Origin of the sequence: Coprococcus sp. LG101-27 (genome assembly GCF_027695515.1) — a bacterium.
In the GTDB taxonomy this organism is placed as follows: Bacteria; Bacillota; Clostridia; order Lachnospirales; family Lachnospiraceae; genus Allocoprococcus; species Allocoprococcus comes.
In genome coordinates this window covers 1-163,174 of record NZ_JAQEUJ010000004.1, presented here as the reverse complement: position 1 = coordinate 163,174, position 163,174 = coordinate 1, and the positions used below count along the sequence as shown (strand labels likewise).

Below are 163,174 nucleotides of genomic sequence, written 5' to 3'. Positions count from 1 at the left end.
GGGGGATGTAAAAAAACTCAATCGAGTTTTTTCACATCCCCCTTTTTTTAATCATGATATACGATTTTCCCACTACAGATCGTATACTTCACTTTGCCATACATAGGCGTTCCGGTAAATGGTGAGTTGGATGAAAGGGATGCATACTCGGTTGGAGTCCAACATTCGTTTTCATCGAAGATCACAAGGTCAGCTGCCTTTCCTTCGGCGAGCTGTCCGTATGGAAGGTGGTAAAGCTTTGCCGGATTGATGGTCATCTTTTCCAGAAGCTGAATAAGAGATAAATGTCCCGGTCTTACAAGGCTTGTGATGCCAAGGGCAAGGGAAGTCTCCAGACCGATGATTCCGCTTGGAGCTTCGGTGATTGGTTTTGCTTTTTCTTCTTTGCTGTGCGGTGCATGGTCGGTGGCAATCAAGTCGATGGTTCCATCTGCAAGTCCCTGAATAATCGCCTGACGGTCCTTTTCGGTACGGAGCGGCGGATTCATTTTCGCAAGTGTTCCATGCTCAAGGACTGCGTCTTCCGTCAGTGTAAAATGATGCGGTGTGGCTTCGGCGTGAAGTTTTGCACCCATTTTCTTATAAGTACGAACCAGATCGACAGAGATACCGGAGCTGATATGCTGGATCACAACATCGGCGCCGGATTTCAGTGCCAGCATGCAGTCTCTTGCAACCAGAGATTCTTCTGCAATGGAAGGAGAACCGTAGATGCCAAGCGCATCGGATACCTTTCCGTGGCTGATTCCGTTGTTGCGGATGAAAGAAGGATCTTCTTCGTGAAGGCTGACCGGTACGTTAAGCTTTGCCGCCTTTTCCATTGCGTGGAAGCAGAATTCTGCGTTTAGAAGCGGGATCCCGTCATCGGTAAATCCACATGCGCCTGCTTCTTTTAAGGTGTCCATATCGGTTTCTTCCTGCCCTTTCAGGTTGCAGGAAATCGAAGCAGCCTGGAAGATACGGATCTTTTCTTCGGAAGCACGCTCCAGGTTGTCTTTGAGAACCGGAACAGAGTCCACAGTCGGGGAAGTATTTGCCATGCAGATCACGGAAGTAAAACCGCCTTTTGCAGAGGCAAGTGCGCCGGTGTGGATGGTTTCTTTATAAGTAAATCCCGGATCACGGAAATGAACGTGGGTGTCAATCAGTCCCGGTGCAACCACAAGCCCGGCTGCGTCAAGGACTTCCTCTCCTTCTTTTGTAATCAGGGATGCCATTTCTTTGATGATGCCATCTTCAATCAGAAGATCCATTTTTTCGGAAAGTCCGGAAGCAGGATCGATGACAAGTCCGTTTTTGATAATCATAGTAGTTAAGCCTCCTTGCAGGATATTAGTCTGCTTCTAGTATACGGGATGGGAAAAAGGTTTGTCAATGCGACAGGAGAAGTTGAGAAAATAAGACTGGCTACAGAATCCAAAAGAGATTTCAGTTTTGATGTATCCGATCTGGTATGTATCAAAATTGAAATCTTTTTTCTTTTATGCATGTCTCATATTCTTTTCAAGAGCAACTCTCTTCTTCCCAGTTGCACGGTAGAATTCCACGTGTTTTCCAAGAAAACTCTGGATGGCGGAAACGGTTTTTTCAGTCAGAAATGCACAGAAGACAGTGCCGATTCCGATGCCGTAGAATCCGTGGAGGATTGCAAGGGAAAGAACCACAGTAGTCGTCAGACAGGTGAGATCGAAGGTTGTCTTAACGATTTTATAGTTCTTTTTTACAATACCGGACAGATCGCGAGGGAAGATATCCGTCGGGATGATTGGAAGCATACAGTTGTTGGCAAGGCAGATACCGAAGCACATCAGTAAGAATCCTGCCAGGAAATAAATCGTGTGAAGAGGCAGGGAGTTCGGCAGAGCCTGGATCCATGCGTTGTGTACGTCGATCATTTTTCCAAATCCGATCCCGACTACGAAAGAGAAAAGGTAGCCGGGGCAGAATGAACGCTTGAGGATCATCAGTGTAATGACAAGCAGTGTCTGGAAAATATAATTCCATGTTCCGAAACTGAACACCGGGAAGGCGATGTTAAATACAAGCGGCACTGAGGAGATCGTTGAGATCCCGAATTCGCTTTTTGACATCAGATCCACGCCGAGTGAATTGATCAGCAGGACGATGAGCAGAGCGACTTCTCCGGCCAGATGAAATTTTTTCTTATTCATAGGTACAAATCCTTCTTTCCTGATAGATAATAATTTACAATAATTTTATATTTAAGCTGTTTCTCATTATAATGAAGAAAACCGATAAAAACAAATGATTATTTTGAATGTACTAATTCTAAAATAGAATGGAATATGTTAAAATAATGGAAAGTAAAGAGTTGATTTTGAAAAATAAGATGACTGCGAAAGATAACAGAGGGAATATATGAATATCGAATATTTAAAATATTTTTCAGAGCTGGCAAAAATCCAGCATTATGGAAAGGCGGCAAAGGCACTGAATATTTCACAGCCGGGGCTCAGCCACGCAATCAAATCGTTAGAAGAAGAGTATGGAGTCCCGCTTTTTCAGAAGGAAGGGCGGAATGTAAGTCTCAGCCGTTACGGTAAAGAACTGATGAAGGATGTGGATGAAATTCTGGGAGCGTATCTTCGTCTGGAAGAGCGGGCGGCAGGACTTCGGACGGAGGAGAAGACAGTACGGATTGGCAGTGTGTATCCTCTGGCGCCGGGGACGATCCCACATATGTTGAAAGAGTTTGGGGCGACATTTCCATTTATCATCTACAACCGGATGACACCGGAGATCGCAGAAGGACTTTTGGATGGAAAATATGATATCGGCTTCTGCTCGGATCTTCTGAAATCGGATGAAATCGAGTATTATCCGATTCGGGATTCGTATATCGCGGTAGTTGTTCCGAAGGGGCATCCGCTTGAAAATAGAGAACGGATCAGTCTGAAGGAGACAGACGGATACCCTCAGATCATGTTTTCCAAGACCAGCGGTTTCCGTACTCTGCAGGAGCAGATTTTTGCAGAGGAAGGGATGAAGGTAAAGCCGGTGTGTGCTGCGGAAGAGATTGAAGTTATCACAGGACTTGTGGAGAATGGATTCGGGATTGCCGTATTGCCGTATATGGATATCGTGCGGCTGCACAATGTGGTGACGATTCCGGTGAAGACTTCAGGGTGGAATTCCAAATTCTACATTGCGCGAAGAAAGTATGGAATCCGTTCAGAGCAGGAGGATGCATTTTTCCGGTACTGGAAGAAGACAATAACCTGATGGATTATGATGCGGTAAAGACAGTGGGAAATTTGCTGTGGATGATAACAAATGACAGAAGATTCTTCATTAAAATTCGTTAAGAAACCTTGCACTTTCTGAGAGAAGAAGTCTATAATCTGTTTTATGAAATATCGTTGTGAAAATCAAATGGGAGGTTACACAGGATGATAGAACAGATTGTAGAGTATAATAAGAAATTCGTGGAAAATAAAGGTTATGAGCCGTACCTGACCAGCAAGTACCCGAACAAGAAGCTTGCCGTGCTGACCTGTATGGATACCCGTCTGACAGAGCTTCTTCCGGCAGCGCTGGGACTGAAAAACGGAGATGCGAAGATTATCAAGAATGCAGGTGGAGTCATTACACATCCATACGGAAGTGTGGTCAGAAGCCTTCTGGTTGCCATTCTGGAGCTTGGTGTGGAGCAGGTTATGGTCATTGGACATACGGATTGCGGTGTGCAGGGAATGGATGGAAATGAACTGTTAGGAGAACTGGTAGAGCGCGGAATCGACAAAGAACATATTGATATCGTAAGACACAGCGGAATTGATCTGGAAAAATGGCTGGGTGGATTTGAATCTGTGGAGAAGTCGGTAGAAGAGACTGTGCATACACTGAAGACACATCCATTGATGCCGAAGGATATTGAGATCAAGGGATTCATTATGGATTCTGAGACCGGAGAACTTACGGAAGTGTAAGGAAAAGAAATAAAGAAAAAGAGAGATCCTCACAGCAAGGTGGTACTGTGAGGAGTTTTATGGAGGAAAAGTAAGTCTTGCGCTTTTGAAATAAAAAAGTCTATAATCTGTTTAGTGAGATCACAGGAGGATGAGGATAAAAATGGATGATTTAAAATCGTTTACCTATGTTTTAGCGGTTGCAGAATGCAAAAGTATTTCAAAAGCCGCTGAACTTTTATATATTTCACAACCATCACTCAGCAGATTTATATCCAGTCTGGAACAGGAACTTGGAATTTTACTTTTCGAGCGGAAATCGAATGGAATCAGTCTGACAGAGGCTGGTGAAATTTATGTTGAGTATGGAAAAGAAATCAAACGTTTAAACAGCACAATGGAGCATGAATTAAAGGAACTTCAATTATCTGAAGAACAGGAAATACATGTATGCATGTCTCTAAGCGCCAGTCTTTTGTTGGTAATGGAAGTTCAGGAGAAGATCAGTAAAAAATACATCGGGTGTAAAGCATCATTTTCAAATGTCATGGCTAAGGAAATCCTGCCAGGCTTAAAAAACAGGACCTATGACTTGGCAATAGGGCCGGATCTGAGTGAAAAGGATTCTTCTATCGTATTTGATTTTATTGTAGAAGATTATATGTTACTTGCAGTTCCAAAGAAGTATATGATGCTTCAGAAAGCAGAAAAAAGAGAAGGTGAAAAATATCCATGGATGGATATTTCGATGATGCCGAATGAGTTTATTATCCAGGACAATTCCTGTTATGTCAGACAAGAGATCGATCAGATATTTGAAGAATATGGAAAAGAATTGAAGCCAAAGATGATCGTAAACAGTTCGATGCTTGCAATGCAGACCTTGGAGCGAGGAATGGGATTCTGTTTTATATCAGAAGTATTTCTTCCATACATAACAAATACAAAAGATATTGATTTTTTTTGCATTGGAAAAAACAAGGTAAAAAAGACAAAAACAGGTATTATATATTTGAAAAATAAAATCCTTTCCAGACAGGAAAAGTACTGTATATCTGTTTTGAAAGAGAAAATAATAAATGGAGAAATAGGGGCATAGCATGAAGCTATACCCCTATTTTCTTTTGGCATTGGTGAAAACAGTAACAGACAATTATAATAAGATTAACGTGATGAGCCGGTAAACATCATATAAGAGAAGAATGAGAGTTTTTGGAAAAGCGCACTCCGAAAAAGCTTATTGTATATGGATACGGAGGAAAAGAAAGATGAGTATGGCTACAATAGGAGCGATTCTGACATTAATAGTTTTCGTTGCAGTTCTTGCAACGCCAAAATTACCAAACTGGTTTTGTTTTTTGATCATGGCACCGATCGTTGTATTTACAGGAACAATGGATGCAGACGGAGTATATGCCGTGTTAAGCAGTTCAAGTTTTCATCTGATGGCAATTATATGTATGTTTTCAGGAATGATTGCTGCAACAGGGCTTGATATCGTAATGGGAAATGCTTTAGATAAATTAACCGGTAATGTAAGTGGAAAGAAAAAAGAAATGTTAATTTTTGCAATTCTTTATCTTGCATCAGGACTGGTATCATTTGTTCTGCAGAACAGTTATGTTGCAATGGCATTTTTGCCGGTGATTTTCAGTATAGCTAAGAAAAATAAGATCAGTCATTCAAAAATGATTTTGTTTGTAATTTATGCAAGTACTTTAGGTGGTGCTTGTACCCTGATTGGAACACCGACAAATATTTATGCAAATACAGCGCTTGAAGAAGCTGGACTTAAGCTTTTTGGCATGTTTGATTTTGCCTGGGTAGGTATTCCGATTTTTATCCTGGGTGGAATCTATATGATCGTGATGAACCGCTGGTGCCCGTCTTATGAGGAAACAGTGCCAAGCAATTCAGAGATAGAGGCAGCTACAGAAATTACACCTGAGATGAAAAAGAAACAGATGGTTGTAGGAATCAGTTTCCTGTTATTTGTACTTGCTCTGATTCTGGATTCGCTTACAGATATTACAGTGAACCCGAATTTTATCGGATATGCACTGATCGCGGTTTCGGTTCTTACAACTGTTGTAAAACCAAAAGAAGTAATCACTTCATTCGATGTTGATATGGTACTTTTCTGTGCAGGTATCAATTTGATCATTGCAGTTATGAAGAACAGTGGACTTGGGGAAGTGTTTGGAGCTGTTGTGCTGAGTATTCTTGGAGATACGAAAAATCTGTATCTGATCACAGCAGTATTGTTCCTTGGATCGGCAATTGCAACACAGTTTATGAACAATATGGCAACCGCAGGAGTACTTGCCCCGATTGGGATCTCTATTGCAGAATCAATGGGAGCAAACCCACAGGCAATTGTTCTTGCAATTGCAATCGGAGCAGGATGCTCTTTCCTGACACCGATCGCATCAGGAACAAATCAGACATTAATGATCTTTACAAACTTAAAATTTACTGACTTTGCAAAATTTGGATGGCCATTGGTTATTATCAGTTTTATATGCTGTGTAGGAATTCTTCCATTGGTATTCCCGTTCTTTTAAAAGACAGAAAAGAGTTATGTATAACAAAGGGGGCAAAATTTTGTCCCCCGTTTCCAGTTTAAAATAAAGTTAGATGAGGTGGCAGCATGAACAAAGAATTAACCTATTCAACTCCGGAAGAGGAAGGCGTATCATCAGAATATATTATTAATTTTCTGAACGAGATGGAAAAAAGAGAAGCAGAGATCCATGGAATCATGATCTTGAGAAACAATAAAGTTATATTTGAAGCATATAATGAACCGTATCGGAAGGAAATCCCACATATTGTCCATTCTTTTACAAAATGTTTTACAAATACAGCGGCGGGAATTGCATATACAAAAGGACTCATAAAGCTGGAGGATAAGGTACTTGATTATTTTCCGGAATATCGTGAGGCAGCAAATGAGTATCTTCAGAAGCTTACGATACGGAATTTACTTACGATGCGCAGTGGACAGGAAAGAAGTATAGGTGGAAATGAATGGAGACCATTAAAAACCAGCTGGCTGGATGCATATTTTAAAGTACCGTTTGTAAAAGAGCCGGGAAGTGAATTTATGTATTCAAGTGGGAATTCTTATATTACGTCAGCGATCGTACAGCGTATTACAGGAAAAACATGCCATCAATTGATCGAAGAAGAACTGGCACCGTACATTGGTCTGGAGAAGTTTAGCTGGGGAGAAAGTCCGGAAGGAATCTGTTCAGGTGGAAATGGTGTGAGCATTACGGTAGAAGGAATGGCCAGACTTGGGTTACTTTATCTGAATCAAGGAAAATGGGGAGAAAAACAATTATTAAGTGCTGATTGGGTGAATCTTGCACTCGGTAAAAAAGATCCACAACCAAGGAAAGTAGGAGAAAAAGATTATAATTTTCACTGGACACATACGGGTGATATCTGGTGTGCAGATGGAATGTTTGGGCAGACCTGTGCGATTGTTCCGGAACAAAATATGGTAATTGCTATTACTGCGGCAGACAGTAATTACCTGGAGACGGAACTGATTCAAAAAGAGATTTTGGATCCGATGAAAGAAGAAAGAAATTTCGCTGAAAAGATGTGGAATGTATTAAAAAATAAAGGTCTCAGAATGTCTCTGGAAAATAAAAACAGATCTGTCAGTAACAAAATGGTTTCAGGAAATCGGAAAATAGAAATGGAACCTTTTGAGAATGAAGATAGAATAGAAAAAACAGGTCTGGAATTTTTAGAAGATAAAGTAATATTCTGGATGAAAGATAACAGAGGAACACATTTTGTAGAAGCAGGACTGGACTGTTGGATTCATGGGGAAACCTCTATGACAGGTGGATATCTGCACCATCAGTATGAGATGGATGAAATGAAAATTGCTGCATGTGCTTACTGGAAATCAGAAAATGTGTTGATGATGGAATGGCGCTATCCGGAGATGGCTTTTTTTGATCATGTGTCTTTTGAATGGAAAGAAGACAGGGTATATATGAAACGCTGGGTGAATATGAATTCACAGGCACTGGAAAGACCAGTTGTAACAGCAAAAATATGCGAATCTTAACAATTATTAAGAAAACCATAGGTGTTTCTGTAAGGTAAGAGCCCTATGATAAACACAACGAAGCAAATACTAATGCAAATGGATGTTAAGGAGGAAGCACGAATGGAAATCAAGAAACCTGCAATTGCAGGAACATTAGAATCCAGTGACTGCCAGGTAACAGTAGAAGCCGGAGAAGGAAAAGTTGATTTTTCACTGGAAAGCGCAGTGATCAATCAGTATGGAAACCAGATTAAGAAAGTAGCTTATGAAACACTGGAAAATCTGGGAATCGATAATGTAAAGCTTACAATCGTAGATAAAGGAGCCCTTGACTGTACGATCAAAGCAAGAATCGAAGCAGCTGTTTACCGTTCGGTAGGACAGATTGAAGATTTACCGTGGGGAGGTGCGATCAGATAATGAATCCGAATAAAAAAAGACTTAGAAGAACTATGATGTTTTTAAATGCACAGAAACCGGGACTGATCAAGGATCCTTATATTTACAAACCGGATTCCATCATGCTTGACCTGGAAGATGCGGTTGCAGAAAACCAGAAAGATGCAGCCAGATTTTCTCTTTATCATGCACTTAAGACGATTAATTATAGAGGATGTGAACGTGTTGTCAGAATTAACGGACTGGACACTCCTTACTGGAAAGAAGATATCCGCTGCGCAGTAGCAGGTGGCTGTGATGCGATTCGTATTCCAAAGACAGAATCCGCACAGGATGTAAAAGTGGTAGAAGCAGAAGTTGTTCAGGCTGAAAAAGATTTTGGACGCGAAGAAGGAAGCGTTCTGATCATGGCAGCTATTGAATCAGCACGAGGCGTGATGCGTGCACTTGATATCTGCGAATCTTCTGAAAGACTTTTTGGTATTGCCCTTTCCGGCGGAGATTACACCAAAGACCTTCAGACACACATCACCGGAACCGGAATCGAGCTTATGGGAGCAAGACAGAACATGGTGATCGCAGCACGAGCAGCTGGTGTACAGTGCTTTGATACTGTATACACAGACCTTGATGATATGGATGGTTTCCGTCAGGATGTTGAAAATATCCACCTGATGGGGTTTGATGGAAAATCCATCATCAACCCAAGACAGATCAACATTGTACATGAAATCTTTACACCAAAACAGAAAGATATCATTTTCGCAGAAAAAGTTGTCCGTGAAATTGATACAAAGAAAGCACAGGGAATCGGTGTATTTACAGTAGACGGTAAGATGATCGATATCGCTTTCTATGACGGAGCAAAGAGAACAATCGAGCTTGCAAAAGCTTCAGGTGTGTATAAGGGGGATTTATAAGATGATTAACGCAGTAGGTAGAGATATCCCGGAAGAGATTTTAAAAGCAACTGGCAAAGAAGTATTTCAGGGTGTGCATCATTTTGACGGACATGTCTATAAAAAACACGGACCGGAAGTAGAATGTGTGATCAATTCCAACGGAAGCAAGATGGTAGATAGTATCCATGATGTTCTTGTAAAATGTGGCATTAAAGATGGTATGACAGTCAGCTTCCATCACCATTTCCGTGAAGGGGATTACGTTGTAAATATGGTAATGAAAGAGATCCATGATATGGGGATCAAGGACATTACTATCTGTGCAAGCTCTCTTGGAAAAGCACATGATCCTCTGGTAGAGTATATTGAAGATGGAACCATTACAAATATCCAGTCATCCGGTGTGCGTGGAAAGATCGGAGAAGCTATTTCCAATGGTAAATTAAAAGGTCTTGCGATCATGCGTTCCCACGGCGGACGTGTACGTGCCCTGGTAACAGGTGAGACACAGATCGATATCGCATTTATCGGAACTCCTACCTGTGATGAGTACGGTAACTGCCGTGGTATCGGTGGAAAATCTGACTGTGGTGTACTTTCCTACGCAATGTCAGATGCTTTCCATGCAAACAAAGTCGTAGCAATCACAGACTGCATGGTTCCGTTTCCGAACTTTCCGGCACATATTTCAATGACAAAGGTAGACTATGTTGTAGAAGTAGACCAGATCGGTGATCCGAAGAAGATCGCAACAGGTGCAGCAAAACCGACCACAGATATGAGAAAGCTGATGATGGCCGATTACTGTACACAGTTCGTTGTAAATACACCGTATTTCAAAGATGGATTCTCTTATCAGACAGGTGTCGGCGGAGCTTCTATCGCATCTACTATTTCACTTGCAAAGGTAATGAAAGAAAGAAATATCCGCATGCGTTTTGGTGTGGGTGGTCTTACAAAGCCGATGTGTGACCTTCTGATCAACGGTCAGGTAGATGCACTTCTGGATACACAGGACTTTGACCTTGCAGCCGTAGAATCTGTAAAAGATCTGCATCATTTCCGGATCAGTGCAGGTGAGTATGCGAACCCGTTCAACAAGGGGGCAGTTGTCAATAAATTGGACTTCGTAATTCTTGCAGCTCTGGAAGTTGACGTACACTTCAACTGTAACGTTGTTGTAGATTCTAATGGTATGATTACAGGAGCGCAGGGTGGACATCCGGATACAGCAGCCGGAGCAAAATGTGCCATCGTTATCGCACCGCTTCTTCAGGGAAGAACACCGGCAATCTGTACAGACGTAACAACCGTCACAACACCGGGAGAAAGTGTAGACGTTGTCATCACAGATTATGGTATTGCAATCAATCCGAAGAGACAGGATCTGATCGAAGCAATGAAAGATGTAGACCTTCCGTTTAAGACCATCGAAGAATTACGTGATATCGCTTACTCTATCGCGGGGGAACCACAGAAGGTACAGTTTGGAGATCGTGTTGTCGGTGTCATTGAAAGCCGTGACGGTACCATCATGGATGTTGTCCGTCAGATTAAGCCGTTTGAATTTGATGATTAAATTCTGATCGGAAAACTTACAGGTTATTGGCAATTGGATATAAAAGGAGAACCGTATGGGAAAGAATCAGGCGGTAGAGAAAGCAGAATACTTTGCAGAATCGATTGGTCGGATGGCGTATCAGGCGCTGCTTGAGGAAGTCTATACGGTTCCCAAACCGGGGCTTGTAGATCCGTATTCCTGTGGTGCCCACACTGATATGGATGTGCAGACCTTTGAAAGAAGTGCAGAGGCGTTGTATCCGTGGTTTGTCAGAATGGCATACCAGGGATATCAGCTGACCTGTACGCCGGAAGATCTTTTCCGTGAAATCCGTAAGACCGGAATGCTTGCGGAGGAAGCCATGTATCGGGCAACCGGACATGTGAATACACATAAAGGGATGATCTTTACCCTTGGAATATTCAGTGCGGCAGCGGGAAGATGTATCCAGGAAGACGGAACGGTTACTTTGCAATCCATCCTTCGGATGGAGCAGAAGATGACTGCCAGGATCTTAAGAGCCGAAATTGAGATGTTGGGAAAGGAACCTGCGAAAAGTAACGGTGAGAAAAATCTCGTACAATACGGGACTACAGGGATTCGCGGGGAAGCGCTTGCCGGATACCCATCTGTTTTTCATATTGCGCTTCCGGTACTGGAGGATGGACTTTTGCGGGGAATGGAGTGGAACCGGATCAAATTACAGATCCTTTTTGCACTGATGAGCCGGGTGCAGGATTCCAACATTTTATCGAGAAAGAATCCGTCAGTACTCTATCAGGTACAGATGGAAGCGATGCAGTTTCTGGAGGAAGGCGGAGCCTACTCAGAAGATGCGTTAGACAAACTGATCCGCATGGATGCGGATTATATAAAGCGTGGTATCAGCGCGGGTGGGTGTGCCGATCTACTTGCCACCTCACTGTTTCTTGCGATGCTGTGCAATAAAATTCCAAACGAGAACGGGGCAATCCTGAACCTCTTTCCAGTTGTAAAATAGAGCGTATAATAACTGAGAACGGGAATCAAATTTTCTGCCATGAATATGGACTGCACCAGACTGGTGAGGAATAAAAAAGATGACTTTTCACAAATGAGTGGGTGAAAAGTCATCTTTTTATTTCATAGGAAATTCCAAAGGAACTTCCTATGAAATAAAAGGCACTGCGTGCCGGAGATGCGCACTCGCACGAAGATGAAGAATGTCGCAAGCGACCGCGCTCGGCGCGAGAATGTGCCGAGGCACATTCTTTTTTATTAGGAGAAGATTCTGGATGGAGCCTCTTCTTGATGAAAAGGTCGTTTACGGAACAAACCGGTATCCCAGTCCGCGGATTGTCAGGATATACGCCGGATTCTGTCTGTCGTCCTCGATCTTACCACGAAGCCGGTTGATGTAGACCATGATCGCATTGTCATCAACGGCAACCGTATTGCCCCAGACATGCTCATAGATCATATCCTTGGTGAAAACCTGCTGCGGATGCTTCATAAAAAGCAGAAGAAGTGCAGACTCCTTGGAAGAAAGGATAAGTTCTTCGCCATTTTTGTAAAAACGCATGGTTGTGGTATCATAGCTGAATGGACCGCATTCCAGAGTATCGGAATTGTCGAGTACCAGATTCTTGTTGCGGCGGATCAGTGCTTTTACTTTGGCACCAAGTACAAGCGGTCGGAACGGCTTAGTGATATAATCATCCGCTCCAAGTGAAAGCCCGTACAGAGAATCATAGTCTTCATTACGTCCGCTGACGATCATAACCGGAGTACTGATCCCCTGATTGCGAAGCCTTTTGATAACTTCAAACCCTTCCATATCTCCCAGCATGATATCCATAAGGATCAGGTCAAATGTATGATTTTTCAGGATGGACAGAGCATCCATGCCACAGTTTACTGTTGTTGTTTCCAGCTCATTGCTGTGCATTACTTTTTCCAGCAGCTTACAGATTGCCGGATCATCATCTACGATCAGTATTTTGTCAGCCATTGAGGCAACCTCCCAAAAGTAAAAATTTCAATAAATTCTATACAACTTATAAAAAACATTATAATATTAGAAAGAGAACAAGTCAATTGATAACAAACCGGGGACGAGAATGTATGAAGAAAAACAAAAAGACACTGATTGCTGCGATTCCACTTTTTTTAATCGTAATTCTTGTATTTGCAGGATTTGGTGTCTGGAAAAAGTACAGAGATACTTTGATGCAGAACCAGGAGGAACAGATGCTCCTGACAACCAGAATCCTGAGTGAAAATATGGCGATGTCCACAGAGGAATATGAGGAAAGTTTAAGCTTTCTTGCAAAAACAGCAGAGAACAGACCGCAGGATGAGGCAAAACAACTATATCGGGAATTTATAGACACACAGACCAGTTTTATCACGAATCTGTACCTGGAAGACGAACAGGGAAAGCTTTCAGAGAGTGTCAAGGATGTACAGATTGTAAGTTCACAGCTGCTCACTCAAAGCTCGGCAAAGAATAGCATTTATATGGAAAAAGATACAGGTGGGAAAATCTATAATGTATATAAGCGTGTTTTGAAGGATGGGAGAAAGATCTGTCTGATGATCGATGCGGAAAAATATTATCAGAAACTGATTTCGGGAATTCACATCGGAACGAATGGATACATTGTTGTCAAAGATGCAGAAGGAACGATCATCATGCATCCGAAGAAAGAACAATGGGGAATTCCGGTTATTGCAGGAAGGAAGAAAATGTATCCGGATCTGGATTACTCCAGTCTGGAGAAGATGATTGAGGATCAGAAGAAGAGAAAAGAAGGTATTTCTCATTATTATTCGTATTGGTGGACAAATGAAAAACGTCCGAGAGTACAGAAAATCAGTGCATATTCTCCGGTTCAGATCGGAGACAGCTTCTGGGTAGTCAGTGCGGTGATCGACTACGATGATCTGTACGAACCGATAGCTGAAGGTTTCTTGAAAATGGTATGTATTTTTGTTGGTATTTTGTTGGCTGCCGGTATTGCGGTTGTCTTATTTGGCAGAGTGATGCGTGATATGAGAAGAGCTGTGCGGGAGATCAATGATCTGAAAGAACTGAATGAGCAGTTGGAAAAAATGCATCGGAGCGAGCAGAGTATCGCACATCAGCAAAGACTTCAGATCATGGGAACTATGACAGGTGGTATCGCACATGAATTCAATAATTTTCTGACTCCGATCATGGGATATGCAGAGCTTCTGATGATGGAACTTCCGGAAGGATCAGAAGAACAGGACAGTGCAAAAGAAATTTATGAGGCTTCGGAAAAAGCAAAGGATGTAGTGCGCCAGATTTCGTCCCTGAGTCGAAAGAATGTAGAGACCGTTTATAAAAATATTTCGATAAAGAAATTCATGACGCGTGCAGAAAGGATGATGGAATCTGTCTGTACGCCTCTGATCCATATGGAAAGTGAGTTTTGTGTAGATGATGAAATGATCCTTGGAAATGCGACACAGCTGAACCAAGTGCTTTTAAATGTCTGCGTTAATGCGGTGCATGCGATTGGAAAAAATCAAGGAAATATCAGAATATCCTGCCATTCAGAAGAAAAAGAAAAACTGGCTCAGGGAGTGATTGAAAAGCTTTCGGATGTATGGAAAAAATATATCCATATCCAGGTGAAAGATAATGGGTGTGGAATGGATAAAGAGACGCTGCGTCAGATTTTTGATCCATTTTTTACAACGAAAAAAGGGGGAGAGGGTACCGGACTTGGACTGGCACTTGCGGAGCAGATTATTACTTCACATAAGGGATATATTTATGCAGAGAGCAAAAAAGGAGAAGGAAGTACCTTTCATATCTACCTTCCGGTACTGGATACAGAGCATATGCCACAGATTGTGCAGAATATTCCCAGAAAGGATTATCGGATCGTGGTGGCAGATGACAATGCAAAGGTATTGCAACTGCTGAAAAAGAATTTTGAGAAGATTGGGATCCAGATTCAGACCTGTATGAAAAGAGAAGAACTACAAAAATGTCTGGAACAGCAGGAGGCAGATGTACTGGTAGTAGACGAGACGATGGAGGATTGCAGTGGAGTGGATTTCTGTATGTCGCTTGCAGGCAGATATCCGGACATGCTGAAGCTTATTATTATTGATGGAGTCAGCCGTGAGGTGGCAGAGGCCCGGCAGAAAGGAATCATTGACGGATATGTAGAAAAACCGGTATCGGATACCGCAATTCTCGAGGCAATTCGGAATCGTGCCAACCAGCCGGTATAAGAAAAAAGACGCAGATATCTGTAAGGTGTAAGATAAGACAAACCCAACCTTAATACTTTTAAAGATTTACCTTAACAAAATGTAAGGAGGAATCTGTAAGAGTGTAAGGTTGGGTTTTTATAATGGAATCATCAAATAAATGGTACGAAAAAGTACCCGTACAAAAGGAAGGAGAAAATGCCATGAGTGAAGCGATGCTTGCCTTATTGGGATTTGCAACGATCATTGTAGTGATTGCGTTGCTTTTAAGAAATGTAACGGTACCGGCACTTGCGTTTGTCAGTGTATCCACTGTAACAGGTGCGATTCTTGTAGCGACCGGAACATTTACGATCAAAGAAATGGGGGAATTTATTTCAGCCGGTGTATCCGGAGTACACGGTACTGCGGCGTTGTTTATCTTCTCTGTACTCTTCTTTGGAATTATGACAGATGTAGGAATGTTCGATAAGATCATCAATGCATTGATGAAGAAGGTTGGAAGTAATGTAGTCGGTGTGGCAATGATGACCTGTATCATTGCGATGATCGGACATCTGGACGGAGGTGGAGCTTCCACATTCCTGATCACGATTCCGGCAATGCTCCCGGTGTACAAACGTCTGAATATGAGACCGACAACTCTGATGCTGATCTGTGTATCTGCAATGGGTGTTATGAACCTTTTGCCATGGGGCGGACCGACAATGCGTGCGGCTACTGTTCTTGGAATTGAACCGAATGCCCTGTGGAAACAGATCATTCCAATGCAGGTTGTAGGTATTTTCATTGCACTCGGAACTGCATTTATCTGGGGAAATATCGAAAAGAAGAGAGGTGCAGGCACTTCTTCAGCAGAAAAGATCGAGTATGGCGGAATTGAAGATGAAGCCGTAACAGATGATGAAAAGAATGAGCTTGCAAGACCGAAACTCTTTGTGTTCAATGTAATCGTAACACTGGTAGTGATCGTAAACCTGGTTCTTGCAAAGGTACCGTCTTACTATATCTTTATGGTAGGATGTGCAGTAGCACTTTTTGTAAACTACCCGGGTGCAAAAATGCAGGGTAAGATCATTAAATCCCATGCAGGTCCGGCACTTACCATGGCATCTACGATTCTTTGTGCAGGTGTATTTCTTGGAGTGATGCAGCAAACAGAGATCATGACTCATATGGCTAATGTACTTGCAAATGTAGTTCCACAGTCTATGGGAAGATTTTTACCGCTTATCGTAGGTCTGGTATCTGTACCGCTTACACTGATGTTTGATACCGATTCCTTCTTCTTCGGAATGCTTCCGGTACTGATCGGAATCGGAAACGAATTCGGTGTAAATCCGGCACATATTGCCATTGCAATGGTTGTTTGCCGTAACTGTGCAACTTTCATCAGCCCGGTTGTTCCTGCTACTTTCCTTGGAACCGGACTTGCCGGTGTGGAGATCAAAGATCACATCAAGAACAGTTTCTTCTGGATCTGGGGTGTAAGTATTATCTGTCTGATCTCAGGTATAATTCTTGGAGTTATCAAATTCTAGTTAGATAAATAAAAAGATCCTGTATTTCATGTGATTTGTACATGGAGTACGGGATTTTTTTGGATATGCATATAAAATGGTCTGATGATTGAAATGCAACGAAAGTGCTCGAAAATGTTATGCAGGGTATAAGATTTCAGGAAAATGTGATAGAGTTATTTTACTTCGATTTAGTTCTAAAATCGAAAAAGTATCTAATTAACCATAATCAGAAGGTATCTCATTTTCGGTGCTCAATTTTCGAGTAAACTCCCGACAATGAACAAAGCAAAAGAAAATATAGAAGTATGGGAGTTTGCCTTTACAAAGGATGACAGTATGTTAAAATATTTATAGTAGAAAAGTCAGATTTTCCTTTCTATATTTTTACAATGCAGAAAGGGGAATCATATGACAGAAGAAAAGAAACAATTAACAGAAAATCAGGATAGCTTTATAATGCATCCAACGGTAGATTTCTGCTTCAAGGAATTAATGGAGAATGCAAAAGTAAGACAGGGATTGATTGCGGCAATTCTAAAGAAAGATCCAGAAGAAATTCAGAAAACAAAGTTGATGCCAACAATTTTAAGGAAAGAATATCCGGAAGATAAATACGGGATTCTGGATGTAAGAGTTCTCTTGAAAAATGGAGAGCAGATGGATTTGGAAATGCAGGTGGTGCCATTTGAATTCTGGTTTCAGAGGAGCTTTTATTATCTGTCAAAGATGGTAACGGATCAAATGAAAACAGGGGATACTTATGATAGAATTAAACCGTGCATTCATGTTGGAATTTTGGACTTTAATTTCTTTGAAAATGATACCAGATGTTATCATGCGGGAATGTTCTGTGATAAAGAGACTGGAGAAGTGCTGACGGACTTGCTGCAGATTCATATTCTGGAATTGAAAAAGTTGCCACCGGAAAGTCAGAATGAAACTGGGATCATCCAGTGGATGCGATTTATGAGCGGAAAGAACAGAAAGGATTTTGCAAAGATGGCAGAGCAAAATGAATATATTAAAGAAGCTTATGAATGTCTGGAGAAGATGAGTGCAGATGAAAGAAAAAGAAGAGAATACGAAGAAAGACAAAAAATTTTGTGGGATCATAATTCGTTTATGAAAAGTGCAAAAATAATTGGGATGCGAGAAGGACGTGAAGAAGGACGTAAAGAAGGACGTAAAGAAGGGCGTAAAGAAGGGCGTAAAGAAGGGTACAGGGAAGCATTAGTTTCAATTGTTATAAAAAAATTGCAAAAAGGGATGTCAGCAGAGGAAATTGCAGATTTTCTGGAAGAGGATGTCTTGACGATACAGAGAATCTATGATATTGCCAATACCTATGCACCGGAATATGATATAGAAAAAATAGTACAAAAGTTGGGAAACACATCGGGAATGAAACAAAAGTAAGAAAAGAGTAAGTCAAATCAGATAGATGAGTGATTTGACTTACTCTTTTTTCGCATGTAATTAGTTGTTGTTCACTTATAAAGTAAAAACACCATATGAGGATGCCCTAAGGCATATGCCTTAGTATGAGGAATGTTTTACTTCAAAATTTTCCGCAAAATACAAGTAATAATTCCCACCACGCAGAATGGAAAATATGCCGGGTAAAGGGAACCAAATACCAGGATACCGCCTCTGATACCGGTAAACAGTTCGACATCCGCAGGAATTGCATTTGCCGCAAGGCTGAACAGGTAGGAAAGAACATATACCAGGACAAAATAAGTAAGTCCGCGTCCGGTTCCGTGTCGGATGCCACTTAATGTGAAAAAGAACGTAGACAGCATCCAGATCAGCATAACCGCTCCGACAGTCAGATAAGCAATCAGAGTAAGATCTGGATTGGATGTCAGTGTATTGATATCTCCATAATCAGACAGCTGATTCCAGAATGAAAAAAAGGTAATCGCCAGGATGATGGCGGACATCAGAACCGGTGCCGGGCGAAGGATGAAAGTGGTCAGTTTCTCAGCGGCAGTACTTCCGGTGCGGGCAATATTCCGGATTGGAGCAGCCAGTTCTTCGGAAGAGGAATCGGGACGTCTGCGGGAATTTCTCCGTTCTGTCCGTCTGGCTGGTCTTTGGCGGTCATAATAAGAATCCTCTTCTTCATAATCATCGTCATAATCAGGAGCAAGCCTGTCTGTTTCATCGTAGTAGTCGTCAGTTTCATAATCGTTAAGGTAGTCTGTGTCGTCATAACGGTCGTCATAATCATCCTGCCCCACAGGGATCGACGGGAGATCGCCTGTATAAGTTACTTCAAAGTTGTCATCAAAATAGTCGTCTATATTTTTTTTATTATTCATAAAACAAATACACCCTCCTTGTGCATAAGTGTATGGTAACTGTTTTGACAGTCTGTGTCAAATAAATAATGAGATGATTGTGAAATCTGAAAAATTGAAAATGGGTTAATGTAGCAAAGATGGAAAGAGAAAGAGTGGTAGGGGACATCATTCTATGGTAGAATAAATCTGTATGAAAAAATAAATGAGGACAGAAAAATATGGCAATCAATATAGCAACAAAAGCAATCCTGAAAATCCTGTCTTTTGGAGGGATTGATGTAGAAGTATCAAGGCAGCTTGCGGATCTGAAAAGACTGGATCCGATGAAAATTTTTTATAAAAAAATGGATCTGCAGGTATATAACGGAGATTATGAAGTTCCGATCCGGGTATTTTTCCCGGATGAAGCATCGTGTCTGGAAAAAGATCAGATCAAGGGACGAAAGATCATGCTTTTCCTTCACGGAGGAGGATGGGCGACTGAGCATGTGGAAAATTATGAGAGAGTATGTTCCCGGATGGCACAGGCGACGGGGCAGACTGTAGCAGCAGTAGAATACCGCCTGGCGCCGGAGCACAAGTTCCCGACCGGGCTTATGGACTGTTATGCCGTGGCAAGAGCATTGTATACGCATCCGGATACAAAGCCGGAGGATATTACTCTGATTGGAGACAGTGCAGGTGGCAATCTGGCAGCTGCATTGTCCATTATGGCACGGGACCGTGGCGAATTTATGCCAAAGAGACAAATTCTGATCTATCCGGCAGTCAATAATGATTATTCAGAGAAGAGTCTGTTCTCTTCTGTAAGGGAGAACGGGCAGGATTATCTTCTGACGGCAGGCAAATTAAAAGATTATATCAATCTTTATGCAGGTTCGGAAGAGGACAAGTTAAATCCATATTTTGCACCGATTCTGGAGAAAGATCTGTCAGGACAGCCGGATACACTGATCCTGACGTCAGAATTTGATCCGCTCCGGGATGAGGGAGAAGCGTATGGAAGACGTCTTGCAGAGGCAGGTAACCGGGTGGAAGTACACCGGATCAAGGATGCACTTCACGGATATTTTGCACTGGGAATCCGGAGTCTGCATGTACAGGAAAGTTTTGAATATATCAATCATTTTCTGGAGGGGGAATAGAAAATGCCACAGGCAAATGTAAAGCACTGGAGAAGGCTGGACAATGCAGCGAAGCTTTTTCCGGCGGCGAGCAGTAAAAGGGATACCCGTGTATTCCGGTTCTACTGTGAATTGAAAGAGGATATACAGCAGGAGATCCTGCAGAAGGCGGTAGACAGGACACTGGAAAAATATCCGATCTTTCTGTCCGTGCTGCGAAAGGGACTGTTCTGGCATTATCTGGAACAGAGTAATAAAAGACCGGTTGTAAGAGAAGAGTATAAGGAGCCGTGCAGCAGCCTTTATATCCGTGATAAGAGAGATTTGCTTTTTGAAGTGACTTATTACAAAAAGAGAATTAATTTTGAGGTCTTTCATGTGCTGACGGACGGAACCGGTGCCAGTGAATTTGTACGGGAGCTGGTGAAAAATTATCTGTATCTGGCACATCATGAGGATGGACTGGAGGATGTGGTTCTGTCAGAGTATTCGGAGAGCCTTTTCGATCAGGAAGCAGATGGATTTGAAAGATATTATTCCCGCCAGGCAGACCGCAAAAAAGAGAAAAAACCGGCAGCGCATCAGCTTCGCGGAAACCGGCGTGAGCTTGGAAGCCTGCAGACGACAGAGGCAGAAATTCCGGTCGAAGAACTGAGGCATCAGGCAAAGACTTATGGTGTATCGATGACGGTATTTCTGACTGCGGTATATCTGTGTGCGATTCACCGGACAATGACAAGACGGCAGGAAAGCAAGCCGGTTGTACTGATGGTTCCGGTAAATCTGCGTAATTTCTTTCCGACCAATACAATGCTCAATTTCTTCAACTGGATCGAACCGGGATATCATTTTCAGGGTGGAAAAGAAGAGTTCACAGATGTTGTGCAAAAAGTAAATGCATGCTTTAAAGAAGAACTGACAGCGGAAAAGATGGAGAAGCGGATGAACGATTACTTCGCCTTGCAGGTGCATCCAATCCTGAAATTTGCGCCGCTGGAACTGAAAAATGTCTGTATCAATATCGGGGCGAGGACGGCAGAAAGTGATGTGACCGCTATTTTTTCCAACATGGGAATCATCCGGATGCCGGAAAGCTATGAGACGTATATCAGGTATTTTGGTGTTTATACAAGTACGCCGAAGGTAGAGCTTTGCATGTGTTCTTTCCGGGATAAGATTTATCTGGGATTTACGTCCAGATATGACTGTGATGCGATCAAGGACAACTTTTTCCAGATTCTGAAAGAGCAGGAAGTAAAGCCTGAGATCCTTGAAGTGGAGTATCCGGAAAGTGTGATGACAGAAGCGAAAGGAATGCAGATTTTCAAAATATTTACATTTCTTTGCATGATCGCGATTGTGGCGGCACTGGGAGTGGATTATAGCATTGATACGAATTTCCATCTGTCATTGTTTGTGTGCGGCGGTGCGTTCAGTATGTGGTTGGCGCTCGCAGTCGGTTTCTTCAAGCGGTACAATCTGCTGAAGAATGCCATGTGGCAGCTGATCATTGTGACAGTCGGCTGTATTATCTGGGACTGGCTGACCGGCTGGCATGGCTGGTCGATTGACTTTGTGCTTCCGGGAGTCAGTGGCTTGATTATGATTTCGATGCTGATCATATCGAGGGTGTATTACCGTCAGGCGAAGGACTATCTGGTGTACTTTGTGATGGCGGCGCTTTACGGAATGATCTTACCATTTATCTTTTTGCTGACTGGTAAGGTACGAATTGTATTTCCGTCTGTGATTTCAATTGGGATGGGCGTGCTGATGCTGATCGGACTGGTGCTTTTCAAGGGAAAAGAAATGCGTCAGGAAATGGAAAAGAATTTACATGTATAAATCGGTGGTGCCGCAAAATTATCTGGATTGATGATTTTGCGGCACCATATTTTTTGCATTTAAATATCTGACGAGTGCGGTGATCTGGATCAGAAGTTCTTCCTGATGCTTTGCATCGAGTTCTTTAAATAAAGAAAGAACTTGGAATTCAAAACGAAGCAAAGAAACAGAAGGATCCGGTTCACCAATTTCCAAAGCTTCATCTGCAGAGATGCCATACAGATTGGCAAGGGTTGCGAAAGTGGAGAGATCCGGCTCGGCAACGTTATTCTCATAACCGGACAGAGATTTTCTGTGGATACCGGTCAATTCCATCACTTGTTTCTGGGTATATTCTTTATTCTCACGGGCGTTTTTCAGAATTTTACCAATATCTTTCATGAAAATGTTCCCCCTTCAAACATAGTATAAGTTCATTATAAATGGTCAGAGCAGGAAAAAGCAATAACAATTTATTTTGATTTTTTATCGAGATAGTCTGCGAGAGATTGAAACTGAATCAAAAGTTCTTCCTGGTGGCTGGTGTCAAATTTTTGGAAAAGAGTAAGCATTTTTCGTTCGCAGCGCGAAAGGGAAAAATGCGAGGGGGGATAGAAGTCTTAATTCCTAATACTTCATCCGCAGAAAGTTGATATAAGCGGAGGAATCTGGCAAATGTGTCAAGATCTGGTTCAGCTACACTGTTCTCATAGCCGGACAGAGTCTTGCGGTTGATACCGGTCAGTTCCATTACTTTCTTCTGAGTATAAAAATTATCTTCACGTGCTGTCCGGAGAATTTCTCCAATATGTTCCATGAGCAGGTCTTCCTTTCTAAGAGTTCTTATATAGTATAAGCGAAATCTGTATATGTTATTACCTATTATAATGGAAATTGATATTAGGAAGTGGAAAGTCTTAAAAAAGGTACTTTTAATAATAAAAATCTTAAAAAATAAGACTAAAGGGTATTGGTGCGGAGTTTTTCGATAGATTTCGATAAATAATAAAATACATGACAAAAATATTAAAAAAGTTGGAAAAGAGTGGGACTGATAATGAAATAATTAACGGTTCGTCAAAGTGAACAAAAGAGAAGGATGTTTATGAGAAAAAACACAGAAAGTCTTAGAATTCGAACACAATCAATTGACATCTTAAAAATTAAGACATATAATAACAGTGTATGAATATGCCGCAATGTGAAAACTAGATAATAGACACAAGAGGAGATATTGGCGGTATAACCTCTCGGAAATGAAGTCAAAGTCAGAAGCCATTTAACGAAAATATTTGTCTCTACGCGTTGGATGGCTTTTGAAATAGTAGAAACTGTTTTTACAGGCAGGAAAATAGTTTCTGCGAAAATTTGAATAAAAAGGGGGGACATACGAGAGAGACTTATACTCAAAATTAAGAAAGGATGGAAAAAAGGTTATGAAAAAGAGTATGAGAAAAATCCTTGTTGCATGCCTTACATTAGCGATGTTAATGGTTAACTCGTTGAATGTTTTTGCTGCTGTCAGCGAGGATTTTAATATCAAGTTTATTTTCCATGACACTGATAATAATGATCAGGTCATCAAGGAAGAATACCTGACTGTAAATGGTACAGAAGGGGTGGCACAGGATGTAGACTTTAGTTCTATTATGCCAGAAGGATATGAGGTAGATAGTAGATTTACAGAATCTACAACAGTATCTGTTACACCTTATCTGGATGGAACTTCAAGAGAGGTTTATGTGAAAAAGGTTCAGCAGACTGTAACTACATTATATGTAACATATCAGCTGGCAGATGGAAATGTAGTTGATACTCAGACTGTAACAACAGGAGCAACAGGAGCAGAAGGCGAAGCATGGACATTTATGCTTGGTTGTGATGGATATGAACTTCCGGAAGGTTACAAACTCGCAGAAGGAGAAGAAAAATACACTACTGTTTCTGTACCGTTTGGAGCAGCATCAGGAGTTACACTTACTGTTGAACCAATCAACGGTACAGTAGATCCAGTTAAACCAGCAAAAGAAACTGTATTAAATATCACATTTGAAACAGTTGACGGAACAAAAGTTGGAGAAACAACAGCAAAGACAACAGCAACAGGTGGAGAAGGTGAAGCATGGACATTCATGCTTGGACAGGATTATCAGCTTCCAGAAGGTTACAAACTTGCAGAAGGTAAGGATCAGACAACAAATATCCAGATTCCGTTCGGTGCTGTAGGAGGAGCTACAATTATTGTAGAACCAATCAAGAGTGATGTTACAGCAAAAGAAACTGTATTAAATATCACATTTGAAACAGTTGATGGAGAAGTTGTTGGAGAAACAACAGCAAAGACAACAGCAACAGGAGCAGAAGGCGAAGCATGGACATTTATGCTTGGAACAGATTATCAGCTTCCAGAAGGTTATCAGCTTGCAACAGGTGTTGATCAGGTAACAAATGTTCAGGTTCCGTTTGGAGCAATGGGTGGACATGTTCTTATTGTAGAACCAATCAACGGTACAGTAGATCCGGTTGAACCAGCAAAAGAAACAGTATTAAATGTAACATTCGAAACAGTTGATGGAGAAGTAGTTGGTACAACAACAGCATCTACAACAGCAGTAGGTGGAGAAGACGAAGCATGGACATTCATGCTTGGAGAAGACTTCCAGCTTCCAGAAGGCTATCAGCTTGCAGAAGGCGTAGATCAGGTAACAAATATCCAGGTTCCATTTGGAGCAACAGCTGGACATACTATGATCGTAGAAGCAGTTCCTTCAGAAACAGTAGAGACAGTATTAAATGTAACATTCGAAACAGTTGATGGAGAAGTAGTTGATACAACAACAGCAAAAACAACAGCAACAGGTGGAGAAGGCGAAGCATGGACATTCATGCTTGGAACAGATTTCCAGCTTCCGGAAGGCTATCAGCTTGCAGAAGGTGTAGATCAGGTAACAAATATCCAGGTTCCATTCGGAGCAACAGCTGGACATACTATGATCGTAGAAGCAGTTCCTTCAGAAACAGTAGAGACAGTATTAAATGTAACATTTGAAACAATCTATGGAGAAAAAGTTGGAGAAACAACAGCATCCACAACAGCAGTAGGTGGAGAAGGCGAAGCATGGACATTCATGCTTGGAACAGACTTCCAGCTTCCGGAAGGTTACCAGCTTGCAACAGGTGTTGACCAGGTAACAAACATCCAGATTCCGTTTGGAGCAATTGGTGGACACACAATGATCGTAGAACCGATCCCAGCAGAAACAGTAGAAACAGTTTTAACTATCACATTTGAAACAGTTGATGGAGAAGTTGTTGATACTAAGACTGTATCCACAACAGCAGTAGGTGGAGAAGGCGAAGCATGGACATTCATGCTTGGAACAGACTTCCAGCTTCCAGAAGGCTATCAGCTTGCAGAAGGTGTAGATCAGGTAACAAACATTCAGGTTCCATTTGGAGCAACTGGTGGACATACAATGATCGTAGAAAAGATTCAGTCTGTAGACCCAGTTGATCCAGTAGATCCAGTAGATCCAGTAGAGCCAACAGATCCGACTGATCCGACAACACCAGATGATACTAAAAAAGATGACAACAAAGCTGATGACAAAAATAACAGCAAAGTTGACAACACAAAAGCAGATAAAACAGCAAACAAAGCTAAAAAAGCTGAGAAGAAAGCAGAAAATGCAGAAACACCTCAGACAGGAGATTCAGCTCATGTAGTAATGAACATTCTTGTAATGGCTATTTGTGCAGCTGCAATTGTTACTGTAATTTGCAGAAAAAGACACGTTCGTTAATAAGAACAGTCTTAAGTAAAATAAGGTAATACTTAATTGCCAGAGGTGTCGGAAAAGATGCTTCTGGCAATTATATTAAGGAAAAGAAAATGAAAAAAAGATTAATAATAGGTGCAGTAATTTGTTTAAGTATCATGACCATTTTTGGCTGCGGAAGTAAAAAAAGTGAAAAAAAAGACAAAAAATTCGAAATAACAATCAATAATGATACGAAAAGTTTTTATGATAAAATTGAAAAAACAGATAAAGAAATTCCAGATGATTCAAAACAAAAAATAGAAGAAGGAATTCAAAACTGGGCTAAAGCAACTATAGGAATTGATGATAGCTTTTCCGATGATACAAAAAAAATAACAGATGAAAAGTTATATGAAATTATTACATCAGATAAAGAAAGAGAAAAAATAAAGCAGCAGAGGGAAGAATTTTATAAAGATAGTAAAATTCAGACAGATAATATTACAGTAGAAATTAAAAAAGCAAGTGAAGCTTTATATAATGAAAGAACTATTGGGTATGTGGAAGCTAAAGTAACAGTAGAAGGAAAAAGAAATGATGATTCATTTACTAATAAATACGATTTGGTATTATTAATGGATTATCAGGAAGATGTAGCGTCTGTCTATGAAGTTGTTGATATTAAAACAGAGTAAAAAGAAAGAAACGCAGTGTGGATATTCAAACTGCGTTTCTTTTTGTCATATACTTAATTACCCAACAATCCGATATTTCTTTTCTACCTTATTCAGAACTTCATGTCCATCTTCTGTTACCAGAACGAGGTCTTCTACACGGACGCCGTACTTGCCTTCAATATAGATACCAGGCTCGATGGAGAAGATCATACCAGGTTCAGCCACATTTTTATTGATCGGGCTGACATCGCCATATTCATGGTCTTCCTGTCCGATGAAGTGTCCAAGGCGGATCTTCCAGTATTCGCTGTAGCCTTTTTCATCGATGTAGTCTCTTGCCTGTGCATCAATATCACAGAAACGTGCTCCCGGCTTGATCGCAGCTTCTGCCTTTTCGACAGCAGTGCGGACAATATCATGAATGTTAGCCTGCTCATCATCTACGCTCTTGCAGTAGAAAGTTCTTGTCATATCTGAACAATATCCATGCCACACGCAGCCCATATCGATCAGGATACATTCACCGGCTTTTAAGGTTCTAGTCTCACTTGGTGTATGATGCTGGTCAGCTGCATTCGCACCGAAACATACGATGGTATCAAAGCTTACACCACTCGCACCTTCTTTGAGGTATTCTGCATCGATAAAATCAGCAATCTGCTTTTCGGTCATACCTTCTTTGATATAAGCAGCAGCTCGTTCCATTACCAGATCATTGATTTCTGTAGAATGTTTCATGATTTCAATTTCTTCGGCATTCTTTACTGCGCGGACACCATCTACACAGTCAGATCCCCATACGGTCTTCAGCTCAGGGCAGCGCTCCTGAAGCGGAATAAGAAAACGTGCCGGAAATACTTTATCGATACCGAGTACGCCTTTGGTGTCGATATGCCTGGTCAGAACACCAATCTGATCGTCCATATCGCTGAACCATACTTCTTCAAAACCTGTATTGGAAACATAATACAGATAGTTCAGGAAAATCGTGTGCTTTCCGCTTGTACGAAGCAGCAGGGCATATAATCTTTCCCCAGGATTTACCGTGATGCCTGTTAAGAAGCGGATGCTGAGTGGATCAGATACAAGTAACTGATCGATTCCTTTTTTTCTCATTTTTTCCAATACGCGTTCCATTCTTTCGTTCATTGCTATAATGCTCCTCTCTTAAATACACTACACCAATCATAGCACATTACAGGTAAAATATGAAGAGAAAGCTGTCATCTATTTTTTTAAATGTGTCTTATGCGTTGCCGGTCACAGGTACTGTGAACAGTAACTTTTACGAACAGTGCAGGATCTTCTTTGCATTTTCTACGCGTTCTCTCGAAGGTGGATTGATCCCTTCGAGGGGATAATCAAGTCCCAGCTCTTTCCATTTGTAGGCACCAAGTGTGTGATAAGGCAGGATTTCTACTCTTTCTACATTATCAAGTGTCTGGATAAAATCATTTAACCGGTTTAAGTATTCATCATAGTCGCTGCGCTCCGGTACGAGCACATGGCGGATCCAGACAGGTTTTTTGATATCGGAGAGAAAACGGATCATATCCAGAATGTTTTTATTCGTTTTTCCGGTCAGTTCTTTGTGAGCTTTTTCATCGATATGTTTGATATCAACAAGAAGAAGATCGGTATACTGCATCAGCTCCTGAAATTTGGAGAAAAATGGTTCTTCTCTGGTAAAAGGACCACCTGCAGTATCAATCGTTGTGTGAATACCTTTTGCCTTTGCTTTTTTGAAAAGATCCAGCAGAAAATCAATCTGTAGGAGGGGTTCTCCGCCGCTTACGGTGATTCCACCGCCATTTTTCCAGTAAGTGCGGTAACGCAGAGCCTGCGCAAGAAGCTCATCGGCACTGCGCCAGGTGGCGCCGTTTTTATCTGTCATATTCCAGGTGTCAGGGTTATGGCAGAACTGACATCTCAGTGGACATCCCTGAACAAATATAATAAAACGTACCCCAGGCCCGTCAACAGAACCAAAGCTTTCTGTAGAGTGAATAAGTCCTTTGATTTGAGTCATATGAAAATCTCCTTTTTCATTGTGTGATTGGAAAACTGCGGATCAGGCAGAGTCTTTTAAATGCCTTAGTATGCAGGAAAAGTTGCCAGCAGCATCTCTGTATGTGCCGAAAGTCATGCACTTTAAAATGCATGACTTCCAGCATAACGATATGTTTGGCAAAAGAGTGTAAGTTCGGTAATTACATACGATCGTGGCAGGTTCTTGCGATCACATCGAGCTGCTGTTCGCGTGTAAGGTCGATGAACTTAACCGCATATCCTGATACACGGATCGTAAAGTTTGCGTATTCTTCTTTTTCCGGATGTTCCATAGCGTCAAGAAGTTTTTCTGTTCCGAATACGTTGACGTTCAGATGGTGAGCACCCTGAGAGAAGTATCCGTCCATAACATTTACCAGGTTGTTAATGCGTTCCTCCGGAGTATGTCCGATTGCATCCGGGTTGATGGTCTGGGTGTTAGAGATTCCGTCAAGTGCCCATTCGTAAGGCAGCTTGGCAACGGAGTTCAGGGAAGCAAGAAGTCCGTTCTGTTCTGCACCGTAGCTTGGGTTTGCTCCAGGTGAAAGCGGTGCGCCTGCTTTTCTTCCGTCCGGAAGAGCACCGGTAGCTTTTCCATATACAACGTTTGAGGTAATGGTAAGGATAGAAGTTGTCGGTTCGGATTCACGGTAGGTGTGATGCTTTTTCAGTTTCTTCATAAATGTCTGAAGAAGCCATACTGCGATATCATCTGCGCGGTCATCATCATTTCCGTATTTCGGGAAATCACCGGTTGTCTCGAAATCTACAACGAGTCCGTTTTCGTCACGGATTGTTTTCACTTTTGCATATTTGATCGCACTTAAGGAGTCAACTACATGAGAGAATCCTGCGATACCTGTTGCAAATGTACGACGTACATCGGTATCGATCAGTGCCATCTGAGATGCTTCATAGTAGTATTTGTCATGCATGTACTGGATCAGGTTCAGTACGTTTACATACAGTCCGGCGAGCCAGTCCATCATCTTGTCGTATTTAGCCATTACTTCATCATAATCAAGGTATTCAGAAGTGATCGGTGTGTAAGCCGGTCCTACCTGATCTTTTGACTTGCAGTCGACACCACCGTTGATCGCGTAAAGAAGGCATTTTGCAAGGTTTGCTCTTGCTCCGAAAAACTGCATTTCTTTACCAGTCTGTGTTGCAGATACGCAGCAGCAGATAGAATAGTCATCGCCCCATACCGGACGCATTGCATCATCATTTTCATACTGGATAGAACTTGTTTCAATAGAAATATGTGAAGCGTAGTCCTTGAAGTTCTTCGGAAGACGTTCTGTGTAAAGTACAGTCAGGTTCGGTTCCGGAGAAGGTCCCATGTTTTCCAGGGTGTGCAGGAAACGGTAGTCTGTCTTTGTTACCATAGAACGTCCGTCCTGTCCCATTCCGCCGACTTCCAGTGTAGCCCAAACCGGGTCACCAGAGAAGAGCTGGTTGTAAGATGGGATACGTGCGAACTTAACCATACGGAATTTCATTGTCATATGGTCAACTAATTCCTGAGCTTCTTCTTCGGTAAGGATTCCTGCTTCCATATCTCTCTTGATGTAAATATCAAGGAAGGTAGATACACGTCCGACGCTCATGGCAGCTCCGTTCTGAGTCTTGATTGCTGCAAGGTATCCGAAGTACAGCCACTGGAATGCTTCTTTTGCGTTCTTAGCCGGTTCGGAGATATCGAATCCATAGGAAGCAGCCATTTCTTTCATGCCTTTGAGGGCGCGGATCTGTTCTGCAAGCTCTTCTCTTTGCCGGATCACGTTGTCACGCATAGAGCCATATCCGCAGTTTGCAAGGTCATCCTGCTTCATGGCGATCAGGAGATCGATTCCGTAGAGGGCAACACGGCGGTAATCGCCGACGATACGTCCTCTTCCGTAAGTATCCGGAAGACCGGTAAGGATTTTTGCGTGACGTGCTTTTTTCATTTCCGGTGTGTAGGCATCAAATACTGCCTGGTTATGTGTTTTATGATAATCTGTAAAGATTTTATGGAATTTCGGGTTTGGTTCATATCCGTAAGTTTTGCATGCTTCCTCAGCCATTTTGATTCCACCGAACGGCATAAATGCACGTTTCAGAGGTTTGTCAGTCTGAAGACCCACAACCTGTTCTTTATCTTTCAGTTCTTCGCAGATATAACCTGGACCGTAAGCGGTAAGAGAAGATACCACTTCTGTTTCCATATCCAGAACGCCGCCTTTTGCACGTTCTTCTTTCTGGAGTTCCTGAAGCTTGCCCCAGAGCTGGTTTGTTGCTTCGGTCGGGTCTGCAAGGAATGAAGAATCTCCCTCGTAAGGTGTGTAGTTGTTCTGGATAAAATCACGAACGTTGATTTCTTCTTTCCAGAGTCTTCCTTCAAATCCCTGCCATTGTTCTTTCTGCATCATTTGGTTATTCCTCCTTCTTGTGGGTGAGCCATAGTAACTATGACCCGGTTATTATACACTGTGTTGCTGCAATTTATGCCCGGAAAGTTCTGGCAAATTCCAGACATATGAAAAGGTTCAGCCAGAAGAACCGATGGATGTTTACGCCTTTTATATAGCCCTGATTTATGATAATCTTATAAAAATGCGTAAAAAAAGCCGGCATCTGAGCTGAATCGCCCAGACGGTCGGCTAAATAATCAAATCCTCATATTTCCCTGTGGTTCATTCCACTTCCGTCAGTCATATGAGCAACTTTAATTTAACAAATTGCTATATAGATGTCAATGACAAAATTGTTTTTTTGAAAAAACATAATAATGATGTGAGTGTCAATAAGTATAAACACCGAGAAAAGCTTAACATTTATCAAGAAATCTCTCAATCGAATTGAGGCATGTACCTGGAATAGAACATAAAAAATGTTAAAAAAATATCAAGCATCTATTGAATTCTGTTTTTTAGAGGATTATAATAAAAACATCAGGTGATTTACAAAATAAAGGAGGATTTTTATCATGGCAAGAAAAGTTGTTTTAGCAGGAGCATGTCGTACAGCAATCGGTGTAATGGGCGGACAGTTTGCAAATACATCGGCTGTAGAACTTGGAACGATCGTAATCAAAGAAGCTCTCAAAAGAGCGGGCGTTTCTCCGGATCAGGTTGACGAAGTGTATATGGGAAATGTTATCCAGGCAGGCAACGGACAGAACCCGGCACGTCAGGCAGCTGTATATGCAGGAATCCCGAATGAAGTACCGGCAACAACTATCAACGTACTTTGTGGATCCGGTCTTCACTGTGTAAACCTTGCAGCGAAGCTGATCGCAGCTGGAGATGCAGATATCATCGTTGCAGGTGGTATGGAAAATATGACAATGGCTCCGTACATGTTGAGAAACGGACGTTATGGATATCGTATGGGAAATGCGACAATCGAAGATGCTATGATCAAGGATGGTCTGACCGACGCATTCCATAATTATCACATGGGAATCACAGCAGAAAATATCTGCGAACAGTGGGGACTTACAAGAGAAGAACTGGATGAATTTGCAGCATGGTCTCAGAACAAATGTGAAAAAGCAATGGCAGAAGGTAAATTTAAAGACGAGATTGTTCCGGTCGAAGTGAAGAAGAAAAAAGAAACGATTCTTGTAGATACAGATGAAGGTCCTCGTAAAGGAATCACAAAAGAAGGTCTTGCAAAACTTCGTCCTGCATTTAAGAAAGACGGTATGGTTACAGCAGGTAACGCATCCGGAATCAATGATGGTGCAGCTGCACTTATCGTTATGAGCGAAGAAAAAGCAAAAGAGCTTGGCGTAACACCTATGGCAACATGGATCGGCGGAGAACTCGCAGGATGTGATCCGGCGATCATGGGAATCGGACCGGTTTATTCAACACGTAAGGTTATGAAGAAGCTGGGAATGGAGATCGGAGATTTTGATCTGATCGAAGCAAACGAAGCATTTGCAGCACAGTCAGTAGCAGTTGGAAAAGATCTTGGATTTGACCTTAGTAAGCTGAATGTCAATGGTGGAGCAATTGCTCTCGGACATCCGGTTGGCTGCTCAGGTGCAAGAATCCTTGTAAGCTTGTTGTATGAGATGCAGAAAGAAGATGTACATACAGGACTTGCAACACTTTGTGTTGGTGGCGGAATGGGATGCTCTGCTGTAGTTAAAAGAGATTAGGGATAGAAAAAAAGGGTGGATACTTTTTTAGTGTCTGCTCTTTTTTTGAATAATTTAGGTTGTGTTGACAAATTGGGCAAAAGATAATGCGTCCCTCGAAGCTATTGACATTATTAAATAAAAGCGTAGTAACTAAAAAAGTCTGGCGAGGTGTGCCAGACTTTTTTCTACGATGAGATATATGCGTTTTGCATCTTTTAGGGCTTTGAAAAAAAATTAATATACCAGAGGTTTTTCTTCGCCGTTTAATACACGGAGAGCGCCTTGAGCGAGGGCGAGGAGTTCATCTTCACCCGGGTAGACGGTGATTGGGGCGATGAAGCCGACCTTTTCTTTGATCTCAGATGTAACGTAGTCGCTGTATGCGATACCGCCGGTGAGAAGGATCTGGTCTACTTTGCCGTTAAGTACGGCTGCCATGGCGCCGACTTCTTTGGCAACCTGGTAAGTGAATGCGTGGAATACACCGGCTGCTTCTTCGTCACCCTTTTCAAAGGCACGTTCTGCAACGTCGCGCATGTTGTTGGTTCCAAGGTATCCGTTGAGACCGCCTTTCCCGTTGATCTTTTTATATACTTCAGCCTGTGTGTACTGACCGGAGAAACACATTTTTACGAGTGCGCCTGCCGGTACACCGCCGGAACGTTCCGGTGAGAAAGGTCCGTCTCCGTCAAGCGTGTTGTTGACATCGACAACTTTGCCATTTTTATGAGCACCGACAGATACACCGCCGCCCATGTGTACAACTACAAGATTCAGGGAATCATAAGATACATTCTGTTCTTTGGCGTAGCGTTTGGCAACTGCTTTCTGGTTCAGTGCGTGGAAGATACTGATACGCGGAAGTTCCGGGATTCCGGAATATCTTGCAACAGGTTCCATCTCATCGACAACAACCGGGTCAACAATGTAAGAAGGAACTCCAATCTCATCACCGATTTCGCGGGCAAGGATGCCTCCAAGGTTCGATGCATGCTGTCCTTGCACACCTGCTTTTAAGTCAGCAAGAAGTGCGTCAGATACTGGATAGGTTCCACCTGGGATCGGTTTTAAAAGTCCGCCTCGTCCTACTACAACATTCAGAGATTTGATGTCGAAGCTGTTCTTTGCGAGAATATCTACAATCAGTTCTTTACGGAAATCTTTCTGGTCAACGATGGTTGCATATTTTGCAATCTCTTCGGTGGAATGACGGAGCGTTTCTTCGAATAACAAAGTTTCGTCTTCGTACACACCGATCTTGGTAGAAGTAGATCCCGGGTTGATTACTAAAATTTTATAGCTCATAAAAAGATCCTCCTTAGTCTGTGATCGATCCTGCGATTACGGTCGCAAGTGCAATAGAATTCAGTTTGGTTTCAAAATCGTCCGAACGTGAAGTAAGAACCACCGGAGCGCTTGTTCCGACAAGTACGTTACCGATCTTGACCTTTGCAGTGCGGACAAGAATCTTATATGTGATATTTCCTGCATCGATATTCGGGAAGAGGAGAATATCAGCATGTCCGGCTACTGGATTAGTCACACCTTTGTGAACAGCTGCTTCCGGATCGATCGCAAGATCCATGGAAAGTGGTCCGTAGATCTGGCATCCTTTGAAATCGCCACCCTCGTACATCTTGGTGAGATTATCGGCATCAACTGTTGGCTGCATCTTTGGATTCACTGTCTCAACTGCACACAGAGGAGCAACCTTCGGGCATTCGATGCCACATGCATGTGCGACTTCTACTGCATTGTTGATGATATTGACTTTATCTGCAAGGGTTGGATATGTATTGAAAGCTACGTCTGTGAAGAACAGAAGACGGTTAATGCCTTCAATCTCAAATACACATACATGGGAAAGCATCTTTCCGGTACGAAGTCCGACTTCTTTATTCAATACGCTCTTTAAGAATGTCTTTGTTTCAAGCAATCCTTTTAAAAGGATATCAGCTTTGCCGTTGTGTACAAGCTCAACAGCCTTTAATGCAGCTGCTTCGGTATCAGGCTCATTGATGATCTCGAAATCTGTCAGATCCATATCAATAGAAGCGGCAATCTCGCGGATCTTGGCTTCATCACCGACAAGGATGGCTGTTGCGATATTTTGCTCTTTTGCAGCTTTGACAGCCTGCAGTACCGGCTCATCCTGTGCGTTGGAAACAGAGACTTTCTTTAAGGTTTTTTGATTTGCTTTTGAGATTAATTCTTCAAAACTTTTGCTCATTTTCACACCTTCTCATTCATAATTTAATTATAGTATTCTGGTTGAATAATTTTTAACAATCTTAAGTGTAGCACCATATCTGGGAAAGGTCAATATAAAAGTGGTGTGTTGGAAATGACGAATAATGCAGATGTATTGTAAAAAATGTTGGTGAAAATGTTAAAAGAAAATTAAATGCTAAAAAATGATTGATAAATATTTGACAGAACGGGAAATGGGTAGTATATTAAAAAAAGAGGACAAAAAAGTCCCTTGCGAAAATCTTAAAAACGGAAAGTAAAACAGTATATATTTAATAAGAAGTGATACTTACCATTAAGATGTAAAAGGAGGAAAAAGTGATGGCAAAGAAAATCGTGTTAGCAGGCGCGTGTCGTACAGCAATCGGAAGCATGGGAGGAGCTCTTTCAACAACTCCGGCTCCGGAATTAGGATCTATCGTTATCAAAGAAGCTTTAAAAAGAGCAGGTGTTGCTCCGGAACAGGTTGATCATGTATATATGGGTTGTGTAATTCAGGCAGGCCTTGGACAGAACGTTGCACGTCAGGCTTCTTTAAAAGCAGGTCTTCCGGTCGAGACACCGGCAGTTACGGTTAACGTTGTTTGCGGATCCGGACTTAACTGTGTGAACATGGCTGCACAGATGATCCAGGCAGGAGATGCTGATATCGTTGTAGCAGGCGGTATGGAAAATATGTCTATGGCTCCATATGCACTGAAAAACGCACGTTATGGATACAGAATGGGTAATGCACCGATGATCGATACAATGGTAAATGACGCACTTTGGGATGCATTCAATGACTATCACATGGGAATCACTGCTGAGAATGTAGCAGAACAGTGGGGACTCACAAGAGAACAGCTTGATGAATTTGCAGCAGCAAGCCAGCAGAAAGCCTGCGCAGCAATCGAAGCAGGAAAATTCAAAGATGAGATTGTTCCTGTAGAAGTGAAGAAGAAAAAAGAAACCATCGTAGTTGATACAGATGAAGGACCGCGTCCGGGAACAACAGCAGAAGGAATCGCAAGACTTCGTCCGGCATTCAAAAAAGATGGTATTGTAACAGCAGCAAATGCTTCCAGCATCAATGACGGAGCAGCAGCAATCGTTGTTATGAGTGAAGAAAAAGCAAAAGAGCTCGGCGTTACACCGATGGCAACATGGGTAGCAGGAGCACTCGGCGGAGTAGATCCATCTATCATGGGTGTCGGACCGGTTGCAGCTACGAATAAAGTAATGGCTAAGACAGGGCTTTCCGTAGATGATATGGATCTGATCGAAGCAAACGAAGCTTTTGCAGCACAGTCACTTGCAGTAGCACATGATCTGAAATTCGACATGGATAAAGTAAATGTAAACGGTGGAGCAATTGCTCTCGGACATCCGGTAGGAGCTTCAGGATGCCGTATCCTTGTTACACTTCTTCATGAGATGCAGAAACGTGATGCAAAGAAAGGTCTTGCAACACTTTGTATCGGTGGCGGAATGGGATGCGCTACAATCGTAGAACGTGATTAATAAACCAGATCAAAAGGAGATGTTGATGATGGAATTTATTACATATGAAGTAGAAGGACAGGTTGGAATTATTACCATTAACCGTCCAAAGGCACTGAACGCACTGAACAGTGCAGTTCTTGATGAACTTGATGCAACGATCGACGGTGTTGATCTTGATGCAGTCAGATGCCTGATCCTTACAGGAGCAGGAGAAAAATCTTTTGTAGCCGGTGCAGATATCGCTGAGATGAGTACTCTTACAAAAGAAGAGGGAGAAGCTTTTGGTAAGAAAGGAAATGATATTTTCCGTAAGATCGAAACACTTCCGATCCCGGTAATCGCAGCAGTTAACGGATTCGCTCTTGGTGGTGGATGTGAAATCTCCATGAGCTGTGATATCCGTATCTGTTCAGACAATGCAGTATTCGGACAGCCGGAGGTTGGTCTTGGAATTACACCTGGATTTGGTGGAACACAGAGACTTGCAAGACTTGTCGGACCTGGTATGGCAAAACAGATGATCTACACTGCAAGAAATATTAAAGCTGACGAAGCTTACAGAATCGGTCTTGTAAATGCCGTATATCCGCAGGAAGAACTGATGCCGGCAGCAAAGAAGATGGCAGCAGGCATTGCAAAGAATGCACCGATCGCAGTAAGACACTGCAAACAGGCAATCAATGAAGGTCTTGAAAAGGGAATGGATGAGGCAATCGTAGTAGAAGAAAAGCTCTTCGGCGGATGCTTTGAATCTTACGACCAGAAAGAAGGAATGGCAGCATTCCTTGAAAAGAGAAAAGTAGAAGCTTTCCTTAATAAATAAGTTCGTTTAATAAAGGGGAGAATTAACTCTCCCCTGGAAATTTAAATTTATAAAATGGAGGTAATTTCAATGAAAGTAGGAATTATTGGTGCAGGAACAATGGGACAGGGCATTGCAAAGGCATTTGCTCAGGTAGATGGATATGAAGTAGCACTCTGTGACATCAAACAGGAATGGGCAGAAGGCGGAAAAGCTAAAATCGCTAAAGGCTATGACAGACTTGTTCAGAAAGGAAAATTAACTCAGGAAGCAGTTGATGCAATTCTTGCAAAAATTACTCCGGGACTCAAAGAAGATCTCTGCGCAGATTGTGATCTGATCGTAGAAGCAGCATTTGAGAACATGGAAGTTAAGAAAACTACATTCGGTGAACTTGATAAGATCGCAAAACCTGAATGCATTTTCGCATCAAATACCTCCAGCCTTTCTATCACAGAAATCGGCAACGGACTTACCCGTCCAATGATCGGTATGCATTTCTTCAACCCGGCAGACCGTATGAAATTAGTAGAAGTGATCGCAGGCGTAAATACACCGGCTGAAACTGTAGATGCAATCAAGAAGATCGCAGAAGAAATCGGAAAGACACCTGTACAGGTTAATGAAGCAGCAGGTTTCGTAGTAAACCGTATCCTTGTTCCGATGATCAATGAAGCAGCTTTCATCAAGATGGAAGGTGTATCTGATATCGCAGGAATCGATGCAGCAATGAAGCTTGGTGCAAACCATCCAATGGGACCTCTGGAGCTTGGTGATTTCATCGGACTTGATATCTGCCTTGCTATCATGGATGTACTTTATGCAGAAACAGGCGACAGCAAATATCGTGCATGCCCGCTGCTTCGTAAGATGGTCCGTGGTGGAAACCTTGGAGTTAAGAGCGGAAAAGGATTCTATGTATACAATGCAGACCGCACAAAAACTCCGGTTGATGCACAGTAATGGATGTTCTAAATAAAGACATGGAGGAAGAATAAATGGATTTCGGATTAGATAAGAAACACGAAATGGCGAGAACTCTGTTTAAAGAATTCGCAGAAAACGAAGTAAAACCACTTGCACAGGAAGTGGACGAGACAGAAGTTTTCCCAAGAGCAACAGTTGAAAAAATGGCGAAATATGGATTTCTTGGTATTCCGGTACCGAAGGAATACGAGGGACAGGGATGCGATCCACTGACATACGTAATGTGTGTAGAAGAACTTGCAAAGGTTTGTGCCACAACATCTGTAATCGTATCTGCGCATACCTCTCTTTGTATAGACCCGATCCTGACATACGGAACACCGGAGCAGAAAGCAAAATACGTTCCGGATCTTGCATCAGGAAGAAAGCTTGGAGCTTTCGGCCTTACAGAACCTGGGGCAGGTACAGATGCACAGGGACAGCAGACTAAGGCTGTTCTTGACGGAGATGAATGGGTATTAAACGGATCAAAATGCTTTATCACAAACGGTAAAGAAGCAGATGTTTACATCATTATCGCCGTAACAGGTATTGTTGAAAAACGTGGCAGAAAGATGAAAGAGATTTCTGCATTCATCGTAGAGAAAGACACTCCGGGATTCACATTCGGAACCAAAGAGAAGAAGATGGGTATCCGTGGATCTTCAACATACGAGCTTATTTTTGAAGACTGCCGTATTCCAAAAGAAAATCTCCTTGGAGCACAGGGCAAGGGCTTCGGCATCGCCATGCATACTCTGGATGGCGGACGTATCGGTATTGCCGCTCAGGCACTTGGAATCGCTGAAGGTGCACTTGACAGAACAATCGCATATGTAAAAGAAAGAAAACAGTTCGGACGCACGATTGGCCAGTTCCAGAATACACAGTTCCAGCTTGCAGATATGGCTACAAAGGTAGAAGCTGCAAAGATGATGGTATACAAAGCTGCCATGGCAAAAGCTACACAGAAAGTTTACTCTGTCGAAGCTGCACAGGCTAAGCTTTATGCAGCAGAAGTAGCGATGGAAGTTACCACAAAGGCTGTTCAGTTACATGGTGGATACGGATACATCAGAGAATATGATGTAGAACGTATGATGCGTGACGCAAAGATTACAGAAATCTACGAAGGAACTTCAGAAGTTCAGCGTATGGTTATTTCTGGAAACTTATTGAAATAGGAGGTACGAATCGTGAAGATAGTTGTTTGTATAAAACAGGTACCGGATACAAAAGGCGGAGTTCAGTTTAATCCGGACGGTACACTTAACAGAGCTGCAATGCTTGCAATTATGAACCCGGATGACAAAGCAGGTCTTGAGGCCGCACTTAGATTAAAAGACCAGTATGGAGCAGAAGTAACTGTACTTACAATGGGACTTCCAAAAGCAGCCGATGTGCTTCGTGAAGCACTTGCAATGGGAGCTGATAAGGCAATTCTTGTAACAGACAGAGTACTTGGAGGAGCTGATACATGGGCTACATCAAGCACCATCGCAGCAGCACTCCGTAAACTCGATTATGACCTGATCATCACAGGACGTCAGGCAATCGATGGTGATACAGCACAGGTTGGACCGCAGATTTCCGAACATCTGGACATCCCGGTAATCTCTTATGCACAGGATATCAAAGTAGAAGGCGACAGCGTGATCGTACAGCGTCAGTTCGAAGACAGATATCATGTACTGAAAGCAAAAATGCCTTGCCTTATCACTGCACTTTCAGAATTAAATGAACCACGTTATATGACACCAGGCGGAATCTTTGATGCTTGTGATGCTGAGATCACAACATGGGGAAGAGCAGATCTTACTACCCTGGATGATGCAAATATCGGTCTTGCAGGATCACCTACAAAGATTGCGAAAGCATCTGACAAAGTAAGAAAAGGGGCAGGAGAAAAAGTTACTCTTGATCCGGAAGAAGCAGTATCTTACCTGATGGGAAAATTAACAGAGAAACATATCATTTAATAAGAAGGAAAAGTGGTGAATATCATGAACTTAGAAGAATATAAGGGAGTATATGTCTTTGCTGAACAGGTAGACAACAAACTGAGCGGAATCGCATTTGAACTTCTTGGAAAAGCAAAAGACCTTGCAGCAGACTTAAATGCAGAAGTAGCAGCCGTTCTGATCGGTTCTGACGTAAAAGGACTTGCAGATGAGCTTGCAGCATACGGAGCAGATAAAGTAATCGTAGTAGATGATCCGGAACTGAAAGAATATAGAACAGAGCCATACGCACATGCACTGGCATCTGTTATCGAAAAATATAAACCGGAGATCATGTTAGTCGGCGCAACTGCAATCGGACGTGATCTTGGTCCTAGAGTATCCGCAAGAGTACAGACAGGTCTTACAGCAGACTGTACACAGCTTGAGATCGGTGATTTCCCGATCAACCCGGTAGCAGGAAAAGAGCAGAAGCACAATCAGCTTCTTATGACTCGTCCGGCATTTGGTGGAAACACGATCGCTACCATCGCCTGCCCGGATAATCGTCCGCAGATGGCAACCGTTCGTCCTGGTGTTATGCAGAAGATCGCTAAGATCGAAGGTGCAAAGGCAAATGTAGAAGAGTTTAATCCTGGATTTACACCGGATAATAAATACGTTGAGATCATGGAAGTTGTCAAATCTGTATCTGAGACGGTTGATATCATGGATGCCAAGATTCTTGTATCCGGTGGACGTGGAGTCGGAAGTGCAGAAAACTTCAAGATCCTGGAAGATCTTGCAGAAGCACTCGGCGGAGAAGTAAGCTGCTCACGTGCAGTTGTAGATAATGGCTGGAAACCAAAAGATCTTCAGGTAGGACAGACAGGAAAGACAGTTCGTCCTCAGGTATATTTTGCAATCGGTATTTCCGGAGCGATCCAGCATGTAGCAGGGATGGAAGAATCTGATCTGATCATTGCAATCAACAAAGATGAGACAGCTCCGATCTTTGATGTAGCTGACTATGGTATCGTTGGAGATCTGAATAAGATTGTACCAGAACTTACCAAACAGATCAAAGAAGCAGTTGCTGCTAAAAAATAAAGAATAGCTGGTAAAACAAAGATGGTGTCGCAAAGAAGCGGCACCATTTTTTTGTATACAAATCGAATAGAAGTTAGCCTGCTCTATTTTCGTGCAGAAAGCTTGTGCGTCTGGGGGATATTATGGTATACTTTATAAGATATAGACTTTGTAGTTATAGCTTAAGTAGGAGTGTGAATAAATGGCACAAAGAATTAAAAGCAGACGAAGGAAGGCTGTAAAAAAGCAGGCGGTTCATTATTTTGATTACAGTCTTCTGGCGATTATTATATTTCTGATGTGTTTTGGACTGGTAATGCTGTACAGTATCAGTTCCTATGAAGCACGAACGGAATACGGAGATGGGATGTACTTCCTGAAAAGACAGGGTCTCATCGGACTTGGAAGTATTGTTGTGATGATGTGGGTTTCTCGCCTGGATTATCATATGTTTTCCAAATATGCAGCAATGAGCTACTGGGGATCCATGCTTCTTCTTGCACTTGTTAAATTTACACCACTTGGTATTGAGGTAAATGGTGCACGAAGATGGTTCCGGCTTCCGGCTAACCAGTCATTCCAGCCGGCAGAGATTATGAAGATCGCTGTGATCGTATTTATCCCATACCTGATCTGCAGAATGGGGAATAAAGTACACACCTTGAAAGGATCGCTGGGAGTTGTGGAGTGGGGAGGTTTGGCAGCACTGGGAGTTTATGTGCTGACTGATAATCTAAGCTCTGCGATCATTGTAATGGGAATTTCCTGCTGTATCCTTTTTGTCGTACATAAGAAGCAGAAGATTTTTCTGTGGATTGCAGGAGGCGGGGTGGCTGTTTTTGTGGCGGGATCATATGTCCTCGGAAGACTTCTTGAGAACAGCACCAGCTTCCGACTCAGACGTATCATTGCCTGGCTGAACCCGGAAAAATATGCGTCAACGATTTCTTTTCAGACAGTACAGGGACTATATGCGATCGGATCAGGTGGCTTTTTCGGGAAAGGACTGGGAAATGGTGTGCAAAAGACGGTAATACCGGAAGTGCAGAACGACATGATCCTGTCAGCAATCTGTGAAGAGCTTGGGGTATTTGGAGCGATCATTATCCTGGTTTTGTTCGGTCTTCTGATCTACAGACTGCTTTTTATTGCACAGAACGCACCTGATCTGTATGGAGCACTGATCATGACAGGGATTATGTCACATATCGCGATCCAGGTAATTCTCAATGTTATGGTAGTTACGAACATGATGCCGAATACCGGAATTACATTGCCTTTTATCAGTTATGGTGGTACATCCATCCTGTTCCTGATGATAGAGATGGGAATGGCACTTGGAATTTCCAGAAGAATTAAACTGGAAGGGTAAAAAAAGCTTTTTTTTCAAAGAAAAGTGTGATATGATGTTATAAGTGGTAATGAAAACCACGTATAATGGATGCAAATGACACGTTTCGGAGGTTTGGATTATGAGTTATAAAGTGATTGTGGACAGCTGTGGAGAATTGACAGCAGAGATGAAAGCTTCAGGTCGGTTTGAGACAGCATCACTGGGACTGGAGGTTGGAGATTGTCATATAATTGATGATGAATCTTTCAATCAGGCTGAATTTTTGAAGAACGTAGCTGAATGCCCGACATGTCCAAAGTCAAGTTGTCCGTCTCCGGAGACGTTTATGGAAGGATATCACTGTGATGCGGAGCATGTATATGCTGTTACGTTGTCTTCTGAACTGAGCGGTTCTTATAACAGTGCCGTACTGGGCAAGAATTTATATGAAGAAGAATATGGTGAGAAAGATATTTATGTGTTCAACTCAAAATCTGCATCAGTAGGACAGACGCTCATCGGGATGAAGATTGCGCAGTGTGAAGAGCGGGGCATGACATTCAAGGAAGTGGTAGCTGCTGTAGAAGCATATATTGAAGAGCAGCACACATATTTTGTTCTTGAGACGCTTGAGACTCTTCGTAAGAATGGAAGACTTACAGGATTAAAAGCAATTGCGGCAACAGTACTGAATATTAAGCCGGTGATGGGGGCTACTCCGAAGGGAGAGATTTGTCAGTTGGGTCAGGCGCGCGGAATTAAAAAAGCACTTAAGAATATGGTGGATTGTGTGATCGCAGATCTGAAAGATCCGGAGAGCAAGGTACTTGCAATTTCGCATTGTAACTGCCCGCAGAGAGCACAGGATGTGAAGAAGATGCTGGAAGAACGTGTGAAATTAAAAGATATTATCATTCTGGATACCAGAGGTGTCAGCAGCATGTATGCGAATGATGGCGGGGTAATTATTGCAGTATAGCTTGTATCAATCGTAAAAGTGTGATAAAATATACTGGTTAGATTGATTGCAAAGGAGACTTGCAGATATGAGTCAGAAAAAAGTAGATTATTATAAACAGGCAAAAGCGAACAGAAAGCGTGAAGAAAAAAAGAAAAACTTGCGAAAAGCTTTTGATTATACGATCCTTGGGCTGATTGCACTTGCAATCGTTGTCTGGATTGGATGGTCCGCTTATGATATGTATGAATCAAAGCAGCCAAGAGCAGTAGCAGAAGTTGATTATTCTGCTGTAAGTGATTATGTCCAGTCACTTAACACTGCTGAGTAGATGAAAAGAAGAAAGTGGAGAGATGGTTCCATTGTGGAACGGTTTCTCCACTTTTTTTATGCACTGTGTGGGGAATGGAGTATAAAACGCTCCACTTTTCACCACAAAATGAATGAAAAATGGGAAAAAATATGATTTATCGGACTTTTTTCAGAATGGATAAATTCGAAAAAGTGCTTGAAAAGGGCGGAAAAGTGGGGTACAATGGATACAAGTGGTAGAAAGTGGAGTGAAGTGGAGCAAAGTGGCATGGAAAGTGGCAGACCACTTTGAAAGAAGGTGATCCTATGTTGACTGGAGAATTTAATCATAGTATTGATTCAAAAGGCAGGCTGATTATTCCTTCCAAATTACGAGAGAGTCTGGGAGAACATTTCGTAATTACGAAAGGGATGGACGGCTGCTTATTTCTGTATCCGGACAACGAATGGAAAGCCTTTGAAGAGAAGCTTAGAACCTTACCGCTTACAAACAAAAAAGCCAGAGACTTTAAGCGTTTCTTTCTTGGAAGTGCTACGGAAGGAGAACTTGACAAACAAGGGAGAGTTTTGATATCTTCTTCTCTTCGCGCTTATGCAGATCTTGAAAAAGAGGTTGTTCTAGCAGGTGTGCTGGACAAGGTCGAGATCTGGAGTAAAGAGGCGTGGGAAGCGCGTACAGCTGATGTTGAGGAAAATATCGAGGACATTGCAAATGACATGGAAGATTTGGGACTTAGCATCTAAATAGATCTTTTAATTAGGAGGACACCATGGCATTTAAGCATAAATCAGTATTACTGGATGAGACAATCGAAGGACTGAACATCAAGCCGGACGGTATTTATGTTGATGGCACACTTGGAGGAGGCGGACATGCATACGAAGTATGTCGGCGTTTAAACAACAAGGGGAGTTTTATAGGAATAGACCAGGATGCAGCGGCGATTGAAGCGGCAGGCACCCGATTAAGCGACTTCGGGGAGAGAGTTACAATAATCAGGAGCAATTATTGTGATATGAAGTCGAGGCTCCATGAAAAAGGGATTGACAAGGTCGATGGAATCGTACTCGATCTGGGCGTATCATCTTATCAGTTAGATACGGCAGATCGTGGTTTTTCCTATCGTGTAGATGCGCCTTTGGATATGAGGATGGACACACGCCAGACTTTATCTGCAAAGGAGATTGTCAATGGCTACAGTGAGATGGACCTTTTTCGGATTATTCGCGACTATGGTGAGGACAAATTTGCGAAGAATATAGCAAAACATATTGTTATGGCAAGAGAGAAAGGTCCTATTGAAACAACCGGGCAGCTGGCAGAGATTATCAGACAGTCTATACCGATGAAGTTTCAGAAGATGTCGGGGCATCCGGCAAAAAGAACCTTTCAGGCAATCCGGATTGAATGTAACCGGGAACTGGAGGTGCTCAGGGATTCACTTGACGATATGATTGATATTTTAAATCCGGGAGGAAGGATATGCATCATCACGTTCCATTCCCTGGAGGACAGAATTGTCAAAGGAATTTTTAAAAAGAATGAGAATCCATGCACGTGTCCGAGTACTTTCCCGGTATGTGTGTGTGGAAAAGTTTCCAAAGGAAAAGTCATTACGAAAAAACCGATTCTTCCAAGTGAAGAAGAGATGGAAGTGAACAGTCGTTCTAAGAGTGCGAAGCTGCGTATCTTTGAGCGCGTATAGAATTTGAAAGGGTGGTGCTGTATGGCAAAATACAGTCATAGAATACAGGCAGACAGACGTACAGTAACAAGCCGAGGAATGTACATATACGGAAATACAGTTCGCCAGGCAGAAGTCATGCCACAGCGACAAGAGGAACCAAGAAAAGAACATAAAAAGAAAAAACTGGACAGACAGATTTTGAAAAATCGAAGAAAAGCAATGCGGATGAATCCTGCATATGTGATGTTTCTTTCAATTGCGGCAGTGGCAGCACTTGTAGTCTGTGTATGGTATCTGCAGGTACGTGCAGAGCTTACAAGCCGGACAGAGCATATTACCGAGCTGCAGCAGGAACTGGCAGATGCAAAAGAAGAGAATACAACTAGATATAACGTAGTAATGGATTCTGTGAATCTGGAAGAAGTAAGAGACCGTGCAATCAATGATCTGGGTATGGGATATGCGACTTCGGATCAGATTATTGAATATCAGAACCCGGTTAATGATTATGTAAAACAGTACGAAAGTATTCCGAAAAGCGGAGTGCTTGGACAGACAACAGATAAATAGGTTTATGAACAAAGGTGAATAACATGTCAAAAAGAAGAAAAAGAAAGCCTTCCGTTCTGAGGCATAAATTCACGGTTGGAATGCAGAAAAAGCTGGTAATGCTCTTTATAGCGATATTACTGGCTTTTGTTATTCTTGTCGGAAGAATTACCTATATCAATGCCTCGTCAGGAGAAGATTATACCAAGACAGTACTGGATCAGCAGCAGTATATGAGTCGGTCGATTCCGTTCAAGCGTGGAGATATTGTAGATACAAACGGCACAAAGCTTGCGACAAGTGAGCGTGTATACAATGTGATTCTGGATGCAAAGGTCTTACTTTCAGACGAGACAAAAAAAGCTGAGAACATAGCAGCTACGAAAAAAGCGCTGAAAAGTTATTTTCAGATCAAGGCATCGGCAGTGGATGCAATTATCGCGGACAGTCCGGACAGTCGGTACAATATTCTGAAAAAAGGAATTTCCTACGATGATGCGAAGGCATTTGAAGCGGCAGAGAAGAAAAATTCCAAGATCAAAGGAGTCTGGCTGGAAGAGGATTATGTCAGAAAATATCCATATAATACACTTGCCTGCGATGTCCTGGGATTCAGCGTATCGGGGAATGTGGGAGCAAGCGGACTGGAAGCATCCTATAATTCAACGTTGAATGGAACAGATGGACGCAGATATGGTTATCAGAATGAAGACTCGGCAATTGAAAACACGGTGAAAGAGCCGATAAATGGAAATACGATCGTAACAACGATTGATGCGAACCTGCAGTCTATCGTGGAAAAGCATCTGGAAGAGTTTAACCAGGCGCACACAGATGAAGCGCAGGAGGGGATGGGATTTAAAAACGGAGCTGTGATCATGATGAACCCGAATACCGGAGAAGTTCTGGCAATGGCTTCCTCACCTACCTATGATCTGAATAATCCGAGAGATCTATCCAAGTATTATACAGAGGAAGAAATAACCGGAATGAGCAGTGACGATAAGATCGATGCTCTGAATGAACTCTGGAGAAACTTCTGCGTGAGCGATACTTTTGAGCCGGGATCTACGATCAAACCATTTACGGTTGCAACAGGTCTGGAGATTGGTGCACTGAAAGGCGATGAGACCTATTACTGCGGTGGTTCCCTTCAGATCGATGAATGGGAGATTAAATGTATCTCTTATGATAATGGTGGACACGGGCAGCAGAATCTGACACAGGTTATGGAAAATTCATGTAACGTTGCCCTGATGCAGATTGGTCTGGCAATCGGACCGGAAGAATTCTGTAAGTACCAGAGTATTTTTGGATTCGGTCAGTATACGGGAATTGATCTTCCGGGTGAGGCGGTTGGTATTTTGCAGTCACCGGATGGAATGATCAAAACGGATCTTGCAACCAACTCTTTCGGACAGAATTTTAACGTAACTATGCTTCAACTTGCGACAGGATTCTGTTCTCTGATCAATGGTGGCGATTATTATGAACCGCATCTTGTAAAAGCCATTCAGGATGAGAACGGAAATGTGATCCAGACTATTGATCCGGTGTTGGAGAAGAAGACAATTTCTAAAGAAACTTCTGATAAACTGAAAAGTTATATGTACAGTGTTGTTCAGAACGGTAGTGGTAGATATGCACAGGTAGAAGGTTATGATATCGGTGGTAAGACCGGTACAGCGGAAAAATTGCCCCGTGGAGAGAATAAGAACGTGGTATCCTTTATCGGATATGCACCGCAGGAGAATCCGGAAATTATGATTTATGTAGTCATCGATGAACCGAATGCTCCGGATCAGTCAGCGACCAGCAGCCTGATTTCACAGCTCGCTTCTGATATTATGGCAGAAGCATTTCCATATTTGAATATTACAAAGGCTCCGGCTGAGTAATTTGGGTATAACCCCGGAAGACAGATAATACAGTAATAGTAAGAATCTGTTTTTCGGGGTTTTTATGCGGAATAAGACTTATAATAAAAAGAAAATGCTGGTAGTATTTTTAAGCGCGCTTCTGATGATTTTTTTTCTGATCGCAAGACTGGTGTATCTGATGATATTTGATGCTGCGTATTATCAGCAGAAAGCAAAAACGTTGCACGAAAGGGAGAGGGAGATCAAGGCGGCAAGGGGAGAGATCATTGACAGAAATGGAAAAGTCCTTGCGACCAATAAAGCGGTGTGCACCATATCTGTTATCCATAGTCAGATAACAGATCCGGAGAGAGTGATCCGGGTTCTTGCCGATGAGTTGGGAATAGAGAAAGAAATGATTCGTAAAAGAGTCGAAAAAGTTTCTTCCAGGGAAAAAATAAAGACAAATGTGGAGAAAGAGACCGGGGACCGGATCCGTGCATATGAACTGGACGGGGTGAAGGTAGATGAGGATTTTAAACGGTACTATCCGTATGGCAATCTGGCTTCAAAGGTTCTTGGATTTACCGGGGGAGACAATCAGGGAATCATTGGACTGGAAGTAAAGTATGAAAATTATCTGAAAGGTGTGAACGGAATGATTCTGACAACAACTGATGCCAGAGGGATTGAGCTTGCGGATACGCTGGAAGACAGAGTAGAACCGGTTTCCGGAGACACTCTGCAGGTAAGCCTGGACTATAATATCCAGGAATATGCACAGCAGGCTGCGGAAAAAGTAATGGAAGAAAAACAGGCAGATGCAGTTGTGATTTTGATCCTGAATCCAAAAACAGGGGAAATCTATGCCTGCATCAATGCTCCAGAGTTTGATCTGAATGCCCCGTTTACATTACCGGAGGGAACAGATGCCGCTTTGAATGATGAAGAAAAACAGGCAATGCTGAATCAGATGTGGCGGAACAGGAGTATCAATGATACTTATGAACCAGGATCGATCTTTAAGGTATTTACTGCTTCGGCGGCGTTGGAAGAGGGAGTGGTCAAAGAAGAAGATACTTTTTACTGTCCTGGATACAAGCTTGTGGAAGACCGCCGGATCCGGTGTGCGAGGACGACTGGACATGGATCCGAGACGTTTGTACAGGGGGTGCAGAATTCCTGTAATCCGGTTTTTATTGAAGTAGGGATGCGGCTTGGAACAGAGAATTTTTATAAATATTTTGAAAAATTCGGATTGATGGGGAAGACAGGTGTAGATCTTCCGGGAGAGGCTGCAACGATCATGCACAAGAAGGAAAATGTAGGGCAGGTAGAGCTGGCAACGATGTCGTTTGGACAGTCTTTTCAGGTGACACCGATGCAGATGGCAACAACAGTATGTTCTCTGGTGAATGGGGGAAAAAGTATCACTCCTCATTTTGGCATCGCCGTTTATGATGCGGAAAGTGGAGAGAAAGAAGAAACGATTTCTTATGGAAAAAGAAAACGGATTCTTTCTAAAGAAACGTCAGAAAAGATGAGAAAGATACTGGAAACGGTTGTGTCCGAGGGAGGAGGAAAAAAAGCACAGATCGAAGGATACCGGATCGGAGGAAAGACAGCGACCAGCCAGACGCTGCCAAGAAGTGCGAACCGTTATATAGGATCTTTTATCGGATTTGCACCTGCAGATGATCCACAGGTAGCAGCAATGGCAATTATTTACAACCCACAGGGTATCTATTATGGCGGGACGATAGCAGCTCCGGTTGTGCGCGATATTTTCGACAATATTCTTCCCTATCTTGGAATCGAACGGGAAGAAAACCCGTGAAGCAGTTGAAAAAACAGGGCAGATACATTATACTAAAGCGTAGAATCTGTGCCTTTAAGGTAAGGGCTGATTTTGAAAACAAAAGAAAGACAGAGGTGTATTATGGATTTTACAATGGTCATACCGGTGCTGATCGCGTTTGTTCTCAGTGTGGCAGCAGGACCGGTGGTAATTCCTGTTTTAAGAAGACTCAAGATGGATCAGACAGAGAGAGAAGACGGGGTGAAGTCGCATCTTAAAAAAGCCGGAACGCCGACGATGGGAGGCGTGATGATCTTGTTTGCGATTGCGGTCACTTCGCTGATCTATGTAAGAGAGTATCCGAAGGTGATTCCGGTACTTTTTGTAACGATTGGATTCGGACTGGTCGGGTTCCTGGATGATTATCTGAAAGTTGTTCTTCACAGATCAGATGGACTGATGCCGATGCAGAAGATGGCACTCCAGATCGTGATTACAGCGATTTTTGCATTTTACATCGTGAAAGTGGCAAAGATACCGCTTACCATGCTGATACCGTTTTCAGGTGGGAAATATCTGAACATCGGCTGGTTTGCCATTCCGGTACTTTTTATTGCAGTGATCGGTACCGTCAATGGTGTGAATTTTACAGATGGACTGGACGGGCTTGCATCCAGTGTAACAGTTCTTGTGGCAACCTTCTTTACAGTTGTTGCGATCGGAACAAAGAGTGGGATCGAACCGATTACCTGTGCAGTGGTAGGTGCGCTGCTGGGATTCTTATTATTCAACGTTTATCCGGCAAGCGTATTTATGGGCGACACCGGATCACTGGCTCTTGGGGGATTTGTTGCTTCGACAGCATACATGCTCCAGATGCCATTATTCATTATCATCGTAGGATTGATCTATCTGGTAGAAGTTTTATCAGTTATGATCCAGGTAACATATTTTAAGAAAACAGGCGGAAAGCGTTTCTTTAAAATGGCGCCGATCCACCATCATTTTGAGCTGTGTGGATGGAGCGAGACACGGGTGGTTGCAGTTTTTTCAATTGTAACTGCAATTCTGTGCCTGGTTGCACTGCTGGCATTATAGGAGGCTTACAAAAATGGATTTACAAGGAAAGAAAGTGTTGGTATTCGGTGCGGGGATCAGTGGGATTGGATCCTGCGGATTACTGGAAAAAGAAGGGGCAGAGGTAATTCTGTATGATGGAAATGATAAAAAAGATGCCGAGGCAATGAAAGCACAGCTTGGTGAGGGAAGCAAAGTCCGCGTTATTCTCGGAGCTTTTCCGGAAGAGGAGATGGAAAGTCTTGATCTGGTTGTAATGAGTCCGGGGGTGCCGACTGATCTGTCGGTTGTTCTGGCTATGAAAGAAAAAGGAATTCCTGTCTGGGGCGAGATTGAGCTTGCCTATGTATGTGGAAAAGGAGATGTGCTTGGAATTACCGGAACCAATGGGAAAACGACAACAACCTCTCTTTTAGGCGAGATTATGAAAAATGCCCGTGACAGCGTTTTTGTTGTGGGAAATATCGGTACACCATATACGAATGCCGCAGCAGATACCAGAGAAGATTCTGTGATCGTGGCAGAGCTTTCAAGCTTCCAGCTGGAGAGTATTCATACCTTCCATCCAAAGGTAAGTGCAGTTCTTAATATCACACCGGATCATCTGAACCGCCATCATACGATGGAAGCATATATTCGTGCAAAGATGAATATTGCGAAGAATCAGACACCAGAAGATATCTGTGTTCTCAATTATGAAGATGAAGAGACAAGAAAGATGGCAGATGAATTTCAGGCAAGTGTTCTATTTTTCAGCAGTAAGCATAAACTGGAACAGGGCATTTATCTTGACGGAGAAGACATTGTATACAAACCGGAAAAGGAGAAAGAAGGAACGGTCATCTGCAAGACCGGCGAATTACAGATCCTTGGCGTCCACAATTATGAGAATGTTATGGCAGCGGTTGCAATGGCAGCAGCTTACGGTGTAGATCTGGATGTGATCCGTAAGTCTGTACTTGCATTTAAGGGGGTTGAGCATCGTATTGAATATGTGGCAGAGAAGAACGGGGTTGTCTATTACAATGACTCTAAAGGAACGAATCCGGATGCGGCGATCAAGGGAATCCAGGCAATGAACCGCCCGACGATCCTGATCGGTGGTGGATATGATAAACAGTCCGATTTCCATGAATGGATCCAGAGCTTTGATGGAAAAGTCCGCTATCTGGTACTGATCGGTGCTACAAAAGAGCAGATTCAGAAAGAAGCAGCAGAGTGCGGATTTCATGACTGTATTTTAAAAGATACTTTCGAAGAAGCACTCGATACCTGTGTGGAGCTTGCAAGACCCGGAGATGCAGTTCTGCTGTCACCGGCATGTGCAAGCTGGGGAATGTTCCCGAACTATGAAGTGCGTGGGGAAGAATTCAAAAAATACGTGAATGCATTATAAAAGAAATAAAATAATTTCATATAATCTGTATCAAAGGGCGTGAAACAAAGTGGAGGAAAAAGGGAAAAAGGGGCGTATGGATTACACGCTTCTGTTGATTGTTGTTCTCCTGGTTGTGATCGGACTGGTGATCTTATACAGTACCAGTGCATATAACGGGCAGGTGAAATTTCATGATTCCTTTTACTATCTGAAAAAGCAGGCGTTTGCGACGGTGCTTGGAATTGTACTGATGCTGTTCGTGGCAGGGATGGATTACCACATCTGGCAGAGACTGGCAGTATTTGGTTATCTGGCAGCAGTTGCACTTTCGGTTGCGGTCATGTTGTTTGGCAGAGAAATTAACGGGTCCAAAAGATGGTTAGCTTTGGGCCCGTTTTCTTTTCAGCCATCAGAATTTGCGAAAGTTGCACTGATTCTTTTTCTGGCGGATCTTGTGACGAAGAACGTAAAAACAATCGGAAAAATGTGGACACTTTGCAGGATCATGTTCTGGATCCTTCCAATCGTGGGACTTGTGGGAGCGAGTAATTTAAGCACGGCGATCATTATTCTGGGAATCGGTGTGATCCTGATCTTTGTGGCAAGCCCGAAGTATGCGCAATTTGCCTTGATGGGAATCGCAGGCGCCTGCTTTATGGGGATTTTTCTTGCCCTTGAAAGCTATCGGCTGGAACGGCTTGCTATCTGGAGAAATCCGGAAAAATATGAAAAGGGTTATCAGACCCTGCAGGGGCTTTACGCGATTGGATCCGGAGGAGTATTCGGAGTCGGGATCGGAAACAGTGTACAGAAGCTGGGATTTGTACCTGAGGCACAGAATGATATGATCTTTTCAATTATTTGTGAAGAGCTTGGACTCGCGGGTGCTGGGATTATCGTTTTTCTGTTTCTGCTTCTGATCTGGCGCTTTTTCCTGATCGCATCCGGAAGCAGGGATCTTTTTGGTGCGCTGATCGCGACCGGAGCGATGGCACATATGATGATTCAGGTTATTTTAAATATTGCAGTTGTGACGAACACAATTCCGAATACGGGGATTACACTTCCTTTTATCAGTTATGGAGGAACATCGGTGATGTTTCTTTTAATTGAAATGGGACTTGTGCTAAGTGTGTCACAAGTGGTAGACTAAACAGGAGATATACAAATGACGGAAGGAGGAAGATGCCTGATGGGATGATACAGAAAGAAAGGAAAAAGAGAATCATAAAGCAGACTGCCATGAAAGCCATTCTGGTCATTATTTTGGTTTGCATAGCTATGATTACGTTTCTTTTACTCTTTCAAGTGCGGAAAATCGAAGTATCAGGAAATCAGTATCTTAGCAGACAGGAGATTGCAGACTGGGTGCAGGATGATAATTGGTCTTCCAATTCTCTGTATGTGATGATCAGGAACCACCTGATGAATCACGAGCTGCTTCCGGCAATGGAAGAGGCAAATGTGACGATGAAGAATCCGTGGACTGTGAAGGTGACGATCAAAGAGAAGCGTGTGGCCGGTTATATCGTGTCAGGTGATGAATGTATTTATTTTGACAAGGATGGTATCGTACTTGCAAAGACAAAGGAGCTGTGGGATGGAATCCCGTGCATTGAAGGGCTGGAAGTAAAGAAAGTACAGCTTTACAAAGCACTTCCGGTCAGCAAGGCGAACAAAAAAGCATTTGGGAATCTTCTGGATATGACGATGACACTGAAAAAATGTGATCTCGCGCCGGATAAGATTGTTTGTTCCGGTTCAGATCTGTATCTTTTTTTTGGAAACAAATGTGTCAATGTCGGGCACACGAATCTGGAAGAACGGATCATGCAGATATCACCGATCCTTGAGAAGCTGGGAGATCAGGGAGGAACCCTGTATCTGGAAAATTTTAACACAGATAATATTACAATTACCTTCGAAAAAGATGTGATTCCGGACCTTGGAACATAATCTGTGTCAAGTGAATAAAAAAATAGGAAAATATACAAAATTCTATTGATATTTTTCGGAAAAAAATATATTATAGTCTTATGTATAACTAAGCGCATATTGACATTTAGGGTGTATAATATAATAAGGTGACGAAGGAGGAGAAACTCTTGTTAGAAATTAAAACAAATGAATCAGAAGCAGCAGCTAAAATAATTGTAGTCGGTGTAGGTGGCGGCGGAAACAATGCAGTCAACCGCATGATCGATGAACAGATTGCAGGTGTTGAATTTATCGCAATCAATACAGATAAACAGGCTCTTCAGTTATGTAAAGCTCCGACTCTTATGCAGATCGGAGACAAGCTTACAAAGGGTCTTGGTGCAGGGGCTAAACCGGAGATCGGTGAAAAAGCAGCTGAGGAAAGTGCCGAAGAGATCCAGTCAGCACTCAAGGGAGCTGATATGGTATTTGTTACCTGTGGTATGGGTGGCGGAACAGGAACAGGAGCAACTCCTGTTGTTGCGCGTATTGCCAAAGAGCAGGGAGCACTTACTGTTGGCGTTGTAACCAAGCCTTTCAAATTCGAATCCAAGACAAGAATGAACAACGCTCTTGCCGGAATCGAAAAATTAAAAGAAAATGTAGATACACTTATCGTTATTCCGAATGATAAGCTTCTTGAAATTGTAGACAGAAGAACAACTATGCCGGAAGCACTTAAGAAAGCTGATGAAGTTCTTCAGCAGGGTATCCAGGGTATCACAGACCTGATCAATGTACCTTCACTGATCAACCTTGACTTTGCCGATGTACAGACAGTTATGACAGATAAAGGAATTGCTCATATTGGTATCGGACAGGGCAAAGGTGATGACAAGGCTCTTGAAGCAGTTAAGCAGGCAGTTGCCAGCCCTCTGCTTGAGACAACCATCGCAGGTGCATCTCACGTTATCATCAACATTTCAGGTGACATCACACTTATGGATGCGAGTGATGCAGCAGAATATGTACAGGATCTTGCAGGTGAAGATGCAAACATCATCTTCGGTGCAATGTATGATGATTCCAAGTCAGATGAAGCAACTATCACAGTTATCGCAACAGGTCTTCACAATGTAGGCGGAACACAGAGCAAGCTTCAGTCAAGACTGGAACATAAAGCAGCTATGATGAACGGTGGATCTGGAATGGGAGCAAGCAATATTTCACGTCCACAGTTTAATCCGGGAGAATACAGCAATGTAGAAAGACCGGTATACGGAGGCAGACCGGTACAGCAGCAGACTACACAGGTACCACCGCTTCAGAGTGCAAGAACTCCACAGAGCAAGGTGAAAGAGCAGTCTATCAAGATTCCGGATTTCTTCAAGAAATAAGAATGAAATAACAGGGAAGCAGTAAGAAATTACTGTTTCCCTGTTTTTCATAATTTACTGTTCATAGCGTACCATTTCGCGTCGCAGTCTCTGCATAATTTTCTTTTCAAGTCTTGATATGTAAGACTGGGAGATTCCAAGAAGATCGGCCACTTCTTTCTGCGTTTTTTCTTCCCCGTCGGGGGTTCCGAGTCCGAATCGCATCTGCACGATTACCCGTTCCCTGTTTGAAAGCCGTCCGATGGCTTTCCCAAGAAGTTTGTGTTCTGCTTCGGTTTCCATATCACGATAAATGGTATCTTCTTCAGTTCCAAGAATATCGGAGAGAAGAAGCTCATTTCCATCCCAGTCAACATTGAGCGGTTCATCGATGGAGACCTCCAGTTTGGTCTTGTTATTCCGGCGCAGATACATGAGGATCTCATTTTCAATACAACGGGAGGCATAGGTGGCAAGTTTGATATTTTTCTCTGGATTGAAGGTATTGATTGCTTTGATCAGTCCAATCGTGCCGATGGAGATCAGGTCTTCTACGCCTACACCGGTATTGTCAAATTTTTTCGCTATATATACAACCAGACGCAGGTTATGTTCAATAAGAAGCTTTTTTCCTTCTTCATCCTGCCCGCCTCCGAGAAGGGAAATGGCATGACCTTCTTCTTCACTGCTAAGTGGGAGCGGCAGGATATCTGTCCCTCCTATGTAATGGATTTCCTGCTTTTCCGGGAAGAAAACACTGCGGAAAGAGGGAATCATTTTCAATTTAAAACAATCTGAAACAGCAACTTTTATCATCATTATAATCCTCCTAATAATCTTCAGGATGCAATAGCATTTCATATTTTCCGTTTCCAAAATTCTTCTGTTCGGAAATACCGATCAGTGGAGAATGGATCAAAAATTCAGATTCTCCTGTTATTCTCATCTTCTTGACAGAAAAAACAGGAAGAATACTGGTCGTCTTCTGTATAGTCCGGTACGGGATGTACCGGAGTCTTCCAGGTGAGATTTGGGAAGAAATCTTCTGACAGGCGTCTTTGCTGATAATATGAACCGGCTTTCCGGTCAGTGGATCAGAAAGATGATTACCACTGTCCAGAAAGGCTTTCAGGTGAAAATCTTTTCCATTTACAGTTAAAATCACATCAAAACTGTGATCTTGTGATTTCCATAGTTTCTTTAGAAACAAAAGTCCATGATATAAAAGAAAAAAACCACAGATGCCAAGGGTGAAAAGAAAAGATATGATCCGGAAAAATTTTCCAAAATAAAGACGGAGCCAACTCATGATACCTCCAAGAAGAAAGCTTGCAAGATAGAGCAGAATCCATGCTTTGAAAAAAACGGGAAATGTCCGGATTTTCAATCCGATCACTGTCATACAGGAATTTACCAGGAAAAACAGCAGGATATAGCGGGTCCATACCGGGCATGGAAAAAATAAAATGGCACAGGTCAGTAGTGAACCGGTAAAGGAACCGGCAAGAAGACTTCCATAAGTGGCAGAACATGGAAATACTTTTTTTACTGCCAGAAGAATCAGAAAATCCATCATCATATTTTCCAGAAACAATACATCCAGATATACTTCATACTGCATAGTCTTATCCTTCTTTCTCTTTAGCTGCTAAATAGATTTGGTACTTAAGCATGCTTTATTATAGAAAAGATGTGTTTCAGATTTTGTCAGAAGATGGGAAAAACAGAATAATTTTATTCGACATGCTGAAATGCTGGATTTTTTTAAAGAATTGTCGAAAAAGACAGAAAAAGACCGGCGTTCCATGTCGGAAGCCGGTCTCTGGAAAGATAAGATCGGTATTTATCTGTCGTCACGATCCCATTTGTCAGCAAGATTCTGGATCTGTGACTCGAATTTTGCAAGATCTTTGTTTGCAAGACCTTCATTTTTAAGCACAACATCCATGAGGTGTTTGGCTGCCGCAACCACGCGGTTGAATGCAGTAAGAGCACGTGCTTTGGCCGGCTTTTCAACTGCTTTTTTCGGAAGCCTGATACCTTCAGAAAGGATGGTATCGGTTGCGAGATCAACACAGCCTCCGGAGTATGGTGCAAATGCCGGAATGCCGAAACGGTCTGTGATGGTAGCAGCGAAAGAATCTGTAACCGAATCCTCTCCATGTACAACAAAGATGTGGGATGGTTTCTCTTTGAATCCATCAATCCAGTTCAGAAGACCATTCATATCGGCATGTCCGCTGATCCCTGCAAGGACTTCAATACGGGCATTAACCTCTACATTTTCGCCAAAGAGCCGGACTGATTCCGGTTTGCTTTCGACAAGCTTGCGGCCAAGAGTGCCAACTGCCTGATAGCCTACGAAGAGGATCGTGCATTCTTTTCTCCAGAGGTTGTGTTTCAGATGATGGCGGATACGGCCGGCTTCACACATTCCGGAAGCAGAGATGATTACTTTTGGTTTGTCATTGAAGTTGATCATTTTAGATTCTTCACTGGTGATCGTAGTTTTCAGTCCCTGGAAAAGAAGAGGGTTGATTCCTTTACTTATCAGAGCCATTGCATCCTCATCAAAGCAGGACTGTACATTTTTCTGGAAAACGTTGGTTGCTTCGATCGCCAGAGGACTGTCTACATAAACTTCAAAATTCTGATATTCCGGCAAAAGATTATTTTCTTTGATCTCACGGATAAAGTATAAAAGCTCCTGGGTTCTTCCTACTGCGAAAGATGGAATGACTACATTTCCACCTTTGGCAAAGGTTTCGCGCAGGACTCTGGTAAGCTCCTTAATATAATCCGGTTTTACAGTAGAATGGACCCGGTTTCCGTAGGTGGATTCGATGACAAGATAATCGGCTGCATCTACATGCTGCGGATCTTTGATGATCGGCTGGTCAATATTTCCGACATCTCCGGAAAATACGATCTTTTTGCTTACACCGTCTTCTGTGATCCAGACTTCAATGCAGGAAGAACCAAGCAGATGACCGACATCTGTGAAGCGGAGTTCGATTCCTTCACAGAGCTGGATCGTCTGGTTATAATCGATCGGCGCAAGAAGTGCAACTGCATTCATGGCGTCCTGTACAGTATAAAGTGGTTCGTAAAGCGGAGCACCGGAACGAAGTGCCTTCCGGTTCCGCCATTCTGCTTCGGATTCCTGGATATGTGCACTGTCACGGAGCATAATGCTGCACAGATCAGAGGTGGCGAATGTACAGATGATTTCTCCTTTAAAACCATTTTTTACAAGCAGAGGAATCTTGCCGGAATGGTCAATGTGTGCATGCGTTAAGAGGATATAGTCGATCATGGAAGGATTGATCGGGATTTCCTGATTCTCATACAGATCAGGTCCCTGTTCCAGTCCACAGTCTATTAGAATATGTTTTCCACATGCTTCAAGATAATGGCAGCTTCCAGTTACTTCATGGGCGGCACCGATAAAAGTAAGTTTCATATACTCAACCCCTTTGCGTAAAAATTATTTTAGTATATTATACTATAATTTAAAGAAAAATGATAGAAAATCAGACAATATTACTAAAATGTATATCCTTTCAGAAGAGTGCGAAAAAAGTCAAGGAGCGATATTTTTAATATTTTAGAGGGAATCGAATAAATAAAAACAGTTTTGAGAAAAATTTATACCAGTAAAGATTTGGAGGTTTATTGAGATGGTACTTAATAAAGTAGAAATCTGTGGTGTAAATACAGCAAAGCTTCCTCTGCTTAGCGACGGGGAAAAAGAGGTGCTTTTTGAGAAGATCAAAGCGGGGGATGAGGAGGCAAAAGAACAGTATATCAAGGGAAATCTGCGTCTGGTACTCAGTGTGATCAAACGCTTTTCGGGAAGCAGTGAAAATCCGGATGATCTGTTTCAGATCGGGTGCATCGGACTGATCAAGGCAATCAATAATTTCAATCCGGAGCTGGAAGTAAAATTTTCAACTTATGCGGTACCGATGATCATTGGAGAAATCCGGCGGTTCATCCGGGACAATAATTCGATCCGTGTTAGCAGGTCACTTCGTGATACGGCATATAAAGCCATTTACGCGAAAGAAAATTATGTCAAAGTAAACCAGAAAGAACCTACTGTTCAGGAAATTGCAGAGGAAATCGGGATCGCAAAGGAAGAGATCATCTATGCGCTGGATGCGATCCAGATGCCGGTCAGCTTAAATGAGCCGGTATATAATGACAATGGAGATGCTATGTATGTGATGGACCAGATCAGTGACAAAAGGAACAAAGAAGACAGATGGGTGGAGAAGCTGTCTCTTCAGGCGGCAATGGACCGACTCGGAAAAAGGGAGAGGCATATTATCAGACTTCGTTTTTTTGAAGGAAAAACGCAGATGGAGGTAGCAGAAGAAATCGGAATCTCACAGGCACAGGTAAGCCGCCTGGAAAAGAATGCACTCAGGGCTATGCGACAATATCTGCGAAGTGAATAGAAAAATAGAGATTTCCAGTTGAAATTTGTCAAGGTTCATACTATTATAATCATAGAACAGAAGAACAGGAGAATAGCAATGTATAAAGCGTGTATTTTTGACTTGGATGGAACTTTGACAAATACGCTGGATTCGCTGACTTATTCAACGAATAAGACGTTAGAAGAAATGGGACTTGAGACGATTACCAAAGACCAGTGCCGAAGCTTCGTTGGGGATGGAGCCAGATGCCTTATGGAACGTGCACTTCGTGCGTCCGGAGACACAGAGCTTAAGAGGATTGAAGAAGGTATGGAAGTGTACAGCAGAATCTTTGGAGAAAATTGTATGTACCATGTACGTCCTTATGATGGTGTTGTTCAGATGTTAGATTCACTGAAGAAGAAGGGAATAAAGATTGCAGTATTTTCCAACAAACCACATTTGCAGGCGATCGATGTAGTGGAAAGTACATTTGGAAAAGGATATTTTGACCATATTCAGGGGCAGTCGGGTGAATTTCCGAAGAAACCGGATCCGGAAGGACTTCTGTGGATACTTGATAAATTAGGGGTATCGCCGGAAGAAGGAATATACATAGGAGACTCGGATGTAGATATGAAGACAGGGAAAGCTGCCGGTATGTTTACAGTCGGAGCAGAATGGGGATTCCGGACCAAAGAACTTCTTGTGGAGACAGGAGCAGATGCAACAATTGCACATGCTGAAGAATTGCTTAACTATTTATAGTTCAGATGAGAAAATTTTTCTGTGAGAAAGATAAGGGAGGGTTGCCTGTATGTATGAGTATGATGAAGAATGTCTGCAGACATTCCTGAATATGCAGTCACAGCTTTTTGATGAGCCGGTTGCAGAGACACTGGAAGAGGCAGAAGCGTTTTTGGAAGACTGTATGGCGGTTGTTGTAGATTCTATCAAGGATGTGAGAGATTATCTGGATGAAAGCGGAGCGGACATCAGTGGTATGAGTGATGAAGAGCTGGAAGAGGCTTCAGAAGTATTCGCACTTCCGAACGGACAGTATCTGATCGTGGAAGGTTAATAAAAGGAAAAGAGCTGCGGCATCAGTTGGTTGCCGCAGCTTTTTTGAGCGCATCACGGATGGTGTTGAGAAGAAGCTGAGAAGTATAGGGACTGTCACTTGAAAGTGTAAGATGATCAAGGGACTGGGATTTACAAATCTGGTCAGCCAGATTCTCAAGAGATGGCTGAAGAAGAGGATACATGGCAGTTACCGTCTCACTTAGATTGGAAATGCGGATGGAATTGATAGAGGTGTCAGAGACAGAAACTTCCAGTTCCAGATCTTCATTTCCGAGTGTAAAAGAAGAGGTATAAACGCCGGGAGTATATTTTTTGTCGGATACAGAGGAATGCCGGTCTCCGGAGAACATAAAGAATAAAAGGCAGAGGATGAGAATACCTAAAGTGGCAAAAATAACAGTATAGATAATTTCTTTCATGTGAAGTACGATGATTTTTGTTTTGGAATTCATAAAGAACCTCCTTAGGCAGTATGGAATTTCGGCAGGTTATGCCGCTTAATAAACTATATGAAAAGAAAAAATAGTTTATGCATGAGAAATGCGTGACAAAAGAGAAAGGATTTAGTAGAATCAGGAAAGAGAAAAAGCAGAGGTGAATAGAATGTTTATAATTGCAGGACTTGGAAACCCGGATGAAAAGTATCAGGGGACAAGACATAATGTTGGATTTGATGTGGTGGACCGCCTGGCGGAGAAATACCAGATAGCAGTCGATACTAAAAAACACCGTGCCCTCATCGGAAAAGGTGTGATCGAGGGACAGAAAGTGCTTCTTGTGAAGCCGCAGACTTATATGAACCTGAGTGGAGAGAGTATCCGTAGTATAGTGGAATATTACAAGATCGATCCGGAAGAAGAACTTCTTGTAATTTATGATGATATCAGTTTGGAAGTCGGACAACTCAGGATCCGCAGAAAAGGAAGTGCCGGTGGACATAACGGAATCAAAAATATCATTGCCAATTTAGGAAGTAGTGTATTTCCACGGATCAAGGTAGGTGTGGGAGAAAAACCGAAAGGATATGATCTTGCTGATTATGTTCTTGGAAAATTTTCCAAAGAGGACCGTGTACTTATGGAAGAAGGATATGATCTTGCCTGTGAAGCTTCTGCTCTGATCATGCAGGGAGCAATCGATCAGGCAATGAACGAATATAACCAGAAAAAGAAAGAATAAGAGGAGGCAAAAAGCGATGCATGCACTTACGGCTCCTTTATCTGAACTGGCAGAGATTGAAGAAATCTGTGAAGAGCGTGGACGGGAACCGGGCATGCTGCTTCTTTCCGGGTGTGTGACATCACAGAAAACGCATTTGATGTATGCGCTTGGAAAAGGTTATGGGCATACATTGATCGTTCTTTCCAGTGAAGATAAAGCAAAAAAAATATACGAAGAATATCGTTTTTTAAATGAAAATACCAGCTATTATCCAGCAAAGGATCTCCTTTTTTATCAGGCAGATATCCACGGAAAACAGCTGGTCAAACAGCGGATGGAAACCTTGCAGATGATGATGGAGGCAAAAAGTCAGGTTACGGTCATTACAACGATTGACGGATTCATGGATGAACTGCCATCGGAAGCAGAAATAAAAGGGGACATTCTGACCATTTCCAATGGGGAGGCGCTGGAATTTGAATCGCTGAAGGAGAAGATCATAAAACTTGGATATGACAGGGAAGCTCAGGTGGATGGTCCGGGGCAGTTTGCAGTTCGTGGTGGAATCATTGATATTTACCCACTTACCGAGGAATTGCCGATCCGTATTGAATTCTGGGGAGATGAAGTGGATTCAATACGGACGTTTGACGTGGACAGCCAGAGATCTGTAGAGAATCTGGAACAGATCGTTATTTATCCGGCAGATGACAGACTGGGAAGTGACCGGAAAGTTTCTTTTATCAACTACTTTGATCCGAAGGACACACTGGTGTTCCTGGATGAACCAGCAAGGCTTCTGGAAAAAGGGCGTCTGGCAGAAAATGAAGTGGAAAAAGCGAGAGAGAACCGTGCAGAAGAAATGGAAAGGACCGGGGAAATGGAAGAAGCTCCGGAATTTTTTACGACTGATGAAATTATAAAATTTCTGAACAAATTCTGTATGATCGGGATGTGTGCTCTGGAAATGAAATGTAAGCCATTTTTTGTGAAAAAGCGGTTTGGGATCCAGGCAAAAAGCGTTAACCCGTATAACAGCAGCTTTGAGATGCTGACACAGGATCTCAAAAGACTGAAAAGGAACGGATACCGGGCGGTTCTGATTTCTGGGTCCAGAACAAGGGCAAAACGTCTGGCAGAGGATCTACGTGATTATGATCTGAGCAGTTTTTACAGTGAGGATCAGGAACGTGAAGTGAATCCAGGGGAGATCATGGTATGCTACGGGCATATAGAAGTCGGATACGAGTACCCGATGATTAAATTTATTGTCATATCTGAGTCAGATATTTTTGGAAAGACAAAGAAGAAAAAGAAACGAAAAAGTTATGATGGACAGAAAATAAGCAGCTTTTCGGATCTGAAACCGGGAGACTATGTAGTGCATGAGAATCATGGACTTGGAATCTACCGGGGAATTGAAAAGATAGAAGTTGATAAGGTGACAAAGGATTATATGAAGATTTCGTATGCTGATGGTGGAAATCTTTATATTCTTGCCACACAGCTTGACCAGATCCAGAAGTATGCCAGTGCAGATGCTAAAAAGCCGAAACTTAACAAACTTGGAGGACAGGAATGGCATCGCACGAAGAGCAAGGTAAAGACAGCAGTCTGGCAGATCGCCAAAGATCTGGTGGAACTCTATGCAGTACGGCAGTCCAAAGAAGGATTTGTCTATGAAAAGGACACGGTCTGGCAGAAAGAATTTGAAGAAATGTTTCCGTTTGAGGAAACGGAGGATCAACAGCTTGCAATCGAGGCAACAAAACGGGATATGGAAAGTCCAAAGATCATGGACCGTCTGATCTGTGGGGATGTGGGATTTGGAAAGACAGAGATTGCAATCCGGGCAGCATTCAAGGCAGTGCAGGAGAACAAGCAGGTTGTCTATCTGGTCCCTACTACGATTCTTGCACAGCAGCATTACAACACTTTTGTGCAACGGATGAAAGAATTTCCGGTAAGGGTGGATCTGTTATGCCGTTTCCGCACACCTGCACAACAGAAAAAAACGATCGAAGATTTGAAAAAGGGACAGGTTGATATCATCATCGGAACCCACCGGGTATTGAGTAAGGATGTGGCATTTAAAGATCTGGGACTTCTGATCATTGATGAGGAACAGCGTTTTGGAGTACAGCATAAAGAAAAGATCAAAAAGCTGAAGGAAAATATTGATGTTCTGACACTTACGGCAACACCGATTCCCCGAACGCTTCATATGAGTCTGATCGGAATCCGTGACATGAGTGTGCTGGAAGAAGCACCAATTGACCGGATGCCGATCCAGACCTATGTGATGGAGGAGAATGATGAGATGGTCCGGGAGGCAATCGAAAGAGAAATTTCCCGCCAGGGACAGGTGTACTATGTCTATAACCGTGTCCAGGATATAGCTGAAATGGCAGCGAAGATCCAGAAACTTGTGCCGGATGCAAATGTGGCATATGCACACGGGCAGATGCGGGAACACAAGTTAGAAGATATTATGTACGATTTCATCAATGGAGAAATTGATGTTCTGGTATCGACGACGATCATCGAGACCGGTCTTGACATTTCCAATGCCAATACCATGATCATCCATGATGCAGATCGGATGGGGCTCTCCCAGCTTTATCAGCTACGTGGAAGAGTTGGAAGATCGAACCGTATGGCATATGCATTTCTTTTGTACAGAAGAGACAAAATGCTCCGGGAGGTTGCAGAAAAACGTCTTTCGGCAATTCGTGAGTTTACAGATCTTGGCTCTGGTGTAAAAATCGCCATGCGGGATCTGGAAATCCGTGGGGCAGGAAACCTGCTTGGTGAGGAACAGCATGGACATATGGATGCAGTGGGATACGATCTTTACTGTAAGATGTTAAGTGAGGCAGTCCGTCACCTGAAGGGAGAAATCCCGGAAGAAACCTATGCGACAACCGTGGATCTGAATATTGATGCTTATATTCCGGCATCTTATATTCCGAATGAGTATCAGAAGCTGGATATCTATAAACGGATCGCAGCAATTGAGACAGAAGAAGAACAGGAAGATATGCTAGAAGAACTGATTGACCGTTTCGGCGATCCACCACGCAAGGTGCAGCAGCTTCTGATGATCGCGCAGCTGAAGGCGAAAGCACATGCGGCTTATGTAATTTCGGTAGAGCAAAAAGGCGATGAATACAAATTTACCATGTATGAGAAGGCAAGGGTAAATGTAGCAAAGATTCCGGAACTGCTGGCAAAATATAAGGGAGAACTGACATTTAAGACAGATGCAGAAAATCCATATTTTATTTATTGTAAACTTCGGAAAAATAAAAAAGAAAAAGCAGAGCAGATTCTTGAAAATGCAGGAAAAATTGTCGAAGATATACAGGGACTTGTCGAAGAATAATGTGTATTTTTTATGAAAAAGATTGCCAGTAAGGTAAAAAAAAGATATACTATACGAGTGCATAGTGAAGAAGTGTGTACAATGGAGAGAAGATCAAGGAGGAAATTTTATAAATGAAAAAAAGAGTGGTTGCCTGTATACTGGCAGTTGCCTGCATTGCATCTTTAAACGGATGTGGAAGCAAGTTTAACGGACAGGATACAGTGGTAGAAGTCGGAGATGAGAAAGTGACTGCAGATGTGGCGAACTTTTTTGCAAGATATCAGCAGGCGCAGTTTGAAACAACATATAGCAGTTATCTGGGAGATGATTTTTGGGGAAAAGAAGTTACAGACGGAAAGACTTACGAAGAGAATTATAAGGATTCAATCATGGATTCCCTGGAAGAAATGTATATTCTGGATGAGCACAAGGATGATTATAAAGTTTCGCTAAGTGATGATGAGGAAAAAAGCATCGAGGATGTTGCGAAGAAATTTACTGACAGCAATGACAGTGCTGCAAAAGATGCAGTATCGGGCGATGAAAAGACGGTAAAGAAAGTACTGGAACTTCTGACACTTCAGAAGAAGATGGAAACTGCCATGACTGCGGATGTAGATACGAATGTATCCGATGAGGAAGCAGCACAGAAGAAAATGCAGTATGTGCTGTTCTCTACAAAGACAACGGGCAGTGATGGAAAGTCGACAGATATGTCAGATGACGAAAAAGCAGAAGTGAAAAAGAAAGCAGAAGATTTCCAGAAAAATGCGGCTTCGACAGAAGATTTTTCTGTATTTGCAACAGCAGTAGGTGCATCAGCCACCGATCTGACATTTGACTCGGATACGACATCGCCAAACGAAGATCTGATCAAAGCTGCTGATAAGTTAAAAGAAGGCGAAGTAACAGACGTGATCGAAGCAGACAATGGCTATTATGTTGCAAAAGTAGTCAGCCTTCTTGACCGTGATGCAACGGATACCAAGAAAGAGTCCATTGTATCACAGAGAAAGAGTGACCAGTATCAGTCAATTTGTAAGAAATGGAAAAAGAAAACGGATATTAAAGTACATAAAAAAGTATGGAATACGATCAGTTTTGCTGATCAGGGCGTAACGGTTAAGAGCACGACCGAAGATACAGATACATCTTCAGACTCTTCATCAAAATAAGCGTCTGACTTAACAACAGGAAAGTACGACAGGAGGAGAGATTAGGATGGAATCAATAGGTATAGTATTGAAGGATATCATGGGAAACAGTGCGGTATTTATAGCAGGAAAAGAAGCCGTGATTGTTTCGGCGGTATCAATTGTTATATCAGTTTTCATTGGAATTTTAGGTTTGAAGCTGATCCGTGTCTGGAATGCAGTGATTGGATTCGTTGCAGGGGCATTGCTTGGATTTGCCGTGACATATCTTATGGGACTGGAAGTTGTTCCGGTACTGATCGCAGCCGGAGTTGCGGGTTTGGTTTTTGCAATACTGAACAGTGTATTTAAGAAATTCGGAGCTTTCTGGGTATGCTTTCTGGGAATGGCTGGCACAGTACTTGCGATTACAAATGCGGGAAACTGGATCATGCTGGCAGTCTGTGGAGCAGTCGGATTGATTTTCGCAATCCTTGCGATGATCTGGTTTGAACCGTTTGTGATTATTGCGACGGCATTAGCAGGCGGTTTTGGAGCAGGAATGATGATCTATGATCTGGCAGGTCTGAAAAATGTGATTTTCATGTGGATCATTTCGATTGGGATTACATTTATCGGAATCGTGATCCAGTTTATCATGAAGTCAAGTGAGATCAACAAGAAGCAGGTTCGAAGAGCAAATGCGATCAAGAAAGAAACATCAAAAGAAGAAGAAATAGAGATGGCAAGAACCATGCTGATCGATCTGGATGATGATGATGACGAGGATGAAGAATAGATAAGATGGATGAGAGGATGTATCAGAATGTGATACATCCTCTTTTGTATCTGATCAGGAATGGCTGGAAGAAACCGGTATTTCTTGCAGCGTTATAAAAAAAGAGGTATAATAAAAATAGTATCAACGATATAAGATCTGGAGATGAAAATATGAAGATAGATATGCATTGTCATGTAAGAGAAGGATCAATTGACAGCAAAGTGCCGATTGAAGAATTTATTAAAAAGCTGCAGTCTAAAGGCATTGGCGGAATGCTGGTTACAGATCATGACACCTATAATGGATATCGGCACTGGAAGAATACGATCAAAGGGAGAAAATACAAAGATTTTGTCGTATTGAAAGGAATAGAGTATGATACACTGGATGCGGGGCACATTCTGATCATTATGCCACAGGGAGTAAAGATGCGCCTTCTGGAGCTGAGAGGGCTTCCGCTTTCGCTGCTGATTGATTTTGTGCATCACAATGGAGGAATCTGTGGACCGGCACATCCGTGTGGGGAAAAGTATCTGAGTTTTACGAATACGAAAAGATGGCAGAAATCTCCGGAGTTGATTGAAAAATTTGATTTTATAGAGACTTTCAATGCATGTGAGCCACCACAGTCCAATGAAGGGGCGAAGTATCTTGCTGAAAAATATGGAAAACCGGGGACCGGAGGAAGTGATGCGCATAAGCTGGACTGCGTCGGCATGGGGTATACGGAATTTCCGGTACGGATTGAGACAGAGCTGGATCTGATCCGGCAGATCAGGGAAAAAGGAGAGATCCAGTCCGGTGGGGAGTATTACACGAAGACGACAAAAGACAAAATTGGAAAATTCAATAAACTTCTGATCTTTTCTTTCTGGTTTTATAACCGGGGTGGTGCACTTCTGAAAAAGCACACACGCAAAAAGAAGATCAATAAAGAACAGCCACTTGATGCAATCGATCCAATCGAGATTCCGTATCTGGACAAGATCAAGAGGAAACATTAGTGAGTGGCAAAATTTACTTTTGACACTCACATCATAATTTTAAAGATAAAAAATCCATCTGATTTCTTTTTTTAAAAGAAAACCAGATGGATTTTTTACAGCCTGTTATTTTTTGAGAGACATTTCCTTCAGTTTGTTTCTAAGATCTTCAAAGGATTCTTTGTAGTTGCGGCTCTGCATTTTCGGGAAAGCTTTCATGATACGCTTCTGCATATGAGAAGTTGCTTTGACATTTTCCAGGTAGCTTCTGCGAAGAAGAGCAATCCGTTCTTTTACTTCGTCAGAAACATCGGCAAGGGTGTCTGAAATTGCTTCCTGTTTTTCGGAAATAGCAGATTTAAATTCTTCCTGCTTCTCAGATACAGTATCTTTGAACTCTTCCTGTTTTTCCATAGCTGTAATGGTACGCTTGTAGATTGATTCACCAAGCTTGTCGGAAATCTGATGAAGTTCGTCTGCAATGGCCTGCATTTTTTCAAGACGTTTGTTGAGCTTAAGGATACCGGATGCTGTTACATAGAGATCGGCAAGTCCGGCAATCACCAGAATACATACAAGAATGATACCGACAAGGAAAGGAATGTGTGAGAGCAGTGTGTCAATCAGTGGATGGAATACATCTACGATGAAAACACAGAACACTCCCCAGATCAGAGAAAACAAAAGGCACACATATCCATTCAGATTGAGCGGCATATTAGAATAATCCCACCATTTGTTATGGAAAACCTTTTCGAGAATGAACCCGGTCAGCCATTCGATTGCAGTAACAAGAATAGCACTTCCGAGATATAGCAGGAGCAGGTTGGAACGAAGCGGTGTCAGAAAATGAATGACTGCAACCACGCCGAAACCGTATACCGGACAGATCGGGCCATTTAAGAATCCACGGTTGACAAAACGACGTTCTTTAAAAGCGGCAAACGCAACTTCTGTACACCAGCCTAAAAAGGCATATATAAAGAAGCACTGAAATAAATAATATAGATGCTGTGCAGTCATAAAAAACCTCCTTGAGTCTGCTGCAAAAAAATATGTAATCCTTTATATTATATACAGAAAGGAAAGATGTGTAAACGGAAAAATGTGCTATACTGAAAACATGACATGGAAGGAGCTGGTAAAATGCTGGAAGAAATGATGCCAAGATGGGTTCCGACAGAAAATGTAAATGGATTTGAAATCTGTCCCGGACTGTATCGTGATGAGGGTGCGACTGCATTTCAGTCGGCAGTTAATTTTACAGTGCATTCAAAAGGGGCTGTGACATGTGAACTTCTTCTGTTTCACAGAAAGGAACCGGAACCTTATGCGGTGATCCCATTCCCGGAAAACTGCCGGATCGGGGATGTATTTTCCATGATGGTATTCGGACTGGATATTGAAGAATTTGAATATGCGTACAGGCTGGACGGACCGTGGAAACCAAAGGAAGGTCTGCTGTTTGATAAAAAGCATATTTTACTGGATCCGTATGCAAAGGCAGTTACCGGACAGAGTGTATGGGGAAAAGCACTAAATACAGGGGGATATCGTGCCAGAGTAGTCCGGAATAATTTCTTCTGGGGCAGTGAAAAGCCGGATAAGATCCCGATGGAAAAACTGATCATCTATGAGATGCATGTCAGGGGATTCACGAAGATGGACAAAAGTGTCCGTCATCCTGGAACCTTTGCCGGAATCAAAGAAAAAATTCCTTATCTGAAAACACTGGGGATTAATGCGGTGGAGCTAATGCCGATCTTTGAATTTGATGAACTGCAGGGGAGCCGTGAGGTTGATGGAAAGAAACTGATTGATTACTGGGGGTATAATACAGTCAGCTTTTTTGCGCCGAATACGAGCTATGCAGCATCAACGGAATACAACCGGGAAGGAGTAGAATTAAAAGAACTGATCCGAGAACTGCATGATAACCAGATTGAAGTAATCCTGGATGTGGTGTTTAACCATACGGCAGAAGGAAATGAATGCGGACCGTTTATTTCGTTTAAAGGATTTGACAATCAGATTTATTATATGTTGACACCTGATGGAAAATATTATAATTTCAGTGGCTGTGGAAATACTGTGAATTGTAATCATCCGGTGGTGATCAAAATGATCCAGGATTGTCTGCGATACTGGGTGGCAGAGTACCGGGTGGACGGCTTCAGGTTTGATCTTGCCTCGATCCTGGGAAGAAATGAGGATGGGTCACCGATGGAAAATCCACCACTCGTAAAGAATCTTGCCTATGATTCGCTGCTTGCAGACACAAAGCTGATCGCGGAGGCGTGGGATGCCGGCGGACTTTATCAGGTCGGAAGTTTTCCGGCATTCCGCAGATGGTCAGAATGGAACGGAAGATACCGGGATGACGTGCGGGAATATTTAAAAGGGGGACTTTGGGCAGCAGGAGCAGCGCTTCAGAGAATTGCCGGTTCTCCGGACATCTATGATACCAGAATCCGCGGAAAACATGCTTCTGTGAATTTCCTGACCTGCCATGATGGATTTACCCTGTATGATCTTTATTCGTATAACCAGAAGCATAATGAGGCTAATGGATGGGGAAATCTTGATGGAAGTGACGATAACCAGAGCTGGAACTGTGGGGCAGAGGGGGACACTGATCAGGTGATGGTTGTTGAACTGCGCCACCGGATGATGAAAAATGCTTTTGCGGTCCTGCTTTGCAGCAGAGGGACACCGATGTTCCTTGCAGGTGATGAGTTTGGCAATACTCAGTTCGGGAATAATAATGCCTACTGTCAGGATAACGAGATTTCCTGGCTGGACTGGACAAGAAAAGAAAAGTTTCAGGATGTATTTGATTTTTGTGCTTATATGACGGCATTTCGGAAACGGCATCCGTCGATCACAGGAGATGCAGGGGCGAGCAGTCTTGGATTTCCGGAGATCAGCTTTCACGGTGAAGTGCCGTGGAAACTGGATTTTTCCAGACCGGAGATCCGGACGGCGGCAGTCATGTTTGCCGGATATGATAACAAAATGGCAAAAGAAGACTGTGTGTATCTTCTGATGAATCCATACTGGGAAGGTGTCTGGGTAGAACTTCCACAACTTCCGGGCGGATATAGTTGGCATGTGGCGGCAAATACTGGAGATAAAAAGCAGGAAATTTATCAGAATCCGGTACGGATTTCGGAGGAAAGAATTCTTGTGGGACCGAGAAGTGTGATCGTTCTGGAGGCAGATCAACAATAAAATACTATTGACAAGCGGGTACTCTTCATTTATAGTAAGGGTACTCGTCTTTTATATTCTCTTTTCTGACCTGAAAAGGCAGAAGGAGAAACTTTTATGAAATATATGAAGAATCATTTTGCCGGAATACTAAGTGTGATTCTGGCGGTAGTATCATTGTCGGGCAGCAGTATGCCTGTCGTATCTGCAAACTCAGCAGAGAGAATCGCAAAGAAAGAAACGATTGTAAAACTTGATGAAAAATTAGGAGCAGAGCCGGGAAAAGTGCTTGAGGAGTTAAAAAAACACGAAAAGGACGGTTATTATCTGGGAACGCCTTACAGCGGATATCCTCTGACAGCAGAGAACTGCATGCGTCCGAACGGAGCTTACGGTGGAAATGGGGCAATGAACTGTACCGGGTTTGTCGCTTATGTTCTGGAAAAATGTGGAGCGGATCTGTCAGGAATTGACAAAGGAAGTCTCCGTGGCGGCAAGGTCAATGCGAGCAACTGGTTTCATTGGATGACAGACAATGCCGTGGAATCCTATCATTACAACACCATTGAGGAGCTGCTTGCGGGCGGAAAAGCGCAAAAAGGAGATGTGATCTATTTTGAGCCGGTTTCCTGGGATGAAGAAGATGCAGACTGCCATATCGGATTTTTCTGGGGAGATAATAGCAACGATAACCGGTTCTGGCATTCGGCATCTATCCCGTCGAGTGGTAATCAGATTTCACAGCTTGTGGCAAAATCCAGATCAACGATATATCTTTTTAAGACAACCCATAACGGAAGCCTGGAGATCATGAAGAGCTCTGCAAGGTCAGGGATTACGGCTGATAATCAGCTCTACTCACTGGAAGGGGCAGAGTATACCGTCTGTAAAAGTGGGACATCCGAGGCAGTCTGCGTAATCCGGACAGACAAGAAAGGATATGGGAAGGCAGAAAATCTGCCGGAGGGTTCCTATGACATCAAAGAGACTAAAGCACCGAAAGGCTATGTACTGGACACAAAGCTGCGGCAGATCACGGTGAATGCCGGACAGACCGTGACCTATGAGTGTCAGGATGAACCGGAAAAGACAAAGGTGGAAATCCTGATCCGGAAGCAGGATGCGGAAACAGGGAAAGGGCAGGCGCAGGCAGGACTTTCTCTTGCGGGAGCTGAATTTCATGTGGCATTTTTTGATAGCATTTTTGACAATCAAAATGAGATCGGTGTGAAGGTGCCGCTCAGGAGTTGGAAGCTGAAGTCGGATGCGGATGGTGTGGTCCGGATGGATGAGGCGCACTTGATCAGCGGAGATCCGTTTTTTGAAAATAACGAGCTTCCGCTTGGAACGATTACGGTATGGGAGATGCATGCGCCGGAAGGGTATCTGGTGGACACCGTTACACATTGTATCAGGACTGGAACGGAGCAAAATGGAAGCTATAAAGCCCTGAAAATATGGAATCCAGTGGAAATAAAGGAAAAGCTCATCCGTGGGGACTTAAAGCTGGTGAAAGCGGCAGATAAAACCTTGAAAAGACTGGCGGATATCCCATTTCGGATCACATCGCAGGCAACTGGGGAGAGCCATGTGATCCTGACGGATAAAAACGGGGAGGCTTCGACCGGTGCGTACTGGAATCCACATACCGTCAACACGAATGAGGGGAAGACAAGTGAAGATGGGATCTGGTTTGGGGAAGGAACTCCGGATAATACAAGAGGAGCGCTTCCTTACGGAACGTATCTGGTGGAAGAACTGTCTTGTAAAAATAATGAAGACCGGATGCTGATTCCTGCGTTTGAGGTGGAAGTAACAAAGGAAATGCGAGTAATTGATCTGGGGACACTGACAAATGATGAACATCCCGTACCGGAGATCGGGACAAGAGCATCTGACCGGGAAACGGGAACGCATAACGGGAAACGGACAGAACAGGTAACGGTCATAGATCAGGTAAAATGGAAAAATCTGGAGATTGGAAAAGAATATGTAGTTAAAGGCACATTAATGGATAAGGAGACCAAAAAGCCGGTTCTTCAGGATGGAAAAGAAGTGACCGCAGAGAAAAAGCTGATCCCGGATACAGATTTCGGAGAAATTCAGATGGAATTTACGTTTGATGCAACGAAGCTTAAAGGAGAACAGGTTGTTGTATTTGAGGAAGTGTATCTGGAGGAAAAGCTGGTTGCAGCGCACGCAGATCTGGAGGACGAAGGACAGAGTGTAACCTATAAAAAGGAAAAGCAGGTAGAAGAGGAAAAACCGGAAAGTCCGGAAAAGCCAAAGGAAACTGAGAAAGCAAAGACGGTTGCAACAGGAGATGGATCTTATGTAAAGATTCTGGTATTTCTGATCGGTGTTATTCTGACCGGGGCACTGCTCCTGTGTTTTCTTCTGAGCCGGATGTGGGGACGAATGTGGAAACGCAGATAAGGATGGCATTGCACTTGAAAGGTTCTTATGCTATAATCGCTAAATAGGAAAATACTTTAGCAGATTGCTGAAGTGAATCAGAAAGAATAAGAAGGGTGGAGAACCATGAATTTACTTTATAAGAGTACAAGAGATGCAGAAAAGACAGTAACAGCTTCCCAGGCAATCTTAAAAGGGCTGGCAGATGACGGCGGATTATTTGTACCGGTTTCGATTCCGAAGCTTCCGGTGTCGCTTGGTGAGCTCAAAGAGATGAGCTATCAGGAGATCGCATATACAGTTATGAAGGAATTCCTGACAGACTTTACAGAAGAAGAGCTGAAGAGCTGTATCGCAAAGGCTTACGACAGTAAGTTTGATACCGAAGAGATTGCACCGCTTGCGAAGGTGGAGGATGCTTATTATCTGGAACTGTTCCACGGAGCAACGATCGCATTCAAAGATATGGCACTTTCCATTCTTCCGCACCTTCTGACTACTTCTGCAAAGAAGAATCAGGTGAAGAATGAGATTGTCATTCTGACTGCAACATCCGGGGATACAGGAAAAGCTGCACTTGCAGGATTTGCAGATGTAGAAGGAACCAAGATCATCGTATTCTATCCGAAGAACGGAGTCAGCCGCGTACAGGAGCTGCAGATGGTAACACAGAAAGGAGACAATACTTCTGTTGTTGCGATCCACGGTAACTTTGACAACGCACAGAGCGGTGTGAAGGCAATGTTCGAGAACAAAGAGCTGGAAAAAGAGTTAAATGAAGCAGGCTACCAGTTCTCATCTGCCAACTCCATCAATATCGGACGTCTGGTTCCGCAGGTTGTATATTATGTATATGCTTATGCGAAGCTTCTTCAGAATGAAGAGATTGCGGAAGATGAAGAGATCAATGTAGTTGTACCGACCGGTAACTTTGGGAATATTCTGGCTGCATACTACGCAAAGAATATGGGAATCCCGATTGCAAAGCTGATCTGTGCATCCAATGAGAACAAAGTTCTCTATGACTTCTTCCAGACAGGAACTTATGACCGTAACCGTGAATTTGTTCTTACAACATCTCCGTCCATGGATATTCTGATCTCCAGCAACTTAGAGCGTCTGATTTACAAGATTTCAGGAGAAGATGCAAGAAAAGATACGGATCTTATGACTGAGCTGAAGACAAAGGGAAGTTACGCGATTACAGGTGAGATGAAAGCAAACCTGGCTGATTTTGCGGCAGGATATGCGACAGAAGAGCAGGTCGCAAAGACAATCCATGATATATACGAAGATACCGGTTATGTAATGGATACCCATACGGCGGTAGCTGCAACAGTGTATAAAGCTTACAAAGAAGACAGTAAAGATGACAGAAAGACAGTAATCGCATCCACAGCAAGTCCATACAAATTTGCAGGAAGCGTTATGTCAGCGATCGATCCGAAGTATAAAGGACAGGATGATTTCAAACTGATCGAGGAGCTTCAGAAAGTATCCGGTACAGAGCTTCCGAATGCCATCAAAGAGATCATGAATGCCGAGATCCGTCACAATACGGAATGTGATGTGGATCAGATGGAGCAGACCGTTAAGAATATTCTTGGCGTAAAATAGACAGGAGAAGGCAAAAGAATGAACGGAATGGAAGGAATTTTCGGGATCATTGGTATTGGGGCGGGATTGTATAGCCTGTATGCATGGTTTCAGCTTAAATTCAAAGGAATCATCAATACATCAATTCTTGTACCAAAAGATACGAATATAAAGAAGTGTAAGGATAAGGAAGCATACAGGGCAGCAGCAGGACCGAAGCTTCTTGTGCTTGCGGTAGTGCTGATCTTGTACGGCGCAGAAGATCTGTATAATACTTATGTGCAGAGTACAGGAAAATTATTCTGGGTGATGTTAGTGCTGGTACTTGCAGTACTGGTATGGTTTGCATGGACAGTCAAAAAGCTGAATGCAAAGTATTTTTAAAATCAGATCACAAAATAAAGGAAAAGGGAAGGTGCAGACAAAAAGAGCTGCACCTTCTTATTTCATTTGGCGGAAAAATTTGTTACAATAAAAGTATTGCATGGCAGAGAAAATGTGATGGGGATAAAAGAAAATGTCATGCGAGAGATGAAATGCCGGAAGATTCCGATCTGTTTCAGGATGGACCGTATTAAAAGAAGCATTTGACAGACTGAATAAATATGTAGTAGGGTAGATGAGATTTGATGGAAAATGTATTTGAGATATTAAAAGATTTACCAAAGCCGGGGGATTACGTTCTTTTGACAGTGGCAAAAGGATCCGCAGCCGGAGAAAAAGCAATTTTGGCAGAGAAAAAAATAATCTGGGAAAGTAAAGAAAACGGTTTCTTTTCAGCACATTTTTCAGAAGCAGGTGACTTGAAAAAATGTGGACTTTATGAAATCAGAGAGCAGCAGGTGTTTTGTGATATAATTGGAGGGCAGGAGCATCTGATCATTTGTGGTGGTGGTCACGTATCGGTGCCGGTGATCAAAATCGGGATTATGCTTGGATGGAAGGTCACGGTTCTTGAAGATCGTCCGCAGTTTGCCGATCATGCCAGAAATGCGGGTGCAACGGAAGTGATCTGCCAGCCGTTTGAAGATGCCCTGGATCAGATCGAAGGAGACAAGGATACGTATTTTGTTGTACTGACCAGAGGTCACAGATATGATCAGGTTTGTCTGGAGAAGATCGTTGGGAAGGAACATGCTTATATCGGAATGATCGGAAGCCGGCGAAGAAGTGCGATGGTAAAGCAGAATCTGATTGAAAAAGGATGCAGCCAGGAAGTAATCGGCGAGATAAAAAGTCCGATTGGTCTGAACATCGGTGCTGAGACACCGGAGGAGATCGGTGTGGCGATCATGGCGGAAATCATCGAAGTAAAGAATCAGAACAAGAGAGTCTGCGGTTATCCGGAAGACTTGCTGGAAGCAATCCTGGATATCGTTCATCCGGGAAAGAAGATGCTTGCAACGATCATTACAAGAAAGGGTTCTGCACCAAGAAATGTGGGATCCAAGATGCTGATCCTGGAAGACGGCAGCTGTGTTGGAACCATCGGAGGCGGCTGTATGGAGGCAGAGGTTTTAAGAAAAGCGAGAGTCATGATGCATGAAAATAATACAGGACTAAAGACAGAATATGTGGATATGACCGGAGATGATGCGGAGGAAGAAGGCATGGTCTGCGGCGGTACGATCGAGGTGTTACTGGAACCACTCTGGAATTAAGAAAGGATGGAAAAGGCTGTGAGAGATTCTTATGGACGAACAATTGAATATATGAGAATTTCAATCACAGACCGCTGTAATCTGCGATGCAGGTACTGCATGCCGGATGGCGCAAAGTGGATTCCTATGTCAGAAATCCTGACTTATGAGGAGATTGAACGAATCTGCAGGGAGGCTGTCCGGATCGGGATTACCAGGTTTAAGATTACCGGAGGGGAGCCTCTGGTCAGAAAAGGATGCGCAGATCTGATCCGGATGATCCGGCAGATTCCGGGCACAGAAGAAGTAACAATGACGACAAATGGGGTTCTTCTGGGTGAGAATCTGGAAGATCTTCTTGCAGCGGGGCTGGATGCGGTGAATATCAGTCTGGATACACTGATTCCGGAAAAATATCAGGAGATTACCGGGGCAGATGAACTGGAAAAAGTCAGAAAATCCATTTTCATGGCAGAAAAAAGCGAGATCCGGGTAAAGATCAACACGGTCCTGCAAAAAGGAGTCAATGATGAGGAATGGAAAAGTCTGGCAGAGTTGGCGAAAAAGAACAAGCTGGATGTCCGTTTTATTGAATTGATGCCGATTGGACAGGGAAGAGCAGAGAATGGCATTTCCGGTGCCTGGGTGCTTGGAAAACTGAAAGAAGCTTATGGAATAGAAGGAGAGTTTTATCCGTTAGAGGGACGGTTTGGGAACGGACCTGCTGTGTATTATCAACTGCCTGGTTTTCAGGGGAAAATCGGTCTGATCAGTGCATTGCATGGAAAATTCTGTGACAGATGTAACCGGATCCGGATGACATCAACCGGAAAGTTAAAAGCGTGTCTGTGCTATGCAGATACTATCTCCGTTTTTGAGGCAGCAAGACACGGATCGGAAGAAGAAATCCGGAAATGTCTCGAACAGGCGATCCGTGGAAAACCGAAGATGCATCATTTTGAGGAGCAGAATTTTATTACAGAACAGAAAAATATGTCACAGATCGGAGGATAAACATAAAAATGGGAAGACTGAAGGGAATCTGCATCAGTGAAAAGAGAGGAACCGAAAAACATGAGGTTCGTGAAGCCATGGTCAAAATGGACTGGGGGATTGAAGGAGATGCGCACGGTGGAAAATGGCATCGTCAGATCAGTCTGCTTTCCGATGAAAAGATTCAGGAATTTCGTGCAAAAGGGGCAGAAGTTGCGTATGGTGCATTTGGTGAAAATTTGATCGTGGAGGGATTTGATTTTCGCATGCTTCCGGTTGGAACAAGATTTCATATCGGAGATGTGGTACTTGAGATGACACAGATTGGAAAAGAATGCCACAGTCATTGTCAGATTTATAAGAGAATGGGTGACTGCATTATGCCAAGAGAGGGCGTTTTTGCAGAAGTCGTCACCGGAGGTCATATCAAGGTAGGAGATGAAGTTGTCATGGAACAGGTGAAAAGTGACCGTCCATTTTCAGCGGCAGTTATTACTTTAAGTGATAAAGGGGCTGCCGGAGAACGAGAAGACAAAAGCGGACCCATGATTGTCGAAATGTTGAAAGATGCCGGATATGATATTAAAGAAACGATTTTATTACCGGATGAGCAGAAAAAACTGGAAAAAGAGCTGATCAGACTGGCTGATCAGAGACAGCTTAATGTGATCTTCACAACCGGAGGAACAGGATTCTCCGAGCGGGACCGGACACCGGAGGCGACGGTAAATGTCTGTGACCGGATGGCAAACGGAATAGCAGAGGCAATCCGGAATTATTCGATGACGATCACAAAGCGTGCTATGTTCAGCAGAGCTGTATCAGGTATCCGAAAAAAAACGCTGATCATCAATCTCCCGGGAAGTCCCAAAGCAGTACAGGAAGCACTGGAGTTTCTGCTTCCTGAACTTGGACATGGGCTTGGAATCCTCCGGGGAACAGAAGGCGAATGTGCCAGAAAATAAAGAGGTTAAAAATCATGAGTGGATTTACACATTTTAACGAAGATGGTAATGCAGTGATGGTAGATGTGGGGGAAAAGGCTGAGACAAAAAGAGAAGCACTTGCATCCGGGGTGATCCGCATGTCGGAAGAATGCTTTCAGAAAGTAAAGGAAGGCAGCATGAAAAAAGGAGATGTTCTTGGCGTAGCAAGAATTGCCGGGATCATGGGTGCAAAAAAGACAGCAGAACTGATTCCGCTGTGCCATCTGTTAAACCTTACCAAAGTCGAGATTGATTTTGAATATCTGGAAGAAGAGCATGGGATCCGGGCAATCTGCCACACGGCATGTACTGGCAGGACCGGTGTGGAAATGGAAGCACTGACTGGGGTAAATACCGCTCTTCTTACAATCTATGATATGTGCAAGGCGGTTGACCGGGGAATGGAGATCAGAGAAATCCATCTGCTTGAAAAGTCCGGTGGAAAAAGCGGGAAATGGGTACGTTAAACGTATTTTAATTTCTGGTAAAAAAAGTAAATATCTTCAACGATTAACAGTTGAAAAAACACGGCTGATGGTCTATAATAGGCTTTAGAAAACCTGGAATGTTCGAGACTTCCGTATTTTTGAACCTACAATACTTTAAACGGGATTCTTATATCTCTGTAATATGTCAGGCCCTCATTGCGCAGGGGAAGGCAGAAAAGCAGATGCGGTCGCCCACCTAGCGGAGTGCTAGGAGTCAAAAAACGGAAAACGGCATTTCGGGGGACTACAAAAGATAAAGGACAGTTGCGAGAGCAACTGTTTTTTTGGGTTTTCAAAGAAGTGAAAATGTGATAAACTATTTTGAAAAATGAAACTGCCGATAAGATAAATGGAGTTATTATATGATGAAAACGATAAACAAGATTCGGGAAATTACAGGGCAGGTGTCACAAAAGCATGTGGGAGCATACGCGGCCCAGTCTGCTTATTTTTTTGTGCTGAGTATGATCCCGATTATTTTGCTGCTTCTTGCTATCATACAATATACTCCGGTGACAAAAGCAGATGTTATGACTGCAGTGGTAAATTTGTTTCCGGAGACAAATATGCAGGATTTTATGGTTGGCATTGTAAATGAAGTATATAACCAGTCGAAGACGGTCATTCCGATCACTGCGATTGTAGCACTGTGGTCAGCAGGTAAAGGAGTACTTGCGGTTAGTACAGGACTGAACTGTGCATATGAGCTTCGTGAGACACGAAATTATGTATTTTTAAGAATCCGGGCATCCATCTATACGATCCTGTTCATTGCAGCAATTGTGATGGCTCTGGTACTTTCTGTGTTTGGTAATAATATCAGTATTTTTATATATCACAAAATTCCGTTTCTTGCGGAGACGACGGATATGATCATGCGTTTGAGAACAGTGATTTCATTTGTTGTTATGACTGGAATTTCGCTTCTGGTATATCACTTTTTGCCGAACCGAAAGCTTCCGTTCCGGGATTTGATTCTGGGATCTATTTTCTGTTCTCTGGGATGGCTGGTGATCTCGTTTGTTTTTTCAATGTATCTGACAATCTTCAAAGGATTTTCCGGTCTGTACGGAAGTATGACGGCGATCATTCTTGTGATGCTGTGGCTGTATTTTTGTATGTATGTGATGCTGCTGGGAGGGCTTATTAACTGTATCTGGGTAGATGCAAAGCGGGATATCCTGGAAAAGGATTAGTTCTGCAAAAAGCAGCATCCAGGTTCCGGAATATGATTTTGCGTAGATAAACGGTGAATCTATCAGATAAAACCGCTTGACATAAAAAAATCATATGTTACAATAATTAAGTATATGACATATAATAAAAGCAATGACCGTGTAAGTAGTGAACTGTTTTCCGACAGAGAAGGAGAATCCCCGGCTGTAAGTTCTCCCCGGTTCAGGCAGGAAACGAATTTCCCACGTGAGCTGCGTTTTTGAAAATAAAGTAGAAAACGACGTCCCTGCACGTTACGCAGTCCGAGTGCCTGTTATTTCAAATAGCAGGAAACAGGGTGGTACCGCGATTTATCTCGTCCCTTTTCAGGGGCGATTTTTTTTATGTATCAGGAAAGTGTTCTTTCCTAATATATAAAAACGCTCCGCGAGGATGCGCACTGCGGCGTATGAGGAAGATGTCACAAGCGACCGCCGCAGGCGCCAGAATGTGCCAAGGCACATTCTTTTTTCTGCCACAGGAAATTTTATTTCCTGTTATAGTCGCAAATGAATAGCCAAAACAAGTTTTAAGGAGGATATCATGAAAGAAAGACTTGAGAGCATCAAACAGGAAGCCATTAAGCAGATCCAGGCTTCTGATGTACCGGAGAAATTAAATGATGTACGTGTCAAATTCCTTGGTAAAAAAGGAGAACTGACAGCCGTATTAAAAGGAATGAAAGATGTAGCTCCGGAAGAACGTCCGAAGGTAGGACAGCTTGTGAATGAGACAAGAGCTGCTATCGAAGAACTTCTTGATGAGACAAAGAAGAAAATGGATGCTGCAATCCGTGAAGAAAAATTAAAACAGGAAGTTATTGACGTAACACTTCCTTCCAAGAAAAATACAGTAGGCCATCGCCATCCGAATACGATCGCTCTGGAAGAAGTAGAGCGTATCTTCATCGGTATGGGATACGAAGTTGTGGAAGGACCGGAAGTAGAATATGACCTTTACAACTTTGAAAAACTGAATATTCCTGCAGATCATCCGGCAAAAGATGAACAGGATACATTCTATATCAACAAAGACATCGTGCTTCGTACCCAGACATCACCGGTTCAGGCACGTGTGATGGAACAGGGCAAGCTCCCGATCCGTATGATCGCACCGGGACGAGTATTCCGTTCTGACGAAGTGGATGCAACCCATTCACCATCCTTCCATCAGATCGAAGGACTGGTAATCGATAAAAATATTTCCTTTGCTGACTTAAAGGGAACTCTGGAAGTATTTGCAAAAGAACTTTTCGGACCGGATACCAAGACAAAATTCCGTCCGCATCATTTCCCATTCACAGAGCCAAGTGCAGAAGTAGACGTATCATGCTTCAAGTGTGGCGGAAAAGGCTGCCGTTTCTGTAAAGGATCAGGATGGATTGAAATCCTCGGCTGTGGTATGGTTCACCCACACGTACTCGAAATGTGCGGAATCGATCCGGAAGAATACACTGGATTTGCATTCGGAGTAGGACTTGAAAGGATCGCCCTTCTCAAATACGAGATCGACGACATGCGCCTCCTCTACGAGAACGATATCAGATTCCTGAAACAGTTCTAGTGAGCACGACAAAATCAAAGAGCAGCGCGGAGAGCTGCGGTAGCAACGAAAGCTGCTGGATTTTGGAGTCTGAATAAGGGAAATTTATAAACAAATCAGAAGGAGATATAAAATGGATACTTCATTATCATGGATTAAAGCGTATGTTCCGGAACTTGATGTAACAGCGCAGGAATATACAGATGCAATGACTCTTTCCGGAACAAAGGTAGAAGGTTTTACAAAGCTGGATGCTGATCTGGATAAGATCGTAGTAGGACAGATTGAGAAAATTGAGAAACATCCGGACGCAGATAAACTGATCATCTGTCAGGTAAATGTAGGAACAGAGACCGTACAGATTGTTACAGGTGCTCCGAACGTAAAAGAAGGAGACAAGGTACCGGTTGTTCTGGATGGCGGACGCGTTGCGGGCGGACATGAGCCTGGACAGAGAGTAGAAGGCGGAATCAAGATCAAAAAAGGAAAACTCCGTGGAGTCGACAGCTACGGAATGATGTGTTCCATCGAAGAACTTGGTTCAGACAGAAATATGTACCCGGAAGCACCGGAATATGGAATCTACATTTTTGATGATGACGCAGTTGTCGGAGAAAGTGCAGTAAAGGCACTCGGACTGGATGATGTCGTATTTGAATACGAGATCACATCCAACCGTGTAGACTGCTTCAGCGTGGTTGGTATCGCAAGAGAAGTTGCAGCTACATTCCACAAAGAATTCAAGCCACCGGTTGTAACATCAACCGGAAATGATGAAGATGTCAATGATTACATCAAAGTAAAAGTAGAAAATACAGACCTTTGCCCACGTTACTGTGCAAGAGTCGTAAAAAATATCAAGATCGGACCTTCACCGAAATGGATGCAGAGAAGACTTTCTTCCGTAGGAATCCGTCCGATCAACAACCTTGTTGATATCACAAACTATGTAATGGAAGAATACGGACAGCCAATGCATGCTTATGATCTGGATACCATCGCAGGTCATCAGATCATCGTCCGCAATGCCCATAAAGGAGAAAAATTCGTAACACTGGATGGTCAGGAAAGAGAAATGGATGATTCTGTTCTGATGATCTGTGATGGCGAAAAAGCGGTAGGTATTGCCGGAATCATGGGTGGCGAAAATTCCATGATCACTGACAATGTACAGACCATGTTATTTGAAGCTGCATGCTTCGATGGAACCAACATCCGTAAATCCAGCAAGAAAGTCGGACTTCGTACCGATGCATCCGGTAAATTTGAAAAGGGACTGGATCCGAATAATGCAGAGGATGCAATCAACCGTGCCTGCCAGCTGATCGAAGAAATGGGAGCCGGTGAAGTTGTCGGAGGAATGGTTGATGTATACAGCAAGAAAAAAGAACCTGTACGTGTACCATTTGATGCCGACAAGATCAATGCACTTCTCGGAACAGACATCCCGGAAGAAGATATGATCAAATATTTTGAAAAGATCGACCTGGAATATGATGCAGAAGCAAAAGAAGTGATCGCACCAACCTTCCGTCATGACTTATTCCGTATCGCCGATCTTGCGGAAGAAGTAGCAAGATTCTACGGATATGATAATATCCCGACTACACTGCCTACAGGTGAGGCTACAACTGGTAAGCTTTCTTTCAAGCTTCGTGTGGAAGAAGTAGCAAGAAATATTGCAGAATTCTGTGGATTCAGCCAGGGAATGACTTATTCATTTGAAAGCCCGAAGGTATTTGACAAGCTCCTCCTCGACAAGGATGATCCGATGCGTCAGGCAATCCAGATCATGAACCCGCTTGGAGAAGATTACAGTGTCATGCGTACAACATCTCTGAATGGTATGCTGACATCTCTTGCAACAAACTACAACAGAAGAAATAAAAATGTCCGTCTGTACGAGCTTGGAAATATTTATCTTCCAAAGGCACTTCCACTGACAGAACTGCCGGATGAAAGAATGCAGTTTACACTTGGAATGTACGGAGATGGAGACTTCTTCAGTATGAAAGGTGTTGTAGAAGAGTTCTTTGAAAAAGTCGGACTTCATAAGAAAGAAACCTATGATCCAAATGCAGGAAAGAACTTCCTTCATCCGGGACGTCAGGCAAACATCGTTTACGATGGAAAGGTTGTCGGATACATGGGTGAGGTTCATCCGGAAGTTGCTGATATCTATGGAATCGGTGAAAGAGCATACGTTGCTGTCATTGATATGCCACAGATCACAGAGCTTGCAACATTTGACAGAAAATACGAAGGAATTGCAAAATACCCGGCAGTCAGCCGTGATATCAGTATGGTAATGCCAAAATCCATCCTGGTAGGACAGGTTGAAGAAGTGATCGAGAACAAGGGTGGCGCTTATCTGGAAAGCTATAAGCTGTTCGATATCTATGAAGGCGCTCAGATCAAGGCAGGCTTCAAGTCTGTTGCTTATTCTATCACATTCCGTGCAAAAGATAAGACTCTGGAAGAAGCTGACATTTCAGCTGCTATGAACCGTATCTTAAAGGCACTGGAGGAAATGGGTATCGAGCTTCGTAAGTAGGCGAAAAGAGGTCAAAAGAATGAAACGACAGGATTTTTATTTTGATTTACCGGAAGAGTTGATCGCGCAGGATCCGCTTGAAGACAGATCCAGTTCCAGACTGCTTGTTCTTGATAAAAAAACCGGTGCAACCAGTCATCACATTTTCCGTGAGATCAAAGATTATCTCAAACCGGGAGACTGCCTTGTGATCAATGATACCAAGGTTATCCCGGCAAGACTGATCGGTGAAAAAGAAGGAACCGGCGGAAAAGTCGAAGTTCTTCTTTTAAAACGAAAAGGAAATGATGTCTGGGAAACACTTGTAAAACCAGGAAAGAAGATGAAACCCGGAGCAAGAGTCAGCTTCGGAGACGGTCTTCTGAAAGGGGAAGTTCTGGAGGTTGTAGAGGAAGGAAACCGTCTGATCCATTTTGAATACGAAGGAATTTTTGAAGAGATTCTGGATCAGCTTGGACAGATGCCGCTTCCGCCTTACATCACCCACCAACTGGAGGACAAGAATCGTTACCAGACCGTGTATGCAAAGCATTCCGGATCTGCGGCTGCTCCGACGGCAGGACTGCATTTTACACCGGAGCTTCTGGAAGAAATCAAAGCAGAAGGTGTGGAGATTGCGCATGTAACGCTTCATGTCGGACTTGGAACTTTCCGTCCGGTAAAAGCGGATGATATTCTGGATCACCATATGCATTCGGAATTCTACCGGATCGAGGCATCTGAGGCAGAAAAGATCAACCGTGCAAAAGAGAGCGGACACCGGGTGATCTGCGTCGGAACGACAAGCTGCCGGACCGTAGAATCTGCGGCTGATGAAAACGGAAAGTTAAAAGAGTGCAGTGGATGGACAGAGATTTTCATCTATCCGGGCTATAAATTCAAGGTACTGGACTGCCTGATCACGAACTTCCATTTACCGGAGTCAACGCTGATCATGCTGGTAAGTGCGCTTGCCGGAAGAGAGCATGTGCTTGCGGCATATGAAGAAGCAGTTAAAGAGAGATATCGATTCTTCAGCTTTGGGGATGCGATGTTTATAGAATAGACGCAGAATCTGACAAATGTGAGGTTATGTCAGGGAACAGGAAATCATAAGATATTAACCGGAGAACGGGATTGTTCAAGTCATGTACAACTTTGAAAAATCTTGTTCTCCGTTTTTTGTATAGGTTGGAAACGATTGAGTTTAAAAATCTTATTGAATAAATGTTTATCGAGAATGCTGTTTTATCCTGCAGAGATAAACAGAACAGATTTGCCGATTCTGCAAAAATATAGTAAGATGGTGTAAGTGCCAAAAGCATGATAACTTTGGGAAATAAAGTCAGGTGGATATTCGTAATTTGTTTTGCTTTTTGATTTGGTTAAAAAGCGGACAGAAATGCATTGAGAATTGAGGAGTAGCAGAAAATGGGCATATTTGAGGAGGCAGCAATTTTCCGGGGCGTCACGAAGGAGGACGCCAGACAGATGCTGAACTGTCTGAATCCGGTAGAAAAGACTTATAAAAAAGATGAAATCATTTACCATGCCGGGGATGAGGTTACTTCAATGGGCGTGGTTCTTTCCGGCAGCGTGTTCATTGAGAATGATGATATTTGGGGGAATCACAGCATTCTGGACCGGGCCGGAAGAGGCGAGATTTTTGCAGAAACATATGCAGCGATTCCGGGGCAGAAGCTGATGGTCAATGTAGTTGCGGCAGAAGAGGCAAGAATTTTGTTTCTTGATGTGGGAAGGATACTGAAAGTCTGTTCCAATTCGTGTGTGTTTCATCATACGTTAATTGAAAATCTGCTGAAGCTTTCCGCAGAGAAGAATCTCCGTCTGTCGAAACGGATTTTTCATATTTCATCAAAATCGATCCGGGGAAGACTGCTGTCGTATTTGTCTTATCAGGCTATGGAAAACGGGAAGAAAGAATTTGATATCCCGTTCAACCGGCAGCAGCTTGCAGATTATCTGAATGTAGACAGGTCCGCGATGTCAAATGAGCTTGGGAAGATGCAGAAAGATAGGCTGATCGAAGTAGACAGGAAACATTTCCGTATTCTTGACGAAACGGAAATATGAATGGATAAATAATGGAAATAAAACGGATACAGCAGTGAGAAACTGTATGTGGGTTAGGATAAAAGAAAACCATTGCAGGAGAGATGTGATTTCATCAGATCCTGTAATGGTTTTTTTGTATACGATGAGTCAAGTATAAATTTGTGGAATTTATCTTTCCAGTCCGTGTATCCAGTCTGACTTTAGGAAATAAATCAGAAAAGCAATGGAACTGAGCGCCCAGGTCATCGGGTAAGCCCAGAAGATCATCTGAATGGACGGGATGAATTTTAAAATAATTACGATATAGGTAACGCGGATCAGACACCAGCATACCAGCATGACATACATCGGGACTGTGGATTTACCGGCTCCGCGCATGATTCCTGCCATACAGTGTGAAAAAGCAAGCAGGAAGTAGAAAAAGGTGTCCGTGTGTGCCTGCATGGCTCCGTAGTGGATAACCTCTGCGGTGGAACTGAAAGCAGACAGAAGCTGTGGAGCGGTAAAATGCACGCAGATACCGATCAGCTCAGAGATCGTAAGAGAGCAGATCACACCGAATACAGCGCCCTTTTTAGCACGGTCATATTCTTTTGCTCCCAGATTCTGACTGATAAAAGTAGTAAGTGCCAGAGCAAAACAGGTGATCGGAAGGAACCCAAATCCCTGGATCTTCATATAAGCCCCACATCCGGCAACCGCCATTTCCCCAAACTGGTTGATATTTGCCTGGACGAATACATTTGCCAGGGAAATGATCGAGTTCTGGAGTCCTGCTGGCAGACCATAAGAAATGATCTGGCGGAGCATATAGGAATCCAGATTGATCCGGTTCAGATGAAGCCGAAACTCCTCCGGACTGTGAAGCAGCTGTACCATACAGAGAATAGCACTTAAAAACTGTGAAATGACAGTTGCAAAAGCGGCAGCACCTACACCAAATCCAAGACCTGCGATCAGTACAAGGTCAAGAATGATATTCGTTACCGAAGAAACGATTAAGTAGATCAGAGGATGGGTACTGTCACCGACGGACTGCAGAATGCCGACAAAGAAGTTGTACATGACAAAGGCAAGTGAGCCGGTAAAGTAGATCCGGAAATAAGTAATCGAGTTTGGAAGTACCGCCTCCGGTGTTCCCATAAGCACCAGGATCTGTGGTGCGGCAATGATACCGACAATGGTAAGGATCACGCCGCAGATCAGTCCGAAACCAACGGTTGTATGGATGGATTTCTGTAGATTCGCAATGTCTCTGGCACCGTAATATTTGGCAACGATGACACCAGATCCGATGGCGATTCCATTAAAAAGACCGACCATAAGAAAGATCAGATTACCGGAAGAGCTGACAGCGGCAAGCGCAGAGCTTCCAAGAAAATTTCCAACGATCAGAGAGTCGGCGGTGTTATATAGCTGCTGAAAAAGGTTTCCCCAGAAAAGCGGAATCGCAAAAGCAACGATACGCTTCCAGATGGAGCCTTCGGTCATCAGTTTGGCTGAAGATTTTGACATAGAATATTTCCCCCGTTTCTTAAGTCATTACTTTTAAGTATAAGGTGCGGCAGAGGGAAAGTCAATGAAAATGAGGTTCGGTAAAAATGCATGTTATCCTTCATGAAACCGAGAAAGAAACTGTTTTGTTCTCTCTTCACTTGGATTTTCAAACACCTGACACGGATCACCCTGTTCAACGATGCGTCCGTCGTCCATAAAGATCACATGATCAGCAACGTCACGGGCAAATGCCATTTCATGAGTTACGATGATCATCGTAGTATTTTGATCAGCAAGCTCGCGGATAACTTTTAATACTTCTCCGGTCAGTTCCGGATCCAGTGCAGAAGTCGGTTCATCAAAACAGAGGATGTCCGGTTGCAGGGCAAGTGCCCTTGCAATAGCAACTCGCTGGCATTGTCCGCCGGAAAGCTGATGCGGATAATTGTCCATCCGGTTATCCAACCCCATCTGTGTCAGAAGAACCTTTGCCTGTACCTCGATGGCGGTCAGGATTTCACGTTTTCTTTCTTTAAAATCCGGCTGCTCTGCGGCGAGAAGCTTTTTGGCAAGCATTACATTTTCCAGAGCGGTATACTGCGGAAACAGATTAAAGTTCTGGAACACCAGACCAAAATGCAGTCGTTTTTTACGGATCACGGATTCTTGAGTGGTTGCCGGGACAGAGGCATCAAAAAGTGTTTCGCCATTTACCCGGATAATTCCGTTATCCGGATGTTCCAGAAAGTTCAGGCAGCGGAGAAGCGTTGTCTTTCCACTTCCGGAAGATCCGATGATGGAAACAGCCTGTCCTTTTTCCAGGTTAAATCCAACGTCTTTTAAGACAGGAGTCTTATTAAAAGATTTACTGATATGTTCTACTTCTAAGATTGGCATAAATATGAATTCTCCTTATCTGAAATATTCCAGTTTCTTTTCAAGGCGTCCGAGAAGAACGGTCAGGATACCATTGAAAATAAGATAATAAACAGCGGTAAAGAACAGCGGCCAGATGGCACCGGAGATGCCATGTGAGCCTTTCATAAATGCCTGTCCTGCCCAGATGATCTCCTGCAGCGCGATAATACGTGCAAGAGAAGTATCTTTTACCAGGGTGATGATCTCATTTGACATCGGTGGTACGATGCGTTTGATCATCTGAAGGAGTGTGATCTTGAAAAAGATCTGATGCTTTGTCATGCCAAGTACAAGACCGGCTTCTTTCTGACCTTCCGGAACACCCTGGATTCCACCGCGGTAGATTTCTGAAAAATAACAGGCGTAATTGATGATAAAAGATACGGCTGCTGCAAGGAATCGTCCTGTTTCACCACCACCCCAGATCGGGTTATGTAAGACCAGCCCGGGGAAATAGTAGATGATCAGAAGCTGGATCATCAGCGGGGTACCACGGATTACCCAGACGATCAGTCTCGCAAGCCAGCTAAGAGGCTTGAAATGAGATATGGAGCCAAAGGCAATGACCAGTCCGAGAGGAAGGGCACCGACCAGCGTCACAATAAATAATTTTAAAGTTTGTAAAAAGCCGACATTCAGTGCTGACACTACGACCGGCATTTGTTTCATAATCAGATCCATAAAAAGTTCCTGCCTTAAATATTATTTCTGCTCAATGATGGCATCCTGAACCCCATAGGTTTCAGCGCATTTCTTCATAGAACCATCATTGTAGCTTGTCTTGAAGAATTCGTTCAGCTTGTCTGCAAGGTCGGAACCTTTGCGGAATCCAACTCCATATTTTTCGGTAGTAAGCTCAACGGTATGAGTCAGATTTTCGTATCCGGTACCTTTTCCGACCATGGCACCGGCCATCAGAAGGTCGATGATTGCTGCATCAGAGGTTCCGGCTGCAACTTCCATCAGGGCATCAGACTGTGAAGAAACCGCAGTGTAGTCATATCCTTCTCCGCTTACAGCTTCTTCTCCGGCACTTCCGGATTCAACTGCAAAAGAAAGATCCTTCAGACTGTCTTTGTCCTGATATTTGTCTGCTTTATCAGAAGGAACAACCACTACCTGCGCATTGTTACAGTAAGCGGAGGTGCATGCCATTGCGCTGGTTACTTCATCAGTAAGTGTCATACCATTCCATACGCAGTCGATGGTTTTTCCATCCAGCTCCATGACTTTATTGTCCCAGTCGATCTCGACAAATTCAGCATCAACGCCAAGACTTTTTGCAAATGCTTTTGCCATATCAGCATCAAAACCGATCCATTCATCGTTATCATCTTTGTAATCCATTGGTTCAAAATCAGTGATTCCAACTACCAGGGTTCCTTTGTCATGAACGTATTCTACATCGCTTTTGGATGCTTTTTTTGAATCATCTGAAGTTTTTGTATCGGAAGATGAACCTCCGCATGCTGCAAGGGATAATACCATTGCTGAAGTAAGTGCAAGTGCTGTTATTTTTTTCATAATAATCGCTCCTCATATAATTTCAAAAAATGTCACGTCACTATATTATCAATCTACCATACTAAAGTCAACCAAAACTTGCTATTTACTTTCTTTTTTGATAAAGATACAATAAGAAATACAGAAATTACTGTAGAAAGAGTAAAACAGAGGAATATAAATATATGGAAACAAATGAGATTATTGTTCACCATGCGACGGAGAATAACCTGAAAAATGTATCTATCCGGATACCAAAGCATCAGATCACCGTATTTACCGGAGTATCAGGTTCCGGGAAATCTTCGCTGGTTCTGGATACTCTTGCGGCGCAGTCGCGCAGGGAGTTAAACGATACTTTTCCAAGCTTTGTACAGCAGTATCTTCCAAAATACGGAAGACCGCATGTGGAACGGATCGAGAATCTTCCGGCAGCAATTGTGATCAATCAGAAAAAGCCGGCTCCGAATCAGCGGTCGACGGTTGGAACTTATACGGATACCTATACCCTTCTGAGGCTTTTATTTTCCAGAGTGGGACAGCCTTTTGTCGGTTATTCGGACAGCTTTTCATTCAATCATCCACAGGGATGCTGCCTGCGGTGTAACGGACTTGGGGAAGTGACAGATCTGGATGTACACAAGCTGGTAGATTTTGATAAATGTCTGAATGATGCCGGAGTGATCCATTATGTGGCATTTGAGCCGGGGCAGTGGAGATGGATCCGTTATGCAAACAGCGGATTGTTTGATCTGGATAAGAAGATTAAAGACTATTCCGAAGAAGAACTGGAACTGTTTTTGTATTCACCGCAGATACGTCTTAAGAATCCACCGGAAGGATGGCCGAAAACTGCGAAATACGAAGGTCTTGTGCATCGGATGTACCGCAGTGTCCTAAATTCGGAAGAAGGAAAACTTCACAGGGAGTTATTGGATCCGATCACCAGTCATGGAGTTTGTCCGGAGTGTAATGGGGCAAGATTGAATCAGAAGGTGTTGTCCTGCAAAATTGACGGGAAAAATATTGCTGATGTAATAAAACTTCCATTATCCGAGCTGCGTGCGTGGATTGACCAAATAGAAGATCCGCTTGCAAAAGATATTCAGGATACACTGCATACCAAACTGTCTGCCCTTATAGATATCGGACTGGGATATCTGTCTCTGGACAGAGGGTTATCTACTTTATCTGGTGGAGAGATCCAGAGATGCAAGATTGCAAAATGCCTGAATTCCTCGCTTTCTGATTTGTTGTATATTCTGGATGAACCGAGTGCAGGGCTTCATAATCATGATATTGAGCGGATGCGCCGTGCACTGGAAAAATTGAGAGATGGTGGAAATACGGTTGTTCTGGTGGAGCATCACCGGAAAATGATCGAGATGGCCGATCACATTGTGGAAATGGGTCCGGAACCGGGAATGGCCGGTGGAAGAGTTTTATTTGAAGGCAGTTATAAGGAACTTTTAAAGAGTGATACGCCGACCGGAGAAGAGATGCGGCTTACTACTTCTCTAAAAGCAAAGGCAAGGGAAGCGAAAGGAATATGGCGGATGGAGCATATCCATCTTCACAATCTGAAGGACATTACCATCGAATTTCCAATAGGAAATCTGGTTGTGATCGCTGGTGTTGCCGGATCCGGAAAAAGTTCTCTGATGGAAAGCTTTTACCGCAGTATGGGAGAGGATGTGGTGTTTGTAAGCCAGCGCGCTGCAGGTGCAAGTCTCAGATCCACTCCGGCGACCTATCTGGGAGTCGCAGATGAAATCCGGAAAATATTTGCAAAGCGGTGCGGTCAGAAGGCATCTTTGTTTTCTTTTAACGGCGCAGGAAAGTGTCCGGCATGTAAGGGAAAAGGAGTGATCGTATCGGATATGGCATTTATGGATGACATCGAGACGACCTGTGATGTGTGTAAAGGACTTCGGTATTCAAAAGAAGTTTTGCAATACGAAGTAGATGGAAAGAATATTGCGGAAGTGATGGATTTGACTGTTGCACAGGCAGAGGAATTCTTCAGGGGAACAAAGATCAGCGAAGCGCTGGAGCCTCTGGAAAAAGTAGGACTTTCTTATCTGCACCTAAATCAGGCACTTTCTACTTTATCCGGCGGAGAGTTGCAGCGAATGAAGTTTGCTTCCTATCTCGGAAGTAAAGACCGTATTTTCATTCTTGATGAGCCGACAAACGGATTGCATATCAAGAATGTCCGGAGTCTGTTAAAGCTTCTGAACCAGATGGTGGATGAAGGGAATTCCATTTTTGTTATTGAACATAACATAGAATTTATCAAATCCGCTGATTATGTGGTAGAATTAGGACCAGAAGGAGGAGATGCCGGAGGAAGACTGCTGTTTGTCGGTACACCGTCTGAGATGAAAAAGAGTGAAAAATCTGTCACGGCAGAATATTTATGATGTGAGTGTCAAAAGCAAATTTTGCCACTCACTGATGTAACTGGATTGCTCCATTGCTACGCAATCCCCCTATTTATAATTATAAAAATTTACAGAAACAGAAATATTTACCAAAAAGATAGAAGAAAAGGAGACGAACGCTATGAAACTAATGATTGCATCAGATATCCACGGATCCGCATATTATTGTCTGGAAATGCTGGATGCGATGAAAAAAGAATGCCCGGACAGACTGTTACTTCTGGGCGACATCCTGTATCATGGACCAAGAAATGATCTTCCGCTGGAATACGAACCCAAAAAGGTAATTAAAATGTTAAATGAAGTTAAAGAGAAATTATTCTGTGTACGCGGAAACTGTGACACAGAGGTAGACCAGATGGTACTGGATTTTCCGATCATGGCAGATTATGCAGTGATCCCGTGCGGCAACAGGATTATTTACGCCACTCACGGACACCATCATAACGTCATGACCCCAATCCCAATGCAGCCAGGAGATATTCTCCTCCACGGTCACACCCACGTACCGGCCTGGGAACCATTCGGAAATGAGAACCTCTACCTCAACCCAGGTTCCGTTTCCATCCCAAAAGAAAACAGCGCCCACAGTTACATGATCCTGGAAGACGGTATCGCGAAATGGAAAAACCTATACGGTGAAGTTTACCACGAACTGATGCTGTAGTTATTTTACTAAAGAACAAGAAAATATTGAACAAAATAAAACCCCATAAATTGTCGACATTCGCCAATGTACATCCGACAATTTATGTAATAAAATGAAACTAAGAAAAGCAAAGGAGAGCCTAATAACATGAGAGCTTACGAAAGATTTTTAAACTACGTTCCGGTATGGACAACCAGTGATGAGACAAGCGATACTGTCCCGTCAGCAGACAGAGAGCTGGTACTGGCAAGAATGCTTGTAGAAGAGATGAAAGATCTTGGAATCGCAGATGCAAGAGTGGACGACAAAGGATATGTATATGGACACATCCCTGCAACTCCTGGATGCGAAGACAAGCCGTCGCTTGGTCTGGTTGCGCATATGGACACTGTGGCAGATGCATCGGGCGAAAATATAAAGCCACAGATCATTGAGAATTATGACGGGAAGGACGTTGTCCTGAAAGGTTCCGGAGATATTCTGAAAGTAGATGAGTTCCCGTACCTTGCAGAATTAAAGGGCAGAACTCTGATCACAACTGACGGAACCACACTTCTTGGGGCAGATGACAAGGCGGGTATCGCAGAGATTCTTACCGTGGCAGAAGAGATCATCAAAGAAGGACTTCCGCATGGAAAGATCTGCATCGGATTTACACCGGATGAAGAGATTGCAAGAGGAGCAAAGCATTTTGATGTAGAAGGTTTTGGTGCTGACTATGCTTACACTTTGGACGGTGATGAGGAAGGCGAGATTCAATTCGAGAACTTCAATGCATCTACTGCATTTATCACCATTCACGGTGTCAGCGTACATACGGGATCAGCAAAAGACGTGATGGTTAATTCACAGACCATTGCGACCGAGATCCACCAGATGCTTCCGGTAAATGAAAGACCGGAGACAACCGAAGGATATGAAGGATTCTATCATCTGGTCAGCGTGCAGGGAAATGTGACAACGACTAAGATGAAATATTTTATCCGTGATTTTGATCGCAGATCTTTTGACGCAAGAGCACAGAAACTTCGTGATATCGCAGAAGAGATGAATAAAAAGTACGGCGAAGGAAAAGTGGAAGTTGAGATTGTGGAATCTTATTACAACATGCGCGAAAAGATTGAACCGTGCATGCAGTTGATCGATTACGCAAAAGCAGCGATTGAGCATGCAGGTATTACACCAATCGTGTCACCGGTCCGTGGGGGAACAGATGGTGCAAGACTCAGCTTCAAAGGACTTCCGTGTCCGAATCTTGGAACGGGCGGACATGCATTCCATGGCGTATTTGAGCATATCACAGTAGAAGGAATGGATAAAGCAGTCCTTATTGTAAAAGACATCATTAGACAGTTTGCAGAATAAAGGGAAATTTAATAGAATTAAAGGAAATGTATGAAAATACGAGAGAGGTAAAATTATGTCTGATAATAAGAAAATCACAGTGGTGACGCTGGCATTTATGGCATTTTCAACAGTATGGGGATTTGGAAATGTATTGAACGGATTCATCTATTTTAACGGAATTCAGGTAATACTAAGCTGGGTTATGATGTTTGTGCTGTATTTTATTCCGTATTCACTGATGGTTGGGGAACTGGGATCGGCTTTTAAAAACAGCGGTGGCGGTGTAAACTCATGGGTTTACGATACAATAGGTCCGAAGGTAGCCTATTATGCAGGCTGGACCTACTGGGCATGCCATATTACGTACATTGCCAGCAAAGGAAGCGGAAGCCTGAAAGCCCTCAGCTGGGCAGTATTCCGTAACGCAGAGACTTATGATACATTCCCGACGATTGGCGTACAGATGGCAACACTGGGGGTATTCCTGATCGGATGTTTCATTGCGAGTAAAGGAATGAATCCGCTGAAAAAGCTGCTTTCTCTTGCCGGGACCAGTATGTTTGTAATGTCGATTTTATATATTATCATGATGCTTGCAGCACCGGCGATCAATCCTGGCGCAGACTATGTAACGATTGATTTCAGCCTGAAGAATCTGATTCCGAACTTTAATATCGGATATTTTTCATCGCTTTCAATCCTTGTATTTGCAGTCGGAGGATGTGAAAAAATTTCGCCTTATGTAAATAAAGTAGAAAATCCAAGCAAAGGCTTCCCGAAAGGAATCATTGCAATGACTGCTATGGTACTGGTATGCGCAATGCTGGGAACGATCGCGATGGGAAGAATGTTTGACCCGGTGGTAATTAACGCCAGTGAAGAATCTTTTAATTCTTATGCGGCAAATGGTTCTTACTGGGCATTCCAGAAACTGGGTGAGTACTATCACATTGGAGATACTTTCCTGATCATCTATGCACTCTGTAACCTGATCGGACAGTTTTCAATTCTGATCCTGAGTATCGATGCACCGCTGCGTATGCTTCTGGATAACGAAAAAACGGCACAGTATATTCCTTCAGGGCTTCGTAAAAAGAATAAATATGGTGCGTATTCCAATGGTATTAAACTGGTTTTGGTGCTTGCAGGGGCAATCATCGTAGTGCAGACCTTCCTTCCGGGAGCAGCAGCGGTTCTCCAGCAGCTTACCAGGCTGAATTCCGTATGTATGCCGCTTCGTTATACCTGGGTATTTGTGGCTTACATTGCGCTTCGTAAGGCATATGACCGGATTCCGGCAGAATACCGTTTTGTGAAAAATCAGAAGATCGCATACTTCTTCGGAGGATGGTGTTTATTTGTGACACTGATCTGTTGTATAATGGGAATGTATAACAAAAATCCATTTACCTTTGCAATGAATGTGATCACACCGGTAGTGCTGACTGCACTTGGAATTATCATGCCGAAGCTTGCCGAACGTGAACGTGCAAAAGAATCTGGAAAATAAAGGGCTGAAATGCCAGGAGGAACATTATGGATAACCAGACAATTAAAGAACTCACATCATTTATAAAGAACTCGCCGACTGCTTTCCATGCAGTAAAATCAATCCGGGATATTCTTACAAAAGAAGGATTTCAGGAGCTGAAAGAGTCGGAAAAATGGAAAATAGAAAAAGGCGGAAAATATTATGTGACCCGTAACCATTCCAGCATTCTTGCATTTAAAGTCGGAAACCAACTGGATGAGTACAGCTTTCATGTAACTGCGTCCCACAGTGACTCACCGACCTTTAAGATCAAAGAGAATGCAGAGATTGAGGTGAAGAAAAAATACACGGTTCTGAATACAGAAGGTTATGGCGGAATGATCTGTTCTACCTGGTTTGACCGTCCGTTATCGGTAGCAGGGCGCGTAATTGTAAAGACGGACAGTGGAATGGAGACCAGACTGGTCAAGGTAGAAAGAGATCTTCTGATGATTCCAAGTCTTGCAATCCATATGGACCGCGCAGTCAATGAAGGCCGTGCGATCAACAAACAGGTAGACATGCTTCCGGTTTTTGCTGGATCGGCAAAAGAACCGGGTGAGATGAAAAAACTGATCGCAGAAGAGATTGGCGTAGAAGAAGAGAAGATTTATGGTATGGATCTGTTCCTGTATAACCGAATGGAGCCATCTGTATGGGGAAGAGAGAATGAATTCTTATCCTGTCCACAGCTGGATGATCTGCAGTGTGCGTTTGCGTCGCTGAATGGTTTCCTTGCAGGAGAAAATGCAAAGAATATCAATGTTTTTGCCTGCTTTGACAATGAAGAGGTTGGATCAGGAACCAAGCAGGGAGCAGCATCGACACTGTTGTCGGATGTGCTTTGGCGGATCAACAAGGCACTGGGAAAGGATGAGGAAGATTTCTATCGTGCAGTTGCCGGAAGTTTTATGCTGAGCTGTGATAATGCACATGCAGTACACCCGAATTATCAGCAGAAGACAGATGTAAATAACTGTAACTATATGAACGAAGGAATCGTGATCAAATCTCATGCCGGTCAGAAATATACCAGTGATGCAGTAAGTATTGCGATTTTCAAGGCAATCTGTGAAAAGGCAGGTGTACCGGTGCAGTTTTTTGCCAACCGTTCGGATGCGGCAGGTGGAAGTACACTGGGAAATATTGCAATGGCGCAGGTATCCATGAATACCGTGGATATCGGACTTCCGCAGCTCGCAATGCATTCGGCTTATGAGACTTCCGGTGTAAAGGATACCGGTTATCTGATCGAGGCATCCAAAGAATTTTACAGCTGTCATATCAAGGCAGCAGGCGATGGTTTGTTTGAAATTGCATAAAGAAGTATTTGCAGAGAGTTCCGGAAGAACTCTCTGCAAGTTTTTCCGAATCTGGAAGAAGGCGTATTTCGAGGAACGATAGAAAAATAAAATTCAGAGTGCATTCTAATTTTTTTATAGACAGGAAAGAAACTGTCCTGTTATAATAATTATGGTGTCAGATCACCGAAATGGCAGAGAATGAGTAACAAGGTTGGGTAAAAGGAATGGCAGAATTAATATATCGAACACTAAGAGAAAATATTGCAGATATTATCCGGAAGAGGATCATTTACCAGGAGCTGGAGCCGGGACAGAAGATTGTGGAACAGGATCTGGCAAAGGAATTTAAGACAAGCAGGGCTCCGATTCGTGAGGCACTTAGACAGCTGGAAAATGAAGGACTTATAGAATATGTAAGAAATGCAGGATGCTCTGTAAAAGAAATTACACTGGAAGAATCATTTGAAATTTACCTTATGCGGGCGAATTACGAAACCATGGCAGTGAAGCTGATGGGAGGAAACGTTCCAGAGGATACCATTTGCCGGATGGAAGAAGTGCTGGAAAAAATGAAAAAACTGGATGAAGAGCAGTTTGACCAGGTTTTTGTCTATGATAACCAGATGCATGGACTGCTTGTAGAGATGACTGGTATGACAAGGCTCTATAAAGCATGGAAAGAGCTGAATTATGGAAATATTGTTACGGGCTTCAGCCTGAGCACGGATAAAAAGCGTGTGTTAGAAAGACAGTATCCGATTCATAAAGAACTGGTGGATGCCTGCAGGGAAAAGAACAAGGAGAAAATCTGTCACGTTCTTTCCGAACATTACATGAGAACGATCCGAAGGCTTTTGAAAGAGCAGGGATTGTCGGAAGAGGATTCCGGATTTTCATTTGATTTTCTTGTCTAGGATACAGAGAGAGGTTACAGTCTTTAGATAGTAGTAAATGGATAAATATTAATAATGAAGAGATGTGGATAGTAATATTCCACATCTTTTTTTGCTGTGTTTTGTTGAATTATAACAAAAAAAGAGTGTAAGACATGAGCTGTATTGAAAAAGTGGTGAAGTTATGCTATATTACTTATAAAGGATGACGATTGTCGACAGTCGCCAAAACAGAAAGGAAATAAAAAGTAATGGGAAAAGCACAGACTAATGAAAAACATCCAAAAGGCTTTTATGCCTGTTGTATCACATTTATGTTTGAACGCCTGGCATTTTACGGAGCAAAGCCAATCTTGCTTCTATTCCTGATCACTGCAACTTTACAGGGTGGTCTTGGTATTGAGCGAACAGATGCGGCAGTCATGGCAGCGAATCTGACAGCGTACACCTATATGGCACCGCTGATCGGAGGAATTATCTCTGACAGATGGCTGGGAGCGAGATATGCGATCTCTCTGGGATATATTATCATGGCAATCGGATATCTGGTAGGCTGGAAGGCAACAGGTCCGGGAATGGTCAATCTGATGATCATTCTTGTATCGATTGGAACCGGTCTTTTCAAAGGAAACTTAAACGCTCTGATCGGAAGACAATATCAGAACAAAGAGCTTCTGGATGCTGCATTTTCCATTCAGTATTCTTATGTAAATGTTGGGGCTTTCGTAGGTTCACTGCTTACCGGATTTTTGTATCTCCACTTATTTAAAAAAGGCGATGTGCTTGGATTCCGTCAGTGCTTCTTTGTGGCATCGATCTGGTGCATCGTTGGTCTGGCATGGTTTGTGCTGAACTGGAAAAACCTTCAGGGACAGGGTGTGAAACCATTCAAGTATCTTACGGATGAGAATGGAAATGTGATCGGGTCTAACGAAAAGAAAGAAGATGGGAAGAACGACAAGCAGCCGCTTACAAAATTGGAAAGAAACCGTATGATAGCGATCATTCTTGTATCGGCACTCTCTGTTATCTTCTGGCTGTTCTACTATCAGCAGGATCTTGCGCTTGTCATTTATATGACCGATTATGTGAAGATGAGTATTGGCTCTTTTGACATTCCGCCGTCATGGGTTACTACTACATGGAACGGACTTTTGTGTGTCGTTCTTGGTGGTGTGATGGCAGCCATCTGGAAGAAACTTGCCGAGCGTCCGCAGGGCGATATGAATATGTTTAAGAAAGTAGCACTTGGCTTCCTTTTTGTAGGACTTGCGTTTGGAGTAATGGTTGTTTGTGAACTGGTTCGCGGAGTTGGCGTAGATGCTTCTGTAAAAGCAAGCGTTTTCTGGCCATTCCTGTTTGTAACGGTTATTACAATCGGAGAGATGTGTTTCTCACCGCTGCGTAATGCATTTGTAAGTAAGTATGCGCCGAAGAAATATCTCTCACTTTTGATGGGGGTTATCGCAATTTCTACATTTGGCGCAAACAAGTTAAGCCCGTTTGTACAGGCATTTATTGAAAAATTTGATGTGTTCCCTGTATTTGTTGGAATCACAGTCATTATGTTAGTATTTACAGCACTTATCTTCTTGGCTAACAAGAAGCTGAACAGCCTTGTTGAAGGGAAAGAAGAAGCTTAAATGATTCTGCCAAAAAGAGAAAAAAGAAGTCCGGTGATCGAAGGAAAGATCACCGGATTTTCTTTTAACCGAGCATTTCGATAAATGCCCCGAGTCTTGTATTGATCTGTGCCTGGTCACCAGAAGAATAGTCTGTATTGATTGCAATATACGGAAGTCCTTTTTCTTTGGTGACAAAGGTGCGGATCGCATCGGACTCAATGGCAAAGGTATGACATGCCTGCAGAAGGACCTCAACGACACCATCTACCTGATATTCATCAATCTGGGCATCAAGCGCCTCGAGACGTCCCGGGTTCGGACTCATGACCGAACAGTTTACACGAAGATATTTTTCGGCGATTGCAGTGATTGGATCCTTTGTCTCATCAATCGGATCTTTTTTCTCACGTGGACCGCAACAGTTCTCAAAGCCGACAACATCTGCTCCGAGTTCTTCAATCTGGCGTACAATTTTGTCGATCACGCCGGTGGTCGGACATCCGGTAATGAGAACTCTCGGACGGGATGGTTTGCCTTTATATTCCTTTTCATAAAGCTCTTTAAGCTCAGCGGTACGGTGTTCCAGGTATTTGATTTTTTCTTCCAGATCAACCGTGAATTCGTTCGAGGAAATAACCGTGTTGATCTCATAACCGGTAATCGGAGTCGGTTTTAAGCGTCCAATCTCAAAGAAGTCAAGGACGGCCTTGCGTTCCCGGTTGCGAAGATGGATTGCTTTGCGGATCTGCTCATCTGTGATCCTTATGTGATAGAAATCCTCCAGATCTTCTTTGACGCTGATTACCTCCTGTTTCCAGAATTCCAGCGCACCGCGGCCTGTTTTTCCTGGCGGAAGCTGCATAATATGGCAGTGCTTAAGCTCGGACATCAGTTCATACATTTTCTTTTTTCCATCGCAGGTTGTCTCTGCGAGTACCATGTCCGAAAAATAGAAGAATGGACAGCGGTCAGCGAGGGCGGCACCGTAGCTTGCCTTGATCAGAGGACAAAGGTTCTGTGGCAGTCTGGTCTCTGCGATCGGGATATTGTCATCTCCGATCCCGCAAAGTACAACTGCAGCTGCGTCTGCAGCTTCAATCAGTTCCCATGGGGTGTAGGTACAGAAAACTCCGACAATTCTGCGCCCGGACTCCTTCAGCTCTTTCATTTTCAGAAAAGCATTCTTTCTTGCTTCCGGATAGGTTTCAAAATCTTCCGGTAATTTTAAATTGGTCATTTTCAGATCTCCTTTTTTATAAATGATAGTTTTATCATAAGTGTTTTTAAACGAGATGTATAATTGATATTTTTTATAAAGAAGGAAATTTAAAGATGTTTTCAATAGAAATTCTTAAGAATTCATGATGCCAGGAGGATAGCATTGTGATTGGATTCAAAATAAGGTATATTGAAAACAGGAACGTAAAGTAGAGCGAAAAGAAAAGGAGAACATTTATGGGGGCATTGATTCATATAGAAAATATGAAGAAAATCTACAATCCGGGTGAGAATGAAGTCCGTGCACTTGACGGGATCGATCTGGATATCGAAAAAGGAGACCTGGTTGCGATTGTGGGACATTCGGGCTCGGGAAAATCAACGCTGATGAATATGCTCGGCTGTCTGGATACACCGACTTCAGGCAAGTATGTTCTGGACGGGCAGGATGTGGCGAGTATGACAGATAATCAGCTTGCAGATGTGCGGAATAAAGAGATCGGTTTCATTTTCCAGGGATTCAACCTGATCAGTAATCTGGATGCAGTTGGAAACGTAGAGCTTCCGCTGGTATACCGCGGGGTGTCAAAAAATGAGAGAAAGCAACTTGCGATGGAAGCCCTGAAAAGTGTCGGCCTGGAAGACCGGATGAAGCATAAGCCGAATGAAATGTCCGGAGGACAGCAGCAGAGAGTTGCGGTGGCAAGAGCGGTTGCCGCAAAACCGCCGATCATTCTTGCCGATGAACCGACCGGCAATCTGGATACAAAATCAACACAGGAGATCATGGAAATCCTGAAAGAACTGCACAGGTCAGGCAGAACGGTTATTATCATCACACATGATGAAGAGATTGCCAGTCAGGCACACCGGGTGATCCGGATACTGGATGGCAGGATTGAAGAAGATTATTGTAATAGGTAATGCACAAAGTTAAAGTTCGTTTTGGATTTCAACTAATCTTTTAAAATCTTTTAAAATGCAACATTTTCGTTTACCTTTCCAGGTAAATGCGGTAAAATAAAAGAAAAAGGAATCTGGCATCAAAAGCCAGATAAGACAGGAGGTTTTTTGTATGAAGATGATTATGGCGATCCTGCATAAGGATGATGAACTGGAGACGATAGAGGAACTGAATATTGCCGGATACATGGTAACAAAGCTGGCTACAACTGGTGGATTTCTGAAGAAAAAGAGTACCACGATCATGGTTGTAGTGGATGATGAGAAGGTAGCAGAGGCACTGAAGATCATCAAGAAGAATTCTGGCGAAAGAAAGACGATCACTTATGCAAACCCGGCATTGATCTCAGGACAGAGCAGCATGAGCGCAGCACCGTCCGTTCCGATCAATGTGCAGGTAGGTGGAAGTACGATTTTTGTACTGAACGTGGAGCAGATGGAGAAATACTAAAGTTTATGGAAATTGTAATCTTGAGTTTTACAGATGCAGGTTGTCAGATGGCCTGTAAAGTCAGAGAGAATTTCATACAAAGCGGATACCGTGTCAAAGTGTATACTTTGACACGGTTTTGCAGATTATACGGATTTCATGCTTTTCCGGAAGATAAGAAAAGCTGGATAGGCAGCCTCTGGGGAGAGAAGGCTTTGTTTTTTATCGGGGCGGCAGGAATCGCAGTGCGGATGATCGCCCCTCACGTGAAGGACAAATTTACCGATTCGCCGGTTCTGGTGATGGATGAAAAAGGAAGCTATGTGATTCCGCTCCTGTCGGGACATGTGGGCGGAGCTGTAGAGCTTGCAAAGGAAATTGCGGAGAAAATAAATGCGCAGGCAGTACTTACTACAGCAACGGATGTAGAACAAAAGTTTGCAGTAGATGTATTTGCAAAAAGCAATGGTCTGGTACTGACAGACCGGAAAAAAGCAAAGGAGATCTCAGCTGTGGTTCTGGATGGGAATAAGATTGGACTTTACAGTGTATTTCCAGTAGAAGGAAAGTTTCTGGAGGAATTAAAGCTATGTGAAACAGAAGAGTTTCTCAGAAACTATCCATATGGAATCCGGATTGCAGGAAGAAGTGGTGAAAGGCGGGAAGAAGAGACGATTCTGGATCTTCAGCCGAAGAACTTGGTGCTGGGAATCGGATGTCGCAAAGGGATTTCCGAAGAAGAAATCCAAAGCGCGGTCAATGAGGCAAAAAAGATCCTTGGATTTACAGAAAAGGAAGTCATTGAGATCGACAGTATTGATCTGAAAAAAGAAGAGGAGGGATTACTTTCTTATGCGGCAAAGTGGAAGCTTCCATTTTACACGTTTTCAGCAGAAGAGTTGGGAAAGGTTAAATGTGTCAGCTCCCATTCGGAGTTTGTCAGGAAGGTCACGGGTGTGGACAATGTCTGTGAGCGGGCGGCGATCCTTGCAGCCGGAGAGGATGGCAGGCTTCTGATGCCGAAGCAGTGCATGAACCGGGTGACAATAGCAGTGGCAGAAAAGAAGGTAAGGATCAGAATATGAAGCGGATTTTAATATTTTCAGGGACAACAGAGGGAAGGCGGATTACGGAATTTCTGGATGGAAGAAATGTAAAAGTTTATGTCAGTGCCGCAACTGAATATGGAAAAGAATGTACCGGAGAACATGAGAATGCGGAAGTCTTTTTTGGACGTATGGATCAGAAGCAGATGGCAGAGATGATAAAGGAAAAGCAGATCGATCTGGTGATCGATGCAACCCATCCATTTGCACAGCTTGTGACTGGGGAGATAAGGGGGGCCTGCGAAATCTCCGGTGTGCAGTATCTGCGTTGCCTGCGGGAGGAGATGGAAGCAATGCCGGATGAAGCGGATCGGGTGATCTGGGCGCAGTCGGTTGAAGATGCGGTGGAATATCTGCAAAATACAGAAGGAAAGATTCTGATTACCACCGGTAGCAAGGAACTGATAAAATATACAAAGCTTACGGAGTATAAAGAGCGCTGCTTTGCGCGAGTCCTCTCTACGGAGCAGGCGGTTATGGAGTCGGTCGCGCTTGGCTTTGAAGGAAAGCATCTCATTGCAATGCAGGGACCATTTTCAAAGGAGATGAACGTGGCTACGATCCATCAGACAGGCGCAAAATATTTTGTGACCAAAGAATCGGGAAAAGCCGGAGGCTTTGGAGAAAAGGTACAGGCAGCAAAGGAAACAGGGGCAGTTCTTGTTGCGGTAGGAAGACCAAAAGAAACAGGGAGAACATTTTCAGAAGTCTGTAAATGGCTGGAAAAGAATCTGTAATAAAAGTTCAGAAAATAGTTATGGGGAGATAAAGTCAGAGATCAGAAAGGCAGATGGGGAAGATGAATCTGACAGATTTGCATTATGTAGTTGAAATCGATAAGAGTGGATCAATCTCAAAGGCGGCGAAGGAACTTTATGTGGCGCAGCCAAATCTTAGTAAAGCGATCAAGCATCTGGAGCGGGAATTTGGAATTTCTATCTTTGAGCGGTCGTCAAAGGGAGTTAAGGCGACAAGAGAAGGACAGAAATTTCTGGAGTATGCCAAAAGGATCATTTACGAAATAGAGGAAATGAAAAGGGACTGCAGTGATCTGGGGAAAGAAAATCTCTCATTTAAGATTACTGTTCCGAGGGCAAGTTACATTTCCAGTGCATTTGCAGAGTTTATCGGAATGCAGAGCAAGGAAACGGCGATCAAAGCAGAATTTCAGGAAAGCAGTTCTATGCATGCCATTGAAAATGTGTTGCAGAACGGGTATTCCATGGGAATCATCCGGTATCTGTGCGAGAATGAACCTTATTTTCAGTCGCTTCTTGATCTGAAAGGGCTGGATGCAGAACTTCTGGCAGAGCTTCCGTATGTGATCTTAACTTCTGCGGATGGAGATCTTGCAAAGAGGGAGTTAAAGACAAGAGAAGAACTGGAAGATGGTGTGGAAATCCTGCATGGGGACTGGAAACTTCCGACCGGAGAATACACTGAGCTGAGTGAGAATGGAGAGTCGCTTCATCCACATAATAAAATTTATATTTTTGAAAGGGGAAGCCAGTTTGATATTTTGCGGGAAGTAAAAAACAGTTATATGTGGGTATCGCCAGTACCGGAAAAATTAAGGAAAAACTACAATCTGGTGCAGAAGCATGCCGGATTTTCCAGACAGATGATCCGGGATGTGCTGATCTACAAAAAGGGTTATCAGAAAAAATTGTACGAAAGAGAATTTATTGGGCATTTAAAAGAAACAATCCGTGAAATGATGTAAATGAGAGCAGAATGATATATCGGACCAAGATATATCCATTCTGCTCTTTTTGTGTATTTGATGAGCTGGGTACACATTTATCCGTCTATTCATAAATACTAATACTTTTGATTCTTGTATTATTATATATTGGAAAATATATAGCTATCATATATGAAACGTATAAACGAAAACTATAGATATATGTTATAATGTCATAAAAATAATAGAATAATAAGAAGGAAATGTACAATATGACGAAGGAGGAAATGGAATGTTAGATGCATCTTATTATCAGAAAACGGATGAGATCATTGCCATGCATACAAGGGAGGAACGCTCATTGATACCGATCATTCAGGATATTCAGGAGGAATACCGTTATCTTCCACCGGAACTGCTTACCTATGTAGCAAAACAGATCGGGATTACAGAGGCAAAAGCGTACAGTGTGGCAAGCTTTTATGAGAATTTTTCATTTGAACCGAAAGGAAAGTATGTGATCAAGGTCTGTGACGGAACAGCCTGTCATGTGCGTAAATCCATTCCTATCCTGGAAGCGCTGTATAAAGAGCTGGGGTTAAATGAGCACAAGCATACATCAGACGATATGCTTTTTACAGTAGAGACTGTATCCTGTCTTGGAGCCTGTGGACTTGCACCTGCGATCACAGTTAATGATGAAGTACATCCGAAGATGTCACCGGAGAAGGTAATCAAACTTCTTGAAGAACTGAGAGGTGAAGAAAATGAAAATTGAAAACAGAACGGAACTGAAGGAATATCGTATTGAATGTCAGAAAAAACAATCGGCTGACTGCAGAGTACTGGTTTGCGGGGGAACCGGATGTCTGGCAAGTGGATCAGGCAAGATTTATGAAAAGTTAAAAGAACTGACAAAAGATCATACAGGGGTAGAAGTAAAGATCGGGGAAGAAATCGCACATACAAAGGTTATGAAGAGTGGATGTCATGGCTTCTGCGAGATGGGACCTCTGGTAAGAATTGAACCATATAATTATTTATATATTAAAGTAAAACTGGAAGACTGCGAAGAGATTTATAACGAAACAATCCTGGGTGGCAGACCGGTAGAGCGACTTCTCTACAAGATGGATGGAGTGACCTATCCGTCACAGGAAGAGATTCCGTTCTACGCAAAGCAGACCAGACTGGTACTGAAGAATTGCGGACATATCGACGCAGAGCATATTGGGGGTGCACTTGCAGTCGGTGCTTATGCCGGAATCGAAAAGGCACTCTTTGAGATGACACCGGAAGCAGTGATCCAGACAATCTATGATTCGAATCTGCGTGGACGTGGAGGTGCCGGATTCCGCACCGGCAGAAAGTGGCAGCAGGTTGCTTCCCAGAAAGAAAAGATCCGCTATGTGGTCTGCAATGGTGATGAAGGTGATCCGGGTGCATTTATGGACCGAAGTATCATGGAAGGTGATCCGCACCGTATGATCGAGGGCATGATGATCGCAGCATATGCAGTACAGGCACAGGAAGGCTATATCTATGTACGTGCAGAATATCCGCTTGCGATTGAAAGACTGAAGACAGCGATCAGCCAGGCAGAGGCAATCGGACTTTTAGGAGACAACATTCTTGGAACCAATTTCAGTTTCCATTTACATATCAACCGTGGTGCAGGTGCATTCGTCTGTGGAGAAGGCAGCGCACTGACGGCATCCATTGAAGGAAAACGTGGAATGCCGAGAGTAAAACCGCCACGTACAGTAGAGCAGGGATTATGGGCAAGACCAACTGTTCTTAATAACGTAGAAACCTATGCCAATGTTCCGATGATCGTAACAAATGGTGCAGACTGGTTCAAAGGAATCGGTACACCAGAGAGTCCCGGAACGAAAGCATTTGCACTGACTGGTAATGTAAGAAATACAGGACTGATCGAAGTACCAATGGGAATTACATTGCGCGAAGTTATTTATGACATCGGCGGTGGAATCCAGAATGACAAGAAATTCAAAGCAGTACAGATCGGTGGTCCGTCCGGTGGATGTCTGACCGAGGATCAGCTGGACAGTAAGATGGACTTTGATTCACTGGCGAAGATCGGGGCAATGATCGGTTCGGGCGGTCTGGTTATCATGGACGAGGATACCTGTATGGTAGAGGTTGCCAGATTCTTCATGAGTTTTACACAGAGAGAAAGCTGTGGAAAATGTGTTCCTTGCCGTGAAGGTACAAAGAGAATGCTTGAAATCCTGGAGCGTATTGTAGCAGGAAACGGAAAACCATCCGATATGGACGAGCTTCGTGAACTGGCAGATATGATTGAGAGTACGGCGCTTTGCGGACTTGGAAAGAGCGCACCGAAACCGGTTATCAGTACCATGAATGCATTTGAAGAGGAATATCTGGAACATATCAACGAGAAACGCTGCCGGACAGGTGTCTGTTCAAATCTGCGTAAATTCCAGATCGATCCGGAGATATGCAAGGGCTGCTCGAAGTGTGCAAGAAACTGTCCGGCAGGTGCAATTGAAGGCGTGTTGAAATCTCCTTATCATATCAATCAGGAGAAATGTATCAAGTGCGGAGCCTGCATGGAACAGTGTCCGTTTAAAGCAATTCATATCGAGAAATAGGAGGAATGAGTCATGGGATATATGACAATAGATGGAAGGAAGGTAGAGTTTACAGATGAGCCGAATGTACTTTCTGTCATCCGTAATGCAGATATAGATATACCGACACTCTGCTACCATTCAGAACTGTCTGTGTATGGAGCCTGTCGTTTGTGTACCGTAGAAGATGAGAGAGGAAAGACGTTTGCATCCTGTTCAGAACCGCCAAGAGATGGGATGGTCATTTACACGAATACTCCGCGTCTTATGAAATATCGTAAGATGATTCTGGAGCTTTTACTTGCTGCACATTGCAGAGACTGTACAACCTGTATCAAGAGTGGAGAATGTCAGCTTCAGGCGCTGGCACACCGTATGGGCGTCACAACCGTCCGATTTGAAAATACAAAAGAACAGTATCCACTGGATTTCAGTTCACCGTCAATCGTGCGTGACCCGAATAAATGTATTCTCTGTGGTGACTGTGTCCGTATGTGCGACAATGTACAGTCTGTTAATGCGATTGATTTTGCATACCGGGGAACAAAGGCTCTGGTAACACCGGCATTTAACAAAAAGATTGCAGAGACAGACTGCGTAAACTGTGGACAGTGCAGGGTTGTCTGTCCTACAGGTGCGATCAGTATCAATACCAATATCGAAGTGATCTGGGATCTTCTTGCAGATAAGAATACAAAGGTGATCGCACAGATCGCACCGGCAGTCCGGGTCGCAGTCGGCGATCAGTTCGGCCTTCCAAGAGGGGAAAATGTGATGGGAAAACTCGTCAATGTGTTGCACCGCCTTGGATTTGATGAAGTTTATGATACTTCTTATGGTGCAGACCTTACGGTGATCGAGGAATCTGAAGAGCTTCTTGAACGACTCGCATCCGGAGAAAATCTCCCATTATTTACATCCTGCTGTCCGGCATGGGTAAAATTCTGTGAGAACCGTTATCCGGATCTGGCAAAAAATCTGTCAACCTGCCGTTCACCGCAGCAGATGTTTGGTGCTGTGATCCGTGAATACTATAAGGATCCGGAAAAGAATGGTGGAAAGAGAATCGTTTCTGTATCGATCATGCCGTGTACTGCAAAGAAAGAAGAGATTTTAAGACCGGAATCTTCCACGAATGGAAAGCAGGATATTGATTATGTACTGACTACAACAGAGCTGATTACAATGATCCGGAAATCCGGTATCCGCTTTGAAAATCTGGAGATCGAAGCATCCGATATGCCGTTTGGTATCGGATCTGGTGCAGGTGTGATCTTCGGAGTAACCGGTGGTGTGACAGAAGCCGTACTCAGGCGCCTTCGTGAAGGACATAACCGTGTGGAAATGGATAAGATCAAATTCAGTGGAGTTCGTGGAGAAGAAGGACTGAAAGAAGTAGAGTTTGATTACAACGGACGTACTATCCATGCAGCTGTTGTCAGTGGACTTGGAAATGCAGATGCGCTGATGAAGAAGATCCAGAAGGGCGAGGTACATTACGACTTTGTTGAGGTTATGGCATGCAGGCGCGGATGTATCATGGGTGGCGGACAGCCAGTCCCGGCAGGTCCGAGAAGCAGGATAGCCAGAAGCAAAGGCCTGTATGATACCGATATCAATACGCAGATTAAGAAGTCGAATGAGAATCCGCTGATCCTGTCATTATATGATGAACTTCTGAAAGGAAAGACCCACGAATTACTTCATCGTAATTTTGAGGCAGCGAAAAAATAAAATTGTACGAAAAAGAGTATAAGACAATGCAGTCGTCGATCTGGCGGCTGCATTGTCTTATTTCAGAGCATTTCCATACATTCACTGGCACTTTTTTCTCATTTCGATCCCCTTCGCTTTCTATATATAAATGAAGTAGGTCATGAAATTATGATAAACATATAGGCATTAAGGTGCCGATTTTGAAACAAAAACTTCCGGGATTTTTAATGGAGAGTTTGGAAAAAATAGGGAAATAAACCAGGAAAGATGGCTCTTGTCAAGAAGAAACATATCTGTTATAGTGAGTAAGAATAAATAAAGAAACTTTTTCAGTGCTAGGCAGAAGAATTTCTGGTCGGCTTAAAAGGGAATCAGGTGAAAGTCCTGAGCGATCCGGTCACTGTAAATGAGGAGTAAAGCGGCGGCATGCCATTGCATAAAAATGTGAGAAGGTGCAGCTTTGTTAGGATCCATAAGCCAGGAGACCTGCTGAAAGAGAGTAAATTGCTTCCGATGAAAGCGCGTTTACATACACAAAGAAATGATATCTTGCTTCATACAGAGTATGAAAGCAGGATTTTTGTGCTGCCATATATACGGAGAAGAGTTCCGGTGGCAGAGGGTGTAGGTGAAATCTGCTTTCAGGAAAAAGGAAGCAGATTTTTTTTGCATACGATGAGCCAGGTGCAGATTTGTGTTTGCACAAGGATCTGAATTTGGCGAATGTACATCATCGAGTTGTCAAGCGACAGAAGATCAGGACATCAGGAGGAAGAGTTAGATTATGAAGAGAAATTCCAAACATTTTCTTGCACTTTTTATGGCAGTTGCAATGTCGGTTACACCGGTTTCTTATGCTTACGCTGAGGACAGTGCAGTGGCAGGAGTAGAAAATACAGAATCAGGTCAGCAGACCGTAGAAGTGGAGGACGGAAAAAACGGTGCGGCAGACGCTGCAGATCAGCCGGCTGAAGAAGTGACTGGACAGGAAGAAGAAACGACTGCCGGACAGGGAACGGACGAGAATCAGAAGAGTCAGGAAGAGCCGAAAGCAGAAGAAAATGCGGAAACAGGGAATGTAACTGAGGCAGAGAAGAAAGAAGCGGGCGAAGACGGAAAGAGCGAAGAGAAGATTTCTGAGAGGCAGGATGTTAAGACAGAAGAAACTGCGCAAAATGCTGGAGAAGTGAGTACGCAGGAAGCGAAAAATGTTACCAGTGATTTTGCAATGTTTAAGGTTGGATCGTCTTCTGTTGTAAAAGAAAATGATCACCTGAAAGTTTCGATAGAAACAGAGAATACAACTTACAATAAAATTTATATTGGAAGTAAAGCTGATACAGTTGAACGGAAAGAAGAAAAGGCGATAGTTGGAACAGGAACAGGCAACGGGTATTTATTTTCATTTGAACTTCCACTGTCAGCAGATGGAACGGATGTTGCCTTTGTACCACATAGCCAAGAGAACGGCTGGGAGAGTAGGAAAGCAGACGGAGATTACACGCTTCATATCTCATCGTCAGCAGAAAATAAAAAAGACGACACAGAAAATCCTGAACAGGGAGGCAATTCAGGAGAGAACAAACCGGGAACCGGAAGTGGCGAAAACCAGAAACCGGGAAATGAGGACAAGAACGTACTGGATACTGGAAAGTATGTAGTAGATGTTGATGCAGCTTCAGCGAGTGGAATGTTTCGTGTAGTAAATTGCGTGCTGACATCTGTTGGTGGCAAGATGCAGGCAGATATTACACTTAGTGGAACAGGATATGATTATTTATACGTGGGAACCGCTAAGGATGCTGAAAAAGCTTCAAAAGATCAGTTAATTGCGCCTAAAGAAATTGTAGAAGGAAAATGTGTATTTACAGTGCCGGTGGAAAGCATGAATACTGGGATTCAGATTGCAGCACATGGGAAAAAAGGTGGTAAATGGTTTGATCGTACATTAACATTCAAGACAGAAGGAATGACCAAATATGTTCAGGTAAGTGATGGCTCTTATAAAGTAAACGTAACTTCAAGTTCATCCATGTTTAAAGTTACGGATTGCATCTTAACATCAAAAAATGGAGAGATGACTGCAAAAATTACACTCAGTGGTACAGGATATGATTATCTGTATGTAGGAACAAGTGCAGAAGCAGCACTTGCAGATAAGTCCAAGTGGATTCCTTATGTTGTGGACAAAAATGGTATGTATACCTATACGATTCCGGTTTCTTTATTAGACACAGGAATTTCAGTGGCAGCATTTTCTCATAAAAAGCAAATATGGTATGACCGTACCTTGACATTCGCCTCAGCAGGCATGAAGAATCTGAATAATAGCAATTCCACAAATGGAACTACTGGAAATAATGGCAACACCAACCAGGGAAATAACACCAGCCAGAACACCAACTTTGGAACCGGCACCACTTCCGGAGGCACAGGCACAAACCAGACCCCGGACAAAGAATCCAAATACGAGGCAGATTTAAATGGTGGAACTGCCCGTGTAAACAGTGCAACAACACTTGCAGACGGTGTCTATACACCGGATAAATTTTCCTGGTCAGGTGGAACCGGAAAGGTCAGCATCAGTTGTACCAAGATTACCGTGACAGGCGGTCAGGCATATGCTACCATTGTATTTAGCAGTGGTTCTTATGGCTATGTAAAGGCGAATGGAAATACCTATTATCCGACAGCAACCGGAAGTACGTCTACATTTGTCATTCCGGTAGAACTGAACAAGAACAATACGATCATCGGTATGACAACCAAGATGTCAACAGCGCATGAAATCAGCTATTCGATTTTCATTTACCTAAGTGCTGCAGCAAAAGCAGACGGAACTACAGTAAGTGGGGAGACCAATTTAAGTGCAGATACACTGGATGAGAAAGCGCCGGAAATCATGGGACTTTCTTATCAGTCTGAGACAAAGGTAGAGCATGCAGAGTACTTCAAGATCTATCATTATGATCAGGGAATCACTCTTTTAGAAATCGATCAGGGAAAAGATGAGGATACAAAAGAAATCAAGACAAAGGATACAAAAGAAGATACAGATTCCGGACTGACACCGGCACAGGAAGAACAGCTTGCGCTTTACAAAGCAAAGATTGTCCGTTATCTGATCGTTCCGGAAGACGCAGAAATTCCTGCAGGTCTGGATAAAGAAATGATCGTGATCCAGAAGCCAAAGAAGTCTGTATATGTAGGTTCAGAGGAAGTACTGGAAATCCTGGATAAGCTGAATGCAACAGACCAGATTACATCAGTAGGGGTAAAACAGAAGAACTGTAAGGTAGAAGGCATTGCAAAAGCAATGAAAGCTAAGAAGATCATTTATGCAGGAACCTATAAGAAACCGGAAAATAAAAAACTGATGAAGAGTAAGTGTGATCTTGCAATTCTTTCCAATAAAATTCTTCCGGATGAAAAGAATGAGAAGAAAATGTCGGTAGAAGATCAGCAGAAGAGATACGAAGAGCTGGCAGAAAAATTTGTTCTTCTGGATATTCCGATGATCGTTGACCGGTCAGCAGATGAGAAAAAGGATGATGCGAAAGAAGAATGGAGCAAGGTTTACGAGGCGATTTTCGCGCAGACAGACAGTGCAGATTCTTCTGCAATAAACTAGGCAGATTCTTTTTTATATACAGAGGTAGAAAATGAAAAAGAGAACGATGCGTCTGGGGTGCATTCTTTTAAGTACAGTGCTGCTTGGGATGGTGGCACTGACCGGATGCGGGCAGGCGAAAAGGAATACAACAGATACAAAAAAAACAGAAAGCAGCAGTACAAAAGGAAGTGCCAAAGAAAAAAAAGGTCCGGGGATTGACGGACTCACCTATGAATTTACGATGGATCTGGAATATGCCGAAGGTTTTCAGGTATATTATTACAAAGACGGCTATAAGATGATAGATATCAAAGGTGATGCAAAATTTCTGGTCGTTCCGGAGAACCAGGATGTGCCGGATGGAGTTGATGAGGATTACGTAATCCTTCAGCAGCCGCTGGATCATATTTATCTTGCGGCGACATCTGCAATGGCACTTTTTAATGCGATCGATTCTCTGGATAATATCACAATGACAGGTACCCAGGCTTCCGGATGGTATATTGAAAATGCAGTCAAAGCGATGGATGACGGGAAAATAAAATTTGCAGGGAAATACAGTGAACCGGATTATGAGATGCTGGTGGACGAAGACTGTGATCTTGCCATCGAATCGACCATGATCCTTCACACACCAAAGGTACAGGAGATGATCGAATCTTTGGATATCCCGGTGATGATCGACCGGTCCAGCTATGAATCGCATCCTCTAGGAAGAACTGAATGGATCAAACTTTATGCAGCAATGCTGAATAAAGAAGATGCAGCGGATGCATTTTTTGAAAAGCAGGTGGAAAATGTCGATGCGCTCAAAGATTTTAAGAATACCGAGAAGACAGTTGCATTTTTCTATGTAAGCAGTGACGGAACGGTGGTAGTAAGAAGAAGTGATGATTATATTCCGAAAATGATCGAACTTTCCGGTGGAAGATATGTATTCGATGATCTGACTGACGATGACAGTAATACTTCAGCAGTAAAACTTACAATGGAAGAGTTTTACGCACAGGCGGCGGATGCAGATTATCTGATTTATAATTCAAGTATCGATAATCCAATCAACAGTGTAAAAGATCTGGAAGAAAAAGATGCACTTTTTTCTGATTTCAAAGCAGTCAAAGAAGGAAATGTATGGTGTACCGGTAAATATCTGTATCAGGCAACCGATATCGTTGGGGAACTGATCACGGATATGAATCTGATGCTGACAGGCGGCGATGAAAGCAAGATGACATTTTTATACCATGTAAAATAGAAAACGGAGAAGAAAATGGGACAGGCAGGAATGAAAAATAACTGGAAAAGGAATACAAGATATATGGGAGTCTTTGCGGTGCTGGCAACAGTTTTTTGCATGATCGTAGTGCTGAACATCAATACCGGAAATGTACAGATCTCGGTTCTTGAGATTTTACGGATCCTGTTTCTGAAAAAAGGAACACAGGTGCAGATGAATATTATCTGGAAAATCCGTCTTCCGCGTGTCCTGATGGCGGGGATTCTGGGAGGGGCACTTGCCCTTTCCGGATTTTTATTGCAGACATTTTTTTCCAACCCGATCGCAGGACCGTATGTACTGGGGATTTCTTCGGGTGCAAAGATGATGGTCGCTCTGGCGATGATCATCTTTTTAAAATATTACACTTTGGTATCATCTTATATACTGATCATTGCAGCATTTATCGGATCTATGCTTTCAATTGGATTTATCCTGCTTCTTGCAAGAAAAATCCGGAATATGGCAACTCTTCTGGTTGGCGGAATCATGATCGGTTATATCTGCTCGGCAGTAACTGATTTTGTAGTGACTTTTGCGGAGGATTCAGATATCGTGAATCTGCATGGCTGGTCACAGGGAAGCTTTTCCGGTATGAGTTGGAGCAATGTAAAGGTAGCAGCGCTTATGGTAGGAATCATACTGATCCTTACCTTTTTCCTGTCAAAGCCGATCGGAGCGTATCAGCTGGGAGAAATGTATGCGCAGAGTATGGGGGTCAATATCCGTGTGTTCCGGGTGCTTCTGATTCTGCTTTCCAGTGTATTTTCCGCATGTGTGACTGCATTTGCAGGGCCGATTTCATTCGTTGGAATCGCAGTTCCGTACTTGATCAAGCATCTTCTCGGGACGGCAAAACCGCTGGTTGTGATACCGGCAACATTCCTTGGCGGGGCGGTGTTCTGTATGGGATGTGATCTGATCGCGCGTATGGCATTTGCACCACTGGAGCTGAATATCAGTACTGTGACTTCGATCTTTGGTGCACCGATCGTAATTTTCATGATGATAAAAGGAAGAAAAGGGAAATAAATATGAGTGAGAGCTATTTTCAGATGAAAGATCTTTCTGTCGGATATCATGGAAATGTACTGATCCATGATATCTGTACAGAGATTAAAAAAGGTGAGATATTGACGCTGATCGGACCAAACGGTTCCGGGAAATCTACGATTTTAAAAAGTATTACCAAGCAGCTTACGCTCATTGGAGGTAAGGTGACGATCGGTGAAAAGAATCTGAAAGACTTATCTTACAAAGAGCTTGCAACGAAGATGGCAGTGGTGCTGACACAGCGGGCAAAGCCGGAGCTGATGACCTGCTATGAGGTCGTAGCAGCAGGGCGGTATCCTTATACAGGACGGCTTGGGATATTAACGCGAGAAGATGAGAAAAAGACACAGGAAGCACTGGAAATTGTCCATGCAACAGAATACGCAGAAAAAAGTTTTGAGGCGATCAGTGACGGGCAGAGACAGCGGATCCTTCTGGCAAGAGCGATCTGCCAGGAACCGGAGGTACTGATCCTGGATGAACCCACTTCTTTTCTGGATATCCGTTATAAGCTGGAGCTGCTTACTATTTTGAAAAATATGGCGAAAGAAAAGCAGATCACGGTCATTATGTCACTCCATGAGATCGATCTGGCGCAGAAGATCTCAGATAAGATCCTGTGCGTTAAAGGAGATACGATTTTCGGGTATGGAGAGCCGGAGGCGATTTTTAAAGAAGATTTTATCCAGAAGCTTTATGAGATCGACAACGGGCATTTTGATCCGCTGTTCGGAAGTGTGGAGCTTGCAAAGGCGGAGGGAGAGGCAGAAGTATTTGTGATCTCTTCTGGAGGCAGTGGAATTCCTGTTTACCGAAACCTTCAGAAAGCAAAGATTCCATTTTCGGCAGGAATCCTGTATACTAATGATATCGACTATCATCTGGCAAAGCATCTGGCGGTCAATGTAATAGAAGAAGAGCCATTTGAGCCGGTAAGCGATCGTGCATTTGAATGGGCAAAGCAGATGATCAGACAGTGTAAAAAGGTGATAAATGCAGGAATTGTGATTGGGACAACCAACCGGAAGATGAAAGAACTGCTTGTATTTGCAGAAGAAATGGGGAAACTGGAATCATATGAAAAATAGACTTTTGCACATTTACTGTGGAGATGGAAAAGGAAAGACGACGGCGGCAACAGGGCTTGCAGTGCGCGCAGCTGGAAGCAGTATGCGGGTTCTGTTTGCCCGTTTTTTAAAAAATGAATTTTCAGGAGAATTGAAGATTCTGGATCAGATCCCGGAGATCGAGGTACTTCATCTGGAAAAAAGCTATGGATTTTTTAAGACACTTTCTGAAAAGGAACAGGAAGAAGTCCGAGAGATGTATGGCAGGCTGTGGAATACGATCCAGAGAAAAATCAGCACAGGGGATTATGATATGCTTGTGATCGATGAATTTATGGCGGCATACCGGTATGGACTGATTCCGAATGAAGAGGCGGTGCAGTTCTTAAAAGACAGACCGGACAATCTGGAAGTGGTTCTGACCGGACGGGATCCGTCAGATGAGTTATTGGAGCTGGCAGATTATATTTCGGAGGTTAAGATGGTACGGCATCCTTTTGAAAAAGGAATCCGGGCAAGGAAAGGCATTGAATACTAAGGAGACGAAATGGAAATGGACAAGATGCAGGTCGTGTGGAAAAATCAAAAAGAACTGCGGTGCGGATACACAACGGGAAGCTGTGCTGCGGCAGCAGCAAAGGCGGCAGCGGCAATGCTCTTTTCCGGGGAGGAAGTCCGCCAGGTATCTCTTATGACACCGAAAGGGATCGAACTGTATCTGGAAGTGGAAGAGATCCAGAGAGAAAATGAAGCGGTCAGCTGTGCCATTCAGAAGGATAGCGGAGATGATCCGGATGTGACGAACGGGATCTTCGTTTACGCCAAGGTCACGAAAAAAAAGGAAAAAGGAATGACCTTAGATGGTGGAATCGGAGTCGGGCGCTTTACCCGGAAGGTGCTGGAGCAGGAAGCCGGAGAGGCAGCAATCAACAAAGTGCCACGGCAGATGATCCGGGAAGCGGTGCAAAGCCAGATTGAGAAATATGAATGGGATGGCGGTGCAGACATTGTGATCTATATTCCGGAGGGCGTGGAGATCGCGAAGAAAACGTTTAATCCAAGACTTGGGATTGAAGGCGGGATTTCGGTACTTGGAACCTCCGGGATCGTAGAACCGATGAGCGAACAGGCACTGACGCAGACTATTTTCATGGAAATGAAGATGCTTCGTGATGAAGGTCACCGGTATTGTTATCTGACACCGGGAAATTATGGAAATGATTTTCTCAGGCAGACACTTGGGTACGACCAGGAGCTTGCGGTGAAGTGCAGTAATTATATCGGGGATGCGATTGATGACGGCGTGCGGCTGAAGATGGACGGACTGCTGCTTGTAGGACATATCGGAAAGCTGGTCAAGATCGCGGCAGGTGTAATGAATACCCATTCCAGACAGGCAGATGCAAGAATGGAAGTGCTTGCCGTCCATGCGGCAATGGCAGGGGCAGACCGTGAGACAGTCTGTGCTCTGATGAAGTGTTTTACGACGAAGGAAGCATTGGACATTCTGGAAGAAAGAGGACTTTTGGAAGAGACGATGCAGACCGTGATGGAGAAGATCGAGTATCATTTGGCGAAGCGTGCCGGCGAGAAGATGAAGGTCGGGGCGCTGATGTTTTCGGATGAGCTCGGTGTTCTGGGGAAGACGTCTTTTGTAGATGAACTGAGGAAAAAGATCGGATAAGCGACGGGATAAAAGTAAAGAAAACAGAAAGGTTTGACAGAGAATGGCAGGAAGATTTGACCTTGCGGGTGTAGGTCCGGGAGATCCGGAACTGATGACGATAAAGACAATGCATGCGATTAAGGCGTGTCAGATATTGGTACTTCCAATTGGCAGTCCGGAGTTAAAGAAACCGGAACTGGAAGAGGGGGAAGAAGAGACATTTGCAAAAGAATGTCTGGCATATCGGATTGCGTGTGAGGCAGAGCCGGAGACGAAAAAGAAGCTGCGGCTCTATCTTCCCATGCCAATGATCAAGGAAAAAAAACTCCTGAAAGAGATACACGATGAGGGTGCAAAAAAGGCGGCAGAGCTTCTGGAGAAAGGAAAGAATCTGGTTTTTCTGACGATTGGAGATCCGACCGTGTATTCGACAGGAATTTATATTTATAAAAGACTGAAAAAGATGGGATATCAGGGGGAGATCTTTTCCGGGATTCCGTCTTTTTGTGCTGCGGCGGCAAGGCTGGAGATCTCGCTTGTGGAGAACCGGCAGGAGCTGCATGTTCTTCCGGTGTCCTATGGAATTGCAGAAAAGTTGAAGCTTCCGGGGACGAAGGTTCTTATGAAGACCGGGAAAAAGATGGTGCAGGTCAAAGCTGTTCTGAAAGAGGAAGGACAGCAGGCGAAAATGGTCATGAACTGCGGAATGGATGGAGAAAAAATTTACAAATGCACAGAAGAAATACCGGAAGATGCGGGATATTTTTCGATTGTAATAGCAAAGGAGAAAGAAAAATGATTCATTTTGTTGGAGCAGGAAGCGGTGCTGTGGATCTGATCACAGTACGAGGGCAGAAGCTTTTGGAGGAAGCGGATATTGTGGTGTATGCCGGTTCGCTGGTAAATCCGGAACTTCTTACCGTATGTCAGAAGGACTGTCAGATCTACAACAGTGCGAAGATGACGCTGGAAGAAGTGACGGAAGTGATGATTTCCGGAGAGAAGCAGGGAAAAAAAGTTGTCCGTCTGCATACCGGTGATCCGTGTCTGTATGGTGCGATCAAAGAACAGATGGATCTTCTGGAAAAGGAGAATATTTCTTATAAAGTGTGCCCGGGAGTCAGCTCCTTTTGCGGAGCGGCATCTGCATTGAATGCAGAATATACCCTTCCTGGGATTTCACAGTCTGTGGTAATCACACGGATGGCAGGAAGAACGCCGGTTCCGGAAAAAGAATCCATTGAAAGTTTCGCTGCGCACCAGGCAACGATGGTCATCTTTTTGAGTACCGGGATGCTGGAAGAATTGTCAAAGCGTCTGATCGAAGGCGGTTATCAGCCGGAGACTCCGGCTGCGATTGTCTACAAGGCAACCTGGGAGGATGAAAAGGTGTGCAGATGTAAAGTGAAGGATCTTGCGGTGACAGCAAAGGAGAATGGAATTACAAAGACAGCACTGATCGTGGTTGGTGAGGTGCTTGGCGGAGAGTATGAACGGTCACTTTTGTATCATCCGGAGTTTACAACAGAGTTCAGACAGGGCAAAGGAAAAGAAGGTGCAGGAAATGTGTAAAATTGGAAAAGTCTATGTAATCGGTCTTGGACCGGGTGCTGAGAAAGAAATGACATACCAGGCGTCCACGGCACTGGAAAAAAGTGAGATTATTATCGGATATACCGTATATACAGGACTGATACGGGAAAGATTTCCGGATAAAAAGTACCTTTCCACACCAATGCGGCAGGAAGTGGTCCGCTGTGAGATGGCAATGGATGAGGCAATGAAAGGAAGAACGGTAGCTATGGTATGCAGTGGAGATGCCGGAATTTACGGAATGGCAGGTCTGCTCTATGAGATGGGACAGGGCTACCCGGAGGTGGAGCTGGAGGTCGTGCCGGGAATCACGGCGGCAAATGGCGGAGCGGCAGTTCTTGGTGCACCTCTGATGCATGATTTTGCAGTGATCAGTCTGAGTGATCTTCTGACACCGTGGGAGAAGATTGAAAAGAGGATCCGCGGAGCTGCGATGGCGGATTTTGTAATCTGTCTGTATAATCCGTCCAGCCGGAAACGGGCAGATTACCTGAAAAAGGCATGCGAGTATATTCTGGAGTACCAGAGCCCGGATACAGTCTGCGGTTATGTGCGGAACATCGGACGTGAAGGCGAAGATGCACATATTCTGACACTTTCTGAGCTGAAGGATACGGAGGTCGATATGTTTACAACCGTTTATATCGGCAACAGCCAGACGAGAAATGTGGATGGGAAAATGGTGACACCGAGAGGCTATCGATTGGAGGAATAACTGTGGAAAACCGAAAATGCCAGGTAAATCTTGCCGGGATCGGGATGGGAAGCAAAGGAACGCTTACGGAAGAGGTCAGAAAGATCATTGTGGAAAGTGATGTGCTGATCGGAGCTACGCGGATGCTGGAAGGATTCCGAGAAAAAAAGAAATGCTGCTATGCAGAGTATCTGCCGGAAAAAATCAGAGCAATCCTGGATGAGCAGGAGGAAAAGACCAGATGTACGGTGCTGTTTTCCGGGGATACCGGATTTTACAGCGGGGCAAAAAAGCTGGCGGATATTCTGAAAAAAGACGGATATGAAGTGCAGATTTTTCCGGGGATTTCATCTGTAATCTATCTTGCGGCAAAGCTTGGAAAAAGCTGGGAGGATGCGAAGATCATCAGCATGCATGGAAGAAGTCAGAATTTTATCTATGCAGTTGCAAACCATGAAAAGACATTTCTGATCCTTGGAAAAAGTGCGGGAAAAGAAATCTGCGAAAAACTGAAATATTACCATCTGGAACAAGTAACCGTTTCGGTTGGAAATCATTTGTCTTATCCGGATGAAGAGATTGTGATCAAAAAAGGAAACGAGCTTCAGGCAGAAGATTTTGGTGATCTTACCACTATTCTGATCGAGAATCCAAAGCCGGAAAAGAGAACAGGAATTCATCTTGCAGATGAGGAGCTGATCCGTGGAAGTGTTCCGATGACGAAGGAGGAAGTGCGGACAGTCAGCATTGCAAAATTGAAGCTTACAAAGAATGCAGTAATATATGATGTGGGGGCTGGAACCGGTTCGGTGTCTATAGAGGCTGCTCTTCAGGGAGAGAATCTCCGCGTTTATGCAATAGAGAAGAATCCGGAGGGTGCAGAGCTGATCAGGAAGAATATGCAGAAATTCCGGACAGACCAGATTCAGGTGATAGAAGGAGTTGCACCGGAAGCACTGGAAGCACTGGAAATGCCGACCCATGCTTTTATCGGAGGCAGTACAGGACAGTTAAAAGAAATTATTCAGTGCATAAAGAAAAAAAATCCGGACGTCCGTATCGTGATTAATGCAATTTCGCTGGAAACCGTGAAGGAAGCGATGGAGGCGATGGAGGAAGGACTGCTTGCAGATCCGGAAATCATACAACTGAATGTGGCAAAGTCAAAGAAACTTGGAAGATATCACATGATGACCGGATTAAATCCGATTTATATTATTTCAGACGGAGGAGATACAGAATGAAAATTCCCGGAATTGTAATCGCGGCATCTGCCAGTGGGAGTGGAAAGACAGCGGTGACAATGGCAATGATGAAAGCATTTAAAAATGCCGGAAAGAAGGTACGCGCCTGCAAATGCGGACCGGATTATATTGATCCTATGTTTCACCGGGAGGTGCTGGGAATTGATTCCGAGAACCTGGATCTGTATTTTTGTGACCGGGAGCGCTTGAAAGAGCGGTTTATGCATCATGCGGAAGGCGCGGAGCTTGTGGTGACAGAAGGTGTGATGGGGTACTATGACGGGATCAGTCTGGATTCGGATCAGGCAAGTACTTATGACGTTGCGAGAACCCTGGGACTTCCGGTAATCCTGGTTGTTCCGGCAAGAGGTATGGCATCGACAATCCTGGCAGTATTGAAGGGAATGATTGAATACCGGAATGACAGTAATATCCGGGGAATCATTCTGAACCGGATTTCCCCGATGCTGTATCCGAAGATGAAGAAGATGATCGAAGGGGGATTGCAGACAATGGGATTCCAGGTTCAGGTGGTTGGTTATGTGCCGGAGGAGGATGCTTTTCATCTGGAGAGTCGGCATCTGGGACTGATGCTTCCGGAGGAAATAGGGAACCTGAAAAAACAGATTGACCGGGCAGCAGAGATTCTGACAGAGACACTTGATATGGAATCGGTGCTGAAAATTGCCTGGGAAGCAAAAGAAATGGAGTATTATCCGGTGAAGGCAAAACAGGAAGCAGCCGGACGAAAAGTGCGTATCGGCGTAGCGCGTGACTTGGCCTTTTGTTTCTATTATAAGGATAATATGGAGCTTTTAAAAGAGCTTGGATGTGAGATCATTCCGTTTAGTCCTTTGGAGGATACAAGGCTTCCGGAACATTTAGACGGACTTTTATTTGGTGGTGGATATCCGGAACTTTGTGCGAAACATCTGGCAGAAAACAGAGCTATGCGAAAAGATGTAAGAAAGCAGATTGAAAATGGAATTCCATGTATTGCGGAATGTGGAGGATTTTTATATTTGACAGAAGAGCTGGAAGGGGAAGATGGAAAGCACTATCCGATGGTGGGGGCACTTCCGGGAAAAGGGATCAAAAAAGGGCGACTTACCAGATTCGGATACATTGAGCTGACTGCGGAAATGAACGGAGTGTATATGAAAAAGGGAGAGAAGATCCGGGCGCATGAGTTCCATTATTGGGATTCTACGGAAAACGGAGAGGATACACTTGCCGTAAAGCCGGATGGTGTGAGAAAATGGCAGGCTGTTCATATGAAGGGGAATTTGTTTGCGGGATTTCCGCATTTATACTTTTATTCCAACCCCAAAGTGGCCAAACGCTTTGTAGAAGCGTGTAGAACCTACAGAAGCAAGTAAAAAGCTGACAAAGACAAATCGAAAAGACAGGAGATTAGACTTACAGATGGAAGAGACCAGATGGAAAGAGAAAATAAAACCACTTGATGAAAATGCAATGGAAGAGGCGCGGGCTCGCTGGATGACGGTAGGGAAGCCTCTGTTCAGTCTGGGAAGTCTGGAGGACGCGGTGATCCAGATTGCCGGGATCAAGGGGACTTCGGATTTTGAACTGCGAAAACGCGGGCTGATCATTATGTGCGCAGACAACGGTGTGGTAGAAGAAGGCGTGACACAGACCGGCCAGGAAGTGACAGCAATCGTGGCAGATAATTTTACAAGAGGAGAGACAAGCGTCTGCATCATGGCAGAAGAGGCAAAGGTAGATCTTTTCCCGGTGGATGTAGGGATGGCAACAGATGTGCCGTCTGTGACAAAGAAAGAATACAAAGTGATGTATGGCACACACAATTTTGCAAAAGAAGCGGCGATGACAAGAGAAGAGGCAGTTGAGGCGATAGAAGTTGGAATTCAGATGGTAAAGAAGTGTGCCGAAGCGGGATACGAAATTCTTGCGACAGGTGAAATGGGGATTGGAAATACAACGACCAGCAGTGCGGTTGCCTCTGTATTGCTCGGAGAGGATCCGAAGGTCATGACAGGAAAGGGGGCAGGTCTGACGAAAAAAGGTCTGCGAAAGAAGGTACAGGTCATCCGGGAAGCGGTTGAGCGGATGCAGCCGGATAAGACAGATGCGATCGATGTACTTTCCAAGGTTGGAGGACTTGACATAGCAGGACTTGCAGGTGTATATCTTGGTGGGGCGATCTACCGGATTCCGGTGCTGATAGATGGCTTTATTTCTGCAGTGGCTGCACTTGTGGCGGTACGGATGGTTCCGGAATGTGCAGGATATATTTTACCATCCCATTTGTCTGATGAACCTGCGTCAAGAAAGATTTTAGATGCTTTAGAAAAAAAACCATTTCTCACATGTGGTATGTGTCTGGGGGAAGGAACAGGAGCAGTGGCAGCGATGCCGCTTCTTGAGATGGGACTTCAGGTGTACCGCAAAATGGGAACTTTTGATGATATTCACGTAGAGCAGTATGAAGTACTGGATGGGAAGGAAGAAAGATGAAGTTTTTAGAACCGATGATCATTGCGTTTTCTATGTATTCCAAAATACCGATGCCGCGCATTGAGTGGAACAAGGAAAATATGAAATATACGATGTGTTTTTTTCCGCTGATCGGTGTTGTGACCGGAGCAATCATTTATCTGGCAGGAATGTTTCTTGATGGAAATATTTTTTCAAAAGTACACAGTGGAAGATTGATGTTTGCTGCGGTCATGACATTGATACCAGTTTTTGTAAGTGGAGGAATCCATCTGGATGGATTTATGGATACGATGGACGCACTTGGATCCTGGGGAGATAAAGAAAAGAAACTGGAAATCCTGAAAGATTCGCATAACGGTGCTTTTGCGGTCATCGGAATCTGCTGTTATTTTACCGGAAGCCTTGGCGTATGGAGTGAAATCCGGACGGAGATGCTTCCGGTAGTAGCAGCAGGATATGTAATTTCAAGAGCGCTCAGTGGGCTTGCTGTAGTGACATTTCCGGCAGCAAGAGGAAACGGTCTTGTGAAGACTTTCCAGGATGGAGCACAGAAAAAGGCAGTAAGGTTCACAATGATCGTATACCTGATCCTGGCGGCAGGATATTTGTATATCTGCTCACCGGTTGGTATGGTGGTACTTCTTATAATTGCAGGAGCAGTATTTGGATATTATTACCGGATGAGCAGGAAACAGTTTGGAGGCGTTACCGGGGATCTGGCGGGATACTTTCTGCAGATTTGTGAGATGGCATTATTAGTCGGGGGATTGATTGTGCAGGGAATCCAATGAAAAGCAGGGAGAGGAAGAGGAGACATATAGAAGATGGAAGTCAGACTGATTCGGCATTTTGCGACGGAAGGGAATTTGGAAAAACGGTATATAGGGGTGACGGATGAAGAAATAAAAACAGAGTGCGTTCCGGAGTATACTCTGAAAAAAGAAGAAAACGGACGATACGGGAAGGAAAATGGACGTGCGAAGTGGGAGCCGGAGCTTGTGATTGTCAGTCCGCTCAGGAGGTGCAGGCAGACGGCAGAGATTCTTTTCCCAGGAGTGGAGCAGGTTGTCTGTGATAAGATGAGGGAATGCAATTTTGGGCTTTTTGAGGGGAAGAATTATCAGGAGCTGACTGGAAATCCAAAGTATCAGAGCTGGATTGATTCTGGAGGTACAAAGGCATTTCCGGGAGGAGAAGATCCGATGGAGTTCCGGAAACGGTGTGTCTGCGGATTTGAAGAGATGATGGAAAAGATGATAAAGGGAAAAAGGAAGAAGATTGCCTTTGTGGTTCATGGGGGGACGATCATGTCGGTGATGGAAGCATTTGATCCGGAAAAGAAAGAATTTTACCACTGGCAGGTGAAAAACGGAAAAGGTTTTCATTTTCAAATTGAAGAAGAAAAATGGCAGCAGGGAAACAGACAGTTTGAGGAGATTGAGGAAATATGAGTTCTTTGATGGCATGTATAGCAGGAATGGCATTGGATGCGGTTTTCGGAGATCCGGTATGGCTCTATCATCCGGTGCGGATCATTGGAAAGTGGATTTCGAGGCTGGAAAAATGGCTGCGCGGATTTTGCAAAAATGAGGAAAGAAAAGAGAGAATCGCAGGGGGGATTCTGTGGTTTGGTGTGGTTATGGTATCCGTTGGAATTCCGTGGGGACTTTTGTATCTTGCCGGAAAGGTCAGCTTCTGGCTTCGATTTGCACTGGAAACCTTCTGGTGTTATCAGCTTCTTGCCGGAAAGTGCCTGAAAGATGAAAGCCGGAAGGTTTATGTACAGCTCGTAAACCATAACCTGGAGGGGGCAAGACATGCGGTATCGATGATCGTAGGGCGGGATACCGGAAATCTTTCTGAGGCCGGAGTGACAAAGGCAGCGGTAGAAACGGTAGCTGAAAATACATCAGACGGAGTGATTGCACCGCTCATTTTTATGTTGATCGGTGGGGCACCACTTGGATTTTTTTATAAGGCTGTTAATACAATGGATTCTATGGTAGGATATAAGAATGAAAAGTATTTACATTTTGGTCAGTTTGCGGCTAAAATGGATGATGTATGGAATTATATTCCGTCCAGGATATCAGCACTTCTGATGATCGCAAGTGCATGGATCTTCAGGATGGATTATAAAAGGGCGTGGGCAGTCTGGAAAAGAGACAGGCGAAAGCATGCCAGCCCGAATTCCGCACAGACAGAAGCGGTATGTGCAGGTGCACTTCAGGTGCAGCTTGCCGGAGATGCCTATTATTTTGGAAAATTATATCCGAAAGAGACAATTGGAGATGATGTGCGTCCTATCGAGCCGAAAGATATTTTAAGAGCCGGAAATCTGATGGACGGAGCAGCACTTCTGACACTTCTTGTCTTTGGATTACTGAAATATTGTATGATACTGATGTAAGGGGAATAAAAGGTTATGGAATATGTACATGGTGGAGATATTTATACACACAAAGGAATGACAGATTTTTCCGTGAATCTGAATCCGTTCGGACCTGGAAGAGCTGTAGTGGAAGCGGCAAGAAAGTCAATGGACCAGATTGGAAATTATCCGGATGCCAGTTGCAGGAAACTGAAAAGTGCTCTGGCGAAAAGACTGGAAGTTCCGGCTGAGCATATTATCTGTGGAAATGGGGCGGCGGATCTGATTTTTACGGCAGTGCTTGCGGACTGCCCAAGGAAGGCGCTGATACCGGTTCCTGCATTTGCGGAATACGAACAGGCACTGCGTGCGACCGGGTGCGAGATCTGTTATTATAAGAAAAGAGAAGCGACAGGGTTTCAGCTGGAAGAAGATTTTCTGGATCTTCTGAATGAAGATATCGATATGGTATTTTTATGTTCACCGGATAATCCGACCGGAAAGCTGATCGACCGGAGCATGCTCTGGAAGATTCTTGCCAGATGTGAGACTTACGGAATCCGGATGGTGCTGGATGAATGTTTTATTGATTTTGCGGAAAATGCAGCTACGGCATCCATTCTTGCAGATACCAAGAGATGGAGAACTTTATTTATCCTCCGTTCACTGACTAAGATGCACGCGATTCCGGGAATCCGTATCGGGTATGCCGTTACTTCGGATATGGAATTTCTGGAGAAGATGGAACAGTCCAGACAGCCATGGAGTGTATCGATACCGGCACAGGTGGCAGGCATGGCATCTTTAAAAGAGGGGATGCGTGTGAAACGGACCTGTGATTTTACGAACCGTGAAAGAATCTGGATGGAAAATGAACTGGACAAGCTGGGAATTACCCATTATCCGTCAGATGCCAATTTCATTCTGATGCGAAGCGGTATAAATTTATATGAGAAACTGAAAAAACAGAAGATCCTGATTCGGGATTGCAGCAATTACAAAGGTCTCGGAGAAGGATATTATCGTGTTTGTATGCGGCAGAGAGGAGACAACCAGAAGCTGATCGATGCGCTGGGAGAAATCCTCTATGCAGGTCAGGGAGAATTTTAATATGGCAAAGTCGATTATGATTCAGGGAACCATGTCAAATGTTGGAAAGAGCCTTCTTGCGGGAGGGCTCTGTCGTGTTTTAAAGGAAGATGGAATCAGGGTTGCACCATTTAAGTCACAGAACATGGCACTCAATTCTTTTATCACGGCAGATGGTCTGGAAATGGGACGCGCACAGGTCATGCAGGCAGAAGCTGCCATGATCCAGCCGGAAGTTTATATGAACCCGATTCTTTTGAAACCGACCTCCGATGTAGGAAGTCAGGTAATTGTAAACGGAGAAGTTGCGGGAGTCATGCCGGCGATGGAATACTTCCGTAAAAAGAAAGAATATATTCCGGCTATTTTAGAAGCTTATCATAAACTGGATGAAAAGTATGATGTGATTGTCATAGAAGGTGCGGGAAGTCCGGCAGAAATAAACCTTAAGCAGAATGATATTGTCAACATGGGACTTGCTGAGCTGGTGGATGCACCGGTTCTTCTTGTAGGAGACATTGACCGTGGTGGTGTGTTTGCGCAGATCGTCGGGACGGTTATGTTGCTGGAAGAAAAAGAGCGGGCAAGAATCAAAGGTACGGTGATCAATAAGTTCCGTGGGGATGTAAAAATTCTGGAGCCAGGTATCAGGATGCTGGAGGATCGGACAAAGATACCGGTATGTGGCGTGATGCCATATATTTATGCGGATATTGATGATGAGGATAGTCTGTCAGAAAGGTTTGACCGGAAAGAAAAGGCGGCACTTCTGGATATTGCAGTGATCCGCCTGCCGCGTATTTCTAATTTCACAGATTTTGCAGTACTGGAATGCAGGGAAGAAGTTTCTCTCCGGTATGTGTCAAAGGCAGGAGATTTCGGGAATCCGGATCTGGTAATTTTGCCGGGAAGTAAAAATACGATGGAAGACCTGTTGTGGCTTCGTCAGAGCGGACTGGAAGGGAAAGTGCTGCGCCATGCCTCATCAGGGAAACCGGTATTTGGTATCTGTGGCGGTTACCAGATGCTGGGAGAAGAGATCTGTGATCCGGAAGGGGTAGAACGTGGTGGAACCATAAAAGCGATGGGGCTGCTTCCTGCCGTTACTGTATTTGAAAATACCAAGAGAAGAACCCGTGTTACCGGAAAGTTCGGAGAAGTTACCGGAATCTTAAAAGCAATGTCCGGTGCAAAGCTGGATGGATATGAGATCCATATGGGGGAAACTATTTTTTCAGATAAAGATGCTGCAGATCATAAGATGCTGGTACAGATCTGTGATCAGGTGACAGATGAGAGCCGGTGGGACGGAGCGCAGAAGAAGAATGTGTACGGTTGCTATGTACATGGGATTTTTGATGACCGGGAAGTAGCGGATGCACTGATCGTGGCACTTCTGAAAGAAAAAGGATACGGCGAGGAAGCCATGCACTCCATGGACTACCATGCTTACAAAGAGAAGCAGTATCAGATTCTTGCAAGTGCAGTTCGTGAGAATATGGATATGAAGAAAATATATGAGATTATCGAGAAGGGAAATGCAGCAGAATGTTTCATCTGATCACAGGTGGCAGTGGAAGTGGCAAATCCGAATATGCAGAGCAGAAGCTTATGGAGTATGCCAGCCATTCAAAAAGAAACAAAAAACGCTACTATATAGCAACTATGATGCCTTTCGGGAAGGAAACGGAAGAGAAAATTGCACGTCACAGAAGACTTCGTGCAGGCAAAGGGTTTGAAACGATCGAATGCTATACGGATCTTAAAAAAGCTGCGGAAGTCCTGCAGACAAAAGAGACAGGAAGTGTTCTTCTGGAATGTATGTCCAATCTTGTGGCAAATGAAATGTACGATCCGTCAGGAGCAGGTGAAAATGCAGAAGAGTCCATTCTGGCAGGGATCCATAAGCTACAGAAGGCCAGTGATGATCTGGTAGTTGTTACAAATGAAGTGTTTTCAGACAGCATGACAGACAATCCGGAGATGGAAAAATATCTGAAGCTTCTCGGAAACGTAAATCTTCGGATGGGAGAGATGGCAGATCTGGTGACAGAAGTTGTGTACGGAATTCCGGTTGAAAGGAAAGACATAAAAAAATGAAAATGATAATCGGCGGTGCATACCAGGGGAAGCTTGCGTATGCAAAAAAGCAGAACCCATACATTCATTGGACGGATGGGGAACTATGTGAAGGAGATAATATTTTTGCGGCAGAAGGAGTCTTTCATTTTGAAAAATATATCCAGAGCATGATAAAAAAAGAAAACTGGTCGGAAAAAGAAGCAATTGATTTCGCATCGAAACTAACAAAAAAGTGTCCGGATATTGTAATTGTGACACAGGAGATCGGCTATGGCCTGGTTCCGATAGACGCATTTGAGCGCAGATACAGGGAACTGACCGGAAGGATCTGTACCGTACTTGCGGCAAATTCAGATCAGGTAGACCGGGTAGTATGCGGGATCGGTGTGACGATCAAAGGAGGAGATACCAAGTGAAGATAGAACTGGAAAATGTAAAACCTGCAGAAATAGAAAAACGCAGTTTTGAAATCATAACAGAAGAACTGGGCGATACGCATCTGATCCCAGGAACAGAACCGATCGTCAAACGCTGTATCCATACAAGCGCAGATTTTGATTATGCCAAGAACCTGATGTTTTCAGAAGGTGCAGTAGAAAAAGCGCTGGATGCCATCCGGAATGGTGCAGTCATTGTAACCGATACCCAGATGGGAAAAGCAGGTATCAACAAACGGAAGCTTGCGGAATACGGAGGCGAAGTTCTTTGCTTCATGTCCGATGAAGATGTAGCAGAAACTGCCAAAAAGAACGGAACCACGCGTGCCGTGGCAAGCATGGAAAAAGCAGCCGCCCTTGATAAAAAAATCATCTTTGCCATCGGAAATGCCCCGACAGCCCTTGTAAGACTCTATGAACTGATCCAGGATGGCAAATTAACCCCTGAACTTGTCATCGGAGTTCCTGTAGGATTCGTAAATGTCGTCCAGTCTAAAGAGTTAATCCTTTCACTGAAAGACACGCCATATATCGTAGCAAGAGGCAGAAAAGGTGGCAGCAATATCGCTGCATGCATCTGCAATGCACTATTATATATGTTGTAGATATATAATAAACAACCCTTGTCTAATGAGGTTTTTGTATTCTAACTGTATTTGCGATAATTAAAAAATTAACCATATTGTCAGAAAATAGACGCAATTTCGTATTGAATTCCGACCTGAATTCTGCTATTATAATCGTATGCTAGTTGAAGGACAGCAGGAAGGAGAAATTGATTATGGGATTTTTAACAGGAAAGACTGCAATTATCACAGGTGGCGGAAGAGCCGTATTAAGTGATGGAAGCTGCGGATCTATTGGATATGGAATTGCAACAGCTTACGCAAAAGAAGGAGCGAATCTGGTAATTACCGGGCGTAATGTAAAGAAACTCGAAGATGCCAAAGAAGAACTGGAGAGACTCTATGGCATCAAAGTATTACCTGTACAGGCTGATGTCAGCGCAGGGGCTGATAATGAAGCAACAGTACAGAACGTAGTAAAGCAGGCAATCGACACATTCGGAAGAATTGATGTCCTGATCAATAATGCACAGGCATCCGCATCCGGTGTTACGATCGCAGATCATACAACAGACCAGTTCAATCTGGCAATGTATTCCGGCGTATATGCGGTATTCTATTATATGCAGGCATGCTATCCGTACCTGAAAGAGACAAAGGGATCTGTTATCAATTTTGCTTCAGGTGCCGGACTTTTCGGAAATTACGGGCAGTGCGCATACGCAGCGGCAAAAGAAGGGATCCGTGGACTTTCCAGAGTAGCTGCAACAGAGTGGGGACCAGACGGAATCAATGTCAATATCGTATGCCCGCTCGCATGGACAGCACAGCTTGAGAATTTTCAGAAAGCTTATCCGGAAGCATTTAAGGCAAATGTAAAGATGCCGCCGGCTGGACATTATGGGGATGTAGAAAAAGAAATCGGACGTGCATGCGTACAGCTTGCATCACCGGATTTCAAATATATGAACGGAGAGACGATCACCTTAGAAGGTGGAATGGGACAGAGACCTTAAGAAAAATCCATAAAAGCCAAAGAGAGTGCCTGTGCGTTTTTTGAATCGTACAGTCGCTCTCTTTTTATTTCATAGGAAATTCCGAAGAAACTTCCTATGAAATAAAAGGCACTACGTGCCGGAGATGCGCACTCGCACGAAGATGAAGAATGTCGCAAGCGACTGCGCTCGGCGCGAGAATGTGCCAAGGCACATTCTTTTTAGCTTCTCTGTCTTGACATCTTTAAAAACGTCATTCAAAATAAGAACGGAAAGAAAATTAAAATCATTTAATCGAGGCTAAAAAGATATGAAAGCAGTTATTTTTGATATGGACGGTGTTCTGATCAACACAGAACCATTACACTATCGTTGCTGGAAGGAAATTTTAAAAGAGAAGAACGGAATCGATCTTGACTATGAGGTCTACCTTCCGTGTATCGGTTCTACCCGTGGTTTCTTCATGAATCTGATCAACGAGAATTATGGACCGATTTTTGATGATGTGGATAAGATGAATGCGCTCATGAAAGAGAAAAAAGCGCAGATTACAGAGGCGGAAGGATTTCCGGAGATGCCTGGAATCAAAGAAGCATTGAAGCAGTTAAAAGACGGAGGATATCTGCTTGCAGTAGCGTCTTCCTCTCCGGCTTATGCGATCAAAGATGCATTAAAGTCGCTGGATATGGAGAAATATTTTACAGTAGTCATGAGTGGGGATTATGTAGAACATCCAAAACCGGCACCGGATACCTTCCTTGTAACGGCAGAGAAAATGGGAATGAAGCCGGAGGACTGTCTGGTAGTAGAGGATTCGACCAACGGTGGAGGAGCTGCCAGAGCAGCCGGTATGAAATGTATCTGGTTCCACAACCCGGATTCCGGAAGGCAGGATATCCCGGATGCGGTACTGGAATTTCCGGCATGGACCAGCGAAAATGTAGAAAAAATGCTGAAAATATTAGGAAAAGAGGGAGAGTAAAGATGAGAATAAGAACAGCAGATCTGAGTGATCTGAAAGAAATTGCCCGTGTGGAGGCAGCGTGTTTCCCGGCAGCAGAAGCGGCAACAGAAGAAGAATTTGAAAAGAGACTTACTTTTTATAAAGATCATTTCTGGCTGATGTTTGAAGAAGAGAAGTTGATCGCCTTCGTGGATGGTATGGTGACGAATCAGGAAGATCTGACAGACGAAATGTATGAAAAAGCGGAAATGCATGATGAAAAAGGTGACTGGCAGATGATTTTTGGTGTAAATACGCTGCCGTCTTACCGGAAACAAGGATATGCAGGAGAATTGATCAAAAGAGCGATTACAGATGCAAAAGAGCAGGGAAGAAAGGGACTTGTCCTTACCTGCAAGGACCGGCTGATATCTTATTATGCCAGGTTTGGATTCAAAAATGAAGGTGTCTCAGAATCAGTACATGGAAACGTGGTCTGGAATCAGATGAGACTTACATTTGATGAAGGGCTGGGTGAATAATGTGAAAAAAAATAGGTTTGAAATTGATATGTGCAACGGCTCCATCATGGACAAGCTGATTTCTTTTTCCCTGCCGCTTATGGTTTCCGGAATTCTGCAGCTTGCGTTTAATGCGGTGGATATCATCGTGGTTGGAAGATTTTCCGGAAGTCAGGCACTTGCCGCAGTCGGCTCCACAACAGCACTGATCAATGTGTTTACGAACCTGTTTATCGGAATTTCGCTTGGCGCCAATGTTCTTGCAGCCAGATTTTATGCAGCGGGCAAAGACCGGGAGATGTCGGAAACAGTACATACTTCGATCACACTTGCGCTGATCAGTGGAATTACGATGGCAGTTATCGGGGTGCTTCTTGCAAAGTGGGCGCTTGAAATTATGGGAACGCCGGATGATGTGATCGGGCAGTCTGCCTTATATATGCGGATCTATTTTATGGGAATGCCATTTTTTATGTTATATAACTATGGAGCAGCCATTTTAAGGGCGATTGGTGATACAAAAAGACCATTGATCTTCCTGATCATTTCCGGAATTGCAAATGCCGCGCTGAACATGACGCTGGTTATTATTTTTCATATGGGAGTTGCCGGGGTTGCAATTGGAACAATTATTTCACAGCTGATTTCCTGTGTGCTGGTACTGACCTGTCTGTACTGGTCGGAAGGAAGTTATCAGCTTCGTTTCTCCAAACTGAAGATCAATGGTGCCTACATGGAACAGATTTTCCAGGTGGGAGTTCCGGCGGGAATCCAGAGTACGGTCATCAATTTGTCCAATGCACTGTTGCAGTCTTCGGTTAATTCATTTGGATCGATTGCGATGGCAGGCTATACAGCAGCGAACAATATACTTGGGTTCCTTTATATGTCAGTGAATTCGATCACCCAGGCATGTATGAGTTTTACCAGTCAGAATTATGGTGTGGGTAAGCTGAAACGAATGGATAAGGTGCTGCGTGACTGTGCGATTCTGTCTATATCGATCGCGGCAGTGCTTGGTGGTCTTGCCTATAGCTTCGGACCGCAGATTCTGACAGTTTATACTTCAGATCCAAAGGTTATCAACTGCGGAATGGAAATCCTGGCGTATACATCGATCACTTATTTCCTGTGCGGGATCATGGATTTGTTTCCGGGTGCGCTTCGTGGAATGGGATATTCAGCAGTCCCGATGGTGCTTTCAGTGATCGGAACGGTGGGAACAAGAATTGTGTGGGTATTTGGAATTTTTCCGAACCACAGATCTTTATCCGTACTTTTTGTATCCTATCCGGTGTCATGGATCATTACCATTGTACTTCAGGTCGTGTGCTTCTATTTTGTGAGAAAAAGGGTACATCAGAAAGAAAAAAGATTGTTATAAACAGAACGAAATTGTGAAAATCGACAGTAGGGCATTGTGAAAAACAGACAGATTTATCTGCCTGTTTTTGTGTATATATAATAAATGTGCTTGCAATAGAAAGACACATGTGCTTGTATCTGATACAAAAACATGAATATGTAAAATGTTTGTGCATCACGGAAATATAGATTGAAAAGAGAGGAAAAATAGGGTATCCTAAGTATAGAAAGACAAAAATAATAAAAAGTCCGTAATGAACGGACATATGTGTCATGCGGAGGTAATGAAGATGAATGATAATAAAATGTGGGCGCTTGTAAAGGAAAAACCGGAACAGGGACTCTGGATGAAAAGAGTACCGATTCCTGAAGTAGGACCAAATGACGTAAAGATCAAGATCCATAAAAATGCAATCTGTGGTACTGATGTACATATTTACCAGTGGAATGAATGGGCACAGCACACCATTCCGATCGGACTGACCGCAGGACATGAATATGTCGGGGAAGTTGTAGAAGTCGGTACAGGTGTACAGGGATTCAAGGTGGGCGATCTGGTATCCGGTGAAGGACATATCACTTGTGGAAAATGCAGAAACTGTCTGGAAGGGCACAAAGAGAACTGCAAAGATGCCAAAGGTGTTGGGGTAAACCGGAACGGTGCGTTTGCAGAATATCTGGTTATTCCCGCTTCAAATGTATGGCCGTGCAATCCGGCAATTGATGAAGAATTATATGCGATCTTTGATCCATTTGGAAATGCAACCCATACTGCATTATCTTACGACATGCTTGGTGAAGATGTGCTGATCACAGGTGCAGGGCCGATTGGGATCATGGCAGCGGCGATCGCAAAATTTGCAGGAGCAAGACATGTGGTAATCACGGATATGAACCAGTACCGTCTGGATCTGGCAGCAAAAATGGGTGCGACCAGATGCGTTAATCTGACACAGGAAAAACTGACGGATGTGATGCATGAGATCGGAATGACAGAAGGCTTTGATATCGGACTTGAAATGTCCGGAAGCCAGCCGGGACTTTCTGATATGATCCATAACATGAAACATGGTGGAAAGATCGCACTTCTCGGATTGCAGAGACAGGATGCAACCGTAGATCTTGAGACAGTGATCTTCAATGGGCTGAATATCCGCGGAATTTATGGAAGAAAAGTATGGGATACCTGGTACAAGATGTCTACGATGATTCAGGCGGGACTTGATATTTCACCGATCATCACACACCATTTTGATATCCGCGATTATGAAAAAGGATTTGAGGCAATGATCTCAGGACAGTCAGGAAAGGTGATCCTTGACTGGGCACATATTAACGATTAGGAAAAGCAGAAGAAGGAGAGAATAAAATGGCAAGAAAAAATGATATTTTAAGTATTTATACAAAAGAAGTAGAACAGATCAAAGCAGATGGTCTTTTCAAAGGGGAAGCACCGTTCGTATCTCCGCAGGGCGCAAAGGTTGTAATGGAAGACGGAAGAGAGCTTCTTAATATGTGTGCCAATAACTATCTTGGACTTGGAGACAATCAGAGACTGATCGATGCAGCGAAGAAAACTTATGATGAAAAAGGATATGGAGTTGCTTCTGTCAGATTTATCTGCGGAACACAGGACATCCACAAAAAACTGGAAAAGAAGATTTCCGGATTTCTGGGAACAGATGATACGATTTTATATTCTTCCTGCTTTGATGCAAATGGTGGACTTTTTGAAACAATCCTGACTGCAGAGGATGCAGTGATCAGTGATGAACTGAACCATGCTTCCATCATTGATGGAGTTCGTCTTTGTAAGGCAAAAAGATACCGCTATAAAAATAATAACATGGAAGATCTGGAAGCACAGCTTCAGGCTGCAGATGCAGCAGGAGCAAGAGTCAAACTGATCGCTACAGACGGTGTATTTTCAATGGATGGAATCATCTGTAACTTAAAAGGTGTCTGCGATCTTGCTGATAAATATAACGCACTGGTTATGGTGGATGACAGCCATGCAGTGGGATTTGTAGGAGCACACGGCAGAGGAACTTCCGAATACTGTGGCGTAGAAGGAAGAGTGGATATCATTACAGGAACACTCGGAAAAGCACTCGGTGGGGCTTCCGGTGGATATACATCCGGAAGAAAAGAGATCATCGATCTGCTTCGTCAGAGAAGCCGTCCGTACCTGTTCTCCAACTCTCTTGCACCGGCAATCGCAGGAGCAAGTATTGAGATGTTCAATATGCTGGAAGAAAGCACCGAGCTTCGTGACCATCTGGAAGAAGTAACCGCATACTACCGCAAGCAGCTGGTAGAAAACGGATTTGATATCATTGAAGGAACCCATCCATGTGTACCGGTTATGCTTTATGATGAAAGACTTGCCGGAGAATATGCAAAGAAAATGATGGAAAAAGGGGTATATGTGGTTGCATTCTCTTATCCGGTTGTACCGAAAGGAAAAGCAAGAATCCGCACACAGGTATGCGCGAGCCATACAAAAGAAGATATTGATTTCATTATCAAATGTTTTAAAGAGACTAGAGAAGAGATTGGAAAATAAATTGCTACAGGATAGAAAAATGCCGGACAGTACAAAATGTTGCCCGGCATTTTGTGATGATATAACAGAGAAATTTGACTAAAAAATGTTACAGGAAAATTTTCGGAGGCGTTAAATAAAAATAAAAGAATATTTTTGGAATGTAATCATGGTAATTATGTAAAACCTGAAAAAATAGAGAGAAAAGCTTGTGGGAAAGGCAGGAATACTATAAAATAAACAGGGAACAATAAAAAGATGAATGGGGTGTCATCTGACAGAGGAGAGAAAAGATGGAACAAAAAATATACAATGAATATGTGGAAATTTTAAAGGAAGAGTTGCTTCCGGCGATGGGATGTACAGAGCCGATTGCAGTAGCTTACGCGGCAGCAGTTGCAGTTCAGGCTCTTGGGGAAAAACCGGAATCTGTAGAAGTAAATGTCAGTGCAAATATTATTAAGAATGTAAAAAGTGTCGTTGTACCGTGCACAGGAGGACTTCGCGGAATCGGTGCAGCAGTCTGTGCAGGGATTGTAGCCGGATGTCCGGAAAAAGAACTGGAAATTCTGGAAGAGATCACAGGGGAACAGAAAGTAGAAATGAAAAAGATGCTGGATACTATGCCGATGACAATCCGGAAATCCGATAAAGAATATATTTTCGACATCCAGATCAAGGCATGTGCAGGCGGACACAGCGGATACGTAGAGATCGCAGGTTTTCACACCAATGTGATCTGTGTAAAGAAAGATGATGAGATCATCAGAGAAAAAGCATATGAAGAGCAGGGATCCAGCTGTGCGACGGACCGTTCTCTTCTGACTGTGGAGAAGATCATTGAATTCGCAGACTGCGTAGACGTTGCAGACGTAGAGGAAGTTCTGCAGAGACAGATTGATTATAACTGGGCAATTGCCGAAGAGGGCATGACAGGAAAATGGGGAGCTGCCATTGGAAAGACTTTGATGGAAGCATATGGAAACAGTGTACATAACCGTGCGAAAGCGATGGCAGCGGCCGGATCGGATGCAAGAATGAACGGATGTGAACTTCCGGTTGTCATCAATTCGGGAAGCGGTAACCAGGGAATGACAACTTCTCTTCCGGTGATCGTCTATGCAAAAGAGCTGAATGTCTCAAAAGAGATGATGCTCCGCGCGCTGGTTGTGTCAAATCTGATCACAATCCATATGAAGACAGGAATCGGAAGACTGTCTGCATATTGTGGCGCGATCAGTGCAGGATGTGGTGCAGGTGCAGGAATCTGTTATCTGTATGGCGGACGTGCATATGAGATTTCTCATGTAATTGTAAATGCAGTTGCCATTAACTCAGGTGTTGTGTGTGATGGAGCGAAGGCAAGCTGCGCGGCAAAAATCGCATCAGCTGTAGAAGCAGGGCTTCTGGGACTTCAGATGCAGAAAAATGGAAAGCAGTTCTATGGCGGAGACGGACTTGTAGAAAAAGGTGTAGAAAACACGATCCGTAATATTGGAGAGCTTGCAAAGAAGGGAATGCGTGAGACGGATAAAACGATCATCCAGATCATGACAAGATAAGAAAAAGAGAAAAGAACTGGTAGAAGAGGCACTTGCATTTACCGGACTTAAGAAAAATATGACTAATATTGAAAAAATAAAACATCTGCGGTATGCATATCGCAGATGTTTTATTTTTGACCGTTAGCTATTTATACTTTTTATTTTTGAATATACTTCTTCAACAACAAAAGCGTATTCTTTACCCCATCCATATGGGATCTTTCATAGTTATGTGATGCATACACCCCAGGACCAATCAGACCATGACGGATATCATATCCTGCCCGAAGAGTTGCCTCTACATCAGAACCGTAATGCGGATACACATCGATCGCATAATCCAATCCTTCTTCTTTTGCAGTTTCGGCAAGAGCGGATGTTACGTCGTAGTTGTAAGGACCGCCGGAATCTTTTGCGCAAATAGATACCATGCGTTCGGTACATCCGAGATCGGATCCGACGCAGCCCATGTCAACAGAAATCATCTCTGTTGTATCTTCGGCAACAAAACTTCCGCCGTGTCCGACTTCTTCATATACAGTGAAAAGGAGAGAAACTTTGCGGGAAAGCGCAATAGATTCATCTTTTACGCATTTTGCCAGACCGAGAAGGATGGCAGCAGAAAGCTTGTCATCTAAGAAACGGCTTTTGATATAACCGCTCGGTGTGATCTGGGTACGCGGGTCCATGGCGATGATATCTCCAGGCTGTACGCCAAGTGAAAGAGTTCCTTCTTTAGTGTCCACATTTTCGTCCAGAAGGATTTCCATATTTTCTTCTTTTGTCTCAACAGCAGAATCTGCAACATGAACAGAAGGTTCAGTATTTAGTACTACACCGGTATAAACGCGTCCGTCGCGTGTGTGGATCGTGCAGTTTTCCCCATCAGCGGTACTCCACTGGTGTCCACCGAGAGTAGTCGGACGCAGTCTTCCATTTGCTTTGACAGAACGCACCATGGCACCGAGGGTATCAACGTGTGCTGCAAGTACCAGCGGATTCCCCTCTCCGCCGATCGTTACGAATACGTTGCCTTTGTTAGAAAGCTGTGGTTCATATCCCATATCTGATAAAGTCTTCATCAGGTATGCAGCCACATCTTTGGTATAACCGGATGGGCTTGGAATAGAAGTTAAAGCTTTCAGTTCGTTTCCGATAAATTCAAGATAATTTTGCATAGAAAATTCCCCCAAAAAATTTATAGTATATATCATAATAGTTTAATGGAAGAGGATGGAAAATGCAATATACATTGAAGGATAATTTAAAAAGGTTATAATAATTGATGAAAAAATAGATTCATGATTTATTAAAAAAGAATCAAATATTGCTTCCGATATATTTGCTGGTGAATTAACCGTATCAGGAGTATAATAGACTTAAAATATTATAGGAGGACAAGGTTAATTATGGGGGAAACGTCAAACGCTAATCTACTGACAACGGGATCTATTCCGAAAAAGATTATTATGTTTGCGATTCCGCTTCTATGGGGGAATTTATTCCAGCAGTTGTATAATGTGGCGGATTCGCTGATCGTGGGAAATTTTCTTGGGAATAATGCACTTGCAGCTGTCAGCTCATCAGGGAATCTGATATTCCTGATGGTAGGATTTTTTGGGGGAATTGGCGTGGGAGCCGGTGTTGTCATTGCGAGGTATTTTGGAGCCGGAGAATATGAAAAGCTGAAAAAAGCAATCCATACGGCACTGGCATTTGGTGGCGTATGTGGAATTTTTCTTACGGTTGCCGCGTTGATCCTTGCACCGCAGATTTTAAAACTGATTGGTACGCCGGAAGAGGTACTGCCGAAATCACTGGTTTATTTCAGGGTGTATTTTGCAGGTTCACTTGGATTTGTAATTTATAACTTTGGAATGGGGATTTTGCAGTCACTTGGTGACAGTAAGAGTCCGGTCATCTATCTGATCATTTCAGCGTGTCTGAATGTGATTCTGGATCTGGTGCTGATCGGAGGCTTAGGATTTGGTGTAGGTGCAGCAGCTTTTGCAACGATTGTTTCACAGATATTAAGTGCGGTTCTGTGTATCAGAAAACTGCGTAGGGAACCAGAGGCGTTCCGGTTATCTTTTCGTGAACTTCGGATGAATGGGAATATGCTGCGGCTGATCGTGGTAAACGGAATACCGGCAGGAATCCAGAATTCAATTATTGCGGTTGCAAATGTATTTGTACAGTCGAATATTAATCAGTTTGGGGCTCTGGCAATGGCCGGATGTGGGTCATATTCCAAAATTGAAGGATTTGGATTTATTCCGGTTACCTGCTTCTCACAGGCACTCACGACGTTTATTGGACAGAATCTGGGAGCAAAAGAGTATGACCGGGCAAAAAAAGGGGCATTGTTTGGAACTATTTGTGGAATCGGGATAGCAGAAGTGATCGGAATAGCAGTTTTTTTCTTTTCACCATACCTGATCGCTGCGTTTGGAGGAGATCAAAAAGCAATTGAATATGGAATTGCAGAGGCACATACGATCGCTCTTTTCTATTGTCTGCTTGCGTTTTCGCATTGTATGGCAGCAATTCAGAGAGGGGCGGGAAGAAGTATTGTTCCGATGTTTGTTATGATGCTTGTATGGTGCGGAGTCCGGGTAACCTATATTAGTATTGTTATCAGGATTATTCCGGTGATCAATGTAATCTACTGGGCATATCCACTTACCTGGTTTATCAGTTCGGTGATATTTTTGATTCTGTTTCTTAAGACAGACTGGATTCACGGATTAGAGAAACAGTGACAGGGCGCATAAAAAAGAAAGCTGTACACTACTTATGTAGTGTGCGGCTTTCTTTTTTGGTTTCATAGGAGATTCCGAAGGAACTTCCTATGAAACAAAAGGCACTGCGTGCCGGAGATGCGCACTCGCACGAAGATGAAGAATGTCGCAAGCGGTCTACGCTCCGCTTCGGTCGTTGCTTAACGAGCGCCACTGGCGCTCAGCAACGCACTCGGCGCGAGAATGTGCCGAGGCACATTCTTTCTTATATTTTTGCGTGAAATTACAGGGAAAGGGAATGAAGTTCCGTAAAAAATGAAGGATAAGATACATCTACACACTGACCATTCTGGATTTCAGTATTTCCCTCGGCGGCAAGGGCTGCGATGGAAAAGGCCATTGCGATCCGGTGATCCAGATAACTGTTGATCTGTCCTCCATGAACCGGATTACCGCCACGGATGATCATGCCGTCGTCGGTTGGTGTTACATCAACGCCCATGGCAAGAAGTCCTTCTGTAGTTGTTTTGATACGGTCAGTCTCTTTGACTTTCAATTCGGCAGCATCCCTGATGATCGTAGTTCCCTCGGCGAAAGCAGCCATCACTGCAATCATTGGAATCTCATCGATCAGTGTAGGGATGATTGCACCTTCTACGGTGGTTCCGTGAAGAGTGCTTGTACGTACAAGAAGATCGGCAGTTGGTTCACCGCTGTCACAATTTTCATTTAGATAGGTAATGTCTGCCCCCATTGCCCTGCATACTTCAAGGATTCCGGCACGGGTCGGGTTGGTACCTACATTCTTTATCAGAAGTTCAGAACCTGGAACCAGAAGGGCAGCAGCGATGAAGTAAGCAGCAGAAGAAATATCTCCGGGAACCAGGATCTTCTGTCCGTATAATTCCTCACATGGGAGAATAGATGCAGTTGCACTACCATCAGAATGTACTTCTGTCTGTACGTTGGCACCGAAGCCATTCAGCATCAGTTCTGTATGATTACGGGAAAGTACAGGTTCTGTAACCAGGGTTAATCCGTCTGCATAAAGTCCTGCCAGGAGTACGGAAGATTTAACCTGAGCAGAAGCTACTTTTGAGTGATAGTGGATTGCGTGCAGGGATGGATTCTGACCGGCAGGAAGCAGGCTGTTGATCAAAAGTGGTGCGCACCCGTTCCCATTCTGGCTTAAAATATCAGCGCCCATCATCCCAAGAGGCTCCATGATCCTCTTCATCGGGCGGGAGTTCAGAGAAGCATCGCCGGAAAGAGTGGTGGCAAACGGCTGACCGGAAAGAATACCGGAAATCAGTCTTGTAGTGGTTCCGCTGTTCCCCACATCTAAAAAAGAAGAAGGTTCGGAAAGTCCGTGAAGCCCTTTGCCGTGAACCAGGATACGGTCAGGTGTGTCTTCGATATTGATTCCCATGGCACGAAAGCAGCCGATGGTAGAGAGGCAGTCGGCACCGTGAAGAAAATGTGTGATCTCAGTAGTTCCTTTTGCCAGTGCACCGAACATAATAGAACGGTGGGAGATGGATTTATCGCCGGGAACAGATACTTCCCCGCGAAGCTGTTTAACAGGTTGGATTTGCATAATATAGTAACCTCTCATTCGTAAAATTCTATTTTCAAGCATTGTGACCAATTTACACAAAGTTCTGAAAAGATTTTTTGGACTGTCTTGCATTTAATGATGTGAGTGTCAAAAATCCTCTTGCAAGCAAGCTTGTATCGGCTTTCTGACCTTTTGACCCTGGTATCATCATTTAATTATTAACGCTCATAAACAATATAACGATGCTTCTGCAAAAGTGCTACTGCTTTCTCACAGGAGATGCTGTCATAGAATTCGATGCGGAGTACGCCTTCTTCAAATTCACGGTTATGAACGATTCCGATGTTCTTAATGCTGAGTGCATTAGAAGCGAGGATGGTCGCAATGGTGGCAATCACACCGGCTTCATCCGGGATGTCACAGTAGATCTCGAATGCACGCTTGATTGGGCCGGCAGAACCATTTGGCATGGAATTGCGGTAGTTCCGGGAATGATCGAACATATCGTAGATTCCCTGGGAGTCTCCGGCATCAACCAGTTTTTTCGCTTCATTTAATGTTTCGATATAATTTCCAAGGATCTGGGAAATATTACTCTGATTCTGTGCACAGATATGTTCCCACATGGTCGGTGAGGAAGAGGCGATTCGCGTAATGTCCTTAAAGCCGCCGGCGGCGAGGGTTTTCATCAACTCATCCTTGGTGTCGGTGTCTCTGACAAAGTTGACCAGACTTGCGGCAATGATATGTGGCAAGTGGCTGATCGTGCCGGTGACGATGTCGTGTTCATGATAATCCAGTACGATCGGAAGTGCACGCAAGGATTCTACGAAGGATGCGTATGCATCAACCTTTTTTTTCGCTACTTTGGCGGAAGGGGTGAGAACAAAGTAAGCGTTCTCAATCAGGATTGGTTTGGAATTGGCAAAACCACTCTTTTCGGAACCGGCCATCGGGTGTCCTCCGATAAAGTAATCCTCCAGTCCCAGCCGGATGATCTCGTCATGGATCGGAGTCTTGACACTTCCGACGTCAGTCAGGATCATATCATCATGCAGGTAAGGCATCATCTGCTTTAAATATGCAGTATTGAAAGCGACCGGGGCACATAAGAAGATGTAGTTGCAGCCTCGGAAATTATCATCGATTGAGGTACAGGCCACATTGATGATGGATTCTTGTGTGGCAAGTGCCAGAGTTTCTCTATTCTTGTCGAAAGCGACAATCTCATAATCCGGATAATATCGCCGGATCGCCTTTGCAATAGAGCCCCCAATGAGTCCGAGTCCGATAAATCCGATTTTTTTCTGTTTCATAATCTTTCGTCCTTTCGTGATAGTCTACCTTTCATAATATAGGAAAACAGGCTATCTGTCAATAAAGCAATACTTTAAAGCGTAAAAGTGAAAGTTTTTGTTGAAATTCTATAAAATAGTTGTGTTTTTATAGAAAGTTTAGTACAATATATCCATGAGAAACTTTAGCAAGGAGGCAGCAAGCATGAAGGTTTACAGAACGGATGAAATTAGAAACGTGGTCCTTTTAGGACATGGGGGAAGCGGAAAGACCAGTCTGGCAGAAGCGATGGCTTATGTATCTGGAGCAACAAATCGTATGGGATCTGTTGAGAACGGTAATACGATCAGTGATTTTGATAAAGAAGAACAGAAACGTAAATTCTCACTTAGCACAAGTCTGATTCCGATTGAATGGGAAAAAGCAAAGATTAATATCCTTGATACACCTGGATATTTTGATTTTGTCGGAGAAGTGGAAGAAGCAGTCAGCGCAGCCGATGCAGCTGTTATCGTTGTTTCCGGAAAAGCCGGTGTGCAGGTAGGAACCGAGAAAGCATGGGAACTCTGTGATAAGTATAATCTTCCGCGTATGATCTATGTTACTGAGATGGATGTGGATGATGCCAGCTTCCGTCAGGTTGTTGAAGATCTGACCGCAAGATACGGTAAAGTGATCGCACCACATTTCCAACCGATCCGTGAGAACGAGAAATTAGTAGGTTATGTCAATGTTATCAAGAATGCAGGTAGAAGATACACCGGACTTGGACAGAGAGAAGAGTGTGAGATTCCGGATTACTGTCTGCCGAACCTGCAGATTTACAGAGAGAAGCTTCTTGAAGCAGTGGCAGAGACCAGTGAAGCATTTATGGAACGTTATTTTGAGGGAGATGAATTCTCGGTTGAAGAGATCCGTTCTGCCATGAGAACAGAAGTTATGGACGGAGATATCGTTCCGGTAGCAATGGGATCCAATGTTCAGGCACAGGGTGTTGCAAACTTACTGTCTGATATCGTAAGATTTTTCCCAAGTCCGGAATACCGTGAATGCGTAGGTATCAACCGTAAGACCAATGAGATCTTTGAAGCACATCATGATTTTGCAGCCGCAAAGACCGCATATGTATTCAAGACCATGGTAGATCCGTTTATCGGAAAATATTCTTTCGTAAAAGTATGTTCCGGTGTATTAAAGGGGGATGATGTCCTTTACAATCCGGAGTCAGATGCAGAAGCAAAGATCGGCAAGATATACACCTTATCCGGCAACAAACCGGTAGAAGTTCAGGAACTGTTTGCAGGTGATATCGGAGCGATTGCAAAACTGACAAGTACAAAGACAGGGGATACCCTTTCAACAAAAAATACACCGGTATCTTATGGAAGAACCGAATACTCCAAACCGTATACATATATGAAGTATGTAGTGAATAACAAAGGTGATGAGGACAAGGTATCACAGGCTCTTGCGAAGATGATGGCAGAGGATGTGACACTGAAAGTGGTAAATGACAGTGAGAACCGCCAGTCACTGATTTATGGAATGGGTGACCAGCATCTGGAAGTGACAGCAAGCAAGCTGGCAGAGCGTTACAAAGTCGGAATCAGACTGGAGACACCAAAAGTTGCGTTCCGTGAGACGATCCGCAAGAACTCGGATGTAGATACCAAGTATAAGAAACAGTCCGGAGGACATGGACAGTATGGACATGTTAAGATGCGTTTTGAACCATCCGGAGATCTGGATACACCGTATGTATTCCAGGAAGAAGTAGTCGGAGGTGCTGTTCCGAAGAACTACTTCCCGGCGGTTGAAAAAGGATTGCAGGAATCTGTATTAAAAGGACCTCTCGCCGGATATCCGGTAGTTGGCGTGAAAGCAACCCTGTATGATGGATCTTACCATCCGGTAGATTCTTCTGAAATGGCATTTAAGACTGCGACGATCCAGGCATTTAAGAAAGGATTTATGGAAGCAGGACCGGTTCTTCTTGAGCCAATCGCATCTGTGAAAGTAACCGTTCCGGATGATTATACCGGAGACGTTATGGGAGATCTGAACAAGAGACGTGGTCGTGTTCTTGGAATGAATCCACAGTCAGGCGGATATCAGGTAATTGAAGCGGATGTACCGATGACAGGCATGTTTGGATATTGCACAACACTTCGTTCTATGACAGGTGGACGAGGAAGCTATTCGTATGAATTTGCCCGTTATGAACAGGCTCCGGCAGATGTACAGGAAAAAGAAATTGAAAAGCGTGCAGCTGAAGAATAAGAATAAGGAAAAGCCGGGAGAAAATCCCGGTTTTTTCTATTGTACTTTCGTACTAAAAGTGGTATACATATTATGATGGTGGCAGCTTCGGCTGTCCCATTGGTATTTTATACAATTTTAGTATTAAAGGCTTAGTATTAAGAGCAAAAGTAGAGGAAAAGAAAAATGAAAATTGTAATTATTGGGGACGGGAAGGTTGGTCATAAACTGACCATACAGTTATCCGAAGAAAATTACGATGTGGTTTTGATTGACCAGAATGAGGGAAAATTAAAAGAAGCACTGAATCAGCTTGATATTCTCTGCATTACCGGAGATGGTGCAGATGCGAAAGTGCAGAAAGAAGCAGGAGTGCCGGGCGCTGATCTTGTTGTGGCATGTGCATCGACAGACGAACTGAATATGCTGAGCTGCCTGCTCGCAAAGAGACTGGGGGCAAAGCACACGATCGCCCGTGTAAGGAATCCAATCTATTATCAGCAGATCGATCTTTTGAAAGAGGACTTAAGACTGAGTATGGCTGTCAACCCGGAACTTATGGCTGCATTTGAGATTTCCAGATCGATCCTTCTTCCGGATACTGCAAAGGTAGAGACTTTTATGAAGGGAAAAGTCGAAATGGTAGAATTCATTGTCAAAGAAAGAAGCCATCTGGGCGGAGTATCGCTTGCTGAGCTTTACCGCAAGTTCCAGATCAAAGTTCTGGTATGTGCTGTAAGACGTGGATCGGAAGTGATCATCCCGAATGGTGATTTTGTCATCCATGATGGAGACCGGCTTCATATTGTTGCATCCCACAAATATATTGAAGAATTTTTCCATCTGATCGGAAAGCGGAAAGAGCCGAAGAATATTCTGGTTTGTGGTGGGGGAAAAGTCGGATATTATCTGGCAAAACAGCTTTTAGGACTTGGTATGCAGGTTAAGATCATTGAGCAGGACTGGAAGAAATGCGAAGATCTCTGCGACCAGCTTCCGAAAGCGACGATCATCTGTGGGAATGCCGCAGACCATGACCTTCTGATCGAAGAAGGAATTGAACAGGCAGATGCCCTGGTCAGCCTGACCGGTATGGATGAGGAGAATATTATCCTTGCACTTTTTGCAAAGACAAAAGGTGTGGACAAGATCGTGGCAAAGGTCAACGAAGACGGACGTGCCCAGCTTGTCGAGGAACTTGGGATCGATCTGATTGTATCAGCAAAGACTGCAACAGCAGATGCGATCATGAGTTATGTGCGTGCACGCCAGAATTCTCTCAAGAATGTCAATGTTGAATCTATGTATCAGCTGGTTGGCGGAAGAGTAGAAGCACTGGAATTTATTATCAAAGAAAAAACAGAATATACAGATATCCCGTTTAAGGATCTGGAACTGAAGCCGAACAATCTGATCGCATGTATCGGAAGAAAACGGCAGATTATTATTCCGGACGGGAATGAATCCATTCAGGTGGGCGACAGTGTTGTAATCGTTACGACCCAGAAGAAAGTTAAGGATATCACAGATATTCTGGCTGAGCAATAGGGGTGAAAAGAAATGAATGTGAAAATGATACGCTATATCATCAGTAAGATGATGGGAGTAGAGGGACTGCTGATGCTGCTTCCGATGATGGTTGGAATTATTTATGGCGAGCACACATCGGTTTATTTTCTGATTACAGCTGCGATCCTGACGGCAATTTATCTGCTGTTTGGCAGAAAATGCCCGGAGAACATGACGATTTATGCCAAAGAAGGTCTGATCATTGTTGCAACGGCCTGGATTTTCTGGTCACTTGCAGGTGCACTTCCATTTGTACTCAGTAAAAGTATTCCAAGCTATGTGGATGCTTTTTTTGAAACAGTATCCGGATTTACGACGACAGGTTCTACGATCCTGACTGAGATTGAAGGACTTCCGAAAGGAATTCTTTTCTGGCGTTCCCTGACACATTGGGTTGGTGGAATGGGAGTGCTGGTATTTGTTATGGTACTTACCTCTCTGGATGAGAAGAATTCCATGCATCTGATGCGTGCGGAAGTTCCGGGACCAGAGGCAGATAAACTGGTTCCAAAGGCAAGAGGAACCGCAAGGATCCTGTATGGAATGTATTTTGCACTGACTGCAATTGAGGTAGTTTTTCTTCTGGCAGGAGGGATGAACCTGTTTGACGCAGTGACACATGCATTCAGTACTGCCGGTACCGGAGGATTTTCCAGCTACAATGCAAGTGTGGCACACTTCAACAGTGCCTACATTGATGGTGTGATCACCGTATTTATGATCCTGTTTGGTATCAATTTTAACCTGTATTTTTTTCTGCTTTTGAAAGAATTTAAGAGTGTATTTAAGAATGAGGAGTTGCGTGCTTACCTGGGAATCATTGCAGGAGCAACCGTTGTGATCACCTGCAATATCGCCGGAGGTTATCATTCTCTTTTAAAGGCATTCCGCTATGCGGCGTTCCAGGTGGCATCCGTGATCACGACAACTGGATTTGTAACGGCAGATTTCAACAAGTGGCCGGAGCTTTCCAAATGTGTTCTGCTTCTTGTGATGGTAATCGGTGCTTCTGCCGGTTCAACAGGCGGTGGTATCAAAGTATCAAGACTTCTGATCCTGGTAAAAAGCATCCGCCGGGAGCTGAAAACTATGATCCATCCGAAAGCAGTCAATATCGTAAAAATAAATGGGAAAAAAGTGAAAGAAGAGACGATGCGGGGGGTATATGTATACTTTATTGCGTATATACTAATCCTGATCGTATCCGTGCTTCTGATCTCGATCAATAACTTTGATTTTACTACTTCATTTACCGGAGTGCTTACTACACTTAATAATGTAGGACCGGGACTGAATCTGGTAGGACCGGTGGAAAATTTTGCGAAGTTCTCAGACTTTTCGAAGATTGTTTTCTGCGTGGATATGCTGATCGGACGACTGGAAATCTTCCCGTTCCTGATGCTGTTCTCGCCGTCACTTTGGAGTAGAAAATTCTAAGACAGCCTTGGTAAGGTAAAACGATGAAAAGGAGAATTTATGAAAAAGAAAAATATAGCGATTAGTTTTCTGCTGCTTTTAGTGGCAGCAGGAATCTGGTATTATGTATCACTGCCGGCTTTTAATATCCATTCTTCCGGAGTGTGGTATTTTGTGCTTGTTCTGGTGCTTGCGGTCGGTCTTGTGCTTGCAGGAAAAAAAGGCTTGCGATACGGAGCGATTGATCTGAAGGAGATGAAAGAATCCAAAGGTTTCAAATGGTGTGTCCGTCTTTTTATTCTTTTGTTAGTGGTTTATCTGGCCGGAACCATTCTTTCTTCACCGATTGTGAATGCGAAGAAATACCAACAGCTTCTGAAGGTAGAAGAGGGCGAATTCACAAAAGATATCGAGGAGCTTTCCTTTGACCAGATCCCGCTTCTGGATAAGGAGTCTGCGCAGCTTTTAGGAGACCGGAAGATGGGAAGCATGTCAGATATGGTATCCCAGTTTGAGGTGGACGATATCTACAGTCAGATCAACTACAAGGATCGTCCGGTCCGTGTGTCACCTTTGAAATATGCGAATCTGATCAAATGGTTTACCAATCGGAAAGATGGACTTCCTGCATATATCCGGATCGATATGGCAAGTCAGACAACGGAGATGGTAAAGCTGGAGCAGGGAATGAAGTATTCGACCAGCGAGCATTTTGGAAGAAATATTTACCGTCATCTTCGTTTTGCGCATCCGACTTATATTTACGGAGACCTTAGTTTTGAAATTGATGATAATGGTGTTCCATACTGGGTAGCACCGGTCAAAAAGTATAATATCGGTCTTTTCGGAGGAGAAACGGTAGGACATGTGGTGCTCTGCAATGCGATCACCGGCGAAATGCAGGACTACAGGATCGATGAAGTCCCGGAATGGATCGACCGAGCCTATTCGGCAGATCTTCTGGTACAGCTTTATGATTATTATGGCACGTTAAAGCATGGGTATTTTAACAGTGTACTCAGCCAGAAAGATTGTCTGAAGACAACAAACGGATATAATTATCTGGCGATTGATGATGATGTATGGGTGTACACGGGAGTAACTTCTGTAAACAGTGACCAGTCCAATGTGGGATTTGTTCTGATGAACCAGAGAACTATGGAGACAAAGTATTATCCGGTGGCAGGTGCGATCGAGGATTCTGCGATGGCATCGGCAGAAGGACAGGTACAGAACCTGAAGTATCGGGCGACTTTCCCGCTGTTGCTTAACATTTCCGGGGAGCCGACTTACTTTATGGCACTTAAGGATGATGCAGGACTTGTGAAAAAGTATGCAATGGTCAATGTCCAGAAGTACCAGGTTGTTGCGATCGGGGATACGGTAAGTGTATGTGAAGAATCCTACAATAATCTGCTTCTTACCAATGGAATCAAGGAAAAAGAAGAAGTGAAGATGGATACCGGCACGATCGAAGGAAAGATCACGAAAATCGCCCAGGGCGTTATAGATGGAGATTCTCATTACTACATTATGCTGGAAGGATCAGATGAGATTTTTGATGTATCGGTAGTCGATTTTATTGAGATCATCAAGTACAATGTGGGAGATGATGTAAAACTGGAGTATGCAAAAGGGGATAAGGCAAATACGGTTTTGTCTTTGAAATAGCATGATGTTGGAGTCAAAAGGTATTTTGCCCCTTTGATACCAGATTGCGAGAGTGCAAAAATCATCTTGCAAGCAAGCTTGCATCGGCTTTCTGACCTTTTGACCCTGGTATCATAGCATAAAAAGAATGTACTCTGTCACATTTGGAAAACCATAAAAGGAGGGATGAAGATTTACAGAAAATCTTCATCCCTCCTTTTGGATAATGTCTATCTTAGTTAAGGAGTGTACAATTTTCAAAATCTACATTACCAAGCTGTTCATTCGTTGCACTGATGCTGACATAAAAATCTACATCATTTTCTTTGGAGATCTTTTTCAGTGTTTCGATGAAAGAAGGAATGTTCTCAAGTGTGATGTCGGCGTGTTTTAAAATACCGTCGATAAAGATTGCTTTGATATCATGGTCTGCGCTTAACATACCGTAAATAAATCCAAGATATTCATCGGTATTGGTGATTACATCATAGTCATCCATGCAGATCGCTCTGATGTTGAAAGATAAGCTGTATGTATCTCTGTGGCTCTTCTTGATGAAGAATACGTTTCCTTCACATGTCTTTACAGCTTCGTTAGCACGTTCGATCATTTGCTGGGTTTTTCCGCTTCCTTTTGGGCCTGTCAATAAATTAACCATATTATCAAGTCTCCTTTGTTTATGAATTTGTACTAAAAAAGTACGAGATTTTATAAAACTATTATACACTAATCACAATGCATTAACAAGCTATTTATTTGCATCTTTTAAAGAAATGTGATACGATATAGCTCGGAAACAATTTGCAGTTAGAAAAGGCTAATTTATGAAATTATAATAATAAGAAAAGAGGAACGAAAAATGACGAAAGTTGATATTATTTCTGGTTTCCTGGGAGCAGGAAAGACAACATTCATCAAGAAACTGATCGAGGATGTATTTCCGGGAGAAAGACTGGTCCTGATCGAGAACGAATTTGGGGAGATCGGTATTGATGGCGGATTCTTAAAAGATGCCGGCGTTGAGATCACAGAGATGAACTCAGGATGTATCTGCTGTACACTGGTGGGGGATTTTAGCAAAGCACTTCAGAAAGTACTTGTAGATTATACACCGGATCGTGTCATCATCGAACCTTCAGGAGTTGGAAAGCTTTCTGATGTTGTAAAAGCAATCGAGGGTGTCAAAGATGAGGCAGATATTGAGATTGACGGAAGAATCACAGTTGTTGACGGTAAGAAAGCAAAAATCTATCTCAAGAACTTCGGAGAATTCTTCAATAACCAGGTAGAGCATGCATCTACGATCGTTATCAGCCGTACCCAGATGATGACAGATGAAAAGGTAGAAGAGTGCGTGCATATGCTGCGTGAGAAAAATGCAGAGGCAACCATTATTTCCACACCTTGGGAAGAACTTGGAAAAGATGCCGTTTTGCATGCCCTGCAGCATGGCGCTGAGATCGAAGGTATCCTGGAAGAACATGCACACGAGCATGACGACCACGAACATCACCATCATCATGATGACGAATGTGGCTGCGGTCATGATCACGACCATCATCACGATCACGAAGAGCATGAGCATCATCACGAACATGATGAGAACTGCACCTGCGGATGCCACGATCATGACCATGAACACCATCATGATCACGACCATGAAGAGCATGAGCATCATCATGAACATGATGAGAACTGCACCTGCGGATGCCATGACCATCACCACGGACACGAAGGACATCATCATGCAGATGAAGTATTTACGAGCTGGGGCAAGGAGACTGCTCATAAGTATACAGAAGAAGAACTGGATTACCTGCTGAAAGCATTATCTGAGACAGATGCTTACGGAACCGTACTTCGTTCCAAAGGAATTATCCAGATGGCAGACGGTTCCTGGAAGCAGTTTGATATGGTTCCGGAAGAATATGAAGTCCGTGAGGGACAGGCTGATTACACAGGACGTGTATGCGTGATCGGAACAGATCTCAAAGAAGAGGATCTGATTAAGTTATTCCATATCTAGGAGGAGCAAGCGGCGATGACAACACCGGTATATATCTGTACAGGATTTCTGGACAGTGGAAAAACAACATTTATCAAGGACACACTGATGAAGCAGGAATGGATCGAAGAAGGTCCGACATTGCTTTTGCAGTGTGAAGAGGGAGAGGAAGAGTACTCGGAAAAATATCTGGATGAGAACGGACTGTTCCTCTTCAATATAGAAGAAAGAGAAAAGTTAAATAAAACTTTCTTTGAAAACTGTGAGAAGATCTATCATCCGGTCCAGGTGATCATTGAGTACAATGGAACCTGGGATCTGCAGGAAATCCTGGATGAAGATTTTCCACGCAACTGGGAGATTCAGGGTGTGTACTCAACGGTTAGCGGTGAGACGTTGGACATGTACCTGAAGAATATGCGGAATATGCTGATGAACCAGCTTACAGAATCTGAGTTGATCATCATCAACCGTTGTGGGGAAAATACAGACCGAAGTGCGTTCAGACGTGCCCTTAAGATCCAGAACCCACAGGCACAGCTGATCTTTGAAGGCGTGGATGGCAATATTATCCCGCAGACAGAAGAGGATCTGCCATATGATCTGAAAGCAGACCATATCTTCATTGATGATGTGGACTTTGGTACCTGGTATGTGGATGCATATGAGCATCCGGAGCGCTACGAGCACAAGAAGATCACCTTCCTTGCACAGCTTTTCCGTCCGAAGGGAATGCCGGCAAATATGCTGATTCCGGGAAGACAGATCATGACCTGCTGCGCAGATGATATCCGTTTCTATGGATATCCATGTAATCTTGGAAGGGCAGCGCAGATTACACAGAGAAGCTGGAAAAAAGTAACCGTCAAGTTCGAGTACGAAGCATACCGTCCGATGGTTCCAAAGCAGCCGGTTCTTTATATGCTGGAGATGGAATCCGCAGAAAAACCGGAAGAAGAGGTAGTATATCTTGGATAAATTTCAAGTATTAAAGCAATTTTTTGGCTATGACGGATTCCGACCGGGACAGGAGAAACTGATTGATGCGATCCTGTCCGGCCGGGATGTACTCGGCATACTGCCAACGGGAGCCGGAAAGTCCATCTGTTTTCAGATTCCGGCGCTGATGATGGGAGGTATTACACTTGTGATATCTCCCCTTATTTCTCTTATGAAGGATCAGGTGGCATCCCTCAATCAGGCAGGGGTTCATGCAGCCTATCTGAACAGTTCCCTGACTATGGGGCAGTACCGGAAGGCACTTGCTTTTGCAAAAGAAGGAAGATATAAGATTATCTATGTGGCACCGGAGCGGCTGGAAACTGCAGAGTTTATGGATTTTGCTATGAGCGTGGATATTTCTATGATCGCAGTCGATGAAGCGCACTGTGTTTCCCAGTGGGGACAGGATTTCCGACCAAGTTATTTAAAGATCACAGAGTTTGTAGAGTATCTTCCAAAGCGGCCGGTTGTGAGTGCATTTACTGCAACAGCGACGAAAGAAGTAAGAGAGGATATGATCGATATCCTGATGCTGGAGGATCCGGAAGTAGTAATGACAGGTTACGACAGACCGAATCTGTTCCTTGCGGTACAGTTCCCAAAGAATAAATATGCCGCACTCAAAGCATTTATTGAGGAGCATCCGGATCAATGCGGGATTGTCTACTGCCTGACCAGAAAGCAGGTGGAGGAAAATTGCGCACTCCTGGAAATGGATGGGTTTTCCGTGACCAGGTATCATGCGGGACTGACAGACCGGGAGCGGCGTGATAATCAGGATGATTTCATTTATGACCGGAAGCAGATCATGGTGGCGACGAATGCATTCGGGATGGGAATTGATAAATCCAATGTCCGCTTTGTCGTACATTACAATATGCCGAAGAATTTGGAGTCCTATTATCAGGAAGTGGGACGCTGCGCCCGGGACGGTGAGCCGGGGGAGTGCCTGCTTTTATATAGTGGACAGGATGTGATCACAAACCAGATGTTCATTGAGAACAACCGCGACAATCAGGAACTGGATGAACTGACGCGCCGGATCGTGATGGAGCGGGATCAGGAGCGCTTGAAAAAGATGACTTATTATTGTTTTACAAAGGAATGTCTGCGTGATTATATTCTGCGGTATTTTGGGGAATACGGAAGCAATTACTGTGGGAACTGTTCAAACTGTAAGACACAGTTTGATACCGTGGATATGACGGCAGAGGCAAGGATACTTGCCATGTGTGTAAAAGAAAGTCATCAGCGTTATGGAATTAATGTGATTCTGGATACGGTGCATGGGGCAAATAATGCGAAGATCCGGCAGTATGGCATGGGTGTCAGTCCGGCTTACGGGGTACTTTCTAAGACGCCATCGTGGAAGCTCAGGCAGATATTCAACCAGCTTCTGGCAGAAGGATATCTGAAGACCACGCCGGATTCTTATATGATTGTGAAGCTGACTGAAAAGTCGGAAGCACTGATTGCAGGGCAGGAGACATTTACAATGAAGATGGCAAAAGAACCGGAGAAAGAGGCGAAGACAACACCGAAGAAAAAAGTGAAGAAAACGGCCGGACTGGTTCTGAATAAAGAGCAGGAAGAGTCTTTTGAAATCCTGCGCGTTCTGCGAGCAGAGATAGCAAGAGAAGAAAAAGTTCCGCCTTATATTGTATTTTCCGATAAGACTCTTGTGCAGATGTGTATCGAAAAACCGACAAATAAGAATGCTATGCTGAAAGTTTCCGGTGTGGGAGAGTTCAAGTTTGAAAAATATGGAGAGCGCTTTCTGGAGGTAATCCGGTCGTGGACATAGAATATCATCTGATCCGGTCAGATAGGCGCAGTATTGGAATCGAAGTTGACCGGGAAGGAAAGGTGACGGTCCGTGCACCCTATTCCTGTGAGAAAAAGCGGATTGATCGGTTCCTTCTGGAAAAAGAGAACTGGATCCGACAGAAGGTAAAGCTTCAGAAGGAAAATGCAATGAAGCGGCAGGAAAAGAGAGAGATGCCGGAAGCAGAAAAGAAATATTACCGGAATCTGGCAAGAGAAGTATTAGGTGCAAGGACCGGATACTATGCCCGGAAAATGGGTGTGACCTATGGACGTATTTCCATCCGGGAGCAGAAGACCAGGTGGGGAAGCTGCAGCAGCGTGGGGAATCTCAATTACAACTGGAAGCTGGTGCTGATGCCGCCGGGAGTTCTGGATTATGTTGTGGTGCATGAGCTGGCACATCGTAGAGAAATGAATCATTCCGCTGCATTCTGGAAGGTCGTGGCGACGTGGATGCCGGACTATAAAAAATATAGAAAATGGCTGAGAGATAACGGAAATCAATTTTAAATGGTAAAAATAATCAAGAATTCGTAGAAAACAATCAAGAATCTCTTGACGGAACTTGTATTTATTTTTATAATAACAAGGTATATGAAAAAAACAAGGATAAGGATCAGTAAAAGATTAGAGTCTGTACAGAGAACTGCCGGGCGGTGCAAGGCAGCAGATCAGATCTTTGAACTCGCCTTTGAGTTCTTCTGCTGAACGGTTTTCAGATAGGCAGAAGCGGGAATTCCCGTTATAGAATCACAAGTGCGCTGCACCGTAAGTTATGTTACCGGGATGCGGCGAAGAAGAGTGGTACCACGGAATTTAATCTTTCGTCTCTTTGAATTTATCAAAAGAGGCGAAAGATTTTTATTTAACAGGAAATTCTGATGGAATTTCCTGTTAAATAAAAGGTTAAGACACTTTTTTTCATACTGAAACAATACCAGGAGGAAAGAAAAATGGCAGTACCTTACAATCATAAGGCAATCGAAAAGAAATGGAAAGAAAAATGGGCTGAGAATCCGGTTAATCCGAAAGTGGATGAAAACGGCAACCCGAAAAAGAAATATTATTGTCTGGACATGTTCCCGTATCCGTCAGGAAACGGTCTTCATGTAGGACACTGGAGAGGCTATGTTATCTCCGATGTGTGGAGCCGTTACAAACTGCTTCAGGGATATTACATCATTCATCCGATGGGATGGGATGCATTCGGTCTTCCGGCTGAAAACTATGCGATCAAGATGGGAACCCATCCTGCAAAATCGACAGCAGCAAACATCGCGAATATCAAACGTCAGATCAATGAGATCTCAGCGCTTTATGACTGGGATATGGAAGTCAATACAACAGATCCTGATTTCTACAAATGGACACAGTGGATCTTTGTAAAGATGTTCAAAGAAGGACTTGCATACGAAAAAGAATTCCCGATCAACTGGTGCCCGTCTTGTAAGACAGGTCTTGCAAACGAAGAGGTTGTGGGCGGAAAATGCGAACGCTGCGGCGCTGAAGTTACAAAGAAGAACCTTCGTCAGTGGATGCTGCGTATCACAAAATATGCAGACCGTCTGTTAAATGACCTGGATAAGCTTGACTGGCCGGAAAAAGTTAAAAAGATGCAGACAGACTGGATCGGTAAATCTTACGGTGCAGAAGTAGATTTCCCGGTTGAAGGAAGAGAAGATAAGATCACTGTATACACAACAAGACCAGATACGCTTCATGGAGCAACCTTCATGGTACTTGCACCGGAACATAAGCTTGCAGCAGAGCTTGCAACACCGGAACACAAAGAAGAAGTAGAAAAATATATCTTCGATTCTTCTATGAAGTCTAATGTAGACCGTCTGCAGGACAAAGAAAAAACAGGTGTATTTACAGGAACTTACGCGATCAACCCTCTGAACGGAGCAAAGGTACCGATCTGGCTTTCTGATTATGTACTGGCTGATTATGGTACAGGAGCCATCATGTGTGTACCGGCTCATGACGACCGTGACTTTGAATTTGCAACCAAGTTCAACATCCCGATCATCCAGGTTATTGCAAAAGACGGTAAAGAAATCGAAAATATGACAGAAGCTTACACAGAGGCTTCCGGAACGATGATCAATTCCGGAGAATGGAATGGTATGGAGAGCTCTGTCCTTAAGAAAGAAGCTCCACATATCATCGAAGAAAGAGGAATCGGACGTGCAACTGTAAACTACAAGCTGCGTGACTGGGTATTCTCCCGTCAGAGATACTGGGGAGAACCAATTCCGATCGTACACTGCCCGGATTGTGGCGCTGTACCGGTACCGGAAGATCAGCTTCCACTGAGACTGCCGGATGTAGAATCTTATGAACCGACAGGAACAGGAGAATCTCCACTTGCAGGAATCGATGAATGGGTAAATACAACCTGTCCTGTTTGTGGAAAACCGGCAAAACGTGAGACAAATACCATGCCGCAGTGGGCTGGATCTTCATGGTATTTCCTGCGTTATGTAGATAATCACAACAACGAAGAACTTGTATCCAGAGAAAAAGCAGATGCAATGCTTCCGGTAGATATGTATATCGGTGGTGTAGAACATGCAGTACTTCACCTTCTGTATTCAAGATTCTATACCAAATTCCTTTGCGATATCGGTGTGATCGATTTTGATGAGCCGTTTGTCAAACTGTTCAACCAGGGAATGATCACAGGTAAGAATGGTATCAAGATGAGTAAGTCAAAAGGAAATGTCGTGTCTCCGGATGATCTTGTAAGAGATTATGGATGCGATTCTTTAAGAATGTATGAACTCTTCGTAGGACCACCGGAACTGGATGCAGAGTGGGATGACAGAGGAATCGATGGTGTATACCGTTTCCTTAAGAAACTCTGGAACCTGCTTATGGACAGCAAGGATAAAGATATCAAACCAACCAAAGAGATGATCAAAGTACGTCATAAACTGGTTTATGATATCACAACCCGTCTGGAAAGCTTCAGCCTGAATACCGTTATTTCTGCATTCATGGAGCATACAAATACACTGGTTGCGATCGCTAAGAAGGAAGGCGGAGTAGACAGAGATACTCTGGATACCCTTGCTGTATTACTGGCACCATTTGCACCACATATGGCAGAAGAAATCTGGGAAGAACTTGGCAACAAAGAAAGCGTATTCCGTGCCGGATGGCCAAAATACGATACAGAAGCCATGAAAGATGATGAAATCGAAATTCCGGTACAGATCAATGGAAAAACAAGAGCAGTCATCAAAATTTCCACAGAGGCTACAAAAGAAGAAGCAATCGCTGCCGGAAAAGAAGCAATCGCAGATAAACTTACAGGAAATATCGTAAAAGAAATCTACGTTCCGAAGAAGATCATAAACATTGTTCAGAAATAATTGAGAAGAAATTCTTACAACAGAATAAAGTGCTTGGAAATATTGAAAAGGTTGCTTAAAACCAAGGTTTGCAGATGTTTTTTTTCAAAGAAAAGGTATCATAGAATACCGCAAAATATCGTAAGAGATTTTTGAAATGGAGTAAATTTGGAGTAAAAGTTGAAAGAAAATGGAGTAAATATTTCAAGTGTTAGAGAATGGCGCAGGTAATGGAAGCATTATTTGTGCCATTTTTCATTGACACTTTTTGAGAACTGTAGGTAATAAAACATGAAAGTCTGTCTAATGAGATTGAGTTAAACCCAAGTGCTTTGGTTATGGCGAAAGAAAGAGAAATATGATATAATTTTATTCAATAGAAATAAAAAATAGTAATAGTAGGACAAAAGATATTTCTTATATAATCTTAATAATGACCAAGGAGAAAGTCAAATGGATAATATATTGAAAAAGATGACAGAGAAAGCGTATCAAAAATATAAAACACTTCCAAATGGAAAGCCTATAGTACGACAAAATATTGAAGCAGATGCATTCCCGATTGTAGTGTTGGATATTTTATATGGAGAGGAGAAAAAGAAAAATTTTCTAGAAGAAGAAGCAACTGAACTTGCAAAGTATGTTGTGGCACCTCCAGATAGCGGGATTGATATAGTTGTTGAACATGAAGATTCAGATGATTATTCATATGATTTTATACAAGTTAAAAGTAGTGCGCTTCCAGAGGTTGAAATTAAAAAAAATCTAGCAACAATGAAACGAACAATAAAAGATTATTTGAAGAAACCTTCAAGTGTTGAAGAAAATTTGGTTAATGTTTTGGGACAAACCAATTTTGATACGTCATATAGAAATAATTGTACATATATTGTTGTTCATTGTGGTGAAATTATTTATACAGAATTAGAAAAAGATGAAAAAATAATAACAGGAAGAGAATTAGCTGTATTAAAGGAATGTGTAAAAGGTGAATTACCAAAAGTACCAGAAGAGGCTTTTGAAGCAGATAGCTTTAATAATTTTATTATATATGATCAATTAGAAATCCCAGATGAAGATGCAATTTTATGTAATATTTGTGGGTATGACTTAGCTAAATTGGCTAATAAATATTTAAATACCACTCTTGGAAGAAATATTTTATTTGGACAGAATCTTAGAGAAACACTTGTTAAATCTAAGACATATGATGGTATGGAATATACAATTAGAAATGAACCGGGGAAGTTTTGGTTTTTTAATAATGGAATTACAGTTGTTGCTGAAGATTATGATACTGAGAATAAAAACGGGGACGAAGTTGAAAGATTTGTGTTGAAAAATTTTTCGATTATTAATGGTGCACAAACAACAAGTGCATTGGGACAATTTTTGAAAAAAGCAAAATTAGAAAATGATACAAACGCAATTGAACAATTAAAAAAAGTATATGTTCTTACTAGAATATTAAAAGTAAAAAATCCTAAATTTAGGTCTGATATAGCTATTTATAATAATACACAGAATCCTATTACTACCAGAGATATGGCTTCAAACCGTGCTGAACAATTAAAGCTTAATGATTGGCTTATTAATGGAGAAAGTCCGCACATTTATGTTGAAATAAGAAGAGGTACCAGTATACCCCAAAATGTAAAGTTGTATAAACATCAAAAAACGACTAACACGGAATTAGCTCAGCTTGCTTTTGCCGGATTTAAAGTCAGACCATCTATTGCAAAAGATAAAAAAAACTCATTATTTGATACAGATTATTCGCAGAATGAGTATGTTTTAAACCAGTATTATCATGAAGTATTTCGCTACATAAATGAAGACGATAAAGGTATTTTGTTTTCTAAGAGTAAGGAAGAAATCAATGAACTTCTCTTTGTGCAGTTTCTTTATAAAGAAGCCAAAAAATATGTTCGTAAACGATATAATGAAAGAAAAGTAAATACCCAGCAAAAATATGATAAAGAAAGAGATGATGAAAAAAGAGCGGAACTTCAAAATAGAATAAAAGATTATGAAACAGTAAGCGCGATTGCTAATATTTGTATGTTTTATTGTATTGCAATGTATTATCAATATAAAAATGAGTTTGATATATTTGCGGATTCTAGAGTATACAATTATGAAAAATTTTATTCTGATAAAGAGTATAAAGAAGCGTTAATAAAAGAATTTTCTAGCTTATTTTTGGAGCAAACTATAGATATTATTAAAAGAGTATCTCAGAAAGCGGCTAATTTAAGTACGTGGATACGAGTAGCCAAGAGTGAGCAACTATTTTTGGATGAAGTAAAAAATAGAATAGATACAGATCTTACTATTGAGGATAAATATAAAAATTATACTGAAAAATTTAAAATAAATTTAGAAGATAATTAAATTATTAAAGCATTGTAATAAAGAGGTCATGAAAATTTTGTGTTTGGGAATGTTTTTATAAAAAGCTAAAAGAACTATAAAAATATTAACAATAAATTAGAAGGATTGTTTGCTATGTACTTTTAAGTAAAGACGAATATCTAGAGTGAGGTCAAGGAACAAGGCGAAGCCGATACGCCGTAGGGCAGTCCTTGACGGAACGGGTACAGCCAACAGCACCATGATACAGCAGAGGACTTGAAAGGTCAGAAACCTTGCAAGTCCTCTTGTCTGTTACTGGGCGTTATATTTTAAGTAAAGTGCTTCTTTCACTTGTTCTTTTTCAAATGCTTTTATGTGAGCGTCTTAGGTCATTCCACGTTGGCAATGACAACTGATTTATACACGCATGTTTCAGAAGAAAAGAAAAAAGAAGAAGTAGCTGAACTTAAAATATTGGCTTAAAATTGAAGTAAAAATGGAGTAAATCATTCAAGTATAAGTCCGTCAATTTTCCGGTAATCCTTTACGGATTCCAAAATATGAAGTAGAATAAAGAAAAAGATTTCACCGGTATATTAGATTCAAAAAGCAGGAGGTCATTAACAGTTAAAGATAAATTATAAAATCATATAA

135 protein-coding genes, 1 other RNA gene, 2 riboswitches and 2 other annotated features are annotated in these 163,174 nt (G+C 43.2%); of the genes, 111 read left to right on the top strand and 25 right to left on the bottom strand.

What is annotated here, in order from left to right:
* Positions 1 to 47 precede the first annotated feature (47 nt).
* A complete protein-coding gene (locus PG766_RS05660; protein ID WP_118199707.1) occupies positions 48 to 1,307 on the bottom strand; it encodes a dihydroorotase in 1,260 nt (419 codons plus the stop codon).
* A 174-nt stretch (positions 1,308 to 1,481) separates the two neighbouring features.
* Positions 1,482 to 2,171, bottom strand: a complete 690-nt coding sequence (locus tag PG766_RS05655; RefSeq protein WP_118199706.1) for a DUF6198 family protein — start codon at positions 2,169 to 2,171, stop codon at positions 1,482 to 1,484.
* 208 nt (positions 2,172 to 2,379) lie between these two features.
* On the opposite strand from PG766_RS05655, the gene PG766_RS05650 reads away from it, so the two are divergent.
* The 9 genes from PG766_RS05650 to citG all read left to right on the top strand — a co-directional run bounded on the left by PG766_RS05650 (position 2,380) and on the right by citG (position 11,863).
* Positions 2,380 to 3,243 carry a LysR family transcriptional regulator gene (locus PG766_RS05650; protein ID WP_118199705.1) on the top strand — a complete coding sequence of 288 codons (864 nt, stop codon included), beginning with the start codon at positions 2,380 to 2,382 and terminating at the stop codon, positions 3,241 to 3,243.
* A 167-nt stretch (positions 3,244 to 3,410) separates the two neighbouring features.
* Entirely contained in the window at positions 3,411 to 3,950 is a 540-nt protein-coding gene (locus PG766_RS05645; RefSeq protein WP_055246440.1) for a beta-class carbonic anhydrase, read from the top strand.
* A gap of 142 nt (positions 3,951 to 4,092) precedes the next feature.
* Complete coding sequence (locus tag PG766_RS05640; protein WP_173817067.1) at positions 4,093 to 5,028, top strand: LysR family transcriptional regulator; 936 nt, start codon at positions 4,093 to 4,095, stop codon at positions 5,026 to 5,028.
* Positions 5,029 to 5,197: 169 nt separating this feature from the next.
* A complete protein-coding gene (locus tag PG766_RS05635; RefSeq protein WP_270590582.1) occupies positions 5,198 to 6,493 on the top strand; it encodes an SLC13 family permease in 1,296 nt (431 codons plus the stop codon).
* 86 nt (positions 6,494 to 6,579) lie between these two features.
* The gene (locus PG766_RS05630; RefSeq protein WP_118199702.1) at positions 6,580 to 8,019 is read left to right on the top strand and encodes a serine hydrolase domain-containing protein; all 1,440 of its coding nucleotides are present in this window, start codon (positions 6,580 to 6,582) and stop codon (positions 8,017 to 8,019) included.
* A 102-nt stretch (positions 8,020 to 8,121) separates the two neighbouring features.
* Positions 8,122 to 8,421 (top strand): citrate lyase acyl carrier protein, encoded by a 300-nt coding sequence (gene citD, locus PG766_RS05625; RefSeq protein WP_044998939.1) that lies wholly within the window; start codon positions 8,122 to 8,124, stop codon positions 8,419 to 8,421.
* Positions 8,421 to 9,320 (top strand): aldolase/citrate lyase family protein, encoded by a 900-nt coding sequence (locus PG766_RS05620; RefSeq protein WP_008371977.1) that lies wholly within the window; start codon positions 8,421 to 8,423, stop codon positions 9,318 to 9,320. Before citD ends, PG766_RS05620 begins: the two co-directional genes overlap by 1 nt.
* Position 9,321: 1 nt before the next feature.
* On the top strand, positions 9,322 to 10,881 hold the full coding sequence (gene citF / locus PG766_RS05615) for a citrate lyase subunit alpha (RefSeq protein ID WP_008371975.1): 1,560 nt from the start codon (positions 9,322 to 9,324) through the stop codon (positions 10,879 to 10,881).
* Positions 10,882 to 10,936: 55 nt separating this feature from the next.
* Positions 10,937 to 11,863 carry a triphosphoribosyl-dephospho-CoA synthase CitG gene (citG, locus tag PG766_RS05610; RefSeq protein WP_008371973.1) on the top strand — a complete coding sequence of 309 codons (927 nt, stop codon included), beginning with the start codon at positions 10,937 to 10,939 and terminating at the stop codon, positions 11,861 to 11,863.
* A gap of 303 nt (positions 11,864 to 12,166) precedes the next feature.
* On the opposite strand, the gene PG766_RS05605 is transcribed toward citG, so the two are convergent.
* On the bottom strand, positions 12,167 to 12,853 hold the full coding sequence (locus PG766_RS05605) for a response regulator transcription factor (RefSeq protein WP_008371972.1): 687 nt from the start codon (positions 12,851 to 12,853) through the stop codon (positions 12,167 to 12,169).
* A gap of 113 nt (positions 12,854 to 12,966) precedes the next feature.
* On the opposite strand from PG766_RS05605, the gene PG766_RS05600 reads away from it, so the two are divergent.
* The 3 genes from PG766_RS05600 (at position 12,967) to PG766_RS05590 (ending at position 18,032) form a co-directional block, all read left to right on the top strand.
* Positions 12,967 to 15,114, top strand: a complete 2,148-nt coding sequence (locus PG766_RS05600) for an ATP-binding protein (protein ID WP_117822800.1) — start codon at positions 12,967 to 12,969, stop codon at positions 15,112 to 15,114.
* Between the two features lie 182 nt (positions 15,115 to 15,296).
* On the top strand, positions 15,297 to 16,634 hold the full coding sequence (locus tag PG766_RS05595; protein WP_118199709.1) for a CitMHS family transporter: 1,338 nt from the start codon (positions 15,297 to 15,299) through the stop codon (positions 16,632 to 16,634).
* 390 nt (positions 16,635 to 17,024) lie between these two features.
* The gene (locus tag PG766_RS05590; RefSeq protein WP_118199701.1) at positions 17,025 to 18,032 is read left to right on the top strand and encodes an Rpn family recombination-promoting nuclease/putative transposase; all 1,008 of its coding nucleotides are present in this window, start codon (positions 17,025 to 17,027) and stop codon (positions 18,030 to 18,032) included.
* 137 nt (positions 18,033 to 18,169) lie between these two features.
* Here PG766_RS05590 and PG766_RS05585 read toward each other — a convergent pair whose 3' ends face one another.
* A complete protein-coding gene (locus tag PG766_RS05585; protein WP_118199700.1) occupies positions 18,170 to 18,940 on the bottom strand; it encodes a hypothetical protein in 771 nt (256 codons plus the stop codon).
* Positions 18,941 to 19,140: 200 nt separating this feature from the next.
* Here PG766_RS05585 and PG766_RS05580 point away from each other — a divergent pair, with 200 nt between their 5' ends.
* On the top strand, positions 19,141 to 20,067 hold the full coding sequence (locus PG766_RS05580; RefSeq protein WP_008371960.1) for an alpha/beta hydrolase: 927 nt from the start codon (positions 19,141 to 19,143) through the stop codon (positions 20,065 to 20,067).
* Positions 20,068 to 20,070: 3 nt separating this feature from the next.
* Positions 20,071 to 21,891 carry a DUF6320 domain-containing protein gene (locus PG766_RS05575; protein ID WP_118199699.1) on the top strand — a complete coding sequence of 607 codons (1,821 nt, stop codon included), beginning with the start codon at positions 20,071 to 20,073 and terminating at the stop codon, positions 21,889 to 21,891.
* 18 nt (positions 21,892 to 21,909) lie between these two features.
* On the opposite strand, the gene PG766_RS05570 is transcribed toward PG766_RS05575, so the two are convergent.
* Both PG766_RS05570 and PG766_RS05565 read right to left on the bottom strand, forming a co-directional pair.
* Positions 21,910 to 22,272 (bottom strand): helix-turn-helix domain-containing protein, encoded by a 363-nt coding sequence (locus tag PG766_RS05570; RefSeq protein WP_022220639.1) that lies wholly within the window; start codon positions 22,270 to 22,272, stop codon positions 21,910 to 21,912.
* A 118-nt stretch (positions 22,273 to 22,390) separates the two neighbouring features.
* The gene (locus PG766_RS05565) at positions 22,391 to 22,687 is read right to left on the bottom strand and encodes a helix-turn-helix domain-containing protein (RefSeq protein ID WP_243014553.1); all 297 of its coding nucleotides are present in this window, start codon (positions 22,685 to 22,687) and stop codon (positions 22,391 to 22,393) included.
* A gap of 619 nt (positions 22,688 to 23,306) precedes the next feature.
* Here PG766_RS05565 and PG766_RS05560 point away from each other — a divergent pair.
* Positions 23,307 to 25,673 (top strand): hypothetical protein, encoded by a 2,367-nt coding sequence (locus PG766_RS05560; protein WP_270590575.1) that lies wholly within the window; start codon positions 23,307 to 23,309, stop codon positions 25,671 to 25,673.
* Between the two features lie 89 nt (positions 25,674 to 25,762).
* A complete protein-coding gene (locus tag PG766_RS05555; RefSeq protein WP_118199760.1) occupies positions 25,763 to 26,326 on the top strand; it encodes a hypothetical protein in 564 nt (187 codons plus the stop codon).
* A gap of 57 nt (positions 26,327 to 26,383) precedes the next feature.
* On the opposite strand, the gene PG766_RS05550 is transcribed toward PG766_RS05555, so the two are convergent.
* The 3 genes from PG766_RS05550 to pflB all read right to left on the bottom strand — a co-directional run bounded on the left by PG766_RS05550 (position 26,384) and on the right by pflB (position 30,771).
* Positions 26,384 to 27,457, bottom strand: a complete 1,074-nt coding sequence (locus PG766_RS05550; protein ID WP_118199761.1) for a M24 family metallopeptidase — start codon at positions 27,455 to 27,457, stop codon at positions 26,384 to 26,386.
* 136 nt (positions 27,458 to 27,593) lie between these two features.
* The gene (gene pflA, locus PG766_RS05545; protein WP_118199762.1) at positions 27,594 to 28,337 is read right to left on the bottom strand and encodes a pyruvate formate-lyase-activating protein; all 744 of its coding nucleotides are present in this window, start codon (positions 28,335 to 28,337) and stop codon (positions 27,594 to 27,596) included.
* A gap of 181 nt (positions 28,338 to 28,518) precedes the next feature.
* On the bottom strand, positions 28,519 to 30,771 hold the full coding sequence (pflB, locus tag PG766_RS05540) for a formate C-acetyltransferase (protein WP_118199763.1): 2,253 nt from the start codon (positions 30,769 to 30,771) through the stop codon (positions 28,519 to 28,521).
* Between the two features lie 210 nt (positions 30,772 to 30,981).
* A riboswitch (ZMP/ZTP riboswitch) is annotated at positions 30,982 to 31,067 on the bottom strand.
* A gap of 261 nt (positions 31,068 to 31,328) precedes the next feature.
* Here pflB and PG766_RS05535 point away from each other — a divergent pair.
* Complete coding sequence (locus PG766_RS05535) at positions 31,329 to 32,510, top strand: acetyl-CoA C-acetyltransferase (RefSeq protein ID WP_022220828.1); 1,182 nt, start codon at positions 31,329 to 31,331, stop codon at positions 32,508 to 32,510.
* Between the two features lie 216 nt (positions 32,511 to 32,726).
* On the opposite strand, the gene buk is transcribed toward PG766_RS05535, so the two are convergent.
* Together buk and ptb are read right to left on the bottom strand one after the other, a co-directional pair.
* On the bottom strand, positions 32,727 to 33,797 hold the full coding sequence (gene buk / locus PG766_RS05530; protein ID WP_055246465.1) for a butyrate kinase: 1,071 nt from the start codon (positions 33,795 to 33,797) through the stop codon (positions 32,727 to 32,729).
* Positions 33,798 to 33,810: 13 nt separating this feature from the next.
* A complete protein-coding gene (gene ptb / locus PG766_RS05525) occupies positions 33,811 to 34,722 on the bottom strand; it encodes a phosphate butyryltransferase (protein WP_117555700.1) in 912 nt (303 codons plus the stop codon).
* 341 nt (positions 34,723 to 35,063) lie between these two features.
* Between ptb and PG766_RS05520 the strand changes: the two genes are divergently transcribed.
* The 19 genes from PG766_RS05520 to ftsZ all read left to right on the top strand — a co-directional run bounded on the left by PG766_RS05520 (position 35,064) and on the right by ftsZ (position 55,290).
* A complete protein-coding gene (locus PG766_RS05520; protein ID WP_118199764.1) occupies positions 35,064 to 36,245 on the top strand; it encodes an acetyl-CoA C-acetyltransferase in 1,182 nt (393 codons plus the stop codon).
* A 28-nt stretch (positions 36,246 to 36,273) separates the two neighbouring features.
* A complete protein-coding gene (locus tag PG766_RS05515; RefSeq protein ID WP_022220767.1) occupies positions 36,274 to 37,050 on the top strand; it encodes an enoyl-CoA hydratase-related protein in 777 nt (258 codons plus the stop codon).
* Between the two features lie 69 nt (positions 37,051 to 37,119).
* Positions 37,120 to 37,992, top strand: a complete 873-nt coding sequence (locus tag PG766_RS05510) for a 3-hydroxyacyl-CoA dehydrogenase family protein (RefSeq protein WP_055246466.1) — start codon at positions 37,120 to 37,122, stop codon at positions 37,990 to 37,992.
* 35 nt (positions 37,993 to 38,027) lie between these two features.
* Positions 38,028 to 39,179 (top strand): acyl-CoA dehydrogenase, encoded by a 1,152-nt coding sequence (locus PG766_RS05505; RefSeq protein WP_008371917.1) that lies wholly within the window; start codon positions 38,028 to 38,030, stop codon positions 39,177 to 39,179.
* A gap of 12 nt (positions 39,180 to 39,191) precedes the next feature.
* The gene (locus tag PG766_RS05500; RefSeq protein WP_055246468.1) at positions 39,192 to 39,974 is read left to right on the top strand and encodes an electron transfer flavoprotein subunit beta/FixA family protein; all 783 of its coding nucleotides are present in this window, start codon (positions 39,192 to 39,194) and stop codon (positions 39,972 to 39,974) included.
* 24 nt (positions 39,975 to 39,998) lie between these two features.
* On the top strand, positions 39,999 to 41,045 hold the full coding sequence (locus PG766_RS05495; RefSeq protein ID WP_008371912.1) for an electron transfer flavoprotein subunit alpha/FixB family protein: 1,047 nt from the start codon (positions 39,999 to 40,001) through the stop codon (positions 41,043 to 41,045).
* A 181-nt stretch (positions 41,046 to 41,226) separates the two neighbouring features.
* Complete coding sequence (locus PG766_RS05490) at positions 41,227 to 42,396, top strand: FtsW/RodA/SpoVE family cell cycle protein (RefSeq protein ID WP_118199346.1); 1,170 nt, start codon at positions 41,227 to 41,229, stop codon at positions 42,394 to 42,396.
* Between the two features lie 100 nt (positions 42,397 to 42,496).
* Positions 42,497 to 43,336, top strand: coding sequence for a DegV family protein (locus PG766_RS05485; RefSeq protein ID WP_008371909.1), 840 nt, complete (start codon positions 42,497 to 42,499; stop codon positions 43,334 to 43,336).
* Positions 43,337 to 43,403: 67 nt separating this feature from the next.
* Entirely contained in the window at positions 43,404 to 43,646 is a 243-nt protein-coding gene (locus tag PG766_RS05480; protein ID WP_008371907.1) for a hypothetical protein, read from the top strand.
* Positions 43,647 to 43,933: 287 nt separating this feature from the next.
* Positions 43,934 to 44,371: a division/cell wall cluster transcriptional repressor MraZ gene (gene mraZ / locus PG766_RS05475; protein ID WP_270590571.1), complete on the top strand. Its 438-nt coding sequence runs from the start codon at positions 43,934 to 43,936 to the stop codon at positions 44,369 to 44,371.
* A 26-nt stretch (positions 44,372 to 44,397) separates the two neighbouring features.
* Positions 44,398 to 45,333, top strand: a complete 936-nt coding sequence (gene rsmH, locus PG766_RS05470; RefSeq protein WP_008371903.1) for a 16S rRNA (cytosine(1402)-N(4))-methyltransferase RsmH — start codon at positions 44,398 to 44,400, stop codon at positions 45,331 to 45,333.
* 21 nt (positions 45,334 to 45,354) lie between these two features.
* On the top strand, positions 45,355 to 45,885 hold the full coding sequence (locus PG766_RS05465; protein ID WP_008371901.1) for a hypothetical protein: 531 nt from the start codon (positions 45,355 to 45,357) through the stop codon (positions 45,883 to 45,885).
* Between the two features lie 23 nt (positions 45,886 to 45,908).
* Positions 45,909 to 47,762: a peptidoglycan D,D-transpeptidase FtsI family protein gene (locus PG766_RS05460; protein ID WP_173685217.1), complete on the top strand. Its 1,854-nt coding sequence runs from the start codon at positions 45,909 to 45,911 to the stop codon at positions 47,760 to 47,762.
* Positions 47,763 to 47,826: 64 nt separating this feature from the next.
* On the top strand, positions 47,827 to 49,560 hold the full coding sequence (locus tag PG766_RS05455) for a peptidoglycan D,D-transpeptidase FtsI family protein (RefSeq protein ID WP_118199344.1): 1,734 nt from the start codon (positions 47,827 to 47,829) through the stop codon (positions 49,558 to 49,560).
* A 102-nt stretch (positions 49,561 to 49,662) separates the two neighbouring features.
* Complete coding sequence (gene mraY, locus PG766_RS05450; protein ID WP_055157373.1) at positions 49,663 to 50,619, top strand: phospho-N-acetylmuramoyl-pentapeptide-transferase; 957 nt, start codon at positions 49,663 to 49,665, stop codon at positions 50,617 to 50,619.
* 13 nt (positions 50,620 to 50,632) lie between these two features.
* Positions 50,633 to 51,994, top strand: a complete 1,362-nt coding sequence (gene murD / locus PG766_RS05445; protein WP_118199343.1) for a UDP-N-acetylmuramoyl-L-alanine--D-glutamate ligase — start codon at positions 50,633 to 50,635, stop codon at positions 51,992 to 51,994.
* A 76-nt stretch (positions 51,995 to 52,070) separates the two neighbouring features.
* Complete coding sequence (locus PG766_RS05440; RefSeq protein WP_022220761.1) at positions 52,071 to 53,129, top strand: FtsW/RodA/SpoVE family cell cycle protein; 1,059 nt, start codon at positions 52,071 to 52,073, stop codon at positions 53,127 to 53,129.
* Positions 53,130 to 53,173: 44 nt separating this feature from the next.
* Positions 53,174 to 53,932 carry a cell division protein FtsQ/DivIB gene (locus PG766_RS05435; RefSeq protein ID WP_173686717.1) on the top strand — a complete coding sequence of 253 codons (759 nt, stop codon included), beginning with the start codon at positions 53,174 to 53,176 and terminating at the stop codon, positions 53,930 to 53,932.
* A gap of 149 nt (positions 53,933 to 54,081) precedes the next feature.
* Positions 54,082 to 55,290, top strand: a complete 1,209-nt coding sequence (gene ftsZ / locus PG766_RS05430) for a cell division protein FtsZ (RefSeq protein WP_022220760.1) — start codon at positions 54,082 to 54,084, stop codon at positions 55,288 to 55,290.
* 54 nt (positions 55,291 to 55,344) lie between these two features.
* Here the strand turns inward: ftsZ and sigE are convergent, their stop codons facing one another.
* From sigE to PG766_RS05415, 3 genes are all read right to left on the bottom strand, one after another.
* Positions 55,345 to 56,088 carry an RNA polymerase sporulation sigma factor SigE gene (sigE, locus tag PG766_RS05425; protein WP_008371883.1) on the bottom strand — a complete coding sequence of 248 codons (744 nt, stop codon included), beginning with the start codon at positions 56,086 to 56,088 and terminating at the stop codon, positions 55,345 to 55,347.
* A 10-nt stretch (positions 56,089 to 56,098) separates the two neighbouring features.
* Entirely contained in the window at positions 56,099 to 56,890 is a 792-nt protein-coding gene (locus PG766_RS05420; RefSeq protein WP_117555712.1) for a sigma-E processing peptidase SpoIIGA, read from the bottom strand.
* Between the two features lie 222 nt (positions 56,891 to 57,112).
* A complete protein-coding gene (locus tag PG766_RS05415) occupies positions 57,113 to 58,732 on the bottom strand; it encodes an MBL fold metallo-hydrolase RNA specificity domain-containing protein (protein ID WP_117555714.1) in 1,620 nt (539 codons plus the stop codon).
* A gap of 217 nt (positions 58,733 to 58,949) precedes the next feature.
* On the opposite strand from PG766_RS05415, the gene sigG reads away from it, so the two are divergent.
* From sigG to PG766_RS05400, 3 genes are all read left to right on the top strand, one after another.
* Positions 58,950 to 59,732, top strand: a complete 783-nt coding sequence (gene sigG / locus PG766_RS05410; RefSeq protein WP_117555716.1) for an RNA polymerase sporulation sigma factor SigG — start codon at positions 58,950 to 58,952, stop codon at positions 59,730 to 59,732.
* A 78-nt stretch (positions 59,733 to 59,810) separates the two neighbouring features.
* Positions 59,811 to 60,461 carry an HAD family hydrolase gene (locus PG766_RS05405; RefSeq protein ID WP_117555718.1) on the top strand — a complete coding sequence of 217 codons (651 nt, stop codon included), beginning with the start codon at positions 59,811 to 59,813 and terminating at the stop codon, positions 60,459 to 60,461.
* 49 nt (positions 60,462 to 60,510) lie between these two features.
* Positions 60,511 to 60,774 (top strand): hypothetical protein, encoded by a 264-nt coding sequence (locus tag PG766_RS05400; RefSeq protein ID WP_008371877.1) that lies wholly within the window; start codon positions 60,511 to 60,513, stop codon positions 60,772 to 60,774.
* Positions 60,775 to 60,796: 22 nt separating this feature from the next.
* Here PG766_RS05400 and PG766_RS05395 read toward each other — a convergent pair whose 3' ends face one another.
* Positions 60,797 to 61,228 carry an FMN-binding protein gene (locus PG766_RS05395; RefSeq protein WP_055246492.1) on the bottom strand — a complete coding sequence of 144 codons (432 nt, stop codon included), beginning with the start codon at positions 61,226 to 61,228 and terminating at the stop codon, positions 60,797 to 60,799.
* 151 nt (positions 61,229 to 61,379) lie between these two features.
* Between PG766_RS05395 and pth the strand changes: the two genes are divergently transcribed.
* The 5 genes from pth (at position 61,380) to PG766_RS05370 (ending at position 68,222) form a co-directional block, all read left to right on the top strand.
* A complete protein-coding gene (pth, locus tag PG766_RS05390) occupies positions 61,380 to 61,955 on the top strand; it encodes an aminoacyl-tRNA hydrolase (protein WP_117555720.1) in 576 nt (191 codons plus the stop codon).
* 16 nt (positions 61,956 to 61,971) lie between these two features.
* Positions 61,972 to 65,322: a transcription-repair coupling factor gene (mfd, locus tag PG766_RS05385; protein ID WP_118198770.1), complete on the top strand. Its 3,351-nt coding sequence runs from the start codon at positions 61,972 to 61,974 to the stop codon at positions 65,320 to 65,322.
* Between the two features lie 113 nt (positions 65,323 to 65,435).
* A complete protein-coding gene (locus PG766_RS05380) occupies positions 65,436 to 66,479 on the top strand; it encodes a peptidylprolyl isomerase (RefSeq protein WP_270590565.1) in 1,044 nt (347 codons plus the stop codon).
* Positions 66,480 to 66,525: 46 nt separating this feature from the next.
* The gene (locus tag PG766_RS05375; RefSeq protein WP_117834434.1) at positions 66,526 to 67,236 is read left to right on the top strand and encodes a TMEM198/TM7SF3 family protein; all 711 of its coding nucleotides are present in this window, start codon (positions 66,526 to 66,528) and stop codon (positions 67,234 to 67,236) included.
* Between the two features lie 152 nt (positions 67,237 to 67,388).
* The gene (locus PG766_RS05370; protein ID WP_117555728.1) at positions 67,389 to 68,222 is read left to right on the top strand and encodes a PHP domain-containing protein; all 834 of its coding nucleotides are present in this window, start codon (positions 67,389 to 67,391) and stop codon (positions 68,220 to 68,222) included.
* Positions 68,223 to 68,327: 105 nt separating this feature from the next.
* On the opposite strand, the gene PG766_RS05365 is transcribed toward PG766_RS05370, so the two are convergent.
* Positions 68,328 to 69,224, bottom strand: coding sequence for a putative ABC transporter permease (locus PG766_RS05365; RefSeq protein ID WP_008371868.1), 897 nt, complete (start codon positions 69,222 to 69,224; stop codon positions 68,328 to 68,330).
* Between the two features lie 123 nt (positions 69,225 to 69,347).
* Between PG766_RS05365 and glgX the strand changes: the two genes are divergently transcribed.
* The 14 genes from glgX to PG766_RS05295 all read left to right on the top strand — a co-directional run bounded on the left by glgX (position 69,348) and on the right by PG766_RS05295 (position 86,913).
* A complete protein-coding gene (glgX, locus tag PG766_RS05360; protein WP_243014387.1) occupies positions 69,348 to 71,432 on the top strand; it encodes a glycogen debranching protein GlgX in 2,085 nt (694 codons plus the stop codon).
* A 96-nt stretch (positions 71,433 to 71,528) separates the two neighbouring features.
* Complete coding sequence (locus PG766_RS05355; protein WP_118198767.1) at positions 71,529 to 73,847, top strand: VaFE repeat-containing surface-anchored protein; 2,319 nt, start codon at positions 71,529 to 71,531, stop codon at positions 73,845 to 73,847.
* 105 nt (positions 73,848 to 73,952) lie between these two features.
* Positions 73,953 to 75,443, top strand: coding sequence for a threonine synthase (gene thrC / locus PG766_RS05350; RefSeq protein ID WP_118198766.1), 1,491 nt, complete (start codon positions 73,953 to 73,955; stop codon positions 75,441 to 75,443).
* 18 nt (positions 75,444 to 75,461) lie between these two features.
* On the top strand, positions 75,462 to 75,806 hold the full coding sequence (locus PG766_RS05345; RefSeq protein ID WP_022220753.1) for a hypothetical protein: 345 nt from the start codon (positions 75,462 to 75,464) through the stop codon (positions 75,804 to 75,806).
* Positions 75,807 to 76,051: 245 nt separating this feature from the next.
* On the top strand, positions 76,052 to 77,083 hold the full coding sequence (locus PG766_RS05340) for an XdhC family protein (RefSeq protein WP_118198764.1): 1,032 nt from the start codon (positions 76,052 to 76,054) through the stop codon (positions 77,081 to 77,083).
* Positions 77,084 to 77,101: 18 nt separating this feature from the next.
* Complete coding sequence (moaA, locus tag PG766_RS05335) at positions 77,102 to 78,076, top strand: GTP 3',8-cyclase MoaA (protein ID WP_118198784.1); 975 nt, start codon at positions 77,102 to 77,104, stop codon at positions 78,074 to 78,076.
* An 8-nt stretch (positions 78,077 to 78,084) separates the two neighbouring features.
* Positions 78,085 to 79,020, top strand: coding sequence for an MOSC domain-containing protein (locus PG766_RS05330; RefSeq protein ID WP_118198763.1), 936 nt, complete (start codon positions 78,085 to 78,087; stop codon positions 79,018 to 79,020).
* A gap of 14 nt (positions 79,021 to 79,034) precedes the next feature.
* On the top strand, positions 79,035 to 79,508 hold the full coding sequence (gene moaC, locus PG766_RS05325; protein ID WP_055246514.1) for a cyclic pyranopterin monophosphate synthase MoaC: 474 nt from the start codon (positions 79,035 to 79,037) through the stop codon (positions 79,506 to 79,508).
* A gap of 87 nt (positions 79,509 to 79,595) precedes the next feature.
* Positions 79,596 to 79,776: non-coding RNA, 6S RNA (ssrS, locus tag PG766_RS05320), on the top strand.
* Positions 79,777 to 79,891: 115 nt separating this feature from the next.
* Entirely contained in the window at positions 79,892 to 80,725 is an 834-nt protein-coding gene (locus PG766_RS05315) for a YihY/virulence factor BrkB family protein (protein WP_082421134.1), read from the top strand.
* A gap of 124 nt (positions 80,726 to 80,849) precedes the next feature.
* Positions 80,850 to 81,071: a binding site (T-box leader), on the top strand.
* A gap of 216 nt (positions 81,072 to 81,287) precedes the next feature.
* Positions 81,288 to 82,307, top strand: coding sequence for a phenylalanine--tRNA ligase subunit alpha (gene pheS / locus PG766_RS05310; protein WP_008371846.1), 1,020 nt, complete (start codon positions 81,288 to 81,290; stop codon positions 82,305 to 82,307).
* A 112-nt stretch (positions 82,308 to 82,419) separates the two neighbouring features.
* Complete coding sequence (gene pheT / locus PG766_RS05305; protein WP_118198762.1) at positions 82,420 to 84,840, top strand: phenylalanine--tRNA ligase subunit beta; 2,421 nt, start codon at positions 82,420 to 82,422, stop codon at positions 84,838 to 84,840.
* A 19-nt stretch (positions 84,841 to 84,859) separates the two neighbouring features.
* The gene (gene queA, locus PG766_RS05300; protein ID WP_008371840.1) at positions 84,860 to 85,885 is read left to right on the top strand and encodes a tRNA preQ1(34) S-adenosylmethionine ribosyltransferase-isomerase QueA; all 1,026 of its coding nucleotides are present in this window, start codon (positions 84,860 to 84,862) and stop codon (positions 85,883 to 85,885) included.
* 365 nt (positions 85,886 to 86,250) lie between these two features.
* Positions 86,251 to 86,913: a Crp/Fnr family transcriptional regulator gene (locus PG766_RS05295; RefSeq protein ID WP_055157412.1), complete on the top strand. Its 663-nt coding sequence runs from the start codon at positions 86,251 to 86,253 to the stop codon at positions 86,911 to 86,913.
* A 150-nt stretch (positions 86,914 to 87,063) separates the two neighbouring features.
* On the opposite strand, the gene PG766_RS05290 is transcribed toward PG766_RS05295, so the two are convergent.
* The 4 genes from PG766_RS05290 to PG766_RS05275 all read right to left on the bottom strand — a co-directional run bounded on the left by PG766_RS05290 (position 87,064) and on the right by PG766_RS05275 (position 90,834).
* Complete coding sequence (locus PG766_RS05290; RefSeq protein WP_118198761.1) at positions 87,064 to 88,410, bottom strand: MATE family efflux transporter; 1,347 nt, start codon at positions 88,408 to 88,410, stop codon at positions 87,064 to 87,066.
* Positions 88,411 to 88,503: 93 nt separating this feature from the next.
* Positions 88,504 to 89,289 (bottom strand): amino acid ABC transporter ATP-binding protein, encoded by a 786-nt coding sequence (locus PG766_RS05285; RefSeq protein ID WP_118198760.1) that lies wholly within the window; start codon positions 89,287 to 89,289, stop codon positions 88,504 to 88,506.
* A gap of 15 nt (positions 89,290 to 89,304) precedes the next feature.
* Complete coding sequence (locus PG766_RS05280) at positions 89,305 to 89,991, bottom strand: amino acid ABC transporter permease (RefSeq protein WP_118198759.1); 687 nt, start codon at positions 89,989 to 89,991, stop codon at positions 89,305 to 89,307.
* Positions 89,992 to 90,012: 21 nt separating this feature from the next.
* Positions 90,013 to 90,834 (bottom strand): transporter substrate-binding domain-containing protein, encoded by an 822-nt coding sequence (locus PG766_RS05275; protein WP_182438593.1) that lies wholly within the window; start codon positions 90,832 to 90,834, stop codon positions 90,013 to 90,015.
* Positions 90,835 to 90,998: 164 nt separating this feature from the next.
* Between PG766_RS05275 and PG766_RS05270 the strand changes: the two genes are divergently transcribed.
* From PG766_RS05270 to PG766_RS05240, 7 genes are all read left to right on the top strand, one after another.
* A complete protein-coding gene (locus tag PG766_RS05270; protein ID WP_118198757.1) occupies positions 90,999 to 93,236 on the top strand; it encodes an ATP-binding cassette domain-containing protein in 2,238 nt (745 codons plus the stop codon).
* A gap of 142 nt (positions 93,237 to 93,378) precedes the next feature.
* Positions 93,379 to 93,924, top strand: a complete 546-nt coding sequence (gene yfcE, locus PG766_RS05265) for a phosphodiesterase (RefSeq protein WP_117834413.1) — start codon at positions 93,379 to 93,381, stop codon at positions 93,922 to 93,924.
* A 129-nt stretch (positions 93,925 to 94,053) separates the two neighbouring features.
* Positions 94,054 to 95,271, top strand: coding sequence for a peptidase T (gene pepT, locus PG766_RS05260; RefSeq protein WP_118198756.1), 1,218 nt, complete (start codon positions 94,054 to 94,056; stop codon positions 95,269 to 95,271).
* Between the two features lie 55 nt (positions 95,272 to 95,326).
* Positions 95,327 to 96,763: an APC family permease gene (locus tag PG766_RS05255; protein ID WP_118198755.1), complete on the top strand. Its 1,437-nt coding sequence runs from the start codon at positions 95,327 to 95,329 to the stop codon at positions 96,761 to 96,763.
* A 26-nt stretch (positions 96,764 to 96,789) separates the two neighbouring features.
* Entirely contained in the window at positions 96,790 to 98,106 is a 1,317-nt protein-coding gene (locus PG766_RS05250) for a M18 family aminopeptidase (protein ID WP_118198754.1), read from the top strand.
* 206 nt (positions 98,107 to 98,312) lie between these two features.
* On the top strand, positions 98,313 to 99,002 hold the full coding sequence (locus PG766_RS05245; RefSeq protein WP_008371822.1) for a GntR family transcriptional regulator: 690 nt from the start codon (positions 98,313 to 98,315) through the stop codon (positions 99,000 to 99,002).
* Positions 99,003 to 99,232: 230 nt separating this feature from the next.
* Positions 99,233 to 100,624 carry a peptide MFS transporter gene (locus PG766_RS05240; RefSeq protein WP_055157953.1) on the top strand — a complete coding sequence of 464 codons (1,392 nt, stop codon included), beginning with the start codon at positions 99,233 to 99,235 and terminating at the stop codon, positions 100,622 to 100,624.
* A 64-nt stretch (positions 100,625 to 100,688) separates the two neighbouring features.
* Here the strand turns inward: PG766_RS05240 and PG766_RS05235 are convergent, their stop codons facing one another.
* Positions 100,689 to 101,843: a double-cubane-cluster-containing anaerobic reductase gene (locus PG766_RS05235; protein ID WP_055246529.1), complete on the bottom strand. Its 1,155-nt coding sequence runs from the start codon at positions 101,841 to 101,843 to the stop codon at positions 100,689 to 100,691.
* A gap of 218 nt (positions 101,844 to 102,061) precedes the next feature.
* Here PG766_RS05235 and PG766_RS05230 point away from each other — a divergent pair, with 218 nt between their 5' ends.
* The 35 genes from PG766_RS05230 to PG766_RS05060 all read left to right on the top strand — a co-directional run bounded on the left by PG766_RS05230 (position 102,062) and on the right by PG766_RS05060 (position 139,501).
* Positions 102,062 to 102,748: an ABC transporter ATP-binding protein gene (locus PG766_RS05230; RefSeq protein ID WP_270202818.1), complete on the top strand. Its 687-nt coding sequence runs from the start codon at positions 102,062 to 102,064 to the stop codon at positions 102,746 to 102,748.
* 151 nt (positions 102,749 to 102,899) lie between these two features.
* Complete coding sequence (locus tag PG766_RS05225; RefSeq protein ID WP_008371815.1) at positions 102,900 to 103,238, top strand: cyclic-di-AMP receptor; 339 nt, start codon at positions 102,900 to 102,902, stop codon at positions 103,236 to 103,238.
* A 5-nt stretch (positions 103,239 to 103,243) separates the two neighbouring features.
* Positions 103,244 to 104,302 carry a cobalt-precorrin 5A hydrolase gene (locus PG766_RS05220; protein WP_270590562.1) on the top strand — a complete coding sequence of 353 codons (1,059 nt, stop codon included), beginning with the start codon at positions 103,244 to 103,246 and terminating at the stop codon, positions 104,300 to 104,302.
* On the top strand, positions 104,299 to 105,060 hold the full coding sequence (gene cobK, locus PG766_RS05215) for a precorrin-6A reductase (protein ID WP_055157959.1): 762 nt from the start codon (positions 104,299 to 104,301) through the stop codon (positions 105,058 to 105,060). The genes PG766_RS05220 and cobK overlap by 4 nt, the downstream gene beginning before the upstream one ends.
* 62 nt (positions 105,061 to 105,122) lie before the next feature.
* Complete coding sequence (locus tag PG766_RS05210; RefSeq protein ID WP_022220743.1) at positions 105,123 to 106,046, top strand: LysR family transcriptional regulator; 924 nt, start codon at positions 105,123 to 105,125, stop codon at positions 106,044 to 106,046.
* A 253-nt stretch (positions 106,047 to 106,299) separates the two neighbouring features.
* The gene (locus PG766_RS05205) at positions 106,300 to 106,785 is read left to right on the top strand and encodes a complex I 24 kDa subunit family protein (protein ID WP_022220742.1); all 486 of its coding nucleotides are present in this window, start codon (positions 106,300 to 106,302) and stop codon (positions 106,783 to 106,785) included.
* Positions 106,775 to 108,643: an NADH-quinone oxidoreductase subunit NuoF gene (locus tag PG766_RS05200; protein WP_008371805.1), complete on the top strand. Its 1,869-nt coding sequence runs from the start codon at positions 106,775 to 106,777 to the stop codon at positions 108,641 to 108,643. The genes PG766_RS05205 and PG766_RS05200 overlap by 11 nt, the downstream gene beginning before the upstream one ends.
* 12 nt (positions 108,644 to 108,655) lie before the next feature.
* Positions 108,656 to 110,356 carry a [FeFe] hydrogenase, group A gene (locus PG766_RS05195; RefSeq protein WP_117822865.1) on the top strand — a complete coding sequence of 567 codons (1,701 nt, stop codon included), beginning with the start codon at positions 108,656 to 108,658 and terminating at the stop codon, positions 110,354 to 110,356.
* A 295-nt stretch (positions 110,357 to 110,651) separates the two neighbouring features.
* Positions 110,652 to 110,846: riboswitch (cobalamin riboswitch) on the top strand.
* 276 nt (positions 110,847 to 111,122) lie between these two features.
* The gene (locus PG766_RS05190; protein WP_118198751.1) at positions 111,123 to 113,969 is read left to right on the top strand and encodes a hypothetical protein; all 2,847 of its coding nucleotides are present in this window, start codon (positions 111,123 to 111,125) and stop codon (positions 113,967 to 113,969) included.
* Positions 113,970 to 114,000: 31 nt separating this feature from the next.
* Positions 114,001 to 115,206, top strand: coding sequence for an ABC transporter substrate-binding protein (locus tag PG766_RS05185; protein WP_118198750.1), 1,206 nt, complete (start codon positions 114,001 to 114,003; stop codon positions 115,204 to 115,206).
* 15 nt (positions 115,207 to 115,221) lie between these two features.
* The gene (locus PG766_RS05180) at positions 115,222 to 116,259 is read left to right on the top strand and encodes a FecCD family ABC transporter permease (RefSeq protein WP_118198749.1); all 1,038 of its coding nucleotides are present in this window, start codon (positions 115,222 to 115,224) and stop codon (positions 116,257 to 116,259) included.
* 2 nt (positions 116,260 to 116,261) lie between these two features.
* Positions 116,262 to 117,368: an ABC transporter ATP-binding protein gene (locus PG766_RS05175; protein WP_118198748.1), complete on the top strand. Its 1,107-nt coding sequence runs from the start codon at positions 116,262 to 116,264 to the stop codon at positions 117,366 to 117,368.
* Positions 117,358 to 117,885 carry a cob(I)yrinic acid a,c-diamide adenosyltransferase gene (locus PG766_RS05170; RefSeq protein ID WP_118198747.1) on the top strand — a complete coding sequence of 176 codons (528 nt, stop codon included), beginning with the start codon at positions 117,358 to 117,360 and terminating at the stop codon, positions 117,883 to 117,885. Before PG766_RS05175 ends, PG766_RS05170 begins: the two co-directional genes overlap by 11 nt.
* A 9-nt stretch (positions 117,886 to 117,894) precedes the next feature.
* Positions 117,895 to 119,031 (top strand): cobalt-precorrin-5B (C(1))-methyltransferase CbiD, encoded by a 1,137-nt coding sequence (gene cbiD, locus PG766_RS05165; RefSeq protein WP_118198746.1) that lies wholly within the window; start codon positions 117,895 to 117,897, stop codon positions 119,029 to 119,031.
* A 43-nt stretch (positions 119,032 to 119,074) separates the two neighbouring features.
* The gene (locus PG766_RS05160) at positions 119,075 to 119,812 is read left to right on the top strand and encodes a precorrin-2 C(20)-methyltransferase (protein ID WP_118198745.1); all 738 of its coding nucleotides are present in this window, start codon (positions 119,075 to 119,077) and stop codon (positions 119,810 to 119,812) included.
* The gene (cobM, locus tag PG766_RS05155) at positions 119,809 to 120,585 is read left to right on the top strand and encodes a precorrin-4 C(11)-methyltransferase (RefSeq protein ID WP_117555796.1); all 777 of its coding nucleotides are present in this window, start codon (positions 119,809 to 119,811) and stop codon (positions 120,583 to 120,585) included. Before PG766_RS05160 ends, cobM begins: the two co-directional genes overlap by 4 nt.
* 1 nt (position 120,586) lies before the next feature.
* Complete coding sequence (gene cobJ / locus PG766_RS05150; RefSeq protein ID WP_118198783.1) at positions 120,587 to 121,321, top strand: precorrin-3B C(17)-methyltransferase; 735 nt, start codon at positions 120,587 to 120,589, stop codon at positions 121,319 to 121,321.
* A 2-nt stretch (positions 121,322 to 121,323) separates the two neighbouring features.
* On the top strand, positions 121,324 to 122,544 hold the full coding sequence (gene cbiE, locus PG766_RS05145; RefSeq protein ID WP_243014385.1) for a precorrin-6y C5,15-methyltransferase (decarboxylating) subunit CbiE: 1,221 nt from the start codon (positions 121,324 to 121,326) through the stop codon (positions 122,542 to 122,544).
* A complete protein-coding gene (locus PG766_RS05140; RefSeq protein ID WP_118198744.1) occupies positions 122,541 to 123,923 on the top strand; it encodes a cobyrinate a,c-diamide synthase in 1,383 nt (460 codons plus the stop codon). Before cbiE ends, PG766_RS05140 begins: the two co-directional genes overlap by 4 nt.
* 46 nt (positions 123,924 to 123,969) lie before the next feature.
* Positions 123,970 to 125,043: a nicotinate-nucleotide--dimethylbenzimidazole phosphoribosyltransferase gene (gene cobT, locus PG766_RS05135; protein WP_118198743.1), complete on the top strand. Its 1,074-nt coding sequence runs from the start codon at positions 123,970 to 123,972 to the stop codon at positions 125,041 to 125,043.
* On the top strand, positions 125,040 to 125,816 hold the full coding sequence (locus PG766_RS05130) for an adenosylcobinamide-GDP ribazoletransferase (protein WP_118198742.1): 777 nt from the start codon (positions 125,040 to 125,042) through the stop codon (positions 125,814 to 125,816). The genes cobT and PG766_RS05130 overlap by 4 nt, the downstream gene beginning before the upstream one ends.
* Before the next feature lie 33 nt (positions 125,817 to 125,849).
* Positions 125,850 to 126,476, top strand: coding sequence for a histidine phosphatase family protein (locus PG766_RS05125; protein ID WP_118198741.1), 627 nt, complete (start codon positions 125,850 to 125,852; stop codon positions 126,474 to 126,476).
* Entirely contained in the window at positions 126,473 to 127,435 is a 963-nt protein-coding gene (gene cbiB / locus PG766_RS05120) for an adenosylcobinamide-phosphate synthase CbiB (protein ID WP_118198740.1), read from the top strand. The genes PG766_RS05125 and cbiB overlap by 4 nt, the downstream gene beginning before the upstream one ends.
* Before the next feature lie 15 nt (positions 127,436 to 127,450).
* Positions 127,451 to 128,506 (top strand): pyridoxal phosphate-dependent aminotransferase, encoded by a 1,056-nt coding sequence (locus PG766_RS05115; RefSeq protein ID WP_118198739.1) that lies wholly within the window; start codon positions 127,451 to 127,453, stop codon positions 128,504 to 128,506.
* 1 nt (position 128,507) lies between these two features.
* Entirely contained in the window at positions 128,508 to 130,046 is a 1,539-nt protein-coding gene (locus PG766_RS05110) for a cobyric acid synthase (RefSeq protein ID WP_118198781.1), read from the top strand.
* Positions 130,034 to 130,585: a bifunctional adenosylcobinamide kinase/adenosylcobinamide-phosphate guanylyltransferase gene (locus PG766_RS05105; RefSeq protein ID WP_118198738.1), complete on the top strand. Its 552-nt coding sequence runs from the start codon at positions 130,034 to 130,036 to the stop codon at positions 130,583 to 130,585. The genes PG766_RS05110 and PG766_RS05105 overlap by 13 nt, the downstream gene beginning before the upstream one ends.
* Positions 130,582 to 130,983: a bifunctional adenosylcobinamide kinase/adenosylcobinamide-phosphate guanylyltransferase gene (locus tag PG766_RS05100; protein ID WP_117822896.1), complete on the top strand. Its 402-nt coding sequence runs from the start codon at positions 130,582 to 130,584 to the stop codon at positions 130,981 to 130,983. Before PG766_RS05105 ends, PG766_RS05100 begins: the two co-directional genes overlap by 4 nt.
* Positions 130,980 to 131,609, top strand: coding sequence for a precorrin-8X methylmutase (locus PG766_RS05095; RefSeq protein ID WP_117555814.1), 630 nt, complete (start codon positions 130,980 to 130,982; stop codon positions 131,607 to 131,609). The genes PG766_RS05100 and PG766_RS05095 overlap by 4 nt, the downstream gene beginning before the upstream one ends.
* Positions 131,610 to 131,785: 176 nt before the next feature.
* Positions 131,786 to 132,586 (top strand): SDR family NAD(P)-dependent oxidoreductase, encoded by an 801-nt coding sequence (locus PG766_RS05090; RefSeq protein WP_044998928.1) that lies wholly within the window; start codon positions 131,786 to 131,788, stop codon positions 132,584 to 132,586.
* 289 nt (positions 132,587 to 132,875) lie between these two features.
* Positions 132,876 to 133,547, top strand: a complete 672-nt coding sequence (locus tag PG766_RS05085; RefSeq protein ID WP_118198737.1) for an HAD family hydrolase — start codon at positions 132,876 to 132,878, stop codon at positions 133,545 to 133,547.
* Positions 133,548 to 133,549: 2 nt separating this feature from the next.
* A complete protein-coding gene (locus PG766_RS05080; protein ID WP_118198736.1) occupies positions 133,550 to 134,050 on the top strand; it encodes a GNAT family N-acetyltransferase in 501 nt (166 codons plus the stop codon).
* Positions 134,031 to 135,413, top strand: a complete 1,383-nt coding sequence (locus PG766_RS05075) for an MATE family efflux transporter (RefSeq protein ID WP_182438598.1) — start codon at positions 134,031 to 134,033, stop codon at positions 135,411 to 135,413. The genes PG766_RS05080 and PG766_RS05075 overlap by 20 nt, the downstream gene beginning before the upstream one ends.
* 271 nt (positions 135,414 to 135,684) lie before the next feature.
* On the top strand, positions 135,685 to 136,737 hold the full coding sequence (tdh, locus tag PG766_RS05070) for an L-threonine 3-dehydrogenase (RefSeq protein WP_117555819.1): 1,053 nt from the start codon (positions 135,685 to 135,687) through the stop codon (positions 136,735 to 136,737).
* A gap of 26 nt (positions 136,738 to 136,763) precedes the next feature.
* A complete protein-coding gene (locus PG766_RS05065; RefSeq protein ID WP_117555821.1) occupies positions 136,764 to 137,960 on the top strand; it encodes a glycine C-acetyltransferase in 1,197 nt (398 codons plus the stop codon).
* Between the two features lie 272 nt (positions 137,961 to 138,232).
* Complete coding sequence (locus tag PG766_RS05060) at positions 138,233 to 139,501, top strand: L-cysteine desulfidase family protein (RefSeq protein WP_118198735.1); 1,269 nt, start codon at positions 138,233 to 138,235, stop codon at positions 139,499 to 139,501.
* Between the two features lie 140 nt (positions 139,502 to 139,641).
* Here the strand turns inward: PG766_RS05060 and PG766_RS05055 are convergent, their stop codons facing one another.
* On the bottom strand, positions 139,642 to 140,661 hold the full coding sequence (locus PG766_RS05055; RefSeq protein ID WP_117555825.1) for a M42 family metallopeptidase: 1,020 nt from the start codon (positions 140,659 to 140,661) through the stop codon (positions 139,642 to 139,644).
* Between the two features lie 231 nt (positions 140,662 to 140,892).
* On the opposite strand from PG766_RS05055, the gene PG766_RS05050 reads away from it, so the two are divergent.
* The gene (locus tag PG766_RS05050; protein ID WP_118198734.1) at positions 140,893 to 142,245 is read left to right on the top strand and encodes an MATE family efflux transporter; all 1,353 of its coding nucleotides are present in this window, start codon (positions 140,893 to 140,895) and stop codon (positions 142,243 to 142,245) included.
* A gap of 262 nt (positions 142,246 to 142,507) precedes the next feature.
* Here the strand turns inward: PG766_RS05050 and aroA are convergent, their stop codons facing one another.
* Positions 142,508 to 143,821 (bottom strand): 3-phosphoshikimate 1-carboxyvinyltransferase, encoded by a 1,314-nt coding sequence (gene aroA, locus PG766_RS05045; protein WP_118199730.1) that lies wholly within the window; start codon positions 143,819 to 143,821, stop codon positions 142,508 to 142,510.
* Positions 143,822 to 144,000: 179 nt separating this feature from the next.
* On the bottom strand, positions 144,001 to 145,098 hold the full coding sequence (locus PG766_RS05040) for a prephenate dehydrogenase (RefSeq protein WP_022220726.1): 1,098 nt from the start codon (positions 145,096 to 145,098) through the stop codon (positions 144,001 to 144,003).
* A gap of 184 nt (positions 145,099 to 145,282) precedes the next feature.
* On the opposite strand from PG766_RS05040, the gene PG766_RS05035 reads away from it, so the two are divergent.
* The 4 genes from PG766_RS05035 to PG766_RS05020 all read left to right on the top strand — a co-directional run bounded on the left by PG766_RS05035 (position 145,283) and on the right by PG766_RS05020 (position 151,993).
* Positions 145,283 to 147,358: an elongation factor G gene (locus PG766_RS05035; RefSeq protein WP_022220725.1), complete on the top strand. Its 2,076-nt coding sequence runs from the start codon at positions 145,283 to 145,285 to the stop codon at positions 147,356 to 147,358.
* A gap of 165 nt (positions 147,359 to 147,523) precedes the next feature.
* The gene (gene trkA / locus PG766_RS05030) at positions 147,524 to 148,885 is read left to right on the top strand and encodes a Trk system potassium transporter TrkA (protein ID WP_118199731.1); all 1,362 of its coding nucleotides are present in this window, start codon (positions 147,524 to 147,526) and stop codon (positions 148,883 to 148,885) included.
* A 12-nt stretch (positions 148,886 to 148,897) separates the two neighbouring features.
* Complete coding sequence (locus PG766_RS05025; protein WP_118199732.1) at positions 148,898 to 150,343, top strand: TrkH family potassium uptake protein; 1,446 nt, start codon at positions 148,898 to 148,900, stop codon at positions 150,341 to 150,343.
* Between the two features lie 39 nt (positions 150,344 to 150,382).
* Complete coding sequence (locus tag PG766_RS05020) at positions 150,383 to 151,993, top strand: CvpA family protein (RefSeq protein ID WP_118199733.1); 1,611 nt, start codon at positions 150,383 to 150,385, stop codon at positions 151,991 to 151,993.
* Between the two features lie 214 nt (positions 151,994 to 152,207).
* Here PG766_RS05020 and PG766_RS05015 read toward each other — a convergent pair whose 3' ends face one another.
* Positions 152,208 to 152,630: a DsrE family protein gene (locus tag PG766_RS05015; protein ID WP_117555837.1), complete on the bottom strand. Its 423-nt coding sequence runs from the start codon at positions 152,628 to 152,630 to the stop codon at positions 152,208 to 152,210.
* A 201-nt stretch (positions 152,631 to 152,831) separates the two neighbouring features.
* On the opposite strand from PG766_RS05015, the gene PG766_RS05010 reads away from it, so the two are divergent.
* From PG766_RS05010 to PG766_RS04985, 6 genes are all read left to right on the top strand, one after another.
* Positions 152,832 to 153,998 carry a CobW family GTP-binding protein gene (locus PG766_RS05010; RefSeq protein WP_118199734.1) on the top strand — a complete coding sequence of 389 codons (1,167 nt, stop codon included), beginning with the start codon at positions 152,832 to 152,834 and terminating at the stop codon, positions 153,996 to 153,998.
* 15 nt (positions 153,999 to 154,013) lie between these two features.
* Positions 154,014 to 154,955: a TIGR03943 family putative permease subunit gene (locus PG766_RS05005; protein ID WP_008369798.1), complete on the top strand. Its 942-nt coding sequence runs from the start codon at positions 154,014 to 154,016 to the stop codon at positions 154,953 to 154,955.
* Entirely contained in the window at positions 154,948 to 156,783 is a 1,836-nt protein-coding gene (gene recQ / locus PG766_RS05000) for a DNA helicase RecQ (RefSeq protein WP_270247150.1), read from the top strand. Before PG766_RS05005 ends, recQ begins: the two co-directional genes overlap by 8 nt.
* Entirely contained in the window at positions 156,774 to 157,316 is a 543-nt protein-coding gene (locus PG766_RS04995; RefSeq protein WP_008369795.1) for a M48 family metallopeptidase, read from the top strand. Before recQ ends, PG766_RS04995 begins: the two co-directional genes overlap by 10 nt.
* 87 nt (positions 157,317 to 157,403) lie before the next feature.
* Positions 157,404 to 157,641: a binding site (T-box leader), on the top strand.
* A gap of 118 nt (positions 157,642 to 157,759) precedes the next feature.
* Positions 157,760 to 160,186, top strand: a complete 2,427-nt coding sequence (gene leuS, locus PG766_RS04990) for a leucine--tRNA ligase (RefSeq protein ID WP_118199736.1) — start codon at positions 157,760 to 157,762, stop codon at positions 160,184 to 160,186.
* A 432-nt stretch (positions 160,187 to 160,618) separates the two neighbouring features.
* Positions 160,619 to 162,559: an AIPR family protein gene (locus PG766_RS04985; RefSeq protein WP_118199737.1), complete on the top strand. Its 1,941-nt coding sequence runs from the start codon at positions 160,619 to 160,621 to the stop codon at positions 162,557 to 162,559.
* The last annotated feature ends 615 nt before the right edge of the window (positions 162,560 to 163,174 follow it).

Bases quoted from the DNA above. Each gene is read 5' to 3' on its own strand.
- PG766_RS05025 (WP_118199732.1), top strand. From the start codon at position 148,898: ATGAATGTGAAAATGATACGCTATATCATCAGTAAGATGATGGGAGTA.
- PG766_RS05550 (WP_118199761.1), bottom strand. From the start codon at position 27,457: ATGAACGAAAGAATGGAACGCGTATTGGAAAAAATGAGAAAAAAAGGA.
- PG766_RS05105 (WP_118198738.1), top strand. From the start codon at position 130,034: ATGTTTCATCTGATCACAGGTGGCAGTGGAAGTGGCAAATCCGAATAT.
- PG766_RS05380 (WP_270590565.1), top strand. From the start codon at position 65,436: ATGAAAAAAAGAGTGGTTGCCTGTATACTGGCAGTTGCCTGCATTGCA.
- PG766_RS05230 (WP_270202818.1), top strand. From the start codon at position 102,062: ATGGGGGCATTGATTCATATAGAAAATATGAAGAAAATCTACAATCCG.
- PG766_RS05640 (WP_173817067.1), top strand. From the start codon at position 4,093: ATGGATGATTTAAAATCGTTTACCTATGTTTTAGCGGTTGCAGAATGC.
- PG766_RS05130 (WP_118198742.1), top strand. From the start codon at position 125,040: ATGAAGTTTTTAGAACCGATGATCATTGCGTTTTCTATGTATTCCAAA.
- PG766_RS05595 (WP_118199709.1), top strand. From the start codon at position 15,297: ATGAGTGAAGCGATGCTTGCCTTATTGGGATTTGCAACGATCATTGTA.
- PG766_RS05400 (WP_008371877.1), top strand. From the start codon at position 60,511: ATGTATGAGTATGATGAAGAATGTCTGCAGACATTCCTGAATATGCAG.
- queA (WP_008371840.1), top strand. From the start codon at position 84,860: ATGAAACGACAGGATTTTTATTTTGATTTACCGGAAGAGTTGATCGCG.
- PG766_RS05190 (WP_118198751.1), top strand. From the start codon at position 111,123: ATGAAGAGAAATTCCAAACATTTTCTTGCACTTTTTATGGCAGTTGCA.
- PG766_RS05515 (WP_022220767.1), top strand. From the start codon at position 36,274: ATGGAATTTATTACATATGAAGTAGAAGGACAGGTTGGAATTATTACC.
- PG766_RS05435 (WP_173686717.1), top strand. From the start codon at position 53,174: ATGATACAGAAAGAAAGGAAAAAGAGAATCATAAAGCAGACTGCCATG.
- PG766_RS05465 (WP_008371901.1), top strand. From the start codon at position 45,355: ATGGCAAAATACAGTCATAGAATACAGGCAGACAGACGTACAGTAACA.
- PG766_RS05125 (WP_118198741.1), top strand. From the start codon at position 125,850: ATGGAAGTCAGACTGATTCGGCATTTTGCGACGGAAGGGAATTTGGAA.
- PG766_RS05600 (WP_117822800.1), top strand. From the start codon at position 12,967: ATGAAGAAAAACAAAAAGACACTGATTGCTGCGATTCCACTTTTTTTA.
- PG766_RS05280 (WP_118198759.1), bottom strand. From the start codon at position 89,991: ATGGATCTGATTATGAAACAAATGCCGGTCGTAGTGTCAGCACTGAAT.
- citF (WP_008371975.1), top strand. From the start codon at position 9,322: ATGATTAACGCAGTAGGTAGAGATATCCCGGAAGAGATTTTAAAAGCA.
- PG766_RS05195 (WP_117822865.1), top strand. From the start codon at position 108,656: ATGGGATATATGACAATAGATGGAAGGAAGGTAGAGTTTACAGATGAG.
- sigG (WP_117555716.1), top strand. From the start codon at position 58,950: ATGGTACTTAATAAAGTAGAAATCTGTGGTGTAAATACAGCAAAGCTT.
- PG766_RS05100 (WP_117822896.1), top strand. From the start codon at position 130,582: ATGAAAATGATAATCGGCGGTGCATACCAGGGGAAGCTTGCGTATGCA.
- PG766_RS05570 (WP_022220639.1), bottom strand. From the start codon at position 22,272: ATGAAAGATATTGGTAAAATTCTGAAAAACGCCCGTGAGAATAAAGAA.
- PG766_RS05255 (WP_118198755.1), top strand. From the start codon at position 95,327: ATGTCTGATAATAAGAAAATCACAGTGGTGACGCTGGCATTTATGGCA.
- PG766_RS05075 (WP_182438598.1), top strand. From the start codon at position 134,031: ATGAAGGGCTGGGTGAATAATGTGAAAAAAAATAGGTTTGAAATTGAT.
- PG766_RS05160 (WP_118198745.1), top strand. From the start codon at position 119,075: ATGGCAGGAAGATTTGACCTTGCGGGTGTAGGTCCGGGAGATCCGGAA.
- citG (WP_008371973.1), top strand. From the start codon at position 10,937: ATGGGAAAGAATCAGGCGGTAGAGAAAGCAGAATACTTTGCAGAATCG.
- PG766_RS05440 (WP_022220761.1), top strand. From the start codon at position 52,071: ATGGATTACACGCTTCTGTTGATTGTTGTTCTCCTGGTTGTGATCGGA.
- PG766_RS05110 (WP_118198781.1), top strand. From the start codon at position 128,508: ATGGCAAAGTCGATTATGATTCAGGGAACCATGTCAAATGTTGGAAAG.
- PG766_RS05200 (WP_008371805.1), top strand. From the start codon at position 106,775: ATGAAAATTGAAAACAGAACGGAACTGAAGGAATATCGTATTGAATGT.
- mfd (WP_118198770.1), top strand. From the start codon at position 61,972: ATGCATGCACTTACGGCTCCTTTATCTGAACTGGCAGAGATTGAAGAA.
- PG766_RS05485 (WP_008371909.1), top strand. From the start codon at position 42,497: ATGAGTTATAAAGTGATTGTGGACAGCTGTGGAGAATTGACAGCAGAG.
- PG766_RS05565 (WP_243014553.1), bottom strand. From the start codon at position 22,687: ATGGAACATATTGGAGAAATTCTCCGGACAGCACGTGAAGATAATTTT.
- PG766_RS05460 (WP_173685217.1), top strand. From the start codon at position 45,909: ATGTCAAAAAGAAGAAAAAGAAAGCCTTCCGTTCTGAGGCATAAATTC.
- PG766_RS05365 (WP_008371868.1), bottom strand. From the start codon at position 69,224: ATGACTGCACAGCATCTATATTATTTATTTCAGTGCTTCTTTATATAT.
- PG766_RS05020 (WP_118199733.1), top strand. From the start codon at position 150,383: ATGAAAAAGAAAAATATAGCGATTAGTTTTCTGCTGCTTTTAGTGGCA.
- PG766_RS05535 (WP_022220828.1), top strand. From the start codon at position 31,329: ATGGCAAGAAAAGTTGTTTTAGCAGGAGCATGTCGTACAGCAATCGGT.
- PG766_RS05115 (WP_118198739.1), top strand. From the start codon at position 127,451: ATGGAATATGTACATGGTGGAGATATTTATACACACAAAGGAATGACA.
- aroA (WP_118199730.1), bottom strand. From the start codon at position 143,821: ATGCAAATCCAACCTGTTAAACAGCTTCGCGGGGAAGTATCTGTTCCC.
- rsmH (WP_008371903.1), top strand. From the start codon at position 44,398: ATGGCATTTAAGCATAAATCAGTATTACTGGATGAGACAATCGAAGGA.
- PG766_RS05270 (WP_118198757.1), top strand. From the start codon at position 90,999: ATGGAAACAAATGAGATTATTGTTCACCATGCGACGGAGAATAACCTG.
- PG766_RS05420 (WP_117555712.1), bottom strand. From the start codon at position 56,890: ATGCAGTATGAAGTATATCTGGATGTATTGTTTCTGGAAAATATGATG.
- PG766_RS05315 (WP_082421134.1), top strand. From the start codon at position 79,892: ATGATGAAAACGATAAACAAGATTCGGGAAATTACAGGGCAGGTGTCA.
- PG766_RS05635 (WP_270590582.1), top strand. From the start codon at position 5,198: ATGAGTATGGCTACAATAGGAGCGATTCTGACATTAATAGTTTTCGTT.
- pflA (WP_118199762.1), bottom strand. From the start codon at position 28,337: ATGACTCAAATCAAAGGACTTATTCACTCTACAGAAAGCTTTGGTTCT.
- PG766_RS05630 (WP_118199702.1), top strand. From the start codon at position 6,580: ATGAACAAAGAATTAACCTATTCAACTCCGGAAGAGGAAGGCGTATCA.
- PG766_RS05355 (WP_118198767.1), top strand. From the start codon at position 71,529: ATGAAATATATGAAGAATCATTTTGCCGGAATACTAAGTGTGATTCTG.
- PG766_RS05555 (WP_118199760.1), top strand. From the start codon at position 25,763: ATGAAAAAAAGATTAATAATAGGTGCAGTAATTTGTTTAAGTATCATG.
- PG766_RS05650 (WP_118199705.1), top strand. From the start codon at position 2,380: ATGAATATCGAATATTTAAAATATTTTTCAGAGCTGGCAAAAATCCAG.
- cbiB (WP_118198740.1), top strand. From the start codon at position 126,473: ATGAGTTCTTTGATGGCATGTATAGCAGGAATGGCATTGGATGCGGTT.
- PG766_RS05605 (WP_008371972.1), bottom strand. From the start codon at position 12,853: ATGGCTGACAAAATACTGATCGTAGATGATGATCCGGCAATCTGTAAG.
- PG766_RS05050 (WP_118198734.1), top strand. From the start codon at position 140,893: ATGGGGGAAACGTCAAACGCTAATCTACTGACAACGGGATCTATTCCG.
- PG766_RS05240 (WP_055157953.1), top strand. From the start codon at position 99,233: ATGGGAAAAGCACAGACTAATGAAAAACATCCAAAAGGCTTTTATGCC.
- PG766_RS05505 (WP_008371917.1), top strand. From the start codon at position 38,028: ATGGATTTCGGATTAGATAAGAAACACGAAATGGCGAGAACTCTGTTT.
- PG766_RS05060 (WP_118198735.1), top strand. From the start codon at position 138,233: ATGGAACAAAAAATATACAATGAATATGTGGAAATTTTAAAGGAAGAG.
- moaC (WP_055246514.1), top strand. From the start codon at position 79,035: ATGAGTGGATTTACACATTTTAACGAAGATGGTAATGCAGTGATGGTA.
- PG766_RS05345 (WP_022220753.1), top strand. From the start codon at position 75,462: ATGAACGGAATGGAAGGAATTTTCGGGATCATTGGTATTGGGGCGGGA.
- PG766_RS05210 (WP_022220743.1), top strand. From the start codon at position 105,123: ATGAATCTGACAGATTTGCATTATGTAGTTGAAATCGATAAGAGTGGA.
- PG766_RS05575 (WP_118199699.1), top strand. From the start codon at position 20,071: ATGCCACAGGCAAATGTAAAGCACTGGAGAAGGCTGGACAATGCAGCG.
- sigE (WP_008371883.1), bottom strand. From the start codon at position 56,088: ATGATGATAAAAGTTGCTGTTTCAGATTGTTTTAAATTGAAAATGATT.
- PG766_RS05620 (WP_008371977.1), top strand. From the start codon at position 8,421: ATGAATCCGAATAAAAAAAGACTTAGAAGAACTATGATGTTTTTAAAT.
- citD (WP_044998939.1), top strand. From the start codon at position 8,122: ATGGAAATCAAGAAACCTGCAATTGCAGGAACATTAGAATCCAGTGAC.
- tdh (WP_117555819.1), top strand. From the start codon at position 135,685: ATGAATGATAATAAAATGTGGGCGCTTGTAAAGGAAAAACCGGAACAG.
- PG766_RS05035 (WP_022220725.1), top strand. From the start codon at position 145,283: ATGAAGGTTTACAGAACGGATGAAATTAGAAACGTGGTCCTTTTAGGA.
- PG766_RS05290 (WP_118198761.1), bottom strand. From the start codon at position 88,410: ATGTCAAAATCTTCAGCCAAACTGATGACCGAAGGCTCCATCTGGAAG.
- PG766_RS05560 (WP_270590575.1), top strand. From the start codon at position 23,307: ATGAAAAAGAGTATGAGAAAAATCCTTGTTGCATGCCTTACATTAGCG.
- thrC (WP_118198766.1), top strand. From the start codon at position 73,953: ATGAATTTACTTTATAAGAGTACAAGAGATGCAGAAAAGACAGTAACA.
- PG766_RS05080 (WP_118198736.1), top strand. From the start codon at position 133,550: ATGAGAATAAGAACAGCAGATCTGAGTGATCTGAAAGAAATTGCCCGT.
- PG766_RS05170 (WP_118198747.1), top strand. From the start codon at position 117,358: ATGAAAAATAGACTTTTGCACATTTACTGTGGAGATGGAAAAGGAAAG.
- PG766_RS05405 (WP_117555718.1), top strand. From the start codon at position 59,811: ATGTATAAAGCGTGTATTTTTGACTTGGATGGAACTTTGACAAATACG.
- PG766_RS05010 (WP_118199734.1), top strand. From the start codon at position 152,832: ATGACGAAAGTTGATATTATTTCTGGTTTCCTGGGAGCAGGAAAGACA.
- pheT (WP_118198762.1), top strand. From the start codon at position 82,420: ATGGATACTTCATTATCATGGATTAAAGCGTATGTTCCGGAACTTGAT.
- PG766_RS05455 (WP_118199344.1), top strand. From the start codon at position 47,827: ATGCGGAATAAGACTTATAATAAAAAGAAAATGCTGGTAGTATTTTTA.
- PG766_RS05660 (WP_118199707.1), bottom strand. From the start codon at position 1,307: ATGATTATCAAAAACGGACTTGTCATCGATCCTGCTTCCGGACTTTCC.
- PG766_RS05175 (WP_118198748.1), top strand. From the start codon at position 116,262: ATGAGTGAGAGCTATTTTCAGATGAAAGATCTTTCTGTCGGATATCAT.
- PG766_RS05220 (WP_270590562.1), top strand. From the start codon at position 103,244: ATGGAAATTGTAATCTTGAGTTTTACAGATGCAGGTTGTCAGATGGCC.
- PG766_RS05415 (WP_117555714.1), bottom strand. From the start codon at position 58,732: ATGAAACTTACTTTTATCGGTGCCGCCCATGAAGTAACTGGAAGCTGC.
- PG766_RS05245 (WP_008371822.1), top strand. From the start codon at position 98,313: ATGGCAGAATTAATATATCGAACACTAAGAGAAAATATTGCAGATATT.
- mraZ (WP_270590571.1), top strand. From the start codon at position 43,934: ATGTTGACTGGAGAATTTAATCATAGTATTGATTCAAAAGGCAGGCTG.
- PG766_RS05185 (WP_118198750.1), top strand. From the start codon at position 114,001: ATGAAAAAGAGAACGATGCGTCTGGGGTGCATTCTTTTAAGTACAGTG.
- PG766_RS05055 (WP_117555825.1), bottom strand. From the start codon at position 140,661: ATGCAAAATTATCTTGAATTTATCGGAAACGAACTGAAAGCTTTAACT.
- PG766_RS05275 (WP_182438593.1), bottom strand. From the start codon at position 90,834: ATGAAAAAAATAACAGCACTTGCACTTACTTCAGCAATGGTATTATCC.
- PG766_RS05645 (WP_055246440.1), top strand. From the start codon at position 3,411: ATGATAGAACAGATTGTAGAGTATAATAAGAAATTCGTGGAAAATAAA.
- PG766_RS05585 (WP_118199700.1), bottom strand. From the start codon at position 18,940: ATGAATAATAAAAAAAATATAGACGACTATTTTGATGACAACTTTGAA.
- PG766_RS05395 (WP_055246492.1), bottom strand. From the start codon at position 61,228: ATGAATTCCAAAACAAAAATCATCGTACTTCACATGAAAGAAATTATC.
- PG766_RS05495 (WP_008371912.1), top strand. From the start codon at position 39,999: ATGAACTTAGAAGAATATAAGGGAGTATATGTCTTTGCTGAACAGGTA.
- PG766_RS05510 (WP_055246466.1), top strand. From the start codon at position 37,120: ATGAAAGTAGGAATTATTGGTGCAGGAACAATGGGACAGGGCATTGCA.
- PG766_RS05015 (WP_117555837.1), bottom strand. From the start codon at position 152,630: ATGGTTAATTTATTGACAGGCCCAAAAGGAAGCGGAAAAACCCAGCAA.
- cobM (WP_117555796.1), top strand. From the start codon at position 119,809: ATGATTCATTTTGTTGGAGCAGGAAGCGGTGCTGTGGATCTGATCACA.
- PG766_RS05235 (WP_055246529.1), bottom strand. From the start codon at position 101,843: ATGACCAATTTAAAATTACCGGAAGATTTTGAAACCTATCCGGAAGCA.
- PG766_RS05005 (WP_008369798.1), top strand. From the start codon at position 154,014: ATGACAACACCGGTATATATCTGTACAGGATTTCTGGACAGTGGAAAA.
- PG766_RS05340 (WP_118198764.1), top strand. From the start codon at position 76,052: ATGGAAAATGTATTTGAGATATTAAAAGATTTACCAAAGCCGGGGGAT.
- PG766_RS05180 (WP_118198749.1), top strand. From the start codon at position 115,222: ATGGGACAGGCAGGAATGAAAAATAACTGGAAAAGGAATACAAGATAT.
- PG766_RS05490 (WP_118199346.1), top strand. From the start codon at position 41,227: ATGGCACAAAGAATTAAAAGCAGACGAAGGAAGGCTGTAAAAAAGCAG.
- PG766_RS05085 (WP_118198737.1), top strand. From the start codon at position 132,876: ATGAAAGCAGTTATTTTTGATATGGACGGTGTTCTGATCAACACAGAA.
- PG766_RS05205 (WP_022220742.1), top strand. From the start codon at position 106,300: ATGTTAGATGCATCTTATTATCAGAAAACGGATGAGATCATTGCCATG.
- mraY (WP_055157373.1), top strand. From the start codon at position 49,663: ATGGATTTTACAATGGTCATACCGGTGCTGATCGCGTTTGTTCTCAGT.
- PG766_RS05140 (WP_118198744.1), top strand. From the start codon at position 122,541: ATGAAAATTCCCGGAATTGTAATCGCGGCATCTGCCAGTGGGAGTGGA.
- PG766_RS05285 (WP_118198760.1), bottom strand. From the start codon at position 89,289: ATGCCAATCTTAGAAGTAGAACATATCAGTAAATCTTTTAATAAGACT.
- pth (WP_117555720.1), top strand. From the start codon at position 61,380: ATGTTTATAATTGCAGGACTTGGAAACCCGGATGAAAAGTATCAGGGG.
- PG766_RS05375 (WP_117834434.1), top strand. From the start codon at position 66,526: ATGGAATCAATAGGTATAGTATTGAAGGATATCATGGGAAACAGTGCG.
- PG766_RS05225 (WP_008371815.1), top strand. From the start codon at position 102,900: ATGAAGATGATTATGGCGATCCTGCATAAGGATGATGAACTGGAGACG.
- pepT (WP_118198756.1), top strand. From the start codon at position 94,054: ATGAGAGCTTACGAAAGATTTTTAAACTACGTTCCGGTATGGACAACC.
- cobK (WP_055157959.1), top strand. From the start codon at position 104,299: ATGAAGCGGATTTTAATATTTTCAGGGACAACAGAGGGAAGGCGGATT.
- yfcE (WP_117834413.1), top strand. From the start codon at position 93,379: ATGAAACTAATGATTGCATCAGATATCCACGGATCCGCATATTATTGT.
- PG766_RS05655 (WP_118199706.1), bottom strand. From the start codon at position 2,171: ATGAATAAGAAAAAATTTCATCTGGCCGGAGAAGTCGCTCTGCTCATC.
- PG766_RS05295 (WP_055157412.1), top strand. From the start codon at position 86,251: ATGGGCATATTTGAGGAGGCAGCAATTTTCCGGGGCGTCACGAAGGAG.
- PG766_RS05520 (WP_118199764.1), top strand. From the start codon at position 35,064: ATGGCAAAGAAAATCGTGTTAGCAGGCGCGTGTCGTACAGCAATCGGA.
- PG766_RS05330 (WP_118198763.1), top strand. From the start codon at position 78,085: ATGGGAAGACTGAAGGGAATCTGCATCAGTGAAAAGAGAGGAACCGAA.
- PG766_RS05250 (WP_118198754.1), top strand. From the start codon at position 96,790: ATGGATAACCAGACAATTAAAGAACTCACATCATTTATAAAGAACTCG.
- PG766_RS04985 (WP_118199737.1), top strand. From the start codon at position 160,619: ATGGATAATATATTGAAAAAGATGACAGAGAAAGCGTATCAAAAATAT.
- PG766_RS05090 (WP_044998928.1), top strand. From the start codon at position 131,786: ATGGGATTTTTAACAGGAAAGACTGCAATTATCACAGGTGGCGGAAGA.
- glgX (WP_243014387.1), top strand. From the start codon at position 69,348: ATGCTGGAAGAAATGATGCCAAGATGGGTTCCGACAGAAAATGTAAAT.
- buk (WP_055246465.1), bottom strand. From the start codon at position 33,797: ATGAGCTATAAAATTTTAGTAATCAACCCGGGATCTACTTCTACCAAG.
- pheS (WP_008371846.1), top strand. From the start codon at position 81,288: ATGAAAGAAAGACTTGAGAGCATCAAACAGGAAGCCATTAAGCAGATC.
- cbiD (WP_118198746.1), top strand. From the start codon at position 117,895: ATGGAAATGGACAAGATGCAGGTCGTGTGGAAAAATCAAAAAGAACTG.
- PG766_RS05040 (WP_022220726.1), bottom strand. From the start codon at position 145,098: ATGAAACAGAAAAAAATCGGATTTATCGGACTCGGACTCATTGGGGGC.
- PG766_RS05065 (WP_117555821.1), top strand. From the start codon at position 136,764: ATGGCAAGAAAAAATGATATTTTAAGTATTTATACAAAAGAAGTAGAA.
- trkA (WP_118199731.1), top strand. From the start codon at position 147,524: ATGAAAATTGTAATTATTGGGGACGGGAAGGTTGGTCATAAACTGACC.
- pflB (WP_118199763.1), bottom strand. From the start codon at position 30,771: ATGATGCAGAAAGAACAATGGCAGGGATTTGAAGGAAGACTCTGGAAA.
- cobT (WP_118198743.1), top strand. From the start codon at position 123,970: ATGGAAGAGACCAGATGGAAAGAGAAAATAAAACCACTTGATGAAAAT.
- PG766_RS05590 (WP_118199701.1), top strand. From the start codon at position 17,025: ATGACAGAAGAAAAGAAACAATTAACAGAAAATCAGGATAGCTTTATA.
- leuS (WP_118199736.1), top strand. From the start codon at position 157,760: ATGGCAGTACCTTACAATCATAAGGCAATCGAAAAGAAATGGAAAGAA.
- ptb (WP_117555700.1), bottom strand. From the start codon at position 34,722: ATGAGCAAAAGTTTTGAAGAATTAATCTCAAAAGCAAATCAAAAAACC.
- PG766_RS05370 (WP_117555728.1), top strand. From the start codon at position 67,389: ATGAAGATAGATATGCATTGTCATGTAAGAGAAGGATCAATTGACAGC.
- PG766_RS05580 (WP_008371960.1), top strand. From the start codon at position 19,141: ATGGCAATCAATATAGCAACAAAAGCAATCCTGAAAATCCTGTCTTTT.
- murD (WP_118199343.1), top strand. From the start codon at position 50,633: ATGGATTTACAAGGAAAGAAAGTGTTGGTATTCGGTGCGGGGATCAGT.
- PG766_RS05480 (WP_008371907.1), top strand. From the start codon at position 43,404: ATGAGTCAGAAAAAAGTAGATTATTATAAACAGGCAAAAGCGAACAGA.